We start from the raw sequence: 181,278 nt of genomic DNA on the forward strand, positions 1-181,278 counted from the left end.
GTTCAATGCGCTGAAAAAAGCCACGGTCGAACAACACATCCATTTGTCGCTGCAACGACACCTCGTCTGCCTCAGCAAGGTTAGACATACTCAACGCTAAGGCTGTGGCGGCATCATAAGCGCGGGCATCGAGTTGCTGTTGAAAGAACGCTCGCCCGTTGCTGACCGTCAGCAGCAAGCTGCCTGTCATCAGAGCCAACACCAAGGCGCTGGTCAAAAGTGAGAACTGCTGTCTGAGCGTCATGCTCTTATCCTTATAAGTCCATCCCCTGCCGGTTCATGCGCACGCGCAAATCGGTCCAGCGGTCCAGCTTGTTGGGGTTGCCCATTAAAATACCCTGACCTTTCATTTTATCCAGCCACATGCCCTCAGCATTAAAACTGTAAACCGGTGCTAAATCCGTTCGCTTACTGGCAAGCAAAATGCGATCGGTTAAGTTATCTAGCACCAGCGGCACGGCATCCGGTGTTGGAAAGTAAGTTAACACCATATGCGCTTGATTCAGCTGCAGCGCCTTGACGTAGGTAATACGCAGACGATCGACCGGAACGCCCAGTTTGACCAGCGAATAATATTTAGCAATGACGTAGTCTTCGCAGTCGCCTCCGTGGGTACCTAACGACTCAAACGGGCTGGCCCAGTAGTCGTCCTGTTGCCAGTGCTGCGCATCGCTAACAAACGGCACCTGATCGTTAAAAAACTGATTCACCCCACGCAACTGCCGCTCCAACGACTCACCACTGAGCTGCTGCAGTTGCTCGCGCCACAAACGCAAGCGCTGAGCGGCGGCTTCATCGTACTGTTGCTGCGCCAGCTCGATGCTTTTGTCTGGCACCCAGTCCATCGCATCGGCCAACACCCCAAAGGCCGCCACCAACACTAGCCCGAGAACCAACCCGAGAGGTGCAGCCAACAGTAAACGCCTGCTAGGAGACTGCAGACGCGAGGCAAGGGCTATCAGTTTGGAAGAAAGAGACAGCATCATCCGCCGCTGACATTGATATTCATCACAGTATATTAGAGGCTCTCCCACTAAAGTGAAGCGTGATGGGCAAAACCCCAGTATTTGCACCGGCTGGCTGCTATCCTTAATTTTCAATCATTTTTTGGCGAGACACAGACTGCTGATATGTCCGAAACGCTGACCCCTGCCGCGCGCCTGCGCCAGCACTTCTCCAGCCGCGTGATTAATCAGGTGCGACAGCTGCTGGATATTTGGCGTCGCTTGCCAGAGCTGCAATGGTCCAAACAAGCCATGAATGATTTTATTCTGGCGACCGAAAAGCTGGCACGCTTTGCCCAACGCTTCAAGGCTGAGCGTCACGAAAGCATTGCTCGCGACATGCTGATCATCCTGCAGCAAATTCGCCCCGGACGTAGCCCGAATACGGCTCAGCTGGAGCAACTCAACCATCATGTGTTGCTGCTGAGCCAAACAGCCTTACGCCATACTGATGACGACAACGCCGATCATCTCATTCCTAGCAAAAAGCCGGTTTATATCGCCCTCGCCGATACCGATAATGCCCTCACCATGGCCGAGCAGATGCAGTACTTTGGCTTGCTGCCAGAGCTCAAGCGTACTACCCACGATTTTGTCGAATCGCTGCAACAGCGTCATCCGTCTGCCATTGTTATGGACATCGACTTCGGCGGCCAAGGCGCAGGCATCGACTTGGCCGATCGCATTCAACAAAGTCGTGATATCTCGCTGCCCATTATTTTTACCTACCGCAGCGCCGCACCGACCATAGTCGAGCGCCTAAATGCCATGCGCCACGGCGGCGTTGGCATGTATCCAGATACGGAAGTGCAGTTGGTGATTGGCCACTTGGAGCAGCTCCTAGACCACTCACCTCAGCCACCTTATAAGATATTGGTAGTTGACGACTCACGAGCGCAAGCCACCCATGCCGCCAGCGTGCTGAATAAAGCCGGTATGCTGAGCCAAGTTAGCAATGATCCACTGCAGGTCTTAGATGCTCTGGCCAGCTTCAACCCAGACTTAGTGTTAATGGACATGTACATGCCCGAGTGCAACGGCATGGAGCTGGCCAAAGTCATTCGCCAGCAACGCGAGCATCTAAATCTGCCCATTATTTATCTTTCCGGTGAAGACGACCGCGAGCGTCAGCTAGAAGCCATGGCCGAAGGCGGTGATGACTTTCTGACCAAACCGGTAGAGCCCGGCCATTTGCTCACCACCATTCGTACTCGGGTAGAGCGCTCCAGACAGCTGTACCGGCTCATCTCGCGTGATAGCCTAACTGGCCTGTTGAACCACACCCACATGCTGGAGACTCTGCAAGACTTACTTAACCGTCGTGGCAAGCGTCCACTCAGTTTTGTGATGGTCGACATCGACCACTTCAAAAACATCAACGACACCCACGGCCACCCAGTGGGCGATGTCGTGATTAAAAATCTGGCGCTGTTTTTGCGCCAAAACCTGCGCAAAAGTGACCCGATTGGCCGCTACGGTGGTGAGGAGTTCGCTGTGGTATTGCAAGACGCCGACGAGCAACAGGCACAAATCGTGATGGATAAAATCCGCAACAACTTCTCCAACCTGATCCATGCTGGCCTGCGCGAGCTGAAAGTGACGTTTTCCTGCGGTGTTGCACAATCAGCCGGCGAGAGCGCCGCCACCTTGGTGGAGCGTGCCGACCAAGCGCTTTATTGCGCCAAACGAGGTGGTCGCAACCAGGTCGCCATGGCCGGACCACCGCAAGCCGCCGCAGACGAATAACACCGCAGTGTTAATAGGTTCCCATTTCCCCTGTGGTTGGCTGGACGCTGCTCAGCCTTTGCGGCAAACTCGCTGTCTTTGCGCAACAGACCTATAACGGATATCGGCATGGCCAATTTTCTGGTGCTGCAGGGCCCCAATCTTAACCTACTGGGTACTCGCGAACCGCACATTTACGGCGCCACGACGCTGGTAGACCTAGAGCAACAGCTACAGCAACAAGCACAAACCGCAGGCCATCAGCTGCAACAGTTTCAAAGCAACGCTGAGCATGCTTTGATCGAGCGCATTCATGCTGCCCAGCAAGACGGCACGGATTTCATTATCATCAATCCGGCTGCCTTTACTCACACCAGTGTGGCCTTGCGCGATGCTCTGGCAGGGGTCGCCATACCGTTTATTGAAGTGCATATCTCCAATGTGCATGCCCGCGAAGCTTTCCGCCAGCATTCGTATTTGTCAGATCTGGCCATCGGTGTCATTTGCGGTCTGGGTGTGCAAGGTTATTCCCTGGCGCTAAGCGCCGCTATTGAGCAAGTGAGTCACGCCTAATATGTCTTGGATTCAAGCCCGACTGCACGCCCGTAAAGAACAGGTCGATGCCCTCGAGAACGCATTATTGGCTACTGGAGCCCTGTCCGTTACCTTGATGGACGACGCCGACCAGCCAATATTAGAACCAGAACTGGGCACGACCCCTCTGTGGGATCACACCCTATTGTTAGGCCTTTACGACGCCAGCACTGATGCCGAGCAACTGCCCCAACAGCTGCAGCAGGCCTATCAGGCGGAAGGGGGCGAGCAGCTGCCAACCTGCAAAATCGAAATTTTGGAAGACAAAGACTGGGTACGCGCATGGATGGATGATTACAAAGCCATGCCCTTTGGCCAGCGCTTGTGGGTGTGCCCAAGCTGGCAGCAACCTCCCGAGCCAGACGCCGTCAACCTGATGTTGGACCCTGGGCTGGCTTTTGGCACCGGCACTCACCCCACCACAGCACTGTGCCTGAGTTACCTAGACGGCGCTGTTCAAGGCGGCGAGCACATTCTCGACTACGGTTGTGGTAGCGGCATTCTCGGCATGGCCGCCTTGTTGTTGGGAGCAAACTTCATGACAGGTACCGACATTGACCCGCAAGCCCTAGAGGCAACGGCTGAAAATGCACGGCGCAACCACATTGATGCGCAGCGCTATCAGGTCTACTTGCCTGAGCAAACGCCCGCCCTGCAAGCCGACATCACCGTCGCCAATATTCTCGCTGGCCCCTTGCGTCAGCTGGCGGGTGACATTGCTCGGCTGACCCGCCCCGGCGGTTTGCTGGCGTTATCCGGCATCCTGGCCGAACAAGCTGAGGACGTGCGAGCCAGCTATCAGCCTTGGTTTGATATGGACGAGCCACGCTTGCTGGACGGCTGGGCGTTGCTCAGCGGTCGCAAACATCAGGAGAGCTAAAGATGGCTGTGCACGTCACACGCTGTCCCCATTGCCACACCACCTTTCGGGTGCGCGATGAGCATTTAAGCATTGCCAAAGGAGCAGTGCGCTGTGGCTCGTGCTTGCAAGTATTTAAGGCACCGGATTACTTCGTCGATGAGTCAGAAGTCGCGGCACCCGCGCCATCCACATCGCCACAGGCAGCGTCGAAGCCCAACGACGACGACATCGGCTTGATCTATGACGACATGGACAATGCCGCGGACAGTTCGGACGATGATGACGATTTCGGCCTGATTCATGACGACATGGAGCTCGACGAGGAAGACGACGAGGAAATTCCGGATCGCATCACCGATGACCCACTGTCTGACCTAGGCCTAAAAGAAGACACTCACCATAAAAAGAAACGGGTTGAGCGTGACGCCCTGATCGTCGATGACGCTTTTGTAAACTTTAATATTGCCGCCGAAGAGAACGACAGCAAAAACAGCAAAAGCGACGAGGCTTGGGCAGATGAGCTACTGATCGAAGATCAGGAAATCACCCTAGAGGACCTTGATCGCGGTGATGAGTTTAGCAAGCCGTTCTTCAGCGATGCTGGTGAGCCCGAAGATGATCCACAACAGCGTCCTGATCGCAACGACGGCATGACTCTGGGCAAAAACGACCTAGCCACTGAAACTCTGGAGCTGATCCCACCCGCCGCGCAACTGCGCATTAACGATGAACCGCTGCAGTTCTCTCAGCCGCGCCAACGCCGCCAGTTAGCTTGGGGATGGTTGCTCGGTAGCTTGCTGATGCTGTTACTGGCCGCCGCGCAAACGGCGTATTTTCGCTTCGATGATTGGTCACGCCAGCCACAGTGGCGCCCATGGTATGGTAAAGCCTGCAAGGCCATCGGCTGCGAGCTGCCCGCCATTCAGAATTTGGCCCGTATGACCACCCAGCACTTGGTGGTGCGCGCCCATCCCAAACTGGAAGGCGCACTGGTTGTCGACACATTAATCAATAACCTAGCCGATTACCCTCAACCTTTCCCTGACCTGGCGTTGGTGTTCCGCGATCTGAACGACAACCTGATCGCCAGCCGAGCGTTTTCACCACAGGAATATTTATCCGGTGAACTGGCTGGCCGGCGCGATATGCCGGTACGCACGCCTATTCATATCGCCTTGGAAATCGTGGACCCTGGCCCGAAAGCCGTGAGCTACGCCATTGAGCTGCTGCCCAATCAGCGGCCTTGAGTCAAGCCTTTTCGTGCACAAAAAACCAGCAATTGCCCCTTTATTCGCTGAGGGGTTGTGAGTATCATGTCGCGACTTTTTCGTCGCACATTTTTTGACCAAACGTAATCTGAACGTATGCCTGATATTGGCCCGTACACGCTGCCCAATCCCGTGATTCTGGCCCCCATGGCAGGAGTCACGGATCGCCCTTTCCGCCAACTGTGTCGTCAACTCGGCGCTGGCTTGGTGGTGGGTGAAATGGTGTCAGCAGATCCGAGCTTGCGCCACACACGCAAGTCTCAGTTGCGCCTGGATCATAGCGGAGAACCTGAGCCCATCGCGGTTCAGATTGTTGGCGGTGACCCGGAGATCTTGGCCAGCAGCGCGCGCTTTAATGCCAGCAATGGCGCTCAGATTATCGACATCAATATGGGTTGCCCGGCCAAAAAGGTCTGTAACAAGGCTGCCGGCTCGGCGTTACTAAAAGATGAAGCCCTGGTTAAAGACATATTGCAGGCCGTGGTCGAAGCCGTGGATGTGCCAGTGTCACTGAAAATCCGTACTGGCTGGTCGCCTGACCACCGCAATGCCCCGCGCATTGCAGAAATGGCGCAGGCAGCCGGCATAGTGTCCCTGGCCGTACATGGTCGAACTCGGGCCTGCGGTTATAAAAATACGGTTGAGTACGACACCATTCGTACCGTTAAGCAAACGGTTGATATTCCGGTGTTTGCCAATGGTGACATTACCAGCGCTCGCAAAGCGGCGGAGGTGATGCACTACACTGGCGCCGACGGTGTATTGATTGGCCGTGCTGCTCAAGGGCGGCCGTGGATTTTCCGAGAAGTGGCGCATTACTTGGCCACGGGTGAAGAACTGACAGCGCCGGACTTAACCGAAATAGAAAATATTCTCACCGCTCACATGGTCGCGTTGTATCAGTTTTATGGCGACTTCATGGGTGTACGCATCGCCCGCAAGCACGTCGGTTGGTATTTGCAGGAGCATGACCAAGCAAAGGCGTTCCGCAAAGCCTTTAACTCGCTGGAGAGCACCGAGCAGCAGCTTGAGGCCGTTGCGTCTTTTTTCAGGGACACAGTAAGACGAAAGGGGATGGCAGCATGAACACCGAATCTATTGAAAGGAAGGTTGACACCGTGACCGACTCAGCAGATATGAAAAATCATCTGCGTGCTCCTCTGGAGCCCACTCATACTTTGCGTGACAGCGTGGAAAAAGCGCTGCAAAACTACTTTGACCACCTCGATGGCCAGCCCGTTGTCGACCTGTACGACATGGTCCTGTCCGAAGTGGAAGCCCCACTGTTGGAAACGGTGATGAAGTACACCCGCGATAATCAGACCAAAGCCTCTGTGGTATTGGGGCTGAATCGCGGCACGCTGCGTAAAAAGCTCAAACAGTACGGAATGCTGTAACCTCGATTACCTCAAGCGGCCCTAGGCCGCTTTTTCGTTTTTAGCTTTCAAAAAACTGACTGAATGAACAAGATGACCACTATCACCCCCGTTCGTCGCGCTTTAATCAGTGTCTCTGACAAAACAGGCATTGTTGAGTTTGCCCAAGCCCTGCACCAGCTGGGCGTAGAAATCCTGTCTACTGGCGGCACCTATAAACTGCTGCTGGAAAACCAGGTGCCGGCTATCGAAGTGTCGGATTACACCGGCTTCCCTGAAATGATGGATGGCCGAGTAAAAACCCTGCATCCGAAAATTCACGGTGGCGTATTAGGCCGCCGCGGGCAAGACGATGCCGTCATGAGCGAGCACGAGATTCAGCCCATCGACTTAGTGGTCGTCAACCTCTACCCCTTTGCTGCCACGGTGGCGCGCCCAGATTGTGACTTGGCTCTGGCAATTGAAAACATCGATATCGGTGGCCCGACCATGGTGCGCTCGGCCGCCAAAAACCACGCTCATGTGGGCATCGTCGTTAACGCCGGTGATTACCAACAGGTGTTGACTGAGCTGCAACAACAGCAAGGCTTGAGTCACAAAACTCGCTTTGATTTGGCACTGAAGGCGTTTGAGCACACGGCGGCTTACGACGGCATGATTGCCAACTACCTAGGCACCATTGACCAGAGCGCTGAGCAACTCAGCGTTGACCAACGCCACGACTTCCCGCGCACCTTTAACAGCCAGTTCGTTAAAGCCCAAGACATGCGCTACGGTGAAAACCCACATCAAAACGCGGCGTTTTATGTCGAGGCCAATCCGCAAGAAGCCTCCATTGCTACCGCCAAGCAACTGCAAGGCAAAGCGCTGTCGTACAACAACGTCGCCGACACCGACGCCGCCCTAGAGTGCGTTAAGTCCTTCACCAAGCCGGCTTGTGTGATCGTCAAACACGCCAACCCGTGCGGTGTCGCCGTGGTGCCCGACGCTGATGGCGGCATTCGCGCCGCCTACGAGCTGGCCTTTGCCACCGACAGTGAATCTGCCTTTGGCGGCATCATCGCTTTCAACCGTGAGCTGGATGCCGATACCGCCAAGGCCATCGTTGACCGTCAGTTCGTGGAAGTGATCATCGCGCCCAGTGTGAGCCCAGAAGCCGTTGACGTGGTCGCCGCCAAGAAAAACGTGCGCTTGCTGGCATGCGGCCAGTGGGACACAGTGCGCAGCGCCGGTCTGGATTACAAACGTGTGAATGGTGGCTTGCTGGTGCAAGATCGCGACAATGGCATGATTCGCACGGAAGACCTGCAAGTGGTGACTCAACGAGCGCCTACCGAAGCGGAAATCAACGATCTGGTGTTCGCCTGGAAAGTGGCCAAGTTTGTTAAATCCAATGCCATTGTGTACGCCAAAAATCGCCAAACCGTCGGCGTGGGCGCCGGCCAAATGAGCCGCGTGAACTCCGCTCGCATTGCCGCCATCAAGGCCGAGCACGCCGGCTTAGCCGTAGAAGGTGCGGTGATGGCGTCGGATGCCTTCTTCCCCTTCCGTGACGGCATCGACAATGCGGCCCAAGCCGGCATTAAAGCCATCATTCAGCCCGGCGGCTCGATCCGTGACGACGAAGTCATTAAGGCAGCCGATGAAGCTGGCATCGCCATGGTGTTCACCGGCATGCGCCACTTCCGCCATTAAGCACAATGCGGCTGCTTGCAGTCGCTTGAACTGATGACCAGGCACGCTAGGTGCCTGACGGCAACATCGCGGGCTGCGCCCGCTTCTGCACACAGGAATGCAACATGAAGGTATTAGTGATTGGCTCGGGTGGCCGTGAACACGCTCTGGCATGGAAAGCTCTGCAATCTCCCTTAGTCGACAAAGTGTTTGTCGCACCCGGCAATGCGGGCACCGCCAAAGAAGCCGGCATGGAAAATATCGCCATCGACGTGATGAATTTTGATGCCCTGCAACAATTTGCCCAAGATAACGACATCGGCCTCACCATCGTTGGCCCAGAGGCACCGCTGGTCGACGGCTTGGTGGATCAGTTCCAGCAGGCCGGCTTGAAAATTTTCGGCCCCTCCAAAGGTGCTGCTCAGCTGGAAGGCTCGAAAGCCTTCACCAAGGATTTCCTGGCTCGCCAGCAAATTCCAACGGCGGAGTACCAGAACTTTCATGAAGTGGAGCCAGCCTTGGCTTACTTGCGTGAAAAAGGCGCGCCGATCGTCGTTAAAGCCGATGGTCTGGCCGCCGGCAAAGGGGTCATCGTTGCCGAAACCCTGCAACAAGCTGAAGATGCGGTCAAAGACATGCTGTCTGGCAATGCCTTTGGTGATGCTGGCTGTCGCGTCGTGATTGAAGAGTTCCTGAGCGGGGAAGAAGCCTCGTTTATCGTCATGGTCGATGGCAAAAACATCCTGCCGATGGCCACCAGCCAAGATCACAAGCGTGTCGGCGATGGCGATACCGGCCCCAACACCGGCGGCATGGGCGCTTATTCACCGGCCCCTGTGGTCACACCTGAAATCAATGAGCGCATCATGCGCGAAGTCATCGTGCCGACCGTGGAAGGCATGGCCGCCGAAGGCAACGACTACACCGGCTTTTTGTACGCCGGCTTGATGATTGACAGTGATGGCGCTCCTAAGGTGATTGAGTACAACTGCCGCTTTGGCGACCCAGAAACTCAACCCATTATGCTGCGCATGCAATCCGACTTAGTCGCGCACTGCCTGGCGGCCTTAGACGGCAAGCTCGATGGCGAGCAAGCGCAGTGGGACCCACGCGCTTCATTAGGCGTGGTGTTGGCCGCCGGCGGCTACCCAGAAAGCTACCGCAAAGGCGATGTGATTCGTCTGCCCGAACAAGACGGGCACGAACGCAAAATCTTTCATGCCGGCACGGCACTGAACGAGCAAGGCGAAGTGGTCACCGCCGGTGGACGTGTGTTATGCGCGACCGCACTGGGCAACAGCGTCGCCGAAGCGCAGCAGCATGCCTACGAGCTGGCGGCGCAAATCGAGTGGCAAGATGCGTTTTATCGTCGTGACATTGGCTATCGCGCGGTTGCACGCGAGCGGTCATAATAGGCACGTTTTCATGTAATGACGAAAGGAGCCATCAGGGATGAAGTCGATTCGATGCCTGCTGCTAAGCATTTTGCTAATGGCGTCGCCCCCGCTCTGGGCCATGAGCCCGGTGCTGCTTCCGGATGGCTCTTTTGACTTTGCCATTACCCAATACGTGGCGGTGTATGAGGATAAAACCGCTCGCTTAGGCGTTGAGCGCATGCTGACCCGAGAACAGCAACTGCGCTTTACTCCCAGCCACAGCCAGACGCTGAAGTTTGGTGTCTCAGATTCCGTTTTCTGGCTGCGATTAAGCATTACTAACCCTTATAACAATGCTCGGCAAGCCGTTATCAGCCTCTCCAACAGCCGCCTCGAGCAAGTTCGCTTATTTGATATCACCGAAGACTCACTGCGGCAGGTATTGGCGCATCAACAACCGGGAAAGCTGCGCGGCGGCTTTCAGCAAGCCTATCCATTTCGCATTGAGCTGAAGCCTAAAACCACCCACAGCTATTTGATTCGCCTAAGCTCAGATTCCGTTTTCAACTCTGGCATTCGCCTTAGCAGCTTGGATCACTTTCTCTCCAACGAACAAGCACAGTTTTGGACCCTAGGTTTGGTGCTGGGTTGGATTCTGGCCACCATGGCCTATTTTGCACACCTCGCTTGGCGCCAGCGCTTACCCTTGGCTGGCTGGGGCATGACTTACTGTTTGGCAATGGCAGGCTATCTGATTGCCTGGAGCAGCCTAGGTGCCGTGTTGCAGCCGTTACCCAACTGGCTGCGCGAACAGTTAGCACTGACTTGCCTGCCGCTGGCGGCCATCGCCTTTAACTTGGCCATCCACAGCTTATCTTGGGCTAAGTCGCGGATTCGTAGCGGCTTGCTGACCATGTCGGGCATTCAATTTGCTATCGCCATCATTGCCTTGTTCAGCGATGGTTTCAGTGATCTGCTGGTAACGGTGGCAGTCACGGTAAACTACTTGGTACTGGCGGTCTGGTTGCTGTTTAGCCATTGCCAACAGCCCATGGCGCAGCGCCCTTTGCAGTGGGCCGCCAGCTTGGCGGGTATCGGGCTACTCATTTCATTGCTCAGTGACTTAAACCTGCTGCAGCTGGATGTGTTTACCGACTGGGCCACTCTACTGCTGCCAATGGTCATGGTGGTCGGCTTGGTCTTAGCCAGTATGCAAATCAGCCGTCCACGTCAACGTGACGTCATTATGTCCGCCGCCGCCCCTTGGCTGACACCCGATCTACTCAACCAGGTCAGTCACGAGCTGCGCAGCCCGATCAATGGCGTGATGGGGATGAGCGAGCTGCTAGCGGACTCACCGTTAAGCGCCAGCCAGCGTGAGTGTTTAGATACCATCAAGATAGCCGGTCAAGATTTGTCGCATGTAACGCAACAACTCTCCGACTTAGCACGCATTTACAATCAGCAGCTTGAGCTAGAGCGAAAAGCATTTGCGGTCAGCGAGCTGATGGAGCAGACGCTGGTATTTTGTCAGCAGCAATCACAGCAAAAACAGATCGAGCTGTTACTCGACATCAGCAGCGAGCTTCCTGCCCGCTACATTGGTGATCAACAACGCCTAATAGCTATTTTATATGCGCTGGTCAACCACACCCTTGGGTATGCGGAGTTTGGCGAGCTGACCTTGCGCGCACAGCCCTTTCAACAAGATGGTCAGCACGGTCTGCACATACAGTTATCGTTAAATGGCAACCTCAGTAAACACGACGAATTTCGCAACGTACTGCGCCAGCTGCAACCGCAGCGAGGCAGTGATCAAGGCCTGAGCGGGCGCCACTGGGATTTGCTGGTATGCCGGCACTTACTGCTAAAAATGCAGGCACAAATGACGGTTGAGTGCATTAACCATCAAGGCGCCAGTGTCGATGTGTATTTACCACTGACCGCAGAACAGCAGCTACAACAGGAGCAAGCACAACCCCCAGAGCTAAGCCTTGAGGGCCGACGTATTCTGGTGGTCGATGATAACGCCACCTTGCGTACGGTATTAGAGAAGCATTTGCGCCGTTGGAATGCCCAAGTCTGGGTCAGCCATAGTGGTCCAGAAGCACTGGCCCAACTACGCAGCCAGGTCAGCCGCGGCGAAGCCATTGATACCGTCATTACCGATCAAGACATGCCTGCCATGACCGGCATTCAGCTGGCGCTGCGCATCGAAAAGGACGGTGAAATAAACCCCAAGCCCAAACTGATGATGCTCACGGGTATGGTCACTGCTTCGGTCAAGCGTGAAGCGTTGGATACCGGCATTCGTCATGTTGTTGCTAAGCCAGTCACGGCCGATAAGCTGCGTCACAGCTTACAAGAATTAGAGCACTAACCCGCCATCACCGCTCGCTCTTGGGCCCACTCACGCAACTGCAGCAGCGGCTCGGCCATGGTGACGGACAATGGCCGTGTGCGCATAATTTCGCGCATTAAAATATCTGTGTGCAGGCTTTGCTCATCGCTGGCGTGCCAAGCAGATACCACCGCTTGCTCAAGCTCCGCCCCAGAAAAACCCTCGCTCATGGCCGCCAACGCTTCTAGGTCGAACAAGCTGCTGTCTAGCCCGCGTTTTTGCAGATGAATGGCGAGGATCTTTTGCCGCACCTCGATATTGGGTAAGTCGACGAAAAACAACTCATCCAAGCGGCCTTTGCGCAGCAACTCAGGTGGCAAGGCATGGATATTATTCGCCGTCGCCACCACAAACACCCGCGACTTATGCTCTGCCAGCCAGGTCAGCAATGTGCCCAGCACACGCTGGCTGACACCGCCATCACTGCCATCTTGACCCAAACCTTTTTCGATCTCGTCGATCCACACCACACACGGTGACATGGCTTCGGCCAGCTGCAATGATTCCCGCAATTGGCGCTCGGTTTCACCGATGAACTTGTTGTACAGCGTGGCGAAGTCTAGGCGCAGCAAAGGCACTCCCCAACTGCCAGCCACCGCTTTCGCTGCCAAGCTTTTACCACCACCTTGAATGCCAAATAGCATCATGCCTTTTGGGCGCAAGTCATCGCCAGCCTCCAAAAACGCGCGATGACGTTGGTCTAACCAGTGTTTCAACTGGTTTAATCCGGCCACTTCGGCGAAGCGTGCGGTATCGAACTCGTATTGCATGACGCCGTCCATGTCCATCAGTTCGAGCTTGGCCTTGCTGATCGCCGGAACGTCCTCTTCGGTGAGCGCACCGTCGTCGATGATGGCACCACGCACCAAGTGACGCGCATCCGATAGGGTTAACCCACGCAGATTAGCGACCAAGCGATTGAGAATTTCAGGGTCGGCTTTAACCTTGCGACCATGCTGGTTCGCATACAAACGAGCTTCTTCTCTGACCAAGGCCAGCAGCTGCTCTTCATCGGGTAAATGCAGTGAAAAGTAGGCCGCCATGCGCTTGAGTTCGTCTGGCAACTGCACCCTGTGGCTTAGCAGCACCAGTGTTTTGCCGAAGCGCTTGTGTTGCAGGGCGATGTCTTTCAGCAGGCGAACCACCATGGCTTCATGCAAGTAAGGGTGTAAATCGCACAACACGTACAAACCGCCTTGCTCGCGTTGCTTGATCGCTTTTAGGGCAGCGTCGGGCTGTTGGGTGTCGGTCTCGCCACCAATGTCTTCGCCAAAGCCCAGCCGGCGTAGGCCATCGGTTAGCGTCCATTGCTGTAAGCCAAGACCGCGCTGAATCGCCAGGCGGGTAAGGATCTCTAGGGCTCTGGGCTCTTCGTGGGTTTCAATGACCAACAGCGGTAACTGTCGATCCAACATCAGCCCAAGGTCACGAATATCCTGCATACTTCTTCCTACGCCCAAGTATTTACACGGGTTACTATACCTGATGCACATCATGCAGACAGACCGACATTACCGTAAAATAGGCGCCACTCTCACTTTTGGAGGCCTGTCATGAGCCTGAACGCCACCTCTTCATCACCGCGCCGCCTATCACTGCTAGATAAGCTCATCAGTAATGCCGATCAGGCCCTGCGAACTCTGGTGCCCGGAGCTGCCAGTGAACACCGACCATCGCCGGCTCAGCAACGTCCTCACGCTGAGCTCAACGATGAAGAAAAGCGCCACGCCGCCGGCTTAATGCGCATTAACCACACAGGTGAAGTGTGCGCCCAGGCGCTGTATCAAGGACAAGCACTGACGGCCAAGCTACCAGAAGTGCGTGATGCGATGGAAGAAGCCGCGCGTGAAGAGGTGGATCACTTGGTCTGGTGTGAAAAGCGCATTCATGAGCTCGGCAGTCACACCAGCCGCCTAAACCCGCTGTTTTATGGCTTGTCGTTCGGCATTGGCGCCGTTGCTGGCAAAATCAGCGATAAAGTCAGCCTAGGCTTTGTTGCCGCCACCGAAGAGCAAGTGTGCCGGCACCTCAGTGCTCACATGACCTCGCTGCCAACTCAGGATGAAAAAAGCAAAGCTGTGCTACTGCAAATGTTGGAAGACGAAGCCAAACACGCCACCACCGCACTCGATGCAGGCGGCGCTCGCTTCCCACTGCCGGTCAAGTTGGCCATGACCGGGCTGTCTAAAGTCATGACCAAAACCACCTACCGTATCTAGGGCATTTTTTTGCTGGAGCTGGCTAGAGCGGACATCGAACGATTCACAGGTGCCCCAGCCCCAGTGCAGCTGACTCGCGCTGGTGCAATCTTATGCACCAGTGTGGCTCAGAACACGGCCTTATATCGCCGCCCCCATGCTAGATGGATTTCTGTTATTCCAGGCAAAGCCGATGCAACCGCATTAGGCTGAGTAAGCAATCTTTTCAGAGCCACAGTGCTCGCTTTCTGTTTTAAAGGTTGTGTGTTGTCAGGAGTCACTATGTCCCATCACCGTCACAACTGGTTAGATCGAGTTCGGCGCTTTTACCGGCTGCCTGAACATCAGCCCGAATACCAATGGATGCACAGCCGCACCTATCAGCGTCGGCGCGAACAGGTTAAAACCGGCTGGATCATTGCCGGATTACTCATGCTGGGCTTAGGAAGCATCGGCGCAGTGCTTATCATTGCTGCTTTCGCGACTTTTATGTCACTGGCCTTTTTAGAGTACGACCAATAAAAAAGCCGCCGCTGCTAGCGCAACGGCGGCTTTTCATTCTGCATCAGTGCTGAGGCTTATAGGCTCAGTACTTTTTCTCCACGAGCAATGCCGGAAACGCCAGAACGAACGGTTTCTAATACACAGCCTTCTCCAATGGCATCGATAAAGGCTTCGATTTTGTCCGTCGCACCGGTCAGTTGAATGGTGTACACACTAGACGTGACGTCCACAATTTGACCGCGGAAGATATCAACAGTGCGCTTAATCTCCGCCCGCTGTGCACCTACCGCTTTCACCTTAATCAGCATCAGTTCACGCTCAATATGAGCACCTTCAGACAAGTCCACCAACTTGACCACCTCAATCAGCTTATTGAGCTGCTTGGTGATTTGCTCAATTTTGCGGTCATCTCCCGTGGTAGTCATGGTCAGACGTGACAGTGTTTCGTCTTCCGTCGGGGCCACGGTTAAGGTCTCAATGTTGTAGCCACGCTGAGCAAACAACCCCACCACCCGCGACAACGCACCGGGCTCGTTTTCCATCAGGATTGAAATGATATGTCTCATGATCAGGTACGCTCCGTCTTGCTTAGCCACATGTCACGCATGGAGCCCATCGGCACCTGCATGGGATAAACGTGTTCTTCTTCGTCGACAGCAACATCGAGGAACACCAGACGGTTTTTGTACTTAACAAAGGCATCATCTAACGCTTGCTGTAGGTTTGCGCGCTCTGTTACCTGAATGCCAACGTGACCATAGGCTTCAACCAACTTAATAAAGTCGGGCAGTGACTCCATATAAGAATGCGAGTGGCGGCCCTCATAGTTCATGTCTTGCCACTGACGCACCATGCCCAGTGAGCCGTTGTTGAGACACAGAATTTTGACCGGAATGCCATACTGCAAACAGGTCGATAACTCCTGAATGTTCATCTGAATCGAGCCTTCGCCGGTGACACAGACCACCATGTCATCGGGGAAGCTCATCTTGATACCCATAGCCGCCGGGAAGCCAAAACCCATGGTGCCCAAGCCACCTGAGTTGATCCAGCGATTAGGTTTATCAAACTTGTAATATTGAGCAGCAAACATCTGGTGCTGGCCCACATCCGAGGTGACGTAAGCATCGCCTTTGGTGGCTTGCCACAAGGCTTCCACCACTTCTTGCGGCTTCATCTTGCCGTTTTCATTGATCTGGTAGCGCATACCATGGCGCTGGCGCCATTCGTTGATTTGCTTCCACCATGAGTCGATCGCGGCCTCATCTGGCGTCGTGTCGGCTTCATCCAACAGCGACATCATTTCATCCACGACGCTACCGACTGGGCCAACAATCGGCACATCAACCACGATGGTTTTGGAAATAGAAGACGGATCCACATCCACATGGATCAGCTTGGCATCTGGGCAAAATTTATCGGTAGCGTTGGTGACGCGGTCGTCAAAGCGCGCACCGATACAGAGAATGACATCGGCATGGTGCATGGCCATGTTGGCTTCATAAGTGCCGTGCATGCCCAACATACCAAGGAAGCGCTCACCCGTGCCAGGATACGCGCCCAACCCCATTAAGGTATTGGTGCAAGGGAAGTTCAAGCGATCGACCAAGGCTCGCAATTTATCGGAGCTGCCATCAATAATAACGCCACCACCACTGTAAATGACCGGACGCTTGGCACCTAACAGCAGGTCGACCGCTTTTTTGATCTGACCCGAATGGCCACGCTGTGGCGGTGTATAGGAGCGCAACTTCACCTTTTTGGGGAACTTATACTCAAAGCGCTCGTTAGGCATGGTCATGTCTTTCGGCACATCAATGACCACAGGCCCAGGGCGGCCAGTGCTGGCAATATAGAACGCTTTAGCCACCAGCTCGGGAATTTCTTCCGGGTGCTTAACCGCAAAACTGTGCTTCACAATCGGACGCGACACACCCAGCATGTCGGTTTCCTGAAACGCATCGTCGCCCACCAGATGGCTCATCACCTGGCCAGAAATCACCACCATCGGAATGGAGTCTGTGAAAGCGGTCGCGATACCGGTAATGGTATTGGTAGCTCCCGGACCTGATGTCACCATCACCACACCTGGCTTTCCCGTCGCACGGGCATAGCCATCAGCCATATGAGCAGCGGCTTGCTCGTGACGGACCAGTACGTGTTTGACGGCACTTTGTTTGTAGACGGCATCGTACACATGCAGCAACGAGCCGCCTGGGTATCCATAGATGTATTCAACGCCTGAATCCTGCAGGGCGCGAACTAACATTTCTCCGCCGGAAAGTAATTCCACCGTACTATCCTCTCTAACATGCTCTAAAACAGAGCAGCAAATTAATAACTATGCGAAATGAGCCATGTACAACGAAGCTCAGGGCTGGATGATTAACTTTTAGTTGCTCATCAGTACCCGCCTCTGATCCAGACTGCGGGACTGAACTGGGTCGGAGGATAACCGCACCAGGGGCCGTCATTGCATCACCGGTACCCAAGGGTGGCTGGGCGACTGCCGGTAAACAAAGGCTCTGCAAGTTTATCATTACGCATAGCTGTGTCTACCTTCAATGCGCCGTAACACCTTGACAAATCATAGGGTTTTTCAGAATCTCTGCGCGTTTACCAAAAACCAGTCACACTGCGCAGAACGCCTGCACTGGAGTCCCTATACTGAACCTTAACTCAAGCCATCTCCGCCAAATCACTGCGAGGACGTAATATGACCAAGATATTTTTAAGCCTGTCGATGTTGATGGCATTATGGCTACCAGCACATATGGTGCTGGCCGAGAAGATTTATCGCTGGGTCGATGAAAATGGCCAAGTGCACTTTAGCTCGCAGCCACGCAGGGGAGTTGATCAAGATCGCTATGATGTGCGTATTGATAGAGTCGAGCCGCCTGCCGAACAAACAGAAACAGAAACAGATTCAAACGAGACACCACAGCAAGAAACCGCTGCAACGTCGGGTGTCGATGATGCTCAGGCCAAAGAGCTGTGTGACAACGCCCGTCGGGTCAAAGATTTGATATCAACCAATTTCAGCCGCCGCTACCGTCAGGAAGATGGCTCAGTGCGCCCCCTGACTGACGAAGAGCGCAAATCGAAGCTCGAGACAGCCAATCAACGCATTAAAGATTACTGTCGCTAAGCCAAATCAAACTCGCCAGGCGTCCGGTCCGCGCCTGGCGCCGGTAGGAATAAAAACGCTCATCACTGTAGGTGCATAGCGCTAAGTTAAATACCCGCTCAACACCCAGCTGTAACAAACGCTGTTTTGCTATGCCTGCGAGGTCCGCCAGCCAGCGTCCGTCTTTCCCCGGCGTTAGCAACGTCTCATCCCGAGTGCCCAAGCGCTCTGCAACTTCGGGCCCGATTTCAAATGCCGATTGGCCAATCCCAGGCCCAATGCATGCTTGAACACAGCCTGGGTCACGAAAGTGCGCTAACGAGCGCTCAAGGATACCGTTTACCAGACCACGCCAACCGGCATGCACCGCCGCTACCTGTTCGCCATCGGTAAGCAAAATGGGCAAGCAATCGGCGGTGAGTACCGCACATGCCAGCCCCAATTGCCGCGTCACCGATGCATCCGCCGGCAACGTTACTGCACCACCACAGGCTTCGGCTACATCTGTGCTGTGCGTTTGCTGCAACCATTGCACGGCACGCACCGCTGGCAAACGTTGTAGTAAGCGGCGGCGGTTATGCGCCACAGCGACCGCATCATCGCCAACATGCTGTGCCAGATTCAAACGCTGATAGTCAGCCTGAGATTGTCCCCAGCCGGCAGTGGCCGTGGTGATGCACATACCCACGTGAGGGTAATCAGCAAACTTTGGCCAGATCAGACCATCTGCGGCATGAATCATGATGGATCAGCGCGCCTGCGCATCGGCATCGAGCACTTCCAGCAGGTGCTCAAAGTCTTCTGGCAGCTCGCTGTGCCACTCCATATAGTCGCCAGAGACCGGATGAATCAGTCCGAGCTGCCTGGCGTGCAGCGCTTGACGCGGAAACGTTGCCAGCAGCTCGCGCAGCTCAGCGCCAACACCTTTGGTTAAACGCGTGCGCGCCGCATACGTGGCATCCCCCACCAAGGCGTGACCGATATGTGCCATGTGCACGCGAATCTGGTGGGTACGACCAGTTTCCAGTTTGCAGCGGATGTAAGTGTGAGCCGGAAACTTATGCAGCACTCGATAGTGGGTGATCGCCTCTTTGCCCGTTGGGCTGACGGTCATTTTGGTGCGCTGAGTGCCGTGGCGACCAATCGGTTCATCTACTTTGCCGCCACCGGTCATATGGCCCTGCACCACGGCTTCATACTCACGCCCCATGCTGCGATCCTGCAGCTGAGCCACCAGTTGATTCTGAGCATTAAGCGTTTTTGCCACCACCATTAAACCACTGGTGTCTTTATCCAGCCGGTGCACAATGCCAGCACGGGGAATATTGATCAGCTCTGGGCAATGGTGCAGCAAACCGTTCAGCAAGGTACCGGTATGATTGCCCGCTGCTGGGTGAACCACCAGTCCTACCGGTTTGTTCAGCACCAAGATATCGTCATCTTCGTAAACAATATCTAACGGAATGTTTTCCGCCTGCCAGTCGCCTTCGGCTTCGAGTGCGGCTTCCAGTACTAGCATTTCACCACCGACCAGTTTGTCGCGGCCGCGCCATTGGGTACCATCGACGCTCAGTTCACCGCTTTTGATCCACTGTTGCAAACGCGAACGTGAGAACTCTGGAAACAGGGCCGCGGCGGCCTGATCCAGACGTTTGTTGCCCCATTCTGCGGGAACCTGGACTTGCTGTGATATCTGTTGCGACATAATGAATGTGTGACCTGACTGCCTGGACGAATGGGCTGTGGTTGGGAGGACCCGACGACTGTGTTTAAATACGCAATCGTTAAGTATACCGACTATCAGGAAATCACTCCATGAACGCCCGTTGGCTGCTGCTTGTTTTGGCTCTGGCTATCAGTGCCTGCTCTAACTCCCCTGTATCTTCCCAGCAAAAAACCGAGCGCCAGTATTATCAGGAAGCGCGCGAAGCTCTCGACGAGGACAATTTCCTGGTGGCCATGGAGCGTTTGCGCCAGCTGGAATCGCGTTACCCCTTTGGCCAGTACGCCGAGCAGGCCCAGCTTGACATGATGTACTCGCACTTCATGACCGCCGACATGGAGTCCGTTCTGACCGCCAGCGAACGCTTTATTCGTCTGCACCCGCTGCATTCTCAGGTTGACTATGCCTATTACATGCGCGGCCTCGCCACCTATGAGTTAGGTTTTTCTTTGGTCGAGCGCTATTTGTCAGACGACATTGCGCGCCGTGACCCCACCGCCCTGCGCGATGCCTTTGAGCACTTTTCAGAATTGCTCATTCGCTTTCCAGATAGCCCGTACACCGCCGATGCCCGCGCCCGCATGGAATTTATTCGCCAGCGCTTGGCATCCTACGAAGTTGAAGTAGCACGTTATTATATGAAGCGTCATGCCTTTGTTGCCGCTGCCAACCGCTGTCAGCAAGTATTGTTGCGCTATCAGAACACACCGGCGGTGGCCGATGCCTTAGCAGTAATGGTGGAGGCGTACGAAGAACTGAACATGGCGGATGAACGTCAACAGACCTTAGCGCTACTTAAGCTCAACCATCCGCAACATCCACAATTGCAAGATGGCGATTTCGTTAGCAGCGAACTGGCAAAAGCTGATCGTGGCTCGGTATTAAATGTCATCACCTTTGGCTTGCTGGACTGAGGCCTTCCTGCCCTCTGCTGGCTTCTATACTCTCAACAGGCCATAGGAGCCAAGCATGTCTACTAACTCCCGCTACACCGCCCTTGTGTTCGCCGCGTTGATGTCGCTGATGATGGCAGGCGTCGTGTCGGCCGTGGTCACTGCGGTTAACTCCGGCATTGATGCCGGCTTCGTTAAACGCTGGCTCTCAAGCTATATCGTCGCCTGGCCAGTGGCCTTTACTGTGTTGCTCAGCCTGCGCAGCCGGGTGGCTCGCATCGCCGCCCGGCTGACTGGCGATAATTAAACACCCGCTCGCCAACCTTGGGTAATGGGATAGCGCCGATCACGCCCAAATCCGCGCTGACTGACCCGCACCCCCACCGGTGCTTGACGGCGCTTATATTCGTTAACATCCACCAAACGAGTAATACGCTTTACAACCTCGGCATCGAACCCTGCCTGGGCGATGGTATCGGCGCTTTCATCAAACTCAATGTAGCGCTGTAAAATCTCGTCCAGCTCGTCGTACGGCGGCAAGCTGTCTTCGTCGACCTGATCGGGCGCCAATTCCGCCGACGGTGGCCGGGTGATGACTCGCTCAGGAATCACTGGGCTAAGTTGGTTGCGATAACGTGCCAGCTTAAAAACGTCGGTTTTGTAGACGTCCTTTAACGCGCCGTAACCGCCCGCCATATCCCCGTACAAGGTGGCGTAACCCACCGCCATTTCGCTCTTATTGCCCGTGGTCAGCACCATCGCACCGGTTTTATTCGACAACGCCATGAGCAGCACACCACGGCAGCGCGATTGCAGATTCTCTTCTGTGGTGTCTACTTGAGTGCCGGCAAACGAGGGCGCTAGGGCCTGCATAAATTCGCGATACATAGGCTCGATGGAGATGGAGTCATATTCCACCCCCATGGTCTGTGCTTGCCGCTCCGCATCGCTTTTGCTCATATCGGAGGTATAGGTAAACGGCATCATCACCGCCTTAACGCGCTCAGCGCCCAAGGCATCCACCGCAATCGCCAGGGTCAGGGCCGAGTCAATGCCCCCAGACAACCCCAGCACCACGCCAGGAAAGCGGTTTTTATTCACGTAATCACGTACGCCCAGCACCAATGCGCTGTATAACTCACTTAAAGCATCATCATCAGGCGCCAGTGGGCGAGATTCAGGCGTACTCAGCACGCTGCCATCCCAGCTCAGCTGCGCTTGCTGCTCACTCCAACCGGGTAATTGCACAATGCGCTCACCGCGGGCGTCCATGGCAAAGGAGTGACCATCGAACACCAGCTCATCTTGGCCGCCGACCTGATTCACGTACAAAATGGGTAACTGATGGCGCTGACAATGGCCCGCCACCAACTGCTGACGCTCACCGCGCTTGTTTTGGTGAAAGGGCGAAGCATTCAAATTCAAGATAAGCTCGGCTCCGGCTTGAGCACAGGCATCTACCGAGCTGGCGTGCCATATGTCTTCGCACACGGTTAAGCCAAGACGGTGGCCTTTAAAGGTCACCACACAGGCGTCATTGCCAGCGGTAAAGTAGCGTTTTTCATCGAACACCTGATAGTTCGGCAACTGCTGCTTAAAGTACAAGCCCTGACATTCACCTTGCCACCAAAGCGCTGCGGCATTGTAGAGTTGTCCGGCATGACGCCATGGATAGCCCAACACAATGGCAATATCATGGCTGGCAGCCGCGATTTGTTTTAACGCCGCTTCAACCCGCAGCTGCAGGCTTGGGCGCAGCAATAAATCCTCCGGCGGGTAGCCGGTCAGCGCCAGCTCGCTGCACACCAGCAACTCAACCCCGTTGGCCGCCGCAGCAGACGCCGCTGAGATGATGCGCTCAGCATTGCCGTCGATGTCGCCGACATGGAAATTTATCTGAGCCATTTGAATGGTAAGTGACTGTGCCATGCCGTCGGGGTACCCTCTGCCGCTGATACGAATGAAAGAAGGCGCGTATTGTCAGGAAATTATCCCCAAGGCGCAAACCAATCATTAGGGCTTTTTATGTTGGCCAGACTGCTGCAACGTTTCTCTTTATCACCGCAAATGATTGTGCGTGGCAACCGCCTACTGCGCTTGTACAGTTACTATTCGTTGTTTTTGGCGCTGCTGCTCACTGTCATCGACAGCTTGGATCAGACCAGTGCTATCTTGGGCCGCCACCTACCAGATGTTTTTCTGGTGACGGTCTCTGTGTACGTCATGGTCGCCAGTATTTTTGTGGTGATCGCCAACCGTGGGCCCAATATCGAAATCGCCACGGCCTATGTTTTTATCGAAACAGCCATTCTGGCACTGCTGATGCACAGCAGCGGCACCATGACGGGTGGCTTCTCCAGTTTGATTTTGGTCGCCGTGGTGGTCGCCAACTTATTAGTGCCGGGGTTATTTGGCTATGCCGTTGCCGCCTGGACCACCCTGGCTGTGCTGTTTTTTCAGCATGTGTGGCCGCAAAGCTATGACGCCTCAGAGGTGATCGAGTCCGGTATTTATGGCTTTTTGTGCTTTCTGTTGGCCGGCGTTACCCAAGCCCTCTCCGCCCGCCTCAACAGCGCCCTCGACTTGGCCACCAATCAAGCGCAACGCATACGGCGCCTGCAAAAACTGAGTCAGGAAGCCCTATTCAGCCTGCCGGACGGCGTAATTGCCTGCGACCAGCGTCAACAGGTACTGTTTTTTAACGCCGCGGCAGCCCAGTTTTTTCCTCTGCAGCAAGACCATCCTCTGCCGCCAGAGTTGCTCGCTCTGCAAGATGGCGACAACATCGACCGCAGTGAACAGCCGCTCAAACTGAGGCGTCTGCCACTGGGCGACAGTGGCGATGCCCTATTGTTACTCGAGGACGCTCGTCGCCTAGCGGCGGAAGCACAGCAGGTCAAACTGGCCTCCCTCGGGCGTTTAACCGCCAGCATTGCTCATGAAGTCAGAAACCCTTTGAGCGCCATGCGCCAGGCAGCTCAGTTGCTGGCCGAAACCCCCTATCTGGAGCCACCTGAGCGCAAACTGACGGACATTATCGAACAGCACTGCATGCGCATTAACCGCACCGTCGAAGACATCTTGCAACTGTCGCGTCGCCGCCCACCGGCCATTGAAGAGTTGCGTTTGCTGCCTTGGTTAGAGCACTTTAAACAGCAGTTCTGCAGCGCCCCAGAAGCCGAGCAATGTGATCTGGTTATTCGTTGTGAGCAATCGCTTCTGATAGCCTTCGACCCCGGCCATTTGCAGCAAATTCTGCATAACTTATGTGCCAATGGCCTGCGCTATGCCAGCCAGCGAGCGGCGGAAGGCGGCGATGCTCCTAAACTGATGTTGGTGGCACGCCAAGTAACGGAAGTGCATGCCGAGCTGGATGTGATTGACAATGGCGGCGGCGTGGCGCCAGAGCAGCGACCTCACCTGTTTGAACCCTTTTACACCACGGAACATAATGGTACGGGGCTGGGGCTGTATTTGTGCCGCGAGCTGTGTGAAGCGAATCACGCCAGCATTTACTATCAGCCTCAGCCCGATGGCAGCTGTTTTCGCCTGAGCCTGCAAACCCGACTGACGAGTTTTCAATGAACCAATATTCCGCGCTGATTATCGATGACGAACCAGACATTCGCGAACTGATCGCCCTGACTCTGGAGCGTATGGAGCTGGATTGCTACCAAGCCGGCAGCGTCAGCGAAGCCGTCGAAGCGCTGCAACAACGGCCATACCACTTCTGCATTACCGACATGAAGTTGCCAGACGGAAATGGCATGGAGCTGGTACAGCTGTGCCACTCGCGCTACCCAGACATGCCCGTCGCCATGATTACCGCCCACGGCAATATGGAACTGGCCATTGATGCCTTAAAAGCCGGCGCCTTCGACTTTGTCGCCAAACCCATCGATACCCAGCGCTTGCGCGATCTGGTCAAAGCGGCCCTCAAACTGACTCAGGTCGTCATCTCACAGAATACGCCAGACGAAGCTTTACTGGGCGACTCGCAGCGCATGGCCGATCTAAAAGACGCCATTCGCAAAGTTGCACGTACCCAAGCACCGGTATTTGTGCATGGCGAATCGGGTACCGGTAAGGAGCTGGTGGCGCGTATGATTCATCACCTTAGCCCGCGAGCCCAAGGGCCCTTCATCGCGGTTAACTGTGGTGCCATTCCAGCGGATTTGATGGAAAGCGAGTTCTTTGGCCACACCAAAGGCAGCTTTACCGGTGCCAGCCATGACAAACCTGGCCTGTTCCGAGCTGCAGATGGCGGCACTTTATTTCTCGATGAAGTCGCGGATTTGCCGCTTGAAATGCAAGCTAAGTTGCTGCGCGTGATTCAAGAAAAGGCGGTACGCAAGGTCGGCGAAGAACATGAGCAGCCAGTGGACGTGCGCATCGTCAGCGCCAGTCACCACGACCTGGAAAAACGCGTTAGCGACCAGCGCTTCCGCCAGGATCTCTATTTCCGCCTAAACGTCATTCACCTAGGCGTGCCGCGTTTGGCAGAGCGCAGTGAAGACATTCCACGCCTTGCACGACACTTTTTAAGTAAATACGCCCGTGAATGGGGCATGCCCAATGTTGAACTCACACCGGCGGCGCTGCAAACGCTGCAGCACTACCCCTTCCCCGGCAATGTGCGCGAACTGGAAAACATTTTACAACGCGCCTTTACCATGGCCGAAGACGAATACATTCAGGCAGATGACCTCCAACTGCCCAAATCGACTACCCCGGAGCCGAGCCAGACTGATGACACACCTAACAACCCAGATGCTCCCATCATTACCAACAATTTGGAGCAATACTTAGAGAACATCGAACGCCGCGCCATTACCCAAGCGCTAGAAGAAACCCGCTGGAACAAAACCGCCGCCGCTGAAAAGCTGGGCATTAGCTTTCGTGCCTTGCGGTATCGGTGTAAGAAGCTAGGGATCGACTAACGTCTATCTACAACAAAGGACGTTGATGCCTCACATGCCACCAGATAAGCATCCAGCCATTTCATAAATGACAGGTTGTTCCACCTTGTGACCACAGAAAATCAACCCTGCTTCTGACAGAAAAAAAACGTCGTCGAGACTAATTTTGTTCCTCAAACGCTACAAAGAGGTAGACGTAATGGACAACTCTCGTCATGCAGGGATGACTCTGACAGAGCTCATCACAGCTCTCTTGGTTGTTTCCACTCTGTCTGCAATCGCATTGCCCGCGCTGGATGATTTTTTCAAGCGGCAGCTAGCACTTTCAGAAGTTACAGCACTTAGGCAGTTGGTCTACCAAGCTCGCGGACACGCCATCACCAGCGGCGTGCCGGCAGTGCTGTGTCCTATATCGGCAAATGAATGCTCGACCAACTGGTCCGAAGGCAAGATCACACTATTTGAAGACCTCGACCGAAATCGTAAGATCGATCCAAACGACAAAGTTTTGACTCATTTCCAATTGCAACAAGCAAACAGAGTGAAACTGGATTTTCCGCGATCGGCCATCGTCTTCTATCCAAGCGGATTTGCCCAAGGTTTTACAGGTTCGCTACTTTACTGCCGCAGTACTGAACCGCCCATCACGATGTCTTTGATTATTTCAAGAGTGGGGAGAGTACGCCACGGGACGGACAGCAATAACGACGGCATTCTAGAGTCTGCCACAGGTAAAAATGCCCCCTGCCCATCGGCATAAGCCCTGCGGCACCACTCAGGGCCCAGCCAACTCCGTTTATCTGGAGCTTCACAACAATAGACACCGAACAGTTATGTTAGTCATCGCAGAGACCTTATCGGGAACAGACAATGACGACACAACGTGGATCCGCACTTATCCTTAGTTTGGTGATCCTAACTGCCATCACATTGGGCGCATTGGTGGCGATGGAAAGATCCAGCTTGCAGCTAAAGATGGTCAACAACCTTCAACACTCCCAAGATGTTGAGAACAGTGTCAAAGGTACTTTGACTTATGTCTATGACGCGCTTGAACGCGATGAGAAAGTACAAAAACAGTTGCTGGTCGCCGTCAACACCGCAGAATCTGCGGCAGTGGAGGGTGGCAAAACCCTCGGTGAGTCTAAGTTCAAGTTGTTTGAGCTAAAACAAACAGGCGCCACGACCCCAATATTAACAGCACCTAAGTTTACCAGCCCTGTTTTGGATGCTCAGCCCACTACTGTCGTTCGTTCTATTCCCACGCCGCTGGGCTACGATGATTTTCTCAAAGGTAAAAAGGGCTGCGGTGCAGGCTGTGACTTATCACTGTACGCCTCTGCCAGCTCTGCGAGCGGTAGGGGGGGGGTGCTATCTAGCACCCAAGAAATCGGCTTGCAACGCATTATCCCGTCCACCTGAGTGAGACTTGAAGGAGATTAAGTAATGAAACTTTATTGGCTAACACTGGTAGCACTCGGGCTGGCACACAACAGCCTAGTCATGGCTGACGATACCGAGATTTTCCGGCCAGACAACATCAAACGCATTCCACCCAATGTTGTGTTTGTTATCGACACTTCGGGCAGTATGTCATGGCGAGAAAAAAGTAATAAAAAACCAAAGTCTGGAGAAAAAACTCGACTTCGTGTTGTCCAAGACTCTGCCATCACCGCCATCAATCAAATTTCTCCAGATAAGCCGATCAACATTGCCATCATGCGCTTTCATGATGCCAAAAACAAAGGCAGCCAAGGTGGCTATGTGGTTGAGCCGCTGGCATCGACCGGTGATTCTGATGATAAAGCCCGAATTATTAGCGCCATTAACGGGCTGACAGCGGGCAATGGCACACCTTTAGTCGAAACCACCCTCGAAGCCATTAATTATTTAACCGGTCGTGATGTTGTCTGGGGGAAACGGCAATCAGGAGGATCAAGCTATAATCAGGTATATACTTCTGGTTATCGAAGCGGTGATGACTTTCCAATATATTCTTATAAAAAAATATACAAAAAATACGGCAGCCCTAGCTCAATCACATCAGGAAATAAATACATTCACCCCGTAACCGCCACCTGCCAGAAACAACACGTTGTGGTCTTCACTGATGGCAATCCGTCTAACGATACGGACAGCAACTCGACCATCAAAGATTTATTTAAGGCTACGCCAGGTAGCAATAAAAATGCTGCAGGGCTATCAAGCACATGCGGCAGCGGAGGTGATTCTTACTGTGGTGAAGAGCTCGCTTACTGGGCTTTCAATACCGATTTTTTTGATGATGCAAGCATCACAGGAAAAACGGGGGATGCAAACACCATCAAGCAAAATATTAAGATCCATACCGTAGGCGGCTTTGCGGTTGGCCAAGCCGGTAAAGACCTGCTAAAAAATATGGCCATTCAAGGCGGCACGAAAGAAAGCCTTAATGCCAGTAATGAAGCCGAGCTGGTTACAGCGCTGCAAAACATCTTTGACAGCATATCGAATGAAGGCAGCAGTTTTGCTGCGCCGGTCGTTTCGGTTAACAACGTCAGCTCCCTTGAGCACCGCTCAGATGTGTATTACACCCTATTTGAACCATCGGCCAGCAGCCCAGCCTGGGCAGGCAATATCAAACGCTATCGTTTGTCGCCTTCGGGGGAGATCTATGACTCTAAAAATAGCTTAGCGGTAGATAAAGAAACTGGCTTTTTTAGTGAAACCGCCCACAGCTACTGGTCTACTGCTGCTGATGGCCAACAAGTTACCAGCGGCGGTTTGTCAAACCGCCTAACCAGCAACCGACCCGTTTATACTAGCCTGACAAAAACCGGCGAATCAAAATCTTCATTTATTAATTCTGGCAACCGGGTTACTGAGACAAATAAAAAAATAACAGCAGACCTCCTGGGGGTCACTAATAACAATCGCCGAATAAAAGCACTAAAATGGGCTCGAGGTATTGAAGTTATTGATGGTAAAGAGCAAAAACGCACCGTTCTGGCGGATTCATTGCACGGCACTCCGTTTGTATTGGAATACCAGAGCGCTAGTGGTACCCAAGATGTGTTGTACAGCACCAATAACGCTGGCTACTTACATGCTTTTGACCCCAGCGTGAATAATCCAAAAGAATTCTGGTCCTTTATTCCCAAAGAGTTACTGCCTAACTTGCCTGTATTTGCAGAACAACGTTGGAGCGACGGTACTGCTAGTAACAGAAAGATTTACGGATTAGACGGCCCCATGTCGGTTTATCATGATGACAAAGATCGAGATGGCAGAATTGATAGCGGCGAAACTGCTTACTTGACCGTCGCGATGCGTCGTGGAGGCCACGCATATTATATTTTTGATGTTAGCAACTATCAGCAACCCAAGTTGGCCAAGGTCATTAGCAACACCGGTGACTTCTCTGAACTGGGACAGACTTGGTCTCCCATGCGTCTCGCCTATGTTGACTGGAACAGTAAAAAAGTCCCCGTATTCATTTTTGGTGGTGGCTACGATCCTTTGGAAGACGACATCGGCTCACGTGGCAGCCGAATTGAAAGCTCTGTAGGTAATGCCATTTACATGATAGCCGCAAACGATGAAGCTACCGGTACGGCCTTCGAGCTGCTCTGGAAAGCGACAAAAGCCGCTGGTACCAAAGGACTTTCCCTTGACAATATGACCTCCAGCATTGTCAGTGAAATCACGCCAGTAGATATGGACGGTGATGGCAGCAGTGACTTACTGTACGCCACGGATGTGGGTGGCAGACTATGGCGTATTGACTTCACCAAAGGTAATAGCGCTAGTAAATATGCGAAGGGCGGCGTGTTGTTTGATGCCAACCTAACTAAAAGTGACACATTCGATGCAAATTACGAACGCTTCTTTGCTAAGCCCGATGTTGTGTACACCAACTATGGCTATGTTGAGTCGGTGGATCCTAACGACAGCACAAACGTCCAGTACCTGAAACGTCCACGCTACCAAATCACCATAGGTTCAGGTTATCGCCCAGGCCCGCTATCAACTGCGACCACAGATCGTATTTTTGTTATCAACGACTATGATCATTCAAATCCGCCTAAAGACTTTAACTACGCCAACCATAAGCTCTTCCAACTGGCGGACTACCACACGTATGCTTCTGCCAGCGCAGAACAGCGCGAAAACGGTTACTACTACACACTCAAAGGAACCGGTGAGAAAGTATTGTCTAACACGCTCACTGTAAGCGACACTATATACGCCACCACTTTCCGCCCTTCCTCTGGCAATATTGAAGCAGGCTGTCAGCCAGACCTGGGGCAAAGTCGGCTGATCATATTAAAACCGAACCTGAATCTGAAACCCGAAGACGGCATGAAACCCGAGGAAGACAGCATTGAGAATGTTGGCTCCACCATTCCGCCCGAGCCTAAACTGGTATTCCCGCCGGACAAACCCGATGGCACCAATGAAGGGCCAAAGGTTGTCGTAGGCTTAAATGTCTTCGATGTTGAAGGCGGTCTAAACATTCTTCAACGCACCTTCTGGCGGGAAGCAGACCCTGCAGAAGTAATGCCGAAGGCGACTCCCTAATGAAAAGCGTTAAAGGTATGACTTTACTTGAACTCATGGCCGTTCTGGGCGTTCTGGGGGTGCTGCTGGCCACAGCAGTACCCTATATTAGCGGCATGAACCAAAGCCAACTCGCAGATCGTCTTTATCGCGAGCTGGAAAATGATCTTCGCTATGCCCGTAATTACTCAGTCACCAACGGCATTAGTGTCATGCTTGAGCCACGCTCAGGCTGGGAGAAAGGCTGGCGCGTAATGGGGGACGATGGCACCGGAAACCTGACCGATGAACTTAGAGCCACCAATGTCGAAAGCAAGGGCCATATATCAAGCACAGATTTTAGTCACTCAAAACCAATAGTGTTCTCGGCTAGGGGCAGAGCCAATAAAAGTGGGGAAATTAAAATCGATGTAACAGGGTGTCGCGGTACACGAGTTCGCACTCTGTTTATCAATCGTATTGGTCAGGTTATTTTGAAGGGAGAAAGCGTATGCAAATGAGCAGACTGAGAGCCTTCAGTATGATCGAGGTATTGGTAACACTGGCCATCAGTATCATTGGTCTGCTGGGTATCAGCATGATGCAACTTAACATTAATAAGGCCACTATAGACTCTGGTGCAAGATCACATGCTATTTGGATGATAGATGAGATAACAAATAAGATGTATGCGAATTGGGATAATCTTGAGCACTATGACACCAGCAAAAATGGTTTTACCTGTAATAGTTATGGTGGAAAGCTGTGTCTAGATAGCACACCTTGCACTGGGAAAGAGATGGCAGCCTATGATCTTTGGACATCCAGTTGTCCAGCTGCTTCTAAAGAAGCAAATGTCAACAAAAATGCCGCTGACTTTATTCCAGAACCGAAGCTCACTATAAAGCCCGTTCTAAGTACACGCTCTGCAAAAATCACGGTTCAGTGGACTAGCCGAGTTTCCAGCGATAGTGACTTAGGTGGAGGTAAGGATCCAGGCGGTACCGTTTCGATCAGCAGAGATATTCAATTATGAAGCAACTTAAGGCATCCAAAGGCCTGTCTATGGTCGAACTGATGGTAGCGTTGCTACTCGCATCCATTATCACAATATTTGTCAGTAATATCATGATTAATAGTTCGCGCAGTGCCAGTACATCGACCGGACTGGCCCAAGCCCAAGAGGCGGGAAGACTCGCCATGGCATGGCTGGGAGAGCGAGTTCCAAATGCAGGGTATCGTAACACCACATTTGTTTTTGATGTAGTCGACACCAGCTGCTCAGGAGCGGCTCATTGCCACAAAGACGTGAAAAGCAATGCCAATGGTGGCGATATTTTAGCGCTGAGACGCTTAAGCTCTCCAGGCTTAAATGAAGCCCCACAGCTCATGCAAACCTGCGCAGGAACAACCCTGCCCAATTCGGCGCTGAATGCCCCCAATGGCGTCATTGATGTGTATTGGATAGAAAAAGGTGATGTCAGCGATTTAACCACCGCGTTCCAACTCAAATGCGCCACTTATAGCACTGCAGGCGGCTCAACCACCTTAGTTGGAAGCAAAGAAAGCATCGCCAACGGCATCGAAAGCATGCAAGTGCTGTATGGCATCGAGGCTTCTAGTGAAGCTGACTCAGGGACTATCGAGCGGTATGTCAATGGAACCTATCTTAATAGTAACCCCAATATGGCCGCACGTGTTGTGGCGGTCAAAATAGCATTGTTGTCACGATCATTTGAAGATGACACACTCAATAATGACCGTAGAGGGTACCAGTTGCTCGATTCTGAGGTTACTTATGTCAATGATCGAGTAGCACGCTATATCAACACCTCAACATTCTGGCTACCCAATATGCAAAACAGGTAACATTTTTATGAGATATTCAGGTTTCTCACTGATTGAGCTATTAGTCACCATCGCCATTGTCGCGATACTCACATCACTGGCCATGCCTCAATATACACAGTATGTCCAGCGCGCAAGAAGAACTGATGCGCTAGATACCATTCAGCGTCTTATGGACGCGCAAGAGCGCTATTATGCCGCTAATGCGAAGTACACATTGAAACTGTCCGACATCGGCTTTAGCGCATCTACTCCGGGCGGCTATTATTCTTTAGGACTATCAAAATGTGGCACAAAAACAGAGTCACAGTGCATTGAAGTAACGGCCACTGCTCTTGGTGATCAGAAAAGCGATGGTAATATCGTCTTCAATACAGCGGGAAAACGCGAGCGAGATGGGAATCCGCTATAAGCTTTTCATCCGCAACTCCTTAGGCAGTGAGAAAACCACGTTTTCTGGCTGCCCTTGGAGTTCTTCTGGCTCTTGCCCGCCCAGCTCTTTTAATCGCTCAATCACTTCTCGTACCAAGACCTCTGGGGCTGATGCGCCCGCAGTGATGCCAACGCGTTCAATGCCTTCGAACCACTCTGGCGATACCTCATCGGCGCTATCAATCAAAAAGGCTTTGGCACCCATGCGCTCGCCCAACTCGCGCAAGCGATTGGAGTTGGAGCTGTTGACTGAGCCCACCACCAGCAATAAATCGCACTCTGCCGCTAAGGTTTTCACTGCATCCTGCCGGTTTTGTGTGGCGTAGCAAATATCGTCTTTGCGTGGCCCTTCGATGTTGGGGAACTTCGCCCGCAGAGCGTCGATGACTTTTGCGGTGTCGTCCATCGATAGCGTCGTTTGAGTGACGTAAGAAAGTTTATCAGGGTTGCGCACCTGCAACTCCGCTACGTCTTTTTCATCTTCAACTAGATAAATATCGCCGCCGGCAGAATGGTCGTATTGGCCCATGGTGCCTTCGACTTCTGGGTGGCCTTTATGACCAATCAGCACACACTCGCTGCCTTCGGCGCTGTAGCGGCTGACTTCCAAGTGCACCTTAGTCACCAGCGGGCAGGTGGCGTCAAAGACTTTTAGCCCACGCTCGCTAGCTTCATGACGCACAGCTTGCGAAACGCCATGGGCAGAAAAAATCACAATGGCGTCGTCTGGCACTTCGTGCAGTTCATCGACAAAAATCGCACCGCGCTCTCTCAAGTCATTCACCACAAATTTGTTGTGCACCACCTCATGACGCACATAAATCGGCGGCTCAAATAACTCCAACGCACGGTTAACAATATCGATGGCCCGATCGACACCGGCGCAAAAACCGCGCGGGTTAGCCAATTTAATTTGCATGGTTGACCTCGATGATCTGCACTTCAAATAGCAGTGTCTTTCCCGCTAGCGGGTGATTAAAATCCACGTACACGGCATCGCCTTCAATGCGGTCAATTACCCCTGGCAGTTCGGCGCCCTGAGCATCGGCAAACGACACCATCAAACCCGGTGCGACGGGCATGTCAGCGGCAAAGTCACTGCGCTTCATACGCTGAATGTTTTGCGGGTTAGGTTGGCCAAAGCCATTTTCTGGCGCCACTTCAAAAGTCTGATGATCACCTGGCTTTAACCCTAATAAACATTGCTCGAAACCGGGCAATAAATTGCCGTCACCAATAGTGAGTTGCGCTGGCGACTGCTCAAAGGTCGAGTCGACGGTATGCTCAGGCGAGAGCTTCAACGCGAAGTGAAGGGTTACTTGGCTATTATTACCAATAACATCGCTCATTGCTTGTTCTCCGATTTATTGCGCCGCTCTTCGCGTATTTCACGTACCACATCTAAAGCCATCATGATGGCGCCCACCGTAATGGCAGAATCAGCAATATTAAACGCAGGGAAATATGCGTCATTCCAATGCACAGAGATAAAGTCCACCACATGGCCGTGAACAAGGCGGTCAAACAGGTTACCCAACGCTCCCCCTAAGATCAGAGTTAACGCAATGGCCAACCAGCTTTGATCACGGGGAAGTTTTTTCAACCAACTCACCAGCATAATGCTGACACCGATGGCAACAGCGGTGAAAAACCAGCGCTGCCAGCCCGATGCATTGGCTAAAAAGCTAAAGGCGGCCCCTTTGTTATAGAGCAGCGTAAAATCCAATACCGGCAGTACATACACAGGCTGGCCATACTCCAGTACCGATTCGGCAATTTCCTTAGTCAGCAAATCCAGCCCTAGCACTAAGCCGGCCAACCAAGTCCACCATAGTGCAGTGTGTTTAAAAACTGACATTAAGCGTAACGACGGAGTTCACCGTCACCCTCCACGTTATCGACGCAGCGCTGACACAAGGTCGGATGCTGGCTGTCGCTGCCAACGGAATCGCTGTGATGCCAACAGCGTTCACATTTTTCTTTGGCCGAAGCGCTGACTTGAATGCGCAAGCCATCCAACTCCGTTGCATCACCCTCATCCGCCATGGCATGCAGGCGCACCTCAGACGTCAGCAAAACAAAGCGCAGTTCATCACCGAGTTTTTCTAACTCGGTTTTTAGTGCATCGCTGACGTATAAATCCAATTCGGCACTCAAGCTGGCACCGATGGTTTTATCACCACGTGCTTTTTCCAGTGCGCCGTTAACCGCTTGTTTTACCTCTAGGATACGACGCCAGTAAGCATCGCCCAGGGTTTCATCGCTCACCGCTGGGAAGTCTTGATACCATTCGGACAGCATCACAGAAGCAGTACGCTCACCTGGCAGGTTTTCCCAGATTTCTTCGGCGGTAAACGACAACACCGGAGCAATCCAGCGACTCATGGCTTCAAGGATGTGATACAACGCCGTTTGTGCACTGCGACGCGGCAAGCTGTCGGCCTTACAGGTGTATTGACGGTCTTTAATGACATCCAGATAGAAGGCACCCAACTCGCTGACACAGAAATTCATCAGTGCCTTGGTCAACGCTTTAAAGTCATAGGCGTTGTAATAGGCAATCAAGGTGTCTTGCAGTTCGCGGCTGTAAGCGATGATCCAGGCATCCAATGGCAACAACTCATCACCCGCGACCATATCCGTCGCTGGATTAAAGCCGTTGATGTTGGCCAGCATAAAGCGACAGGTGTTACGCACCCGGCGGTAGGCATCGGCAGTGCGCTTGAGAATTTCATCCGACACCGTCATTTCACCGCTGTAGTCGGTATCGGCAACCCACCAGCGCAAAATATCGCCGCCGAGCTTATTCATCACCGCTTTAGGCTCAACAATGTTGCCCAGCGACTTGGACATTTTGCGGCCCTGGCCATCAACCGCAAACCCATGGGTCAATGCGGTTTTGTAGGGTGCATGCCCGTAGGCTGCAACGCTGGTCAGCAATGAGCTTTGGAACCAGCCGCGGTGTTGGTCGGAACCTTCTAAATACAGATCGGCCGGCATTTGTAACTCATCACGCTGCAAGCAAACTGCGGTATGGGTTACGCCTGAGTCGAACCACACGTCCAACGTATCCGTTACTTTGTTGTAGTGCTCAGCGTCATCGCCCAGCAAGGTGCTGGCATCGAGATCAAACCAGGCATCAATGCCCTGCTCTTCAACCATCAGCGCGACTTTTTCGATCAACTCTGGCGTTTGCGGATGCAACTCACCGGTTTGCTTATGGGCAAATAATGCGATCGGCACCCCCCAGGTGCGCTGGCGAGAAATACACCAATCTGGACGATTTCCCATCATGCTCTCGATGCGTGCCTTACCCCAGCTTGGACGCCAGCTGACATTTTCATCCGCTTCTTGCATGGCTTTATCCAGCAAGCCGGCTTGATGCATGCTGATAAACCACTGCGGTGTGGCGCGGAAAATAATCGGCGTTTTATGGCGCCAGCAATGCGGATAACTGTGTTCGAATTTTTCTTTTTTCAGCAGCGCATTTTTTTCTGCCAATAATCCTAAAACACGGAAGTTGCCTTTATCGGCAGTACTCAGCCCCGCCAGCTCTAACGCCTCTAGCACCGGGGTAGCAACAAAGTTGCCGGCATCGTCCACCAGCATTTGCTCGGACTCAATGCCAAATTGGTTGCACACCACATAGTCGTCAGCACCGTGCATGGGGGCTGTGTGCACCGCACCGGTACCTGAGTCGGCGGTCACGTGCTCACCTGTGATCACAGGCACGGCTTTGGGCTGACCATCCGCCGTGGGGATAAACGGATGCAACAGCATAAAGGGCGCTTCGTTTTGCTCTGGCAGCTGAGCAAACGCCGCACCGTTCGCAGTTGCTAATACCTTGTAGTCGTCAATGCCGTAGCGCTGCAAAGCGTCTTTCACTAGGTCAGACGCCAGCACCAGTAATTCCTGCTGCTCAGTTAATTGCACCAGTGAATACTCAATCTGCGGATGTACAGACACCGCTTCGTTGGCTGGCAAAGTCCAAGGTGTGGTGGTCCAGATCACTAAGCTGGCTGGCAGCGTGCTCTCAATGCCAAATGCTTGAGCTAATTTGGCCGGCTCAGCAAAGGCAAACTTCACATCGATGGCGATGGATTTTTTATCCTGGTATTCGACTTCCGCTTCTGCCAGTGCCGAACCACAATCGCTACACCAGTTAACCGGCTTAAAGCCTTTGTGCAAATGGCCATTGTCGATGATGCGGCCCAGGGTGCGAATGATGTCGGCTTCAAATTTGAAGTCCATGGTGAGATAAGGATTTTCCCAATCCCCCAACACCATTAAGCGCTTAAAGTCGGTACGCTGACTGTCGACCTGCTCGGCGGCGTATTCACGGCAGTGCTTGCGGAACTCACTGGCACTGAGGTTTTCACCCACCTTGCCAACTTTTTCTTCCACCTTCAGCTCAATCGGCAAACCGTGACAATCCCAGCCCGGCACGTAAGGCGCATCCTTACCGTTCAGAGTTTGCGATTTAATAATGATGTCTTTCAGCACTTTATTCACGGCGTGACCTGCGTGAATGGTGCCGTTCGCATACGGAGGGCCATCATGCAAAATAAAGCGGTCGCGACCGGCACGCGCCTCACGAATCTGCTGGTACAGTCCGATTTGCTCCCAACGCGCCAATAATTCAGGCTCGCGCTTGGCCAGGTTACCGCGCATCGGGAATTCGGTATCTGGCAGATTCAGGGTCGACTTGTACTGGCTTTCCACTTTATCGTTCATAGTTAGGTCACTTGGTTAATAAGCTGAATTCTGTGGCGCAATGGCCACGAAAAGCGCCGGGCATGGCGGCAAAATAATGCTTAGCAGCGTTAAAATCGGCTTCAATGGCTTGCTTTAAGGCATCCAAACCGTTGAACTTTTTCTCGTCTCGAATTTTGTGCAACAACCCCACGGTCAAATGATGACCATACAAGTTTTCTTTGCAGGCAAACAAGTGCACTTCCAGCGAGGGCTCAGGTTCACCAGCAACGGTGGGTTTGTAGCCAATGTTAGCCACCCCGAGGTACTCTTCACCCGTGTCCTCATCGCACACCTGCACGGCGAACACGCCCGTCAGCGGCAACTTGGCGCGACGTATTAAAACATTGGCCGTTGGTGCACCTAGGGTACGGCCAAGCTGGCGACCATAGCCAACGCGTCCAGATAGGCGATAAGGGCGACCCAATAAGCGCCCTACCCGAGCGAGATTATTGCTGGCCAGTTCGCTGCGCACCCGTGTGCTAGAGATGCGCTCGCCATCAAACTCCAGCGTCGGCGTGTCTTCAACATCAAAACCATATCGCAGCCCTGCTTGCTGCAGCGCTTGATAATCACCACGGCGGTCACAGCCAAAACGAAAATCATCACCGACGATCAAATGCCGTATTTTGAGCGCATCAACCAGTATCTGATCGATGAACTCATCGGCGGACATGGAGCGTAAAGATTGGTTAAATGGCAAACATAAAACGTAATCAACCCCTGGATACTGAGGCCCACCGCGTAAATCCCGCAACTTATCGCGCAAACTGGCCAGTCGCGCCGGAGCATGCTCGGGGGCAAAAAACTCTTTCGGCTGGGGTTCAAACAGCAACACCAGTGTTGGCAATGCATGCTCGCTGGCTTTTTGCTGCAGTGAGCGCAACAACGCCTGATGCCCTAGGTGCACGCCGTCAAAGTTGCCAATGGTGGCAACGCAGCCGGCAAAGCCGGATGGCAAATTGTACAACCCACGCACCAATCGCATGCCAATCACCTGAAAAAAATGAGGGCCGGATTATAGCTAACTGGCCTCACTTCTAACAGGTGCGAGGCACAGCTCTGGCAGGGCCACATCGCAACCTATTCAAATCGCGCACCGCGCAAATGGCGAGGGCGAAGCCCCAGCGCGGCCAACACGGCAAAATAGAGCAGCACACCACTGATCACCAGCAATGCCATTTGCCCGGCTCTCTGCCCGGCACTCCAAAGCAGCCACTGCTGCGCATCGCCCATCAACAACACGATAGCGCCTGCCAAAGCCAGCAGAGCCAGCACCACTTTGGCACTGTAACGCCACCAACCCGGCTGCAAATTTAAGGTGTTTGAACGGCGCAACCCACGGTAGAGCATCCAAGCGTTAAAATACGACGACAGCGCCGTCGCCAGCGCCAGCCCAACATGCTGCAGCGGTATCACCAACGCTAGGTTAAGCACCATGTTCAACACCATGGCCTGAACACCGATACGCACCGGCGTTTTCGTGTCTTGCCGTGCGTAATAGCCAGGCGCCAACACTTTAATCAACATAAACGCCAGCAGCCCGCTGCCGTAGGCCTGCAGCGCCAAGGCCATGTTGCCGATGTCGTAAGGGGTCATTTCACCGTGATAAAAGATGGTCGCCATCAACGGAGTGGCCAACAGCACCAAGGCCAGCGCCGCGGGCAGCGCCAACAAAATCACCATGCGCAGCGCCCAATCTAAGATGGCGGCAAAGCGCTGATGATCATCACGGGCGTGATTGGCGGACAAACTGGGCAACACCACCACCCCTATGGCAATGGCAAACACGCCTAACGGCAAGTTGTTTAAGCGGTCGGCGTAATACAGCCAACTGACACTGCCGCTCTCGAGGAAAGACGCTAATAAGGTATCGAGCAGTAAGTTAATCTGACTCACCGACACCCCAAACAAAGCCGGCACCATCAACCCACCCACACGACGCACACCGTCATCTTTGGTGTTGGGCCGTGGCCACACCAGCATGCGCTGGCGCGCCAGAAACGGCAATTGAAACAGCCACTGCAACGCGCCAGCCAACAGCACGCCCCAGGCCAGCGCAAACAAAGGCTCAACAAACAGCGGCGTCAAATACCACACCGAGGCGATTAAGGTGATGTTCAAAATCACTGGGGTAAAGGCTGGTACCGCAAAACGTCCGTAGGCGTTTAATACACTGCTGCTAAAAGCAGCCAGGGAAATAAACAACAAATACGGGAAGGTAATGCGCAGCAAGTCGCCGGTTAAGGCAAATTTTTCTGGGTCAGCGCGAAAGCCGGGGGCAAACAACCAAGGCAGATAATCGGCAAATAATAATGCCAGCGCGGTTAACAGCAACAGCAGCAAGCCCAACGTGCCTGACATGCGCGCGACAAACAGCCGTACCTCATCGAGGCTGCGCTGCGCCCGATATTCACTTAATACGGGGACAAAAGCGACGGAAAACGCGCCTTCGGCAAACAAGCGTCGAAAGAAATTAGGAATTTTAAAGGCCACAAAAAACGCATCGGCACGGGCGCCAAAATACTGCGCCACCACCACATCGCGCACCAACCCCAGCACCCGGCTGAGCAACGTCATCAGGCTAACGATGGAAGAGGAGCGCAACAGCCCCTTTGATGAATGCGATTCCTGTTCTGACATCAAGTTTGAATCCTGTAAGGCGCCTCTACGCGACCTTTGCGACGGCGACCAGGCCATACGGCAGGCATAAAAAAACCCGCCGGTAGCGGGTTTTTACGAACTGTTCAGCTATCAGCCTTTCAGTGCGAATACCTTAGCATTCAGACGGCTCTTGGTACGTGCAGCAGTGTTCTTGTGCATGATACCTTTGTTTACCATCTTGTCGATGTAAGGTTGAGTCTTGGTAAACGCAGCTTGAGCTTGCTCATAATCACCAGTTGCAACGGCAGCGTGTACTTTCTTGATGTAAGTACGAACCATTGAACGCAGGGCTACGGTACGAGCACGACGCTTGATAGCCTGACGGGCGCGTTTACGAGAACCAGCAGAATTTGCCACAGTCGGCTCCTCAAAATTGGTTATTTCAGTTATTCAGGAGCCGGCTCTACCCAAGCTCCACAAGAGAGGGCCGGAATTATCCAGACTCGTCCGGCCAGTGTCAACCGTCAGTCGATCACGACAGGCGCGAATGACTTCACTAAATCGTCAATGGCTTTCATTTGCGCCAAATATGGCTCTAATTTGTCCAACGGCAGCGCACATGGACCATCGCACTTGGCTTCTGCAGGGTTGGGATGCGCCTCGATAAACAAACCAGCAATGCCCAGCGCCATACCCGAGCGCGCCAACTCAAACGCTTGAGCGCGTCGACCATCAGCAGAATCCGCACGGCCACCTGGGCGCTGCAAGGCATGAGTCGCATCAAACACCACCGGCGCCTGCTGCTTCATATCGTCCATGCCCAGCATGTCGACCACCAGGTTGTTGTAACCAAAGCTGGAGCCACGCTCACACAACATCACCCGCTCGTTACCAGCTTCGGCAAACTTAGTGATGATGTGGCGCATTTCGTGGGGCGCTAAAAACTGCGGCTTTTTGACATTAATGGCAGCACCGGTTTTCGCCATCGCCACCACTAGGTCGGTCTGACGCGCCAAAAATGCCGGCAACTGGATCACATCCACCACTTCCGCTACCGGTGCGGCCTGATAGGGCTCATGCACGTCGGTAATGATGGGCACATCGAACTGCGCTTTGATATCGGCAAAGATTTTCAACCCTTCTTCCATACCTGGGCCGCGGTAGGAGTTAATAGAAGAGCGATTGGCCTTATCAAATGACGCTTTAAAGACGTAAGGAATGCCGAGCTTTTCCGTAACTTGCACATAGTGCTCACAAATGCGCAGTGCCAGATCGCGACTCTCTAACACATTCATGCCACCAAATAAGGTAAACGGCGCATCATTGCGCACTTCTAAGCCAGCAACATTGACCGATTCAATCATTGTCATTTTCTTCCTGTTGTTGTCACAGTACGACCAGGTTGTCTCTGTGAATCATTTCCGGATCAGTGGCCACACCTAACACATTGGCCAACTCACGGGTTGGGGTACGCACCACCAAACTGGCTTCTTCCGAGCTGAAGTTCACCAATCCTTTGGCCACCAGGGCACCGCTTTCATTCACGCAGGCAACCACTTGCCCACGATCAAATTGACCACGCACCGCCGCCACACCAATGGGCAGCAGGCTTCGACCTTGCTCACGCACTGCCGTCACAGCGCCAGCATCTAACACCAACTCACCGCAGGTTTGCAAATGACCGGCAATCCACTGCTTACGGGCCACCAATTTTTCGGCATCGGCCAACAGCAAGGTGCCAATCATTTCACCGGCGCGCAAACGCTCCAATACCGCTGGCTGGCGACCACCGACAATCACAGTGTCGGCACCAGAGCGCGCTGCCAAGGTCGCCGCGCGCACCTTAGTGGCCATGCCACCGCGCCCTAAACTGCCACCACCGCCCGCCATGGCTTTAAATGCCGGGTCAGACGCCTGGCCTTGATGCACAATTTGCGCATCAGCATGGCGACGCGGGTCCGCGGTAAACAAACCATCTTGATCGGTCAGCAGCACCAATAAGTCCGCCTCAACCAGATTGGCCACCAAAGCCCCTAAGGTATCGTTGTCGCCAAAGCAGATTTCGTCCGTTACTACGGTGTCGTTTTCATTGACGATGGGCACCACACCCATGTCCAGCAGCGTGCGTAACGTGGTGCGGGCATTGAGATAGCGCCGGCGATCGCTTAAATCGTCGTGGGTGAGAAGGATTTGTGCGGTGTGAAACTGATGCTGCGCAAACGCGCTTTCATAAGCCTGAATCAGGCCCATTTGACCGACAGCGGCGGCGGCCTGTAACTGGTCCAACTGCTCGGGCCGGCGCTGCCAGCCCAAGCGACGCATACCTTCTGCCACCGCCCCAGATGACACCAGTACGATTTCGTGGCCCGCTTGCTTCAGCGCCGCCATTTGGTCAACCCACTGGCGAATGCGTGCCTGATCTAGGCCTTTGCCGTCATTGGTCAGCAAGGCACTGCCGATTTTCACAATCCATCGCCGACGCTGCGCCAACTTGGCGCGCACATCCGGCTGCATTACACCCGCCTCACTCATGCACGGCTCCTGCGTGATTATTCGTTGGTGTACACCACTTCGACGTCGTGGTCGTCGTCGTCATCATCTTGCTTGGCTGCTTTGCGCGCAGCGCGCTGCTCTTGGCGACGCTCGGCCAGCATTTCCATGTGTTCGCGCGCTTCTTCCTCCACTTGCTCGCGCTCAGCCAGCAGCGCCTCTGCGAACTCTTCATCTTCCTGGGCGCGCTGCTGGCGCTCTTCGATGAAGTTCATGATGTCGCCCACCAACGCTTTGGTGCCCTGCTGACTGATGGCGGCAATGCGATACACAGGGCCATCCCAGTCGAGCTGATCCAATACCGCCTGACAGCGCTGCTCACGTTCATCTTCAGGAATCAAATCGAGTTTATTCAGCACCAGCCAGCGCTCCCGCGCGGCCAGACCGGGCGAAAATTCTTCCAGCTCACGTGAAATGGCTTGTACTTTTTCCGCCGGATCAGAGCCGTCAAACGGCGCCATATCAACGATGTGCAGCAAAATATGGGTGCGCACCAGGTGCTTTAAAAAACGCGTGCCTAAACCCGCACCTTCTGAGGCGCCTTCAATCAGCCCAGGAATATCGGCAATCACAAAACTGCGGTGCTGCTCCAGCGATACCACGCCCAGGTTGGGCACCAAGGTGGTAAAGGGGTAATCCGCAACTTTCGGTTTGGCCGCCGACACTGCACGAATAAAGGTAGATTTACCGGCGTTCGGCATGCCCAGCAGGCCGACATCGGCCAGCACTTTCAGCTCCAGCTTGAGGTTGCGCGACTCGCCCTCTTGCCCTGGCTTAGTCTGACGCGGCGCCTGGTTAGTACTGGATTTGTAGCGCGTATTGCCAAGACCATGATAACCGCCGCGCACCACCATCAGGCGCTCGCCGACGTAGGTCAAATCGCCCAAGGTTTCGCCCGTGTCGTCATCAATGGCCGTGGTGCCCACCGGCACCTTCAATATCAGGTCTTCGCCTTTGGCGCCGGTGCAGTTGCGGGCACCGCCTGCCTCACCGTTTTGCGCTTTAAAGCGACGGGTGTAGCGGTAGTCAATCAAGGTGTTGATCGACTCATCGGCTTCGAGATAAATCGAGCCGCCATCACCGCCATCACCGCCGTCTGGGCCACCCTTGGGCACAAACTTCTCACGACGAAAGCTCAGACAGCCATTGCCTCCTTTGCCGGCCTCGACCGATATCGTTGCTTCATCGACGAACTTCATACTTTGCCCCTCCAGGGTGGTTACAAACAAAAACGCCCCGCCAGCTCATAGCTGCAGGGCGTCGAGCCATCATGCCAAGCGAAATTACGCTGCTGGAACGATGCTTACAGTCTTACGGTTGTTCTTACCTTTGATTTCGAATTTTACTTCGCCATCAGCGGTTGCGAACAAAGTGTGGTCACGACCAACACGTACGTTGTCACCAGCGTGGAAACGAGTGCCGCGCTGACGAACAATGATGTTACCGGCTTTGGCCGCCTGACCACCGAACATTTTCACGCCTAAGCGTTTACTTTCGGAATCGCGACCGTTCTTGGTGCTACCACCAGCCTTTTTGTGTGCCATGATCTTGCTCCTCGTTATTGGGTCGCTGCAACGCTGCGGATGCGGCCGGTTTGGCTACCGAACACGGACCCAGGAATTCAGTTCAGATGATTAGCCAGCGATGCTGGTGATTTTCAGCTCGGTGAACCACTGACGGTGGCCCATTTGCTTCATGTGGTGCTTACGACGCTTGAACTTCAGGATTTTAACCTTCTTGTGACGACCGTGGCTAACCACTTCTGCAGTCACTTTGGCGCCTTCAACAACCGGTGCGCCGATTTTAACGTCGTCGCCGTTGCCGATCAGCAGAACTTTTTCCAGCTCAACCGCTGCGCCAGTTTCAACTTCCAGTTTTTCAACTTTCAGCGTTTGGCCTTCTTCAACACGGTATTGCTTACCGCCAGTTACCACTACTGCGTACATTGTACGTTCTCCGCTTATCGCTTAATGAACCCGGCATCATTGCTGCTTCTTACTCGGGCTGTCTGCCAGCCACGTCCTGCTTCTACTGGCAACGCTCTGGTTTCCATATGGCAGGGAGCAGAATTTCGGGGCGCGAGACTATACCGCAGGCACGATCATGGCGCAAGTTAGGCGGCGGTCTTTCTTGACACTCCGACGGTGCCTCCCTAGCATCTGCGCCTCTAACTCCTATTACCACCGGGCAGCCGTCGACCGCCATGCAGATTTCAGACATTCTCTCCGTCGTTCAATCCGAGTTTCAGGCTGTCGATCGCCTTATTCACGAGCAGTTAGCCTCGCGCGTGCCCCTGGTCGAAAAAATCGCCGACTACATCGTCTCCAGCGGCGGCAAACGCATTCGTCCTTTGCTGGTACTGCTGACCAGCCGCGCCCTGCAGCGCAGTGATGCTGAAGCCGTCAAACTGGCCACTGTGATCGAATTTTTGCACACCGCCACCCTGCTGCACGACGACGTGGTCGACACCTCCGACATGCGCCGTGGCAACCCAACGGCCAACGCCAAATGGGGCAATGCACCGAGCGTACTGGTGGGCGACTTTTTATACAGCCGTGCTTTTCAGATGATGGTGGAGCTGGAATCCCTGCCGGTGATGAAGATTTTATCCGACGCCACTTGCGTGATCGCCGAAGGCGAAGTGCTGCAACTGACCAATGTAAAAAACCCGGACATTACCGAGCAGCAGTACCGCGACGTCATTCATGGCAAAACCGCCATGCTGTTCGAAGCCTCCACCCACGCCACTGCAGCCCTGTATCAATGCAGCGATGAGCAGCAACAAGCGCTGCAGCGCTACGGCACCGAGCTGGGCATGGCTTTTCAATTGATTGACGATGTGCTCGATTACAGCGGCGATGCGGCAGAGCTGGGCAAAAACGTTGGCGATGACCTAGCCGAAGGCAAGCCTACCTTGCCACTGATTCATGCCATGGCTCATGGCAATGACGAGCAGCGCCAGCTGATTCGCCGCGCGATTCGCCGCGGTGGCCTTGAACAAATGGATGACGTGATTCGCATCGTTCAAGCCTGCGGTTCTTTAGACTACACCCGCCAACAGGCGCAGACCTGCGCGGACAACGCCAAGCAACAACTCGAACTTTTGCCCGACAGTGAGGCCAAAACAGCGCTGGCAGCGCTGGCCGATGTAGCCGTGATGCGTACCCATTAATTCGACAGCCATTGGCTGTCTGCACCAGGAAAGGAAGTATCGTGATCAAGTGGATGTTACTACTGGTCAGCCTGATTGCCCCGTTCAGTCACGCCAACCTGCTCGACTCATTGAGCGACGAGCCCAAGTTTTTACCCGTTGACGAAGCATTCCCGCTTACCACCCGCTTTGAAGGGCAGCAACTGATCGCCGACTGGGACTCCAGTGACGGCTATTACCTGTATAAAAGTCGCATTTACCTGTCGCAGCAGGGCCAAGAAATAACGCCTGTGTCTTTTTCTCAAGCAGGTAAAGAAAAAGACGATCCGGCGTTTGGCATCGTCACCGCATTTTACGGCCCACTGAGCGCCACCTTTGATTTGAACCAGCTCTCCGAGGGTGAATTCACTCTGCACCATCAAGGCTGTGCCGACGCCGGCCTGTGCTACCCGCCGCAAAAATTAAAGCTCAGCTGGGATGGCAGCAGCGCCGCAAACACGAGCCCAGCAGCGAGCCTTGCAACAACCACAGCCAAACCCGCCAGCGCGGCTGCAACCAGCACCAACGAGCCTGCTGACGATAACTGGTTCACTGGCCGCTCCTGGGCCGCCGTGGTGGGCTTGTTCTTTTTGCTCGGTATTGGCCTGACCTTCACCCCCTGCGTATTGCCTATGGTGCCCATTCTCACCAGCGTGGTACTGGGCCAAAACAACACCTCGCCCGCCCGAGGCTTTGCGCTGTCCAGCATTTACGTACTGGGCATGGCACTGACGTATGCCGCCGCAGGTTTGACCGTTGGCTTATTAGGCGCTGGCGCCAATGTGCAAGCCTGGATGCAAACCCCTTGGGTACTGGCCGTATTTGCTGCGCTGTTTGTCGCCCTGGCGCTGGCCATGTTTGGCTTGTACGAGCTGCAATTGCCATCTGGCATTCGTAACCGCCTCAACGAAATGAATCAAAAGCAACAAGGCGGCCATTGGCTCAGCGTGTTTATCATGGGCGTTTTGTCCGCCTTGGTGGTATCGCCTTGCGTATCAGCGCCACTGGCTGGCGCCTTGGTATACTTAAGCACCACAGGTGACGCGTGGCTGGGAGGCAGTGCCTTACTGGCCCTCGGCCTCGGCATGGGAGCACCGCTCATCGTGCTGGGCACCACCGGCGCTTCTATCTTGCCCAAAGCCGGTGGCTGGATGGACCAGATCAAGGTGTTCTTCGGCGTGCTACTGCTTGGCGTCGCCATCTGGTTGCTCAGCCGGGTCATTCCAGGCGAAGCCGCATTGTTGCTGTGGGCCTTACTGGCACTGGTTTACGGCGTCGTTTTGGGCGCCTTTGAGCCAGCCAACAGCGGCAAGCAGCGCTTAGTTAAAGGCATTGCTTGGGTGTTCTTCTTATACGGCGCGATGGCTTTGGTCGGCGTACTGCAGGGCCAATCGAACCCACTGCAACCCCTGGCTACGGCAACCACAGTCGTCAGCCAAGAAAGCAGCAAGGCCAGCAGCCCATTTCGCAAGACCGACTCGATTAGTGAGCTTGAGCAAATCATTGCCAACAGTCCACGCCCGGTCATGGTCGATTTTTACGCCGACTGGTGCATCAGCTGCAAAGTCATGGAAGCGGAAATCTTCTCCCACGCCGACGTGCAACGCCAATTCAGTCACCTGACTTGGGTGAAACTCGACGTCACGGCTAACAGTGCCGAGCAAGTGCAATTTATGCAAAAGCACGGCGTGTTTGGGCCTCCTACGATATTGTTCTTCGATCAATCGCAGGAAGTCACCCCAGCGCGCATTGTCGGCGAGGTAAGCAAGCCGCAATTTGTCGAGCACGTCAGCGACCATTTCCCCTCGCGCTGACACTCAAGCCACACAACTGCAGACTCACCCTTGAGTTTTCGAGGGGTGACTCGATATATAAGACGCTGCCGCCTGTAGTGGCAGCGTCTGTTTTTCAGGTCAGCTCAGGATACTCACATGCACTACACCTGCCCTTCTTGCGGCGCCATTAACCGCATACCCGCCGAACGTAGCCAGCAGCAAGGCCAGTGTGGCCGCTGTAAAAATCCTTTGTTTAATGGCACACCGGTTGAACTCAGCGATACCGATTTCGAGCGCTTTATCGCCAAGAATGATCTGCCCGTGCTGGTCGACTTTTGGGCCAGCTGGTGCGGCCCCTGCCAGGCCATGGCGCCCGTGTTCAGTGCCACGTGCCAGCAACTGCAACATCAATTGCGCTTCGCCAAGGTCAACACCGAGCACACACCCATGACCAGCCAGCGCTTTGCCATTCGCAGCATCCCAACTCTTATTTTCTTTCACCAAGGGCGCGAAGTTGAGCGCCTGGCCGGCGCCCTGCCAGCACCACAACTGCAGCAATGGATCCAGCAAGCGCTGCAGAAAGTCGGCCAGTAAAAACGAGGATTAGCCTGATTCACATCAAGAACCGACAGGGCCAGGGTCGTATGCTGAAGGTGAAGCAAAGGAGAATAAAATGAGTATCGAAGCCCACGACCTACACCATGAGTTTCCAGAGATGTCTGAGCAAATTCGCGAGCTAAAAATGAACGATCGCCATTTCGCGCGTTTATTTGAGGAATACCACGAGGTTGACAAAGAAGTTCGCAAAATTGAAGAACAGGCCGAGGCAGCTTCTGATGAGCGTCTGGAGAACCTGAAACTCAAGCGCTTACATCTTAAAGATGACCTCTACAACATGCTCAAGCAAGCATAAAAAAAGCCCCGCAAGGGGCTTTTTTTATGGCACTCACATAACAACGAGCTTACAACTCGAAGCTGTGACGCAGCACGATGGTTTCCATACGGTCTGGGCCGGTGGAAATAATATCGATCGGTGCAGCAATCGCCTCTTCAACGAAGCGAATGTAGTTGCGCGCGTTTTCTGGCAGCTCGTCGATGCTCTTGGCACCGAAAGTGGACTCACTCCAACCCGGCAGCTCTTTGTACACAGGTGTGACTTTTTCGAACTGATCCGCCGACGCCGGCACTTTTAAGTCGTTGCCGTTTTCGTCGCGATAACCAATACACACTTTAATAGTCTCAAGGCCATCCAGCACGTCCAGCTTGGTCAGGCAAATGGTGTTGATTGAATTCACGCGAATGGCATGTTTCACCAACATGGCATCAAACCAGCCGCAACGACGATCACGACCCGTGGTGGTGCCTTTTTCTTTACCGACATCGGCCAGATGCTTGCCAACGTCGTCAAACAGCTCGGTTGGGAAAGGACCTGAGCCAACACGCGTGGTGTAAGCCTTGGTAATGCCCAGAATTTGGTCCAAATACAAAGGACCTACACCAGAGCCCGTTGCCACACCGCCTGCGGTAGTGTTCGAAGAGGTAACAAACGGGTAGGTGCCGTGGTCGATGTCGAGCAGCGTACCTTGAGCGCCTTCAAACATGATGTCGCCCCCCTGCTCGCGCACGGTGTGCACCAGATCAACAGCATCCACCACGATGTCTTTAATCGCCGCTGCCCACTCCTGGCAAGCCGCCAAGGTGTCTTCGTAGCTGACTTCATCAACGCCGTAGTAATGCTTCAGCGCGAAGTTATGGAACTCCATCACTTCTTTCAGCTTGTCGGCAAACTCAGGCTGGAACATATCGTCCACGCGCAAGCCACGACGCGACACTTTGTCTTCATAGGCAGGGCCGATACCACGCCCCGTAGTACCGATTTTGGCAGCGCCGCGCTTGATTTCACGCGCCTGATCCAAAGCGACGTGATACGGCAAAATCAATGGGCAAGCATGCGAGATACGCAGGCGCTCACGCACGGGCACACCGCGATCTTCCAACGCCCGCATTTCTTTCAGCAGCGCATCGGGTGCCAACACCACACCGTTGCCGATGATGCACTGTACGCCATCGCGCAAGATGCCCGACGGAATCAAATGCAGAGCGGTTTTTTCACCGTCAATCACCAGTGTGTGGCCAGCATTGTGCCCGCCCTGGAAACGCACCACAGCGGCGGCTTTTTCGGTCAGCAAGTCTACGATCTTGCCTTTACCTTCATCACCCCATTGGGTGCCTAATACAACGACGCTTTTACCCATTGCTTCAGTCTTCACTCAATCAGTTAATCTTTACCAGCTGCCATTGGCCATCTTGCTGCTGCAGCTGGTAATCAGCCGCCATCGCTTCGCCATTCAACTGCGTCACTACTCGCTTGCCTTGTGCCCGCAAGGCCTGCACTTGCTGCCATAACTGGGCATCATTGTGCTGTGGTGCCAACACGGTTTCACGCGCATTGACAGCATGGCCGGAAAAACGCGCCAGTACTTTCAAATCACCACTGAAACCCGTCGCAGGACGGGCCCGACCAAACACGGCACCGGTTTCATCGTAACGGCCACCCTGCATCACAGCGTCGCCATAGCCCGGCACATAAGCCGCAAACACCAAACCGGTGTGATAGTCGTAGCCACGTAATTCGGTGAAATCAAACACCAACGGCAGCTCAGGGAAGCGTGCCATCAGTTGCTGCGCCACCTGCAGGGTATGGCTCAAAGCCTGGGCGGCTGCCGGCACGGCCTTGGCCATGCTATCGACCATCGGCATCAGCATGTCCAGCTCGCCTTGCAAGCGAAACGCCTGGCGGAAAGCTTGATCCAGCACGCCATCACGAATGTGTTCACTGACCCACTGGTCCAGATCGCTAACGCATTTTAGCCGCAACAGCTCAAACAGCCCTTGCTGCTGCTCATGGTTCAGCTCGGCGGCATCCGCCAAAGCGCGGAACACGGCGACATTGCCTAAGTCCAGATGAATATCGGTCACACCCGCATGCTGCAGCAAGGCCACCATCAAACTGATGATTTCGACATCGGCATCGATGCCAGCCTCGCCATATAACTCAGCACCGATTTGCGTTGGCGTGCGACTGGCCAGCAAGGAGCTGGACTTGGCATGAAACACGGTGCGGCAATAGCAAAAGCGCCCAACACCTTCAGGCGCAAAGCTGTGCGCGTCGATGCGTGCCACTTGTGGCGTGGTATCAGCCGACAAGCCCATCAAGCGGCCAGACAGCTGGTCGGTAACCTTAAAGGTACGCAGATCCAGGTCTTTGCCCACACCGGTTAGCAGGGAGTCTAGATATTCCAATGCCGGCGGCATGACCACGTCATAGCCCCAGCAATCCAATAAGTCGAGCAGCTGGCGCCGCAGGCTCTCTATCTGGCGAGCCTGAGGCGGCAGGATTTCTTCGATACCGTCAGGTAACAGCCAGCGATCAGCGCTTGTCATGGATCAGCCTTAATGATTGATGAGATAAAGCACGGCCAGCCCCAGTAGCATACTGGTCAGGCCAGTCAGTCGAATGGTGCGATCATCACTTTGCGCCACCTGCATTACCAGCCGACGCCACTGCGCAGGACTGGCGAACGGCAATAAGCCTTCGATCACCAGAAACAGGCCCATAGCCAACATCAAATGCTGCCATATATCCATGCAGATACCGCCTGTTGCTTTCCTGAACGCACAAAAAACCGGGCCATGGGGCCCGGTTGCAGGATTCTAACAGAAGCCTTGGGGTTTAGATACTGACGTATTATTGCCCTTTGCTGTCTTTCAGATAGCGGAAGAAGTCGCTGTCTGGCTTCAGCAGAATCACGTCATTTTCTTTAAAGGTTTCCTGATACGCCTTCAAACTGCGAGTGAAGGAGTAAAACTCAGGATCCTTGTTGTAAGCAGACGCATAAATGCGAGCGGCTTCGGCATCCCCTTCACCACGAATGCGCTCAGCATCGCGGTAAGCTTCGGCCTCGATCACGGTCTTTTGACGATCGGCATCGGCTTGAATACCTTCGGCCAGCTCTTTACCTTGCGAACGTTGCTCACGCGCTTCACGCTCACGTTCCGCCGACATGCGGTTATACACCGAGTTACTCAGGTCTTCTGGCAAGTCGATGGCCTTCACACGCACGTCCAGTACTTCCACACCCAGCTCTTCTTGGGTGCTCTCATTCAGCAAGCGCGTCATTTTAGTCATCAACTCGTCACGCTCGCCCGACACCACCTCATGCAAGGTGCGCGAAGCAAACTCGTCACGCAGCCCCTTGTTCAGCAGGTTCGACAGCAAGTTAGACGCTTCAAAGCGATTACCCGACGTTGCCCGGTAATAAGCTTTGACGTTTTTGATGCGCCATTTAGCGAACGAATCAACGATCACGTATTTTTTACCCGACGTCAGGTAACGCGATGGGTTGGTATCCAGCGTTAACACGCGCGCGTCAAACTTTTTCACGTTTTGCACAAACGGCGTTTTCCAGTGCAGGCCGGGCTGAATATCATCACCCACGACTTCACCAAATTGCAGTTTGATGGCGCGCTCTTTTTCATTCACCACATACAGGCCCTGGCTGCCGATAAGCAGCAACACACCTGCGACGATAAGGCCAAGCATGGCTTTTGGAGACATTAGCGACCCTCCCGACGGACACTGCTGGTATTGCTTTGGCGAGCGCGAACTTCACGCAGTACCTGATCGGTCAGGCGCGAAATATCCGAGTTGGACATCAAGTCCTGCGCATTGGCTGGCTTGGGCATATTTTTGATCAGCTGATCCAGCGGCAAATACATCATGTTGTTACCACCTTCAACATCGACCAACACTTTGCTGGCATTGTTGTAGACGTTGGTGACAGCCTCGATGTAGAGACGTTCGCGTGTCACCTCAGGTGCCTTGCGATATTCGCTGTACAGGTTTTCAAAACGCTCCGCTTCACCTTCGGCGCGCGCCACGATGCGAGATTTATACGCAGACGCTTCTTCCAGCTGACGCTGCGCCCGACCACGTGCCTCAGGCACCACCGAGTTGGCGTAGGCTTCGGCCTCGTTAATTAAGCGCTCTTTGTCTTGCTTAGCCTTTTGCACATCGTCAAACGCAGCTTTCACCGGCGCCGGTGGACGCGCATCTTTGATGTTGATCTGGCTGATGACCATACCGGTCTGGTAGCGGTCGAGGTAATTCTGCAAACGCACTTGCACTTGATCGGCCAAAATAGCACGGCCGACGGTGAGGATAGGGTCCATCGCGGTGGAACCAACCTCGTGACGCAGCGCACTTTCGGCTGCCGACAACAAGGTGCGTTCCGGCTGCTCAACCCGCAGGGCAAACGCCACTGGGTCCATCACCCGGTACTGAACGTTGAGTTCAACCTCAACGATGTTTTCGTCTTCGGTCAGCATGCGCTCTTTAATTTCGGCGTTGCGAACCTGGGTGGTATTGACCGGTACCACTTCATCCACCAACGGAATTTTAAACCGCAGACCGGCATTTTCGGTTTTTAGATACTCACCCAAGCGCATGACCACGCCTTGTTGGGTTTCATCCAAGGTATACACCGACTGAAAGCCGAGCATGACCAGCAACACCACAATGGCGATGCCGAACAGGCTGCCGCCACCACCGGATTTATTGCTGCCGTTGCCACGATTATTGCCACCGCCAAACAGGCCGTTCAGCTTATCCATCAGCTGTTTTAGAGCTTCGTCTAGATCCGGTGGTTGATTGCCGCCACGATTGTTATTACCTCGGTTGTTATTACCCCATGGATCGTTGGGATTGCCCTTTCCGCCGGGCTCATTCCAGGCCATAGTTTTCTCCAGTCAGGAAGACAGATGCATTGCTGCTCATGATAGCCAGTCAGTTAAGTCAGTGTAACCCCAGTCAGCGCTCCCAATGCTCGCGTTCGGGGGTGAAAAAGCGTTGCTCATCCACCCCGGCACGGGATAACGCCATCCGGAAATCGCCCTGCTGCATACGCACCTGCAGCAGCATGTCGCCATTGTCGCTGAAGCGCTCGCCACGCACACCTCCCAGTTCGTAAAGAACCGCACGCAGCTTGGCATCGGCGGGTGTTAAGCAAATCTCTTGCTCGAATAGTTCTTGCCCCAGCATTTCTGCCATGGCTTGGTTTAATAACTCAAAGCCTTCGCCCTGCATGGCCGACAACCACACCGCCACCGGTTGACCACTGTCATCACGATCGATGCGCGGCTCGCCGTGCTCTAGCAAGTCAATTTTGTTGTAGATGCACAAAGTCGGCACTTCATCGGCGTGGATTTCATCCAGCACACTTTCCACTGCCTCGACATTGGCATCGCGCTCAGGGCTGGCACAATCGACTACGTGCAGTAATAAATCGGCCTCGGCGGCTTCTTGCAAAGTGGCTTGAAAAGCCTCCACCAATTTATGTGGCAAATGACGAATAAATCCGACGGTATCGGCCAGCACCACTTCGCCAATGTCTTGCACTTGATAGCGCCGCAGGGTTGGGTCCAAGGTGGCGAACAGTTGGTCAGCGGCGTACACCTCGGCTTCGGTCAAAGCGTTGAATAAAGTCGATTTACCGGCATTGGTATACCCCACCAGCGCAATGGTAGGCACCGCCGAGCGTTGACGTGAGCGCCGCCCCTGATTGCGTTGGGCGCGTACTTTTTCCAGACGGTTGTGAATATTTTTGACCCGTTCACGCAACAAGCGACGGTCAGTTTCGAGCTGGGTTTCACCCGGCCCGCGCATGCCAATACCGCCTTTTTGCCGCTCTAAGTGAGTCCAGCCGCGTACCAAGCGCGTCGACTGGTACTGCAATTGCGCCAGCTCCACCTGCAACTTACCTTCATGGGTACGAGCACGCTGAGCAAAAATATCCAGAATCAACCCAGTGCGGTCGAGCACCCGACACTGCAGCGCTTTTTCCAAATTACGTTCTTGGCTGGGCGATAACGCATGGTTAAAAATCACCAGCTGGGTATCGTGCAAACGCAGCAAGTCGTAAATTTCGTCGACCTTGCCGCGGCCAATAAACAATTTTGGGTCCGGCGCATCGCGCTTGGTGGTCACTAACTCGACCGGTTGCGCACCGGCGGACACCACCAACTCGTTAAATTCGGCCACATCTTCACGATTGGCGCCTTCAGGAAAATCGATATGAACCAAAACGGCGACTTCACCGCCGCTGGCTTGCTGGCGCTTGGCGCCTTCGGGACGTTCAAAGAACAAACAGACACTCCAAAAGCCCAGCCTGCATGGGCAGACTAGGCTTCAGTTTTATTGCGATGAATGGCTTAGCTTTGCTCTTCTGCACCGTCAGCGGCTTCAGCCGGTGGCGCCAGACGAACATTGCGGGAAGGCACAACAGTAGAAATCGCGTGCTTATACACCATTTGGCTCACGGTATTTTTTAACAGAATGACAAACTGATCGAACGACTCAATGTGCCCCTGCAATTTGATGCCATTCACCAGAAAAATGGATACAGGAATACGCTCTTTGCGCAATTGGTTCAAATAAGGGTCTTGTAACGAGTGCCCTTTTGACATGGTTGTCTCCTTAAATAAGGTGGCCGTCCAATGTGGGGACGGTTCAAAAATAAAATAATGAAGTGCTTGGCTTAGCCAAGACTTCTAAGCCCCAGGGTCGTCCGGAGCCACAACCACAGTGTTCTGGCAGGGGAGTCAGGACGATGGGCTAAATATGGCGTTGGCCTGCAGGATTTTCAAGGCACTATCAACAAGATTCGGATCATTGGTATCCAGCCAGTGCAAATCAGGCCAACTGCGCAGCCAAGTAATTTGACGTTTGGCTAATTGACGGGTGGCGATAATGCCGCGCTCAACCATGTCGTCGTAATCGCACTGCCCTTCAAGATAATCCCAAGCCTGACGATAGCCAACCGCTCGCACCGACGGCATGGACACGTCCAAGTCACCGCGCTGATGGAGTTGGCGCACCTCCTCCAAAAAACCTTCCGCCAGCATCAGCTTGAAGCGCTCAGCAATGCGTTGATGCAGCTGTTTGCGCTCCGGCGGGCACACCGCCAGATTCACCACGTGATACGGCAGCGGTTGGTGGTTTTGCTCCTGCCAATGCTGAGTCAGGGTTTTGCCACTGACCTCATACACTTCCAGTGCGCGCTGAATGCGCTGCGAATCCATCGGTTCTAGGCGTCGCGCAGCTTCCGGGTCGACCTTCGCCAAGCGGGCATGCATGGCCGGCCAACCTATGTCCTCGGCCTGTGCCAATAAGCGCTGGCGTACGCTTTCATCGGCCTGTGGCAAATCGGCCGCGCCATCGCGTAGGAACTTAAAATACATCATGGTGCCGCCGACCAGCAGCGGCACCTTGCCACGGCGGGTAATGTCCGCCATTTCCGCCAGCGCGTCGTCGCGAAAACGTGCAGCCGAGTAGGGCTCAGCCGGGTCGAGCATGTCGATTAAGCGATGCGGCGCGCGCTTTAAGGTGTCGGCATCTGGCTTAGCGGTGCCGATGTCCATGCCGCGATACACCAAAGCGGAGTCGACACTGATGATTTCACACGAGTAATGCTCCGCCAGGGCAATGGCCAGCGCCGTTTTGCCTGCTGCGGTGGGGCCCATCAGAAAAATGGCCGGGGGAAGATCGCTCATCAACGTCCTCGCAAAAACAGTTTGTCCAGCTCATGCAACGTTAGCTGGGTCCAGGTAGGCCGACCATGATTGCACTGACCGCTGCGCTCAGTGGCCTCCATATCGCGCAACAAGGCGTTCATTTCAGCCACCGTCAGTTTACGGTTGGCGCGCACCGAGCCATGGCAGGCCATGGTCGACAATATTTCATTGCGCTTGGCCGTTAGGCGATCGGATTGGCCATGCTCCATTAAGTCGCCCAGCATGTCCGTCACCAGCTGAGCCACATTGGCTTGCTGCAACAGCACTGGAATTTGCCGCACCATAATCGACTCCGGCGCCACCCGCGCCAGCTCAACGCCTAAGCGGCGGAACTCGTCGGCGTATTGCTCGGCGGCATCGGCTTCGCGCTCACTCAGCGCCAAGGTCTCCGGCACCAACAAGGGCTGGCTTGCCACCTGCTCGCTGTCGATGGCTGTTTTTAAACGCTCGTAGGTGATGCGTTCGTGAGCGGCGTGCATGTCCACCACCACCATGCCCTGCAGGTTTTGCGACAAAATATAAATACCGTGCAGCTGCGCCACGGCATAGCCCAGTGGCGGCACATCGTCGTCCGTGGTGATGTCATCCAGTGTGGCCGCCTGACCATTGGCATCCAGCGGCGGTGAACTGGCTAAAGGCGCTGCCATGATCTGATAGGTGCTGAGCTGATCACTGACCTGCTGGCGTGTAGGTTGAGCGCCAAAGCTTGACGGTGCTGCCGAGGCGGCCGCCGGGGTGCGCCAATCCATCCGTGTTTGCTCGCTAAACTCACCCGCTTGGCGACCTGTGACGGTTGCCGTGGTTTGCTGCAAAGAGTCGCTACTGGCCGACGGCAGTTGATCGTCGGGGCGTACTTCCGCAAGGGCACGGTGCAGCGAGCGAAATAAAAAGTCGTGTACTAAGCGGCCGTCACGAAAACGCACTTCGTGCTTGGTCGGGTGCACGTTGACGTCCACCAGCTTGGCGTCCAACCATAAATACAATACAAACGCCGGGTGACGACCGTGGTACAAAACATCGCGATAAGCCTGCTTGATGGCGTGCGCCACCAATTTATCGCGCACGACCCGGCCGTTAACAAAGAAGTACTGCATGTCCGCTTGCGAGCGCGAAAAGGTCGGCAACCCCACCCAACCCTGCAACTGCAATCCCGCCGCTTCAGTGTCGATGTGCACAGCACTGTCGATAAACTGCGGGTTGAGCAAGGTAGCGACGCGTTTTTCACGATCCACGGTGCGCTCCGCCGGGCGCAACTGATGAATGGTACGGCCATTGTGGCGCAGGCTAAAACCGACATCGTAACGACTGAGGGCCAAGCGCTTAAAGGCTTCTTCTAAATGGGAAAATTCGGTTTTTTCGGTGCGCAAAAACTTGCGCCGTGCCGGGGTGTTAAAGAATAAATCGCGCACTTCCACTGTGGTGCCCGTGGGGTGCGCCGCCGGTGCCAGTTTAGCTTCCATATCGCGGCCTTCGGCACTGACCTGCCAAGCTTGCTCCGCCTCAGGCGTGCGCGAGGTCAATGCTAAGCGAGAAACCGAGCTAATACTGGCCAACGCCTCGCCGCGAAAGCCCATGGAGGCCACCGCTTCAAGATCATCCAGCGTGGTGATTTTGCTGGTGGCGTGACGGCTGAGCGCCAGCGCTAAATCATCTTGCGCAATGCCATGGCCATCGTCGCGAATGCGTAGCAGCTTAACGCCACCTTGCTCGGCATCGACATCAATGCGACTGGCACCGGCATCCAGGGCGTTTTCGACCAACTCTTTAACAATGTTGGCAGGCCGCTCGACCACTTCGCCGGCGGCAATTTGGTTAGCCAGTCTGGGCGACAGGCGATGAATACGATTCATAAATCAGGTTTTGGGAATTCTAAGTGTCTGACCAATGCGAATCTGGTCATCTTTGAGGTCGTTGGCGCGGCGTAAATCAGCGACAGCCACGCCATTTTTGACAGCAATACCGGATAACGTATCGCCGCGGCGAATGGTATAGGTATGAAAGGTACTTTGGCCAGCCTGGCCCGCAGCAATTAAGGTGCCACGTGGCGGATAGCGCTTAAAGTAGTCACGCACACCATCAAAAATAGCCCGCGCCATTTTTTTACGATACGCATCGGTGCCGAGCTTTCTCTCTTCGCCAGGGTTAGAAATAAACCCAGTTTCTACCAGCAAAGCTGGCATATCAGGGGCTTTAAGCACAGCGAAACCGGCCTCTTCTACCTGACGCTTGTGTAATTTGGAGACGTGCTTCATACGGCCAAGAATCTTACTGCCAATTTGCACGCTGGATTCGCGCTTAGCGGTCATGGATAAATCCAGCAGTGTCATGGCCAAATGATCCTCACGCCCCTCAAGGCTGACGCCACCGATTAAATCTGCGTCATTTTCTTTATCCGCCAACCAACGGGCGGTTTCACTGGTGGCACCGCGCTCGGACAAAACAAACACCGAGCTGCCGCTGGCGCTGGGGTGTTTAAACGCATCGGCATGAATGGAAACAAAAAAGTCGGCATTGGCTTCACGCGCTTTTTGGGTGCGTGAGCGTAGGCCAATGTAATAATCGCCCGTACGCACCATAAAGGGCGCAAAACCTGGTTCTTGTTTAAACAAACGTTCCAGCTCTTTGGCGATTTTCAGTACCACGTGCTTTTCAAAAGTACCGCGCGGACCTATAGCGCCTGGGTCTTCGCCACCGTGGCCGGCATCGATAGCAATGATGATATCGCGTGCTTTGTGGCTACCCGTGTCACTGTCGCTGCGCTTCAATGGCTCGGCCACAGCTTTGCTGACGCTGGTTTTCTCCAGGTCGACCACCAAACGGTGATACGGGTATTTTTTATTCGGCGGCAGCGGGAAACTGCGCGGGCTCAAGCGCTGCTGCATATCGAGCACGATGCGCAAATCCCCTTTGCCGCGCTTGCCACTGCGAATGCCTTCGACCCAAGTGTTAGATAGGTCGATTTGATCAATTGCTTTGAGTAACTGGGTATCGGCTAAGTCAATCACCACCCGCTCTGGGTTGCTGAGCTGAAAAATCTTATGCTCGTGCGGCTCAGATAAATCAAACACCAGACGGGTGTTATCAGGCGACTGCCAAACTCGGATGTCTTTTACATCGGCCAAAACAGGCGTGCTGGTCATCACCAGCAGCAGCATAATTCGAGTTGTGAGCCTGTGTACCATGGTCGTCATGCCATTAACTTTTAGTCATCACGTTGCAGCGGTTGCAGCACCGAGTGCTGCTGTAATGTTTGCAGCCACGATTCGCCCAATGACGAGCCAGCGCTGGCTTGCAGGCGGCGGCCATGGCCATCATCTGCCAAATTCAGCGTCAAATCGGCGGCCGGCAAAATGCCCATCCCCCGCTCTGGCCACTCAATCAGGCACAAGCTGCCATCGCTGAGGTAATCACGAATGCCCATAAACTCCAGTTCTTCTGGGTCGCCCAAACGGTATAAGTCAAAGTGACAAATGCGATGCTCGGCCAAAGGGTATTCTTCCACCAAGGTGTAGGTCGGGCTGCGCACCGCACCTTGATGGCCACAGGCTTGAATAAAGCCACGACAAAAGGTGGTTTTACCAGCTCCTAACGTACCTTGCAAAAACACCAGCCCAGCGCCTTGTAAAACCTCAGCAAACACTTGTGCCACCGCTAAGGTGGCGTCTTCATCAGCTAAAAACCAGCTCATACATTTACCAAATAACGAATCGATTGCATTAAATCACTGGCCAATAAACCGCGCTGACCCTGCTGCTGGGCTTGCAAGTCGGCCGCTGCGCTATGAATGCATACCCCCAAACAAGCTGCTTGCCAAGCATCTAAGCCTTGCGCCAGCAAAGCGGTGAGCACTCCGGTGAGCACATCGCCCATGCCGCCACAGGCCATGCCTGGATTGCCGTCACTGCACAAAGCCAGCTGGCCTGATGGGCTGGCGACGATCGTGCCTTGGCCTTTTAGCACCACCACCGCCTTGTAACGCTGGGCCAATGCCTGTGCCTGCTCAAAGCGCTGGCTTTGAATCTGATCACGACTAACACCCAGCAAGCGCGCGGCCTCGCCTGGATGCGGCGTTAAAATCACCTGACGCCCAGCAAACTCGGTTTGCCAAGCAGGCTGCGCCAACAAATTGAGGGCATCGGCATCCAATACCAAAGGCTGTGACGCCGCCAACACAGGCTGCAACAACAGCTGCCCCCAGCTGTGTTGGCCTAAGCCCGGACCACAGCCGATGGCCGTCGCACGTTTTAGCATGGGCTCAACGTCTAAGCCTGAGTTAACCTCCTGCACCATTAACTCAGGTTGGCGAGCCAACAGCATTGCGCGCTGATCGACCGAGGTAGCAACACTGACCAAGCCTGCTCCAGTGCGGTAGCAAGCCTGAGCGGCCAAAGCGACGGCGCCGCCCATACCCGGTGCGCCGCCAAGCAACAGCGCATGGCCGTGCTCGCCTTTGTGACTGTTGCCGCGACGCTTAGCCAGTAGCCGACCTTGCTGCTGCAACTGATGAAAACTGATGCGCTCGCAGCTCGGTTTAATCTCTTCAAATAAGCTTGGATCAACGGACAGCGAGGCATAAGCAATGTCACCGCTGACATCCGGCCCATCGGCCGTGAGCAAACCGCGCTTAATGCCAATAAAAGTCACGGTGAGGTCCGCTTGCACCGCTGTCCCCATAATGCGTCCAGTGTCGGCGTTCAAGCCGCTGGCAACATCCAGCGCCAGCACCGGCGCCGCATGAGCATTGATGGCCGCCACCGCCGCTGCAAAATCACCGCTCACGTCGGCGCTCAAACCAGTCCCCAATAACGCATCGACGACTAAGTCGCACTGCGGCGGCAATGGCTGCCAAGGTAAAATCTCGACCTCAGCATCCTGCGCCATGGCACGCGCTTGCTGCGCGCTGGCGCTGAGCTGATCATGATCGCCCAGCGTTTGTACCTGAGCACGCATGCCGTGGTAGGCCGCCAGCGCCGCCAGTACATAGCCATCGCCGCCGTTGTTGCCGCGACCAGCCAGCACCACCAAAGACTCACACTCGGGCCAGCGCTGCAGCAATGCCGCAAAGGCCGCTTCGCCGGCCCGGCGCATCAACTCAAAACCGTCACCTTGCAGTTGCGCAATGGCACGCTGATCTAGGTCGCGCACCTGAGCGGCAGTCATCAATTGGGTGGGTAAATGGTCCTTGGCGGTGTAAGGCGCTGTCATGCCGATTCCTGGCTGTCGTCATGGGTTTGACGCCAGTATAATGATTTGCCGATGCCTGCAACACCGCCAACCGCTCTGAGCCCGCCTTGTTATGTCTGATTCTGCCAACCAACCCGTAACGGTCACCGCCACTGAGGCCGACCTGGCGTCACTGCGCCAGCAGCTCGATGTGTTTGGGCGCGAGCTGGGATTTCAGCAAATCGGCGTTACCGATACCGATTTAGGCCTGCACGAAGAGCGCCTGAAAGCATGGCTAGCACAGGGCTATCACGGCGAGATGGGCTTTATGGCCGATCATGGCAACATGCGCTCGCGGCCGGCTGAGCTGCAGCCCAATACCGTTCGCGTGATTTCAGCACGCATGGACTATTTACCGCCAGACGTCGGCATCAAAGAGCAACTGCAAGACCCATCCTTGGCCTATGTGTCGCGCTACGCCTTAGGCCGTGATTATCACAAGTTGATTCGCAAACGCTTAACCCAGCTCGGCAAGCAATTGCAGCAAGCCGCGGGCGACATGGGGTTTCGCGCCTTTGTCGACAGTGCTCCCGTGTTAGAGCGCGCCCTGGCCAACAAAGCGGGTCTGGGCTGGATTGGCAAAAACACCATGCTGATCAACCGCCAGGCTGGCTCTTACTTTTTTCTCGGTGAAATCCTCACCGACCTGCCTTTGCCCGTGGATGAGCCGTACGCCAAAGACCATTGCGGGCGCTGCCAGGCTTGCTTGGATATTTGTCCGACCCAGGCCTTTGTCGGGCCGCACGTTTTAGACGCCCGGCGCTGCATTTCTTACCTCACCATTGAACTCGATGGACCCATACCTGAGGAGCTGCGCCCGGGTATGGGCAATCGCATTTTTGGCTGTGATGACTGCCAGATAGGCTGTCCCTGGAACCGCTTTAGCAAGCCGACCCTAGAAACCGACTTTACCCCACGCCACGCCCTCGATAAGGCCACGTTGCTGGCGCTGTTTCGCTGGGATGAAGCCACTTTTTTGCAAAATACCGAGGGCATGCCGATTCGCCGCACAGGTTTTGAGAACTGGCAACGCAACATTGCGGTGGCACTGGGCAATGGCCCCTACAGTTTGGAGGTGGAGCAAGCCTTGCTGGAGCGCCACTCCCTCAGCACAGCCATGGTGCAGGAGCACATCAGCTGGGCGCTGCAGCGGCTGCGCGCCCAACGTTAAAGGTTAGGCCTGAATAAAGTGCTCACGCAGATGTTTGAGCTCAGCGATGGACTCACGAATGTCGTCCAGCGCCAAGTGCGCTCCTTGTTTGCTAAAGCCTTCTAAACTGGCGGGCTTCCAACGCTTGGCCAGCTCCTTCACCGTGCTGACATCCAGGTTGCGGTAGTGCATAAAGGCTTCCAGTTGCGGCATGTACTTCACCAGAAAGCGGCGATCTTGATGAATGCTATTGCCACACAAGGGTGACGTGCCAGGTTTGACGTGCTGCTGTAAAAACGCCAACGTTTGGCGCTCGGCTTCACGCATATCGACCTGACTTTCCCGCACGCGCTGTACCAAGCCAGAATTACCATGGGTGCGTGTATTCCACTCATCCATGGCATCCAGCAGCACATCCGGCTGATGAATGGCCAGCACAGGCCCTTCAGCCAGCACATTGAGGTCGCCATCGGTCACAATGGTGGCGATTTCAATGATGACATCGCGTTCAGGCTCCAGCCCGGTCATCTCCAGATCCATCCACACCAGGGCATCGGTTCGGCTCATGTCAGTCTCTCTGTCGAAAAGCGCCAGTTTACCGCCGCCGCTTGCAGCTTGCACCTACCGGCCGATGCCCCGACAATGGCGCCCTGATATCGCTGCCGGCAAAACTGCACCATGAGCAAACGCAAATTGAACAAACGCCAAACTTGGCGCATTGAAAAAATCCAGCAAGAAAAGGCCAAACGTGCTCAGCAGAAAGAACAAAGCATTCACCAACAACTCAACGCCGGCGAGTTAGGCCAAGAAATCACAGGCCAGATCATGGCGCATTTCGGCAGCCAGGTAGAGGTAGAAGCTGGACGCCATGGCCAGCGCTACCGCTGTTTTTTGCGCGCTAACTTAGGCTCACTGGTAACTGGGGATCAAGTGGTATTTCGCCCCGGGCCGGAGGAAAACGGCGTGGCGACTGGCGTTGTAGAAACCGTGCTGGAGCGCCACAGCGAGCTGTCTCGCCCTAATCCTTATAACGAGATCAAACCCGTCGCCAGTAACATCGATGTCATCGTGCTGGTGATTGCGCCTGAGCCGTGGGCGCACCGCAACCTGATTGATCGCTATTTAGTCGCGGCTGAAAATTGCCATATCGAGCCGGTCATTTTGTTCAACAAAACCGACCTCATCACTGACGATAACCGCGATCACTTTCTCGATTTACTCGGCCAATACCAAGAACTGGGCTATCGCATCTTAACCGTCTGCAGCCATGACAGCAGCAGCTTGGGCGAGCTCAAAGCGTTTTTAAACGATCGGGTTAGCGTGTTTGTCGGCCAGTCTGGCGTGGGCAAGTCTTCACTGATTAGCACCTTGCTACCAGACGAAGAACTCAAAGTGGGGGCGCTATCAGAGAACACCCGCAAAGGGCGCCACACCACCACCACAGCTCGCTTGTATCACTTCCCCGCCGGTGGCGATTTGATCGACTCTCCAGGGATTCGTGAGTTTGGCTTGTGGCACATGAGCGCCGACGAGGTACTGTATGGGTTTCGCGAACTGCGCCCCTTAGCTGGCCATTGCCGTTTTCGTGATTGCAGCCACCAGCAAGAACCGGGTTGTGCCATTCAAGCGGCAGTCGACGCCGATGAAGTGTCAGAGGAGCGCTTTATCAGCTACCTGCGCATTGTCGACACCCTCACCGAGCTGTAATCACCAGAACACTTCGTCTTCGTTGGGCGGATTATCGTAAGGGTTGTCGTCGGCTTCGCGCTCGTCGCGTAACTCCTGCAGCAAAGAGCCAGCTTTGTTAATGACAGGTTCGCGCGCGTCCGGTGCTTCTTCTTCATTAATAAATTCAGCATCGGCTTCGCCCGCGCGGCCACTGACACCCTCTTCATAGCGCTTGTTTAGCAAGGTAATGGAGATGCGTCGATTAACCGGATCATAAGGGTCATCTTGCTTCAAGGGGGCGGTATCCCCCATGCCGATTACCTGTGCCATTTGCTCTTTTGGCACCCCAGCTTCCATCAAGGCACGCCGCGCAGCATCCGCTCGCATCGCTGACAAACGCCAATTAACTTCGTCGGCGTCGCGACTGCTACTACGGGAAGAATCGGTGTGCCCGGCGATGGACAGGCGGTGATCAATGGTCGCCAGCACTGGCGCCAGCTCCCACAAAATGTCCTCGGTGTAGTACTTTAACTCAGCACTGCCTGGTTCAAACATGGGGCGTTTGACCTGATCCACGATCTGCACCCGTAAACCTTCGGTGGTGATGTCCAAACGCAGCTGGTTTTTAAATGGGCTTAGCGTTGGGCTAGCGTCAATTTGCGCTTCGATTTGCGCTTTTTCTTGCTCCATGCGCCGCCGTTCAATGGCTTCTGATAGGCTTTCAATTTCCTCCGCCTGTAAGATCTTTTCTGGGTCCAGCTGCTCAGATACTGCAACGTTATCGGCCTGAGAAGGCGAGCCGCCCATATCGATGATGTAAGCCGACGGAACCTTTTGTCCTTCTTCCCAGGCTTTAGGGTCCTGAAAGTAGCCCGAGATGGCCTCACGCTGCGATTCATTGGAGGAGTTAATAACCCACAACACCAAAAAAAACGCCATCATCGCCAAGGCAAAGTCGGCCATGGCGACCTTCCAGGCACCGCCATGATGGCCGTGACGGCCCTTTTTAATGCGTCGAATAACAATGTTTTGATGCTGGCCTAAGTTTTCCATCAGCGACCACGTACCTTGCTTTCGACTTCATTGAAGCTCGGCCGACTCTGAGTAAACAGTGCTTTGCGGCCAAACTCCACCGCCAACTGTGGCGGCAAACCATTAAGAGAAGCAATCACACAGGCTTTTACCGATTCGTACAGTTTGATCTCTTCGTCGGCAATATGACGCATTTTGGCACTGACTGGCCCGACCATGCCGTAGGCTAAAAACACCCCGCTGAAGGTTCCCACCAAGGCGGCGGCAATGCTGCCACCGACTTCGGTGATTTCGCCATCAATAGCGCCCATGGTAATGACGATGCCCAACACGGCCGCCACGATGCCAAAGCCAGGTAAGGCGTCCGCTACTCGTCCTACCGCATCGCCGGGCGCCTCTAACTCATGCAAGCGGGCTTCTATCTCCTGATCCATCAGCGCTTCCAGCTCATACGGAGTTAAGTTGCCAGCGGCAATGATGCGAAAGTAGTCAGCGATAAACTCCGCCAGCTCACTGTTGCCCTGAATTGCTGGGTAGCGAGCAAACAAAGCACTGCTTTTGGGGCTATCGACATCACCTTCAATCGACATAATGCCCTCACGCCGAGCCTTATTAAGAATGTCATAAATTAACCCAAGCACATCCATGTACATGGCTTTATTCACCTTGCTGCCAAACATCACTTGTGGCATCAACTTGAAGCATTCGGTAATTAAGTGCCAAGGGTTAGAGAGCAAAAAGGCACCGAAGGCACCGCCGATAATGATCAGAAACTCAAACGGATGCCAAAGCGCCAGCAGCTCGCCATTGGACATGACATAGCCGTACAGCACACTGCCAAACACAGTAAACAAGCCAATAAAAAACAGCATGAAGCGCTGGTAAACTCCGCAGAAATGTGTGGGCCGGCCTAGTTTGCCACGTCAACATCAGAAATACATCTGAGCCAACTGTGCTACAGACCGTAAATGACTATAGTAATTAAAGGTCACTAACCACTGCCATACAAATTGAGATATGACACAGCACCTAGCAGAGTCGATTCCCACCAGTTTTTGGCAGGACTTCTCCCCCATTGATGAACTACCCATTCTGGCCGAAAGCCGCCAACGCATTCGCCGGCAAATGCAGAGCAACCGAGCCAACTACCAAGATTTGGCGGTCTATGTCGAGGCCGACCCCGCTCTGTGCCTGCATTTGCTGCATGAAACCGTGCGCCAGAATCCAGATTGTACCAATCAGATCACAGGGGCGACCGGTTGCTTATCGCTGCTAGGAATGAAAGAGCTGGTGCACCTGGTCAAGCATTTACCAACCGTCGAAGCGAACAGTGGCGACAACCAACTGCGCCTATACCGCCGCTGCCTGCACACCGCCCAGTTTGCTGGCGAACTGGCCGCTCATTGGACCAGCCAAAAAGGCAGTGGCAGCGCGGATTACGCTCGCTGGAGCGCCGCCTTGGCCAATGCGCCGCTGTGGTATTGGCTGCTGCAAACACCGCTCACGGCCAACTGGTTGCATCACCTGAGTCAGGGTCATGATTTGATCGAGGCCAGCCGGAAAACCTTTGGCGTATTAAAGCGCCGTGAATGGGAACAACTCAGCCGCCACCTGCAGCTACCTGCCGCGGCCGCTGAGCTGTTCCGCCAAGACGCTTGGCTATCTGCTCAACAATGGCGCCTGCTACGCCACCATGATCCGCGTGACCTAGAAGGGCAACGAGAGCTGCTGCATTATGGCCAACGGCCCGAAGTCAGTGTTTTGATGGCCAATGGCCTCGCCTGGCACTGGCATATGGCTCCGCTGGGGCGTCGTAGCCAGCGCTGGTTAGAACTCACCGCCCATTGGCTTGGCAAGCACGCCAGCATGATTTGGCAAGATGCTCGCCAGTTACAAGTGAGGCTCAGCCTGCAGCAAAAAGATGGCTTGGGTACAGGGCTGCAGTGGCTGCTCAGCCCAGAGCCTACCTATCATCCGTATCCTGCGGTTAAGTCCGACGGTGAAGAAGTCACACCAGCAGACAGCCAGACGGCTACGCTCGAACCTGAGCCAGCGCCAGAAGTTGTGCCCCCCTCCACTCAAGCAGCGCCGACACGGAGCGCAGCAGAACCTGAAGAACCACACGAACGCAGCGGCAACGATCAATACTTAAAAAAACTGCTGCGCCAGCTTCAGCAACAACCCGATCGCTTTGGCGACTGGCACTTTTTGCTGCGCAGCACGTTAAAAGGTGTCACTCAGGGGTTAGGCGTACCTCATAGCTGTGCGGCGTTAATGAACAAAGAGCGCACCGTTTTAAAGGTTAAATATACAGAAGGCATGGCGCCAAGCATGGTTATGAACCACCTAGCCATCGACTTACGCCGCCCCAGCCTGTTTAGCAAGATTTTAGAGAAAAAAGCCAGCTTGCTGCTTACGCCCGCCAACCGCGACAAGTTCTTACGCGGCTTGCCCAAGCAGGTCACAGACATTTTGCCCGATCACTTGCTGCTCATGGCTTTCGATGCCGGTAATGATGCCATTGGCATTGTCATGGCATTTGATGACAGCGGCACTTTAGCGATCAGTGCTGAGGAGTACCGGCTGTTTAAACAACTGTGTCAAACCACCAGCAACAGCCTGGCAGCACTGCGTCAAAACACACGCCAGCGCCGGCCCTGACAGCTCACTCGGCCCTGAGGTACACTCACGGTTTTTCCACGGGGCTTTGTTATGGCCAAGTTTCCCTTATTGCTGGAGCCAGAAGCACTGGCGATGCAATTGCCAGTGGCAGCTGACAGTAACGTATTGATCGTCGAGCAGGCATCTCACGAGCAGTTTTTGCAGCACCACATCCCAGGTTCAGTTCATTTGGATTTTAAACGCCTGCAATCTGGGCAAGCGCCCACACCAGGCGCATTGCCCGACATTGAACAGCTGTCGGCGGTGTTGAGTGAGCTAGGCCTGACGCCCAGTACGCATGTTATTTGCTCCGATGGCGAAGGCGGTGGCTGGGCCGGACGTTTGATTTGGGCATTAGATTGCCTCGGCCACACGCATTACTCCTACCTCAACGGCGGCCTGACGGCCTGGATGCAAGCCAACTTGCCCACAGAGCAGGGCCCATCACATCCAATCGCCAGCGATTATCGGGCTGACCTGAGCCATAGCGAACATCACGCCATTGGCAAAGAAGCACTGCTGGCCGCGCTTGGCGAGCCGGCCTTGGCGATCTGGGATGCGCGCTCAGCTTTAGAGTATTGCGGCGACAAAGCCATCTCTGCGCGTGGCGGCCATATTCCGGGCGCGGTTAACTATGACTGGACGCTTGCCATGGACAGCGACAACGGTTTGCGTTTACGCCCTCTGGCCGACATCCAGCAAGAGCTAGAACAGCTTGGCCTCAATGCCGAACAACAGATTGTGACTCATTGCCAAACCCATCACCGCTCAGGTTTAACTTACCTGATTGGCAAACTGCTGGGCTGGCAAATGAAAGCTTACCCCGGCTCCTGGGCCGAGTGGGGCAACGATTCGAATACGCCAGTCACCACTGGCCAACATCCCTGAGACTGTTATGACTATCAAAGACCGCTTATTTATCGCCAGTCAGCACCTGGTGCCACAACACGGCTTGTCGCGCCTGGTAGGAAAGCTCGCCGCCAGCGAAACACCCTGGCTCAAAAATGCCCTGATCAACGGCTTTATCCGCCAGTTCGGCATCAACATGGATGAAGCCAAATACAAGCAAGCCGAAGATTTTCGCTGCTTTAACGACTTTTTTACCCGTGAACTGGAAGACGGTGCGCGTCTCATCGCCGACGGTGAGCATGAGTTTGTCTCACCCGCCGATGGCGCCATTTCTCAGCTGGGTAAAATCGAGCATGGCCGCATCTTTCAAGCCAAAGGCCAGGACTACTCTCTGACTGAGCTGCTGGGCGGTGACCGCGAACGCGCCGAGCCGTTCGTCGATGGCCAGTTCGCCACCATTTATTTGTCACCACGCGATTACCATCGTGTGCATATGCCGATCAGCGGTACGCTGCGCGAAATGGTGTACGTGCCGGGCGATTTGTTCTCGGTCAATCAAGTCACAGCAGAGCATGTGCCCCGCTTGTTTGCCCGCAACGAGCGTTTAGTGGCGATATTTGATACCGAGCACGGCCCGATGGCGATGGTCTTGGTCGGCGCCATGATTGTCGCCGCCATCGAAACCGTGTGGGCCGGTCGCATTACCCCGCCATTGCGCGAGCTCAAGGTGACCCAATACCCACTGCCGCAACAGCCCGTACAGTTAAATAAGGGCGATGAAATGGGACGCTTCTTACTGGGTTCTACCGTGGTGCTGTGCTTTGGCAAAGACGCCATGCGCTGGCAAGACACCCTCAAAGCGGAATCACCGGTGCGCATGGGCGAATGCATTGGCATGACGCTGGAGTAAGCGCTTAGCAGCCTGCTAGGCTCTGCTCCAGTCAAAGGTCAGCACATCAGCGATGCGGTTGGTCTGGCACATCAGCATCACTAGCCGGTCCAACCCCATGGCTACGCCACTGCAAGCCGGAAGCCCTGCTTCTAATGCTTGCAGCAGGGCTTCATCAATGGGCCGGCCAGCGGCTTCTCGCTCGAAACGCTGGCGCTGCTCTACCGGGTCACTCAGTTCGTCGTAGCCATTCGCCAATTCATAGCCGTTAAAATAGAGCTCGAAGCGCTGAGCCACCGGCACGCCGTGTTCGTCCATGCTCACTTTGGCCAGCGCCGCTTGCGAAGCCGGAAAGTGGTCAATAAACACCAGGGTGTCGCCTGGCAAAGCCGGCTCGACCCGATGACTCATAATGACATCCAGCCAACCGTCACGCGTCAGATCTAACACTTGTCCAGCTAATGACTGCCCAAGGGCGGTAATTTCTGCATCGTCGGCCTCAAAAGGGTCCACACCTGCAAACTGCTGCATCGCCTGACGATAACTCAGATGCTTGAGCCCCAAGGTTGGCCACTGTTGCGACAGTAAGCGACGAGTGAGGCTGGCCACCTCCGCCATCAGCTGAGGCAGACCACAGCCCAAGCGATACCATTCCAGCATGCTGAACTCAGGGTTATGGCGCTGACCCGCTTCGCCTTGCCGGAAGACTTTGGCAATCTGATAAATATCCCCACTGCCAGCACACAATAAACGCTTCATGGCATATTCAGGCGAGGTATGCAGCCAACGCCCGTCCTGCGTTTGCATGGGCGCAATATTAGGGTCGGTCACCGGCGCTTGAGCCAGAATGGGAGTTTCTACCTCCAATGCTGGATGCTCAATAAAATGCTGGCGAATGCTGTGGTACAGGCGCGCACGCAACTGCATGGCCATGGTGCTGGCCGAGGGTTTCCAAGTCATAATATTTCCACTCAGGAGCCGGGCGGCTCCTGAGACTGCAGAGGAGATCAGGCGCGGCTGACGTACTCGCCAGTACGGGTATCGATTTTCAGCACTTCGCCGACGTTGATAAATAGCGGTACTTTAACTACCGCGCCCGTGGACAGGGTCGCCGGCTTAGAGCCGCCCTGCGCGGTATCGCCTTTCAAGCCTGGGTCAGTTTCAGTCACTTCCAGCTCGACAAAGTTGGGAGGCGTAACGGTCAAGACCGCACCGTTAAACAAGGTAACGGTATAAATATCCTGCTCTTTCAACCATTTAACCGTATCACCTACGGCCTCTTGCGAAGCGCCATGCTGCTCAAAAGAGCCATCCGTTGCCATGAAGTGCCAGAACTCGCCGTCGGTGTAGAGATACTCCATATCCAGCTCAATAACGTCTGCTCCCTCTAGGCTCTCGCCTGACTTAAAGGTCTTTTCCATCACCCGACCGTTGCGCAGGTTACGCAGCTTAACGCGGTTGAACGCCTGGCCCTTGCCTGGTTTCACATACTCGTTTTCCATGATGGAGCAAGGTTCACCGTCCAGCATGACCTTAAGACCCGATTTAAATTCGTTGGTAGAATAGTTGGCCATTATCAAATCCAATTAGCGCGAGAAATAAAGGTGCGTATCATAACGCGAACCGAGGCTGGTGTAGAACTGCCTGACTGGCAAGCAGAACTGGCCCAAGCATTTCGTCATCCAACCGAGCTGCTCAATTTTTTGCAGTTGCCCGCCACAGCCTTTGCTCTAGACACTCAGCCGGACTTCCCACTCCTAGTGCCTAGGCCTTATGCCCAGCAAATGCGCCCCGGCGACGCCCAAGATCCATTGCTGCTGCAAGTGCTGCCTTCCCTACAGGAACGAGATGTGCAGCCTGGCTACAGCCATGACCCGCTACAGGAGGCCGACAGCAACGCCCAGCCTGGCATTATTCATAAATATCATGGCCGAGTGTTATTGATGGTGGCTTCGGGTTGCGCGGTAAACTGTCGTTACTGCTTTCGCCGCCACTTTCCTTATGCTGACAATCGCATTGGTCGGCGCCAGTGGCGGTACACTTTGGACTATTTGCGCCAACGTCCTTCCATCAGTGAAGCGATTTTTAGCGGTGGCGACCCTTTAATGCTGGACGATAAGCACCTAGCTGCCTTGTTGGATGAGCTCGAAAGCATTCCACACCTGCGCCGTGTTCGCATTCATTCGCGCCTGCCCGTCGTCATTCCCCAACGCCTCACAGAAGCCTTGGCGCAGCGTCTTTCCAGTAGCCGCCTACAAGCCACACTGGTACTGCACATCAATCATGCCAACGAGCTCAGCAACGCTCACCAGCCGCGCTTACAGTACTGGGGCCAAGCCGGCATCATGCTGCTGAATCAAAGTGTCTTGTTACATCAGGTCAACGATTGCCTTGATACTCTGATCGAACTCAGCGAACGCTTGTTCGAGTATGGCATTCTGCCCTATTACTTGCATGCACTGGACGCCGTTGCTGGCGCCCATCACTTTGATAGCGGGGATCGACGTGCACAAAAGCTGCACCAACAGTTGCAAACACGCCTACCAGGCTACCTCGTCCCCAAGCTGGTAAGAGAAATCGCCGGCGAACCCCACAAGACTTTGATTAACCTCGACAGCAATAGGCGCGGCGACTATAACCAGTGATGCGGTAATTGTACTCGCAGCGACGGCCCCTGTCGGCTGAGGCCACAGACTGATGCTCGATCGTTGCACTATACTGAATCACAATGCCCCACTCCCTTGGTGTGGAATCAATGTATGAACATGTCGCAGGAATGCATGGATAGCCCAAGAGTCGCGATTAAGTTACACATCCCGGCGACTCCGCTGACACATCTCAGCGTATGTCCGGGTCACGTTGAAGGTGTCAGCGCATGGGCAAAGTCTTTGCCCATGGCCAACACAGGCGAAGCTGCACGTCAGTTATATACAGCCATTCGAGAGTTTAACCAGTGGGACACAGATCCTGCGACACGCTTTAAAGTACTAGAAGTGGTCCGCCCCTATATTTATTCGATTTGCGTCTTACTTAACAAACACTTCCTGCAGTCTTCTATCTCTCTTAACGACAAACAACTGAAAGTAGCCAACCTGAGCCAAGCACTGCAAGGTCATTTGGCGACTGGCTATAAGATGGTGGTAGGTCACAGCATCAGTCGCTTAGGAGCCAACGACAAACCCTCAAAAATAGTAACCATGGCTGTGCATCGCGCCATTAGCGATACCGCACAAACCATACTGCGAGCGTTCCAGCTTTACTGTCAGCCCCCTGAGCATGCCTGGTTGGAATGTAACCAGTTGTTTTTATTGGCCGAAATGCATGGCCTGCAACACTACGACGTCAATGATCGACAAACGCGGTTTTTATCTAGCTCCACCGTCGCCCATGTGTTTACACGCTTACACTTAATGGGAACCGCCAAACCCAACAACTTACGTCAGCAGGATTTGGCACAGCTGTTCGATGCCAGCGAGCTGTGGGCAAGCTTTGTCGACATTACCTCCGCCGACGATGAAGATGCTTTGTTCATTATCAACTTACATCGTGATCGGCCTGGCCAATACCGTCAGCACCTGCGCGAAGCGCAACAGCCTCTTTTTCGCAGCCTCAACACCCAACGCTTGGTACAAGCTCTAAGGCAGTGGGCAGCCAATCCGGCGGGGAAACATGACATCACTGTACCTGGCAAGCTGAGTGACAACATTCTTTCCCATGCGATTCAATCTTGGGGCATACATTGGCAACGCTCTTTTCGTCGAACCAGTGCAGAGGGTCAATTGGCACTGTGTATCGGGCTGTCGGCAACACATTACTACAGCGGCGACAAAACCGACTTCGAACGCTTGTTAGCTGACCTTCGACCAAAGACGCTGGACGGCCCTGAACGTAGCCCTAAAGTCGACATTGGTAAACAATCTAGCGGTGATGTTTGGGCCGATGCTTTTGATGCCGGTGGTGCTACGTTAAGCGAAAATACGCAAATGGACCTCGATGCCATCGAGTTCATTAGCAAACATAAAGCGCAGGATGAACCGCAGCAAGAGGAGCTGAAATACCCATCACACCAAGTACGCGTGATTAACTCCAGTCCAGGCGGCTATTGCTTGCACTGGCAAGGTACACTGCCTGCTGCCATCCAAGCAGGTGAACTAATCGGCGTACAGGAGAGCGGTATCCGACATTGGTCGATCGGCGTGATTCGCTGGATTCGGCACCTGCGTGATCAAGGTACTCAATTAGGCATTGAGTTGCTGGCACCGAAAGCACAAGTCGGCGCAGCGCGTCTGCTACAAAAAACCGGTGAAAATGGTCCAATGATGCGTGCCTTATTACTGCCAGCGATCAAAGCCATTGCCCAACCTGCTACGTTATTGTTGCCACGCATGCCGTTTCGCACCGGCAACAAGGTGGAGCTGCTGTTTAGCGATGAGCAGGGCCGGTTCCAGCTGACTAAGCGGCTGATTTCCACCAGCAGCTTCAGTCAGTTTCAGTTCCGCAGTGCTGGCCCAGCTAAGCGCCAGGCCAGTACCGAGCCAGGCCAAACGATCCTGCCGGATGACGATTTCGACTCAATTTGGAATAAGCTATGACTCGAGCCTAAGACTAAAATGGTCAGCATGTGACAACCATCAACACATTCTGACCGTTGTTGTCTGAGTCGGTGATTTATTTTTTACTGAGCATCTTTATAATTACGGTTTTATTTATCAGAGGCTGACATTTTGGCATCCCGCGAAACCCTGCACCTATTGTTGTTGTGCCGTACTCAGAATGAAGCTGAGGGGATTGTCAGTCTGCTGCGAAACGCTGGCAGTGCGACACGTGTTCATTTAGTCACTTCAGTCGACGACTTTAGTGAACAGTTGCAAGAAAAAACATGGGATTTACTGCTGGCCGAGCCTTCTTGTCATGGTGTTGAATACCAAGACCTACTGCGCCAGATACGCCGCCTGAGCAAAGACTTGCCTCTCATCTTGATCACTCATGATGACATAGAACCGATGCAGATGGAGGCAGCGCTGCGCGATGGTGCCGCCAGCATGGTACCAATGGATGAAAGTAACTTAATGCTGCTGGTGATCCAGCGTGAGCTGGAGCATCTGCGAAGCCGTCGTGCACGGCGCAAGCTGGAGGTCAGCCTGCGCGAATCAGAAAAACGCTGCCAAGGCCTATTGCAAAGCTCAAAGGATGCCGTCGCTTACGTTCATGATGGCATGCACATATTTGCCAACCAAGCCTATCTCGATCTGTTTGGCTACCAAAGTCCGGAAGAGCTAGAGGGCATGCCGATCATGGACATGATCGACGCCAGCGCGCAAAAAGAGTTTAAAGCCTTTCTTAAAAGCTATGGTCAACAATCCGGTCAGACCAGCAAGCTGGCAACGACGGGGATCGATGGTGAAGGCAAGGCCTTCCCCATGAACATGGATTTCTCTCCGGCTACCTACGCCGATGAGCGCTGTACTCAAGTCGTTATTCGGATGCGTGAAGACAGCAGCGAGTTAGAAGGCCAACTGGAAGAAGTGCGCAGCCGCGACCTGTTAACAGGTTTGTATAACAAACCCTTCTATCTCAACCGTCTGGAAGAGGTTGTCGATCAGGCGGTTATGAACAGCGCCAAAGGCGCAGTGGTTTACATTAATCTCGATAATTTTGGTCGCCTGAAAAGTGATATCGGTATCGCTCACACGGATACCGTGTTAAATCACATTGCGGCTACCTTGCGCGATCAGTTGGGCGAGCGCCAGGTGGCTGCTCGCATCGGTGAGGATATCTTTGCCGGCATTTTAATGGGGCGTGATGCCGAGCAAGCATTAGAAGCCGCCGAAAAGCTGCGAGATACCATTGAGCACCTGCTGATTGAGGTCAACAACCGTACTGTCACCCTTACCTGCAGTATTGGTGTTGCACTGATCAATGAAAACAGCTCTAAGCCCATGGACATCTTACAGCAGGCGCATCAAGCCGCTGATGACGTGCGTAAGCAAGAAGGCCACGAACATGGCAACGGCGTACATCTGTTCCAGCCACCAGAGCAGGCCAAAGCGGAGGAACAACAGGATTTAGAGCAATCACTGATCGCTGCCATCAAAGGCAACGGCTTCCGCTTACTGTTCCAACCGCTGATCAATTTGCGAGGTGAAGAGGTCGAACACTACGAAGCCTTATTGCGCTTGCCTGTGGCTGACGGTGATGACGTATCAGCCGGTGAGTTCTTTGAGAACCCCGCCGTCAGTGATGAGATCAAACGCAAAATCGACCGCTGGGTCATTCTGCACACGACCAAATTACTCAGCGAACACCGCAACAAGGGCCATAACACTCGGGTGTTCATTAATCTATCGGCAGCATCATTGGCCGACGAGTCATTGGCAAACTGGATTGGCGTCGCCATTAATGCTGCCAAGCTACCTAAAGGTTCTGTCATCTTCCAGTTCAATGAAGAAGACGCCGGCAAGATGCTGAAACAGTGCCATGACTTTACCCTGTCACTGATGGAGCGGGGAGTTCCTACCTCGGTCAGCCGCTTCGGCTGTGCACTGAAGCCGTTCCAAAACCTCAAACACCTAGAGACCACCTACGTCAAAGTCGACGGCTCCTTCACTCAGGAACTGGGTCAAAGTCCAGACGCACAAAAACATCTGCAAGAACTGCTCACCCAGTTACACGAAGAAGAAAAACGCACCATTGTGCCCTTGGTAGAAAGTGCCAACGCGGTGGCTAGCCTTTGGCAAATGGGAGTGCACTTCATTCAGGGCTATTACGTGCAAGCGCCGCAAGCCGGCATGCTCTACAGTTTTAGCGAAGAGTAAAAAAGCGGCAGTTGCCGCTTTTTTATTCCGCTACGATATCGCGATCACGATACCCCAGCAGGTAGAGCACACCATCCAGCCCCAGCGTAGAAATCGCATGGCGGGCGTTTTGCCTCACCAACGGCTTAGCGCGAAAAGCAATGCCCAAACCTGCCACACTCAGCATGGGCAAATCATTGGCGCCATCTCCGACGGCAATGGTTTGTTGCAGGCAAATGTTTTCTCGTTGCGCAAGCTGTTGTAACAACTCAGCTTTGCGCTGGCCATCTACGACAGTGCCCGAGACTCTTCCCGTTACTTTACCGTCTTCCATTTCCAGCTCATTGGCAAAGACATAATCAATGCCCAGCTTGCGCTGCAAATACTCACCAAAGTAGGTAAAACCGCCAGACAAGATGGCCGTTTTGTAGCCGAACGCACGCAGATTGGTGATCAGTCGCTCAGCACCTTCGGTGATGGGCAGTCGGGCAGCGATCTCTTGCAACACATTGCCATCCAGCCCCTTCAGCAGCGCCACTCGCTGCTCAAACGACTGGCGAAAGTCCAACTCACCCTGCATGGCTTGCTCAGTGATGGCAGCGACCTGTTCGCCCACACCCGCAGCATGGGCCAGCTCGTCGATCACTTCGGTTTCGATCAAAGTGGAGTCCATATCAAACGCCACTAAGCGGCGATTGCGGCGGTAGGCATCATCTTGCTGAACCGCGATATCCACGCCCAACTCATTTGCCACCTCTAAAAAGCGCCCACGCAAGCCATTTTGATCCGCTTCACCACGCACCGAAAACTCAACGCAAGCACGGGTTTGCTGATTGTGATTGTGTAGGGGAATACGGCCAGAAAGGCGATGGATTTGATCGATATTCAGCCCAAACTCCGCCACGGTTGCTGTTACTTGGGCAATGGCTTGGGCTTCAATTTGCCGCCCCAGCAAGGTAACAATATGACGATCTTTGCCCTGCCCCTGCACCCACTGATCGTAGCTCTCTGGCTCTACCGGTGTGAATCGCACCGTCAGTCCCAGTTCGTGGGCTTTAAACAAAATATCTTTAAGGACAGGAGCCGATTCCGCCGTGGACGGAATTGCGACCAAGATGCCGAGGGACAGTGTGTCGTGAATCTCAGCCTGGCCAATATCGAGAATATCGACGTCGTACTGTGCCAGAATGGCACTGATGCTGGACGTCAATCCGGGTTTATCCGTGCCAGTGACACGGATCAGTACCAATTCAGTCACAGTATTCAGCCTTGCTCAAAGTTTATTAGCGTCAGCCTTGGCACTGGCAACCACGCCGCGCAACTCTTCAATCAGATCGACTGTTTCATGCACAGATAAGGCACGTTTGCGATCAACACTCATCAAAAACAGACCTTTTTCCAATTGTTGCAACTTATCCTGCAGGGACTGCTTAACGTCACTCATGCTTCTACCTCAGATTGGCGGTGGCTGATGCCGGCAGCTATTAGCCTGCACCGCGAGTCAATTTGCTTTGCCGACGCGCTCACAAAGCGCGCATTGCGCTACGCGTCTTGCCTGCCGGTGCCACACCCTTCGCTGGCGTTCAACCGGGCGGTGCATATAATACCACTACTGTTCAGGAAATCCGCGTCCGATTGAGTCTCACCATGCCGTTACCCCGTTGTATGCGCCATAAATTGAATACAAGTCAATTAAACAGCTTGCTGGTGGCGGTGCTGATGCTGGTTACCGGCTTGCTCCTTAGCTTGTTGACCTTCGGCCATCTAAAGCAGCAACTCTCTGCGGAGCAGCACGCGAATGTCGAGCGCCAACTGCAACGTTTGGCCGTCACGGCTGCACCAGCCCTATTACAACAAGACCGTGTAAGCCTCAATGTCATGCTCAGCGACTGGCAGCGTGGCCCATTGATCAATGGTTTGGAGATTCTAACGCCTGACCAAGCACTGCTAGCCAGCAGTGGCAACCCTGGACGTGGCCAGGTGATGACGCGTCCTATCACACAAGACGAGCGCGCCCTAGGGATGGTGCGCGCCAGCCTCAATGAATCACCAGCAACTCAGCTAGCACGGCGCTATCTAGCCCTAGCACTGATGGCGACCGGCCTGATGGCAATGCTTGCTGCGTTGGTGACATACCAGCTCACGGAACGCAGCTTTGGCCAGTTTCGACAGCTGCTGAGTGCGCTGAAGCGGCTGCGCCAAGGCCAAGATATCGAGCTGACAACGCCCGACTCGGCTTTGCCTGAGCTCCAAGCCATGCACACAGAGCTGCGCTACATCGCCGAACAGCAACAGCAACAGCAAGCGCTTGAACATGCACTGGGGCGCTTTATCAGCCCAGATCTGGAATCACCGCAAAAGGGCTTGCAGTACTTTGACTGCGCGCTCATGTACCTAGAAATCCAAGACCTCGATGTGCTGCAGGCTCGTCTGAGTGCCGAGCAACTCAGCACCACCCTAAGCCACTATTATCGCTTGCTCTCACATGCGGCCAAGCTGTACAACGGTCGTCTCGACCGTTTTATGGGCGACGGCATTGTGATGATTTTTGGCGTCCCCAGTGCTGACCAACAATCCGCCATGCACAGTGTGTGTGCAGCGCAACTCTTTCAGGGGCTGGTAAATCATGTACGCGAGCACGATCAACATGTGCACCCACTAGAGTTTCGTATCGCCGTGCACTGGGGGCCTGTTTTAATGACGCCGCCACAGGGCGATGGACAATTATCAGGCAACCTCATTGGCGACACATTGCACTGGGCAGCCCAATTGGCAACCGGCGCCGAAGAGCGTGGCGTGCTCGCCAGTTGCGAATTAGTGCAGCACTTGGAGCAACAAATTGATTGGCGGGAAGGCCCGATGGTGACCGACCTTCATGGTCGTGAGCAATGCTGCTACTGGCTGGAGGAGCTACCAGAGAAAACGCGCTCATTGATCCAACGGCAAATTAAACACATCACCGCACTCACCGCGAACGTCTGACGGCCAAGTTTACTTCCAACGTCTTACCCTGACGCCAGAACATGGGCCTATATTTGAACTTTCTCCGACCTAGTCTAGTTTGATAACACTAGCCTCCGGAGGTAACTCAGATGACCCTGCGATTATCAGCCATTGCCCTTGCGAGCTTAACTCTTGTCCCCATGGCGGCGGCAGACGATTTGCGAATCAATGGCTTTATGAACATTACTGCTGGCCACTTATCGACCGATGACATTAGTCAGGATGGCTATGACGATGGCATCAAGTTTGACCAAGACACCTTGGTCGGCCTGCAAATGGCGAAACAAGTTAATAGCTCCACCTCAGCTACGGTTCAGCTGATCTCCCGAGGCAGCCAAAACTTTGATACGCAAGCATCCTGGGCCTATCTGACTTATGCCGCCAGCGACAATACAGATGTTCGTGCCGGACGCCTACGCACCCCATTTTTTTATTACTCAGACTTTCTCGAAGTCGGCTACGCCTATCATTGGGTTACCCCACCCTCCTTGGTCTACCGACTAGACGCCCTATCCTCTATCAATGGTGTTGATATAAGCCAGCGCTTTACATTGGGCAGCACAGATGGCCTGATCCAGCTTTACTCCGGTCGTTACCAAGACGATTTAACCTTTGTTGGAGATCAGTACAACGTTGAACTAAAACGTGCCGGTGGACTCGTTTTTAGCCTGAGCCATAACAGCCTGTCTGGCCGCATCAGCTACCACCAAGCCGACTTAACCATGGACATCAATCCACTAAATGCTGGGCCTAACGGACGCGCGCTCGACAATTTGGCTGCCGCCGCTACCCTCGCAGGCGTAGGTAAAGACTTTGTAGCCGACAACGATACCGTGAAGTTCTATCAAGCATCCTTGTCCTACGACAATGGCACTTCGGTGTTGATTGCCGAGTGGACCAAGTTGGATCAAACAACGGCTGCCATCTTGGATGACAGCGCCCTATTGGTCAGTGCTGCGCGCCGCATAAATGCCTTCACTCTGCACCTGACCTACGCCCAAGCGGAAGATGCTACCGAATCCGGTACCGTAGGCAGCATTCAACAATTGGCAGAATATAAAGAAACCAGCGTCATCGCCGGCGTACGCTACGACTATGACAGCAGTACAGCACTGAAGCTGGATATCCAGCACCATGATGAGGAACTGGTAAATGGCCAAGCCGGTGACTCTGGCTTGCTCTACAACTTGGGTATGAGCTTAGTGTTCTGAAAGGAGTGCCACCATGCGAGCCGTTATTCTGTCATCGATTGTTTTTTACTGCCTGACTGCCAGTTACTTAGCCCATGCCGAGCATGTCGTTATTGTTAGCGCCAACAACACTAACAACAGCCTGGATAAAAATACCATTACGCGAATATTTCTCGGTAAAGCCAGTTCATTCCCAGACGGTAGCCAAGCAATTCCACTCGATCAAAATGAAGGCAGTGCCAGCCGCGAAGCGTTTAACGACCAAGTGCTTGAAAAAAGCGCAAGCCAATTAAAAGCGTATTGGTCACGCCTGATCTTCACTGGCAAAGGCACTCCACCCAAAGAGTCCGGTAGCGACAGCGACGTTAAAAGCCTGATCGCCAACAATCCAAACTTGTTGGGCTATGTCGACAACAGCGTCGTCGATGACTCAGTGAAAGTCGTGTATCGCTTTAACTGACCCAGCCGCAGTGCTTAGCGCTGCGGCTGATACTGCTCTTGTATCGCCACTAGCCGCTGCTGCACCGCTAACATGTTCAGAAAACTGTCATCTTGCTCCAACCAAGCTAAGCACTGAGCTGTGGCTTCCAGCGTTGATAAGCCATCTTCTCTGGGAGACTTCCTTACCCGATACTGGCTGCTTTGCTGTGGCTGCAGGCGAATACAAGGCAACTGCAGCAGCCAAGGGTTTAGATGCAACAGCCGCCGCACCTTACGCCACGTGCCATCTAAAACCAGTAACTCAGTAACCGATTGGGCTCCTTGCCAATCGAGCGGCTCCGCATTTGGCAACGGGTACAACAAAGCGACGCCCTCCAGCCCCTGCGGAAACATATCCTGATGAGATAAAGTATCAGCCACCAATAAGCGACTAGGCTGCACACTCAAATGCAGCAGCCGCGCCGTCGATAATGGATGCTTGGCTTCTGTTGGATCCTGCCATATGGTCAGCGGCCGCTCACTGCGACACGGATGCAGTGCATCACATACACAGCTTTTCAGCGGCCGCTGACACTGTTTACACTTAGCGCGACTCACGACAATAATGGCCGTAAAAAACGTCCGGTATGGGAGTGTTCCATGGCCGCAACATCCTCCGGCGTACCCGTGGCTATGATATCTCCGCCTTTAGAGCCGCCCTCTGGACCCAAGTCGACGATCCAATCAGCGGTCTTAATGACATCGAGATTATGCTCAATCACCACCACGGTATTGCCATGGTCACGCAACCGATGCAATACCGACAACAGCAGTTCAATATCTTGGAAATGCAGCCCCGTGGTGGGCTCATCCAGAATATAGAGCGTGTTACCGGTATCACGCTTGGATAACTCTTTTGCCAGCTTCACCCGCTGCGCCTCACCGCCCGATAGCGTCGTCGCGGCCTGCCCCAACTTGATGTAACTAAGGCCGACATCCATCAAGGTCTGCAGCTTGCGCGCCACTGCAGGTATGGCGTCAAAAAACTCGCGCGCGTCTTCTACCGTCATCTCCAACACTTCGTGAATATTGCGACCTTTGTAGCGAATATCCAGGGTTTCACGGTTGTAGCGTTTGCCCTTACACACATCGCAAGGCACATAAATGTCAGCCAAGAAGTGCATTTCAACCTTGATCACACCATCGCCCTGACAGGCCTCACAGCGCCCACCCTTGACGTTAAACGAGAAACGACCGGCTTTATAACCACGTGATCGAGCTTCTTGCGTACCAGCAAATAATTCGCGGATGGGAGTGAAAATGCCGGTATAAGTAGCCGGGTTGGAACGTGGCGTGCGCCCAATCGGGCTTTGATCGATATCGACTACTTTATCTAACCATTGCAAGCCATCACACTGAGTATGCGGCGATGCTTTCAAAGTGGTCGCACCATTGAGTGCCGTCGCAGCCAATGGGTAAAGCGTTCGGTTAATCAAGGTCGACTTACCCGATCCCGACACACCGGTTACGCAGGTCATCAACCCCAAAGGAATGGTCAAATCAACCTGATTCAGGTTATTGCCGCACGCGCCCGTTAGGGTCAACTGGCGCTCTGGGTTAATTGGCGTACGCTCGCTCGGTACGGCGATTGAACGCTTACCGGATAAGTATTGGCCGGTAACCGAGTTCTTGTTTTTCATCACCTGCTTAGGCGTACCTTGAGCCACAACCTCACCGCCGTGCACTCCGGCGCCCGGGCCGATATCAATCAAATAATCTGCACTGCGGATGGCATCTTCATCGTGCTCAACCACCAGTACAGTGTTGCCCAAATCGCGTAAATCAAACAGGGTATTGAGCAAACGATCATTATCGCGCTGATGCAGGCCAATGGAGGGCTCATCCAAGATATACATCACACCCACCAGGCCTGCGCCGATTTGCGAAGCCAGTCGAATGCGCTGCGCCTCGCCCCCCGACAAGGTATCGGAGCTGCGATTGAGGGTCAGATAATCCAAGCCAACGTTGACCAAAAAACGTAAGCGATCTCGGATTTCTTTAAGAATCTTTTCTGCAATTTCTCCGCGATGACCACTCAAGTGCAACTGCCCAAAATACTCAAACGCTTCCTCAACGGGCATAGCGGTGCAAGCGTGAATGGTTTTATCACCCACAAATACGTGCCGCGCTTCCGTGCGCAGACGCGAGCCTTCACAAGCAGGGCAAGGTTGCACGCTCAAATATTTGGAGAGCTCGTCGCGCACCATTTGCGAATCTGTCTCACGGTAGCGCCGCTCAAGATTCGGCAACACCCCTTCAAAGGGGTGTTTTTTATGAATGGTATCGCCACGCGAGTTGACATAACTAAAAGTAATGACTTCTTCGCCACTACCTTGCAGCAGCCGCTCTTGCTGTTTTTTGGTCAGCTTGGCGAAGGGTTTATCGATAGAAAAACCATAGTGCTCAGCGACGGAAGTCAGCATCTGAAAGTAGTACACACTGCGGCGATCCCAACCTCGAATCGCGCCCTCAGCCAGGGTTAAGCTGGGGTCCTGCACCACGCGTTCTGGGTCAAAGTACTGCTTTACGCCTAGACCATCACAGCTGGTACACGCCCCAGCCGGGTTGTTAAATGAAAACAAACGCGGCTCAAGTTCCGACAAGCTGTAGCCACAATGAGGGCAACTGAACTGTGAAGAAAATAACAAGGGCTCGCTTGCATCGTCATCCATCGATGCCACCAACGCCAAACCATTGCTGAGCTCCAAGCAGGTTTCCAGTGATTCTGACAAGCGCTGTTCAATGCCTTCTTTCAAGCGAAAACGGTCGACCACTACCTCAATGCTGTGTTTGCGGCGCTTGTCCAAATCAGGAACGTCATCCAGATCACACACCACGCCATCGATGCGTGCACGGATAAAACCTTGCGAGCGCAAGCTTTCAAACACATGCAAGTGCTCACCTTTGCGATCACGCACCATAGGCGCCAAAATCATATATTTACCGCCGTCGGGTAAATCCATGATGGTATCCACCATCTGACTAACGGTTTGGGCCTCAAGGGTGACGTCATGATCTGGACAGCGTGGCGTACCGACTCGGGCAAATAACAGGCGCAGGTAGTCGTAGATTTCAGTGACGGTACCCACAGTCGAGCGTGGGTTATGAGAAGTGGACTTTTGCTCGATGGAAATGGCTGGCGATAGACCTTCAATCAAATCGACGTCAGGCTTTTCCATCATCGACAAAAACTGCCGAGCATAGGTCGATAGCGACTCCACATATCGACGCTGTCCTTCAGCATACAGGGTATCGAATGCTAAAGAAGACTTTCCCGAGCCACTGAGTCCCGTGATCACCACTAACTGATCACGTGGAATGTCGATATCAAGATTTTTGAGATTGTGCGTACGGGCACCGCGAACCTGAATGCTTTTCATAGATGCTGATCAGCCGACAAAACAAGGCTGACCATTGTAGGGCAGCGTCCCGCATCTACAAGGCCTGATCAGGCACGATCACGCAACAGCTCGTCCATATTTTCCTGTGCCCAGTTCACCGCCTGAATGCGATTACTGGCGCCAATTTTCTTAAACAAGTTATAAATATGGGTTTTGACTGTATGCATACTAACATTCAACTGATCAGCAATTTCCGTATTGGTGGCGCCAGTAGCGGTTAACTGCAAAATCTGCTTTTCGCGCTTGGTCAGCTTGCTGGCACAAGGGCTCATGCGCTTTGGCTTATGACGATGGCGGCTCAGGTAGTTAGCCATTAACTGTCGTGGCAACCAACACTCTCCACTGAACACTCCGACAATGCCCTTACTCAGCTGCTGTTGTGAGGTATCGCGATAAAATAGTCCGTTGACGTTAGGCCAAGCGATCATGCGCTCTAATGGGTCTTGATGAGGGACATTGAACAATGCCACATGAGGGTTAAATGGCTGCTCGTGAATTTGCTCAAGTAAATCCTGCACTCGTTCCAACCGTCCGGCGTCGCTGTCGATCAAGGCCAGCGTTTCGCATGGATATTCATTCCACTGGTGATTCCAACTCAAATGATTTACCAGCTGGCAATCGATGTTAGTACGCTGATGAATAAAGCCGATCAGAATCGAGTTCTGCAAATTCTGTTGGCCGAACAAAATGATCCTACGACCCGGCAGACGCGTTGTTTTATCCATAATTTGCTCCTTTCAGGTAGCGCAGCACGACCAGTGTAGCTGCTGTGTCCATTTGTCTACGCGCTAAAACTGCTTACGTACTAGCGGGCTATCCGCCAGATTTCTGAGTTTAAGTCACGTACTTGAAAATTCCAGCGTCTAAACAGGACAGCCGCAAAAATGGCACAATTGCACCTTGCCAGAAAAAACCACAAAAATCCGGCTTTTGTCATTAAGCCGTGAGCTGTCATTGAATGACTTGTGGTCGCTCTGCATCACTAGACGGTCCAGGGTTACGGCGTAGACGAGTGGCTCTGGTGCCTAGTTGTTCATGGAACCACGATCACAGCCCAGAAAACTTGGCGTGCCCATGACAAGCCGTCACAGCGGTGTTGGCGGTGTTTAAAAGAGCTGGCTACCTCCAATGATAAGCGTAATGTTCGAAACGCCAGCAGCACTTCCCCTAAGCTGTGCCCAATGATTCAAAAGTTGCTTAGGTTCATCCACACCCCCCATTACTGGTACACTTGCCGCCTTTCTGCACCACTGGATTAAGCAACGTGTCATCCACTGCCTCCGAACACATGCCAAGCGCAGAGCGCCGCGCCGTCGCCTCGCTCGCCTCACTGTATGCCATGCGCATGCTGGGCTTGTTTATGGTCTTGCCTGTGATGATGGTAGAAGGCCAGCAGCTAGCAGGTGCCAGCCCAGCGCTGCTGGGGTTGGCAATGGGTGTATACGGGCTGACGCAAGCACTGCTTCAGATTCCAGCCGGTACCCTATCCGATCGCATCGGGCGCAAGCCTGTCATTATTGGCGGGTTAGTATTGTTTAGCGCTGGTAGCGTTATTGCCGCTGGTGCCGAGTCAGTTTACGGCATCATTGTTGGCCGAGCATTGCAAGGAGCCGGCGCCATTGCCAGTGCCATTATGGCTTTGGTGACGGATCTAACCCACGAGCAGCATCGCATGAAAGCCATGGCCTCCATCGGGGCGAGCATTGGCTTATCTTTTTCCGTGGCTTTGGTAGCTGGCCCTTGGTTGGCGTCCATCGGTGGCCTGCAAGCCATTTTTGCTTTAACCGCGGCACTGGCCGTCACTGGTATCGTCATTACCGCTTGGTTAGTGCCATCCCCCCCGCGTCTGCAGCATCGCGATGCCAGTGCCGCCTGGCCAGAAGTGAAGCGGCAACTTGCCAATACATCACTATGGCCGTTGAACCTAGGCATTTTTTTACTGCATGCCCTCATGGTTGCTATTTTTGTGGCCATACCGCTGCAACTTGTTGAAGCTGGTATTGGCAGCCATCATCATGCGTGGCTATATCTGCCCGTACTGTTAGCAGCATTTGTGCTGATGGTGCCCTTTATCATCATTGCTGAAAAGCGCCGACAAATGAAAAGCGTTGTCATCATTGGCGCTATAGTGATTGCGCTTAGCCTACTGATGATGGCACTTGCCAACCAGGTTTGGCATTGGGCCGCGCTGATGCTGATGTACTTCTGGGGCTTTAATTTGATGGAAGCTAGCTTGCCTTCGTGGCTCAGTAAAATCGCCCCAGCAGGTGCCAAAGGCAGCGCCATGGGCATTTACTCCAGCATGCAGTTTCTTGGCGCTTTCCTCGGCGGTAGCCTAGGCGGTTTGGTGCTGGCGTCGTATGGCAGCAGCACTCTATTTGTGACCTTGGCTCTGCTGGTGCTAGCTTGGTCAAGTATCATCGCCTGTACACAGGCTCCCCGTCACTTAACCAGCATGCGCTTGAGCTGCCATCAGTCACTGACACCACAACAACTGGTGGCATTACAGCAACTGGCCGGGGTCGCAGATGTCACCTGGTTGGCTGACGAGCAGGCTGTTTACCTTAAAATCAGTGCGGACGAGTTCGACGCATCCACCGCGCATACCATTATCAACCCCGCTCAGGCAGTGGCCTAGCGAACAAGCAGGAGCCAAACATGGGTCGCAGCGTAAACAAAGTGACATTAATCGGAACCCTGGGACGAGACCCAGAAGTCCGTTACATGCCCAACGGTAATGCCGTTGCCAATCTTAGCTTGGCAACCGACGAGAGTTATAACGATAAGCAAACCGGACAAAAAGTCGAGCAGACCGAATGGCACCGCATCACGGTATATGGCAAGTTGGCCGAGATCATTCAGCAATACTTGAAGAAAGGCTCTCGCGCCTACTTTGAAGGCAAGCTAAGAACTCGTGAATGGGAAAAAGACGGCGTTAAGCGCTACACCACGGAAATCATCGCCAACGACATGATGATGCTAGACAGCCGTGGCGATAACAACGGCGGTGGCTACGGCAACCAAGGCATGGCCCAGCCCATGGGTGGAATGAACAACCCGGGTATGAATCAACCGATGGGCCAGGGTGGCTATCAACAGCCTCAACAACAGCCACCACAACAGCCGCAGCAGCAGGCGCCGATGACGTCTGCACCGCAGCAGGGCTATCAGCAGCAGCCGGCACCACAACATGCGCCGCAACAGCAACAGCCCATGCAGCAGCCGCCACAACAACAACCCGCTCCACAACCTGGGTATCAGCAACCGCAGCAGCCTCAACAGGCGCCGCAGCCCAGCAATAACTTTGACGACTTTGACGACGATATTCCGTTTTAACAACGGCAAAAGGAGGCAGCGATCCAGTTGCATCGCTGCCACTTAACGCGGGCTGAAAGAAAGTCAGCCCGCAGATAGGTTATTTAGGCTATCAGCACATACCGCGCAATGAGCCGTCGAAAGGTTCAACAACAATTGTCTCGCCGGCAATCACCGAGCCACGCTCCTGCTCTAGTACGATATAGCAATTGGCCTCTGCCACCGCACTCAATACCTGAGAATTTTGTCTTGGCAAAGCTTTGGCCTGAACGCCATCAGCACTGAGCCAATACACCCCGCGCTGAAAGTCCAACCGCCCTGGGGTCTTGACGATGTCTTCGGCTGCAGTGGCTGGCAGGCGCACTCGCTCATGAGGGCTGGCGCCGCTAAGTAAACGCACGACTTCCGCCCCCAGTTGATGCAAAGTCACCAAGGCAGATACCGGGTTACCCGGCAATCCCATAAACCAGCTGTTTTGTAGGCGCCCAAAGGCAAACGGCTTGCCGGGTTTAATCGCCAAACGCCAAAGCTCAAGTTCTCCCATGGCTTCTACCACACGACGGGTATAGTCCGCTTCCCCCACAGACACACCGCCAGACGTCACCACCAGATCCGCCTTTAAATCGGCCTCGGCCAATAGTTGCTGCAAAGCGGCTTCGTCATCAGCCACTCGCCCAAGGTTCAGTACCTCACAGCCCATGCGCTGCAGCAAAGTGACCACCATGATGGCATTGCTGTCGTAGATTTGACCTGCGCCTAGCTGCTGACCGGCTTCAGCTAACTCATCACCGGTCGAAAATACAGCAGCCACAGGACGCCGTATCACACTCACATGTGTAACACCGACGCTGGCAAGCAGGCCCAGTTCCGCCGGTCCTAGTCGCGTCCCGGCCGTCAGTAACTTACTGCCTTGGCGAATATCGCCAGCCTGGCGCCGAATATTGTCACCGCTGCCCGGTATTTGTTGCACTTGCAGCGTTGCATCTTGTAGCTCAGCGTATTCTTGCATGACCACACGATCGGCCCCTTTAGGAAGGCTGGCACCCGTCATAATGCGAATGCATTGACCAGGCTGCAGCGGCGGCCCCATGTAAGGGTGCCCAGCCAATGCCTCGCCGACCACATTCCAACTGGAGCCCTCGCCATGCAAAGCAAAACCGTCCATCGCTGAGTTATCGGTTGGAGGCACATCCACTGGGCTCACGATGTCTTCACTCAACACCCGACCATCAGCGTGCAGCAGAGTCAGCTTTTCAACACCCGCAACCACGCTGACGCGCTCGGCCAAATGAGCCAGGGCCTGCTCGAGCGGAGTTAAGCCAGGCTGGTCACAAAGACTCATGCTGAGCTCCCACTCGCAAAGGTACTTCCAACCAATTATTTAAGCTGAGCAGCAACTCATCCCCTACCGCTAAAGGCCCCACACCTGCAGGCGTACCAGTGAGTACCACGTCACCGGCTTGCAAACCAAAGGCGGAATGAATGTCGCTTAGCAGGTGCTCGATGGGAAACAACATGTCACGACTGCAGCCGTGCTGTTGCAGCTGGCCATTGCGGTGCAGGCTCAAGGTCAGTGCTTGCCAGTCCTCTACTTGTTCTGCAGCGACAAACTCCGTCAGCGGGCAGGCGCCAGCAAAGGCTTTGGCGCGCTCCCACGGGTGCCCCTTACTTTTTAGTTGTTGCTGTACATCACGCAAGGTTAAATCTAGAGCCAAGCCAACCCCAGCAATGGCACTAACGATGTCGTCATCCTTGTGCGGCGTTTCCCCCATCAGCAAGGCAATTTCTAACTCGTGGTGAACCTCACCCTGCTCGGTCGGAATGGTAAAATCGGAGGTTACGTTGACGGCGCAGCAGCCGGGTTTGATAAACAACAGTGGAGAATCAGGAACTGGATTATTCAACTCGGCGGCGTGGTCGGCGTAGTTGCGCCCAACACAGACAATTTTGCCAATGGGCTCAGAAAATGCCTGGCCCTCTAATTGCGCATACAGCATGATCGCCTCCTTCAGGTCTGCGCTAAATGCGGCCACTACCACTGCGCAGCCGTCCGGCATTATGATGATCTGACTTTAGGCGTGAATCAAATCGGCCAGTTCACGGTGCACCTCCTCGGGGTCTTGCAGATTCAGCTCCAACAGGCGACGCAAGGCTGTCATGCTATCGAGATCGAGGCTATCACACTGACAGCCCATCACATCCCCGTGACAGTGCACTAAGGTGCAAATCATATCGATGCTTTCTAACTCAGATAAAACTAGAGTCACGGTCAGCTCATCTCCGGGCTGCCAGTTGCTACCCTCTGGGCATACCAGCAATATGCCCTTAAGGCTGATATCCAAACATTGTGATTCAAACGTGCCGCTAGCATGCTGTATCTGCACCGGCTGCAGAAAGCTGACGCGTTGAAAATGCCGCTTTTCCATGGTTGGCGTTCTCCTGAGACTTTGCTACAGCATAGCCGAAGTTACCCTGCTCTGAATAAATCCCTGTTTCTTCGCAGCAACGTCGGCGTGGAATAAAAAGGAGCTGCATAAAAAACGGCCCGTTGTTAACGGGCCGCTGTCATGATTACGCCAGTCGCTTGTACTTCATCCGCTTTGGAGCCGCATCGGCCCCCAAACGTTTTTTACGATCGGCTTCGTACTCGGTGTAATTACCTTCAAAGAAGGTCACCTTGGAGTCGCCCTCATAGGCCAGAATATGTGTGGCGATGCGGTCCAGGAACCAGCGGTCGTGAGACACCACCATCACGGTACCCGGGAAGGCATCAATGGCCTCTTCCAGTGCACGCAGAGTTTCTACATCCAAGTCATTGGACGGTTCATCCAGCAACAATACGTTGGCGCCCTGTTTTAAGGTATAAGCCAGCTGCAAACGGCCACGCTCACCCCCCGATAACTCGCCCACACGTTTTTGTTGATCACCGCCTTTGAAGTTAAAGCGGCCGATGTAAGCGCGGCTGGGGTACTCTTTGCCATTGATATTGAGCATATCTAGGCCATCAGAAATGGATTCCCATACGGTTTTGCTGTCATCCAACTCTTCACGCAGCTGCTCGACAAACGCCATTTTCACCGTTTCGCCCAGCACTACTTCGCCGGAATCTGGCTGCTCTGTGCCAGCAATCATGCGGAACAGGGTGGACTTACCCGCACCATTACCACCGATAATGCCAACGATAGCGCCCGCAGGGACATTAAAGCTCAAGTCATCGATCAACACACGATCACCGAACGATTTGGTGACGTTGTGGAACTCGATGACCTTGTCGCCCAAGCGTGGGCCAGGTGGAATGTAGATTTCGTTGGTTTCGTTACGAGTTTGGAACTCACGTGAGTTCATTTCTTCAAAACGAGCCAAGCGTGCCTTGCTCTTGCTTTGACGGCCTTTAGCGCCCTGGCGCACCCACTCCAGTTCGTGTTTGATGGCCTTGGTGTGCGCTTCCTGCTCTTTCTTCTCTTGCTCTAAGCGCTTTTCTTTCTGTTCCAGCCAGTTGGTGTAGTTGCCCTGATAAGGAATGCCGTGGCCACGGTCCAGCTCCAAAATCCATTCGGCACAGTTGTCGAGGAAATAGCGATCGTGGGTAATGGCTACCACAGTGCCTGGGTACTCTTCCAGGAATTTTTCCAGCCAGCCCACGGATTCTGCATCCAGGTGGTTGGTCGGCTCGTCTAACAGCAACATATCTGGCTTAGACATCAGCAAACGACACAGCGCCACTCGGCGGCGCTCACCACCAGACAGTTTGGTGACGTCGGCATCCCAAGGTGGCAGACGCAGCGCATCGGCAGCGATTTCCATTTGTCGATCTAGGTCATGGCCGCCTGCGGTTTCAATCAAAGCCTCTAACTCACCTTGGCGCTTCGCCAAAGCGTCAAAGTCGGCATCCGGCTCAGCATAAGCGGCGTACACCTGATCCAACTCAGCTTTGGCATTGACCAGATCGGCCAAGCCATCTTCAACGTTGCCTTTCACATCTTTAGTTGGATCGAGCTCGGGCTCTTGTGGCAAGTAACCAATGTTCAAATCTGGCTGTGGGCGTGCTTCCCCCACAAACTCGGTATCAACGCCGGCCATAATGCGCAGCAAAGTCGACTTACCTGCACCGTTCAAACCCAACACGCCAATTTTGGCGCCAGGGAAGAAGGACAAGGAAATATCGCGCAAAATCTGGCGCTTGGGCGGAACCACTTTGCCTAAGCGGTTCATTGTGAATACGTATTGGGCCATACTCATTTACCTCTGTCTCAATTGGCGGCCAAACTACTGAAAACGCGGGTGATAAGCAAACCCGGTTATGGTGGCACATTATATGGCATCTTAGTGCTGCCATTCACAGCGAGTACGGCACCTGACTATCACTGGCGGAATAGCGATAACAACAAATGATCATGCCCTCACATGCGTTCCATCGCCCACAGCCGCGGCCTAGTAATAGCACCGGATTTCTTCGAACCCCTTTGTTTTTACTCAGTTTCTTTTTTCTCGCTGGGGTACTCGCGATAAATGCTTATCAGCAATGGCGCCTTGATCAGCAACGTCTTGAACAAGACATTCAACACACTCTGCACAATTACGCCGAACAAACCGGCCTATTGGCCAAAGCCAGCCTACATACCAATACCCTGTTTACTCTTAGCCATGCTGACCTGCTGGTAGGCTTCGCACAAGCACCGTCGGAACAACAGCGTCAGCAGTTGGAACATAGCCTGCGGCAAGCCATTTTCAACTACACAGGCTTCTTTTTGCTACATGAGGACCTCACGCTAGCAACCCGCTTAGGGCAGGTATTGCATCAACGTGAGCTAGCGGATTTACAAGCAGAAATGGAAGGTTTTCGTGATCACGCCACCATTTTTGCCCTGCGCTATGGCCAGAGTGGTGGTTTCTATATATACACCCCGTTTGAACACCAAGGGCAGCGCTATCACTTTTTGGTCAGGCGCGCCTATAGCCAACTCTCTGCCACCATTTTTGAAGGTGGCTTTGATGGCTTTGAGTTAATGCTGATTGATCGGCGACACAACAGCATCGCCATTCGTGAAAACTACTACGCCAACAGTGACCAGCAGCCTACCTTGAGTGAGGATGAGCAACAACGCCTGCTGGGGCGCCAGCCACTGGCACACACGCCATGGGACATCGCCGCCCTGCCCGTCGCACAGCAATTGCAACAGCAATGGTGGCAGCGCAGCCGTGGACCTTTTTTTCTGCTGGCTGTATTTGCCGTACTGGCCTATTTGCTGTGGCGCTATTTACGCCATCAAGAAGCGCGGGCGCAACGTCTAGAGCTACAGCGACGGGAATCAGAAATGCGCGCCGACCGTGCACTGATGGCCATTGATGAAGCATTGATCTCTACCAATCAGCAGGGCGTGATCGATTATCTAAACCCTAAGGCGCAAAGTCTGCTTAATGCCTTGGGCCACCCGCAAGCGCGAGGTGCCAAGCTGTCGGAGCTATGGCCTGATGCTGAAGCGCTGTGGAACCGTGGCATGGCGATGGAAGAACTAGAGTCATTAGAAGCAGCGATACGGCCCTTACATGTCTATCATCAGCAACAACGCCGCATCTACGACCAAGCATTCAGCCTGCTGTATGACGATACCGACATCAGTGGTGTGGTGTGGCTGTTACGCGACATCACCGAGCAAATCAAAGCAACCGAAGCACTGGCAGACAGTCGTAGCCGCTACAAAACCTTGTTCGAAGAAGCTGGCGTGGCGCATTGCCTGCTGGACATCAGCCGCTTTGACGGTGATTTGCGAGCGGTCACCTTAGTGAACGTCAATCAAGCCGCGGTGCAGATGTTCGCCGCCCAAGATAAAGCTCAATTGATTCGCGACTACCATCGCTTACTCGGAGCACACCGCCTAGAGCTAGAACGCTCACTGGTCAGAGCGCGGGCACTCGACCTCAGTGCCACTGAGTTTGAGCTGCAGATGAAAGATTTTCGCGGTCAACAACTGGCTCTGTGGGCCACCCTTAGCTTTCGCTCTGGCACCACCGGCCAGGTGTTAGTCACCTTGATCGACATTACCGAGCAAAAACGTGCCCACGAAGAAATCCGCCAGCGCGAAGCATTTTGGTCAACCGTCATGGCGGCCTTGCCTGATTTGGTGTACGTGATCGATCTGACCGATGACTTGAGACAACAAGTTGTGTTTAAGAACCGCTCAATGGGCGAGCTGCTGGGCTATCCCCATACCGCCGCACTCCCCCGCTGGCAGGACTATGCTCACACCGAAGACTTGCCCTCATTGCAGCAGGAAATTACAGCACTCAGCCAACTGAACATGGGCAGCACTCACACCAGCGTTGCCCGCTTTCACCATTACGACGGCAGCACCCGCCTGATTAAGTTTAGCGACACCCCGTTTTTGCTGAACGACGAAGGGCGAGTAACGCGCTACATCGGCACCGCACGCGACGTCACTGAGGATCTCGAAAAACAAGAACGCATCGTCGAAAGTGAGCGTCGCTACCGACTGCTGGCAGAAAACATGAGTGACATCATTTGGGCCACGGACGCGGATCTGGGCATGAGCTTTATCAGCTCCTCCGTCGAACGCCTGTTAGGCTATAAACCGGATGAATTGATGCGCGAGGGCCTAGGGGTCATTTTCACTCGCTCCGAGTTGCGGCAATTGATGCACACTCTGCGCAAGCACCTCAATATCGCCCTGCGCGACCCAGCCAGTGCCCAGCGCCGCGACATTCAAATCAGCCGCGACATGATGGCCACCAGCAAACAAGGGCAGACCGTCGAACTGGAGCTGACCATCAGTCTGTTGTGGAACGACCAAGGTGATTTGCAAGGCTTTATGGGGCTTTGTCGTGATGTGACCGAAGCACGCAAAATTGAGCAAGAGCTAAAACTCGCCGCCGAGGTGTTCCAGAGCAGCAATGAAGCGATTCTGATCACCGACCGACAAATGAACATCGCTAGCATAAACCAAGCCTTCACCGACATTACGGGCTTTGAGCAAGCACAAGTGATTGGCAAGACACCCGATTTTTTAATGTCACCTGAACACCACAGTCCGGCGTTTTACCAAGAAGTGGGCGATGCCTTAGTGGTGGATGGCTATTGGCAAGGCGAAATCACCTATCAATGCCAAAACGGTGAAAACCGCATTGGCTGGGCCGGGGTCAGCGCCATTCGCGACCAGGAGCAGCAAGTACAAAGCCTGATCATCATTATGTCGGACATCACCGAGCGCAAAGTTGCAGAAGAACGCATTCATCGGCTGGCTTATTACGACCCACTGACGGGCTTGCCGAATCGCAGTCAAATGCACGAGCACGTTGAGCAGCTGTTGCGCCAAAGTGATCAACATGGGCAATCGGCGGCGCTGCTGTTTATCGACCTAGACCGGTTCAAACCCATCAATGACTCCATGGGCCATCCGGCGGGCGATCAGGTATTAAAGGAAGTGGCTCAGCGATTAAAAAAATGCATTAAAAAACAGGATGTTATCGCTCGCATGGGCGGTGATGAGTTCACCGTTGCCATCGGTCAACAAGGCAACAGTGACAGCGCTGCCGATACCGCCATCAAAGTGGGTGAGCGTATTTTACACGCCCTTCACCAACCCTATCTTCTGGGGCAGCGCGAGGTCTTTATCAGCGCCAGCATCGGCATTTCCATTTACCCACACGATGGCAACAGTGTGATTGAACTGCTGAAAAATGCCGATTTGGCGATGTATCACGCCAAGGACATGGGCCGCGACAATGTGCAGTTTTATGACGCCCAAATGAACCAAAAAGCGGTAGAACTGCTGGAGCTAGAAAACGATCTGCGCCACGCCTTAGAGCGACAAGAGCTGGAGTTATTCTTTCAGCCACAGCACATCAGCGACGGCGGCGCGGTGCAGGGCGTAGAGGCCTTACTGCGCTGGCATCACCCCCGCAAAGGCTTGGTTTCTCCTGGCGTATTTATTCCCATTATGGAAGACACCGGGCTGATCATTCCCATTGGCCGCTGGGTACTGGAACAGGCTTGCCTCACCTTTGCCCGCTGGCAGCAACAAGGCTTGAGCCAGCTGCAGCATATGGCCGTTAACGTATCGGCGCGTCAGTTCCGGCAACAAGACTTCGTCGATATGGTGCACGATATTTTGAACACCACCGGCATTTGCCCAGAGCAGCTAGAACTCGAGCTCACGGAAAGTGTGCTGATTGACGACCTAGATCACACCCTAGCGGTGTTGCGCGGCCTGCGCGCGCTTGGGGTACACACCGCCATTGATGACTTCGGCACCGGCTACTCCTCGCTCAACTATTTAAAGCAGTTCCCCGTCGATAGCCTGAAAATTGACCGCAGCTTTATTCAGCACCTGCCTGACAACCGCAACGATGCGCAAATTACTCGCACCATCATTGCCATGGCCCATAACCTTGGCATGCGTGTCATCGCTGAAGGCGTCGAAACCGATGCTCAATATCGGTTTTTGGCCGCTGCCGAGTGCGAGCTGCTGCAGGGCTTCTTCTTTAGCCGCCCAGTGCCGGAACAAGAATTGCTGGAACAACTGCATGCCCACATCGATGATCAGACACTGTTCTAATCAGGAGAGTTTATGTCCCAGCGCAGGGGTTGGTACCCGCTAGGCTTAGCCTGTTTACTCACAACACTCATCGCCTGCCCACTGGCGGCTGCAACGCCTTACCACAGCGATCAGCTCAGTGCCGCAAACGAAGTTGGCTACCGTTATAGCAGTTACCAGCAGGCCGGGGTTCCGGCGAATCGCGTCGTCAGCGGCCGCTCTGATGGCGAGCACTACCAAGCCCACCAGCTACACTGGCGGCAACAACTGGCCGCACACTGGCAACTGCAAGCGAATGCCCGACTAGAAGACAGCGACGGCGCGCTGGTACGCCAAACCTATCGCAACGATGCCGGTCAGAGTGAAGTCATCATGAGCAGCGCTCGCCTTGAGGATCGCCGTCGCTATTTACGCGTTGGCCTTAGCCGGCAGTTTAACCAAATCAGAGTAGGGGGCAGCTACAGCCAAAATAATGAAGACGGCTGCGATGCTCGAGGCTTCGGCATGCGTGGTGAACTGCTGTTTAATCAGGGCAATACGGTTATCAGCGCCGGTTATCGCCGTGATAACACAACCCTCAGCGCCACCAACGCCATGGCCGCCAACCAGCGTCCGCTGGCAGATAATGCCACGCGCCAGCAGCACGAACTGTATGCAGGGGTCAGTCAGGTAATCAATCGCTACGAAACCCTACAAGTGACACTGGCACAACAGTTTGACGATGGCTTTTTAACCGACCCCTACCGTACCCTCGACCGCCGCCCCGATGAGCGCTTGGGCCACAGCATCCATCTGTTGTACCGCATGTATGTGCCGCATTGGCGCAGCGCTCTGCACTGGGACTACCGCTACTACCAAGATGACTGGGAGGTTTCTTCACATAGCCTCGAAGGGCGCTGGCTGCAGGATGTCACCCCCTACCTGCGCTGGCGTATCGCGCTGCGCGGCTATCAACAAAGCGAGGCAGAGTTTTATTCGCTAACGGCCAACCAAGCGACGTCAGCGCAAAGCAGCGATGCGCGCTTGTCGGCCTATGGTGCGCTGCAACTGGGCTTAGGATTCGATGTAAAGCTGGCCCCAACCACAGTGAGCTTGGATTGGAGCCGCTACGAAAGCCGAGAGCAATGGGGCCCGGCCGGCAAGGACGCCGCCGAAGCCCCGACCTTGGTGAACTATCAGTTGCTGTCGCTAGGCGTTCTCTACCGCTACTGACAACACCTGCTGCACGTGCTTACTAACGCTGGCGGCCATGGCTTCAGGTTGCTCCAATGGCCATAAATGACCGCCGTTGATCACCTGCAAGTCCGCCTCTGGCAACTGTGCCGCTGCAGCTTGACTCACCTGCTGGAACAAAGCCCGGCTACGGTCGCCCATCGCTACCGTGACCCGCACGCTGACGTTCGCCAGTTGGGCCGCAGTTAACCCCGAAGCTGGCGCTTGCTGCATTTGCTGCACCAAAGTGTGGGCATTGTCCAACTGCTGCTGACGCAGCGCTTGCGGCTGGCGCTGAAAGTAGCCAGGCAGCTGCGCAGAACCGTCCATTAAAGTAGCGACGGCCTTGTCGATTTGCCCCTGCTCCAAATGCGGCAGAACCGGATCAAACATGACTTCGGCATCCTGCATAAAGGCCGCCATGGCCTCTCTATTCAAATAGCCGGGGTAACCGGGCTCATACAGGTAGGCAGAGGCAACATTGTCGGGTTGTTGAGTCAGGGCCGCCAGCACCACATCCGCACCGTACGACCAACCGACCAAATGCACTTGCACCCCACAGGGCAAGGCCTTAAGCCAGTCCAGCAAATCTTGGCCGTGTTGATTAATACCAAATTCACCTTGATGCTCCTGGCCGTGCTCGCCGAAATGGCGCAAGGTCACGGCAAAGGCCTGATGATCCTGCATGGCCTTCAAGTGAGGCTGCCACATACGCGCATCGGCCAAGGCGCCATGAATAAAAAGAACCAGTGGACCGCGGACAAATTCCGGTAACTGTGAACTGAACATCAACTATGTCACTACTATCGCTATAAACAGCGCGCTTTATACGTGACTGAGCCGTAGCGTCAATGCTGACATTTCACTTATTAGAAGAATCACTGAGTAGAACACTTTGTTACATAAAAGCGCTTGGTGGTTAGTGAACTGCTACCAAGTGTTATAACCCGGTTTATCCTGCCCACGGGCAACCATCGCTGCCTTTAAAGACCGCTGCCTCAACCGCATTATGCTGACTATTGAGTCATCAGCGTAAATGCTTCCAGCCGCTCGATCTTGCTAGCCAAATATTCGTTATGGGTAACAATAATAAAGGCATGGCCCAATTGATTGAGCCAATCAATCAAGTCGTTTTGGCTGACTAAATCCAGGTGATTATCCGGTTCATCCAGCAATAAAACGCTGTCCTTTTCATGGGTCAGCAACAAGGTGAGCTTCATTTTTTCACCGCCACTGAGATGACACACATCAAGTTGGGCACGCTGAAAATCGATGCCAATGCCCGCCAGCAAGGTATAAAGCTCTGCAGTTTCATACTGAGTCAAAGCGCACTGAAGAAAGTCAATGACACTGACATTGTGCGGTAACAAACTGGCGTACTGATCCAACAATAATGTGTGTTTAGGCAAGCGCCATTCCCCCGCCGAAAACTGTTTCACGCCGGCAATACACTCCAACAATGTGCTCTTACCGCTGCCATTATTGCCGCGCAGCCAAATGCGCCGCCCAGGCTCTAACGACAGAGTGATGGGCAGTTGTTGCACATTGGGCAGCAGCACCTGGCTCAGCCAAACGCTGTCGCGACACTCGCTGGGCTGAGTGTATAAGCGATTACCTAATTTCGAGGGCTCTAAAACTTTATTCTGCTCCAACTGCTGCTGGCGTTGGCTGTAACGTCGATTTAATTGACCCAATGCTTGACTGGCACGACGAGCACGAAAATCCGCCAGTGCTTTTCCTTGGCTGCCATCGCGTACTTGCTGTTTGCCGCGAGAAGCGCGCTGCTGAGACTTTTCCAGCGCTTGTTGGCGCATCTTTTTTAATTGCTGCTGGCGTTTTTTCCACTGTAATGACTGTTCCAACTGCTGCTGGCTTTGGCTGTGCAACTCGCGCTGATAGGCATCAAAGCCTTGACTGAAATAATTCAGACCAGAGCGGTCCAAATGCAAAATAACATCGGCTTGCGCCAGCAATAGCGGGTCATGGGTAACCACCAGCGCTCCAAAACTGTGACGTTGAAGCGCCTGAATGAGTTGCTGTCGATGCACCAGATCGAGGTGGTTGGCAGGCTCATCCAATAGCAAGAATGCTGGCAATGACATCAACACCGCCAGCACGTTTTGCATGCGCTCACCACCGCTTAAATGGCGCCAGTTATCCGCTATGTTTTGACCACTGGGCATGGCGTCGTTCAATCGCTCCAGCAAGCCCCAGTCATCATCAATGGTCACAATGTCTTCGGGCGTGCCAGTGCCACTTTGCAGCCGCTCCAATGCTGTGATGTGTGCCGCCAAGCGCGGGTTACCCGCCATTAAAGCTTGTTGCACAGAATCAGCCTGAGATATCGCCCATTGCGGTAGATAATGCCAAGCTTGGTGCCACGTCAGTAGGCCTTGATGGCAGTCGATACGCTGCGCCATGGCCGCCAGCAGTAACGATTTACCCGCACCATTGCTGCCTGTCAGCGCATAAAATTTCTGCTCAAAGCTGAAAGTAATGGGTTCAAATAACGCTTCGCCCGTGGGCGGGCGCACGTCGAACTCGTGAAGTTGAATGTTAGTCAAAATGATTTCCCAAACAGGCGGGCATGCTGATGACATGCAACGCTTTAATGCATTGAAGTTGGAATGCGGGTTTGGGTTATAAAATCATCGGACTAAAAGCACTCACGTTGTTGGTAGGAGCGGGAATATTGCCATATCAATTTTCGTTAAATCAAGGGCATCGCTGGATAATAGGGCGCTATTACAAGGCTAACAGCTACCTGACTTTGCGCATGCTCCACTAGCCAATGGCCGAGCGGCAGCGCTAACCTAGTGTCCTGAGTCAGAAGAGCGCCTTGTACTAGCGCTTTCCGTTCACTCTGAAAATATGCGAACTTCTGACTCAGGACACTAGCAATTCACCTTTGTCTGCGGGAGGCATCATGGTCTCTATTCAACCCAACTCGTTTATTCCGGCCAGCTCGCCCCAGCCCAGCGATAGCCAGCAGCAACTGGCTTCCGGTAAGCGCATCAACAGTGCTGCCGATGACGCCGCAGGCTTGGCCATTGCCACCCGCCTCACGTCCAACATTAATGCCAACCAACAGGCACAACGCAACGCCGTCGATGCGCAATCACTGATTCAAACCGAGGACGGTGCTTTAGCAGGCATTAGTGACGGCGTGCAGCGTTTGCAAGAGCTTGCATTGCAACAGGGCAACGGCATCTTAAACGAGTCTGACCGCGAGGCATTGGCAGCCGAGGCCGATCAAATACGTTCCCAAATTAGCGATACCCTGAGTCAAACCCAGTTTAATGGCCGCGACCTCTTTCAGCGCCAGAATCAAAACCAAGAAAGCCCTCAAGACTTGCGCTTTCAGCTAGGCAGCGGCGAAGACGATGCCATCACCCTGAGCGCCAATACCTTAGCCAGTGAAGTCGAAGAAACTTTGGCAGGTTTGGATTTTACCAGCCCCGACAGCGCCGCCGATCTCAGCAGCCTAAACGAACTGCAGCAAAGCTTGGGCGCCCGACGCAGCGAGTTGGGCGCCGTTAGCAACCGCATCGACGCCAGCCTAGATAACCTGAGTCAGCAAAATGAAACCAGCCAAGCTGCGCGCAGCCGCATTGAAGATGCAGATTTAGCCCAATCGGTATCTGAACGGTTAAAAGACCAGATCTTGCAGCAGGCGCAAATTAGCAGCCAGGCTCAGGCCAACGCTTCCTCCGAACAAGTGCTTAGGCTGCTCGATTAGCCCACCTTTGTTGTTCTAAACGCTGTTGCTCCACACGCTGTAGCTGCCAAGCACACCAGGCGGTGATGGCTAACACCAGCCAAGAGGCCATCACCACGCCAGACCAGCCAAATTGGCGCCAAAATGGGTCCAGATAATAACCACCGGTGCTGGCCCCTAGGTAATAACAGACTAAATAAACCGACGATGCCGTCGCCGGCGTATGCTCGGCTTGCCGGCTCACCCAACCACTGGCATTGGCATGGGCAATAAAGAACCCCAACGTATTGATTAAAAAGCCAATCACAATCACCCACAGTGATTCTGCCAGGGTCACTAAAGACCCCAGCATCAGCAGCACTATGCCGAGTAGCATGACTTGAGGAGGCGTTAAGCGCCGGAACCAGCGCCCGCTCCAGGCCGCCCCCAAGGTGCCAGACAAGTAAGTTAAAAACAGCATGCCCAATGCTGAGGGTGCCAGCGCATAAGGCTCCTTCGATAGCCGAAACGTGGCGTAACTGAACTGATTCACAAACACGAAAAAGTTAAGGCCGCCAATGATATAGGCCCAGCGCAAGGTTGGATTGCCCAAATGCGAGGCAATGTTGGCGGCCACGGCCTTTGGCCTTGGCAAGCGACGCGGGCCATTAACCGCGGGAGAGGCTGGCAACAACACCATAACGGGAATCAACAACAACACACTGAGCGCCGCCATCATTAAAAATGACTGGCTGAGGGTAAAATGCTCAATCAAAAAACCGCCGATCAAGCGCCCACCAATCCCCCCCAGAGAGTTGGCGCTGATGTAAACGCCCACCGCGGTGCGAAACTCGCCCGCCGCCAGCTGCTCGCGCAGGTAGGCCAAGGCTATGGCCGGCAGCCCGGCGAGAAAAACTCCTTGCAATGCCCGCCATACCAGCAAACTGTGCAAATCATCGACCCAAGCCAGGGCCAGCGTGCAACTCACGGCTGCCACCGTCGATGCCATCATCAAGCGTTTACGGCCGAACACATCTGACAAAGGCCCGAAAATTAATAGCGACAGTGCCAGTGTTGCCGTGGCAAAGGTAAAACTCTGACCTGCCAGCAAAGGCGTCACCCCAAAGTGCTTCACCATGTAAGGCAGCATCGGCTGCGTGATGTAGAGGTTGGTAAACACCACAAAGGAGCCTAGCCCCAAGGCTAGGGTTAGCGGCCAGAAAGAGGACGAGCGAGCGAGCGATGAAGAAGCGGCCATGGCAATAACGTGCAGTAAAAAATCAGGCCGCCAGCTTAGCAACTCAGCTAAAATCAGTTAAATATATATTAGTTAGACAAACTATAAGAGTCTGTTATGGATCTTCGCACCCTGCGCTACTTTCGCACCATTGCCGACCTCGGCAGCTACACCCGCGCCGCTGAGCAGCTTCACATTGCCCAACCCGCTCTCAGCATGGCGATGCGCAAGCTCGAAGCCGAGCTGGAACTGACCTTGTTGCAGCGCCGTGATAAGCGCATCCAACTCACCGACGAAGGGCGGCGTCTGTATCACCACGCACAGCGACTGTTGCAGGCCAGCGACGAAGCGCTGATTGAAATGGCGGAACTCAAAGGTCTGCAACAGGGAGAAGTGCGCGTCGGTGTTTCCAGCATGCTGGGGTCGTATTATTTTCCCCCCATCTTTATGGCCTTTCGCCATCGCTACCCGCAACTCACCCTCTCTGTGATCGATGCCGGTACCGACCGCTTACGGCAGCTGCTGCTCAATGGCGAGTTGGATTTGGCCGTGATCGTCGATGAAAACTGTCCGCCAGAGCTGCATGCCGAGCGCTTTTTAAGTGAGCAAATGCTGGTCACCTGCGCCCAAGATCATCCATTTGCCGCCCAGTCTCAGATCAGTGCCGATGCTTTTTTTGCCGAGGACTTGTTGCTGTTTAAAGAGGGTTTTTTTCATCGCAAAGTGGTTGAACGCATGGCTAAGGACGGCGGCTTTCAGCCTCGCATCAGCATAGAGACCAACCTCATCACCCTGATTAAAACCATGGTGCGCCAAGGATTTGGTGTGTCGACCCTACTGCCCATGGTGATTGATGACAACGACGGCCTGATTACTCGCCCTTTTGCCGACCCAGTATGGCTGCACCTTTCGCTGGCCTGGCGTAAGGACGGCTACTTATCCCACGCCAACCGCACCTTTGCCGAGTTCCTGCTGAACCGCTAACAACAAACTGTTCCGACGGGCAGGGCTTCCCAAAGCGCCGCAATTAACGATAATGATTATCGTTTAAAGGAGATCTTATGGCTGCTAACTCTATCATTGCCCAAACCCAAAACACCCGCTTTCAACCGCTCACCGTGCTGGCGAACCAGTCACTGAGCCCGAGCATGCGTCGTCTGACGTTGCGAGGTGACGTGTTGGCAAACTGGCCCGACAATAGCGATGGCGGCTATTTCAAGTTGTGCTTTGAGCATGATGGTCAGCCCTTGCAGCGCCAGCCAGACGAAGGGCAACGGCCGCTGATGCGCACCTACACCATTCGCCACCTGGACACAGCTCAGCAACAACTGCAGGTCGACGTCATGCTACACGGTGACCAAGACCACAGCGGGCCCGCCAGCCGCTGGGCAGCCAAGGCGCAGCCTGGTAGCCACATTATGATCGCAGGCCCCGGGCCGGCCAAATCACCCGCTCCGGCTCAGCATTATTTGTTGGTCGGCGATATGACCGCCCTGCCGGCCATCAGCGCGCACTTGGAAAACTTGCCCGCTGACGCTCGCGGTGATGCCGTGATTGCTGTGCCAGACAGTGGCGATCAACTGGCGTTGCAACGTCCGTCAGGAGTGAACATTCATTGGTTAACAGGTCCGCAGCCAGATTTGCTCGCGAAGGTTAAGACGCTCTCCCTACCGGCAGATTTGGCCGTGTGGGTGGCGTGTGAGTTTGATCAGATGCGCGCAATGCGCCAGTTTGTGCGCCAACAATTACAACTGCCCAGGCAGCAAACGTATCTCAGCAGTTATTGGAAAGCGGGTCGCAGTGAAGACGAGCACAAGGTGTTAAAGCAGAAGGATCAGGCCCATGAAGGCTGAATAAAAAAGCTGAATAGAAAAGGCTGAATAGAAAACGCTAAAAAGAAGAAAAAGGCCACGATAAAGGCAGCGCTGCGCTCGCCCTTACCGTGGCAAAGAGGGATTTTTTACATCGGGCGATAGCGGTTGGTAATGACCTCGATTTCCACTTCAAGTACATCATCCAAGCGCTCAAGGCGCTGTTTTTCTGCCCACATATCCGTGTCTTGTGGATAGCTCAACATCAAGGATGACTGGCCGAATCGCGTGACGTTGGCGCGGTTATCTAGATACGCATCGATATCGCCTTGCGTGCGCACCAGCAGCGTATTACCAATCACGCCCTCTTCACCGCGCTGGCGTTCCAAGACCTTGGTGCCCGGCACCAACACGGGTTGGGGACGCTTGCCCGATCGGGCGCTGCGTGCTGTCGAGTTATTTTGCTCACTTGCCTGCTCTGGCAGTTCAAACACCCAGCCATTGCTTTCAATTTCTACCGCCATGACTGAGGTGCTGAATAGCCATGCCGCGGCCAATAACATCGTCTTTTTCATCGTATTCCCCTCAATGACCGTAAATATTAATGGCGGCTTCAGTAAAGCTGCCTTGTGATGCTGGGTTAGCGGTACGAATCACCTCATTATAAGTTCTGCCCGTCGCAGCATCTAACAAAGTCGCCTGAAAGCGGAATTCACCACTATTCGTATCCACTAATTTAACTGTCCAAGTACCCTGTGCCGGCTCACCATAGAAGGCATTACTCAGCAAAACAGTGTCATTAAAATCGTGAGGGATAACAGCATTAGTTCTGCGATCGCGTATTGGGTTTTCGCGCTGGTCAGCCACCAGCATGCTGCGTGGCTGCAATACCATGGCCTCGGTACCACTGGGTGAGCGCACAATCACGGCTAAGTCGGCATCACGCCCATGAATGGCGGAGAACTTCAATTGAATCGCTTCCACCGTAATGTCGTCATGAATCACGACGGTTTTTTCCGCCCCCACAGCGCTGCCGTCGGGAATCGGGTCGGGGTTAATATCTGCACTATCAACAAAGCCAGTTTCTTGATAAGGCGGCAGCAGTTGGTAATTGGCGGAGCTTGCCAGCTCAACAGCAGCATGTGCATCGACCATGCCGAAGCCATACCAGTTATGGAACCAATGACCAGCGGCATTTTGCACCCAACCCGGCTCAGCGGTGAACAGACTACCGTTACCCAAATCGACCTCTACCGGTGCAAAATCGTCATCAATTTTACGCGCGGTCATGGCCATAATGTGTCGCACATCACGCCAGGTCAGCAAATCATTGGCTTCAAAAATCAATGCCGCCACACCGGATGTTACCGGAGCTGCAGATGAGGTGCCGTTAAAGTTTGACGTGTAATCACAGTTACTGTTTGCCGCGACTGGCTGGCCATTAAAGCCTTGTTGGCGTGAATAACCATGATCACAAGTTGTCAGATCCGTGGTGATCATCGCCGGGTATAGGTCGCCATGTTCACCGCCTGGTGCTGACACCCAAATGGACGAACCGACTGATGAATAGGACGATAATGGCGTATCTGCATCAGCGGCTAACGCAGAAACAACGGTGTAATAAAAGGTCGAGTTATCGCCTGTGTTGTTGGCGATATGGTCCGCTAAATCTGGGTTCAAACCAGTGATCCAAACTGCAGTGCGCCCTGCAAACTGATAGCCACCCACCTTAATGCCTTTAAACGAGTTGCCCGCCGACTTAATGTAAGCCACACCACGACCACCGTTATTGTTGGTGGTCTTATCGCGGCGGAAATCATCAAACCAGCTGCTAGGCCCTCGGCCTGGTTGAATACCATCACTGCCATAGCTCATATTGATCACCAGAGCATCATCCGAGCGCGGACCGCCAGGAGAAGCAGCCGTAGGCGTACCGCCGTGGGACCTAAACCAGGCGTAATTACTTTGGTTCTCTAAGAAGTTAAAGCCTAATAGCTCGGCATACGGCGCTACACCACGACCACCGATACCGTTAAAGCCACGCGCAGCAATCAACCCCGCTACCGATGTGCCGTGATCGCCGCCAGCAGGATTCCATGGATCCATAGCAGGAGTTGGATCAGTATCACCGTTCACAAAGTCGTAGGATCTATTCGCTACGACATTATCACGCAAATCGGGATGGTTTATCTCTAGGCCAGTGTCGACAACCGCTACACGTATATTTTCACCCAGCAAACCTAAACGGTGAACAGGTTCAACATTAATATCGTGCCCAGCAGTGCCCGCATTTCGGGCATAGGCACTTTGACCTGTATTCTTTAAATGCCACTGTTGTGCATAGAGCGGATCATCACCGTTAGGTAGTTGGTTCAACTCCTGAACATTGACCGTCAAATCGACTTGATCTGTCAGCGCACCATCGCTGACTTGCACACGCAAACGATCCTCACCAGCGCTGTCTTTGGCTGCGTGATAAACCAAAACATTCTCTTCAAACTGGACTTGACCAAGATTGCCCCCACTTATCACAGCGTATTGCAGCTGATCCTTATCCACATCCTTCGCGACAAGACTAATGCGAATAGCCTGATCGGCACTGACTTCATAGCTCTGTGTCGACATATTGAATACGGGTGCATCATTGACAGGCGTTACTTGAACAACCACGTTCAGAGTCTTGTCAGAGTAACCTGATGATCCAACTTTAATGCTTAGTATTTCAGTGCCATTAAAGTTGGCTTCTGGTTGATAGGTCAGCTGGCCACTTTCCGTTAACGTGGCTGCACCATGGCTGGCATTCGTTAACAACTCATAGCTTAATGACGGTACATTGTTGCCCTGGGGCTGCAGCTGCGCATTGAGTTCTGTGTCTTCTGCCACAGACAATGGCTGGAACTGAATATCCGGTAGTGTGGCCGCCTCAATCGACACCGTTACCACCATATCAGCTGTCACCGTGCCATCGCTCACGCGCAGGCTAAAGCGATCATCGCCCGTGGCGTTCTGGTTAGCCTGGTATTGCCAATCCATGCTATTAGGCTGCAGTGTTAGAGTGCCTTTTTGCGGTGCTTCACCTTGGCTTAAGGTTAAAGCATCGCCATCAACATCTTCTGCTTCCAGCGTGCGCGTTACTTGCTCGCCCGCCAGCATGTTTAACTGCAGCTGTGCAACATCCAACTGTGGCGCATCATTGACAGAATCGACAGTAATGCTCAACCATTCACGGATGGTTTGATCACCATCGCTGACTTCAATATGCAGCTGCTCTTCGCCGTTAAAGTTCGCCTTGGGTTGATAGGTCAAACGACCTTGCGCTGTCAGGTTCACCGACTCGGCATTGCCGCCTTGAGTCAGCAAGCGAAAACGCACTTTATCTTCCTGCCCACCTTGGCTTTGCAACTGTGCCTGCAGCGATTCATCTTCCGCCACGTTCAGGCGGGTAGACACCAGCTCCAGCGGCAAGCTTTCGACTTCAGCTTCCTGCACTGTGACAGCAATGGTGTGCTCAAGCTGGTCGCTGCCATCGCTCACCACCAGGGTCAGCGTTTCTTGGCCAGCTTTATCACCCGCGGTATACACCAGCTGATTGCGCTCCATCACCGCCGTGCCCAATTGGGCCGGTGCTTTTAGCGCAAAGGTCAAATCGCTTTTTTCCACATCAACGGCGGTAAACGTCATTCGGCTAACGCGACCGGCTTCGAGCTCTAACGCGGATTTAGGACTCACCAGACGCGGTACATCGTTTACCGGCTTGATATTGACGTTAATGCGTTGTTGTACAACTTGGCCATCAACGCGCGCAGCCAAAATAAAATGATCTTTACCGAAGAAGTTTTCCTCCGGTGTGTACTGCCACTGCTCGTCAACAATACCGGCTCGGCCGTTGCGCGGTGCACGCAACATAACGAATGAGCGTGCGGTATAACCACTGCGATCCAAGTTAACCCGAATAGCGCTGTCTTCGTTGGCTTCGGCATTAATGGCCGTTAAACGTGGCTCGGGCTTAGGTTCCGGCTCTGGCTCTGGCTCTGGCTCTGGCTCTGGCTCTGGCTCTGGCTCTGGCTTCGGCTCTGGCTCTGGCTCTGGCTTCGGCTCTGGCTCTGGCTTAGGTTCTGGCTTAGGTTCTGGCTTAGGTTCTGGCTTAGGTTCTGGCTTAGGTTCTGGCTTAGGTTCTGGCTTAGGTTCTGGCTTAGGTTCTGGTTCCGGCTCTGGCTGAGGAACAGGCTCGGGCTCAGGCATGGGAATCGGTGTAATCGGAGTTTGCAGCTCGATGGTAATGGCGGATTCAATTTCCGTCTGTCCATCGGAAATCGCGATGATAATAACGTCGTTGCCGGTTGAATCGGCATTCGGCTGGTACTGCAGTTGGCCGTCTTCGCTGAGCGACGCAGTGCCTTTACCCGGGCCTTGTACAATGCGGAAAGTCAGCGAATCGCCATCTGGGTCTTCAGCTGGCAGCTGCAAAGATAAGTCTTGGTCCAATGCCGTTGACCAATCATTGGTTAACAGCCTAGGAGGACGGTTATTGCCATTACCGCCAGTCACGGGAGTGGGCTCGACCCCTTCACCGGTTCCCGGTGTGCGACCTTCACCACCGTCACTACTTCCACCACCACACGCACTGAGCATGGCGGCACTGACCGCGACTGCAATCAACTTATGCATTTACAACTCCGACTTATCTGGACAATGGCGCGCTATTATTAGGATTGCGCGCCCCTTGCCCAGCGCCGATGTTTCAAACTGTGACCAGCTTCAATCAATTGTAATGCTGAGTAACAAGTGTGAGAACTTGGTAAAAAACATGGTTATTTAAAGCCAGTTTTATCAACACTCCCTCGCCGAGCATTCATCCAATCACCACCCAGCATGCACCGAACAATCTTCGAAATATAAAACCAAAACCGAGCTTTATTTCTCTGTTTGTCATACCCTCTTGGCCGCTAATTGGCCCGCCTTCGGCGTTGCTCGCACAGGCTTCTGCGATGAACGATCTGGTCGCCCCTCACACCGTGCAACCGTGGAAATAATCACTCGTTAAAAATAATAAAATAATCCGAGAAAAAATCAGAATAATTCGGACAAAAACTTATTAAAAAATGAAAACACAGGCCATTACAAAATTTCCGCACACAATTAGAAATGTGGCCAAAAATGTCTGCTATGTTCGGTCATACCCAGTCAAAGGAGCTTGCTTGACTGGGTGGTTATAGAGTCAGTTCTCAGTTTGTGACAATGCCTACCCGCATTGTTTTGGTACGACGATTCCAACTTCATACACTGACAACGGCCCAGCTCAAAAGGCTGGTTAACTTAATCGAACCGAATAAAGGAGGCCAACATGACGGTAAGATCCCGCCAGTGGCTATCACCTGCGAGCGCCTTGGGCGCACTGTTTATTTCTGCCCTTATGCCTGCTCAGAGCCTGGCCCATGGCTACATTTCTGAACCACCTTCCCGCAGCAAACTGTGCGCCACTGGTGATAACAACCAGTGTGGTGCCATCCAATGGGAGCCGCAAAGTGTCGAAGGCCCGGATCGCTATCCGCAATCCGGCCCAGCCGATGGCAAAATTGCCAGTGGTGGCAACGCCGGTTTTGCCCCACTGGATGTGCAAACCAGCAGCCGCTGGAGTAAAACCGCAGTGGCCGGTGGTCCTATCGAAATTGAATGGACGTTTACCGCGCCTCACGTTAGCCGAGATTTTCGTTATTTCATCACCAAACCAGGCTGGAACCCTAACGAGCCGCTGACGCGCAACAGCTTTAGCAGCGATCCGTTTTGCACCCATGATGGCAAGCAACAACAACCAGCGAACCCGCTGCGTCATAACTGTTATTTGCCCGCCAACCTGAGCGGCTATCACGTTTTACTGGGCGTTTGGGACGTGGGCGACACCGTCAACTCGTTCTACCAGGTGGTTGATCTGACCATTGCCGGTGGCGATGCCCCCAAATGGACTGACATTGGCGATATCAACCCAGGTCGTCAGTTAATTGCTGGCGATACGGTCATCCTCCGTTTGTTCGATCAGCAACAGCAAGTGACGTCAATGAGCTGGACTTACGCAGGCGGCGACGATTGGACACAAGCCTTTGCCAGCTGGATCAACCAGCAACAGCAAGGCGTATTCGCTGGCGTATTAGATGCTCAAGGAAACATTACCCCCGTTGCCGGTAAAAATGACCTTTGGGTTGCGAGCGACAGTTCACTGCAGCGAGCAGAACTCAGCTTTGATTTAATTGACCGTGACCCTGTAAGTTTGTCATTAAATAACTTACAAAAAAGCTATCAACTTGACGGCAGTGCATTAGCACTCAACCTCGACATCACCAGCGAGCAGCCATTAAACCTGGACGTTAGCTTGTACCGCCAGCAGCAGTTGCTGAGCAGTAAAAAAGCCGAGCTAAATCAGCAATTAATGCTGCCTTTAAACGTGAACAATCCACTCCCCGGAGATTACCGCTTAGTGATCGCCGCCAGTAACGATCAAGGCGTGACGGAACAGTTCAGCTACGACTTTAACGTCACATTGAGCAACAGTGATTACGACTATGTGTACCCCAACCAACACGCGCAATACCGTGCCGGTGATCGCGTCTTGGCTGAGGACGGTCGTGTATATCAATGCAAACCGCATCCATACGCAGGTTGGTGCCGTATTTATCGCGCCGCCGACCCTGCCTATGCCCCTGGAGTTGGCCGTGCCTGGCAAGACGCCTGGGTACTGATTGGCCAATAGGCACTCACAAGGTGTCTAACAACACCCTGCCCAACCCGGGCGGGGTTTAACCCAAAGCCTCTGATATGCAGTGTTATCGAAGTGGGGTAGCTATCGATAAGGATCAACAAGCATGAAAAAAATAACTTGGATGAGTGGGATTTTTCTATCCGTTGTTTTAAACCAGGCCCAGGCCATCGACGAACCCACGCAATGGGTCAAGGTCGCCGAAGACAAGCCTTTTTCTGCCGACTACGACTGGCAATCGGGCTGGAACAACACGGGTTCCCATCAACTCACCATTGAGCGTGACGGCGCCAGCTTTCTAAAGCTGCACTTTGATCAGTTTCAACTGCCTGCGGGCATGACGCTGGTGGTCAGCAACCTGGATGGCAGCGAGCAATATCGCTACCCAGGTGGCACCGCCTCTGTTCGCACCCAAGCCACACACACAGATGCAAATGGCTTTGCGGCCATGTCGATCAGTGCCGACAGCGTAATCGTCAGCGTCGAAGGTACACCCTCCGGTAACAGCGATGCCGAAGTCAGCATCGATCAAATACAGCAAGGCTTTTCACCCGTAGAGCTCAGTCAGGGGCCAGATATGTCGATCATGTCGACCTGTGGTGCCATGGAGCGTCGAGACGTGATGTGTTGGTCTGATAGCCATCCACGCGAATTTGAGCGCTCAAGAGCCACGGCCAAATTGCTGTTTAATGGCGGCGTTTGCACCGCTTGGCGCGTTGGTAAAGAAAACCGAGTGATGACCAATAATCACTGCATTTCCTCGGCTAGCGAAGTTGCTAATGCCGAAGTTTGGTTTAATTATCAGCACACCAGTTGCAATGGCAACAGCCTGGCACCGGTCACTAAAGTAACGGGTAGTCAGCTATTGGCCACCGATTATCAACTCGACTTTACTTTATTTACTGTTAACAATTTTGAACAGTTGCAAGGATTTGGTTATTACGGTTTGGATGTGCGCGAACCGGTCGTGGGCGAAGGCATTTTCATCCCCCAACACGGAGCTGGCAATCCTAAGGAATTATCGATCGAATCCGATCGCAATAGCTCCGGCCAGTGTGAAATTGACGTCGCCGTTACCGGTGGACGTGGCAGCAACACAGACACCGGCTACTTGTGCGATACCATTGGTGGCAGTTCCGGCTCACCGGTTTTGGCCGATTCCAGCAATAAAGTCATTGCTTTGCACCACTTTGGCGGCTGCCCGAATCAAGGGGTTTTGATTGAGCGAATTTGGCCGAAAATCAGCGACTTTTTTGATGGCATCCCAGACAACGATAACGGCGATGGCGGCCAACAAGCACCTGTAGCCGATTTTACCGTGACCACCGCGCAATTGACGGCGAGCTTCAACAACCAAAGTCGCGACCCGGATGGCACCATCAGTGCTTATCAGTGGGACTTTGGCGATGGTAATGATGCCAGTAACGCCAGCCCTACTCACACCTACCGTGCGGCCGGAGATTACATGGTTACCCTCACCGTCACCGATAACGACGGTCTCACCGACACCACCAGCAAGACCGTTTCTGTGCAGACCGATGATGGCATCCCAGTTTTAAACCCAGGCGACGTTGTCACGGATTTATCCCTATCATCGGGTAATTGGTTGATGTACAAAATCGAGCTTCCGCGCAGCGCACGTGATCTGAGTGTGCGCATGTACGGTGGCTTTGGTGATGCCGATTTATACCTACGTGCAGCCCAGCAGCCAGATCGCAGCAACTACGACTGCCGCCCCTACAGCAGCGGTAATAGTGAAACCTGCTCTATCGCAGCACCTACCAGCACAACTTATTACGTTGGTATTCGCGCATTTCGTAGCTTTTCTGGCGTAAGCTTGGAAATGAATTACCAATAATCCCCCGCCAACGCCACCACCGCCGGCATCCTGTCGGCGGTTGTTCATTGCTTCTGGCCGGTGCTAGAGTAACTCTAAGGCGAGTAGCTCAGCATGGCTATTTTGCCAGCCATTGTTACCATTAATGACTAGGAGTAGTTCATGGCCAAGGTGGTCGTATTTATTGCAGACGGCAGTGAAGAAATTGAAACCCTGACCTGTATTGATGTGTTGCGCCGTGCTGGCATTGACACCACGGTGGCTGCCGCCAGTAGCCAAACCCAGATTACCGCAGCTCACGGTGTTAGGGTGCAGGCAGATTGCGTGGCAGCAGATTGCCAACAACAGCAATGGGATGCTGTGGTATTGCCAGGTGGTATGCCTGGTGCTGAAAATTTAAATAAGCATCCTGCCGTTAAAGACATTGTCATGCGCCAACATGAGCGTGAAGGCTGGATTGCTGCTATTTGTGCATCGCCAGCCGTGGTATTAGCCGATTACCAGTTACTCAATGGTCGTCGTGCGACGTGCTACCCAGGATTTGAAGAAAAATTATTGGAGTCTGCCACCATGTGCGTGACAGAACCTATCATTGTCGACGGGCACTTCATTACCAGCCGTGGGCCAGCTACCGCCATGGTGTTTGCATTGCGCGTTGTCGCTGCGGTGGCCGGTGATGAAAAAGCACATGGCATCGCTAAAGATTTACTACTAGTGTCCTGAGTCAGGAGTTCGTATATTTTCAGAGCGAATGGAAAGCGCTAGTACAAGGCGCTGTTCGCAGGAGATATCGGGATCTTTTCAAGGGCAGCAACGCCGTAATGGGGCTTTCCATTCGTTCCTTTGGGGCGCCCCTTCAAGCCCTCTGGCGTCGTTCTGCCGCTTGCCAATGGAACCACCATTGCCTGTAAGGCACGCCTCGCCAGAGAACTTGGATGGCCCGCTGAAAGCATGCGAACTTCAGACTCAGGACACGAGCATAGGGTGATTTTATGCAGTCAGGTTGCCGACCATGGTTAGTGAGATGGATTCCAGCACTGCTGATTATGTTGCTAAGTCAGGCTCACAGTGAAGACGCAGCACAACCTAGCGTCAGCATTGCCGTCGGCTCATGGCCGCCCTTTTTAAGCACGACCCAACAACACCAAGGCCATATCGCCCATCTTATTCATGGTGTATTTGCTAGCCAAGGATATAAAGTAGAGCTGCACTTTATGCCTTGGGCCCGCGCCTACCGGGAAGCAGCTGCTGGGCATCACGATGCCACTGCCATTTGGATGGATGAAGAAGAAAGGCATTTAGATTTTCACTACAGTGCACCCGTGATGGATGAAACCTTTGTATTATTTCACCGTCGGCAAACCCCAGTGCAATGGCAGCAATTCTCTGATCTAGCTGATTTATCCCTTGGAGGTGGCATCGCTTACAGCTATGGCCCAGCCTTCGATCAAGCCATTGAGCAAGGCGTCTTAACCCTACAACGCGTATCCACCACTGAACAGAATTTAAAACGCTTGGATGCAGGCTATATTGATGCCTTCCCAGAAGAAATCAGCGTTGGCTATTTTAACTTGCGCCAGCTCTCCGACCTTAAGCACTCGATAACCCACCACCCCAAGCCCATTTCAAAAAATCAGAGCTTTGTATTGTTTCCACGCACCCAAGAGCGCAGCAAGGTATTATTGCGACACTTCAACAACGGGCTAAAACAGCTGCGAGAAAACGGACGCTATCAGCAATATTTTGATGACTTTAACGCTGGCAAGTATGACCCTATGTATAACGACGTTTCTGAGCAGTTAAGTGATAAGTAATTGCGAGGAAATGGCTCTGCATCGACTAGCCCGCGATACAGAGCCCAGTTGATCAATCACCACCAGCCAACTGGCCACCCTTCGCTGCTGGTTGACGTTGAGCAATGTAACGGTCGATGCTGTTTTCTAGCAAAGCCATTGGCAAAGCGCCATTGCGCAGCATTTCATCGTGAAAATCAGCCAAGTCAAACTGTTCTCCTAATTGCTGCTGGGCACGCTCACGTAGCTCCAGAATTTTCATCATACCAACTTTATAAGCCGTCGCCTGACCTGGCATAACGATATAGCGCTCGATTTCTGACACCACATCGGACATGGCAGTGCCAGTATTGGCCGCCATATAATCAATGGCTTGCTCTCGCGTCCAGCGCTTAGCATGAATACCTGTATCCACCACTAAGCGCACGGCGCGAAACAATTCAGCCTGTAACCGTCCAACATTATCCAATGGTTGTTGCTGCAATCCCATTTCCCACGCTAGATATTCAGCATACAAAGCCCAACCTTCGGTAAAGGCAGTAAACGGAGAGGCACGGCGAATAAAGGGCAAACCTTCGGCCTCCATCGCTAAGGCAATTTGAAAATGATGTCCAGGCACGGCTTCATGGTAAGCCAACGTGCGCATACTATATTTAGGCGTGGCTTCAATGTCATATAAATTGGCAAAAAAACGCCCTGGCCGGCTGCCATCAATCGAAGGATGCATGTAATACGCACCCGGTGCCGTTTTCTCTTTGAACAATGGAATACGGCGCACTTCAACATCCGCCTTGGGAGTACGGCCGAACACGCCCGCTAGATTTGCCTCTGCTTCATCGATGATGCTGCGGTAATCCTGTAGAATTTTCTCTCGCCCAGCATCTGTGTCTGGATAATATTGGTCCGAACGCTCGGCCAAGGCTTTAATCGCCGTTGCAAAGTCGTCGCTTTGCGTGACCCCTTGTTGCTGCAAAATACGAATAATTTCAGCCTGAATTCGCGCAACCTCATTGAGACCAATGGCATGAATGCGGTCTGGGCTCAAATCGGTAGTAGTTTGGCGCCGCAGTTGATGGCGATAGTAGTCGTCGCCATTGGGGAGCTTCCAAACACCATCGTCCGTTGTCGTTTGTGGTCGCAAAGCGGTGAAGTAGTCGATCAAGCGCTGGTAAGCCGGATACACTTGCCCTTCAATTGCCGCCGCTGTTTGTGACAATAACGGCGCACGTTCGCTAACCGCCACTTCAGACTCAGCCAGTCGCTTTTCGAGAGAGGTGTATAAGATGTTTTCCGCCGGTGCAGCGGCAACAAACCCCTGCATTTCATCCAGCACCCGATCAACGACAAATCTCGGCGGCAGCACGCCGCGCCGCTCTCGCTCCCGTAAGCCTTGTAACAGCTGCTGGAACTGAGTATCCACCGCACTTAAGCGTGCTAAATAGTGCTCAACGGATTCAAGGTCGGTGATTTGGTGCTGTGAATCCATAAAGCTGGGGAACCAGTTCTGCACACCAAATAGCTGATTCACCGGATAGTCATGAAAACGAAAGCGATAGCCTTCGATTTCCTGATTCGCTAAATAAAGAGCGACAGCTTTCGATAAACGCTCCTGCTCCGACAGCTGTGCATCATCATATTGCAGCAGTACTTCACGCCCTTTAAGCACTCGCTGGTAAAACGCCTCATAACGCTCAGGGCTTAAGTCATTGAGTCGAGCATTATGGCCATCAATACCGACGGTTTCGAGAAAGCCCAACGAGGTCAGTTGCTGGGGTTGGGTAAGCGCCTCTTTCAATAGCTCTCGGTTTAGGTAGTTATTGAGATAGAACGGCTTCTCTGCATACCATTCGTGCGCTGCAAAACCAGTCGCTAATACCACTGCTGATAAACTAACAGCGCCAGTCCATTTTAATAGTCGCTTCATCGTGATGCGATCCCTTAATATCAAAAACCCAGCCATCATAAGACTGGCCTCTGCTATGCAGCAAGGACTCTTTGTTCCAGTTTTTGATACCCAAGGGACCTCGGAGCGATGATGGCTATGAACTTGGAATACTCTCGCACATCGTCTTTAGACTGGCATTATCGAGCACAGAAAATGAGGCAATGCGTACTTGATACTCTCCCAGCTTACCCGCCATGGCTGGTGGCAATGGCAACTGTACTTGTGCTCGATCACCCGGGAAAATACTGCTCAGATCAGACAGCCACTTGGTTTCACTGACAATGGCAATACCGGCGTCGTCGACTAACGATATTTCCAGGTGAACTTTGCTAATGGTGTGCTGGCTGTTGTTATCAATGGCCACCGATAATACCGGTACACGCTCGCCAGCAGTCACGCGAAAGCCGCTGATTTTCACTTGGTCATTGAGGGTGCCGGCCAAGTAGCGCTGCGCCTCTTGCTCATCCGACAGCTCGATTAATGCTTGAACTCCACCAATGCCAGCGTTAACTAGGCCACCCACGGCTGCCAGCAACAAAAACAATGTGCCCAACAAATAGCAAGTGGCAATCCACCAAACTGAGTTGCGCTTATAAACGACTTGAGGCTCTGACATGATTCTTCCTTGATATAGAAAAAGCGGCCGATTGGCCGCTTTTAGAAACTGCTCTGCCTTAGTGCAAAACGGTTATTAAGCTGCTGCCAGCTTAGGTGACTCACCGAAGCGGTTGTCTTCATCACGGCTATCTTGTACTAGGAAGACAATCAATACTAGGTTGGCAATTGGAACAAATGCCAACAGCACCCACCAGCCACTGCGATTAGTATCATGCAAGCGACGCACGCACACAGATAGACTTGGAATAAACAACAGTAACGAATAAGCGATAGAAATGTAGCCAGGCGAACCTACGGCAAAGTCAATTGCCACTGCGACAGCATAAAAAACGATGTAGAACAGGATAAACATCCAATATTCTTTACGACGAGCACGATCAGAGAAGTTAAAGTAGTTTTTTAACGCTTGGATATACCAGTTCATGGTTTTTCTCCGTATTTAATGGGCCAAAAAATGGCGCCAGGCATGCGTCCCTGCGCCAAGGTCAAGAAAAGTAAGCCTTTATCACGCCAAGTTCAAGCACCTTGGCGCAAAAAACCAACAGGGTGATGACTGCATCACAGTCACACTGTTAACGCCGTTGTAGGCCAATGTTGATGCATTCAACAGAATCCGCCGCAACAACGGTCAACTAATAGGTGTAGCTGGCACCCAGCATCAACCACCAAGCGCTGAAATCGTTGCTTTGCTGATACAACGCCAGGCTGCTGTCTATCTGCCAATGCTGCACCGGGCGCCACTGAGCCCCCAGCTGCGCGTGCCAAGCATGGTAGTCTCCCAAGCGCTGGTCACTGCTGCCGTATTGACGGGCATTAAAGACCTTGTCGTCGCTGTCCGCATCGCGGTAGAAAAACGCCGCTTGCTGTTGATACAGACGCGCCACGGGCAGCAGCGTGAGTTGCTGACTGATGGGTATATCCAGTGCCCAGTTCAGGGTATGGCTGGCGATGCCCCAATCATCATCAAAATAACGATAATTCAGCTGGCTGGTAATGCCGCTTTGCCACTGCCACACGTGCAAGGCCCCGATGCCACCACCGGTGCGGCTATCTGGGCGCTGTTCCGCCGCCAGCAGCCACTCACTGCGCTCTATTCTTTGGTTATTGTCCAAGTCAATGCCACGCACGATGGTTTGATAGTGATTGCTTAAATAGCCGATGTCATGATTTATATAAGCCGACAATGACACATGGGCTTTGTCTGACAGCACCTGATTCACGCCCAGCTCCGCATCCCACATCAGGTTATTGTCGATGTACTGGTCAGCGTAGCCATCACTGAACACATACGACTCGTTATAAATCACCGACACGCCGGCGCTATAAGAGCGATTTTTACGCCGATCCGCCCACCATAAGCGCGATGCACTGGCACTGGAGCTGGTGTAGTCTTCCTCTTTGGAATAACTAGCGCCCAGTGTGGTTTCATTGCGCTGCTCATCCCGCATCAGCAGTGACACGTTGATCGAACGGCGAATGTCTTCCAGCTCGACGTTGCGCTTTTTATAATCACCGTTAGGGTCGTAAGCCAAGATCAGTTTATCCGTTTGCTTATCCGCTTCAGCCACTTTTTGCTGGCGCGCTTCGGCGTCCTGCTGAGTCAGTACCGGCGTATTCGATTGCAGTGTCGGCGATGCGCCAGAAATAGCATCGTAACCCACGTCCATTTTTAAGTCATAATCGACCCCAAACGAATGCTTTACGCTGGCGACATGATCTTCAACCGTAACCCTGTCATCGCCCTCGGCGTAATACAAAGCATGGTACGACCACTCGCCTGCCCCCACCCACACGCTGTGCAGCAGCAGTAGCAGCACCAGTAACAACGTCAGGCCACGCGACAGATCACGCGACAGATCACGTGACCTCAGACGGCCAAAGCAGGTATTAATTGCAACCACAGCCACCTCCACCAATGCCCGTGCCACCGCGGGTATTTTCTTTCGATGAAAATACCTTTTGATTAAACTTGGCCACGCTGGGCAAGCGTCCAGCTGGTTTCATGGCCGGTTGTGCCAACACCGCTTTTTGCCAGGGTTTTACCGGCTCTATCCCCAATAATGGCTCGATTGCGGCCAACTCCGACGGCGCAGGCAAGGGTTTTACTTCCTCTAATTTGGCAACCGGTTTAAGTGGCTGAGTCTGCACGCTCTTTGCTGGCGATGATGCCTGCACGGGAGGTGTATAAAATACTTTTACCTCAGCCAAGCTCACACAGCTGCACACGCTCAACATAAAGGCCCACGCGGTTTTCACAGCGCTACTCCCAATTGCTGCACATCGGCACGAATCACGTCGTTAATGTGCGGCAAAGCCCCTAAGCGACGACCTTTGACTTCGCCATTAACGACGTAATACAAAGCCGGCATGCCCATGGGTGCAAAAGCACCGATCACCCGCCCGCTTGGGTCATTCACAATCGGGAACTCCAAGCCAAGGGAGGCCTGAAAATCTTTCGCCACTTGAACGTCCTCATCGACATCTACGCCAACAAACTGCACTTGTTTATTGTTTTTCAATTCATTAAACAAGGTATTAATCTCAGGCAACTCAATTCGACAAGAAACACACCACTGGGCAAAAAAGTCGACCACATACACCACATCCGGTTGATTAAAAAGCTCTGCTTGCATTTTTGCAGGCACACGCTCGCCCACCTCCAGCGCAGCGGCTGGCAAACTGCAGGCAAAGTTAAATAGCAAAGCTGTGATCCAATATTTCATAGGGACTCCTTATAAAAGATTTTGATTAATTAACCGTATCCGGCGCTGGCCGGAGTCTGCTATCAGCTCGGTAAAAATTTGTGCCAAATCATCGGCATTGGCAGCACTGCGCATTTGCTCACCAAAGCACTGGCGAAAATAATGGTCGTCCGTCATGACGCTGCTATCGATATCAAAACCGACAAACCATAAGTTAATACCCGCTTGTCGTGCTCGATCGCACAAACCGGCATCCACCAAGGCCGACATTTCACTGGCTTGGGTATCGCTGCCATCGGTAAGTAACACCAGGGTTTTGGCGCTGTTTTCGCGCGGTAGGTTTTCCAGCGTCCAGCGCCCCTGCCAGTTGGGCAGCAAAGTGCGTATGCCCCAAATCATCCCGGTCGCACTGCGCGTGCTGCTGCCATCCGCATCGGGCAGTTGGCGGATTTTTTGTTCAATCAACAAGCGATCTAACGTCGGCGGAAACAGCGGTGCAGAGGGGCAGTTAGGGCTTAAAAAATCCCCTCCGGTTTGTGGCGTCGCGCGCACATCCAACAGGCGGTCGTTATAAAAGGTTTGCGCTACCACACTGGCGGCATCGGTTACCGGGTCCTGTTCTGAAAAGGCGTCAATGCACAGTGTTTGCCCGTAGGAGCGCGGCAACCACAACGCACCATTCAACGACACGCCCTCATGGTAAGGCACCATGCCCACGGCGGCGCTCGCCGGTAGCGTATCCAACAAGTCCAATACCGTGCTTTGCAGCTGCGCCAAGCTGCTACCCACCCCGCCACCGGCAAGCGAGTTCCCCATCGAGCTGGACACATCCACCACCAGCGACAAATCCATATTGCCACCTTGATGCTGATACTCAGCCTGGGCGCGATAAGAAATGGTAAAAGGCTGCCAACGCCGAATTAAATCGTCGATAAAAAAAGCATCGAGCTCGCTGCTTGCCTGCACTTGTACATAATTCTCCGCCAGCTGATGTTGCAGCTGCGGCAGCGGGCCATCGGGAAAATAATAATGCGCTAATACTTGCAGCGTGGCATCGGCCTGGGTCAGCTGACCATCGCGCTGCACGCGCTGCGCCAACACCAGGCTGGCTTGGCGCGCCAGCTCGGCTAACTTCTGCCGTTGCTGCAACCATTGGCTAACGTCTGCGGCGCCTAAGCCCAAAGTGCACACCAGCGCCGTGCATAAGCAAAACATAATGGCGGCCTGTCCACGCTGCTGCTTCATCGCGCCACCGTTAAGCTGTTAGCACGCAATACCGGCACATCACGTTGGGGTAAAAAGCGTGCCACTAAAAAGCCAGGAATCGGGGCACACAAACTGACCGACCAGAAAATACTTTGGCCATCATCGGCGGCGCTCAGCTGTGCCAATTGTTGCAACTGCTCGCCCTGGCGCAGGGCTGAGCAATCATCACTATGCCACTGCTGCTGCTCGTCGCCGCTGCGACGCTCCACACTGAACGCGGGTGCGCTGTCGCCGGGCCATTGCTGCGCCAACCAATCATGCCAAATATCTGGTTCAGCCTGGCGGCTGGCTTCATCGGCAGACGCCAGCAAGGTGACCCAATCGTGGCTGAGTTGTTGTAGTCGTTGTTGCTGTTGCAGCCACAGCGATAAATCCGCCATTAGCCACCACAGCAGCAGGGCAAAGGGCAATAAAATCGCCAGCTCTATTTCCGCCACACCGCGCTGGCTGTTCATGGTCGTCCCTCCCACACCACATGACGGCTTAAGGTCAGAGAAAGGGTGCGACGAATCAGCAACGGAATGTGAAATTGCCAGCTCAGCTCAAAGCGATGCACAGTTTGCTCAGCATTAGTGTCATCGGCCAGCCAAGGCAAAGCTTGGCTACTGCGCTGAACATCGATGCGCTCTAGCGTGACTGCGCCTAACAGCGGCATTTGCTCAGCCCAAGCTTGCCAGCGGCGCTCAAGTTCTGCTGCGCTGACCACTGCCGTGGCCACCTGCGCCATGCGTGCACTGTCCGCCACGCCCTCAATCAGCAGGCTGCGAATCATTAATACCCGCCCCACCTCCAGACTGATGGTCAACACCAGCAGCATGAACGGCAACAACAGCATCAATCCGACGGCACCACTGCCTCGCTGCGACCTATACCCACACATCATGGCTGTTGCCCAGTTTGAAGCTGGCGAAAGTAGTTCAACTGGGTTTGTATCGCTGCTTCACTGACGCCGGCCTCGGCTAACCATTGCCGGGCTTGTTGCTCCTGACCAGCAAACACCAATGCCAATGCCGTCAGCTCGGCGACGGGTCGCGGGCACTGCTTGGGCACACTGCACAAGCGCTGCAGGCGCACGATGGCCAAGTGCGGTTGTTGCTGCAACAAAGCCAGTAGCGCCAGGTTGTAACTGTGTTGCCAGGCTTGGGGCTGCCAGCGTTGCAACTGGCTAAACAATGTTTGTGCTTGCTCTAGCCGGCCCTGCTGCAGCGCTAACCGTGCCTGCATGGCGGCGCAGTGCGACCAGCGCTCATCTAGGCCAATGTCGCTCAATGCCTGCGCGGCCGCTTGCCACTGTTGTTGATCCATCAGTTGCGCCGCTGAGGCACAGCGCTGGCCATACTTTGGCCAAGGCAGCTGTTGCAACAAGGCCTGCGCTTGTTGCGCCTCGCCATGACGGCGATACAACCAATAAAGCGCTTGGCGACTGCCAGCGTCGCCGTGGGCCGCCAGTGATTGACGATACAGGCCAATGGCCAAGCCCGCGTTGCCCTGCTGCTCGGCGCGCTGGGCCAAGCGAAATAGGCGCTGTTCATCCGCCAAAGGCGGGGTGGAAGCTGAGTTTGAAGATGTGCTTGAGGGCACAGCCGCACAGCCCGTCAGCAAGCAAAGAGCGAGCAGTGCCGATAAGCCAAGCCTTGCCCATGATCTTGTAAAAAGCGCCGCCTTCATGCACCGCCTCCCAGCTGGCGTAACAACATCACCAGTGCCGGGCCGGCCAATACCACCACCAGCGGCAAAATAATAAACAGCATTAACGGCAGCGCCATTTGCCCAGGTACCCGTGCCATGCGCTCTTCCACTTCCAGCAAATACAGGCTACGGCTGTGCTGACCCAACTCGCGCAAACCGGCCGCCAGCGGCGTGCCATAGTCATCGGCTTGGCTAATCAGCCAACTGAGCTGGCGAAAGTCCTCCAATGGAATGCGCTCCGCCAAGCGGGCAAAGGCTAAGCGCCGTGCACTCATCACCCGCAAGTCGTCATTTAAGTGCTGTAAGTGGCTGGCTAGGGCTGGCTGCAGGGCTTTGATCTCACGTGCCAAGCGCGGCAAGGCCTGATCCAGCGTGAGGCCTGCTTCCAAACACAAGGCTAATAACTGCATCAGCTCTGGTAATTGCGCGCGACTGTCGCGCAAAGTTTTTTGGGCGCGCTGGCGCAACACAACATCGGGCAACATCTGCCCAATCACCGCTGCCACTATCGCAAGTGAATACTCACTTACCTGACTCGTTTGCGGCCACAAAAGCCAGGCTGCCAGTACCGCCAAGATCGCTTTGGCACTCCAAAAAGCCGTGCCCAACCAGGGTTGAGTTAAGGCGGCGACTTGAGCATGGCGCTGCATGGCTGCAGGCAAAGGCAGCCACCAAGGCTTGGCCGAGCGACTGGAATTCAGGGGTCTTAGGCGTCGCAGCCAGCGCTGACGCCAGCCTTGCTGGACAGCCGCCAGGGCCGACAAAGCCAGGCCCAACGCCAACAGAGTGGTCGCCAGAGTCATCCACCGGCCCTCATCAGCAGCAGACGAATCGAGGCCAAACCAGCGCCAATGCTGATGGCGGCATAGGCCAGCATCGAGCGCCCCGTGTCGTCGTGCAGTAAAAACTGCACATGGCGCGGACTGAGCCAGAACAAGCCGATAAACATCAACAGCGGTATCGCCGCCACCACATTGGCGGCCATGCGCGGCTCACTGGTGAGGGTGTTGAGTTTTTGCTGGCTTTGACGCTGTTGTTTGAGCTGCTGGCTCTGACTGGCCAGCACCTGACTTAAGCGCCCGCCGGTTTCCATGTTGAGCGTCAGTGCCAGACAAAAGAAACGGTAACTGCGCAGCGGTAAGCGCTCGCCCGCTTGCTCCAGCACCTGTTCAACCGGATCGCCAATGCGCAGGCGTTGCAGCAGCCAGGTGAACTCCTGCTGCAGCGGCGCCGCCAGCTCCTCGTTGATGTGCAATAACGCTTGCTGCAGCCCCAGACCTGCAGCCGTGGCACGGGCTAATTGCTCCAGTGCTTGCGGCAGCTGGCGCTCACATTGCGCCAGCCAGCGACGCTGATAATAAGCGAACAGCCCCCAGCTCAATAGCAGCGCCAGTGGCAGCCACGCCCACATGAAGCCCAGTTGCTGGCGCCATAGCGACAAGCACAATGCCCCTGCCAGCAACACCAGCTGCGCCAACCACCACGCACGTTGGCACTGCTGCCACACCGCCGGTACTGGCAATAGCCCCAGGCGTTGTAAGCGCTGACGCCCATCACGGCGTGCCAGTAACGTTACTTCTGCGCTTTGCTCCGTTTGCTGAAGGCTGGCCAAGCGCCGACGCCAAGGGCGGCGACGCCATTCCAATAACGCCGCCAAACACAACAACAAAAGCCCTAGGGCAAGCAACCCACTGCTCATACCGCCCCTCCGCCGGTGCAACGCAATAACTCATCGGCCAAGCCCCAGGCCTGGGCGCGTTGCAGCAATTGCGGGCGCACGCCGCTGGCAACAAACTGGCCGCCACCCAGTTCATCCAGGGCTTCAAAGCGAAACAGCTCTTGCAGCTGAATGGTGTCGGCTTCCATGCCACACACTTCACTGATGCGGGTTACTCGGCGACGACCATCACGGCCGCGGTTCACCTGCACCACCAAGTCGAGAGCGCTGACCATTTGCCGGCGAATGGCCGCCAACGGAATGTTGTTCTGCGTCATCAGCAGTAAGTTTTCTAGCCGCGTCAGCGCATCGCTGGGGCTGTTGGCATGCAGCGTCGACATAGAGCCGTCGTGGCCGGTATTCATCGCCTGCATCATGTCGAAGGCTTCTAGTGAGCGAACTTCGCCCAACACAATGCGGTCCGGGCGCATGCGCAGCGCATTGATCAACAGCTCCTGCTGGCTAATGGCGGGCGTGCCCTCAGCGCTGGCCGGACGCGTTTCCAGTCGCACCACATGGGGCTGTTGCAGTGCCAGCTCGGCGGCATCTTCGATGGTGACAATGCGCTCGCCGGCGTCGATGTTGAGTGACAAAGCATTGAGCAACGAGGTTTTGCCGGCACCGGTACCGCCCGAAATTAAGATATTGGCACGGCTGCGAGTGGCAATGCGCAGCAACGTGGCCATATCGGCACTCATGGCGCCTAACTGCACCAAGCGCGCTAAATCAAAACCCTGGCGGTTAAATTTACGAATCGAAATCGTGGTGCCATCGAGGGCCAGAGGCGGAATAACGATATTGACCCGACTGCCATCCTCCAGGCGTGCATCCACCATGGGTTGGCTGTCATCAATGCGTCGCCCCACCGCCGCCGCAATGCGTCGCGCCACTTGGCGCACATGGGTTTCATCAAAGAAGGCCACCTCGGTCAACTGCAACTGGCCAAAGCGCTCGACATAGACCTGACCGGCGCCATTGACCAGCACATCGCTGACTTGCTCGTCGTCCAACAGTGGCTGCAGCGGGCCAAAGCCGAGCATATCGTCGAGCAAAATATCCGCCAGACGCTGCTGCTGCTGGCCACTGAGCGGCAGTTTCAGCTCCGTCGCCAACTGCGTGGATTCACTCAATAAATGCTGACGCAACGCCGGCCGTGCCAGCTGCAGCGCCGCGCTGGCATCTAAGCGCTCGAGCAGGGTTTCACGCACCTGCTTCATCGCCTGAGTGAGCGCCGCCGCAGGCTTGCTGGCTGAAGTTAGCGCTGGCTTCTCAGTTGGCGCCGCAGCAGACACCGATGCCACAGGTGCTTCTGCGGTAACGGGCGTTGTTATTGAAGGTGTTGTTGCAGGTGCTGCAGGTGCAGGACGACGACCGAACATTAGCTCGCAGCCCCCGCACGCTTGAAACCGTGCCTATTCAAACCAGGCAGCCACTTTGGCCGGCGCACGGGACTGCCCAGCCAGTCTTGTTGGGCGCGCTGCAAGCTGCGGGCAAAGCGTCCACCGCCAAGGCGTTGGCCTAACTCCTGTGTGCGTTGCAGACGCTTGTCATAAGCCAGCCAACTAACTTGCTGGTGGCTTAAGCCCGTATGTTTCAGCACTTCCTCTGGCAATAAGCTGCCGCGACCGTGAGCGCTGTTGATCAGCCAATGCACCTGGCCCTGACAGCCATTGGCCAACTCCAATATGCGCTGCATAGCACGCACTCCGGCAATGCTTGCCTCAGCCACCAACAGCACATCGTTGGCCTGCTGCCACCAGGGAATAATGTCGGCATCCTGCAGCTGATGGCTGGGCAAATCCCACAGCAGCGCACTGAACCAAGGCGCTAACTGCTGGCGCACATGCAGCAACTGCGCACTGGTCAGCCAAGCCTGTTGGCTTGCAGTTTTAAATAGGGTTAAGCGCTCGCTGATAGCCGTACCGGCGCGCTGCACTAACAGCTCATCGGCCTCTGCCTTGGCCGTCAGCAAATTGGCAAACCCTGGGTTGGCTTCTTGGCCTAAATACAAATCTAGGGCGCCGCCCATGGCATCAATATCGACCAGGCCTAAATGCATGCCCACCTGTTCGGCCAGGTTACGGCTTAATTGCGCAGCAATACTGCTGGCGCCCACGCCACCGCTGACACCACTCACCACAATTTGACGGGTATGCAACGCCGTCAATGCCGCCCCTTGATCGTCCGTTAACATTGCGGACACATGCTGGCGCAACTCGCTTTCCAGGCAAGGCAAAGGCACGTAATCGCCCACGCCCAACGCGGTTAGGCGTTTAAAAAATGCGACATCCTGGCGTTGCCCTAACGCCAATACCCGCGTGTGTGCCGCACAAACATCGGCCAGCGCCAGCAAAGCGTCGATGGCGGCTTGCTCCTGTTCAAAGGCCGACAAATCGAGAATTAATAACTGCGGCGAGGCTTCGAGCTGATAGCGCTGCTGGGCCTGGGTTAAATCTTGCTTTAAAACCTCAAACTGCAATTGTGGCCGCGCCACTAAGATGGCATCGAGCATCAATGCCGTGGCTTCGCTGTGCACATAGGCATGACAATGCTGCATGGTTATCTGCCCTCCAGCGTTAAGTTGGTGCGACGATCGCCGGGTAAATCGCGTTGCTCGCGCTGATATTCCAACGCCCGCACAGCATCGCGACCATGTTGGCCTCGCGCCAGTGCATCGCCATGAAACGCATGGCGGGGCTGATCGAGCATTTGCAATAAATTGCTGCGGTTGGCACAGCCCAGCTGTTGCTGACAATGCAACTGCTGTGGCTCAAACCATTCCACCAGTGCTACTAAGCGGTGCTGCTCGTCTTTAATGAGCTGCGCGGCCAAATCGTGGCGCACTTGCATTTGCTCATCAGTCACGCCCATGGCTTTGAGCTTTTGAATCACAGTCGTTGGCATCTTCCCTTGGGCTGGGGCCAATACGATGCTGAACTTTTTTAATTGCGTCTGACTTTGCAAAAATTGGGTGAGTTCTGAGCTATCGTCAGTCATCGCAAAGCGCTGCTGCTTCACTGCCAACTGTGGCTGAGCCATAACAACACCAGACAGCAACAGCCATAAAAAACATAATTTATTCATTGACGTCCTAATAAATAAAATCGGGTCGACCGGAAACTTCCAGTGGCGTTTTAACGGCCTGCTCGCTGTAGGTATCGCCCCACAATAAGCGTTCAAACTGGGAATTTAATTTAAGATTTTGACCGGGTAACTGATAGTTATCCTGGGCCGTTGGCTCAACTGCGTAGGCAGTGACGATAATGACCAACTCGGTTTCTTCACGGCGAAAATCTTCACTGCGAAACAGCGCCCCCAACACAGGTAGGTCGCCTAAAAACGGCAACTTGCTGATGCTGCTGACATCGTTAGCCTGGATTAAGCCCGCTAAAGCAAAGCTTTCGCCTGAGGCCAGCTCGACGGTCGTTTCCGCACTGCGCACCTGCAGCGACGGCGCCAATAAGCCAGTGCTGCCTAAATTCACCTCAGTGCTTAAATTGGAGACCTCCGGCCGCACTTTTAACCGAATGCGATCGCCTTCCATCACCGTTGGGCGCATATCCAAGCGCACACCGTAATCACGAAAATCGACGGTGTAGGTGTTTAAATCCGGATCAGGAATGGTATATGGAAAACTGCCGCCGGCATGAAACGTCGCTTCTTCGCCACTCATGGCCGTCAGATTCGGCTCCGCCAATACTTTCGCTAAGCCTTCTTCGGCCAATGCATCCAACACCCCAGTTAACGGATTATCAAACGCGGTTAAGCCAAACAAATCCATTTCAACCGGGCGCTTAAAAAAGTTAATTTGGCCATTGCTTAGCGTTCCCCATTTGATGCCTAACTGATTGCTGACATCCCGTTTTACTTCGGCAATGCGCAAACGAATATTGACCTGGTGGGGAATATCCAAATGAATGTCATTGACCACGTCTTCTGGCTCTTCAACATAGGCTTGAGCCAAGGCCAGCATGGATTCGATCGCCGTCGAAGACGTGCTACTGCCCGTTAATACCAGTTTGCGTCCGTGCTCGCTCACGCTCACCTGAGCCTTCGGAAACTGTTGTTTTAAACTCTGGCGCAACGCTTCGATATTGCTGCGTACTTTAACACTGGCCTGATAAATCGGTTGCTGAGCATTGTCTAAAACAAACACGTCGGTATCACCATATGCCTTGCCGTATACAAATAAGGAGCGACTGGCCGGCAGCTGGTAATTCGCCACATTAGGATCGGCAACAAAGACGGTTTTAGCATCTTCTGGCAAGGTCACTAATTGGCCTTTGCCAACGCTGAGCTTAAGCTCATTGGCCGATACCTGACAGCAGGCAATCGCAGCCATCGCCACTAGCCAAACGGGTTTAAACAAAATTTTTCTCCTGCGAAGGGCATCGCGTTTATCTGGGTAAAACTCAGGCTTATAAACCACCGGATACTTCGCGCTCTTCACCACGAATTAAATAGGTGTTTTGATCTAGGCCGTCTTGCTTGGTCTCGGGAAATAAATCGCTGGCCTTGCTGGCCGATAAGCCATGCGAGCGATCCTGTGGATGACGCAAACTCACGCTCAACACCCCCATTGAGCCGGACATTTGCTCCGCCAGGGGCAGGCGCACCGCTTGTTCGGGCGTGGTTTCAAAAGTCACGGTGACATGGCGTAAGCGCTTACCCTGTTTGAGTTCATCGGCTTGATACTGCTCCGCTCCGGTAAATTGATTTATCGCCAGAACGCGAATGTCGCTGGCCACCACCGATGAACGCCAAGTACGAAAATCACGTTTACTGGGGTTGGAATCCACCGACTGGCGCCATTGCTGAGCTTGAGTCGTCACAATTAAATCGACATGATCCCCTGGCGATATTAAGCCATCACTGATGGCCGACGGTTTCATACGCACCGATACCGCGCGCTTGCCCGGTGCCACTGCCAAAGCCAAAAAGCCACTGTCACCCACGCTGACCAGCTGATTTTCATACACAGGCTCACCGGCGGTTAACGGCTCGCGTACGGCGGCACCCGCCACCGTTTGCAACCACTGTTGGCGCTCATCCGCACTGGCGGCGCTGATAACACCCGACAATTGCCCTTGCTGCCACTGCTGTGCCGATACGGTTTGCCATTGCAGGTTATTTTGATTTAACAAACCACCAACAGGCAGTTCGGCCGTCGTCGTTAATACCTGACGTTCAGGCTCGATATTGGCTGAGCTGTCGGCGCTGCCCAGCGTCAGAGCCAACCCTAAAGCAGAACAGCCTAGGCCGGCATAAATCAACCAGCTGCGCTTCATTTATTCGCCGCCTTCAGCAATGGTGGTTTCAACACGCTCAAACGCTGAGTCAATGGCATTGCGCAGCGGCCCTTCATCACCGGCGACAGCAAATAATGTTGCCGCCAATGCCGCAGCCAAAATGGCATATTCAATGGCGGTCACTCCGCGTTGGCGGCGTAGTCGTGGCGCTAATGTGCGAGTGCTCATATTCCGTCTCCTTATGGGTTGCTGATAATAAAGCGCGAATAATTAGATTCTTTGGGATAGCGCTGATAGTAATCGTCGGCATCAATACAACGCTCGATCATGTTTTGGTCAATCACCGCCCATTGATCGTCATTACAGCTGACACCTGGCTTTTGCAGCCAGTACTGGCCACTTTGAATCCAGTCTTTTAATAAGTAGTTTTTTGCTTCAAGCGCCTGCTGGAACTGTTCAAACGTCGGATACTGCCAGCGTGATTTATTAAATCCGCAATAATTAGATGGTGAGCCGTATTCAGTTTGGCTATCCCCTGTGACCAAATGCGTGGTCCAGATCAGGTTATGGCGATCATCGCGCACACAATAATGCACACCGCTGAGTGTTACCTCGCCGTTGGCATCCAGGCCGCTAAAACCGTCAACCATGACTGGCGGGGCATCATTTTGCTGCTCAGTAACCCACAGTGGATAACTATTGCGGTAATAATTCTCTATATGGCTTCGGCCTGCCTCAAAGCTAAATAGCAGAGGCAGAGAGTCACCATAGCTATCCAGCTTGGTCGACGAGCTGGCGTAATACTGATTATTAGGCAGACGTATTGCCCCCAACTCGCCCTGGGTATAGGCAAAGATGCCTTTTAACTCACTCAAAGTTGGCAAGCGCCATTGATCACTGCCACACACTTGCACATAGGCCAGCTCTTTTTGCTGCTGCACTATTTTTCGTGCTTGCTTAGGTTGCGGTGCATGCTCGGGGCGCAGCCAGATCAGCCCAGTATCTTGATCTTGGGTACAGACCCACTCGCTTTCAATGTTGGTTTCTTGGCCGCTGACATCCAGCTTCACCAGCGCCGCGGGCGTTGGCGTATGCGCCAATAAGCGCGTCATAATTTGATAGCCGTTATCTAAACTGGCGCTGTTATCAAAACCCTGCTGTTTTTCATCGACATAGCTGTAGTCATTATAGCCAGCAAAGCTGTAGGCCAGTTGGTTGCCAGGTTCACCAGCCTCTTGCGTCCAATAATAATAGCGCTGCATTAAATCACTGGATAAATAGGATTTTTCGTTGCCGTGATGATTAATGAAAACCTGCTCGTCGAGAACTGGCTGCGGCGCCTCAATATCAACGAGCTTCAGTGTTTTTAAGTCTTTAATGCTCGGCAACTGCCAATCCGTACGGCCACAATAGGCTTGCTGATTTGCCGCTGCCATCCACTGCTGCGCCTCAGGATAGTTCATGCGATCCGTTGAGTTTTTTTCGCCCTCTCGCAGTAGCATCCACAAGCGCTCATCGCGATAGCGCAAATCTTGCACACAGCGCCATCCTTGAGCAAAGGTTTCGCTGGCCAGCATGCGCCGCCCGTGAACATCCAGTTTTACAAAGGCATGGCCACCACTGGTGACGCTAGCATCAGCCTCGCTGATCTCAAGGCCAGCACCGTAAGCACCCTCTAACGCAGCATCGGTTGACGCTTGCTGTTGCGAACGCCAGCTCTGGTGCTCATTTATGGTCTGAGTCAGTGCAGTGATTTGCTGTTGAAGATCGCTCAGTACCGCCGCTGGCAACTGGGCACTTTGCAACTCGCTGTGCCATTGCTTAAGCCAAGTTAAATCCTGTTGTAAGGTTTTTTCGTGAACTTGGCTGTCGGCAAAATCTTGATAATTTTGCCGCGCGGCCAAATACAAGGCGCGTGCTTTTTCGGCATCATTGCCCGCCTCTTTTAGGGCCTGCAACTTGGCTGCAATATCGGCCGCGCGATCACGCCCAGTTTGCAGTTGATTTTTACCTGCTTTGTGATGTTCAGCAGTTTCGCTCCAGCGCTCCAACTCTGACGTCAGCTTTTTAAGGCTGGCCAATAGACTTTGCAAATCCGCCAACACCGCGGCCATGCCATCTTGCTGTTGTGGCTCGATGGCCTGCTGCAACAGCTCATTTTGTTGTTGCAGTGACTGTAATTCTTGCTGGTAATCCAACAACTGCCCTTGGCTGACGTTATTATCTGGGTCATCCAGCAGGCGCTGCTGGCGAGTTTCAGCTTCGGTTAACGCTTGCTGATGCTGCGCTTTAATGCCCGGCAAAAGCTGGTAGCGATCTTGTTGCTTTTTAATGGAGTCCAGCAATTTGCCCTGCAGTAGCTGAATATCCGCCACGCTGCTGGCGCTATGAAATTCTTGCTGGCGCTGTTGACGACTGGTTCGAGCCTCTTGGTTCCAAGTTGTTACCTGCTCAGTGGCCGTCACTGCCGCAGCCAACTGCTCTTTCACCGTGGCGATATAAAATACCGGGTCAACGCGCAGACGATTTAAAATCATGTAGTTATAGTTATAACCTTGACGATTTTCGCTGGATATCTGGCGACTATTGCCGGCAGCAATGACTTTGCGCTCGTCATCAGAGTCGCCCACATCCGAGCTCCAGTAACTGCGATAAATACTGGTTTGCAAGTGATCAAAAAACGGCGCCTGCCCCCATACACCAATATCTTTTAAATGCAGTAATTGCTCAATGCCAGCCACTTGCCAGTCATTAAAACCGCACAGCGATGATTGATTTGCAGCCGTTAAACGCTTTTCAACGGTATCGTCGCGGTCAAACCAAAACAGCGTATCGTCGCTGCTTTTTTGCCAATACAAACCACCCTTAAACTGGTTGTCACGAATGCAGGCCCAATCATTGGCGTCTGCCGCCAAGCGGCGTCCTGAGTTATCCAATTTGGCAAACGCTGTCGGCGTAAAGTCACCGGCTAAGGTCGTGGCTTGCGGCGCGCCGTCGATGCCAATGCGTACACTGACAACGCCAGCAAAGCGATCGCTGAGCTGCAACGGCACAGTGCTGACAGCTTGCCACTCTCCGTTTTGCGCTAAGCGATACTGATAATCCTGCGGCTGGTCATAGCCGCCGACGTAATCCCACTGCAAGGTGTCGTTGTCGTCGTTCACCACCAAGTTGGCAGGCTTAGGCAGGCCAGCGGCGCTGATGGTAAAGGGGGAGTTATTCACCGCGATGGCGCCGGGTGCCTGGACACCTTGAGCGGCAACACGCAACAATAATTGGCCACTGGCAATGGCAACATTGCTCAAATGAAGCGGTTTGCTGCTAACCGGCTGCCAGCCCTGACTGCCGGGCCACTGATATTGATAATCGCTGGCGTGTTCAAAACCGCTGACCCATACCCAATCTAAGGTATCGGCACTGTCATTGACGCGCAGCCCGGTTGGCGCCCCCGGTGTACCTGCCTGGCGGCTAAACCCACTTTCAGGCGCAGCACTGGCCCCCGGACTGCGACTGCCGTCAATGCCTTTAACGCGCAGCAACACTTGCACCGCCGGTGCCGCGATGTCGCCTACCTTCACCGGGCGCTGCAACGCCGTGCTCCAGCTCACGCCGCCGTTAATGCTGTACTCATAGTCACTGGCTTGCTCGAAGCCGCTCACCCAGCGCCAGTTCAAGGTATCAGCGCTGTCGTCTGCGACCACGCCTTGCGGTGCGGCAATGTCGGTTTGGCGAGCGTGAAAAGCCTTGGGGCTTATCGCGGATTCACCGCTTTCACGCAGCCCAAGCAGGCCTTTGACGCGCAGCCACAGCTGGTTAGCGGCTATGTCGCGATCGCCCACCGGCAAGGGCTTTTGCGTTACCTCGCTCCAGCTTTGGCCGCCGTCCAGACTCCATTGATAGTCCTGAGGTTGAGCAAAGCCTGGCACCCATTGCCAGTTCAAGGTGTCGGCGATGTCGTCGACCAACAACCCTTGTGGTGCAGCAATATGGCGCACCACGGCGTGAAAGGCGGCATCAGTGCTGGCCGTTTTGCCGGCGCGATGCCGGCCGGCTTTGGCGGCGACGCGCAGTTGCAACGCACCTTTGGCCACATCCACATCGCCCACCGTTAACGGGTTGGCCGCTGCCCGTCGCCATAGGCCATCGCCAAGGTGATATTCGTAATCAGCGGCTTGTTCAAACCCGGCGACCCAAGTCCAGCTCAAGGCATTATTGATGTCATCCACCTGCAAAGCGCTGGGGGCGCCAATGGCACTGTCTAAGGCAGTAAATGCGGCTGGGCTAAAGGCGATGTCACCGCCACGCTGGGCATTGCTCTCCGCGACCCGTAACTGCAGCTGGCCTTTAGCAATGGCAATATCGCCCACCAACAGCGGCCGGCTAGTAATGGCACGCCAACCAGATTCGCCCAGAATGCGCCATTGATAGTCGCCAGCATTGGGGTAGCCTGCCACCGGCTGCCAGTCGAGGGTGTCGTTGATGTCATCTACCACTAACTGAGAGGGCGCATCGATGGTCGCCGGCGATGCCTCAAAGGCTTGCTGGTTATAAGCCACCGCACCGGCTTGGCGCTGGCCGTCCAGCGCAGCCACCCGCAGCTGCACTTGGCCTTCGGGCAAATAGCGGTCCCCCACTGGCATGGGTTTGCGGTTCACGGTTTGCCAGCTCGTCCCGCCATCAAAGCTGATTTGGTAGTCCGCCAGCTGACTAAACCCTGGCACCAGTGCCCAGTCGAGCAAATTGGCCTGATCGTCTACCTGTAGCTGCGCTGGTGCAGGAATATTTTTCATCACTGCGGTAAATGCTTGGCGAGCGGCGGCGGCCGCGCCTGCGGCATATTCCCCCGCTTTGGCAGCCACCCTGACCTGGGCCTGGCCAGCGGCAATGTCGATGTCGCCCAGCAAAGCAGGGTTGCTCTGTGCCGCTTGCCAGCTATAGCCGCCATCGGTGCTGATCTCATACAAGCTGGCCGAGGCAAAGCCCGCCACCGGCCGCCAGCCAAGGGTATTGTTGTCGTCGTCCACTTGCAGCTCGGAGGGGGCTGCGATATCGGTACGTAAACGCGTGAAAGGCTGCTGACTGACGGCGGCGGCACCCGCCAAGCGCTGAGCCGTGGCACGCACACGCACCTGCAACTGGCCCGCAGCCAACTCTAAATCACCATAAACGGTGGGATTTTGCTGTGCCTGTGTCCAACTTTGGCCACCGTCGAGGGAGATTTCGTACTCCTCGGCGGCCGCCAAGCCCGCCACAGGCTGCCAGCCAAACTGGTCGGCGCTGTCATCCAGCCATAACTGCGGCGCACCTATGTTACTGGTGCGTGCGCTAAAGGCTTGCTGGTTGCGCGCAATGCGACCGGCACCGCCATCCTTGCCCGAGCGCACCCGCAATTGCACCTGGCCCGCGGCCAATGATTGATTGCCGATCAACAGCGGCTTTTGTGTGGCGACAAGCCAGTTCTGGCCGCCATCGAGGGAATATTCGTAGGCGTCAGCCTGGGCAAAACCCTCCACCCAGTGCCAACTTAAAACATCGTCATCGTCGTTAATTATCAGCTCTGGCGCCGGCGCCATATCGCGGGTTTGCACCGCGCTGCGCAGCTGCTTTTGCCCACTTTGGCTGTGCCACTGGGCGTCGGCTGCCGCCACCACTTGCTGCCAAGCCGCCCCTGGATTCTGCTGACTGGCCAGCTGCAACTGTTGCTGCCACTCGGCCATGACCACTTGGGCAATGTCGTGCACCACTTGATCTTCGTGGCCATCCACATCCTGTAAATAATGACTGGTTAAACTGTGCGCCGGCACCAGCCACTCACGGGCCAATTGCTGCTGCACCTCTGCAACCGGCAAACCACTGCGCTCGGCGCGCTGACGTATCAGGGTCGTGAGCGGCGTGACTAATTGCTCAGCCGCTTGCCCGCTAGCGTTGCTTGGCAGTGGCCTCAGCACCACACGCTGCTGCAGCGGCTGCTGCGGAAAGTCCATATCAATGGTGGTGCCGGGAATCACTTCGACGATGACTTCATCTAGCGCACTGCCCGCTGGCACCTGCAGCACATAGCGTCCTTGGCGGTCGGTTTGGCTGCGAAATTCATCACCGTCACACGCTTGATTGCCATTGGCATCTAAGCAGGCCCAAGCCTGATACAAAAACCCATCCATGGCCGTGCCGACGATGCGCAAAACATCAGAGCCGTCATAGTCGTTACCCGCATTGCCAGGCTCAGGTGTTAGCGGCGGTGTTGTTGGCAGTGTCGTCGCACTGCTCGGCTGCGATTGATCCTCGCCACAGCCATACAATGCGACCATGACCGATACCATTAACATCAGATGTCTGCTGTACATCTTGCCTTCCTTTGTTGAGCGGGCCTTAGCTGGTCTGATTACTAGGCAGCATGAAGCCATGTTCAGATCATGCTGCACACTAGTGATAAGCATCACACTTGAGCAATTTTCGCAGATGCTAGTGCAAATGATAAAGATTTGCAATTATTACTTTGCTTTACTAATATCCGCCCTATCAGAAACCCCTAACTGCCTCTCCAACCACTCATAAATGATTGATTTAATTGATCTTTAATAAGAAAGGATAATTTCAATGACTGGCCAGCATGGCATCCAAGCCCGGGCGTCCAAACATTTGATGACAAAACTATCGGCGATGTTTATCAGCAGCTGCGCCGCTCTGACGGGCTGTCAGGTGGGTGAGGATCAGCATGACCAGGGCGAGCAGCAAGATGCGCAATTGCACGCCGCGCAATGCCCGGATTGGAATCTCAACGCGCGCTGTGACGACTACGAACAGCAACAAGCACTGACGTTGGATGGCTCGGTGGGCGGGCCATACATTAAGCGCGATAGTGACAAAAGCCTGCTCACGGCGCCTTCGGGGGCTCAAGTCATTACTCCGATGACCACCGTCATCAACAACGAGCTGTTATTTAACCCAACCCTCAGCAGCGCCAGTGAAACCACACCAGAAGTGCGCGCCTTACAAGCAGCACGCTATTTAGAAGGCATATTTCCACAGGTTTCCTTTAGCCAAGCTTTGTACCAGGCCGGCCCAGAGGAAGTGAGCGACGCCATTCAAAACAGTATTAACGCTGCCCTCCAGCAACAGCCAGACAGCAACCCATATTGTGTGATTGCTGCCGTGGTTGATGCCATGGTGGTAGAGCGCCGTTTTGATGTGCGCATCGCGACGGAGGATATCGCCTCTCAGTGTCAGCAACCGGAAATGATACTCAGCCGTCTCAACAGCCAGATGGGCGATCAGTACAGTACTTTGGGGCGTGCGCCCATGGCCGACTTGGTGGTGGCCGCCAGCTTTGATGAGCGCTTAATTATCTGGAATAACGGCCAATTACTGACACAAGCGACACAAAGTCAGAGCAACAACAGCGCGTCCACAATACAGACACGGTCATTGCTGCGCCCACTGGACGATGATGACGACGATTACGACGGTCACAGTGGCGCCACCGTGGTGGACGGCGGCATTAGCCTGCCACCGATTGATATTGATGTCGGCGATCGCGCATTAAGTAATATCAGCGTGATTCAACCGTCCAGCCGCACTCAATCTGTCTATTTAATCAATGCCGGCTCCCTCGGATCTGGCAGCAGTCGTAACATTGCTTGCCCAGCGGACAGCGGTAGCAATGCCGGAGTGCATAAGATTCAGTTGGGCGAAAGCAGTGATGGCGACGCAGATAACAGCGGCACAGGATCTGGCACGACGGCAGGCACTGGCAGCGGAACCGGCAACGGAACTGGCATCGGGTCAGGGGCGGGAGCAGACGCTACAGATCATGCCGCAGGTACCAGCAACGCTGCGCTGCAAGCAACCGTTCACAAGCAAATGCCCAATATCAATTACGACGCCATGGGCTCAGCAACAACCTTTCCGACCATACCAACCGAGCCCAGCCAACCGCCAGTCAGCAACCCAACACCGGGCACGGATGCTTTTTGCGCCAACGATGCGATGCAGCATTTGGCCCTGTCCGATGACGAGCAAGTATTGTTAGCGGCCACCGCGCAACGACTGTTCCGCTTGGATATGGAGACCTTGGAACAAGTCGGCGGCTATTTTGCCCCCTACAACCGCAATGCCAGCATCAACCATATCAGCAGCAATGACGATGGCTCGCTGGCGCTGGTCAGCTCCAATGAAGATCAGGGCCTCACACTGGTGGCAGTCAACGGCATGAAGCAAGTTGGCTGGTCGCAGGAAAGCAGTTTAAAAGCGGTAAAAAAAGCCTTCTTTTTCGACCAAGATCAGCGCATCGCTTTAATCGAAGAAAATGGCACTGAGTTGGTCATTCTCTACGCGGGTAATTTGGCACAACCGCAAACCGAGCAACGCATTAACCTGCAATCTGGCATCAAAGACATGGCCATCAGCCCGGATCGCAGCCACTTGGCGGTGTTAACGCAAAACCATGCCCTGTTCTTATATCAATTACCCGCTATTGAACTGATCGAGCATTTATCGCCCGTCGCCAATAGCAAAAAGCTGGCACTGCAGGACGATCAACTGCTGATGCTGGGTGATAATGGCCGTGTGATTCGCACCCTGAGCTATGGCCAACGCTTCGGCAATCGCATGGCCAATGCCCTGCAAGCGCTGACTCTAGAGCGCATTTTAGGTGCCAACAGCGACCCCAACGAGGTCAGCGACAATCTCTATTTGCCATCACAACTGGGCAGTGCCGTGGTGAGCTGGCACAGCAACTCCATGGCCATTAATGCACAGACTGGCGAAGTCAGCAGCCAATACGGTCGTCAGGCTGTGACGTTAACCGCCACGGTGCAAGGGCGCTTCCGTCAGCAGTTTATTGAAGTGAAGCGCAGCTTTCGCCTGTTTACGGCCGGTTAGTCTTCTTTACTAATCTCTACTACGAATCTACCTGAGCGTTGCCCTGCAAGACATGCAGGGCCAACCCTGCACCTCATACCCGTCAATATCCATCTACAAATCTATGCGATTTAATGCCTTTTATTGCTTGGATTTTCTGCTCAGCAAGTTGCAAGCCAAATAATTGTACGAGCTTGAAAAAACCAAGTAGTCTTTCCTGTTATTAGCGGTTGATTGACTCCAGGGAGACGACATGATGTTAACCAGCATCGCGCTGCCATTTATTGCGGCAGCTATTGCGCCTGTTTGGCTCCGGCGAGGGCTTCCGGGAAGCTGGCTGGCACTGTTTCCGCTCGCCGTTTTTGTTCTCAATGCAGGCCTTTATTCACAGGCTGTCAGTGGCATGGAGGTCAGTGCTCACTATCCTTGGGTGCCCAGCATTGGCTTGAACTTTACGCTGTATGTCGATGGGTTGCGCTGGCTAATGCTGACACTGATCAGCGGCATCGGCACAGCGGTGGTTTTATATGCCAGCAGCTATTTGGCCGGCCATAAAGATTTACACCGCTTTTTTCTATGGTTATTTGTGTTTATGGGTGCCATGGTCGGCTTGGTACTGGCCGATAATTTATTGCTGCTGTTTGTTTTTTGGGAGCTGACCAGCATTGCCTCCTACATGCTGATTGGCTTTACCCATGAGTCAGAAAAATCTCGCGCTTCGGCACTACAAGGCTTACTAGTAACCGTCGGTGGTGGCCTAGCGCTACTGGCAGGCATGATTATGCTGGGTCAGCAGCAGCAAACTTGGCTTATCAGTGAAATGTCGCTCATCACCGAGCACAGTAGCTGGATTAATGCTGCCATTGTACTGATTTTGATCGGCACCTTTACCAAATCGGCGCAGTTTCCGTTTCAATTCTGGCTGCCCAATGCCATGGCGGCACCGACGCCGGTATCGGCGTATTTGCACTCCGCCACCATGGTAAAAGCTGGGGTGTTTTTAATGGCGCAACTGGCACCGGTGTTTGCACAGCAAAGCCTATGGCTAACTTTAGTCACAGGTGCCGGTGCCATCACCATGTTGTTGGGTGCTTGGCTGGCTTATCTGGCCGTCGATTTAAAGAAGATATTGGCTTACACCACAGTGACTGCGCTGGGCATTTTAACCATGCTGGTGGGGCTTAACTCCGACTATGCGTTTTTTGCCTTTGTCACCTTTTTAGTGGCCCATGCTTTGTACAAAGCGTCGCTGTTTATGCTGGCCGGCATTATTGAGCATCAAGCCCACACTCGTAACCTGCGCCATATTCGCCCGCTGCCCAAGTTCACCTTGGCGGTGACCGCTGTTGCGGCTTGGTCATTAGCCGGTATTGCCCCCGCCTTGGGCTTTATCGCCAAAGAGTTACTGCTAAAAGCCAGTGCAACGAGCGGCTGGCTAACGGCGATGGTATTTGCCACGGCAGCACTGACCATTGCTGTGGCCGTGAGCTTGGTATGGCAGCCTTGGCGCAGCCGACGCCAAGTTAAAGAACAACATGCTGAGCCCTGGCAACAGTGGTTTGGGCCAGTGCTATTTTCTAGCTTGGCCCTGCTGCTCGGCCTCGGTGCCCCTCTGGTGCAACCATTGGCGAACACCATCGCTGAGCAAATGGGGGCAAACAATGTCATTGAGTTGTCGCTTTGGTATGGCTTATCACCCGCATTGGCGTTGTCATTTGCCAGCATTGTTGTGGGCATTGGTCTGGCCGCCTTGTGGCGGAAAAATCGTGTGCTGGCAGCCAAGCTGCGTTTAATCAGCCGCTATACCGGCACCGAACGCTTATATGAACTGCTGCTGGCAGGCAACTTGTCTTTTGCCGATTGGCAGACCCGAGTGCTGCAAAATGGCTATTTAGGCCGTTATTTGGTGCTTATTATTGCCATTACCACCCTAGCGGTGACCAGCACACTGTTAAGCCAGTATGGTTTGCCCAGCTTTCAATTCGATGCGCTAGAGCCGTACGAAGTCGGCATGTTATTTGTCATGCTCGCTTCTACCTTGTATGCCATTGCCAGCCGTCAGCGCTTTGCCGCCATTATTGCTCTGGGAGCGGTAGGCTTCGTGGTGGCATTAATCTTCATTCATTTTTCAGCGCCTGATCTGGGCATCACTCAAGTCTTGGTTGAAACCCTGACCGTACTGTTGTTGGTACTGGTGCTGCTGAAATTACCCGGCTTTAAAAACTACTCCAGCCGTGGTCAGCGTCTATTAGATGCCGTGGTCGCTTGCGCCTTTGGCCTGATGATGACGCTACTGGTACTGGCCACCCAAGAAAACCACTGGGCCGATTCCATTGCTCATTATTTTATTGAGCACAGTTACTCGCTGGGCTTTGGCCGCAATGTTGTTAACGTGATCCTAGTGGACTTCCGAGCCCTAGATACCTTGGGTGAAATATTCGTATTGGCCTTAGCCGCGATGGGAGTGTATTCAATGATCAGATTGCGTAGGAGCCGTTTATGAAACAGGGGTTTGCGCCCAACTCCGGGCTGATTTTACGTACCGCTACCTTGGCCATTTTGCCGCTGCAGCTGATGTTTTCGGTGTTTTTGCTGCTGCGCGGTCATAACGAGCCAGGCGGTGGTTTTATTGGTGGCTTAGTCGCCGCTGGGGCTTTTTCACTGTATTTAATTGTATTCGGTGCCAAAGCAACTCGCCGGCTGATTCGGGTGGACCCGCAAGATATTCTGGCCACCGGTTTATTGCTGGGCTTGCTGGCAACTCTCCCTGCCTTGCTACCAGGCCAGTCGTTTTTTACCGCCCAGTGGCTACCGCTGGATGTGTTTGGCACCACAGTGAAACTATCAACCGTACTGGTGTTTGATATTGGCGTGTATTTAGCGGTGATCGGCACCATTACAACCATGTTTTTTGTCCTGGCTGAACGCCTGGTGGGGAGTCAATAATATGTCTGCATTAATGGCCGTAGCCATCGGTATTCTATTTGCCGCCTCACTCTATATGATGCTCAGGCGCTCCATCGTTAAACTGGTGATGGGGCTGATTTTATTAAGCAATGCCGCCAACTTAGTGATCTTCACCAGCGCTGGATTAACCAGTGGTGCGCCGCCATTGCTGGATAAAGTCACTAAAGAGGCACCTGTGGGTGTCGCCGATCCATTGGCACAAGCGCTGATATTGACCGCCATTGTGATTGCCTTTGGGGTGCTGGCGTTTTCCGTGGTATTGATTCACCGCGCTCATGAAGTGGTGCAAACGGACGACCTAGATCAAATGAAGGATACCGATCAATGAGCAACCTGGTATTCCTGCCGATCTTAATCCCATTGCTGGCCGGCGCCGTCACACTGGCATTATGGCGCAGCAGCCGCTGGCAAAAACGGGTGTCCGTCATCAGCACCCTGGTCTATTTGATCGCCAGTGTGATGCTGGCGCAAACCGTGTCTGAGCAAGGGCACATAGTGCTGCAAGTGGGCGGCTGGCAGGCCCCCTTTGGCATCAGTTTGGTGGCCGACTTTTTAGCCACCATTATGATTGTGGTCACGGCGGTGGTGGCCTTTTGCGCCGTGTTGTATTCGCTGGTGTCCACCCCTGGCACCCACATTAAATTCGGCTACTTTCCGTTATTGCACCTGCTGCTGGCCGGTGTCAGTGGTGCATTTTTGACCGGCGACTTGTTTAACTTGTTTGTTTGGTTTGAGGTCATGCTACTGGCCTCCTTTGGCTTATTAACTCTGGGCGGTGAGCGCGCGCAAATGGAAGGTGCGATCAAATACGTCACCATCAATTTGTTTTCATCGGCGCTGTTTTTATCCGCCATTGGCTTGCTGTACGGCAGCGTCGGCACCTTGAACATGGCTGATCTGGCCGTGAAGCTGCAAGATGTTGAGCAGCAAGGCCTAGTCAATGCCATCGCCTTGATGTTTATGGTGTCGTTCTCGATTAAAGCCGGTGCTTTCCCATTTTTCTTTTGGCTACCCGCGTCGTATCACACGCCCATCATTGCTGTATCAGCTGTGTTCGCAGGCTTACTGACCAAGGTGGGGGTATATGCACTGTACCGTATGTTTAGCCTAGTATTCACCGGTGATATCGAGTTCACCCATGAAATATTGCTGTGGGTCGGCGTACTGACCATGCTGTCTGGGGTATTGGGCGCGGCTTCCCAGTTCGAAATTCGCCGGATTTTGTCGTTTCATATCATCAGTCAGATCGGCTATATGATACTGGCATTGGCTATTTTTACACCCGCCGCCATTGCCGGTGGGGTGTTTTACCTGTTTCACCACATCATTGTAAAAACCAACCTGTTTTTGATCGCTGGTCTGACACAAATGCTGCAAGGCACTTATGAGTTAAAGCAAATGGGCAGCTTATATCGTCAGCGCCCGTGGCTGGCGGCTTTATTTTTAATCCCAGCCATGTCGCTGGCAGGGTTGCCACCGCTGTCTGGTTTTTTTGCCAAGTTTTTGGTGATTGAAGCCGGCATTACCAGCCAGCAATGGATAGCCACCGGTGTGGCTTTATTTGTGGGCCTGCTGACACTCTACTCGATGATCAAAATCTGGGCTGAGGCGTTCTGGAAAGCGCAGCCTGAAGCTAGCGGCAAAGACATTTCCTTGCCACTGCTCGGCGTTATTCCAGTGGCATTAATGGCCGCCATGACGTTAATTATCGGCCTCTATGCCGAGCCCTTTATTCAACTATCACAGGCTACGGGTGAGCAGTTACTGACGCCCGCCACTTACATCCAAGCCGTATTGGGAGGTCAACCATGATAGGTTTTCTATTCAACCTGTTACTGGCCTTATCTTGGCTGCTGCTAACCAATACCTTTACCTTGCTCAATGTTTTGTTTGGCTTTGCCTTGGGTTTTGTAGTGATTGGGTTGATCCATCGTACGGTTCCGGCCCTGTATTTCTACCCTAAGCGATTGCCACGAGCCATTCGCTTTGTGCTGTTTTTTATCAAGGAGCTGGTGATTGCGAACTGGCGCGTCGCCACGGATATTGTAACGCCCATCTGGTATATGCACCCGGGTGTGATCGCCATGCCATTGACTGCTAAAACTGAGTTTGAAATTGCTTTGGTCGCAAACATCATTTCACTCACTCCCGGAACGCTCAGCATGGAAGTGTCAGAAGATAAAAAAACTTTGTTTGTTCATGCCATGTTCTTGGATGATGAGCAAAAACTCCGCGGTGACTTAAAAGAAATTGAACAACGCTTATTACAGGTACTGAGGTAAACCAATGCTGAGTATTGTCATTACGCTAAGTTACCTGTTTATTATTGTTGCTATGATACTGGCGCTTTGGCGCCTGTTACGCGGCCCCTATTTGCCTGACCGCATTGTGGCACTGGAGCTAATTGCCTCTTTGGTGGTCGCCATGGCAGGTATTCATGCCATTGACACAGGCGTAACCGCCTACATTGATATTGCCATTGTGATGGCATTAACTGCGTTTTTGTCCGCCGTTGGCATTGCCAAATTTGTACAATTAAGGGGCTCTAACGATGACTGAACTGATAGTGAGCTTATTGTTGCTGCTAGGCAGTGCTTTGATGCTGATCGCCTCGATTGGCATTATTCGCCTACCAGACTTGGTCACACGCATGCATGCCACCACCAAGTCAGGGGTATTAGCCATTACCGTTATTATGATTGCTGTGGCGGTATATTTTTCCGAATCGGGCGTCATCACCCGAGTGATGGCGATTATTTTATTTACCTTTATCACCGCCCCGGTTGCCGCTCACGCCATTGCCCGAGCTGGGTATTTTTCAGGCATGGGGCTTTGGGAGCGCACCAAAAAGGATGAGTTGAAAGAGTATTATAAGCGTCAGGAGTAACTTTCTTTTAAGGCAACCTTCAGTCAAGTCACTCCGACGCCATTAACCAACAAGGAGTTAACCATGGTATTTCGCTCGATGCTGGCCACTGTGATGGCGCTGTGCCTCACTGTGCCTGCGCAGGCTGTCGAACAACGCAGCCTGAACAATGGCAACCTGATTTTGGAGGACATTCCGCCTATTCCCGAGGATATTATTAACGACTTAAATCGCTATCAAAATGTACGTTCAGCCAGCTTTCAGGGTTGGTCTCAAGATGGCAACAGTCTTTATATAACTACCCGCTTTGGCGACGTTAGTCAGATTCACCGAGTAGATAAAGCCGGTGGCAGTCGCCATCAACTGACGTTTTTTGATGAGCCAATTGGCTCAGTAGTGATGCGCCCCAAGCATAACCAATTGGCCTTTACCATGGACCGTGGCGGCAATGAGTTTGCGCAAATTTTCTTATTGGATTTAACCAGCGGTGAGCATTGGATGATTTCGGATGGCGAATCACGCAATGACGCTCTGCTGTGGAATGAGTCCGGTACCCGTCTAGCCTATCAAAGCACCCGTCGTAATGGCCGCTCCAATGATATCTGGATGGCAGAGTTCAGAGGTGATGACCGCCAGCCCAAACATACCCTAGTGCATGCTGCTAACGACGGTAGCTGGTGGGGGCCAGCAGCCTTTTCAGCAGGCGATGATTATTTGTTAATGCAGCAGTACACCTCTTCTACCCAATCGGCCGTGCATTTAAAAAACCTAAAAACCGGTAAAGCTCAGCGATTGGCGGGCGATGATAAGCAGCCCTCACGTAATTATACAGCAGGTTTTAATGCCAATTACGATGGCATCTATTTGCTGACAGATCGCTTTGGTGAATTCACTCAGTTGACCCACATGAGCCTGAGCGATGGCCAAGAGTCCGTGATCACGGAAGACATCAACTGGGATATTAGCGGCGGCGATATGTCGAGTGACCGCCAAACCCTAGCATTTAGCGCCAATGTTGATGGCTTGACCCAAGTCTATCTACTGGATACTGCCAGCCATCAATATCGACGGCTAGAAAATCTTCCCATGGGGTTGGTGGGCGGCTTGGCGTTTAGCCCGGACGATAAACGTCTGGCCATGTCGATTAATACTCGCCAAACAGCCACCGATGTTTTTGTCAGCGACTTACAAGGCGATCTAAAACGCTGGACCTACAGTGAAGTTGGCGGCTTGGATACTGAGCGCTTTATCGAGCCCGAATTAATTCGCTACGACAGCTTCGATGGCTTACAGGTGCCAGCCTTTGTATATAAGCCACACGGTGAAGGCCCCTTCCCAGTGGTGATTAGTATTCACGGCGGACCAGAGTCTCAATACCGACCAGGCTTTAGTAGTACGTTGCAAATGTGGCTGCAAAAACTCGGGGTTGCCGTCATTGCTCCCAATGTGCGTGGCTCTTCTGGTTACGGTAAAGACTATGTCGCCATGGACAATGGCTTTAAACGTGAAGATTCGGTCAAAGACATTGGCGCCCTATTAGATTGGATTGCCACCCAGCCTGATTTGGATCAGCAGCGCGTTGCCGTTATCGGTGGCAGCTATGGCGGTTATATGGTGCTTGCCAGTGCCGTGCATTACAGCGACCGACTCAAAGCCGCCGTCAATGTGGTGGGCATCTCTAATTTTGTTACTTTCTTAAAAAACACCCAAGATTACCGCCGCGACTTGCGCCGAGTTGAATACGGTGATGAACGTGACCCGAAAATGCATGATTTTCTACAGCGCATCAGCCCCAACAACAATGTCGATAAAATCAAGGTACCGATGTTTGTTGTGCAGGGTGAAAATGATCCGCGCGTTCCCGTGACCGAAGCCGAGCAAATCGTTAAAGCGTTGCGCGAAAGCGATAATCTGGTGTGGTATATGAATGCGTTAAATGAAGGTCATGGCTATCGCAAGAAAGAAAATCGCGATGTTTACAGCCAAGCCATTGTACTCTTCTTTCAACAGCATTTGCTGAAGTAAGCGAACAAGTGGCGCTCAATGCGGCGCCACGCTGTAAGTGCTTAGGGTAGCTCTGAGTCACAGCACGAGTGCAATAAGCTTTAACAGCAAGGCACTTATGGCACGCCAACGACGTTATGGAGGCCTGTTGCCCGCACTCTAAAGGGAGCGCCAGAGAACTGGAGTGGCCTGCTGACAGCATGCAAGCTTCTGCTTCAGGACACGAAAGCGGCAAATCGGCTTCGTGATTTTGAGCCCTGACGCTCCAGAGCGGGCACCGAACCATTCAGAGACTCTATTCTATGGCGTTCTCTGTAAAGCAGGTTACTCCCACTCAGCCGCAGACTCACCCAGCACAAACTCCACTGCAGCTTGAGCATGCACCACGGCAGTATCAACCAAAGGCACAGTGCAATGCTCAGCTTGCACTAATAAACCAATTTCTGTGCAACCCAAAATAACGGCTTCGGCACCTTGAAGCTGCAAGTCGGCAATGATGTCGCAGTATTGCTGGCGCGAGGCGGTGTTGATTTCACCGCGACACAATTCTTCATAAATGACGTTGTGCACCACGTCACGCTGCGCAGTGTCGGGAATTAAAGTGTCGATGCCATGGCGCTGCAATCGCTCAGCGTAAAAGCCCTGTTCCATGGTAAAACGCGTGCCCAATAAGCCCGCTCGGCTAACACCTTGCTCTTTCAGCGCCAGCGCCGTGGCATCGGCAATGTGCAGCAGCGGAATGCCCGCTGCTTCTTCCACTTGAGGTGCCAGCTTGTGCATGGTATTGGTACAAATCATCACCGCCTCAGCACCGGCCCGCTGCAAGCGCTGAGCATGGTCGCACAGCAAGTCCGCCAGCAGGCCCCATTCACCGTCGGCCTGCAGCTTGGCCACGGCAGCAAAATCAAAACTCGATAGCAACAAAGGGGCTGAGTGCAATCCGCCCAGACGCTTTTGCACACCGCGGTTAATCAATTGGTAGTACGTGACGGTTGACTCCCAACTCATGCCGCCCAATAAGCCGATGGTTTTCATAATGACTCCTTGCGTTTGTAATACGAACAAGGCTACGTCGCTGACATTTCCGTAACAGCTACAGTCGCTGGCAAAGTCACCAGTACAGTCCGCCATTGCAATCGTCTGCAACACAGCATTCACAGCTGTGCTCTTGTTTAGCTGCTAACCAAGCTCTAAGGTATGCCACCGATTTCTGGACCGCTTGTGTATGTCGCCCTCTTCCCTCAGCGAACGCTGGCTGGTGGTATTTATTGCCACCGTGCAATTTATCAACATCGTCGACTTTATGATGGTCGCCCCTTTAGGGCCGGACTTGGCCGAGGGTCTAGGCATCGCTACGTCGCAAATGGGCATCGTCACGGGTGTGTACGCTGGCGGCGCCACCATCAGCTCGCTGCTGGCCGCTAAATGGCTGGACCGCTTTCCACGTCGCTCGGCCATGGTGTTTTGCTTGCTGGGGTTGGCCTTGGGTACCACGGCAGCAGCCTTGTCATTTAATGCCAGCTCCCTTCTCGCTGCGCGCATGCTGGCCGGCGCTTTCGGCGGCCCAGCCATGGCGTTGGCGATGGCGATTTTAATCGATGCCATTCCTGCTGAGCGCCGCGGGCGCGCCATGGGCCAAGTCGCAGGGGCGTTTTCGCTGGCGTCTGTTTTAGGCGTGCCCGCTGGCCTTGAGCTGGCACGCTGGGGCAGTTGGCACACGCCTTTTTGGGTCATTGGCGGTTTTACCTTTGCTTTGGCGCTGGTGGCGGCACGCTTATTACCACATCAAGCGGTGCAACATAGAAACCTGCCGCCCTCGTGGCCCATGCTGTATCGACCCGGCACACCGCGCTTAGGTTTAGTGATGCTGGCGATTTCCGTCATGTCGGGGTTTTTATTAATTCCGCATTTATCCACCTTTTATCAGCTCAATTTGAACTACCCACGGGAAGACATTGGCATGCTCTACCTTGTGGGCGGTGCGCTGAGCTTTTTTAGCATGCGCTTGGCAGGGCGCTGCAGCGATCGCTTTGGCCCACTGAGCGTATCCTTGGTGACTACCTTGGGGTATTTGCTGGTGCTATGGGTCACCTTTATTCACACCCAAAGCTGGCTGCCGATTATGGTGATGTTTGTCAGCTTTATGCTGATGCGTACCAGCCTCAGTGTTGCTGTGAATACTCAACTCACCTGGGTGCCACCGCCGGAGCAGCGCGCTGCTTTTATGTCATTAAAAACCGCCGTGCAGCATGCTGCGTCCGCCGCTGCCGGCATCGTTTCTACCTGGGTATTGAGCGAGCATGCCAACGGCGCCTTGCAACATATGGCAACCCTGGCCGTGTTAGCCGCCGTTTTGGCAGTGCTGCAACCACTGCTAATGGCACGCTTGCAAAAGCAAATCACCCACAAGCAATAGGCCTATAGCGCCGATATCTGGTGAGCATCGGCACTTGGCCTTGCAATCATTCAGCGCCAAAATTCAAAAGTGAGAAAAAATCGTCTATCAGTAATAACCACATGATTTGGCGCTGACACTGCAATAACTTTTTTATCAGCAGAACTTCCTATCGCACTCTCACGATCGGCAATCCTAAAAAAGTACCAGATTACTGGTCGACCTTTGTCGTACACCGACCTCGCCATCCGCCATTGCATCCTGCTTTTACCGTATTCCACTATCCAGTGACCGCCTAGCAGTGGCTGCGCGGGACAACAAAAATAAAGACAAGGTACTCAATATGTTTAAAGCACACAGCACGTTGGCCATGGCATTGTCTGCCCTGGCGCTAGCCCAACCGGTTCAAGCTGCAGTGGATAACATCCCCGACTACGCTGATAAAGTGTATGCGCAACAGGACAGTGCCAGCCTAAAATACAGCATCATTTCTGACCCTGATTTTCACCAGCCACTCGCCTATATGGCACATTTCTTGGGCTTTGGCTGGTGCGGAGGCACCGGTTCTCAGCATGTCGGCGAGGATTTCGCCATTTATCAAGATGACGCTAGCCAATATACCTTGAAGGCCCGCTATAACAGCGACGATCCGTATGCCGATGGCTATCGAGCGGATGAGCGCTTAACCATGACAGTATCCGATATTAGATTTGTCACCAACCCGGGCGAACTGCAATTAGGCGAGCCACAGGTGTATGACCGCGAGCCGATAAAAACAGTGACCTATGTGATTAAAAACCAGGGCGATACGACGGATACCCAAGTTGCCACATTGAGCTATAACGAAACCGAGAGCTGGTCGAAGCAGGATGACTTTTCCTTTACCGAAACCATCGGTATTACCAATACCTATGAATTTGGGCTCAAGTTATTTGGCGCCAAGTCTGAAATTAAAGCCGAGTTCAGCGCCAGTCAGGGCTGGAGCGAAACCGAGGGCAGTAGCAATACTGTTTCACAAAGTGCTCAATATCGTGCCCTGGTGCCACCACGTAGCAAGCGTGAAATAACCATTACTTTTTTTAAGCAAAAAGCCGACATTCCCTATCAGTCCACCATGTTTATGGATTACAACCTCACTTATGAAAACTTTTTACGCTGGGGAGGCAATGCCCGCCAAGACCACCCCACAGATCGCCCTTGGGAGATGTACACCTTTGGTGGCCGCAATCAGCTAAGTGCTGCTGAGGATATGCTCGATCAATACCAGCATAAACACATCCCCGGCTATGGCCCCTGGGATTGGGATTGGATGCTGGAAAAATACAGTGAAAACTCCGTACGCTGGGCCTTGGGTAGCATCAGCAAGCGTCGTTACATCGTGCCGATGACGGGCAAGTTCACCACAGTGGATGCCGGCCAATATAATATTACTGCAGGCCCCGCCATCCCATTAACGGATGAAGAAATGAATAGCTCACAGCGCAGTAAACGTAGCCTGACGCACAACAAGACCAGCAGCAAGCTACACAAAATAGATGAGCAAAACTATGACTGGGAAAATCGCGTAACCGATGTGCGTTTAACCTTAGAAAATCGCTTACAGCAATAGCCGATCACTGGCTAGAAAAAAGCCAGCAAACGCTGGCTTTTATTCGACTTTTTAGCGATTCACCTGCCAGCGGCCTTCACTGTGTTGGTCGCTGGCGTTTAACCAAACATGACTGATGCCACCGCGCGCATCGATCAAGGCTTGATTGTCTTTGCTATTGGTCGGCGCAGCAAACTGATAATCATTGCCTAGCTGCTGGCACGCCTGAGCACCTTGATGCCAACGGCCTTGCCAGCTGCTGACTTGCCACTGGTTAGAGCTGTTAACGCAGGCAAAAAAGTGCTCTTTATTGCACTCAGTATCGTCCCAACGACCGTTTTGCCATTGCACCGCACAATGTTGATTGCCGTTGTAATTATTAGGCTCGTTCACATCCCACGACCACACGGCTGCCGCTAAGCGATCATCGTCATGGTGTATGTCATCGAGATTGACGATATTGCCGCCGTTTTTATACAGCTGGCGCACATCCGCCGCTTCAATGCGTTTAACTTTACCGCCGGTAAAAATAGCGCCAATCGCACCAACACCGGTGCGGTCTTCCCAGGCGCGATCAATGTCGCCTAAGCCAGTAAAGGCCAGTTGCTGCATGGCGTTGTTGTCTGAGCAGCCGCCATCCTTCCAAAACACCACTTGCTTGCCGGCCTGGCGCACTTGGTTTTCTGTTAACGCATTGGGAATATCTTTACAGCCGCCGCTGGCATAAATTTTATCGCCGATACTGTTATTCAAAAGCTCCACCAGTTTTTGGTGATTACCGTCGGAGTGATCTTCAAAATATAAAATAATTACTTCTTGTGGGTTATTGTTAAGCCAGTTTTTTACCTCTGCAAGACCCTCGCTCACGCGCCGATCTGTGAGGCTACAACCCACGTGCAAATCGCCCCACTCTTCACCAATGCCCGAGTGACAAAGCAATAAATCGGTTCCCCATTCCCATGGCCAACCGTGGGTGTGTGCCGTCCAATGAACATCCAGCTCAATAAAGCGAGCACCTAAACTAAGTTGCTCTGCAATGGTGACTTTTTGCTGTGGGTCTAGGTAGCGAGTGGCGTTGCGATAGGCTTCGGAGTTGTAGCTGTTGTGAGTGCCGAGAATATTATTTTCCGCGAGGGGAGAGTCGTCATCCAACATGCGCTGTTGGCTGAGCGCTTTGCCCACCCAACTGTTATGAAAATCTGCCATAGGGTCGGCTTCTGGCGTCGAGCTCATCGCCACAGCGTGAGTGCTCAGCATAAGTGAGGCCAATGCGCCTGCTACAGACGTCAGTGAGATCGCTGGTTTCATAAAACACCTATAATTTTTATTTGTAATAGTGTTGGCAGCGCTCCCTGACCGCCTGAATACCTTTTCGGCACGTTTGTTTTAGCCGTGTCAGGCTCAGCTGACAATGCCCTGGCCCGAATAGACAAAAACCGCAATCCTATACCGTAAAAACCGCTTGGCCAGCCGCGAAGGCGTTAGTAACCTTGGGCCACTTAGAATAACAGGTTGGCCCTTATGATCTCTTTGACGGTGAACGGACAACGCCATTCTCTGGATATCGACGACGATACGCCCTTGCTGTGGGTGATTCGTGATGAGCTAAAACTCAAAGGCAGCAAGTTTGGCTGTGGCGCTGGTTTGTGTGGCGCTTGCACCATGCATCTCGACGGCGCGCCCATTCGCAGTTGCATCACACCGGTCAGCCTGGCCGCTGACAAACAAGTCACCACCATTGAAGGCGTGACGCCAAGCCAGGGGCTAAGCCCAGTGCAACAGGCTTGGGCGGATTTAAATGTGCCGCAATGCGGCTACTGCCAATCCGGCCAAATCATGTCGGCCACAGCATTATTAGCGAACAACCCAAGCCCCACAGATGAAGACATTGACCAAGCCATGAGCGGCAATCTGTGCCGCTGTGGCACCTACCCCAGAATTCGTACCGCCATTCATCAAGCCGCACAGCACCCTTTGTATCAGGAACGACGCCAGCCGGAGAAACATCATGACTGAGTTAAATCGCCGGCAGTTTTTAAAAACATCTGCACTGGCCTCTGGCGGCTTGCTAATAACCATCGCCTTGCCCGGCTGCGCCAGCATCGGCCATGAGGGCATGGTGTCGAACAGTGATTGGCACGCCAATGCTTGGTTGCACATTCATACCGACAACCGTATTACCTTTGTGCTCGATCGAGTAGAAATGGGCCAAGGCACCTACACCGGCTTAGTGACCTTATTGGCAGAAGAGTTGGAAGTCGCACCCGAGCAGGTAGACGTCACTTTCGCTGGGGTCGACAGCTTCTACAACAACCCCATTTATAAGCTGCAAATCACCGGCGGCTCGACCAGCATGGCCAGCAGTTATGAGCGCATCCGCATCGCCGGCGCCAGTGCTCGAGAAATGCTGCGCCAAGCCGCAGCGCAAGTCTGGCAACAGCCATTAAGCGCCATACAAGCCGACAATGGCCATGTGCATTTTCAACAACAATCCCTCAGCTACGGCGAGCTGGCCCCGTTGGCCGCTCAGCAATCCGTGCCCGAGGTCACATTGAAAAGCGCCGGGCAGTTTAAGCGCATCGGCAAACCCGAGCAGCGTTTAGATGCACGCGCTAAGGTCACTGGTCAGGCCGAATACGGCATCGATGTCGATTTGCCCGGCATGCTCTATGCCGTGGTGAGCCGAGCACCGGCCTGGGGCGCCACACTAACAAGCCGTGATCTCAGCGCCGCCCAACAAGCCCAAGGCGTGGTAGCGGTGTTCGAAATCACAGCCGCTGGCCGTCAGGGCATCGCCGTGGTCGCCGAGCGCTACTGGCAAGCCCGCAAAGCCCAGCGGCTATTAAAGTTGCAATGGCAAACACCTGAAGTAGCACCGTCAACTGACAGTATTATCTCACTCCATCGCCAAGCCTTAGAGCAAAACAGCGGCGATCGGGTGCGTGATGAGGGTGATTTCGAACAGGCGTTAGCGGCCAGCAAACAGGTGTTAGAGGCAGAGTATCAATTGCCACATTTGGCCCACGCCACGCTGGAGCCACAAAACTGCGTGGTCGATGCCCGCGCCAACGCCATGGAAGTTTGGGCACCGACCCAATCGGCCAGCATGGCCCGCGTTGCCGCAGGCCGGCACAGCCGCTACAGCCTGGACGACATTAAAGTGCACACCACCTGGATCGGTGGCGGCTTTGGCCGGCGCATCATGCAGGAATACGTCAGTGAGTGCGCTGCTATCGCCGACCATATGCAACGCCCAGTCAAACTGATTTGGAGCCGCGAGGAAGACACGCAGCACGACTTTTATCGCCCCGCCAGCGTGCACCGATTGGCAGCCGCCATCAAAGACGGCGACGTACAAGGCTGGCAGCACCGCCTGGCTCACCCCAAGGTATTTGAATGGTTTGCCGACGATGCTGCCCCCGCACAATACCCTTTTATGCCCAAATTTATGTTTCCGGCGCTGGCCTCCGCCGGCAAAGCGGGTGAAGGCATCATTGCCCCTAGCGACACCTCGGCGTACGAAGGCGCCCATGATTTGCCCTATGACTTTAAAAGTTTGCAAGTGGACTTTGTGCACTCAGATCCGGGCGTGCCGGTCGGCTATTGGCGTGCCGTCGGCCACTCACACAATGGCTTTGTCACAGAAAGCTTTGTCGATGAACTGGCCCATCACACGCAAACCGACCCGCTGGCGTTTCGCCTCCGTCATCTCGCACAACACCCACCAGCCGTCGCTTTATTAAAAGCCGTGGCCAAGGCTGCGCACTGGGGTCAGCCACTGGCTGGCTGCCAGCAGGGCATTGCGATTCATAAAAGCTTTGGCAGCTGGGTGGCTCAAGTGGCCGATGTGCAGGTAGAAGGCGAGCAAATCAAGGTAAAGCGTGTGGTCTGCGGCGTCGACTGCGGCTTGGCCGTTAACCCTGATACCGTTAAAGCACAAATGGAAGGCGGCATTATCTTCGCCCTAACCGCTGCTCTGCACGGAGAAATCACACTGCAACAAGGTGAAGTTCAGCAAAGCAACTTTCACGATTACCCACTGGCACGCATGACCGAAACGCCGCAACTCGAGGTATTTATCATGCCATCGCAGCAAGCCCCTACGGGCGTTGGCGAGCCTGGTGTGCCGCCTTTGGCAGCGGCCGTCGCCAATGCCGTATTTGCTGCCAGCGGCCAACGGTTGCGCAGCCTGCCTTTGCGCTTAACGGCATGACGGGCCATCACCTGCAGGTGATTTCCAAGCTCACTAGCTGGCTGTCAGCAGGTCACCCGTGTTGGCTGGCGACGGTTACCGCCACCTATGGCAGCAGCCCCAGACCGGTTGGCTCCATGCTGGCTTGGTGCGCTGAACACGGCCACATCGGCTCGCTATCGGGTGGCTGTGTTGAGCAAGATTTATTGCAGCGCTTGCCACAACTCCCACCCGTTAGAGCCCCACTGCGACAACGATTTGGTGTGACTGAAGCCGAGCAGCAACGCTACCGCCTACCCTGCGGCGGGCAGTTGGAGATATTGCTCGAAGCCGTCGATGGTGATGACGTCGCTCACTTTCAGGCACTGCAACAAGCACTGCAGCAGCGTCGGCCTTGTGCCCGCAGCGTTGCAGAGGATGGGCAGCGCCGGCTGCTGCCTGCTGAGCACAGCAAGACCGGCAACACCGCAGAGGGCTGGCAACAGCTGTTCAAGCCCGATTACCAGCTATTGCTGGCCGGTGCCGGCGAAACCAGCGCCGAGCTGGCCAAGCTGGCTCAGCCGGCGGGGTTTGACGTCACCATTTGCGATTTTCGCGACGAGTTTTTACACGGCTTTAAGGTGGCGGGCGCTCGCGTGGTTAAAGCCATGCCGGATGAGCTGGTACGTGAGCAGTTTCATGATGCCCACAGTGCCGTGATCGGCTTAGCCCATGACCCACGCGTGGATGACCTAGCCGTCATCGAAGCCCTCGACAGCCAAGCGTTTTACGTCGGGGCCATGGGCTCGCAGCAAACGTCTGCTAAGCGCCGCCAGCGGCTGGCTGAACTGGGCCTCCACTCTGATCAACTGGCTCGGCTGCACGCCCCCGTCGGCTTAGCCATCAACTCCCACACGCCCTATCACATCGCCATTTCCGTATTGGCCCACCTGTTACAGCAGCGCTAATACGCCGCAGCAACATGCGGTAACATGAGCGCCTGACGTTTTTGCAACACGGCACCCGCTCTCCTGACCTAATCTAAAGCCATATCCACGGCCACGGGGGCAGAGCAATGCCACGTTTTTTGCTGATCATTTCATTGTTGTTCTGGGCGAACGTCAGCCAGGCAGACTTAAGCAAGCTCACATACCTGACAGAATCTTACCCACCCTACAATATGTACGAGGGCAACCAACTGCGCGGTATTGCCGTCGATTTACTGGTCACTGCCATGGAGCGCCAGGGCGCCAATGTGCAGCGCTCTGACATCAAACTGCAGCCATGGCCAAGAGCGTATCGCGCCGCCTTAGACGGCCCAGGTGTGGTGCTGTTTTCCACCACCCGTACCGAAGAGCGTGAGCCCTTATTTCAATGGGTCGGCCCAATTGCCGATACACGCATTGTGCTGCTGGCACGCAAAGATAAAAATCTGACGGTAGGCGAAGATCTCAGCAACTTAGTTGTGGGAGTCATTCGCGATGATATCGGTGAGCAAATGGCACGCGAACGCGGTGCTAAAGACAGCAATATTCGCTATGTGCCCAACGCCGAATCGTTAGCGCGCATGCTGGATAAAGGCCGCATTGATGTCTGGGCCTATGAAGAAAATGTGGGCCGTTGGTTTATTCGTCAGGCTGGCTTAAACAATGATGACTTTGAAACCGCCAGCGTGCTTAAAGAAGGTCAGCTGTATTTTAGCGTCAGTACCGACGTCGATAGCGCTGACGTGCAAAAGTTGCAGCAAGCCATCGATGCGATCAAAGCCGATAAAGCTGCGATGAAAGCCATTAATGATCGCTACTTGTAATGTTTGATACACTGACGGCTCTGATTGGGAGCCGTCATGCCCGCCACCGTTATCCTACTCGCCGCTGGCTGCAGCCGTCGATTTGGCGGCGATAAACGCTTAGCGTTATTGCCATCGGGCAAGCCTGTGTTATTTGCCACCCTGGCCAATATTCAAGCGAGCGGCCTACCCTTAAAAGTTATTTTAGCGCCAAACGACCAAGCCCTCGCCGAGCGGCTGCAAGCACTCAATATTGACACAGCGATATGCCCGGATGCCGAGCTAGGCATGGGCCACAGTTTGGCCTTTGGCGTTGCCAGCACGACAAGCAACAACGGCTGGTTAATTGCCCTAGCGGATATGCCAGCCATTCGCCCCGACACCTACCTGCGCATAGCGCAAGCACTCGAATCACACGCATTGGTGATACCCGAATTAGCCGATGGCCGCCGCGGCCACCCAGTGGGCTTTGCTGCCTGTTTTAAACAGCAATTACTGCAATGCCAAGGGGATCAAGGGGCACGCCATATTGTGCAGCAGCAACCGGCACATTTAGTAACACTTGACGATGCCGGCATTATTGCCGACATCGATCGACCAGAGGACTTGCGCCAATGGTGCTAGCCACTTTGCCGCATTACCAACGCCAAACCCGCTAAAATTGCCATCATTCCCAGCAAGGCCAACAGTGGCATGTGGTTATCCAATACCAGAAAATCCAGTACCACAGTGACCACAGGCACCAGATAAAACAGGCTGGTGACATTGACCAGATTGCCGGTGTGTATCAGCTGATAAAATAGCAACTGGGCACCGACAGAAATCACCAACCCCATCCACAACAGCGGCACCCAAAAGCCCCACTCCATTTGCCAGTCAAAGGGTTGTGTTGGCGCCCACAATGCCAATACCAATAATGTGACCACATATTGCAGTGGCAGCGTTTTTAGCGGCGTTTGCTGCACGCCTTTTTGCACAATGGCGCCGCTGGTAATGCAGACCAAGGCTGCCAAGGCATAGCCCATGCCCCACCACGACAATTCGGCCTGAGTCAGGCTTTGCCAAACCACTAGGGTTAGCCCCAAAAGCGCCAGCAATAAACCGCTCAAACGCAGCGCTGAAAAACGCCGCTCGGTAAATAGCAAAGTTAAAATCGGCTGCACACCCAGTACGGTGGCCAGCAAACCCGGTGTGACGCCATGAAACATGGCCTGGAAATAGCAAATCGAATATAAGCCAATCATCAGCAGGCCGGCTAACGCGATTCGCTTTAAAGAGGCTTTAGCGGGCCAGCCACCACCAGCCGTTCTTATCAGCAACAGCAAAGCCAGTAGCGCTAACGCAAAGCGCATCACCAGCAACGCCAGCGGCGAACTGTGATCTAGACCAATGCGAATAAAAATCGCAGCACTGCCCCATAAAAGAACAAATAGGGCCATCGGCGCCCAAGGCGCGCGAGAAAATAAGGTAAGCATGTGAAAATCTCATCTGTTGAAACGTGCGAACCCGCTGCGACCCCAGTTGGGCCTCAGTAAACGCTACTGCAGCAGGATGGATATAGCCGAGTTAGGCCACAACAGTCGTGGGCGGCTGAACGCCAGCCACAACGACTTGATTCACAACAGATGACATAGGCAATAATTCTGTTCGCACTCAGACACTTTCACTGCGCCCAGCAGTGCTGACAGTACAATCCTTTAGGTTGATAAGAATATTAACTGGGAAAATAGCAGCCGGCTGCTTGGCTGACAAGCACTAAACCAGAACCTCTAGCCGACGAACCGCATCTCCCAACTTAATCAGCCCAGGCTGAATGACTTTGGCACATAAGCCACCATGGCCCAGCATGGCAGCATGACCGCCTACCCCCAAATTTTCATCCATGCGCGAACAGGGGTGACACAGAGCGGTACCTAAAAGAATCGCTTCTCCTACGGCAAAATGCTGATGCCGTAGCGCTTGTAAGTTAACACCAGACACGACGATATTACGCCTTACCAAGCTTGGATCGATCTCGCTGCGATCCAGCCACTTAGCTACCAATTCCAAATGCTCAGCATTGATTAATGTTATCTGGCGTGCCGACCCAGGGCGGCTATGACAGCGACGGTCGCTTTCGAGCCCCAGCGCTTCAATGGCGTAGGCTTCTTGCAGCGGGTGCATGGGCTGGCGTCGCTCGGGACGCACGCCTAGCCACTCAACCCGGCCTTCGCCGATGCTCTCACTGATGCGATCGAATAAAGCCTGCTGTGCAGCCATAGAGCACTCCTCTTTAATACAGGTAAAAATCAGGTTTATCACTAATATTATTTTTTTAATACTATCGTCTAGTTTTATTCAGCGAGAGACACTGAGCGTTTTTTCCTCATGCTAGTGGTAAAGGCTTCGTCCGGATACTTCGGATCATCACAACAACAAACCACTGGAGCTGGCGATGAAACGACGTGATTTTCTAAAAGTAGCAGCGGCTACCCCCATGCTACCGGCTACGGCCCTAGCCCACTCGCGGCTGGAGCCATCGAGCTTTCCCACCAGTATTATGGACGGTAGCTTAGAAGCCAGTAGCGGTACGCTGAATTTATTGGAAGGCCATATTCCTACGGATATGTTCGGCCATGTGTTTATTGCCGAAGGCATTCCCTTAGAAACCAACCATCTCAGTCCCAATGGGCGCGGTGCCGTTACCCGGTTGGATATTGGCGATGGCCAAGTGCAATTTAAACGCAAGATGATCGATACGCCGTCGGCCATTATGCAAACCCACATCACTCATGGGCTAGACAAGTTCAACCTGATGGGAGGCACGATTTATCAAAGCCTTACCTTGGGCTACATGAACTATTGCAATACGGCACCCAATTACATGGGCAACAACCGCTTTGCCTTCAGCTACGAAGGCGGTATGCCGTTTGAATTTGATGCCACCACCCTAGACCTTATAACGCCCATAGGTTTGCCCACGGAATGGAAGTCCAGCCTGCCGCCCTTTATTGACGCACTGACGCCGAAAAAACATCTATTTCCTCAAATTCGAACCACCGGCCATCCATTTTTTGACCTGGAAAAAGAAGAGTGCTTCACCATTAACTATGGCGGCAACGTTGGAAAAATGGGTAAAAAAGACGCATTTTTGCATTTAATTCACTGGGACTTAGCAGGCCCACTGCAGCGCTGGAATATCATAGATCGCCAAGGCAATAACGCCTGGCTCGAAACGACGTCTCACTCCTTAGGCGTTACTCGCAATCATATTTTGATCTTTCAAACCGCCGCCCGCGTTGAAGCCACCCGTATCTTGGGCACCACCATCGTCACACCACAACAGCATAAAACACCGGTATGGATTATTCGCAAAGCGGATCTATTCAACGGGACGAAGCAAGTCATTGCCGATTACGTTGAATTAGACTTTGATACCTCAGACATCATGTGCGATTTCGATGACAGCCACGGCGAAATCACCCTCTATGGTCAATACTTGGGAGCCATGGATAAATCGGAACAGTTATTCAACTGGGAGCGCCTCTATTTTGGTGGTCGCGTGGATGAGTCCATCTCTGGCTATCCGGTTGCCCCAGTCGACGTAGGTGGTTTGGTACGCGCACGCATCTGGGTCAGTGATTCCCATGCTGAGGAAATCAAACAAGATTTTCGTGTTATTCGTGATGAGAACCTACTGTGGGACATGAACGACCCGGCCTATCGCGGTCACTTCCAGTTCCCTGAGAAGTTTGAACATATTTATTGGTCGGCGATTGGTTATCGCCCCGAGCACTTACCACGTCGCGTAGCTAAAGCCTATGAAGATTACCCAGGGCGCTATTTCGACAATGATTCACTGCCTAAAACATCGATACCGTCATCGATTGTGCATATGGATTGCAAACATATGCGCATCAGTGACGTGTACACCTTTCCCGACGACTGCGTAGTACGCACCCCGCAGTTTATGGCCAGACAAGGATCAACCGCCCAGGATGACGGCTATATCTTTACTGCGGTGGTGCGCAAGCATCCAAGCCAAGCCCAGTCTAACGGCAAAGAGTATTGGTTTTTTGATGCCAAAGACCTAGCAGCCGGCCCCATCTGCAAGCTGGCCCATCAAGACCTTAACTTTGCCACCACCAATCATGCGCTCTGGGTACCTGCCATAGGCCCGCGCCCGACTGGCATTTACAAGGCGAATTACGGTGACTATTTGCGTGAAAAATACCCACGTCACAGCCGCAAAGTGCGCCAACTTATAGATACCTATTTGCTTCCTCAATTTGGATGAGCCCATTTGGCCAGGAGAAACGACATGACATTAAAAAAATTTATCTTTCCCGCTGTCGCTGCGGCAGCGGTGCTGTTCAGCTCTTATCAGCTGTATTCGCAGGAGCGAGAAAAGCTCAAAAATTACCAAGGCACCTACGAGTGCTCGCCGGCCGCCATTTATAGCCCCAATAATATTGCCGAAGTACAGGACATCGTTCGTCAGGCCTTAGTTAATGGCAATACAGTCATGACGGGCAACCGTAAATTTGCCAGCCAAATCGATGCCGCCTGCGCCGCCGATGACCAAATACAAATCACTCTGGAAAACATGACCGACGTGGTCGATTTTGACCCAGAAGCCATGACCATCACCGTCGAAGCCGGCATGCGCTTTAATCAATTCAATGACTTTTTACGCGACAAAGCCCTGGCCGTGAACATGGTGACAGAGCTCGGCACTTTTACCATTGGCGGTATGCTGGGCAGCGGCACCCATGGCTCTACCTTCCAAAAGAAAAGCAATATGATTGCTGACTATGTGACTTCGATGAAAATCGTCGATGGTGTCGGCGATGTGCGCGTACTCACTGGCGAAGAGCTTAATGCTGCTCGCGTTAACCTTGGCGTATTAGGAGTGGTGGTCGAAGCCACCATTCAATTGGAGCCCGCCTTTAAAGTGCGCGCCGAGGTCAAAGGTTATCGCGATGACAGTAACTTAGAAGAGGTCATTCTGGATCTGGCGCGTAATAACTATTCCGCCAATGTCGCTTGGTTCCCAGGCTTGGGACGTTACACCACCACCTTGTATAACGAGGTACCGCTATCCACCAAAGGCAATGACTACAACGCCCAGGCCGATGTTTCCGATGTGCAGGAATACTTTTTTGGCCTGCTGTTTGACGCTCTGCACGAGACCAACAACTCCAGCCTACAGTGCTTTGCCGCCGCCGTGCGCTACGGTGCCCGCGATGGCTCTTACTTTCGCAAAATGAAAAACGGCCTTAAGAGCTATAAACCGGTTGGCTTCTCAGATCGCATGCAATACTTCCAATGCAAAGACCCTGACAAATGCGTTTGGGATAAGCTCCCCATCGCCTTGCAAGAGGTTGCCATTCCGTTTGAACAACTGCCAAACTGGATTGCCGATGTGCGTAAAATTCTCGCTAACAACCCGCGTACTTGCTTCCCACTGAATGGCATTTACTTTCGCTTTGGCAAAGCCTCTGACAGTTATCTGGGCATGAGTGCTGGCCGCGACAGTGCCTTTGTCGGCATTGAATATACCCTGCGCCAAAAAGGTGCCGCTGTGCCCAAGCACTACTTTGTGAACTTAGAAATCGAGCAAATGTCCCTGCGTAAGTATGGCGCCCGCCCACATTGGGGCAAAAACTCTGTGGCTATTTTTGAAGACATGCCCTCGCGCTTCCCTAAATGGAACGAGTTTGTCGCCTTCAAGCAAGAGGTAGACCCTTACAACGTTTTCACCAATCCATTTTGGGAGCGTGCCAGCGGCGCTGACCCGCTCAGCAATTATTTAACGCCAGGCTGTAATTTGCGCGGCGAGTGCTATTGCACCGAAGACAGCCACTGCGAAGAAGGCACCAGGTGCCAAAGCGGCGGTTTCTTTACCGACGCCAGAGTCTGTAAGTAACGTCGCTCCTATTCTGGGCCGTTTGTACGGCCCTTTTTTATTGTCTTTAATTGAGGCTAATGAAATGATGACCTGGATACTCAGATCCGTGCTATTCATGGCGATATTATGCAACCATGTTTATGCCACTACGCTGGCCGACCTTAAACCCCACACTCCCACGGGCCAACCTTGGAATGAACAGTGGTTTTATTATTTTAATGACCCAAAGGTGGGGTATTTCAAAATCAGTATGCAAACCTTTATCTACGCCGATGACCCCGAGCTTAAAGAGCGGGGCTATTTGCATTTGGTGTACACCCCGTTAGAAGGAGACATTCGCACCTACGACTACCTATACAACGACGTTGAGGTCAGCGCCAAGCCAGAGACGGACCATGGCTTTGTATTTCGCATTCCTGGGGTTGCCGAGATGACAGAAACGTCAATTCGTATTAACACACCCGAGTTTTCTTTTTCATCCGAGCTAACTGGCCCCCATCAACACTACTGGCGGCTCAATAAAGGCGCCAGCCCGTACAGTTTATTAACGTCTTTACCCAATGTCGCCAACCGTTGGTTTGTTTTTAGCCTCGCAACCCCTGCGCACTACACTTTCAGTGCCGACTATGCCCAACACCAAGGCAGTGCCAGCACCTACATCGACAAAGGCTGGAGCACCAGCCAGGCGACCAACTATGCCTTTGTTATGGCCACTGAAGCAGAGCGTCAATTAATGCTCGCCGGCGGCTCAGATGAAGGCTTTGCCATTGAGATGTGGGCGGGGCGCTATCGCTCAAGTGACCATAGCATGACGTTTTTACCCTCAGTTGCAGGCCTAACCGTTGAACGTACCCTGCAGCCATGCGAAGGCAAACTTAACATGGTACTCAAAGGTCTAGGCAAAGAGTTACGTATTAATGCTCGTGCCAACATGGAAGACTTTGAAGATTCCACCCTGCCATCATTACAGGTATTTAATGCCGAGTATCCATCGGCTAAAACCATGAATGCGCAAATTGATGTTGAGCTGTATCGCTTCGGCAAACTCAAAGAAACAGCACACTTTCCACAAGGTGCGTTGGAGTTTGGCGGCGGCATGCATTGTAATGCCCAGTAACACGCCAAAGTGGTGCGGCACATACAGTGCCCGCACCATCTTTCGGCTTAGTTAAGCCGGCTCGCCTTCCATTAGGTAGTTTTCATACTGCTGTCGCAGATTTATTTTTAATAGCTTGCCTGTGGCTGTATGCGGCAGCTCGTCGACAAATAGAATGGCATCCGGCATCCACCATTTAGCGATTTTATCCGTCAGATAATCGCGAATGTCATCGGCACTGACCTCACTGCCTGGCTTGCGCACCGCCAGCAATAACGGCCGCTCGTCCCATTTTTCGTGACGGGCACCAATCACACAGCACTCGACTAAATCCGGGTGGCCGACGGCGGCGTTTTCTAAGTCAATGGAGCTGATCCATTCACCGCCGGATTTAATCACATCTTTTGAACGATCCACGATGTGCAAATAATTGTTTTCATCAATGGTGGCCACGTCGCCGGTATCAAACCAGCCATCAATAAAACTGCTGTCATCGTCGTTTTTGTAGTAGCTGCTAACAATCCACGGACCACGCACCAATAAACGGCCATAGGCTTTGCCGTCTTTGGGCAGCTCGTTGTGGTTGTCATCAACAATTTTCATTTCTACGCCATAAATGGGCCGGCCTTGCTTCAGTTGCAACTGATAGCGCTGCTCCAACGGCAAAGATTCCATATGGGCATTATGCGAGTTGACGGTGCCAATGGGGCTCATTTCTGTCATGCCCCAGGCATGGATTAAAAAAGCATCGTGCTTTTCCTGAAACGCCTTGATCATCGAATACGGCGCGGCCGCACCGCCCACCACAACGTTTTGCACTGACTCCAGCTTTTTGCCGATGGCATCCATATGATTCAGCAACATTAACCAAACCGTCGGCACACCCAATAATAAATCGGGCTGTTCAGCGTCAATCAATTCCCACAATGAAGCGCCGTCCATACCCGGCCCGGGAAAGACCTGTTTCGCGCCAGTGATGGCCGCTGAATATGGCGTGCCCCAAGCATTTACATGGAACATAGGCACGACTGGTAAAAAGCACGAGGTCGACGCCAGCCCCAGCGCTTCTTCACCAATCGACCCCATGGCATGAATCACCGTCGAGCGGTGGCTATACAATACGCCTTTGGGGTTGCCGGTGGTGCCAGAGGTGTAACACATGCTGGCCGCGCTGCGCTCATCAAATTCAGGCCAGTCAAACTGCTCAGATTGCTGCGCCAGCAAGGCTTCATAGCAGTGCACCTTGCTCAGCTTGGTTTCCGGCATATGCCCGGCATCGCACAATACAATGATGCCCTCAACGCCGCTGATTTGATCTTGAATGGCCTCTAGTAAGGGCACAAAGGTCAAATCAACAAAAATATAACGGTCTTCAGCGTGGTTGATGATGTACACCAGTTGCTCAGCAAATAACCTAGGGTTAATGGTGTGCAACACAGCACCATAGCCAGACACGCCAAAATACAATTCAAAATGGCGGTAGCCGTTCCAGGCCAGAGTGGCAATGCGATCCCCCTGCTCAATGCCCAAACTGGCCAGCAAGTTCGCTACCTGACGTGAGCGGCGAGCGGCATCGCGCATCTGGTAGCGATGAATATCGCCTTCGCAGCGACGGCTAACGATCTCACTGGTTGGATGAGTCGACTCAGCATGTTCCAGCAAACTGGAGATGAGCAATGGGCGGTCCATCATCAGGCCTTGCATCATGAGATACCTCTTTACTTTTATTTTTATCAAGACGCCTACAGTACGAATCACATGGAAGCAAAACAATAGCCATCACTGTAACGTTTTGTCACCCGCTTGTGCTCACCCAGCGACTCGGCAAAACTGGAGTCAGCTTTGAGAGGGTTTATATGCAAATTGTTATTTATGGCGCCGGCTCCATCGGCTGTTACTTAGGCGGTTGCTTACAGGCTGCCGGATTGAAGGTCACACTGCTGGGCCGTCCGCGCTTACAGCAGCTTATCGAGCACCAGGGCGCCATCGAACTCAGTGATTATCAAGGCCGAGCGCTGACCTGGCAGGCACCGGATTACAGCACAGATCCAACCGTGCTCAAGCGCGCCGACCTGATCTTGGTCACGCTCAAGTGCTTGGCGATGGAAGATGCTGCTGAACAACTGGCACAGTATGCACGCACCGGCATTCGCGTGGTGTGTCTGCAAAACGGCTTGGGCAGTGATGAGGCCGTGCGCCATCAGTGCCCAGATTTAACCGTGTTACGTGGCATTGTCGGTTTTAATGTGGTGGCTGATGGTCACCAGTTTCACCGCGGCACCGAGGGCGCGATTCACCTGCAACATGACCCAGCGTTGGCTCAGCTGCAACACGCTTGGCAACAGCAGGGGCTGGAGTGCCACCTTGAACAAGACTTTGATAGCGTCGCTTGGGCCAAGCTGCAGCTGAACCTCAATAATGTCATCAATGCGTTATCCGACTTACCGTTAAAAACCGAGTTAGAGCAACGTCCATACCGGCAAGTGTTGGCGCTGGCAATGCAAGAGCTGGCACTGGTTGCCCAAGCAAAAGGCATTGCTCTGGCACGCTTAACCGCCTTGCCCCCTGCTTGGCTGCCCAAACTTATCACCAGCCCAGACTGGTTGTTTAAGCGCTTGGCCAAACGCATGCTGGCCATTGACCCCAAAGCGCGTTCTTCTATGTGGGAAGACCTACAACAAGGGCGGCCAACGGAAGTGTTGTTCTTAAACGGTGCCGTGACCGCAGCCGGTGCAGAGGAAGGCGTGGCAACACCCGTGAATCAAATGCTGACGCAGTTAATGTTTGAGGTAGAGCGCGGCCAACGCCAGCCCGGCATCAGCGCAGCAGAGTTATGGCAGAAGGTAGAGACGCTACGTCAGCGATGATCAATGGCCGCTGCCGTCAAAGTCCCAGCTACTGTCGTCATCAGCGTCGGCGTTTTGCGCCTCGTCATCAGCGGGGGCAAACAAGTCATGCAGCAGGTCTTTTTCCCCTTGGCTAACCGCCACCTGGCTGCCAGCTTGGGCATAGCACACTCGATTGCGGCCCGATTCTTTGGCCCGATATAACTGAGCATCGGCTTCTTCCACCAGGCTTTGGCGGGTGTGCCACTGGCCATTGCCGTGCCAAGCCAGGCCGATGGAAGCCGTTACTGGAATCGCTTGCTGCTGCTCGTCATCGGCGTAAAACACCGCCTCTGCAATGGCCGCCCGTACTCGTTCAGCCACCTGAATTGCCAACCGCCGCTCGGTGGTGGGCAAAATCACGGCAAACTCCTCACCGCCATAGCGACATTGAACATCCAGTTTACGGGTGTTGTCACGAATGCAGTTGGCCGTGCCGCGCAACACTCGATTGCCGGCTTCATGGCCCCAATCGTCGTTAACCCGCTTAAAGAAATCCAAGTCGATCATCATTAATGCGGTGGCAATGCCAGTGCGCTGAGTGCGCTCCAACTCTTGCTCTAACGCTGCGGTAAAATGACGAACATTGAACAAGCCTGTTAATGGATCTGTCACCACCAGCTGGCGCAGCTCCATCAGCTCGTCAATAATCGCACAGTGCGACTCACCCACTGGACAGCGCGGCTCGCACATCTGAGGTTGTAGTGCGCCCGGCGAAGAATGTGTTTTTCGGTTCATGGCATCCGGCGCCGAATCCGAGGTATGGCCCTCAGACATAATCTTTCATCCCAACTGCAGACAAGTGCACAGTATAGACACATCGTCTTAGGCACGCTTCCCCAGTACAATGACGCAAAATAAACAGTAAAGCTGCCTATGACTACCCGCCCAATAACTGACACACAGCCAACCCAGCCCGATCGCAACTTTGACGATTTGGCCGAGCGCTTTGGCCGCACCATTTATGCCACTCCTCGCGGCCAGCTGCGCCTGCTGGCATTAGCGCAAGACTTTCACGATTGTGCCGTCGGTGCGCCACAGTCACTGTTGGATCTCGGCGGTGGCCAAGGCCAATTCAGCTTACAACTTGCTCAGCAAGGCACGCAGATAGATTTATTGGATGTGTCGAGCGAAATGCTGGCGTTGGCACGCGATCAATTTGCTGCTGCCCACTTACCCCTCACCGCACAGCTGGGCAGCTTGCAGCAAGTGAATGAGTTTTTTCCGCAGCAATATGCTCTGGTATTAAATCATGCCGTGTTGGAGTGGCTAGAGCGGCCTTTTGATGCACTGCCGCTGCTGGTATCCAAGGTTAAACCGGGCGGTTGGTTATCTTTGATGTTTTATAATTTACACGGCCATCAATGGCGACAATTAATGAATGGCCGCACCCATGCGCCTGCTGCAGCCACCGAACGTTTGCGCCAACAAGGCAATGCACCGCAACACCCGCTCGATCCAGATGAAATTGCCGACGTTTTGCAACAGTTGGGCATGACCATTAAGCGTTGGCGTGGGATTCGCTGCATACACGATCATATGCACCAAAAAATTCGCCAACGCATCGGTCAAGATGCCGTTAACCAAGCTGATTTAGAATTTGGTCTAAAAGAGCCCTATCGGCGCTTAGGGCGTTACGTGCACTTGTTGTGCAAAAAAGCAGATAACCATGACGAATAAAATACTGGTCAGCGCTTGCCTAATGGGTCAGCCCGTGCGTTACGATGGCCGCGCCAATGACGATAAAGTGGTTCACTGGCAAAGCTGGTTACAACATTGGCAGCAGCAACAACGCTTGGTGATTATTTGCCCTGAAGTGGCCGGAGGCTTACCCACGCCTAGGCCTGCAGCTGAAATACATCAAAACCGCGTCATTGCCAGCGATGGCCAGGACTTTACCAAGGCATTTGAATCCGGTGCGCGCCAAGCATTAAAACTGGCACAACAACACCAAGTGGCCGCTGCCTTGCTAGCTGATCGCTCGCCGTCTTGCGGCAGCCGCGAGATCTACGATGGTGAATTTTCTGGCCGGCTGATTCAGGGGCAAGGGCTGACCGCAGCCTTATTAAGTGAACATGGCATTGCCTGCTATGGGCCAGAGACGTTTGCGCAGCTGCTGGCGTTTTTAAAAGAAGAATAATGCATAGCCTGACTTGTCGTTGATTATAATAAACAAAACAGAAAATACCCTGTGATTGATATATTGATATTATGTTAACGACTCACAATCAGCGAATAGTTTGCGCTTGGTTTACTATAACGACAACTCTGGCATTATTGGGCCGATGATTACACCCTCGTTAACACTAGGGCACCTCTGCCATTTATCCTAAGACCCGAGGAGTCATTTAAAATCACCCGGGCGTACCCATTATTACCAACGGTAATTCCCACGTAATAATCAGCTATTGGCTCTGCTTCATTATCTTTATAAAGCCCATTGTCCTACAGATAGAATTCACCAAACCGACTACAATCAAGTGATATCGCATTATTAGATTCACCACCAAACTCAAGGAACCTCTGAATAATCCTGCACAGTTCTATGCAACAAAATCTTTCTCTAACTGGCTAGATCAGCGAACCGTTTTCGTGATACCGAGCCCTCTGACGAGAATTTCCACAACAGATTTTTTGTCAACACTAAACATTGCCTATGACACCACGTTCAATCCAAGCTCATCGAAGGCATGCCAGTGACGTCGTCAGGCCAAAGAATACTGTGGCAATATCGCGCCGATTCATCGGATAGAGAACCTCAAGGAATGAAATACATCACCATTCTATTGGCCAGCGTGCTGGCATCTTGCGCATTTGTACCGGCCGTCGATGAGCAACACAGATATGCGCAAGAGTGCGATATGTACACACGGCAGCTAGAATCGAGCAGTACGATCAATTCTGGAACTGCCAAGGCGGTAATCTGAACGAGTGTCTTCTCGGCGTGGCCATCGGCTTGCCTGCTATTACCTTGGTGGTGTCAGGCAGTGTGATCTTGATTGGCAATACACTGCATTGGGTTGAGTATGAAGGCACATGCGAGGGCGGAATGGTGGCTGAGTACGTAGGCTTATTCAAAAATAGCTTTGATGACGATGCCATTCCCGTGCCCCCAGCTAGCGATGACGTTCTATTAAAGGATGAGATTTAATCCACATCGTTAAGCTAGGGTTCATCTTGCTTGGCGTTTAATTGGCCTGCTCCTTAGAGAGCTGTTCAATCGTTCGATATAGTAAATAATGATGCTGTTAGATGGGATTTGATTTTTGCTTAAAGCCTACGTCACATTCCTGTTGTTATTGTACTCAACTAACTGTTTGGCCGATGCATATGAGCTAAATACTGGCATCACCATATACAAACGCATGACGGCGTTTGAGCATGAACAGTCTACTGACGCTGCATTCACCATGGACGGCCCAGCAAAACCTCGGCCCTGGCTCAGTATGAGTTTGGGTGATCAATATTTTGCTCAGTCACACTGGGGCTATACGGCGGGGTTCAGCTACTATATTCATCATGCCCATCAGCAAACCATTGAACGCAATGGGAAAATAACCTCAGTGAACCTCGATACTCGCAGCCGCACCGAGGTGCTGGCGATAAAACCGGCTTTGTTTTATCGTTTTGATCTACCAAGGGCCCACGCACTGAAGGTTGGCTTAGGCATGACCTTGGGTTACACCCGGATTCGTGGCAGCGCTTATCATACAGAAAGCAGAAACAGTCCCGCTTGCTACCAAGCTGCTAGCCAATATCTGCGTCAAACCCATGGTCACTCTAAAAATTTGATTTATCAGCATTGCGACCGTGCGTATTTCAATCGTGAAGGTAGCGCCCTAGGTTTTCAAACCTTTGTTGCTTATGAGCGAGAGCACTGGCGCTGGGAACTGGCTGTCGCCATTTATAACCAAACTCACGCACAAGATGACTATCATTTTTCTGCGCAGGAACTTAGCTTTGGGGTGGCACGACGCTGGTTTTTCTAAGCAATCAAGATGCATTGCACCCTACAGCAATGCCGCTTTATCAAAATGAAGCAGGTGCTGCCCAATGCAGCACCTACTAAGAATAAAAAGGGCAGCCCAATGGGCTGCCAAGGGAGATCAGAGGCTATGCTCTGGGGTACGAAGTTGTAGCCTTTCCTCGGCAATTCGGTTAGCTAGCAACTCAGTGGGTTCTCCGGTCGAGTCGGAGCGTTCAAAGATTTCAAACAGGGTATCGGCGATGCCATCAATGTGTGCACGCGCTTTTTTCGCCGAATACTCTGGGCCTTCATAAGACACGTCAATGATGCCGCCGGCATTAATCACATAGTCAGGTGCGTATAAAATACCGCGCTCCATCACCGCCTTATCGTGATGTTTTTCCGCCAGCTGATTGTTGGCAGCGCCAGCGATTACTTGGGCCTTTATTTGCGGCAGGGTTTTGTCATTAATGGCGCCGCCCATAGCGCAAGGAGCAAAGACATCGACATCGGCAGCAAAAATATCATCAACACTAACGATATTGGCATTCCAGCGCAGCTTGGCCATATTCAGCTTTTCTTCATGAATATCGCACACAGTCAACTCGGCACCGGCATCCACCAGATATTGCGCCAAATACATACCGACATTACCCAACCCTTGAATGGCAACGCGCACGCCTTTTAAGTCGCTACCGAGCTTATGCTTTACTGCGGCTTTAATGCCGACATAAACACCGTAAGCCGTCGACGGCGATGGATCCCCTGATACCGGACGGCCATCAACATCCAACTTGCTTTGAATGCCGGCCACGTGCGGTGTCATGCTGCCCATTTGCTCAATGTCCGGCACGCTGGTGCCCGAGTCTTCAGCGGCAATGTATTGCCCTCCCAGCGAGTGCACAAACTTGCCCATGGCTTGCAGCAACGCAGGTGTTTTTTGCGTTGCCGGGTCGCCAATAATGACGGACTTGCCACCGCCCAAAGGCAAATTAGCCATGGCCGATTTGTAGCTCATACCGCGCGACAAACGCAGCACATCGCTCAGTGCATCCTCATCTGAGGCATAGGCAAACATGCGGCAGCCACCGAGTGCCGGGCCACGACTGGTATTGTGGACGGCGACAATGGCTTTCAGACCTGTTGCTGGGTCGTGGTGAAAGTGCACATTTTCATGATGGTCAAAATCTTTATGCGAAAAAACGGACATAACTTACCTCTGACTGGCCGGTTGGAAGACTTTTACTGGGCTGCCAAAGAACTGCTCCAGTAATGCCTGCTCTTGTTGTTTAGCTTTTTCCAGGCTGGCCATTTTAACCGGCCCGAATCCTCGAATATCTTGTGGTAACTGCGCATATTGCATGGCCACCGTAATATTGCTGGGCGACAGTTGCTTGAGCATATCGCGCAGCGTCGCTTGATAGCGCTTAATCAGTTCGCGCTCCTCACGGCGCTCTGGGTGGTAGCCAAAAATATCCAGCTGGCTGCCACGCAGCCCTTTAAAGTGGCGCAGCAAACGAAAAACTTTCATCATCCAAGGGCCAAATTCCCGCTTAACCGGACGGCCAGTACCTGGGTTGGTTTTAGAAAAGATCGGCGGTGCCAGATGGAAGTTCAGTTTAAACTTGCCATCAAACTGCTCGCGCACGCTGTCGATGAATTTCGGGTCCGCCATCATGCGTGCCACTTCGTATTCATCTTTATAGGCCATTACCTTATAAAGATTGCGCGCTACCAGCTTGGTCAGGCGCGTGCTGCCGGCACATTTTTGTTGCTCAGCTTGCTGTACTTCTTGCACCAGTTGCTCGTATTGACGCGCGTAGGCTGCGTCTTGATATTCCGTTAGGCGCTGAATGCGATCGGCAATAATGTCTTCCAGCTTTTCCAATGGCTTAAATGGCTTAGGGGTGCCCGGCAGTTGATTCACAATGGTTTCGACCGCCAGCTGATCATGCGCTGCACGACGGCCCCACAATACAGCCTGTTTGTTGGCTTCAACCGCTGCGCCATTCAGCTCAATGGCCTCATCCAGCGCGTCAGGCGAAATGGGCAATAAACCCTGCTGCATGGCATAGCCGACCATAAACATATTGGTGGCCATGGCATCGCCCAGCAAGGCTTTGGCCAAGCGGGTGGCATTCACAAAACGGGTTTTGTCTTTGCCGACGGCATCAGCAATGGTGTCTTTCATCGCATCGGCTGGGAACTGGGCATCGGCGTTGCGGGTAAACTCCGCCGTGATGGCTTGATGATCGTTGACGATGCCGTAGGTGATTTTGTCGTTCACCTTCGCCAGGGTGTCATCGTTGGCGCTGACCACCAAATCGCAGCCTAATAATAGATTGGCTTCGCCTGCTGGAATGCGTACCGCGTTAATGTCGGCAGGTTTATTGGCAAAGCGCACATGGCTGACCACGGCACCAAACTTTTGCGCCAAGCCAGTCATGTCCAATACCGAGACACCCAACCCTTGAATATGGGCCGCCATGCCAATCACCGCCGCGGTCGTTACTACCCCAGTACCACCGACCCCAGTGATCACCATATTCCAGGTATTGCTGGCGTCGGCCAACTTAGGCTCGGGCAGGTTTAGCAAAGACGGGGCTTGGTTAACGACGTCACTGCTGGGCACATGCTTTTTCAGCGTGCCGCCTTCTACCGTAACAAAGCTTGGGCAGAAGCCATTCAGGCAGCTGAAATCTTTGTTACAGGCGTCTTGGTCAATGGTGCGTTTACGACCCAGCTCGGTTTCTTTGGGTACCACAGATAAGCAGTTCGATTGCACACTGCAGTCACCGCAACCTTCACACACCTCTTGGTTAATAATGACGCGTTTTTGCGGGTCTGGCATTTTACCGCGCTTGCGTCGACGGCGTTTTTCCGCCGCACAGGTTTGCTCATAAATCAGTACTGAGACGCCCGGCAACTCGCGCATGGTTTTTTGTACATGCTCAAGTTCATCACGATCATAAAATTTCGTGCCTTCGGCGAACTCATGTTTATTGGTGAATTTAGATAAATCGTCACTCACCAGATAAATATGCTTAACGCCTTCGCCATACAGCTGGTGAGTCAGCTGCATCACACTCATGGTGCCATCCAGAGGCTGACCACCGGTCATGGCGACGGCGTCGTTGTATAAAATTTTATAGGTAATATTGGCACCGGAGGCGATGGCCTGGCGAATGGCCAAGCTGCCCGAGTGGAAATACGTACCGTCGCCCAAGTTTTGGAAAACGTGCTTATCGCCAACAAACGGCGCCTGCCCGACCCAGGTCACACCTTCGCCACCCATTTGGGTAAAGGTTGAGGTAGAGCGGTCCATCCAGTTGACCATGTAATGACAGCCAATACCGCCCAAGGCGCGGCTGCCTTCCGGTACTTTGGTTGAGCTGTTGTGCGGGCAGCCCGAGCAATAATGCGGTACTCGGTCAATGCCGGTGCGCGGTTTGGCTAGGGCTTCTTCTTTTTTATTTAAAAAGCTCAGCCGCTCTTGCACCACCTCACTGGTGTAAAACTGTTTAATGCGATCGGCGATCACACGGGCAATCATCGCCGGTGTTAATTCGGTGGTATTGGGCAGCAGCAGGTTGCGCTGCTCATCAAATTCGCCCACCACTCTGGGGCGCTCTTCGACGGGCCAGTTATACAATTGGCCGGTGAGCTGATCTTCTAGAATGGAGCGTTTTTCCTCCACCACCAAGACTTCTTCCAGGCCTTTGGCAAACTCATGGGTCAGCACTGGGTCGAGGGGCCAGCTCATGCCCACTTTAAATACGCGAATGCCGATATCACAGGCAAGCTGATCATCAATGCCTAAGTCGGCCAGTGCTTGGCGCACATCCAGGTAAGATTTACCTGTGGTAATAATGCCTAATTTGGGCGCTTTGCTGTCGACCACAATTTTGTTGAGACCGTTGGCACGAGCGAAGGCGATGGCGCTGTAAATCTTGTAGCGGTTTAAGCGCTCTTCTTGGGCTTGGGGCGAATCTGGCCAGCGAATGTGCACACCGTCGGCGGGCAGTTCAAAATCGGTGGGGATATTAATCTTAATGCGATTTTGCTCAACATCCACCACTTGCGAGCTGTCCATCACCTCGGTAATGGCCTTCAGGCAGACCCAGCAACCGCTGTAGCGCGACAGCTCCCAACCGTAAATGCCGTAGTCCAGCACCTCCTGCACACCGGCTGGATTGAGTACCGGAATGCTGGCACCAATCATCATGTGTTCGCTTTGATGCGGCAGCGTCGACGATTTGGACGCATGATCGTCACCCGCCACCAACAGCACGCCACCGTGTTTGGAGGTACCGGCGGCGTTGGCGTGTTTAAACACGTCCATCGAGCGGTCCACCCCTGGCCCTTTGCCATACCACATGGCGAATACGCCGTCGTACTTGGCGTCGTCGTACATATTGGCCTGCTGACTGCCCCATACGGCGGTGGCGCCCAGATCTTCGTTAATGGCTGGCTGAAAGCGTACGTTGTGGTTCTTTAAAAACTTCTGGGCGCTCCACAAGGCACCATCAAGGCCGCCCAAAGGCGAGCCACGATAACCTGAGATATACCCAGCGGTATTGAGGCCGGCGGCCTTGTCACGCGCGGCTTGCAGCATGGGCAGGCGCACCAGCGCCTGGATACCGGTCATGTACACCTGGCCGTCGGTGCGGGTGTACTTATCATCAAGCGATACAGATTGCAGTCTCATGGTTGAGCTCCTGCGTTGTTATTTTTGTTTGGCTCGGCTCAGCGTTTTTTCAAACAAGTGTTTGGTTTTCGCTGTTTATTTTCATCCGCTTATTAAAGAGTTATCACAGGGTTTGAAGGCGAGCTATAGCTTCTAAAAAAAAACATAGAATTTGCCAAAACATGCCGCGAGAGATAGATTCAAGGCAAATTTATTCTTCAATGAGGCAGATGATGGAAGATCTATCCCAAGAAAAATGGACCAAAACTGACAAGAAAATTCTCAAAATATTGCAACAAGACGCCACCTTATCGGTGGCCGAAGTGGCCAATCAGGTAGGCTTGTCACAATCGCCTTGCTGGCGTCGGATAAATCGCTTAGAGCAAGCCGGCCTGATCCGTAAACGAGTGGCGCTTTTGGACGCACAAAAGCTCAGCTTGGGGGTCGTGGTATTTGTGAATGTACGTTTAAGCGGTCATGCCGATCAGTCATTAAGAGAGTTCGAAGAGGCCATTTGCGCCTTTCCGGAAGTGACCGAGTGCTACACCATGACCGGCAGCATGGATTTCCACTTACGCATCGTGGTGAAAGACATTCAGGGCTATGAGCGCTTCTTCCGCCAGCATTTATCGCAAATGCCGGCGGTGCGTGAGGTGCACAGCAGCGTCGCCATCACGCAACTGAAATACACTACCGAGCTGCCGTTGGATTTGCTCAACGACGAGCTTAAATAGCCGCCAGACGACTCAATAGAATGCCGCCGCCCAACACGCTGAAAATACCGCCACATAGGGCATCAATATAATGGCTGGCCCGCGCCAGCCGCTGTTGCATGGCAGACGACGACAGCCACCAGGCCAGCAACGCAAACCAGCCCAGCGACAAGGCAAACAACAACGCGGTGGCCAGCCCCTTTACCGCCAGGCTCACATTGGCAGGCACCAGAGTCGACATCAGGCTGACAAAGAACACCAAGGCTTTAGGATTAAGCAAGTTCGTCGCCAGCCCCTTTAATACTGCCTGCAAAGGCGAGTGCACCAAAGCAACCGATGCAGTCTCAGCCACAGCGACTTGCTGCCACCCTTGGTAGCTGGCCCACAGCGCCGTCACCCCCAAATACAACAAAAACCCACCGCCGAGCAGCTGCACCACAGCAAACACAGATTCATGTTGCTGAATCAGATAGCTCACCCCCGTTAAACTCAGCGCCGTGTGCAAAAGAATGCCCAGCGACAATCCCAACGCAATGCACAGCCCGCTGCGACGACCATGACGCGCCGCGTGTTGTACCACCAAAGCAAAGTCTGGCCCTGGGCTCAGCAGCGCAACGCTGTGCACCGCCGCCAAGGTCAACAACAGGGTTAACTCGTTCATACCACCTCAGAAAAATCGATGTATTTAAGGCTGCAGTGTGAAGCGAGCGCGAAAGTTTGGCTCGTATAAAATCAACGCCGCTCAGCCCCCTTCACTTGCGAAGGTGGCACGCCATATTGGCGCTTAAAGGCTTTGCAAAAATGCGCCTGATCGTAATACCCCACGGCATGCGCGACCTCGACCGGGCTTAAACCGGCTTGCAGGTGCTTCATGCCTTGCTCTAAGCGCAGCTGACTAAACCAGGCGTAAGGGGTTAAGCCGGTGGTGGCCTTAAAATGGCGCTGCAGCTGCGTGGGGGTTAAATCACACAGCTCAGCCAGCGACTGTAAACGCACCGGCTGATCAAGATGCGCCAGCAAATAGGCTTTTAATTCCGCCATATTTTGCTTACCCAGCTTGTTGGGCGACAAAGAGGCCTGAGCAGCATAGCGCTCGAACAGCAAATGAAACCCCTCCAGCGGTAAGCAATCCTGCGCCAACTGACTTAACTGTGATTGGCGCAGCAGCCGATGCAATTGGCGTAAAAACGCAAACACGTTTGCGTCTTTGACGACCAACTGATTGAAATGGATCAAACCTGAAGGATCTGACACATCGGCAAGCTGAGCCAACCAGTGCGGCTCCATGGCAAAAACGTTGACCTGATACCCCTGCTCCAGCTGAGCCTCGCCATCATGCAGTTCATCCGGTGGCATCAATACCAACTCGCCCGCCCCTGCGGTATAGCTTTGGCCACGGTAGCGAAAGCGCTGGACACCTGCGGTGATCAGACCGATGTGAAAATCGAGATGATAGTGACGCTGAAACGCAAACGCCTGGTAACTGGCATCGATCAGACTGATATCAGGCTGGGGGCGGTAATAACGAATATGATCCATAGGCACAATATCGCATTAGTAGTCACAATGTCGCATTAGGTGGCGACAGGCTAACGCGACTATGCGAAGTCGTCTTGTAAAAAAGCCGTGCCCTATTTAACTGCCGCAACTGGCAGCGCTAAAGAAACAAAATATTCATCTTGCGCCGTGACGTCATACCCCAAGGATTGATACAGCCGCACAGCCCTGTGGTTGCACTGAAAGCACGACAGCGTCACTGCACGCTGCTCTTCAGCCGCGAGGCGCTGCACCGCAATCATGGTTTTTTTACCCAAGCCCTGACCACAGTAGTCTTCAGCCAAGACAATCAGATGCAAGTGCAAGGCCTGATCATAGGGTTTAAAACACACCAACCCAACTTTAGCCTCGCCTTCGTACACCCAATGAAACCACTCGGGCTGATACTCATCTGCAATGCGCTGACGTTGAAAATCATCGTCCCAACCAAACACAGCATCGACATACGGGAATAACCCCTGCTTGATGAGCTGGAACACTTCTTCACAGTTGGGGTCTTTGATTGGGTGAAATGCGATGGTCATGGTTTCTCTATGCATTGTTGCAACGGACATATTCTTGATGGAGTGTACACAACAGCATTGCGAGAAACACACACATTGCGGGGGCAGCTATTATCGACTGAATCAGCAGCTCGTGTATTTTCAGTGCCAATAGAAAGTACTGTCGCAGACGCTTTCAAAGGAAATACCGGAACCCTCTCAAGAAAATCAATGCCAAAATTGAGCTTTCCATTCGCTACCTTGGGCGCGTCCTCAGGCCATTTTGCTTCGTTCTACTCTCACCAATGGAACTGCCCCTATCTGCGAGTTAAACCCAACCAGAAACGGTGAATGGCCCACTACAAGCCTGAGCTTCTGATTCAGGACACTAGGGCACCTATTACCATTGCAGAAACAACAAACAGAGCCAAGCCTCGAATGGTCTTCTGATAAACAGCATCCTCCAACCAGTATTTGCTCAAACATTGACGCCCAAGGCAACCGAGTAGCAGTGACAACCCCACAAACCCCGGAGCCACATACCGCCCTGGAGTAAAGCAGGCATACACACCCGCGACAGCGACTGCTACAGCCAAAACCAGCCAAAGTGTCGCAACGACTTTATTGTCTTTAGATTGAGCTTCCATATATCACCCTTTTTAGTTTTGTTCGTGCCCGATGCCTATTGGATATAGCAAATTTAAACTCCAGAAGCCACACCATAGTTGATATTGGGAAAGCTCTGAACGAGCCGATGGCCGGCGATCATATCGGCTTTAACTTGCTCAACGCCCTCTTGTAACTGCTCACGTTGGCGTTCGATGGTTTTTCGCATTTCGCTACCAATGACGTAGCCCATTTCATCGCTAATATCACGACTAAAGCCCGACTCTGGCTCAGTTAAAATACCGTTATTGGTGCCCGCTCGATAAATGTCCACGGCTTGGCGATTGGTTATGCCGTTATTATAAAAGTTGATCACATTATCGACATGAGGATCGATGGCTGTGCCAGCAGCAGCACTGTCTCGCTCCAATACCTTTTCAGCAATGGCCAAGGCCAGACCGTCGTATTCAGAGCTGCCGGGGCCGTTATAGGAGTTGGAGGAGGGGAGAGCCGCTATTGACAGAGAATCGTTTTTCAAAAAATCTACGCGCTTCAGCTTATCAACGATATCCCTAAGCGCTCCAGTACTAGTATATGTTGTTGGTAGGTAATAAATTTTCGTTAGTGCTTCGCCGTCTCCGCCATCGACCTCCACTACTGGACAGTATACTTCAGAACGCACCATAGATATATTCAGAAATAATAATATAGCAAACCCTAGCTTACGGTTGAGCATATTCTTCACACTCCTTTGCATTTACATCAACAGCTTTAATTAGCTGAGAAGAAAGCCATCGCTCGAATCCTTCATATGATTTTTTTCTTTCATCTGTGTTAAATACAAACGACGTTATAGCCGAACGGTATTCGCCAACCTCATAATCATTGGTACCAGAGTAAGAACCAAAGCATGCCACCATTTTCATGGATATTTCTTTCACTCTGCTAAGCTCTTCGAAGTCTCCTGACCCACCATTTTCCATCATCAGCTGAAGCCCATAAGCTCTCCACAAGCTCGCACGATAAAGCTGAAACTTACTGCCATATAGCTCGTACAGTCCATGCTCCACTTCATCGCGCACGCCATTGCCATCCGTATCAATGCCTTCGATGGTTTCGCGGGCAGCAAAGAATTTTGGCTTAGGCGGCAGTTTTTGCGCGTCGATTTCTTTAATGGTGAGGGTATGGCGGCTGGTATCGCTGGCGACTAACTCTACCTGGGTGTCTTCCACCACGTCTTGGCTGTGCAGCGTTAACTGGCCTTGCTCGTTTTTAACCAGCTCCAGCGGTGCATCGTCAGTGTCGACGATCCAGCTGACTGGGCGATGGTTAATATGGGTGGGCAATAGCAGTTGGCTGCGCTCATCCATACTGGCTGGCACTGTGCTTTCTTGCTCAGTGTTGGTGTCTGGTTCGGGTGCGACTTCCACGGTGCTGGAATCGCCCGATGAGCCGCTGCCACCGCAGGCAGCCAGCAAGGTACTGAGGGCGGCCAAGGTCACCCAGTGAGTGATGTGCGTTTTCATGGTTTGATCCTCAAGATTGGGTTAAACGCTGCTCGGCCACTTGCCTTCCTTGAGGTTAACCTCACACTGGGCGGGCGAGCTCCCTTTGTTGTCAATGCCGTGGTACTGAGTTGGGGTCAGAGCTTAAGCTCTGACCCCGTATCTACATTTTCTTTTTCGCCAAGCCCTATGCCCTCCTTGAGGGATCTTATCCCTCACGCCGGGCGGGCGAGCTCCCTGCTCTGCGCTGCACAGGCCGTGTTCCCTAAGTTGCCAATGCTGTGGTCGCCGCAACGCCAACAGCCTGCATCCCGGCAGGATGTTGGCTGGTGCTGCCGTCCGGGCAGCCCCTGCGGGCACAGCCATTGCCAACTCAGGCGGCCTGCTAAGGCGCGGAAAACCGAGGCGCCAAACCGAGATATAAAAAATCATCTCAAACTTTGCCGCGTCAAAGTCTCCAGTCATTAAAATCACTCTTGCAACACCAAATCGGCCTGAGATGGCGCCGCCAACCAGCGAAGGCGACCAAGCTGCTCGGGCGAGCGGCTTTCACCCTACCAGTAGTCGGCGAAATAGTTGGGGAAACGCTGCATTATGCTCATATTATTTCTCCAAAGGATTGCGTGTGCGCACGGGGAAATTAAGCCGCAAGCTGTCGTCGGCCAACGGCGGTAGCTGTGACCAATCCTGATGTTCCACCAACCACTGGGGAATATAGCGGTTTTCAACCGTCACACGATAACCTAAGCGGTCGTAGGCCAAGGCTGCTAGGCCCATTAGAGGCATTGACAATGCCGTATCTGGTGTCGCGATATCTGGGTCTTTTTTGTAGTACCGCTGATGCTGAAGCAGTGCGTTTTCTATCGCCTGGTTAAAACGTGCCTCACCTTCTTCGAAGGCAATGGTGGCGATGACGTCTATCGGTGGCAATAAAAGTAGCTCGGCGCGGTCCAGCTTGGCTGGGTTGCCATCCAAGGTGCTGGGGCTGAATTGGCATTCCAACAAAGCATCGCGAATATCGTGCTGTAGCTGAAGCTTTCGATACAAAGCTGCAGTTGTCGTGAACATGGTGTCTTTGAATGAGGTCACAGACAATACGGTTTTAAAGTCTATGCTCATCAAAAAATCAATGGCCTTTTGATTACGCGTAACCCAAGCTGTTTGTAGCGCTCTAAACCATTTTACCGCATCGGCAGTCTCTCCTTTCGCCCTGCCGTAGACTGGATGAACAGTTTCATCAAGCTCAAAATCAAACAGCTCACCGTCGTGCAATGGGCACTGAAACCAACCGAGAGAAAGCTGTTGCAAACGCCGCATAATATAGTAAGTGGTTTCCTTAGCAGGGTTGATATAGCACTCGCAGGCTAAGAAAACTCCGTAATCTCCGACCAAGTACTTTACCCATGGTTTGAACAATGGAAGTCTTCTCTCATAATCACCCAATTGGTCATCTATGTCGCTTTTCAAGGCGGGGAAGTTTTTCTGATAGTCCTCTTCAGTCAAAAGCGCTTGAATTGTTGTGGTCAACCCAAACCGGACACTTTTCTAAGCACATTTTTCAAATTCAATCGGTGTT

158 protein-coding genes (1 of these 158 cut by a window edge) are annotated in these 181,278 nt (G+C 53.5%); 74 read left to right on the top strand and 84 right to left on the bottom strand.

Features of this window, described 5'->3' with window-relative positions:
• Together IE090_RS09320 and IE090_RS09325 are read right to left on the bottom strand one after the other, a co-directional pair.
• Positions 1 to 244, bottom strand: the 5' end (the start) of a protein-coding gene (locus tag IE090_RS09320) for an EAL domain-containing protein (RefSeq protein WP_189388100.1). 1,709 nt of this gene lie to the left of the window's left edge; the window shows 244 of its 1,953 coding nt (coding positions 1–244); it begins with the start codon at positions 242 to 244; the stop codon falls past the left edge of the window.
• Between the two features lie 10 nt (positions 245 to 254).
• On the bottom strand, positions 255 to 914 hold the full coding sequence (locus tag IE090_RS09325) for a transglutaminase-like cysteine peptidase (RefSeq protein ID WP_229815646.1): 660 nt from the start codon (positions 912 to 914) through the stop codon (positions 255 to 257).
• A gap of 216 nt (positions 915 to 1,130) precedes the next feature.
• Here IE090_RS09325 and IE090_RS09330 point away from each other — a divergent pair, with 216 nt between their 5' ends.
• The 9 genes from IE090_RS09330 to IE090_RS09370 all read left to right on the top strand — a co-directional run bounded on the left by IE090_RS09330 (position 1,131) and on the right by IE090_RS09370 (position 12,259).
• Entirely contained in the window at positions 1,131 to 2,750 is a 1,620-nt protein-coding gene (locus tag IE090_RS09330; protein ID WP_189388101.1) for a diguanylate cyclase, read from the top strand.
• Positions 2,751 to 2,858: 108 nt separating this feature from the next.
• On the top strand, positions 2,859 to 3,302 hold the full coding sequence (gene aroQ / locus IE090_RS09335) for a type II 3-dehydroquinate dehydratase (RefSeq protein ID WP_189388102.1): 444 nt from the start codon (positions 2,859 to 2,861) through the stop codon (positions 3,300 to 3,302).
• 1 nt (position 3,303) lies between these two features.
• Positions 3,304 to 4,203: a 50S ribosomal protein L11 methyltransferase gene (gene prmA, locus IE090_RS09340; protein ID WP_189388103.1), complete on the top strand. Its 900-nt coding sequence runs from the start codon at positions 3,304 to 3,306 to the stop codon at positions 4,201 to 4,203.
• Between the two features lie 2 nt (positions 4,204 to 4,205).
• Positions 4,206 to 5,432, top strand: coding sequence for a DUF3426 domain-containing protein (locus IE090_RS09345; RefSeq protein WP_189388104.1), 1,227 nt, complete (start codon positions 4,206 to 4,208; stop codon positions 5,430 to 5,432).
• 117 nt (positions 5,433 to 5,549) lie between these two features.
• Positions 5,550 to 6,539: a tRNA dihydrouridine synthase DusB gene (gene dusB, locus IE090_RS09350; RefSeq protein ID WP_189388105.1), complete on the top strand. Its 990-nt coding sequence runs from the start codon at positions 5,550 to 5,552 to the stop codon at positions 6,537 to 6,539.
• Positions 6,540 to 6,589: 50 nt separating this feature from the next.
• Positions 6,590 to 6,850: a DNA-binding transcriptional regulator Fis gene (fis, locus tag IE090_RS09355; protein ID WP_094062035.1), complete on the top strand. Its 261-nt coding sequence runs from the start codon at positions 6,590 to 6,592 to the stop codon at positions 6,848 to 6,850.
• Positions 6,851 to 6,922: 72 nt separating this feature from the next.
• Positions 6,923 to 8,524: a bifunctional phosphoribosylaminoimidazolecarboxamide formyltransferase/IMP cyclohydrolase gene (purH, locus tag IE090_RS09360; protein WP_229815649.1), complete on the top strand. Its 1,602-nt coding sequence runs from the start codon at positions 6,923 to 6,925 to the stop codon at positions 8,522 to 8,524.
• Between the two features lie 104 nt (positions 8,525 to 8,628).
• On the top strand, positions 8,629 to 9,915 hold the full coding sequence (gene purD, locus IE090_RS09365) for a phosphoribosylamine--glycine ligase (protein WP_189388108.1): 1,287 nt from the start codon (positions 8,629 to 8,631) through the stop codon (positions 9,913 to 9,915).
• A gap of 40 nt (positions 9,916 to 9,955) precedes the next feature.
• Positions 9,956 to 12,259, top strand: a complete 2,304-nt coding sequence (locus tag IE090_RS09370) for a 7TM-DISM domain-containing protein (RefSeq protein ID WP_189388109.1) — start codon at positions 9,956 to 9,958, stop codon at positions 12,257 to 12,259.
• On the opposite strand, the gene IE090_RS09375 is transcribed toward IE090_RS09370, so the two are convergent.
• On the bottom strand, positions 12,256 to 13,722 hold the full coding sequence (locus IE090_RS09375; RefSeq protein WP_189388110.1) for a Ycf46 family AAA ATPase: 1,467 nt from the start codon (positions 13,720 to 13,722) through the stop codon (positions 12,256 to 12,258). The genes IE090_RS09370 and IE090_RS09375 overlap by 4 nt on opposite strands.
• Positions 13,723 to 13,833: 111 nt before the next feature.
• On the opposite strand from IE090_RS09375, the gene coq7 reads away from it, so the two are divergent.
• Entirely contained in the window at positions 13,834 to 14,499 is a 666-nt protein-coding gene (coq7, locus tag IE090_RS09380) for a 2-polyprenyl-3-methyl-6-methoxy-1,4-benzoquinone monooxygenase (RefSeq protein ID WP_189388111.1), read from the top strand.
• A 261-nt stretch (positions 14,500 to 14,760) separates the two neighbouring features.
• Positions 14,761 to 15,000: a hypothetical protein gene (locus tag IE090_RS09385; RefSeq protein ID WP_189388112.1), complete on the top strand. Its 240-nt coding sequence runs from the start codon at positions 14,761 to 14,763 to the stop codon at positions 14,998 to 15,000.
• Positions 15,001 to 15,056: 56 nt separating this feature from the next.
• On the opposite strand, the gene ilvN is transcribed toward IE090_RS09385, so the two are convergent.
• Positions 15,057 to 15,548, bottom strand: coding sequence for an acetolactate synthase small subunit (gene ilvN / locus IE090_RS09390; RefSeq protein WP_189388113.1), 492 nt, complete (start codon positions 15,546 to 15,548; stop codon positions 15,057 to 15,059).
• Positions 15,549 to 15,550: 2 nt separating this feature from the next.
• On the bottom strand, positions 15,551 to 17,275 hold the full coding sequence (locus tag IE090_RS09395; RefSeq protein ID WP_189388114.1) for an acetolactate synthase 3 large subunit: 1,725 nt from the start codon (positions 17,273 to 17,275) through the stop codon (positions 15,551 to 15,553).
• A 423-nt stretch (positions 17,276 to 17,698) separates the two neighbouring features.
• Between IE090_RS09395 and IE090_RS09400 the strand changes: the two genes are divergently transcribed.
• Positions 17,699 to 18,130, top strand: coding sequence for a DUF4124 domain-containing protein (locus IE090_RS09400; protein ID WP_189388115.1), 432 nt, complete (start codon positions 17,699 to 17,701; stop codon positions 18,128 to 18,130).
• On the opposite strand, the gene pgeF is transcribed toward IE090_RS09400, so the two are convergent.
• Entirely contained in the window at positions 18,111 to 18,851 is a 741-nt protein-coding gene (gene pgeF, locus IE090_RS09405) for a peptidoglycan editing factor PgeF (protein WP_189388116.1), read from the bottom strand. The two genes, IE090_RS09400 and pgeF, sit on opposite strands and share 20 nt — an antisense overlap.
• A gap of 6 nt (positions 18,852 to 18,857) precedes the next feature.
• Complete coding sequence (gene rluD, locus IE090_RS09410; protein WP_189388117.1) at positions 18,858 to 19,814, bottom strand: 23S rRNA pseudouridine(1911/1915/1917) synthase RluD; 957 nt, start codon at positions 19,812 to 19,814, stop codon at positions 18,858 to 18,860.
• Positions 19,815 to 19,924: 110 nt separating this feature from the next.
• Between rluD and IE090_RS09415 the strand changes: the two genes are divergently transcribed.
• The gene (locus tag IE090_RS09415) at positions 19,925 to 20,746 is read left to right on the top strand and encodes an outer membrane protein assembly factor BamD (protein WP_189388118.1); all 822 of its coding nucleotides are present in this window, start codon (positions 19,925 to 19,927) and stop codon (positions 20,744 to 20,746) included.
• A gap of 55 nt (positions 20,747 to 20,801) precedes the next feature.
• The gene (locus tag IE090_RS09420; RefSeq protein ID WP_189388119.1) at positions 20,802 to 21,032 is read left to right on the top strand and encodes a DUF2798 domain-containing protein; all 231 of its coding nucleotides are present in this window, start codon (positions 20,802 to 20,804) and stop codon (positions 21,030 to 21,032) included.
• Here the strand turns inward: IE090_RS09420 and IE090_RS09425 are convergent.
• The gene (locus IE090_RS09425; RefSeq protein ID WP_189388120.1) at positions 21,029 to 22,654 is read right to left on the bottom strand and encodes an NAD+ synthase; all 1,626 of its coding nucleotides are present in this window, start codon (positions 22,652 to 22,654) and stop codon (positions 21,029 to 21,031) included. The two genes, IE090_RS09420 and IE090_RS09425, sit on opposite strands and share 4 nt — an antisense overlap.
• A 96-nt stretch (positions 22,655 to 22,750) precedes the next feature.
• Here IE090_RS09425 and IE090_RS09430 point away from each other — a divergent pair, with 96 nt between their 5' ends.
• From IE090_RS09430 to IE090_RS09470, 9 genes are all read left to right on the top strand, one after another.
• Entirely contained in the window at positions 22,751 to 24,310 is a 1,560-nt protein-coding gene (locus IE090_RS09430) for a sensor histidine kinase (RefSeq protein ID WP_189388121.1), read from the top strand.
• The gene (locus tag IE090_RS09435; protein ID WP_189388122.1) at positions 24,307 to 25,665 is read left to right on the top strand and encodes a sigma-54-dependent transcriptional regulator; all 1,359 of its coding nucleotides are present in this window, start codon (positions 24,307 to 24,309) and stop codon (positions 25,663 to 25,665) included. Before IE090_RS09430 ends, IE090_RS09435 begins: the two co-directional genes overlap by 4 nt.
• Positions 25,666 to 25,843: 178 nt before the next feature.
• The gene (locus tag IE090_RS09440; protein WP_189388123.1) at positions 25,844 to 26,404 is read left to right on the top strand and encodes a GspH/FimT family pseudopilin; all 561 of its coding nucleotides are present in this window, start codon (positions 25,844 to 25,846) and stop codon (positions 26,402 to 26,404) included.
• A gap of 110 nt (positions 26,405 to 26,514) precedes the next feature.
• Positions 26,515 to 27,066, top strand: coding sequence for a pilus assembly PilX family protein (locus tag IE090_RS09445; protein ID WP_189388124.1), 552 nt, complete (start codon positions 26,515 to 26,517; stop codon positions 27,064 to 27,066).
• A gap of 24 nt (positions 27,067 to 27,090) precedes the next feature.
• Positions 27,091 to 30,204, top strand: a complete 3,114-nt coding sequence (locus tag IE090_RS09450) for a PilC/PilY family type IV pilus protein (protein ID WP_189388125.1) — start codon at positions 27,091 to 27,093, stop codon at positions 30,202 to 30,204.
• On the top strand, positions 30,204 to 30,683 hold the full coding sequence (locus IE090_RS09455) for a GspH/FimT family pseudopilin (RefSeq protein WP_189388126.1): 480 nt from the start codon (positions 30,204 to 30,206) through the stop codon (positions 30,681 to 30,683). The genes IE090_RS09450 and IE090_RS09455 overlap by 1 nt, the downstream gene beginning before the upstream one ends.
• Before the next feature lie 20 nt (positions 30,684 to 30,703).
• Complete coding sequence (locus IE090_RS09460; protein WP_189388127.1) at positions 30,704 to 31,198, top strand: PilV family protein; 495 nt, start codon at positions 30,704 to 30,706, stop codon at positions 31,196 to 31,198.
• Positions 31,195 to 32,031 carry a PilW family protein gene (locus IE090_RS09465; RefSeq protein ID WP_189388128.1) on the top strand — a complete coding sequence of 279 codons (837 nt, stop codon included), beginning with the start codon at positions 31,195 to 31,197 and terminating at the stop codon, positions 32,029 to 32,031. Before IE090_RS09460 ends, IE090_RS09465 begins: the two co-directional genes overlap by 4 nt.
• Before the next feature lie 7 nt (positions 32,032 to 32,038).
• A complete protein-coding gene (locus IE090_RS09470; protein WP_189388129.1) occupies positions 32,039 to 32,422 on the top strand; it encodes a type IV pilin protein in 384 nt (127 codons plus the stop codon).
• Here the strand turns inward: IE090_RS09470 and ispH are convergent.
• From ispH to rplU, 12 genes are all read right to left on the bottom strand, one after another.
• Positions 32,417 to 33,361, bottom strand: coding sequence for a 4-hydroxy-3-methylbut-2-enyl diphosphate reductase (gene ispH / locus IE090_RS09475; RefSeq protein WP_189388130.1), 945 nt, complete (start codon positions 33,359 to 33,361; stop codon positions 32,417 to 32,419). The two genes, IE090_RS09470 and ispH, sit on opposite strands and share 6 nt — an antisense overlap.
• Positions 33,351 to 33,791 carry an FKBP-type peptidyl-prolyl cis-trans isomerase gene (gene fkpB / locus IE090_RS09480; RefSeq protein ID WP_189388131.1) on the bottom strand — a complete coding sequence of 147 codons (441 nt, stop codon included), beginning with the start codon at positions 33,789 to 33,791 and terminating at the stop codon, positions 33,351 to 33,353. Before fkpB ends, ispH begins: the two co-directional genes overlap by 11 nt.
• The gene (gene lspA / locus IE090_RS09485) at positions 33,788 to 34,300 is read right to left on the bottom strand and encodes a signal peptidase II (protein ID WP_189388132.1); all 513 of its coding nucleotides are present in this window, start codon (positions 34,298 to 34,300) and stop codon (positions 33,788 to 33,790) included. Before lspA ends, fkpB begins: the two co-directional genes overlap by 4 nt.
• Positions 34,300 to 37,176 (bottom strand): isoleucine--tRNA ligase, encoded by a 2,877-nt coding sequence (ileS, locus tag IE090_RS09490; protein ID WP_189388133.1) that lies wholly within the window; start codon positions 37,174 to 37,176, stop codon positions 34,300 to 34,302. Before ileS ends, lspA begins: the two co-directional genes overlap by 1 nt.
• Before the next feature lie 7 nt (positions 37,177 to 37,183).
• The gene (gene ribF, locus IE090_RS09495) at positions 37,184 to 38,182 is read right to left on the bottom strand and encodes a bifunctional riboflavin kinase/FAD synthetase (RefSeq protein ID WP_189388134.1); all 999 of its coding nucleotides are present in this window, start codon (positions 38,180 to 38,182) and stop codon (positions 37,184 to 37,186) included.
• 95 nt (positions 38,183 to 38,277) lie between these two features.
• Complete coding sequence (gene murJ / locus IE090_RS09500) at positions 38,278 to 39,837, bottom strand: murein biosynthesis integral membrane protein MurJ (protein WP_189388135.1); 1,560 nt, start codon at positions 39,835 to 39,837, stop codon at positions 38,278 to 38,280.
• Between the two features lie 111 nt (positions 39,838 to 39,948).
• Positions 39,949 to 40,215, bottom strand: a complete 267-nt coding sequence (rpsT, locus tag IE090_RS09505) for a 30S ribosomal protein S20 (protein ID WP_189388136.1) — start codon at positions 40,213 to 40,215, stop codon at positions 39,949 to 39,951.
• A 107-nt stretch (positions 40,216 to 40,322) separates the two neighbouring features.
• The gene (gene kdsA / locus IE090_RS09510; protein WP_229815676.1) at positions 40,323 to 41,162 is read right to left on the bottom strand and encodes a 3-deoxy-8-phosphooctulonate synthase; all 840 of its coding nucleotides are present in this window, start codon (positions 41,160 to 41,162) and stop codon (positions 40,323 to 40,325) included.
• A 22-nt stretch (positions 41,163 to 41,184) separates the two neighbouring features.
• Positions 41,185 to 42,330: a glutamate 5-kinase gene (gene proB, locus IE090_RS09515; protein ID WP_229815658.1), complete on the bottom strand. Its 1,146-nt coding sequence runs from the start codon at positions 42,328 to 42,330 to the stop codon at positions 41,185 to 41,187.
• A gap of 17 nt (positions 42,331 to 42,347) precedes the next feature.
• A complete protein-coding gene (gene cgtA, locus IE090_RS09520; protein WP_189388138.1) occupies positions 42,348 to 43,547 on the bottom strand; it encodes an Obg family GTPase CgtA in 1,200 nt (399 codons plus the stop codon).
• A gap of 84 nt (positions 43,548 to 43,631) precedes the next feature.
• Positions 43,632 to 43,892: a 50S ribosomal protein L27 gene (gene rpmA, locus IE090_RS09525; RefSeq protein WP_189388139.1), complete on the bottom strand. Its 261-nt coding sequence runs from the start codon at positions 43,890 to 43,892 to the stop codon at positions 43,632 to 43,634.
• A 90-nt stretch (positions 43,893 to 43,982) separates the two neighbouring features.
• Positions 43,983 to 44,294, bottom strand: coding sequence for a 50S ribosomal protein L21 (rplU, locus tag IE090_RS09530; protein ID WP_189388140.1), 312 nt, complete (start codon positions 44,292 to 44,294; stop codon positions 43,983 to 43,985).
• Between the two features lie 257 nt (positions 44,295 to 44,551).
• Between rplU and ispB the strand changes: the two genes are divergently transcribed.
• The 4 genes from ispB to IE090_RS09550 all read left to right on the top strand — a co-directional run bounded on the left by ispB (position 44,552) and on the right by IE090_RS09550 (position 48,226).
• Positions 44,552 to 45,520 (top strand): octaprenyl diphosphate synthase, encoded by a 969-nt coding sequence (gene ispB / locus IE090_RS09535; RefSeq protein ID WP_189388141.1) that lies wholly within the window; start codon positions 44,552 to 44,554, stop codon positions 45,518 to 45,520.
• Between the two features lie 41 nt (positions 45,521 to 45,561).
• Complete coding sequence (dsbD, locus tag IE090_RS09540; protein ID WP_189388142.1) at positions 45,562 to 47,352, top strand: protein-disulfide reductase DsbD; 1,791 nt, start codon at positions 45,562 to 45,564, stop codon at positions 47,350 to 47,352.
• Positions 47,353 to 47,469: 117 nt separating this feature from the next.
• Entirely contained in the window at positions 47,470 to 47,907 is a 438-nt protein-coding gene (gene trxC / locus IE090_RS09545) for a thioredoxin TrxC (protein WP_189388143.1), read from the top strand.
• Between the two features lie 79 nt (positions 47,908 to 47,986).
• Positions 47,987 to 48,226: an HP1242/YdcH family protein gene (locus tag IE090_RS09550; protein WP_189388144.1), complete on the top strand. Its 240-nt coding sequence runs from the start codon at positions 47,987 to 47,989 to the stop codon at positions 48,224 to 48,226.
• A 49-nt stretch (positions 48,227 to 48,275) separates the two neighbouring features.
• On the opposite strand, the gene IE090_RS09555 is transcribed toward IE090_RS09550, so the two are convergent.
• From IE090_RS09555 to IE090_RS09610, 12 genes are all read right to left on the bottom strand, one after another.
• Positions 48,276 to 49,568: an adenylosuccinate synthase gene (locus IE090_RS09555; RefSeq protein ID WP_189388145.1), complete on the bottom strand. Its 1,293-nt coding sequence runs from the start codon at positions 49,566 to 49,568 to the stop codon at positions 48,276 to 48,278.
• A gap of 19 nt (positions 49,569 to 49,587) precedes the next feature.
• The gene (locus tag IE090_RS09560) at positions 49,588 to 50,757 is read right to left on the bottom strand and encodes an ATP phosphoribosyltransferase regulatory subunit (protein WP_189388146.1); all 1,170 of its coding nucleotides are present in this window, start codon (positions 50,755 to 50,757) and stop codon (positions 49,588 to 49,590) included.
• A gap of 9 nt (positions 50,758 to 50,766) precedes the next feature.
• The gene (locus IE090_RS09565; RefSeq protein ID WP_189388147.1) at positions 50,767 to 50,961 is read right to left on the bottom strand and encodes a DUF2065 domain-containing protein; all 195 of its coding nucleotides are present in this window, start codon (positions 50,959 to 50,961) and stop codon (positions 50,767 to 50,769) included.
• Between the two features lie 100 nt (positions 50,962 to 51,061).
• Entirely contained in the window at positions 51,062 to 51,931 is an 870-nt protein-coding gene (gene hflC / locus IE090_RS09570) for a protease modulator HflC (protein ID WP_189388148.1), read from the bottom strand.
• The gene (gene hflK / locus IE090_RS09575; RefSeq protein ID WP_189388149.1) at positions 51,931 to 53,109 is read right to left on the bottom strand and encodes an FtsH protease activity modulator HflK; all 1,179 of its coding nucleotides are present in this window, start codon (positions 53,107 to 53,109) and stop codon (positions 51,931 to 51,933) included. The genes hflC and hflK overlap by 1 nt, the downstream gene beginning before the upstream one ends.
• 73 nt (positions 53,110 to 53,182) lie before the next feature.
• Positions 53,183 to 54,517, bottom strand: coding sequence for a ribosome rescue GTPase HflX (hflX, locus tag IE090_RS09580; RefSeq protein ID WP_189388150.1), 1,335 nt, complete (start codon positions 54,515 to 54,517; stop codon positions 53,183 to 53,185).
• Between the two features lie 65 nt (positions 54,518 to 54,582).
• Positions 54,583 to 54,837, bottom strand: coding sequence for an RNA chaperone Hfq (gene hfq / locus IE090_RS09585; RefSeq protein ID WP_189388151.1), 255 nt, complete (start codon positions 54,835 to 54,837; stop codon positions 54,583 to 54,585).
• 135 nt (positions 54,838 to 54,972) lie between these two features.
• Positions 54,973 to 55,923 (bottom strand): tRNA (adenosine(37)-N6)-dimethylallyltransferase MiaA, encoded by a 951-nt coding sequence (gene miaA / locus IE090_RS09590; protein WP_189388152.1) that lies wholly within the window; start codon positions 55,921 to 55,923, stop codon positions 54,973 to 54,975.
• The gene (gene mutL / locus IE090_RS09595; protein ID WP_189388153.1) at positions 55,923 to 57,794 is read right to left on the bottom strand and encodes a DNA mismatch repair endonuclease MutL; all 1,872 of its coding nucleotides are present in this window, start codon (positions 57,792 to 57,794) and stop codon (positions 55,923 to 55,925) included. The genes miaA and mutL overlap by 1 nt, the downstream gene beginning before the upstream one ends.
• A gap of 3 nt (positions 57,795 to 57,797) precedes the next feature.
• Positions 57,798 to 59,135 (bottom strand): N-acetylmuramoyl-L-alanine amidase, encoded by a 1,338-nt coding sequence (locus tag IE090_RS09600; RefSeq protein ID WP_229815662.1) that lies wholly within the window; start codon positions 59,133 to 59,135, stop codon positions 57,798 to 57,800.
• Positions 59,136 to 59,146: 11 nt separating this feature from the next.
• Complete coding sequence (tsaE, locus tag IE090_RS09605) at positions 59,147 to 59,632, bottom strand: tRNA (adenosine(37)-N6)-threonylcarbamoyltransferase complex ATPase subunit type 1 TsaE (protein ID WP_189388154.1); 486 nt, start codon at positions 59,630 to 59,632, stop codon at positions 59,147 to 59,149.
• Positions 59,629 to 61,149 (bottom strand): NAD(P)H-hydrate dehydratase, encoded by a 1,521-nt coding sequence (locus IE090_RS09610; protein WP_189388155.1) that lies wholly within the window; start codon positions 61,147 to 61,149, stop codon positions 59,629 to 59,631. The genes tsaE and IE090_RS09610 overlap by 4 nt, the downstream gene beginning before the upstream one ends.
• A 91-nt stretch (positions 61,150 to 61,240) precedes the next feature.
• Here IE090_RS09610 and queG point away from each other — a divergent pair, with 91 nt between their 5' ends.
• The gene (queG, locus tag IE090_RS09615; protein WP_189388156.1) at positions 61,241 to 62,338 is read left to right on the top strand and encodes a tRNA epoxyqueuosine(34) reductase QueG; all 1,098 of its coding nucleotides are present in this window, start codon (positions 61,241 to 61,243) and stop codon (positions 62,336 to 62,338) included.
• Positions 62,339 to 62,341: 3 nt separating this feature from the next.
• Here queG and orn read toward each other — a convergent pair whose 3' ends face one another.
• Complete coding sequence (orn, locus tag IE090_RS09620) at positions 62,342 to 62,884, bottom strand: oligoribonuclease (RefSeq protein ID WP_189388157.1); 543 nt, start codon at positions 62,882 to 62,884, stop codon at positions 62,342 to 62,344.
• Positions 62,885 to 62,995: 111 nt separating this feature from the next.
• Between orn and rsgA the strand changes: the two genes are divergently transcribed.
• Positions 62,996 to 64,024 carry a small ribosomal subunit biogenesis GTPase RsgA gene (rsgA, locus tag IE090_RS09625; protein ID WP_189388158.1) on the top strand — a complete coding sequence of 343 codons (1,029 nt, stop codon included), beginning with the start codon at positions 62,996 to 62,998 and terminating at the stop codon, positions 64,022 to 64,024.
• Here the strand turns inward: rsgA and motB are convergent, their stop codons facing one another.
• Complete coding sequence (gene motB, locus IE090_RS09630) at positions 64,025 to 65,038, bottom strand: flagellar motor protein MotB (RefSeq protein ID WP_189388159.1); 1,014 nt, start codon at positions 65,036 to 65,038, stop codon at positions 64,025 to 64,027.
• On the bottom strand, positions 65,038 to 65,889 hold the full coding sequence (motA, locus tag IE090_RS09635) for a flagellar motor stator protein MotA (RefSeq protein ID WP_189388160.1): 852 nt from the start codon (positions 65,887 to 65,889) through the stop codon (positions 65,038 to 65,040). Before motA ends, motB begins: the two co-directional genes overlap by 1 nt.
• Positions 65,890 to 66,034: 145 nt before the next feature.
• Between motA and IE090_RS09640 the strand changes: the two genes are divergently transcribed.
• Genes IE090_RS09640 through asd form a run of 3 tightly spaced genes read left to right on the top strand, consistent with a single transcriptional unit; the run spans position 66,035 to position 69,437 of the window.
• Positions 66,035 to 67,678 carry an HDOD domain-containing protein gene (locus IE090_RS09640; protein ID WP_189388161.1) on the top strand — a complete coding sequence of 548 codons (1,644 nt, stop codon included), beginning with the start codon at positions 66,035 to 66,037 and terminating at the stop codon, positions 67,676 to 67,678.
• A gap of 51 nt (positions 67,679 to 67,729) precedes the next feature.
• Positions 67,730 to 68,566, top strand: coding sequence for a sulfurtransferase (locus IE090_RS09645; protein WP_189388162.1), 837 nt, complete (start codon positions 67,730 to 67,732; stop codon positions 68,564 to 68,566).
• Positions 68,567 to 68,573: 7 nt separating this feature from the next.
• Positions 68,574 to 69,437 carry an archaetidylserine decarboxylase gene (asd, locus tag IE090_RS09650; protein ID WP_189388163.1) on the top strand — a complete coding sequence of 288 codons (864 nt, stop codon included), beginning with the start codon at positions 68,574 to 68,576 and terminating at the stop codon, positions 69,435 to 69,437.
• Between the two features lie 15 nt (positions 69,438 to 69,452).
• Here the strand turns inward: asd and epmA are convergent, their stop codons facing one another.
• Positions 69,453 to 70,376: an EF-P lysine aminoacylase EpmA gene (epmA, locus tag IE090_RS09655; protein ID WP_189388164.1), complete on the bottom strand. Its 924-nt coding sequence runs from the start codon at positions 70,374 to 70,376 to the stop codon at positions 69,453 to 69,455.
• A gap of 47 nt (positions 70,377 to 70,423) precedes the next feature.
• Positions 70,424 to 70,990, bottom strand: coding sequence for an elongation factor P (efp, locus tag IE090_RS09660; RefSeq protein WP_189388165.1), 567 nt, complete (start codon positions 70,988 to 70,990; stop codon positions 70,424 to 70,426).
• Positions 70,991 to 71,020: 30 nt separating this feature from the next.
• Here efp and epmB point away from each other — a divergent pair, with 30 nt between their 5' ends.
• The 3 genes from epmB to IE090_RS09675 all read left to right on the top strand — a co-directional run bounded on the left by epmB (position 71,021) and on the right by IE090_RS09675 (position 76,231).
• Positions 71,021 to 72,061: an EF-P beta-lysylation protein EpmB gene (gene epmB / locus IE090_RS09665; protein WP_189388166.1), complete on the top strand. Its 1,041-nt coding sequence runs from the start codon at positions 71,021 to 71,023 to the stop codon at positions 72,059 to 72,061.
• A gap of 114 nt (positions 72,062 to 72,175) precedes the next feature.
• Positions 72,176 to 74,008: a cyclic-di-GMP receptor FimW-related protein gene (locus tag IE090_RS09670; protein WP_189388167.1), complete on the top strand. Its 1,833-nt coding sequence runs from the start codon at positions 72,176 to 72,178 to the stop codon at positions 74,006 to 74,008.
• Between the two features lie 132 nt (positions 74,009 to 74,140).
• Positions 74,141 to 76,231 (top strand): EAL domain-containing response regulator, encoded by a 2,091-nt coding sequence (locus tag IE090_RS09675; protein ID WP_189388168.1) that lies wholly within the window; start codon positions 74,141 to 74,143, stop codon positions 76,229 to 76,231.
• A 22-nt stretch (positions 76,232 to 76,253) separates the two neighbouring features.
• Here IE090_RS09675 and serB read toward each other — a convergent pair whose 3' ends face one another.
• Both serB and IE090_RS09685 read right to left on the bottom strand, forming a co-directional pair.
• The gene (gene serB / locus IE090_RS09680; protein ID WP_308428498.1) at positions 76,254 to 77,468 is read right to left on the bottom strand and encodes a phosphoserine phosphatase SerB; all 1,215 of its coding nucleotides are present in this window, start codon (positions 77,466 to 77,468) and stop codon (positions 76,254 to 76,256) included.
• A gap of 15 nt (positions 77,469 to 77,483) precedes the next feature.
• The gene (locus tag IE090_RS09685; RefSeq protein ID WP_189388169.1) at positions 77,484 to 77,654 is read right to left on the bottom strand and encodes a hypothetical protein; all 171 of its coding nucleotides are present in this window, start codon (positions 77,652 to 77,654) and stop codon (positions 77,484 to 77,486) included.
• Between the two features lie 203 nt (positions 77,655 to 77,857).
• Here IE090_RS09685 and IE090_RS09690 point away from each other — a divergent pair, with 203 nt between their 5' ends.
• The 3 genes from IE090_RS09690 to IE090_RS09700 all read left to right on the top strand — a co-directional run bounded on the left by IE090_RS09690 (position 77,858) and on the right by IE090_RS09700 (position 80,863).
• Positions 77,858 to 79,192 (top strand): adenylate/guanylate cyclase domain-containing protein, encoded by a 1,335-nt coding sequence (locus tag IE090_RS09690; protein ID WP_189388170.1) that lies wholly within the window; start codon positions 77,858 to 77,860, stop codon positions 79,190 to 79,192.
• 110 nt (positions 79,193 to 79,302) lie between these two features.
• Entirely contained in the window at positions 79,303 to 80,424 is a 1,122-nt protein-coding gene (locus IE090_RS09695; RefSeq protein ID WP_189388171.1) for a hypothetical protein, read from the top strand.
• A 13-nt stretch (positions 80,425 to 80,437) separates the two neighbouring features.
• Entirely contained in the window at positions 80,438 to 80,863 is a 426-nt protein-coding gene (locus IE090_RS09700) for a type 2 periplasmic-binding domain-containing protein (RefSeq protein WP_189388172.1), read from the top strand.
• Positions 80,864 to 80,877: 14 nt separating this feature from the next.
• On the opposite strand, the gene IE090_RS09705 is transcribed toward IE090_RS09700, so the two are convergent.
• The 3 genes from IE090_RS09705 to IE090_RS17995 form a co-directional block, all read right to left on the bottom strand.
• The gene (locus IE090_RS09705) at positions 80,878 to 81,441 is read right to left on the bottom strand and encodes a tRNA-uridine aminocarboxypropyltransferase (RefSeq protein ID WP_189388173.1); all 564 of its coding nucleotides are present in this window, start codon (positions 81,439 to 81,441) and stop codon (positions 80,878 to 80,880) included.
• Complete coding sequence (gene uvrA, locus IE090_RS09710; RefSeq protein ID WP_189388174.1) at positions 81,438 to 84,263, bottom strand: excinuclease ABC subunit UvrA; 2,826 nt, start codon at positions 84,261 to 84,263, stop codon at positions 81,438 to 81,440. Before uvrA ends, IE090_RS09705 begins: the two co-directional genes overlap by 4 nt.
• Positions 84,264 to 84,331: 68 nt before the next feature.
• The gene (locus IE090_RS17995; protein ID WP_189388175.1) at positions 84,332 to 85,009 is read right to left on the bottom strand and encodes a LuxR C-terminal-related transcriptional regulator; all 678 of its coding nucleotides are present in this window, start codon (positions 85,007 to 85,009) and stop codon (positions 84,332 to 84,334) included.
• A 539-nt stretch (positions 85,010 to 85,548) separates the two neighbouring features.
• Between IE090_RS17995 and IE090_RS09720 the strand changes: the two genes are divergently transcribed.
• Complete coding sequence (locus IE090_RS09720; protein ID WP_229815664.1) at positions 85,549 to 86,922, top strand: MFS transporter; 1,374 nt, start codon at positions 85,549 to 85,551, stop codon at positions 86,920 to 86,922.
• A 20-nt stretch (positions 86,923 to 86,942) separates the two neighbouring features.
• Positions 86,943 to 87,620 (top strand): single-stranded DNA-binding protein, encoded by a 678-nt coding sequence (gene ssb, locus IE090_RS09725; RefSeq protein ID WP_189388176.1) that lies wholly within the window; start codon positions 86,943 to 86,945, stop codon positions 87,618 to 87,620.
• Between the two features lie 91 nt (positions 87,621 to 87,711).
• On the opposite strand, the gene moeA is transcribed toward ssb, so the two are convergent.
• The 4 genes from moeA to ettA all read right to left on the bottom strand — a co-directional run bounded on the left by moeA (position 87,712) and on the right by ettA (position 91,832).
• Entirely contained in the window at positions 87,712 to 88,941 is a 1,230-nt protein-coding gene (gene moeA / locus IE090_RS09730; protein WP_189388177.1) for a molybdopterin molybdotransferase MoeA, read from the bottom strand.
• Positions 88,928 to 89,596, bottom strand: a complete 669-nt coding sequence (locus IE090_RS09735) for a fumarylacetoacetate hydrolase family protein (protein WP_189388178.1) — start codon at positions 89,594 to 89,596, stop codon at positions 88,928 to 88,930. The genes moeA and IE090_RS09735 overlap by 14 nt, the downstream gene beginning before the upstream one ends.
• 75 nt (positions 89,597 to 89,671) lie before the next feature.
• Positions 89,672 to 90,025, bottom strand: coding sequence for a PilZ domain-containing protein (locus IE090_RS09740; protein ID WP_189388179.1), 354 nt, complete (start codon positions 90,023 to 90,025; stop codon positions 89,672 to 89,674).
• Between the two features lie 145 nt (positions 90,026 to 90,170).
• A complete protein-coding gene (gene ettA / locus IE090_RS09745) occupies positions 90,171 to 91,832 on the bottom strand; it encodes an energy-dependent translational throttle protein EttA (protein ID WP_189388180.1) in 1,662 nt (553 codons plus the stop codon).
• A 230-nt stretch (positions 91,833 to 92,062) separates the two neighbouring features.
• On the opposite strand from ettA, the gene IE090_RS09750 reads away from it, so the two are divergent.
• Entirely contained in the window at positions 92,063 to 96,172 is a 4,110-nt protein-coding gene (locus IE090_RS09750; protein WP_189388181.1) for a sensor domain-containing protein, read from the top strand.
• A 12-nt stretch (positions 96,173 to 96,184) separates the two neighbouring features.
• Positions 96,185 to 97,363 carry a DUF3570 domain-containing protein gene (locus IE090_RS09755; protein WP_189388182.1) on the top strand — a complete coding sequence of 393 codons (1,179 nt, stop codon included), beginning with the start codon at positions 96,185 to 96,187 and terminating at the stop codon, positions 97,361 to 97,363.
• On the opposite strand, the gene IE090_RS09760 is transcribed toward IE090_RS09755, so the two are convergent.
• The gene (locus IE090_RS09760) at positions 97,340 to 98,152 is read right to left on the bottom strand and encodes an alpha/beta fold hydrolase (RefSeq protein ID WP_189388183.1); all 813 of its coding nucleotides are present in this window, start codon (positions 98,150 to 98,152) and stop codon (positions 97,340 to 97,342) included. The genes IE090_RS09755 and IE090_RS09760 overlap by 24 nt on opposite strands.
• Before the next feature lie 227 nt (positions 98,153 to 98,379).
• A complete protein-coding gene (locus tag IE090_RS09765; protein ID WP_189388184.1) occupies positions 98,380 to 99,927 on the bottom strand; it encodes an ATP-binding cassette domain-containing protein in 1,548 nt (515 codons plus the stop codon).
• 362 nt (positions 99,928 to 100,289) lie between these two features.
• On the opposite strand from IE090_RS09765, the gene IE090_RS09770 reads away from it, so the two are divergent.
• Complete coding sequence (locus IE090_RS09770) at positions 100,290 to 101,102, top strand: flagellin (protein ID WP_189388185.1); 813 nt, start codon at positions 100,290 to 100,292, stop codon at positions 101,100 to 101,102.
• Here the strand turns inward: IE090_RS09770 and IE090_RS09775 are convergent.
• Entirely contained in the window at positions 101,086 to 102,318 is a 1,233-nt protein-coding gene (locus IE090_RS09775) for an MFS transporter (RefSeq protein ID WP_189388186.1), read from the bottom strand. The two genes, IE090_RS09770 and IE090_RS09775, sit on opposite strands and share 17 nt — an antisense overlap.
• Before the next feature lie 96 nt (positions 102,319 to 102,414).
• On the opposite strand from IE090_RS09775, the gene IE090_RS09780 reads away from it, so the two are divergent.
• A complete protein-coding gene (locus tag IE090_RS09780) occupies positions 102,415 to 103,281 on the top strand; it encodes a LysR family transcriptional regulator (RefSeq protein WP_189388187.1) in 867 nt (288 codons plus the stop codon).
• A 77-nt stretch (positions 103,282 to 103,358) separates the two neighbouring features.
• Positions 103,359 to 104,150 (top strand): siderophore-interacting protein, encoded by a 792-nt coding sequence (locus IE090_RS09785; protein ID WP_189388188.1) that lies wholly within the window; start codon positions 103,359 to 103,361, stop codon positions 104,148 to 104,150.
• Positions 104,151 to 104,257: 107 nt separating this feature from the next.
• Here IE090_RS09785 and IE090_RS09790 read toward each other — a convergent pair whose 3' ends face one another.
• Complete coding sequence (locus IE090_RS09790) at positions 104,258 to 104,683, bottom strand: hypothetical protein (RefSeq protein WP_189388189.1); 426 nt, start codon at positions 104,681 to 104,683, stop codon at positions 104,258 to 104,260.
• A 10-nt stretch (positions 104,684 to 104,693) separates the two neighbouring features.
• Positions 104,694 to 108,776: a tandem-95 repeat protein gene (locus IE090_RS09795; protein WP_189388190.1), complete on the bottom strand. Its 4,083-nt coding sequence runs from the start codon at positions 108,774 to 108,776 to the stop codon at positions 104,694 to 104,696.
• Positions 108,777 to 109,452: 676 nt separating this feature from the next.
• Between IE090_RS09795 and gbpA the strand changes: the two genes are divergently transcribed.
• The 4 genes from gbpA to IE090_RS09815 all read left to right on the top strand — a co-directional run bounded on the left by gbpA (position 109,453) and on the right by IE090_RS09815 (position 114,510).
• Complete coding sequence (gene gbpA / locus IE090_RS09800) at positions 109,453 to 110,853, top strand: N-acetylglucosamine-binding protein GbpA (RefSeq protein ID WP_189388191.1); 1,401 nt, start codon at positions 109,453 to 109,455, stop codon at positions 110,851 to 110,853.
• Positions 110,854 to 110,965: 112 nt separating this feature from the next.
• On the top strand, positions 110,966 to 112,717 hold the full coding sequence (locus IE090_RS09805) for a PKD domain-containing protein (RefSeq protein WP_189388192.1): 1,752 nt from the start codon (positions 110,966 to 110,968) through the stop codon (positions 112,715 to 112,717).
• A 141-nt stretch (positions 112,718 to 112,858) separates the two neighbouring features.
• Positions 112,859 to 113,419 (top strand): DJ-1 family glyoxalase III, encoded by a 561-nt coding sequence (locus IE090_RS09810; protein WP_189388193.1) that lies wholly within the window; start codon positions 112,859 to 112,861, stop codon positions 113,417 to 113,419.
• A gap of 323 nt (positions 113,420 to 113,742) precedes the next feature.
• Positions 113,743 to 114,510: a substrate-binding periplasmic protein gene (locus IE090_RS09815; protein WP_189388194.1), complete on the top strand. Its 768-nt coding sequence runs from the start codon at positions 113,743 to 113,745 to the stop codon at positions 114,508 to 114,510.
• Positions 114,511 to 114,562: 52 nt separating this feature from the next.
• On the opposite strand, the gene IE090_RS09820 is transcribed toward IE090_RS09815, so the two are convergent.
• From IE090_RS09820 to IE090_RS09910, 19 genes are all read right to left on the bottom strand, one after another.
• Entirely contained in the window at positions 114,563 to 116,413 is a 1,851-nt protein-coding gene (locus IE090_RS09820; RefSeq protein ID WP_189388195.1) for a DUF885 domain-containing protein, read from the bottom strand.
• Between the two features lie 115 nt (positions 116,414 to 116,528).
• Positions 116,529 to 117,050 (bottom strand): hypothetical protein, encoded by a 522-nt coding sequence (locus IE090_RS09825; RefSeq protein WP_189388196.1) that lies wholly within the window; start codon positions 117,048 to 117,050, stop codon positions 116,529 to 116,531.
• A gap of 75 nt (positions 117,051 to 117,125) precedes the next feature.
• Positions 117,126 to 117,476: a DUF805 domain-containing protein gene (locus IE090_RS09830; protein ID WP_189388197.1), complete on the bottom strand. Its 351-nt coding sequence runs from the start codon at positions 117,474 to 117,476 to the stop codon at positions 117,126 to 117,128.
• Between the two features lie 208 nt (positions 117,477 to 117,684).
• Positions 117,685 to 118,953, bottom strand: a complete 1,269-nt coding sequence (locus IE090_RS09835; RefSeq protein ID WP_189388198.1) for a DUF3570 domain-containing protein — start codon at positions 118,951 to 118,953, stop codon at positions 117,685 to 117,687.
• Positions 118,940 to 119,308, bottom strand: coding sequence for a DUF4266 domain-containing protein (locus tag IE090_RS09840; protein ID WP_189388199.1), 369 nt, complete (start codon positions 119,306 to 119,308; stop codon positions 118,940 to 118,942). Before IE090_RS09840 ends, IE090_RS09835 begins: the two co-directional genes overlap by 14 nt.
• A complete protein-coding gene (locus IE090_RS09845; RefSeq protein ID WP_189388200.1) occupies positions 119,305 to 119,775 on the bottom strand; it encodes a TlpA family protein disulfide reductase in 471 nt (156 codons plus the stop codon). Before IE090_RS09845 ends, IE090_RS09840 begins: the two co-directional genes overlap by 4 nt.
• Positions 119,776 to 119,784: 9 nt before the next feature.
• Positions 119,785 to 120,999, bottom strand: coding sequence for a TadE/TadG family type IV pilus assembly protein (locus IE090_RS09850; protein WP_189388201.1), 1,215 nt, complete (start codon positions 120,997 to 120,999; stop codon positions 119,785 to 119,787).
• Complete coding sequence (locus IE090_RS09855) at positions 120,996 to 121,475, bottom strand: TadE/TadG family type IV pilus assembly protein (RefSeq protein ID WP_189388202.1); 480 nt, start codon at positions 121,473 to 121,475, stop codon at positions 120,996 to 120,998. The genes IE090_RS09850 and IE090_RS09855 overlap by 4 nt, the downstream gene beginning before the upstream one ends.
• Positions 121,472 to 121,903 (bottom strand): TadE/TadG family type IV pilus assembly protein, encoded by a 432-nt coding sequence (locus tag IE090_RS09860; protein ID WP_189388203.1) that lies wholly within the window; start codon positions 121,901 to 121,903, stop codon positions 121,472 to 121,474. Before IE090_RS09860 ends, IE090_RS09855 begins: the two co-directional genes overlap by 4 nt.
• The gene (locus tag IE090_RS09865) at positions 121,900 to 122,688 is read right to left on the bottom strand and encodes a hypothetical protein (protein ID WP_189388204.1); all 789 of its coding nucleotides are present in this window, start codon (positions 122,686 to 122,688) and stop codon (positions 121,900 to 121,902) included. The genes IE090_RS09860 and IE090_RS09865 overlap by 4 nt, the downstream gene beginning before the upstream one ends.
• The gene (locus tag IE090_RS09870; protein ID WP_189388205.1) at positions 122,685 to 123,512 is read right to left on the bottom strand and encodes a type II secretion system F family protein; all 828 of its coding nucleotides are present in this window, start codon (positions 123,510 to 123,512) and stop codon (positions 122,685 to 122,687) included. Before IE090_RS09870 ends, IE090_RS09865 begins: the two co-directional genes overlap by 4 nt.
• A complete protein-coding gene (locus tag IE090_RS09875; protein ID WP_189388206.1) occupies positions 123,509 to 124,408 on the bottom strand; it encodes a type II secretion system F family protein in 900 nt (299 codons plus the stop codon). Before IE090_RS09875 ends, IE090_RS09870 begins: the two co-directional genes overlap by 4 nt.
• Positions 124,405 to 125,727 carry a TadA family conjugal transfer-associated ATPase gene (locus IE090_RS09880; RefSeq protein WP_229815667.1) on the bottom strand — a complete coding sequence of 441 codons (1,323 nt, stop codon included), beginning with the start codon at positions 125,725 to 125,727 and terminating at the stop codon, positions 124,405 to 124,407. Before IE090_RS09880 ends, IE090_RS09875 begins: the two co-directional genes overlap by 4 nt.
• A gap of 77 nt (positions 125,728 to 125,804) precedes the next feature.
• Positions 125,805 to 126,983, bottom strand: coding sequence for a CpaE/TadZ family protein (locus IE090_RS09885; protein ID WP_189388207.1), 1,179 nt, complete (start codon positions 126,981 to 126,983; stop codon positions 125,805 to 125,807).
• A gap of 2 nt (positions 126,984 to 126,985) precedes the next feature.
• Complete coding sequence (locus tag IE090_RS09890; RefSeq protein WP_189388208.1) at positions 126,986 to 127,510, bottom strand: hypothetical protein; 525 nt, start codon at positions 127,508 to 127,510, stop codon at positions 126,986 to 126,988.
• Between the two features lie 7 nt (positions 127,511 to 127,517).
• Positions 127,518 to 128,795, bottom strand: a complete 1,278-nt coding sequence (locus IE090_RS09895) for a type II and III secretion system protein family protein (protein WP_189388209.1) — start codon at positions 128,793 to 128,795, stop codon at positions 127,518 to 127,520.
• A gap of 49 nt (positions 128,796 to 128,844) precedes the next feature.
• A complete protein-coding gene (gene cpaB / locus IE090_RS09900) occupies positions 128,845 to 129,714 on the bottom strand; it encodes a Flp pilus assembly protein CpaB (protein ID WP_189388210.1) in 870 nt (289 codons plus the stop codon).
• Complete coding sequence (locus tag IE090_RS09905) at positions 129,715 to 129,903, bottom strand: Flp family type IVb pilin (protein WP_189388211.1); 189 nt, start codon at positions 129,901 to 129,903, stop codon at positions 129,715 to 129,717.
• Between the two features lie 11 nt (positions 129,904 to 129,914).
• Positions 129,915 to 136,019 carry a DUF1566 domain-containing protein gene (locus IE090_RS09910; protein WP_189388212.1) on the bottom strand — a complete coding sequence of 2,035 codons (6,105 nt, stop codon included), beginning with the start codon at positions 136,017 to 136,019 and terminating at the stop codon, positions 129,915 to 129,917.
• A gap of 253 nt (positions 136,020 to 136,272) precedes the next feature.
• Between IE090_RS09910 and IE090_RS09915 the strand changes: the two genes are divergently transcribed.
• The 9 genes from IE090_RS09915 to IE090_RS09955 all read left to right on the top strand — a co-directional run bounded on the left by IE090_RS09915 (position 136,273) and on the right by IE090_RS09955 (position 146,392).
• Positions 136,273 to 138,555, top strand: a complete 2,283-nt coding sequence (locus tag IE090_RS09915; RefSeq protein ID WP_189388213.1) for a hypothetical protein — start codon at positions 136,273 to 136,275, stop codon at positions 138,553 to 138,555.
• 382 nt (positions 138,556 to 138,937) lie between these two features.
• Positions 138,938 to 141,037 carry a hydrogen gas-evolving membrane-bound hydrogenase subunit E gene (gene mbhE / locus IE090_RS09920; protein ID WP_229815669.1) on the top strand — a complete coding sequence of 700 codons (2,100 nt, stop codon included), beginning with the start codon at positions 138,938 to 138,940 and terminating at the stop codon, positions 141,035 to 141,037.
• The gene (locus tag IE090_RS09925) at positions 141,034 to 141,480 is read left to right on the top strand and encodes a Na+/H+ antiporter subunit B (protein ID WP_189388214.1); all 447 of its coding nucleotides are present in this window, start codon (positions 141,034 to 141,036) and stop codon (positions 141,478 to 141,480) included. The genes mbhE and IE090_RS09925 overlap by 4 nt, the downstream gene beginning before the upstream one ends.
• A gap of 1 nt (position 141,481) precedes the next feature.
• Positions 141,482 to 141,829, top strand: coding sequence for a Na+/H+ antiporter subunit C (locus IE090_RS09930; protein ID WP_189388215.1), 348 nt, complete (start codon positions 141,482 to 141,484; stop codon positions 141,827 to 141,829).
• Complete coding sequence (locus IE090_RS09935) at positions 141,826 to 143,313, top strand: Na+/H+ antiporter subunit D (RefSeq protein ID WP_189388216.1); 1,488 nt, start codon at positions 141,826 to 141,828, stop codon at positions 143,311 to 143,313. Before IE090_RS09930 ends, IE090_RS09935 begins: the two co-directional genes overlap by 4 nt.
• A complete protein-coding gene (locus IE090_RS09940) occupies positions 143,310 to 143,783 on the top strand; it encodes a Na+/H+ antiporter subunit E (protein WP_189388217.1) in 474 nt (157 codons plus the stop codon). The genes IE090_RS09935 and IE090_RS09940 overlap by 4 nt, the downstream gene beginning before the upstream one ends.
• Positions 143,784 to 143,787: 4 nt before the next feature.
• Complete coding sequence (locus tag IE090_RS09945; protein ID WP_189388218.1) at positions 143,788 to 144,060, top strand: MrpF/PhaF family protein; 273 nt, start codon at positions 143,788 to 143,790, stop codon at positions 144,058 to 144,060.
• Entirely contained in the window at positions 144,053 to 144,388 is a 336-nt protein-coding gene (gene mnhG, locus IE090_RS09950; RefSeq protein ID WP_189388219.1) for a monovalent cation/H(+) antiporter subunit G, read from the top strand. Before IE090_RS09945 ends, mnhG begins: the two co-directional genes overlap by 8 nt.
• A 63-nt stretch (positions 144,389 to 144,451) precedes the next feature.
• A complete protein-coding gene (locus IE090_RS09955) occupies positions 144,452 to 146,392 on the top strand; it encodes a S9 family peptidase (RefSeq protein WP_189388220.1) in 1,941 nt (646 codons plus the stop codon).
• Between the two features lie 303 nt (positions 146,393 to 146,695).
• Here the strand turns inward: IE090_RS09955 and IE090_RS09960 are convergent, their stop codons facing one another.
• Positions 146,696 to 147,406, bottom strand: a complete 711-nt coding sequence (locus IE090_RS09960) for an aspartate/glutamate racemase family protein (protein ID WP_189388221.1) — start codon at positions 147,404 to 147,406, stop codon at positions 146,696 to 146,698.
• Positions 147,407 to 147,596: 190 nt separating this feature from the next.
• On the opposite strand from IE090_RS09960, the gene IE090_RS09965 reads away from it, so the two are divergent.
• Both IE090_RS09965 and IE090_RS09970 read left to right on the top strand, forming a co-directional pair.
• Positions 147,597 to 148,787, top strand: coding sequence for an MFS transporter (locus IE090_RS09965; protein WP_189388222.1), 1,191 nt, complete (start codon positions 147,597 to 147,599; stop codon positions 148,785 to 148,787).
• 322 nt (positions 148,788 to 149,109) lie between these two features.
• The gene (locus IE090_RS09970; protein WP_189388223.1) at positions 149,110 to 150,375 is read left to right on the top strand and encodes an aerolysin family beta-barrel pore-forming toxin; all 1,266 of its coding nucleotides are present in this window, start codon (positions 149,110 to 149,112) and stop codon (positions 150,373 to 150,375) included.
• 51 nt (positions 150,376 to 150,426) lie between these two features.
• On the opposite strand, the gene IE090_RS09975 is transcribed toward IE090_RS09970, so the two are convergent.
• A complete protein-coding gene (locus IE090_RS09975; RefSeq protein WP_189388224.1) occupies positions 150,427 to 151,662 on the bottom strand; it encodes a phosphatidylinositol-specific phospholipase C domain-containing protein in 1,236 nt (411 codons plus the stop codon).
• Positions 151,663 to 151,875: 213 nt separating this feature from the next.
• On the opposite strand from IE090_RS09975, the gene IE090_RS09980 reads away from it, so the two are divergent.
• The 5 genes from IE090_RS09980 (at position 151,876) to IE090_RS10000 (ending at position 156,938) form a co-directional block, all read left to right on the top strand.
• Positions 151,876 to 152,370, top strand: coding sequence for a (2Fe-2S)-binding protein (locus IE090_RS09980; RefSeq protein ID WP_189388225.1), 495 nt, complete (start codon positions 151,876 to 151,878; stop codon positions 152,368 to 152,370).
• A complete protein-coding gene (locus tag IE090_RS09985) occupies positions 152,363 to 154,567 on the top strand; it encodes a xanthine dehydrogenase family protein molybdopterin-binding subunit (protein ID WP_189388226.1) in 2,205 nt (734 codons plus the stop codon). The genes IE090_RS09980 and IE090_RS09985 overlap by 8 nt, the downstream gene beginning before the upstream one ends.
• Complete coding sequence (locus IE090_RS09990) at positions 154,564 to 155,493, top strand: XdhC family protein (RefSeq protein WP_189388227.1); 930 nt, start codon at positions 154,564 to 154,566, stop codon at positions 155,491 to 155,493. The genes IE090_RS09985 and IE090_RS09990 overlap by 4 nt, the downstream gene beginning before the upstream one ends.
• Before the next feature lie 107 nt (positions 155,494 to 155,600).
• The gene (locus tag IE090_RS09995) at positions 155,601 to 156,335 is read left to right on the top strand and encodes a substrate-binding periplasmic protein (RefSeq protein ID WP_189388228.1); all 735 of its coding nucleotides are present in this window, start codon (positions 155,601 to 155,603) and stop codon (positions 156,333 to 156,335) included.
• Positions 156,336 to 156,371: 36 nt separating this feature from the next.
• A complete protein-coding gene (locus IE090_RS10000; RefSeq protein ID WP_189388229.1) occupies positions 156,372 to 156,938 on the top strand; it encodes a nucleotidyltransferase family protein in 567 nt (188 codons plus the stop codon).
• On the opposite strand, the gene IE090_RS10005 is transcribed toward IE090_RS10000, so the two are convergent.
• Positions 156,935 to 157,789 carry a DMT family transporter gene (locus IE090_RS10005; protein ID WP_229815670.1) on the bottom strand — a complete coding sequence of 285 codons (855 nt, stop codon included), beginning with the start codon at positions 157,787 to 157,789 and terminating at the stop codon, positions 156,935 to 156,937. The two genes, IE090_RS10000 and IE090_RS10005, sit on opposite strands and share 4 nt — an antisense overlap.
• Before the next feature lie 280 nt (positions 157,790 to 158,069).
• Positions 158,070 to 158,573 (bottom strand): MOSC domain-containing protein, encoded by a 504-nt coding sequence (locus IE090_RS10010; RefSeq protein ID WP_189388230.1) that lies wholly within the window; start codon positions 158,571 to 158,573, stop codon positions 158,070 to 158,072.
• Between the two features lie 175 nt (positions 158,574 to 158,748).
• On the opposite strand from IE090_RS10010, the gene IE090_RS10015 reads away from it, so the two are divergent.
• The 3 genes from IE090_RS10015 to IE090_RS10025 all read left to right on the top strand — a co-directional run bounded on the left by IE090_RS10015 (position 158,749) and on the right by IE090_RS10025 (position 163,321).
• A complete protein-coding gene (locus tag IE090_RS10015) occupies positions 158,749 to 160,590 on the top strand; it encodes a carotenoid oxygenase family protein (RefSeq protein WP_189388231.1) in 1,842 nt (613 codons plus the stop codon).
• A gap of 24 nt (positions 160,591 to 160,614) precedes the next feature.
• Entirely contained in the window at positions 160,615 to 162,222 is a 1,608-nt protein-coding gene (locus IE090_RS10020; RefSeq protein ID WP_189388232.1) for a D-arabinono-1,4-lactone oxidase, read from the top strand.
• A gap of 97 nt (positions 162,223 to 162,319) precedes the next feature.
• Positions 162,320 to 163,321 (top strand): hypothetical protein, encoded by a 1,002-nt coding sequence (locus tag IE090_RS10025; RefSeq protein ID WP_189388233.1) that lies wholly within the window; start codon positions 162,320 to 162,322, stop codon positions 163,319 to 163,321.
• A gap of 51 nt (positions 163,322 to 163,372) precedes the next feature.
• Here IE090_RS10025 and IE090_RS10030 read toward each other — a convergent pair whose 3' ends face one another.
• Positions 163,373 to 165,007, bottom strand: coding sequence for a long-chain-fatty-acid--CoA ligase (locus IE090_RS10030; RefSeq protein WP_308428499.1), 1,635 nt, complete (start codon positions 165,005 to 165,007; stop codon positions 163,373 to 163,375).
• 149 nt (positions 165,008 to 165,156) lie between these two features.
• On the opposite strand from IE090_RS10030, the gene IE090_RS10035 reads away from it, so the two are divergent.
• Positions 165,157 to 166,167, top strand: coding sequence for a 2-dehydropantoate 2-reductase (locus tag IE090_RS10035; protein ID WP_189388234.1), 1,011 nt, complete (start codon positions 165,157 to 165,159; stop codon positions 166,165 to 166,167).
• On the opposite strand, the gene IE090_RS10040 is transcribed toward IE090_RS10035, so the two are convergent.
• Positions 166,168 to 166,962 (bottom strand): GGDEF domain-containing protein, encoded by a 795-nt coding sequence (locus tag IE090_RS10040; RefSeq protein ID WP_229815672.1) that lies wholly within the window; start codon positions 166,960 to 166,962, stop codon positions 166,168 to 166,170.
• 99 nt (positions 166,963 to 167,061) lie between these two features.
• Here IE090_RS10040 and IE090_RS10045 point away from each other — a divergent pair, with 99 nt between their 5' ends.
• The 4 genes from IE090_RS10045 to IE090_RS10060 all read left to right on the top strand — a co-directional run bounded on the left by IE090_RS10045 (position 167,062) and on the right by IE090_RS10060 (position 170,174).
• Complete coding sequence (locus IE090_RS10045) at positions 167,062 to 167,865, top strand: methyltransferase domain-containing protein (RefSeq protein WP_189388235.1); 804 nt, start codon at positions 167,062 to 167,064, stop codon at positions 167,863 to 167,865.
• Positions 167,855 to 168,325 (top strand): 2-thiouracil desulfurase family protein, encoded by a 471-nt coding sequence (locus IE090_RS10050; RefSeq protein ID WP_189388236.1) that lies wholly within the window; start codon positions 167,855 to 167,857, stop codon positions 168,323 to 168,325. Before IE090_RS10045 ends, IE090_RS10050 begins: the two co-directional genes overlap by 11 nt.
• Positions 168,326 to 169,039: 714 nt before the next feature.
• On the top strand, positions 169,040 to 169,336 hold the full coding sequence (locus IE090_RS10055; protein ID WP_189388237.1) for a hypothetical protein: 297 nt from the start codon (positions 169,040 to 169,042) through the stop codon (positions 169,334 to 169,336).
• A 166-nt stretch (positions 169,337 to 169,502) separates the two neighbouring features.
• On the top strand, positions 169,503 to 170,174 hold the full coding sequence (locus IE090_RS10060; RefSeq protein WP_189388238.1) for a hypothetical protein: 672 nt from the start codon (positions 169,503 to 169,505) through the stop codon (positions 170,172 to 170,174).
• 117 nt (positions 170,175 to 170,291) lie between these two features.
• On the opposite strand, the gene IE090_RS10065 is transcribed toward IE090_RS10060, so the two are convergent.
• Together IE090_RS10065 and IE090_RS10070 are read right to left on the bottom strand one after the other, a co-directional pair.
• Entirely contained in the window at positions 170,292 to 171,362 is a 1,071-nt protein-coding gene (locus IE090_RS10065) for a Glu/Leu/Phe/Val family dehydrogenase (protein ID WP_189388239.1), read from the bottom strand.
• A 3-nt stretch (positions 171,363 to 171,365) separates the two neighbouring features.
• Positions 171,366 to 174,860 carry an indolepyruvate ferredoxin oxidoreductase family protein gene (locus IE090_RS10070; protein ID WP_189388240.1) on the bottom strand — a complete coding sequence of 1,165 codons (3,495 nt, stop codon included), beginning with the start codon at positions 174,858 to 174,860 and terminating at the stop codon, positions 171,366 to 171,368.
• A 209-nt stretch (positions 174,861 to 175,069) separates the two neighbouring features.
• Here IE090_RS10070 and IE090_RS10075 point away from each other — a divergent pair, with 209 nt between their 5' ends.
• Positions 175,070 to 175,573, top strand: a complete 504-nt coding sequence (locus tag IE090_RS10075; protein WP_229815674.1) for an Lrp/AsnC family transcriptional regulator — start codon at positions 175,070 to 175,072, stop codon at positions 175,571 to 175,573.
• Here the strand turns inward: IE090_RS10075 and IE090_RS10080 are convergent.
• From IE090_RS10080 to IE090_RS10105, 6 genes are all read right to left on the bottom strand, one after another.
• Positions 175,566 to 176,213 (bottom strand): LysE family translocator, encoded by a 648-nt coding sequence (locus IE090_RS10080; RefSeq protein WP_189388242.1) that lies wholly within the window; start codon positions 176,211 to 176,213, stop codon positions 175,566 to 175,568. The two genes, IE090_RS10075 and IE090_RS10080, sit on opposite strands and share 8 nt — an antisense overlap.
• 71 nt (positions 176,214 to 176,284) lie before the next feature.
• The gene (locus IE090_RS10085) at positions 176,285 to 177,091 is read right to left on the bottom strand and encodes an AraC family transcriptional regulator (RefSeq protein WP_189388243.1); all 807 of its coding nucleotides are present in this window, start codon (positions 177,089 to 177,091) and stop codon (positions 176,285 to 176,287) included.
• A 92-nt stretch (positions 177,092 to 177,183) separates the two neighbouring features.
• Positions 177,184 to 177,633 carry a GNAT family N-acetyltransferase gene (locus tag IE090_RS10090; RefSeq protein WP_189388244.1) on the bottom strand — a complete coding sequence of 150 codons (450 nt, stop codon included), beginning with the start codon at positions 177,631 to 177,633 and terminating at the stop codon, positions 177,184 to 177,186.
• Positions 177,634 to 178,291: 658 nt separating this feature from the next.
• Positions 178,292 to 178,933 (bottom strand): hypothetical protein, encoded by a 642-nt coding sequence (locus IE090_RS10095; protein WP_189388245.1) that lies wholly within the window; start codon positions 178,931 to 178,933, stop codon positions 178,292 to 178,294.
• The gene (locus IE090_RS10100) at positions 178,920 to 179,723 is read right to left on the bottom strand and encodes a hypothetical protein (RefSeq protein ID WP_189388246.1); all 804 of its coding nucleotides are present in this window, start codon (positions 179,721 to 179,723) and stop codon (positions 178,920 to 178,922) included. The genes IE090_RS10095 and IE090_RS10100 overlap by 14 nt, the downstream gene beginning before the upstream one ends.
• Before the next feature lie 582 nt (positions 179,724 to 180,305).
• The gene (locus IE090_RS10105) at positions 180,306 to 181,019 is read right to left on the bottom strand and encodes an immunity 49 family protein (protein ID WP_189388247.1); all 714 of its coding nucleotides are present in this window, start codon (positions 181,017 to 181,019) and stop codon (positions 180,306 to 180,308) included.
• Between the last annotated feature and the right edge of the window lie 259 nt (positions 181,020 to 181,278).

The organism is Bacterioplanes sanyensis (genome assembly GCF_014652515.1).
GTDB lineage: Bacteria > Pseudomonadota > Gammaproteobacteria > Pseudomonadales > Oceanobacteraceae > Bacterioplanes > Bacterioplanes sanyensis.

What these genes read in the sequence shown, in the direction of transcription:
- IE090_RS09330 (WP_189388101.1), top strand. Translation starts at nt 1,131, where the DNA reads ATGTCCGAAACGCTGACCCCTGCCGCGCGCCTGCGCCAGCACTTCTCC.
- aroQ (WP_189388102.1), top strand. Translation starts at nt 2,859, where the DNA reads ATGGCCAATTTTCTGGTGCTGCAGGGCCCCAATCTTAACCTACTGGGT.
- prmA (WP_189388103.1), top strand. Translation starts at nt 3,304, where the DNA reads ATGTCTTGGATTCAAGCCCGACTGCACGCCCGTAAAGAACAGGTCGAT.
- IE090_RS09345 (WP_189388104.1), top strand. Translation starts at nt 4,206, where the DNA reads ATGGCTGTGCACGTCACACGCTGTCCCCATTGCCACACCACCTTTCGG.
- dusB (WP_189388105.1), top strand. Translation starts at nt 5,550, where the DNA reads ATGCCTGATATTGGCCCGTACACGCTGCCCAATCCCGTGATTCTGGCC.
- fis (WP_094062035.1), top strand. Translation starts at nt 6,590, where the DNA reads ATGAAAAATCATCTGCGTGCTCCTCTGGAGCCCACTCATACTTTGCGT.
- purH (WP_229815649.1), top strand. Translation starts at nt 6,923, where the DNA reads ATGACCACTATCACCCCCGTTCGTCGCGCTTTAATCAGTGTCTCTGAC.
- purD (WP_189388108.1), top strand. Translation starts at nt 8,629, where the DNA reads ATGAAGGTATTAGTGATTGGCTCGGGTGGCCGTGAACACGCTCTGGCA.
- IE090_RS09370 (WP_189388109.1), top strand. Translation starts at nt 9,956, where the DNA reads ATGAAGTCGATTCGATGCCTGCTGCTAAGCATTTTGCTAATGGCGTCG.
- IE090_RS09375 (WP_189388110.1), bottom strand. Translation starts at nt 13,722, where the DNA reads ATGCAGGATATTCGTGACCTTGGGCTGATGTTGGATCGACAGTTACCG.
- coq7 (WP_189388111.1), top strand. Translation starts at nt 13,834, where the DNA reads ATGAGCCTGAACGCCACCTCTTCATCACCGCGCCGCCTATCACTGCTA.
- IE090_RS09385 (WP_189388112.1), top strand. Translation starts at nt 14,761, where the DNA reads ATGTCCCATCACCGTCACAACTGGTTAGATCGAGTTCGGCGCTTTTAC.
- ilvN (WP_189388113.1), bottom strand. Translation starts at nt 15,548, where the DNA reads ATGAGACATATCATTTCAATCCTGATGGAAAACGAGCCCGGTGCGTTG.
- IE090_RS09400 (WP_189388115.1), top strand. Translation starts at nt 17,699, where the DNA reads ATGACCAAGATATTTTTAAGCCTGTCGATGTTGATGGCATTATGGCTA.
- pgeF (WP_189388116.1), bottom strand. Translation starts at nt 18,851, where the DNA reads ATGATTCATGCCGCAGATGGTCTGATCTGGCCAAAGTTTGCTGATTAC.
- rluD (WP_189388117.1), bottom strand. Translation starts at nt 19,814, where the DNA reads ATGTCGCAACAGATATCACAGCAAGTCCAGGTTCCCGCAGAATGGGGC.
- IE090_RS09415 (WP_189388118.1), top strand. Translation starts at nt 19,925, where the DNA reads ATGAACGCCCGTTGGCTGCTGCTTGTTTTGGCTCTGGCTATCAGTGCC.
- IE090_RS09420 (WP_189388119.1), top strand. Translation starts at nt 20,802, where the DNA reads ATGTCTACTAACTCCCGCTACACCGCCCTTGTGTTCGCCGCGTTGATG.
- IE090_RS09425 (WP_189388120.1), bottom strand. Translation starts at nt 22,654, where the DNA reads ATGGCACAGTCACTTACCATTCAAATGGCTCAGATAAATTTCCATGTC.
- IE090_RS09430 (WP_189388121.1), top strand. Translation starts at nt 22,751, where the DNA reads ATGTTGGCCAGACTGCTGCAACGTTTCTCTTTATCACCGCAAATGATT.
- IE090_RS09435 (WP_189388122.1), top strand. Translation starts at nt 24,307, where the DNA reads ATGAACCAATATTCCGCGCTGATTATCGATGACGAACCAGACATTCGC.
- IE090_RS09440 (WP_189388123.1), top strand. Translation starts at nt 25,844, where the DNA reads ATGGACAACTCTCGTCATGCAGGGATGACTCTGACAGAGCTCATCACA.
- IE090_RS09445 (WP_189388124.1), top strand. Translation starts at nt 26,515, where the DNA reads ATGACGACACAACGTGGATCCGCACTTATCCTTAGTTTGGTGATCCTA.
- IE090_RS09450 (WP_189388125.1), top strand. Translation starts at nt 27,091, where the DNA reads ATGAAACTTTATTGGCTAACACTGGTAGCACTCGGGCTGGCACACAAC.
- IE090_RS09455 (WP_189388126.1), top strand. Translation starts at nt 30,204, where the DNA reads ATGAAAAGCGTTAAAGGTATGACTTTACTTGAACTCATGGCCGTTCTG.
- IE090_RS09460 (WP_189388127.1), top strand. Translation starts at nt 30,704, where the DNA reads ATGATCGAGGTATTGGTAACACTGGCCATCAGTATCATTGGTCTGCTG.
- IE090_RS09465 (WP_189388128.1), top strand. Translation starts at nt 31,195, where the DNA reads ATGAAGCAACTTAAGGCATCCAAAGGCCTGTCTATGGTCGAACTGATG.
- IE090_RS09470 (WP_189388129.1), top strand. Translation starts at nt 32,039, where the DNA reads ATGAGATATTCAGGTTTCTCACTGATTGAGCTATTAGTCACCATCGCC.
- ispH (WP_189388130.1), bottom strand. Translation starts at nt 33,361, where the DNA reads ATGCAAATTAAATTGGCTAACCCGCGCGGTTTTTGCGCCGGTGTCGAT.
- fkpB (WP_189388131.1), bottom strand. Translation starts at nt 33,791, where the DNA reads ATGAGCGATGTTATTGGTAATAATAGCCAAGTAACCCTTCACTTCGCG.
- lspA (WP_189388132.1), bottom strand. Translation starts at nt 34,300, where the DNA reads ATGTCAGTTTTTAAACACACTGCACTATGGTGGACTTGGTTGGCCGGC.
- ileS (WP_189388133.1), bottom strand. Translation starts at nt 37,176, where the DNA reads ATGAACGATAAAGTGGAAAGCCAGTACAAGTCGACCCTGAATCTGCCA.
- ribF (WP_189388134.1), bottom strand. Translation starts at nt 38,182, where the DNA reads ATGCGATTGGTGCGTGGGTTGTACAATTTGCCATCCGGCTTTGCCGGC.
- murJ (WP_189388135.1), bottom strand. Translation starts at nt 39,837, where the DNA reads ATGTCAGAACAGGAATCGCATTCATCAAAGGGGCTGTTGCGCTCCTCT.
- kdsA (WP_229815676.1), bottom strand. Translation starts at nt 41,162, where the DNA reads ATGATTGAATCGGTCAATGTTGCTGGCTTAGAAGTGCGCAATGATGCG.
- proB (WP_229815658.1), bottom strand. Translation starts at nt 42,330, where the DNA reads ATGAGTGAGGCGGGTGTAATGCAGCCGGATGTGCGCGCCAAGTTGGCG.
- cgtA (WP_189388138.1), bottom strand. Translation starts at nt 43,547, where the DNA reads ATGAAGTTCGTCGATGAAGCAACGATATCGGTCGAGGCCGGCAAAGGA.
- rpmA (WP_189388139.1), bottom strand. Translation starts at nt 43,892, where the DNA reads ATGGCACACAAAAAGGCTGGTGGTAGCACCAAGAACGGTCGCGATTCC.
- rplU (WP_189388140.1), bottom strand. Translation starts at nt 44,294, where the DNA reads ATGTACGCAGTAGTGGTAACTGGCGGTAAGCAATACCGTGTTGAAGAA.
- ispB (WP_189388141.1), top strand. Translation starts at nt 44,552, where the DNA reads ATGCAGATTTCAGACATTCTCTCCGTCGTTCAATCCGAGTTTCAGGCT.
- trxC (WP_189388143.1), top strand. Translation starts at nt 47,470, where the DNA reads ATGCACTACACCTGCCCTTCTTGCGGCGCCATTAACCGCATACCCGCC.
- IE090_RS09550 (WP_189388144.1), top strand. Translation starts at nt 47,987, where the DNA reads ATGAGTATCGAAGCCCACGACCTACACCATGAGTTTCCAGAGATGTCT.
- IE090_RS09555 (WP_189388145.1), bottom strand. Translation starts at nt 49,568, where the DNA reads ATGGGTAAAAGCGTCGTTGTATTAGGCACCCAATGGGGTGATGAAGGT.
- IE090_RS09560 (WP_189388146.1), bottom strand. Translation starts at nt 50,757, where the DNA reads ATGACAAGCGCTGATCGCTGGCTGTTACCTGACGGTATCGAAGAAATC.
- IE090_RS09565 (WP_189388147.1), bottom strand. Translation starts at nt 50,961, where the DNA reads ATGGATATATGGCAGCATTTGATGTTGGCTATGGGCCTGTTTCTGGTG.
- hflC (WP_189388148.1), bottom strand. Translation starts at nt 51,931, where the DNA reads ATGTCTCCAAAAGCCATGCTTGGCCTTATCGTCGCAGGTGTGTTGCTG.
- hflK (WP_189388149.1), bottom strand. Translation starts at nt 53,109, where the DNA reads ATGGCCTGGAATGAGCCCGGCGGAAAGGGCAATCCCAACGATCCATGG.
- hfq (WP_189388151.1), bottom strand. Translation starts at nt 54,837, where the DNA reads ATGTCAAAAGGGCACTCGTTACAAGACCCTTATTTGAACCAATTGCGC.
- miaA (WP_189388152.1), bottom strand. Translation starts at nt 55,923, where the DNA reads ATGAGCGATCTTCCCCCGGCCATTTTTCTGATGGGCCCCACCGCAGCA.
- mutL (WP_189388153.1), bottom strand. Translation starts at nt 57,794, where the DNA reads ATGAATCGTATTCATCGCCTGTCGCCCAGACTGGCTAACCAAATTGCC.
- IE090_RS09600 (WP_229815662.1), bottom strand. Translation starts at nt 59,135, where the DNA reads ATGACGACCATGGTACACAGGCTCACAACTCGAATTATGCTGCTGCTG.
- tsaE (WP_189388154.1), bottom strand. Translation starts at nt 59,632, where the DNA reads ATGAGCTGGTTTTTAGCTGATGAAGACGCCACCTTAGCGGTGGCACAA.
- IE090_RS09610 (WP_189388155.1), bottom strand. Translation starts at nt 61,149, where the DNA reads ATGACAGCGCCTTACACCGCCAAGGACCATTTACCCACCCAATTGATG.
- queG (WP_189388156.1), top strand. Translation starts at nt 61,241, where the DNA reads ATGTCTGATTCTGCCAACCAACCCGTAACGGTCACCGCCACTGAGGCC.
- orn (WP_189388157.1), bottom strand. Translation starts at nt 62,884, where the DNA reads ATGAGCCGAACCGATGCCCTGGTGTGGATGGATCTGGAGATGACCGGG.
- rsgA (WP_189388158.1), top strand. Translation starts at nt 62,996, where the DNA reads ATGAGCAAACGCAAATTGAACAAACGCCAAACTTGGCGCATTGAAAAA.
- motB (WP_189388159.1), bottom strand. Translation starts at nt 65,038, where the DNA reads ATGGAAAACTTAGGCCAGCATCAAAACATTGTTATTCGACGCATTAAA.
- motA (WP_189388160.1), bottom strand. Translation starts at nt 65,889, where the DNA reads ATGCTGTTTTTTATTGGCTTGTTTACTGTGTTTGGCAGTGTGCTGTAC.
- IE090_RS09640 (WP_189388161.1), top strand. Translation starts at nt 66,035, where the DNA reads ATGACACAGCACCTAGCAGAGTCGATTCCCACCAGTTTTTGGCAGGAC.
- IE090_RS09645 (WP_189388162.1), top strand. Translation starts at nt 67,730, where the DNA reads ATGGCCAAGTTTCCCTTATTGCTGGAGCCAGAAGCACTGGCGATGCAA.
- asd (WP_189388163.1), top strand. Translation starts at nt 68,574, where the DNA reads ATGACTATCAAAGACCGCTTATTTATCGCCAGTCAGCACCTGGTGCCA.
- epmA (WP_189388164.1), bottom strand. Translation starts at nt 70,376, where the DNA reads ATGACTTGGAAACCCTCGGCCAGCACCATGGCCATGCAGTTGCGTGCG.
- efp (WP_189388165.1), bottom strand. Translation starts at nt 70,990, where the DNA reads ATGGCCAACTATTCTACCAACGAATTTAAATCGGGTCTTAAGGTCATG.
- IE090_RS09670 (WP_189388167.1), top strand. Translation starts at nt 72,176, where the DNA reads ATGAACATGTCGCAGGAATGCATGGATAGCCCAAGAGTCGCGATTAAG.
- IE090_RS09685 (WP_189388169.1), bottom strand. Translation starts at nt 77,654, where the DNA reads ATGAGTGACGTTAAGCAGTCCCTGCAGGATAAGTTGCAACAATTGGAA.
- IE090_RS09690 (WP_189388170.1), top strand. Translation starts at nt 77,858, where the DNA reads ATGCCGTTACCCCGTTGTATGCGCCATAAATTGAATACAAGTCAATTA.
- IE090_RS09695 (WP_189388171.1), top strand. Translation starts at nt 79,303, where the DNA reads ATGACCCTGCGATTATCAGCCATTGCCCTTGCGAGCTTAACTCTTGTC.
- IE090_RS09700 (WP_189388172.1), top strand. Translation starts at nt 80,438, where the DNA reads ATGCGAGCCGTTATTCTGTCATCGATTGTTTTTTACTGCCTGACTGCC.
- uvrA (WP_189388174.1), bottom strand. Translation starts at nt 84,263, where the DNA reads ATGAAAAGCATTCAGGTTCGCGGTGCCCGTACGCACAATCTCAAAAAT.
- IE090_RS17995 (WP_189388175.1), bottom strand. Translation starts at nt 85,009, where the DNA reads ATGGATAAAACAACGCGTCTGCCGGGTCGTAGGATCATTTTGTTCGGC.
- ssb (WP_189388176.1), top strand. Translation starts at nt 86,943, where the DNA reads ATGGGTCGCAGCGTAAACAAAGTGACATTAATCGGAACCCTGGGACGA.
- moeA (WP_189388177.1), bottom strand. Translation starts at nt 88,941, where the DNA reads ATGAGTCTTTGTGACCAGCCTGGCTTAACTCCGCTCGAGCAGGCCCTG.
- IE090_RS09735 (WP_189388178.1), bottom strand. Translation starts at nt 89,596, where the DNA reads ATGCTGTATGCGCAATTAGAGGGCCAGGCATTTTCTGAGCCCATTGGC.
- IE090_RS09740 (WP_189388179.1), bottom strand. Translation starts at nt 90,025, where the DNA reads ATGGAAAAGCGGCATTTTCAACGCGTCAGCTTTCTGCAGCCGGTGCAG.
- ettA (WP_189388180.1), bottom strand. Translation starts at nt 91,832, where the DNA reads ATGGCCCAATACGTATTCACAATGAACCGCTTAGGCAAAGTGGTTCCG.
- IE090_RS09755 (WP_189388182.1), top strand. Translation starts at nt 96,185, where the DNA reads ATGTCCCAGCGCAGGGGTTGGTACCCGCTAGGCTTAGCCTGTTTACTC.
- IE090_RS09760 (WP_189388183.1), bottom strand. Translation starts at nt 98,152, where the DNA reads ATGTTCAGTTCACAGTTACCGGAATTTGTCCGCGGTCCACTGGTTCTT.
- IE090_RS09770 (WP_189388185.1), top strand. Translation starts at nt 100,290, where the DNA reads ATGGTCTCTATTCAACCCAACTCGTTTATTCCGGCCAGCTCGCCCCAG.
- IE090_RS09775 (WP_189388186.1), bottom strand. Translation starts at nt 102,318, where the DNA reads ATGGCCGCTTCTTCATCGCTCGCTCGCTCGTCCTCTTTCTGGCCGCTA.
- IE090_RS09780 (WP_189388187.1), top strand. Translation starts at nt 102,415, where the DNA reads ATGGATCTTCGCACCCTGCGCTACTTTCGCACCATTGCCGACCTCGGC.
- IE090_RS09785 (WP_189388188.1), top strand. Translation starts at nt 103,359, where the DNA reads ATGGCTGCTAACTCTATCATTGCCCAAACCCAAAACACCCGCTTTCAA.
- IE090_RS09790 (WP_189388189.1), bottom strand. Translation starts at nt 104,683, where the DNA reads ATGAAAAAGACGATGTTATTGGCCGCGGCATGGCTATTCAGCACCTCA.
- IE090_RS09795 (WP_189388190.1), bottom strand. Translation starts at nt 108,776, where the DNA reads ATGCATAAGTTGATTGCAGTCGCGGTCAGTGCCGCCATGCTCAGTGCG.
- gbpA (WP_189388191.1), top strand. Translation starts at nt 109,453, where the DNA reads ATGACGGTAAGATCCCGCCAGTGGCTATCACCTGCGAGCGCCTTGGGC.
- IE090_RS09805 (WP_189388192.1), top strand. Translation starts at nt 110,966, where the DNA reads ATGAAAAAAATAACTTGGATGAGTGGGATTTTTCTATCCGTTGTTTTA.
- IE090_RS09810 (WP_189388193.1), top strand. Translation starts at nt 112,859, where the DNA reads ATGGCCAAGGTGGTCGTATTTATTGCAGACGGCAGTGAAGAAATTGAA.
- IE090_RS09815 (WP_189388194.1), top strand. Translation starts at nt 113,743, where the DNA reads ATGTTGCTAAGTCAGGCTCACAGTGAAGACGCAGCACAACCTAGCGTC.
- IE090_RS09820 (WP_189388195.1), bottom strand. Translation starts at nt 116,413, where the DNA reads ATGAAGCGACTATTAAAATGGACTGGCGCTGTTAGTTTATCAGCAGTG.
- IE090_RS09825 (WP_189388196.1), bottom strand. Translation starts at nt 117,050, where the DNA reads ATGTCAGAGCCTCAAGTCGTTTATAAGCGCAACTCAGTTTGGTGGATT.
- IE090_RS09830 (WP_189388197.1), bottom strand. Translation starts at nt 117,476, where the DNA reads ATGAACTGGTATATCCAAGCGTTAAAAAACTACTTTAACTTCTCTGAT.
- IE090_RS09845 (WP_189388200.1), bottom strand. Translation starts at nt 119,775, where the DNA reads ATGAAATATTGGATCACAGCTTTGCTATTTAACTTTGCCTGCAGTTTG.
- IE090_RS09850 (WP_189388201.1), bottom strand. Translation starts at nt 120,999, where the DNA reads ATGAAGCAGCAGCGTGGACAGGCCGCCATTATGTTTTGCTTATGCACG.
- IE090_RS09855 (WP_189388202.1), bottom strand. Translation starts at nt 121,475, where the DNA reads ATGAACAGCCAGCGCGGTGTGGCGGAAATAGAGCTGGCGATTTTATTG.
- IE090_RS09860 (WP_189388203.1), bottom strand. Translation starts at nt 121,903, where the DNA reads ATGATGTGTGGGTATAGGTCGCAGCGAGGCAGTGGTGCCGTCGGATTG.
- IE090_RS09865 (WP_189388204.1), bottom strand. Translation starts at nt 122,688, where the DNA reads ATGAAGGCGGCGCTTTTTACAAGATCATGGGCAAGGCTTGGCTTATCG.
- IE090_RS09870 (WP_189388205.1), bottom strand. Translation starts at nt 123,512, where the DNA reads ATGACTCTGGCGACCACTCTGTTGGCGTTGGGCCTGGCTTTGTCGGCC.
- IE090_RS09875 (WP_189388206.1), bottom strand. Translation starts at nt 124,408, where the DNA reads ATGAGCAGTGGGTTGCTTGCCCTAGGGCTTTTGTTGTTGTGTTTGGCG.
- IE090_RS09885 (WP_189388207.1), bottom strand. Translation starts at nt 126,983, where the DNA reads ATGCAGCATTGTCATGCCTATGTGCACAGCGAAGCCACGGCATTGATG.
- IE090_RS09890 (WP_189388208.1), bottom strand. Translation starts at nt 127,510, where the DNA reads ATGAATAAATTATGTTTTTTATGGCTGTTGCTGTCTGGTGTTGTTATG.
- cpaB (WP_189388210.1), bottom strand. Translation starts at nt 129,714, where the DNA reads ATGAAGCGCAGCTGGTTGATTTATGCCGGCCTAGGCTGTTCTGCTTTA.
- IE090_RS09905 (WP_189388211.1), bottom strand. Translation starts at nt 129,903, where the DNA reads ATGAGCACTCGCACATTAGCGCCACGACTACGCCGCCAACGCGGAGTG.
- IE090_RS09910 (WP_189388212.1), bottom strand. Translation starts at nt 136,019, where the DNA reads ATGTACAGCAGACATCTGATGTTAATGGTATCGGTCATGGTCGCATTG.
- IE090_RS09915 (WP_189388213.1), top strand. Translation starts at nt 136,273, where the DNA reads ATGACTGGCCAGCATGGCATCCAAGCCCGGGCGTCCAAACATTTGATG.
- mbhE (WP_229815669.1), top strand. Translation starts at nt 138,938, where the DNA reads ATGGAGGTCAGTGCTCACTATCCTTGGGTGCCCAGCATTGGCTTGAAC.
- IE090_RS09925 (WP_189388214.1), top strand. Translation starts at nt 141,034, where the DNA reads ATGAAACAGGGGTTTGCGCCCAACTCCGGGCTGATTTTACGTACCGCT.
- IE090_RS09930 (WP_189388215.1), top strand. Translation starts at nt 141,482, where the DNA reads ATGTCTGCATTAATGGCCGTAGCCATCGGTATTCTATTTGCCGCCTCA.
- IE090_RS09935 (WP_189388216.1), top strand. Translation starts at nt 141,826, where the DNA reads ATGAGCAACCTGGTATTCCTGCCGATCTTAATCCCATTGCTGGCCGGC.
- IE090_RS09940 (WP_189388217.1), top strand. Translation starts at nt 143,310, where the DNA reads ATGATAGGTTTTCTATTCAACCTGTTACTGGCCTTATCTTGGCTGCTG.
- IE090_RS09945 (WP_189388218.1), top strand. Translation starts at nt 143,788, where the DNA reads ATGCTGAGTATTGTCATTACGCTAAGTTACCTGTTTATTATTGTTGCT.
- mnhG (WP_189388219.1), top strand. Translation starts at nt 144,053, where the DNA reads ATGACTGAACTGATAGTGAGCTTATTGTTGCTGCTAGGCAGTGCTTTG.
- IE090_RS09955 (WP_189388220.1), top strand. Translation starts at nt 144,452, where the DNA reads ATGGTATTTCGCTCGATGCTGGCCACTGTGATGGCGCTGTGCCTCACT.
- IE090_RS09960 (WP_189388221.1), bottom strand. Translation starts at nt 147,406, where the DNA reads ATGAAAACCATCGGCTTATTGGGCGGCATGAGTTGGGAGTCAACCGTC.
- IE090_RS09965 (WP_189388222.1), top strand. Translation starts at nt 147,597, where the DNA reads ATGTCGCCCTCTTCCCTCAGCGAACGCTGGCTGGTGGTATTTATTGCC.
- IE090_RS09970 (WP_189388223.1), top strand. Translation starts at nt 149,110, where the DNA reads ATGTTTAAAGCACACAGCACGTTGGCCATGGCATTGTCTGCCCTGGCG.
- IE090_RS09975 (WP_189388224.1), bottom strand. Translation starts at nt 151,662, where the DNA reads ATGAAACCAGCGATCTCACTGACGTCTGTAGCAGGCGCATTGGCCTCA.
- IE090_RS09980 (WP_189388225.1), top strand. Translation starts at nt 151,876, where the DNA reads ATGATCTCTTTGACGGTGAACGGACAACGCCATTCTCTGGATATCGAC.
- IE090_RS09985 (WP_189388226.1), top strand. Translation starts at nt 152,363, where the DNA reads ATGACTGAGTTAAATCGCCGGCAGTTTTTAAAAACATCTGCACTGGCC.
- IE090_RS09990 (WP_189388227.1), top strand. Translation starts at nt 154,564, where the DNA reads ATGACGGGCCATCACCTGCAGGTGATTTCCAAGCTCACTAGCTGGCTG.
- IE090_RS09995 (WP_189388228.1), top strand. Translation starts at nt 155,601, where the DNA reads ATGCCACGTTTTTTGCTGATCATTTCATTGTTGTTCTGGGCGAACGTC.
- IE090_RS10000 (WP_189388229.1), top strand. Translation starts at nt 156,372, where the DNA reads ATGCCCGCCACCGTTATCCTACTCGCCGCTGGCTGCAGCCGTCGATTT.
- IE090_RS10005 (WP_229815670.1), bottom strand. Translation starts at nt 157,789, where the DNA reads ATGCTTACCTTATTTTCTCGCGCGCCTTGGGCGCCGATGGCCCTATTT.
- IE090_RS10010 (WP_189388230.1), bottom strand. Translation starts at nt 158,573, where the DNA reads ATGGCTGCACAGCAGGCTTTATTCGATCGCATCAGTGAGAGCATCGGC.
- IE090_RS10015 (WP_189388231.1), top strand. Translation starts at nt 158,749, where the DNA reads ATGAAACGACGTGATTTTCTAAAAGTAGCAGCGGCTACCCCCATGCTA.
- IE090_RS10020 (WP_189388232.1), top strand. Translation starts at nt 160,615, where the DNA reads ATGACATTAAAAAAATTTATCTTTCCCGCTGTCGCTGCGGCAGCGGTG.
- IE090_RS10025 (WP_189388233.1), top strand. Translation starts at nt 162,320, where the DNA reads ATGGCGATATTATGCAACCATGTTTATGCCACTACGCTGGCCGACCTT.
- IE090_RS10030 (WP_308428499.1), bottom strand. Translation starts at nt 165,007, where the DNA reads ATGATGCAAGGCCTGATGATGGACCGCCCATTGCTCATCTCCAGTTTG.
- IE090_RS10035 (WP_189388234.1), top strand. Translation starts at nt 165,157, where the DNA reads ATGCAAATTGTTATTTATGGCGCCGGCTCCATCGGCTGTTACTTAGGC.
- IE090_RS10040 (WP_229815672.1), bottom strand. Translation starts at nt 166,962, where the DNA reads ATGTCTGAGGGCCATACCTCGGATTCGGCGCCGGATGCCATGAACCGA.
- IE090_RS10045 (WP_189388235.1), top strand. Translation starts at nt 167,062, where the DNA reads ATGACTACCCGCCCAATAACTGACACACAGCCAACCCAGCCCGATCGC.
- IE090_RS10050 (WP_189388236.1), top strand. Translation starts at nt 167,855, where the DNA reads ATGACGAATAAAATACTGGTCAGCGCTTGCCTAATGGGTCAGCCCGTG.
- IE090_RS10065 (WP_189388239.1), bottom strand. Translation starts at nt 171,362, where the DNA reads ATGTCCGTTTTTTCGCATAAAGATTTTGACCATCATGAAAATGTGCAC.
- IE090_RS10070 (WP_189388240.1), bottom strand. Translation starts at nt 174,860, where the DNA reads ATGAGACTGCAATCTGTATCGCTTGATGATAAGTACACCCGCACCGAC.
- IE090_RS10075 (WP_229815674.1), top strand. Translation starts at nt 175,070, where the DNA reads ATGATGGAAGATCTATCCCAAGAAAAATGGACCAAAACTGACAAGAAA.
- IE090_RS10080 (WP_189388242.1), bottom strand. Translation starts at nt 176,213, where the DNA reads ATGAACGAGTTAACCCTGTTGTTGACCTTGGCGGCGGTGCACAGCGTT.
- IE090_RS10085 (WP_189388243.1), bottom strand. Translation starts at nt 177,091, where the DNA reads ATGGATCATATTCGTTATTACCGCCCCCAGCCTGATATCAGTCTGATC.
- IE090_RS10090 (WP_189388244.1), bottom strand. Translation starts at nt 177,633, where the DNA reads ATGACCATCGCATTTCACCCAATCAAAGACCCCAACTGTGAAGAAGTG.
- IE090_RS10095 (WP_189388245.1), bottom strand. Translation starts at nt 178,933, where the DNA reads ATGCTCAACCGTAAGCTAGGGTTTGCTATATTATTATTTCTGAATATA.
- IE090_RS10100 (WP_189388246.1), bottom strand. Translation starts at nt 179,723, where the DNA reads ATGAAAACGCACATCACTCACTGGGTGACCTTGGCCGCCCTCAGTACC.
- IE090_RS10105 (WP_189388247.1), bottom strand. Translation starts at nt 181,019, where the DNA reads ATGCGGCGTTTGCAACAGCTTTCTCTCGGTTGGTTTCAGTGCCCATTG.